We start from the raw sequence: 230,686 nt of genomic DNA on the forward strand, positions 1-230,686 counted from the left end.
TGCCAGTGCAGCGTCAGTGGCGGTCGATTGGCATAAGCCGCCGCGGGCGCACAAGCCGCAGCGCCGGGTGCGCCTTACCGGTGAACTGGCCCGTGGCGACCTCAACGCGAATGTTTTCGCGCTGTATGAGCCTCCGGCTCCTGTGGGTATGACCGACGTTCCCGATCGCCGGGGGGCCGGCCGGGCGGTGGTTGTCGAGGTCGACGACCCGGCGCTGCCCACCGAAGTCGTCATTGTCGAGCGAATCGGCAATGACGGCAACGTGTTTCACCAATTGCCGGTTGCGCTCACGCCGGGGCCCCCGGTGCCGACGACCACGCTGCGACAATCGATCGAATCGACGGCGACCGCCATGGCCGCGGGGCTGCCGCAGCTACCACACACCGCGCTGGTGGACCTGCTGCTGCGCCGCCCGCCCCGCACCCGCGGCGCCACCGGGCTGCCGCGTGGCGACGACACCGTCGCCGACCTCGCGGCGGCGGTGCTGAGGCTGGACTCGTCGTACCTGGCGGTGCACGGACCCCCGGGCACCGGCAAGACGCATACCGCCGCCCGGGTGATCAGACGATTGGTCACCGATCACGGCTGGCGCATAGGCGTTGTCGCACAATCGCACGCAGTCGTGGAGAACCTGCTGGACTGCGTGATCGACGCGGGCCTGGACCCGGAGCTGGTGGCCAAGAAACCCCACGATCACGGTGCTGCGCGGTGGCAGGAGATCGACGGGAGCGAGTACGCGGCATTCATCGCCGACCACCCGGGGTGCGTAATCGGCGGTACGGCCTGGGATTTCGCCAACAGCAATCGAGTGCCCGCGGGTAGCCTGGATCTGCTGGTGATCGACGAAGCCGGCCAGTTCTGTTTGGCCAACACCATTGCGGTGGCACCGGCGGCCAACAACCTGTTGCTGCTCGGGGATCCGCAGCAACTGCCGCAGGTCAGTCAGGGAACGCATCCAGAACCCGTCGATGCCTCCGCGCTGGATTGGCTGGTCGACGGTCAGCGCACCCTGCCCGATGAACGCGGCTACTTCCTGGACCGCTCCTACCGGATGCATCCGGCGGTGTGCGCCGCGGTCTCGGCGCTGTCGTACGAAGGCAGGCTGCACTCGCACGCCGAGTGCACCGCTGGCCGTCACCTCGATGGGTTTGATCCCGGTGTGCGTGTGCTTCTCGTTGGCCACCAAGGCAATTCGATCGAAAGCCCGGAGGAAGCCGATGCAATCCTCGCCGAGGTCCAGGCGCTGCTCGGGCGGGAGTGGACCGATGAGCACGGCACGCGGCCGTTGAAAGCAGCCGACGTGCTGGTGCTGGCGCCGTACAACGCCCAGGTGACGCTGGTGCGGCAGCGGTTGCGGTCGGCCGGACTGGGCGAGGTGCGGGTCGGCACGGTCGACAAGTTTCAGGGCGGGCAGGCGCCGGTTGTCTTCATTTCGATGACCGCCTCGTCTGTTGACGAGGTGCCGCGCGGAATATCGTTCCTGCTCAACAGGAATCGGCTCAATGTTGCGATCAGCCGGGCACAATATGCGGCGGTGATCGTGCGCTCGCCGACGTTGACCGAGTATCTGCCCGCTACGCCGGCAGGTCTGGTGAACCTGGGTGCGTTCCTGGCGCTGACGTCTAGCTGGGTGCCGCCGCCGTAAGGCGTTACAGGGAGCCGGTGCCGCCGGTACCGCCGCCGCCTCCGGTGCCGCCTTTGCCGCCGATCGAGCCAGTGGGGCCGGTGCCGGTGCCGCCTGGCGTGCCGTCAGCACCGGGGTTGCCAGGGTCCTTACTGGAGCCGACACCACCGTCACCGCCGTCACCGCCTTCTCCGCCGTCACCGCCGGTGCCGCCCGCGAGGATGCCGGAGCCGCCGGTGCCGCCGATACCACCTTGCCCACCTTGACCTCCGGTGCCGCCGGTGCCAAGGAGGTTGGCACCGCCGGTGCCACCCTTGCCACCTTTGCCGCCTTGGCCGCCATCCCCGGCGGGAATGCTGGGGGCAGCGCTGTTGCCGCCTTGGGCGCCGTTACCACCCAGACCACCGGTGCCGCCCGTACCCGCCGTATTGCCGGCGAACGTGGTCTGCCCGCCTTGACCGCCTTGACCGCCTTCACCGCCGGTGCCCGCCGCGCCCGCCTTGCCCGCCGTGCTGCCGCCGCCAGTGACCCCAGGCTCACCGCCGAGGCCGCCGTTGCCGCCTCGGCCGCCGGTGCCGCCGCTGCCCGCGTTGTTGGCGCCGTCGTCGTCGTAGCCGTGGCCGCCGACGCCGCCCGCGCCGCCCGCGCCGCCCGCGCCGCCGTCGCCGTTGGTTGCGCCGGGAGCAAAGGCCAAGCCGCCGTTTCCGCCTTGACCACCCTGGCCGCCCTGACCACCGCCGCCGCCGCTGCCGCCGGCCGGGCCGGTCGCGCCCGCGCCACCAGTACCGCCATCGCCGCCCTGACCGCCCGCGCCGGCGGTATGGCCGGTAAAGGGCGTGGTGCCGCCTTGACCGCCCTGGCCACCGTTGCCGCCCGTGCCAGCGGCGCCCACGGTGCCGCCGGTGCCGCCGGTGCCAATCGCGCCGCCGGCTCCGCCGCCGCCGCCACGGCCGCCGTCGCCGCCCGCACCGGCGTTATCCGTGCCGTTGTCGCTGTTGCCAAAACCCCCGATGCCGCCGGTGCCACCGGTGCCACCCTGGCCACCGCTGCCGTTGGTTGCACCGGCGACCGCGTTGCCACCGGCACCGCCGGCGCCGCCGTCGCCGGCTTGGCCCCCCGCACCGGCGGCTATGCCGTTGTTGAAGTTGTCGCCGCCGTTGCCGCCGTCGCCGCCTTGGCCACCCTGGCCGCCCCCACCGGCGGTATGTCCGCTAGCGGTGGTCGCGCCGCCTTGGCCACCGGCGCCCCCAGCGCCGCCGAGGCCGCCATCGCCCGATTCACCGCTGCTTGCGCCGAAGCCGAAGCCACCTATGCCGCCTTGGCCGCCTGCGCCGCCTTTCCCGCCCTGGCCTCCGGCACCGGCAGCGACTATGCCGTCGTCGGCGTAGCCGTTGCCGCCTTGGCCGCCGGCGCCACCGGCGCCGCCTTGACCGCCAGCGCCGGCGATTGCGCCAGGATCAAAGGCGTTACCGCCTTCGCCGCCCCTGCCGCCGGCGCCGCCTTCGCCGCCGGTGGCGCCGGTGGTCGAGGACGCGGTGCCGTCGGCGCCGGTGGCCCCTTGGCCACCCTGGCCACCTTGGCCACCGTCACCGGCGGTGTGACCGGTAAAGGAGGTGAATCCGCCGCGCCCGCCGTCGCCGCCTTGGCCGCCTATTCCCAAGCCGCCCACGGTGCCGCCGGTGCCACCTGAGCCGACCGCGCCCCCGACGCCACCTTGGCCGCCGGTGCCGCCTATGCCGCCGGCGCCGGCGTTGTCGGATCCGTCGTCGATGCGGCCATCGCCGCCCGCGCCACCTCGGCCGCCGGTGCCGCCCTGGCCGCCGCTGCCGTTGGTCCCGCCGCTGGTGGTGCCGCCGACGCCGCCGGCGCCGCCTTGGCCACCCTGGCCGCCGTGGTCACCGGTGCCAAACGCGCCCCAGCCGCCGTCGCCGCCTTGGCCGCCTTGACCACCTAGGCCGCCGTCGCCCACCGTCCCGCCGCTGCCGCCGGTGCCTTTCGCGCCGCCGGCTCCGCCGTCGCCCCCGACGCCGCCCGTGCCGCCGGTGCCGGCGTTGTCGGAGCCGTCGTCGATGGCGCCCAAACCGCCGGTGCCGCCTTGGCCGCCGGTGCCGCCCTGGCCGCCGCTGCCGTTGGTTGCGCCCACAACCGCGCTGCCGCCGGCGCCGCCCGCGCCGCCTTGGCCGCCTTGCCCGCCCGTGAAGCCGGTGCCGGCCGGTGTCGTGTTCTCGGCGCCGGTGCCGCCTTGGCCGCCCTGGCCGCCTTGGCCACCGGCACCGGCGATGTTACCGACCGTGGCGGTGGCGCCGCCTTGGCCACCTTGGCCACCGGTGCCGCCGGTGCCCGCAGCCCCGACTGCGCCGAGAGTGCCGCCAAAGCCGGCCGCGCCGCCCCCGCCACCTTGGCCACCTTGCCCACCTTTACCGCCGATGCCGGCGTCGTTGGCGCCGCTATCGGCCACACCCGTGCCGCCAGCGCCGCCGGTGCCACCTTGGCCGCCTTGGCCGCCGCTACCACCGGTTGCATCGAACGCGGCAAAGCCACCTTGGCCACCCTGACCGCCGGCGCCGCCGGCGCCGCCGTCGTTTCCGATGGCACCGGCCAGGCCGGCGCCACCTTGGCCGCCTTGGCCGCCGGTGCCGGCGGTATGACCGCTAAACGACGTGGCGCCGCCTTGGCCGCCGGTGCCGCCGGCGCCGGCAACGCCCGCGGTTCCCGCCGCGCCGCCGGTGCCGCCGGTGCCGATCGCGCCACCGAGGCCAGCGGAACCGCCGGTGCCGCCGATGCCGCCGGTGCCGGCGTTGTCGGAACCGTCGTCGGAGGCTCCGGAGCCGCCGGTTCCGCCTTGGCCGCCGGTACCGCCGGCGCCGCCGATGCCATTGACTCCACCGCTGGTGCTGCCGCCCTGGCCGCCGACGCCGCCCTGGCCACCGGTGCCGCCGGCGTGGCCGGTAAGGAACGCGCCATCGCCGCCTTGGCCGCCGCTGCCGCCCTGGCCACCTTGGCCGCCGTCGCCCACGATCCCGCCGGCGCCGCCCGTGCCGATCACGCCGCCGGCGCCACCCTTGCCGCCGGTGCCGCCCACGCCGCCGATGCCGGCGTTATCGGTGCCGTCGTCGAAGTAACCGACGCCGCCGGTGCCGCCTTGGCCGCCGACGCCACCTTGCCCGCCGCTGCCGTTGATCGCGCCGGCGACCGCGTTGCCGCCGGCTCCTCCCGCGCCGCCCTGGCCGCCCTGGCCGCCGGCGGTGGCACCGCCGGACGGCGTGGTGGCGCTGGCGCCGGTGCCGCCTTGGCCACCGACGCCGCCTTGGCCGCCTTGGCCGGCGGCGTGACCGGCAGTGGTGGTGGCACCGCCCTGGCCGCCCTGGCCGCCTTGGCCACCGGTGCCGGCAGCTCCCACAGTGCCGCCGCTGCCTCCAGATCCGCTCGTGCCGCACTGGCCGCCCTGGCCGCCGAAGCCACCTTGGCCACCGGGGGTGGCGATGTTGACGCCGTCGTCGTCGTAGCCCTGTCCGCCCTGACCGCCGACGCCGCCGGTACCGCCCTTGCCGCCGCTGCCGTTGGTTGCGCCGGCCACGGCGTTGCCGCCGGCGCCGCCGGACCCGCCTTGGCCGCCTTGGCTGCCTTGGCTACCGGAGGTGAAGGGTGCCACGCTGTCGGCCCCCGCGCCACCTTCGCCGCCGGTCCCGCCTTGGCCACCCGCGCCGGCGATGTGACCGGCGACGGTGGCGGCACCGCCGGTGCCGCCGGTACCGCCGGTACCGCCTAGCCCCGCGTTGCCCGCGGGGCCCGAGCCCACTTGGCCGCCGGTGCCCGCCGCACCACCCACTCCGCCGGCGCCACCTTGGCCGCCGACACCGCCGGCACCGGCGTTGTTGTTCCCGTCGTCGACGTAGCCGCCGCCGCCAGCGCCACCTTGGCCACCGTCGCCGCCGTTGCCACCAAAGCCATTGAATGCGCCGGAAACAGCGTTGCCGCCGGCGCCGCCCTGCCCGCCGGCGCCGCCCTGCCCGCCGGCGTAGCCGCTGCCGGAGGGGGTCGTGGCGTCGGCCCCGGTGCCACCTTGGCCACCGGCGCCACCAAGACCGCCGCCACGGGCGACGTGACCGGCAAACGTGGTCGCCCCACCGGCGCCACCCGTGCCACCGGCGCCACCGGTCCCCGCCGCACCGGCGGTGCCCCCGGTTCCCCCGGCGCCAACCGCGCCGCCAGCGCCGCCTTGGCCGCCAGTGCCGCCCCAGCCGCCGAAGCCGGCATTGTCGCCACCATCGTCGGTGTAGCCCGCCCCGCCGGTGCCACCTTGACCGCCGGTACCGCCCTGGCCGCCGCTGCCGTTCGTTGCCCCGGAGGTGGCATCGCCGCCGGCGCCGCCGGCGCCGCCGTCACCGCCCAGCCCGCCGGTGGATCCGGACGCGAAAGGACCGCTGACCATACCGGTGCCGCCCTGGCCGCCGGCGCCGCCCTGGCCACCCGCACCGGCGATGTGACCGCTGGTGGCGGTGTCGCCGCCCTGGCCACCCGTGCCGCCGGTCCCGCCCTTACCGGCGACGCCCGCGGCGTTGTGGAAACCGCCGCTGTCCGCGCCGCCTGCACCGCCGGCGCCGCCGAGGCCACCGGCACCGCCGACGCCGCCGGTGCCGGCGTTGTTACCGCCGTCGTCGTCATAGCCGGCACCGCCAGTGCCGCCTATGCCGCCTTGGCCGCCCGCGCCGCCAACACCAGGGGTGGACCCTGGGCCAGCGTCACCGCCGGAGCCACCGGCACCGCCCTCGCCGCCTTGACCGCCGACCGCGCCGGTACCTGAAGCCGGGCCGGTGGCACCATCGCCACCTTGGCCGCCTTGCCCGCCTTGGCCGCCGGCACCGGCGGCACCGCCGGTGCCCACCTTGCCGCCGCTGCCGCCCGCACCGCCGGTGCCGCCAGCACCCGCGATTCCGCCGGTGCCGCCCGTGCCGACGACACCGCCTTGGCCGCCATCGCCGCCTTGGCCGCCACTGGCGGCGTTGCCGCCGCCGACGACGTCCGTGCCGTGGCCACCGTGGCCGCCGGTACCACCTCGGCCGCCGTCGCCGTTGATTCCACCGGTCGTGGTGCCGCCCTGGCCCCCGTCGCCGCCCTGGCCACCTTGGCCGCCGACATGGCCGGAGCTACCGCCGCCGGTGCCGCCGTCGCCGCCGGTGCCGCCTTGGCCGCCGGTCCCGCCGGCACCCACCGTGCCGCCACTGCCGCCCGCGCCCACCGCACCGCCGGCCCCGCCGGCGCCACCGGTTCCGCCGGTGCCGCCGGTGCCGGCGTTATTGGAGCCATCGTCGTCAAAGCCGACGCCTCCGGTGCCACCCTGGCCGCCCTGACCGCCCTGGCCGCCGCTGCCGTTGGTTGCGCCGGCGATAGCGGTACCACCGGTGCCCCCGGTGCCTCCTTGACCGCCTTGGCCGCCGACACCGCCGGTGCCGGAAGCCGGACCGGGGATGCCGGTGCCGCCTTGGCCGCCCTGACCGCCCTGACCGCCCGCACCGGCAGTGTTACCGATGATGGTGGTGGCGCCGCCCTGGCCGCCTTGGCCGCCTTGACCACCGGTGCCGGCGGCGCCCGCGGTCGGGGTGCCAACGTCGCCGCCGGCGCCGGCCGCGCCGCCGCCACCGCCCTGACCGCCTTGACCGCCCTGGCCGCCCGAGCCGGCGTCGTTGCCGCCGGTGTCATCGAAGCCGGTGCCGCCCGCGCCGCCCGCGCCGCCGGCGCCGCCCGCGCCGCCGCTACCGCTGGTTGCGCCGCTAACGGCGTCGCCGCCTTGGCCGCCCTCGCCGCCGGCCCCGCCCAGACCGCCGGCGTAGCCACTGCCGCCGGGCGGCCCGTTGAGTCCCTGGCCGCCCGGGCCACCCTGGCCGCCTTGGCCACCCGCACCGGCGGTATGGCCGCTAGTGGTAGTCGCGCCGCCAGCACCGCCGGCGCCGCCGGCACCGCCAGTGCCCGCGCTGCCCACGGTGCCGCCGGTACCGCCGGTGCCGGCCAGACCACCGAAGCCGCCGAAGCCGCCCGACCCGCCGGTGCCGCCGGCGGCGGCGTTGTTGCTGCCGTCGTCGGCGCCGCCGGTTCCGCCTTGACCGCCCTGACCGCCGGTGCCGCCCGCCCCGCCGTCGCCGTTGAAGCCGCCGACACCGGAGCCCCCTTGGCCGCCCTGGCCGCCCGGCCCAGCAGCGCCGCCGGCGCCGCCGGCCATGCCGCTGGTGCCGTCGACGCCTGGAGCGCCGGCCCCGCCCGTGCCGCCTTGGCCGCCGGTGCCGCCGGTGCCCGCCTTGCCGTCAGAGCCGCCGGTACCGCCGGTGCCGGCCAGGCCAGCAACGCCCGCTGCGCCGCCGGTGCCACCGGTGCCACCGGCGGTGGCGTTATTGCTGCCGTCGTCGGCGAATCCGGTGCCGCCTTGGCCACCAGCGCCACCGGTGCCGCCAACACCGCCGTCGCCGTTGATGCCACCGACGCCGGAACCGCCCTGGCCGCCTTGGCCGCCGGCCCCACCGTTACCGCCGGTACCACCAACGTTTCCAATCGTGGCGGTGGCGCCCTGCACACCAGCCCCACCGGTACCGCCCTGGCCGCCTTGACCGCCCTTGCCCGCCTTGCCGTCGGAGCCGCCGGTACCGCCGACGCCCTTCGCGCCGGCTACGCCGGCCTCGCCGCCGGTGCCGCCGGTGCCGCCCGGACTTCCGTCGCTGCTCCCGTGGCCGACATGACCAGTGCCGCCCTGGCCCCCGGCGCCGCCGGTGCCGCCGACGCCACCGTCACCATTGGTGCCACCGTTACCGGCCCCACCCTGGCCGCCTTGACCGCCCTTGCCGCCATCACCGCCGGTGCCGCCGACATCGCCGACGGAGGCGGCGGCGAGGCCCTGATGGCCGGCCCCGCCGGTCCCGCCCTGGCCGCCCGTGCCCCCGGTGCCCGCCTTGCCCACGGCACCGCCGGTGCCGCCGGTTCCGGCCTCGCCGCCGACGCCGGCGGCGCCGCCGGTGCCGCCCATGCCGCCACCAGAGGCGTTGTTGGTGCCGTCATCGGCATAGCCGGTACCGCCCTGCCCCCCAGCACCACCGGTACCGCCAGCACCGCCAGCACCATTGATCCCGCCGTTACCGTCCCCACCCAGGCCACCTTGGCCACCCTCGCCACCATCACCGCCGGTACCGCCAATATCGCCACTCTTGGCGGCGGTGGCGCCTTGGGCGCCGGCCCCGCCGGTGCCGCCTTGGCCGCCGGCACCACCGGCGCCCGCGCTGCCCACGCCGCCGCCGTCGACGCCGACGCCGCCGAGACCGGCAGAGCCGCCGGTACCGCCCTTTCCACCCGCGGCGCCGTCGCCGCCGCTGCCGCCGGTGTTGTCGCCGCCGGTTCCTCCCGTCCCGCCCTGGCCGCCCGCGCCGCCCTGGCCGCCTTGGCCGCCGCCCTTCCCGCCGAAGCCCATACCACCGGTACCGCCCTGACCACCGGCACCGCCGGTGCCACCCTGGTCGCCCACGGTGGGCACGGTCGGGTCGTCGACGCCAGCGAGGCCGGTCGCGCCGTTGCCACCGGCGCCGCCGGTGCCGCCGACCCCGCCGGTGCCGGAGGCGCCGTGGGCACCGCCGTCGGTTCCGAAGCCACCGAGACCGGCAGCACCACCGGTACCGCCCTGCCCGCCCGCAGCTGCATTTCCACCGCTGCTGCCGTTGTTGTTGCCGCCAGCCCCACCGGTGCCGCCCTGACCGCCCACACCGCCCTGGCCACCTGCGCCACCACCGACCCCGTTGATGCCCTGTCCGCCGGTCCCGCCCTGACCGCCTTGCCCGCCGAACCCGCCTGGCAAGCCCTGGGTGGGCACAAACGGGTCATCCTGGCCGGCAAACCCGGTGGCGCCCATCCCGCCGGTGCCGCCGGTGCCGCCGACGCCGCCGGTGCCGTTGCCGCCCGCGTGGCCGACGCTGCCGAAGAGCCCCGCAGCCCCGCCGGCGCCTCCCGCGCCGGCGTTACCGCCGCTTCCTCCGAAACCGCCCTGCCCAGCAGGCGCGGCAAAGCCCACGCCGGCTCCACCAGTCCCGCCGGTCCCGCCGGCACCGCCAACGCCGCCACTCCCGCCATCACCACCGGCGCCGAGCAGCCCACCGATGCCGAACAACCCCCGGTGGGCACCGCCGCTCCCGCCGACGCCCCCGGCTCCGCCCTCAAACGCGGTACCACCGGAATTGCCCGGGGTGCCCGCTACGCCCGCGCCGCCGGCACCACCGGCCCCGCCGGCCCCGCCGGCGCCGCCGGCCCAGCCCACCGACGCCATGGCGACTCCGCCGGCACCGCCGGCACCGCCGGCGCCGCCGGCCATGCCGATCGCGCCGGCCCCGCCGGCGCCACCAACGCCGCCGGCTCCGCCATTGCCACCCAGCAGCCCGCCGGCGCCGCCGGCGCCGCCGGGCCCTCCGGCCTGGCCGGCGGCGCCAGCGCCGCCAGCCCCGCCCGCCCCGCCCATGCCAAACAGGCCGGCGGCCCCGCCGGGCCCGCCGGCCTGGCCGGTCGCGCCCGACCCGCCGTTGCCGCCGTTACCGATCAGGATCCCGCCGGCTCCGCCGGCCTGCCCAGTCCCCGGCGCGCCATTGGTGCCGTCGCCGATCAGCGGCCGCCCCAACAAGATGTTGGTGGGCGCATTGATCAGGTCCAAGAGGATTTGCAAGGGCCCCGCGTTTACGGTCTCGGCCGCCGCATAAGCGCTACCGCTCGCGGTCAACGCCCGCACAAACTCCTCGTGGAAAGCGGCCGACTGTCCGCTAAGCGCCTGGTACTCCTGCGCGTAGGTGCCAAACAGCCTCGCGATGGCCGCCGACACCTCATCGCCGCCGGCGGCCAGCACCCGCGTAGTCGAAACCATCGCCGCCGAGTTGGCCGCCGCGACCGCCGACCCGATATCGGTCAACTCCCTCGACGCTGATGTCAAGAACTCCGGCACGGCGATTACATACGAAGACATCCGCGGCTCCCGTCAGTCGCCCCGACTCGACTTCCGGTCAGTATTCGCGCAGGCCTTCAAGAAAATCCACATTTATCCAAAATTATTTTGAGCAATCCAAATTTCAATTCATTTTCATCGCCGTAAGTTAACTTTTCGGGGCTGACCGTTAACAGACGATGCGCCTCGGCGCCGAACTGATAAAGGCGCTCAACGAAAGCGGACGGCTTGGCCCACTGCGTGCCAAGTCGTGGCAGGCGTCGCGGTAGTCGGCGTTGGCGGCGCGACCTCGCCCGAGGCCGTTACCCCCAAGTCGCGCGGACAACCGGGGTGATGGCGATTTCTCCGATGGTCAGCAGGAAATCGAGAAGATGGCGTCCAGCGCTGGGCACCAGAATCGCCGGAATCGCAACTTTTCGATTAGAAATGGCTTTGGCATCGACCCAACATATGGTGTCAGGCGGCTTAGTACCGCAGCCGAAGATCGAGATCATCGATTCTGGCGTCGTCGGTAGTAGGAAACGCCAGCAGGGTGCGCGACGGTGTGCTGGGTGATCAGGAGCAGAGCGTCGAAGAGTCGTCGAAATTCGTTGACGGTCAAGGCGATCAGCCCGTTCGGGGTCGCTGCGGTGTTGCGTTCGGTGGCGGTGGCCGCGGCCAGGAAGGCGTGGGCGAGCATGGCCAGGGTGGGCTATTTATGCTCGCCGATCATGCCGATAGCGAATCGTCAGGCTCCTGGTACGCGGGTCTGTCGCGCCGAAGGACGTACTCGACGTAGTCGTCATCGTCGAAGTCGTCGTCATCATCCGAGTCATAGTCATAGCCCTCGGCGGGCACGGGATCACGCATCATCCGCGATCCGGTCAGGCCGACCAGGAACAGCGCGGCAACGATCCCGAACAACGCAATGAACGCGGGCAGCAGTGTCGACTGTGCCATCGCGTCCGAGAACGGCTGGCGCACGAACTCTGGCAATTGCACCGAAGTGCCGCCCTCCGCAGTGGCGTCATCTGGTGGCCCAGCGACGGCAGATGCGCCGGCCGGCATCTCGGCGGCAATCCGAGAGGTCATGAAGGCGGCCATGCCCGCGCTGCCGAGGACCGCCCCGAGCTGGCGAGTGGCGTTGAACACGCCCGAGCTCGAGCCAGCCCGGTCCGGTGGCAGGTTACGGGTTGCGGTGGCCGTCAGGGGTGACCAGACGAACGCCATCGCCACACCTATCGCGCTAAACGGCAAGACCAGTCGCCAGATCGGCGTCCCCGGGTCCGTTTCAAACGAAAGCCAGGTCAGTCCGATCGCCAGTACCGAAAAGCCGAAACCGAGCACGGGTAGCGGATGGGATCGGTCGATGAGCACGCCCACGACCGGCGCCAACAGGCCGCTGGTGATTGCCATCGGCGCGATCAGCAACGCCGAACGAGTCGCCGACAGCCCGCACACCGCCTGGGCGTAGAACGTCAGCGGCAGCATCATTGCCGTCGTCGCGAACGAGATGACCACCACCCCGACATTGCAGAGACTGAAGTTCCGGTCACCGAAGATGTCCAGCGGGATCAGCGGCTCATGCCTGTTGAGCGCCTGCCAGTGGATGAACACGGACATGAACCCGACACCGGCGACGAGCACCGCCCAGATCCACGGCTGCCAATGGGCCGACTGGCCCTGCTGCAGCGCGAAGACGATCAAAAACATACCTGTTCCGGACAACACGACCCCGATCCAGTCGAAGCGGCGCACGTGAGTGGGCAGCACCGGAATCAGCCAAACCGCCAATCCCAGGCCAACGATGCCGACTGGGACGTTGACGAAGAAGATCCACTCCCAGCCGAGGCTGTCGACCAGCGCCCCGCCGGCCAACGGCCCCACCAGGCTGGCGACGCCAGCGGTGGCACCCCATACGGCCATCGCGGCACCGCGGCGCTCGGCGGGAAAGATCTGTGTGATCGTCGACAAGGTCTGCGGGGTGAGCAGCCCTGCACCGAGACCTTGTAGCACTCGGGCAGCGATCAGCATGCCGGCACTGCCCGACAGCCCACACCACACCGACGAGACGGTAAACACCACAAGACCGACCAGGTAGAGATATTTCGTGCCGAACCGATCGCCGAGTCGGCCGGCCACTAGCAGCAGCACCGCATACCCCAGCAGATACGCGCTGGTCATCCAGACCACGGTGTCGTAGCCGGTATGCAGCTTGGCCATGATCGTCGGGTTCGCGACGGCGACGATGGTCGAGTCGAGCATGATCATGAAGAAGCCGATCATCATCGCCCACAGCACCTGCCAGGGGTTTCCGGAGTAGTTGTCTGCGGCAACCCGGCTCGTCGCCCAAGTCATGAGCGCCGCTCCTCCTCATTGCTTCGCTCTGCATCGTCGCCGGCGCCGGTCATGAGCGCCGCTCCTCTCCCCCGCAAGCGGGAGGTACCCCCACATCGCCATGCATATCGTCGCCGGCGCGGGTCATGAGCGCCGCTCCTCTCATCGCTTCGCTCTGCATCGTCGCCGGCGCGGGTCATGTGCGCCGCTCCTCTCCCCCGCAAGCGGGAGGTACCCCCACATCGCCATGCATATCGTCGCCGGCGCGGGTCCTGCACGACAGCTCGCTTCGGCTGAGCCGCACCGCCACGGACCGATGTCCAGCCTGCATTATGGCGTTAGCCTAGGGGGACGCCGTTGGCAGGAGAGAAGATGAGCCCTCGACGAACTCGGTCTTGGAACAAGGCCCGCAGCAAGGCTGAGCTGGACCCGCAGCTGGTTGCCGCCACCGGCCGGGCCAAAGCGTCCACGCGGGCATTGGCCCAGGTCATCGAGCGTAGTTCGCGGATACAGGGCCCCGCCGCGGAGGCCTATGTAGACCGCCTTCGTCGCACCCACCCGGGCGCCAGTCCCGCCGAGATCGTCGCCAAGCTGGAGAAGCGCTTCGTGTCCGTCGTGACCGCCAGCGGGGCAGCCGTAGGTGCGGCCGCGACTTTTCCCGGGATCGGCACCTTGGCCGCCTTGTCGGCGGCCGCCGGGGAAACCGTGGTGTTCCTGGAGGCCACCGCGCTCTTCGTGCTGGCGCTGGCGTCGGTATATGGCATTCCCCTCGACCACCGGGAACGGCGCCGCGCCCTGGTGCTGGCGGTACTCGTCGGTGACAACAGCAAGAGCGCCGTGGCCGAGCTGATCGGTTCCGGGCGCACCACCGGCGGCTGGGTGTCGGAAAGCATGGCCTCGCTGCCGCTGCCGGCGATCTCGAAATTGAACTCGCGGATGCTCAAGTACTTCGTCAAGCGGTTCGCGCTGAAGCGGGGGGCGCTGATGTTCGGCAAGCTGCTGCCGATGGGTATCGGCGCGGTCATCGGGGCCATCGGTAACCGGTTGGTGGGCAAGAAGATCGTCCGCAACGCGCGATCGGCGTTCGGTGCCCCACCGGCACGCTGGCCAGTCACCCTGCATCTGCTGCCGACCGTCCGGGATGCCAGCTAAACCGAGTTACCCGGTCTCCCTAGCGAAGTGCCAGCAAGACGTTAGCCTTTAGGAGGCGGTGACCTTTCTGTGCCGCCCGACCCCTCGCAGGACCGTGCAGGAAAAAGAATCGAGGCGAACAGCGGCCGTGGCCAACATAAGTTCACCGTTCGGACAAAACGAATGGCTGGTCGAGGAGATGTATCGCAAGTTCCGCGACGACCCCTCTTCGGTCGATCCAAGCTGGCACGAGTTCTTGGTTGATTACAACCCCGAATCAACCTCTGAACCTGACGCAGAGCCAGCCTCTGCGACCTCGACGCCCGCAGACGCCAAGCCGGCTGCCCCGCAGGCAAAGCCGGCTGAAACGGCCACGGCGCCCGCCAAGCCCGCCGCCACTGCGGGCAATGGCTTGGCCGCGGCTACACCAGCGGCTCCATCCAAGCCCGCGCCTCCCCCGCCCGCCGAGGGCGACGAGGTGCAGGTCCTACGCGGCGCGGCGGCGGCGGTCGTCAAGAACATGTCCGCGTCGCTCGACGTGCCGACCGCAACCAGCGTGCGGGCCATCCCGGCCAAGCTGCTGATCGACAACCGCACAGTCATCAACAACCAGCTCAAGCGCAATCGCGGTGGCAAGATCTCGTTCACCCATCTGCTGGGCTATGCGCTGGTCCAGGCGATCAAGAAATACCCGAACATGAACCGGCACTACACCGAGGTCGACGGCAAGCCGACCGCGGTGACCCCGGCTCATACCAATCTCGGCCTGGCGATCGACCTGCAGGGGAAAGACGGCAAGCGTTCTCTGGTAGTGGCCGGCATCAAAGGTTGCGAAGGCCTGCGGTTCGCACAGTTCGTCACCGCCTATGAAGACATCGTCCGGCGAGCGCGCGACGGCAAGCTGACCGCCGAAGACTTTGCCGGAGTGACGATTTCGCTGACCAACCCCGGAACCATCGGCACCGTGCACTCGGTGCCGCGGCTGATGGCCGGCCAGGGCGCCATCATCGGCGTCGGCGCAATGGAGTACCCCGCCGAATTTCAGGGCGCCAGCGAGGAGCGCATCGCCGAACTGGGCATTGGCAAGCTGATCACCCTGACCTCGACCTACGACCACCGCATCATCCAGGGCGCGGAATCCGGTGACTTCCTGCGCACCATCCACGAGATGCTGCTCTCGGACGCATTCTGGGACGAGATCTTCCGCGAGCTGAGCATTCCGTACCTGCCGGTGCGCTGGAGCACCGACAACCCGGATTCGATCGTCGACAAGAACGCCCGCGTGATGAACTTGATCGCGGCCTACCGCAACCGTGGTCATCTGATGGCCGACACCGACCCGCTGCGGTTGGACAAGACCCGGTTCCGCAGTCACCCCGACCTCGAGGTGCTCACCCACGGGCTGACCTTGTGGGATCTCGACCGGGTGTTCAAGGTCAACGGCTTTGCCGGTGCCGAATACAAGAAGCTGCGCGATGTGCTGGGCTTGCTGCGCGATGCCTATTGCCGTCACATCGGTGTGGAGTACACCCACATCCTGGACCCGGAACAAAAGGAATGGCTGGAGCAGCGGGTTGAGACCAAGCACGTCAAACCCACTGTGGCACAACAGAAGTACATCCTGAGCAAGCTGAACGCGGCAGAGGCCTTTGAAACGTTCCTGGCCACCAAATACGTTGGGCAGAAACGGTTCTCGCTGGAAGGTGCGGAGAGCGTCATCCCGATGATGGACGCGGCGATCGACCAGTGCGCCGAGCACGGCCTCGACGAAGTGGTCATCGGAATGCCGCACCGCGGCCGGCTCAACGTGCTGGCCAACATCGTCGGCAAACCGTACTCGCAGATCTTCACCGAGTTCGAGGGCAACCTGAACCCGGCGCAGGCGCACGGCTCCGGCGACGTCAAGTACCACCTCGGCGCCACCGGTGTGTACCTACAGATGTTCGGCGACAACGACATTCAGGTGTCGCTGACCGCCAACCCGTCGCACCTGGAGGCGGTCGACCCAGTACTGGAGGGTCTGGTTCGGGCCAAGCAGGATCTGCTCGACCACGGCGACACCGACAGTGAAAACCAACGGGCCTTCTCGGTAGTGCCGCTGATGCTGCACGGTGACGCCGCCTTCGCCGGACAGGGCGTGGTGGCCGAGACGCTGAACCTGGCGCATCTACCCGGCTACCGAGTCGGCGGCACCATCCACATCATCGTCAACAACCAGATCGGGTTCACCACGGCGCCAGAGTATTCCAGGTCCAGCGAGTACTGCACCGACGTCGCCAAGATGATCGGCGCGCCCATCTTCCACGTCAACGGCGACGACCCCGAGGCGTGCGTGTGGGTGGCGCAGCTGGCCGTGGACTTCCGGCAGCGGTTCAAGAAGGACGTCGTCATCGACATGCTGTGCTACCGCCGGCGCGGTCACAACGAGGGCGACGACCCGTCGATGACGAACCCCTACATGTACGACGTCGTCGACAACAAGCGTGGCGTCCGCAAGAGCTACACCGAAGCCCTGATCGGCCGTGGCGACATCTCGATCAAGGAAGCCGAGGACGCGCTGCGCGACTACCAAGGCCAACTGGAGCGGGTGTTCAACGAGGTCCGCGAGCTGGAGAAGCACGGCGCGCAGCCCAGCGAATCGGTTGAGGCCGACCAGATGCTGCCCGCGGGTCTGGCCACCGCGGTCGACAAGTCGTTGCTGGCTCGGATCGGCGACGCATTCCTGGCCCTGCCGGACGGCTTCACCCCGCACCCGCGGGTCCAGCCGGTGCTGGAAAAGCGCCGCGAGATGGCCTACGAAGGCAAGATTGACTGGGCGTTCGCCGAGCTGCTGGCGCTGGGTTCACTGGTGGCCGAGGGCAAGTTGGTGCGGCTGTCCGGGCAAGACACCCGCCGCGGCACCTTCTCGCAGCGGCATTCGGTGCTCATCGACCGCCACACCGGCGCGGAGTTCACGCCACTACAGCTGCTGGCGGCCAACTCCGACGGCACTCCCACCGGCGGCAAGTTCCTGGTCTACGACTCGCCGTTGTCGGAGTACGCCGCCGTGGGCTTCGAGTACGGCTACACCGTGGGCAACCCGGACGCCGTGGTGCTGTGGGAGGCGCAGTTCGGCGACTTCGTCAACGGCGCGCAGTCGATCATCGACGAGTTCATCAGCTCTGGAGAGGCCAAGTGGGGCCAGTTATCCACGGTGGTGCTGCTGCTGCCGCACGGACACGAGGGTCAGGGGCCCGACCACACCTCCGGCCGGATCGAGCGCTTCCTGCAGCTGTGGGCCGAGGGTTCGATGACAATCGCGGTGCCGTCGACGCCGTCGAACTACTTCCACCTGTTGCGACGGCACGCTCTGGACGGGGTGATGCGCCCGCTGATCGTGTTCACGCCGAAGTCGATGCTGCGCAACAAGGCAGCGGTCAGCGATATCAAGGACTTCACCGAGATCAAGTTCCGTTCGGTACTCGAGGAGCCGACCTACGAGGACGGCATCGGCGACCGCAGCAAGGTCACCCGGATCCTGTTGACCTGCGGCAAGCTCTACTACGAGCTGGCCGCGCGCAAAGCCAAGGACAACCGCGACGACATCGCGATCGTTCGCCTCGAACAGCTGGCCCCGCTACCGCGGCGGCGCCTGCGCGAGACGCTGGAACGCTACCCAGCCGTCAATGAGTACTTCTGGGTGCAGGAAGAGCCGGCCAACCAGGGCGCGTGGCCGTCGTTGGGCCTGACGCTGCCGGAGGTGCTCCCCGACTTGCTCAGCGGCATCAAGCGTATTTCGCGCAGGGCCATGTCGGCGCCGTCGTCAGGCTCGTCGAAGGTGCACGCCGTCGAGCAACAGGAGATCCTGGACACGGCGTTCTCCTGATGCCACCGCGAGCGTGCGTGTTTGTACGGCGGCACGCCGCTTCGGCCGGCATTCTGTGCACGCCCGTGGGGCGAATTAGTGCGGCAGTTGACGCGGGACCGTCAGAGGGAGATCGGTTTGAGCAAGCTGGGCAACTGCGCCCATGGACCTTCCCGACGTCGCCGAGCAACAGCGCATCGCCGCTCACATCGACGAGCAGACTATCGAGCTTGCTCGCGAACACCGGTCGCCGGCCGGCAGAATGTAAACGCGGAGGTGGACGCAGTGCATGAGGTGGTCGAGTCGAAGCGGCACCAGATACAGGCGTTGTGCCGCGACCTGTCAGTGCGCCGCTTGGACGTGTTCAGCTCCGCTGTCAGCGACTCGTTCGACGTCGACACTAGTGATGTCGACGTCCTCGTGGAGTTCGAGACGGGTCCAGACTTCGACCAGTACTTCGCTCTCAAAGAAGGGCTAGAAGAAATCATCGGCCGACCCGTTGACGTGGTGACACCGTCCGGCTTGGTCAACCCGTACTTCAGACAGCACGTCATGCAGACGCGAGAACCGATCTATGCAGCCTGATCCTCGAAAGTACCTGTGGGACGCGCTGCGCGCCGCGGGATCCTGCGACAATTCGCCGCCGGGACGACACTTGCGGAATACCAGAATGACGTGTTGCTGCGGTCGGCAGTCGAACGGCAATTCGAGATAGTCGGAGAGGCGTTGAGTCAACTGGCGAAGAGCCACGCCGACATGGCAGCGCAAGTCCCGAACTACCGCGGATCGTGGCCTTTAGAAACATCCTCATTCACGGGCACGCGAACGTCGACGACGCCCTCGTGTGGCAAGTCCTGACAGACAAACTTCCGCAGTTGGAAACTGCGGTGGGGACATTGCTGGCCGAGTCGCCAGGCGATCCCGAGGTTATCGATGTGCCGGCAACTCGCGAGGAGACCGGGAGTTGAGCTGGGAATCTGAGCGCCCTCTCGAACCCGCTGAGGAGCGCCACGCGGCCCTGACCGTCCGCGCTTTCACAGGCAACATCGACGTGCCGGAAGTATCCTGAAACATGGCTTTGCGCAACGAGATCGAGTTCGAAAAGGAGTTCGCCAAATGGTTTTACCAAGTCGTCTCCTCGGAGACCGCGTACGCGTAGCGGTCGGTGCTGCCCGAGCGCAGTAGGGCTGGGTCTTGAACCTCGCCGACTTCTCCCCCTGAGCCACCCGCCGATACGCGGGACCACCGGTACCGATAACCTCGATCGCAAGGACAAGGGAGGAAGCGCATGGAGGGGTTTGCCGGGAAGGTCGCCGTCGTTACCGGGGCGGGTTCGGGCATCGGGCAGGCGCTGGCCGTCGAGCTGGGACGCTCGGGCGCCAAGCTGGCGATCAGCGACGTCAATACCGAAGGGTTGGCGGAGACCGAGGAAAAGCTCAAGGCAATTGGCGCGCCGGTCAAGACCGACCGGCTCGACGTCACCGAACGCGAAGCGTTTCTGGCCTACGCCGACGCGGTCAACGAGCACTTCGGCAAGGTGAACCAGATCTACAACAACGCCGGCATCGGCCACACCGGTGACATTGAGGTCTGCCCATTCAAGGACATCGACCGGGTGATGGACGTCGATTTCTATGGCGTGTTGAACGGCACCAAGGCGTTCCTGCCGTATCTGATCGCCTCCGGGGACGGCCACGTCATCAACATTTCGAGCGTGTTCGGGTTGTTCGCGGTGCCGGGTCAAGCGGCCTACAACGCGGCCAAATTCGCCGTTCGCGGCTTCACCGAGGCGCTGCGGCAGGAAATGATCGTGGCCGGCCATCCCGTCGGCGTGACCACGGTGCACCCCGGCGGCATCAAGACCGCGATCGCCCGCAACGCCACCGCCGCCGAGGGGCTAGACGCCGAAGAGCTGGCCCGGCTGTTCGATAAGCGCGTGGCTCACACCAGCCCAGAAAAAGCCGCCCAGATCATCTTGGGGGCGGTGCGCAAGAACAAGGCTCGGGTGCTGGTCGGTGCGGACGCCAAGATTCTGGATGTTGTCGTGCGGTTGACCGGTTCGGGATATCAGCGGCTGTTCATGCCCGTGCTCGGCGGGCTGATCCCTGCCAAACACCGCACGTCAACGCCCTAGCGGGTGCTCGGCGAGCCACGCATCGGCCACCGCTTGCGGGTCGGCGCCGCCGGCCACTTTCCGGCGCATCTCGACGAGGGCCGCGGTGTCCAGCACACCGGCGACTTCGTTGATCGCCAGCAATTGCCGATCGGTCAGCGCGTTGCGCCGATAGAGCGGCACCACGTTCTCGGCTTGGATGAGCGCGTTCTTGCCGTCGGCCAGCACAACCAGGTCCGTGGGAATGCCGGGGTCGGCGGTGCTGGTCCATGCCGCGGTCAGCTCGCTAGCCCTAAGCGCCGCGAACATCGTTGCGTCATCGGGAAATTCACGCGGGGCCGGCAGCCGGCACGGACCCACCCCCGACGGGGCGCGAAAGCCGCGGACGCTCCCGACAACCAGCCCGCCACAATGCCGCGGCACCAGGCTCAAGTCGCTGCCGCCCCAGGCCTGCGCCGTGGCCGGGGTCACCACGAGCGCGGGTTTGTCTTCGGCGGCGGTGGTGTAGTCACCCGCGGCTACGCCCTCGGGCAGTGCGGAGTTCATCACACGGTAAACCTGGACGTCGGACAGTGCTGAGGAGCTCGGCTGCAATGCCTGCAGGACCTTACCGGTGAGGCCGGGGACGACGGTGAATGCGCCGGCGTCCAGCTTCGCCATCGGGTCGTCGGCGGTTTCGGCTCGCGCCGCAAAACCGTACGACCGAAGCGCCGCGACGTAGATGCCGGCCAACAGCTTCGACTCGGAGTCGGGCCTGGATCCGACCACCAATTCCGGGCGGTGGTCCCGGTTTTCGGCCGCACAGCTAGCCATAGCGATCGCGGCGGCGAGCAGCAGCGCAGCCAGCCTGGCGATCCTCACCCCGCGGCGTCTGATGCCAAAGCAACCGCTTGGGCCACCGCTTGCCCAACACGCAGGTCCAGTGGGCTGGGGACGATCCGGTCGAGCGCGAGGTCGTCGCTGACGACGGAGAAGATCGCCTCGGCCGCGGCCACCATCATCTTTTCGGTGATCTGACGCGCTCCGGCGTCCAGCGCCCCGCGAAACACCCCGGGGAACGCGAGCACATTGTTGATCTGGTTGCAGAAATCGCTGCGGCCGGTTGCCACCACCGCGGCGTACTTGGCCGCGATGTCGGGGGGTATCTCCGGGTCCGGGTTGGACAGCGCGAACACGATCCCGTCGGGCGCCATGCTGGCGATCAACTCTTCGGGGACCATGCCCGCGGAAACCCCGAGGAACACGTCGGCGCCGTCGAGTGCGTCGGCCATGCCTCCGGTGACACCGCGCGGATTGGTGCGTTGCGCCAGATCGACCTTGACGCTGTTCAGGTCGTCCCGCCCGGAGTGCAGGATGCCGCGCGAGTCGAGCACGGTGATGTCGGAAACCCCCATTGCGAGAAGGAGATTCGTGCATGCCACACCTGCCGCCCCGGCGCCGGACACCACCACCTTCAGCGAGGTCATGTCCCGGCCGAGCAACTTGGTGGCACCCATGAGTGCGGCCAGCACCACGATCGCCGTGCCGTGCTGGTCGTCGTGCATTACCGGGCAGTCCAGCGCCTCGACGACTCGTCGTTCGATCTCGAAGCAGCGCGGCGCGGAGATGTCCTCGAGGTTGACGGCGCCGAATGTCGGCCGCAGCCGCACCAAGGTCTCGACGATCTCGTCGGGATCCTTGGTGTCCAGCACGATTGGGATCGCATCCAGGCCGCCGTATGCCTTGAACAGGGCGCACTTGCCCTCCATCACCGGCAGCGCGGCCGCGGGTCCGATGTCGCCCAGCCCGAGTACCGCGCTGCCGTCGCTGACGACGGCGACGAGCCGGTTCGCCCAGGTGTAGCGGGCGGTCAGGGTGTGGTCCGCTGCGATTGCGCGGCTGACCTGCGCCACGCCCGGCGTGTAGGCGATCGACAAAGCGCGCTGGGTGTCCAGCGGTGCCTGCAGCGCCACGGATAGCTTGCCTCCTACGTGCGCCTGGAAGATCTCGTCGTCTTCGATGACGATGTGCGGCGGCAGGTCGATTTTTGGCACGAGGTCGAGGGTACTGCAGCGAGTACCGGACGAAACACCGACGCCGTAGCCGATCGCGGCGTCGGATCTGGAGAACATCGGCTAGGCACTGGCCGCTGCCAATGGGGCGGCCGCGGCTCAGACCACCCAGGTGCTCGCGACGGGCGCCGATGAGGTGTCTGCGGCCGTCGCGGCGCTGTTTTCTTCGAATGCCCAGGCCTATCAGGCGCTCAGTGCGCAGGCTGCGGCGTTACAGCAGTAGTTTGTGCGGGCGTTGAATTCCGCTGGCGGGGCATATTCGGCTGCCGAGTGCCACCGGCGCCAACGGTCAGCACGGCCTGGCTGACCTGGCGCCAGTCCGACGGCAGTCACTAGTCCGAAGTTGCGATGGTTTTGACTGAGTATTGGTGGTCTGAACTGACAATATGGGCGTTGTTGTGTGCTCATATGTAGTCACGAATAGATGCGTGTCGTTTCTATCAATGCAGCGGAATCCAGCTATGATTCTTGGTGTGCCACGCAATACCGGCAAAGCTCACGTAGTCAGAGTTAAGAAGACTCACGTGGATAAGCAAGGCCACGAGCGCGTCTATGAGTCTGTACTGTTGCGCCGCACCTACCGAGACGGGGCCAAGGTGCGCAACGAGACCGTGGCCAACCTGTCGATGCTGCCGCCGCAGGCCGTCGATGCGATCGAGGCGACGCTGAAGGGCCACACGCTGGTGCCGGCCGGCTCCGAGTTCAGCAAGTCCCGGTCGCTGCCACACGGGGACGTGGCGGCGGTGGCCGCGATGGCGCGCAAGCTCGAGCTGGCCGCAGTGCTGGGCCCGCCGTGCCGAGCCCGCGATATCGTGCTCGCGTTGATCATCTCGCGGGTGGTGCGGCCCAAGTCGAAGCTGTCCACCCTGTCGTGGTGGCCCAACACCACCCTCGGCGTCGATTTGGGGGTGGCCGAGGCCTCCACCGACGAGATCTACGCCGGGATGGACTGGCTGGCCGACCGACAGGATAGGATCGAAAAGAAGCTGGCGGCAAAGCATTTAAACGAGTCGGTGAACCCGGGCCGGATGGCGTTGTTCGACCTGACTTCCTCGTGGGTGACCGGCCGATGCTGCGAGCTGGCCGCGCGCGGCTACTCCCGCGACGGCAAGAAGGGCTGCGAGCAGATCGAATACGGGGTGCTCACCGACCCTGAGGGCCGCCCGGTCGCGGTGCGCGTGTTTTCCGGTGCCACCGCCGACCCGACCGCGTTCACCCAGATCGTGCAGGTGATCAAGGACAAGCTCGCCATCCAGCGGCTGGTGCTGGTCGGCGATCGCGGCATGATCACCACCGCCCGCATCGACGCGCTGCGCGAACTCAACGACAACCCCGACACCCCAACCGCCTTCGATTGGATCACCGCGCTACGCGCACCCGCGATCGCCAAACTCGCCCGCGACGACGGGCCGCTGCAGATGAGCCTGTTCGATACCCAGGACCTCGCCGAGATCACCCACCCCGACTACCCCGGTGAACGGCTGATCGCCTGCCGCAACCCCGCCCTGGCCGCCGAACGTGCCCGCAAACGCCACGACCTGCTGGCTGCCACCGAGAAGGAACTGGCCCACATCGCCCAACGCGTCACCAAAGCCACCCTGTCCGGCGCCGACAAGATCGGCATCGCAGTCGGCAAGGTCAGCGGAAAATTCAAGGTGGGCCAGCTCTTCCACCTCACGATCACCGACACCGAGTTCACCTACCACCGCGACCAGGCCGCCATCGACGCCCAAGCCGCCCTCGACGGCATCTACGTGCTGCGCACCAGCGTCAACACCAAGGTCCTCGACCCCGCCGCCGTGGTGGAGGGTTACAAAAACCTCGCCAACATCGAACGCGACTTTCGCATCATCAAGACCGACGACCTCGACCTACGCCCCATCCACCACCGCCTCGAGGACCGCGTCAAAGCCCACGTGCTGATCTGCATGCTGGCCTGCTACCTCATCTGGCACCTGCGCAAGGCCTGGGCGCCACTGACATTCACCGACGAAACACCGCCGCATCGGGACAACCCCGTCGCCCCCGCGCAGCGCTCCCCAGCCGCACACGCCAAAGCCTCCACCAAACACGACGCGGCTGGCAACCCGGTACGAAGCTTCCGCGACCTGCTCAATCACCTGGCCACCCTCACCCGCGACCGGATCCGCTACCACCAGACCAACATCGAAATCGACAAACTCACCGAGCCCACCCCCACCCAGCGCCGCGCCTTCGACCTCATTGACGCTCCGATCCCCCTCACCATCGCCGCGTAGCCAGAACCACCACCCACCCAAACCAGCCAATCCCCAGGTCAACCAGGGAATTCACCTAGTTCAACAGCCTTAACTTCGGACTAGTCGCGCAACGGGTCGGTCCACTTCAGGCCGGCGAATCGGGCAAAGTCAGTGTCGCTCGAATGGATCTCGGCGTCGTGTTCGATGCCGGACGCGGCCAGTTGCACATCGGTGGTCAGGCTGCCGGCGGTGCCGAGCGTCCCAAGCAGACCCAACGCGATGTCCAGATGGCGCGGGCCCGCAGTAAGCAGATCCACGTTCGGCTGCGAAAGCCAGTCGCGCACATACGCGATCGCGTCTGCGGTAGCCAGTGGCGCTGCGAGCACGCGCGCACTGGTGGCGATCCGTAGGAACCCGAACAACGCCGGATAGGTCAGCCCAATTCGGTTGGGGCCGTTGACGGCGTCTTGCCACCACGCATGCGCGCGCTCATGCTGCGGAAAGCCGGTGATGACCGCGTAGAGCAGCAGATTGACGTCAGGGATGATCACGGGTGCGCGCGGTGTCGAGGATCACCTCGTCCTCCAGCTCGTCGGCCAACCGGTTGAAGCCTGCCAGATCAAATCCAGGCCGCACCGCGGACTTATGCGGCTTCAACCGATACTGCTCTTGCCGTTTCGCCTGCGGCGCCAGCGCACTGCGCAGCGCATCGTTGATGACCTGCTTCATGGGGCGGCGTTCGCGATGAACCGCCTCCTCGACCAAGCGGACGACGTCATCGTCCAGCGTCAAGGTGGTGCGCATAGGAGTCATCATGATGCTCATATGTACGCGCGTCAAGATGCCGCGTTGACTCACCAATAATGCGCGCGTAGTTCTCATCGTTGCCTCATCTGAGAGTGCGCGCGTAGGGCGCGCCTACCTGGCTGCTGACGCATCGCTGGTTAGGCCCGGACGATGGGACTGACGATGAGTCAACGCAAGGCCGTGACGAAGGCGACCGCGAGCCGTTACGCGCGGGCGGACAAGGCTGGCAAGGGCCGGATTCTCGACGAGTTGTGCGCCACCACGGGATGGCATCGCAATCATGCCCGCAAGGCACTTAAGGCGGCGTTGCGGCCAAAGCTGGTCAAGCCCCGGTCACCGCGTGCACCGAAGTATGGACCGAAAGTCGTTGCAGCGCTGGTCTTCTGCTGGGCAGTTCTGGGCATGCCTGCGGGTAAGCGGCTGGCGCCGGTGCTGGGCGAGCTGGTGGCGATTTTGCGGCAGTTTGGTGAGCTGGTCATCGATGACGACACCGCCGCGCTGCTGGTGGGCATGTCCGCGGCCACCATCGACCGCCGCCTGGCACCCGAGCGGCGCCGCTACCAGCTTAAGGGCCGCAGCACCACCAAGCCCGGGACGTTGTTGAAGTCTCAGATCCCGGTACGCACCTGGGCGGACTGGGACGACGCGCGACCGGGGTTTGTCGAGATCGACCTGGTGTCCCACGACGGCGGTAATGCCGCTGGTGAGCACGCCTGGACCTTGACCGTCACCGACATCGCTACCGGCTGGACCGAGAACCGCAGCGTGCCCAACAAGGCCCGCAAATGGGTGCTGGCCGCACTCGATGACATCGCCAAGAGCATGCCGTTTCCGATCCTCGGCGTGGACAGCGACAATGGCGGGGAGTTCATCAATAGCCATCTGCTGGCGTGGTGTGAGAAACGCCGGATCACCTTCACCCGCTCGCGGCCGGGCAACAAAAACGACGGCTGCCATGTCGAGCAGAAGAACTGGGCGATCGTGCGCATCGTGGTGGGCTACCACCGCTACGACACGCAAGCAGAACTGTTGCTGCTCAACAAGATCTGGATCCTGCAGTCGAAGCTGACCAACTACTTCTACCCGCAACAAAAGCTGGTGTCGAAAGTCCGGGTTGGTGCAAAGGTCTCCAAGAAATACGACCAAGCGGCCACGCCGTACCGCCGTGCCGAGGCCCACGAGACCATCAGCACCGAGGACAAGGCGATCCTGGCCGACACCTACATCCGCATCAACCCCGCCGCCGTGCAACGTCAGATCCAGGCCCTCACCTCCGAGCTACTCGCGATCACCACCAGCAAGGCCGCACCGAAGACCAAGGCCCCAGTCGAGCCCGCTCCCACGCGCGCATCCGTAGATGAGTCAACGAATCAAACTTCGCGCGCATCTTGAAATGAGGCAACAGGGATGCTTCCATAGACACGACCCCGCTTAAATCCAATACCGTTCAGTTAAGGCGGAGAGTCGTGACGTCTGGTGGGCGTTGGGGTTGGGGCCAGTGAGCGTGAGTTGCGCGTTTGACGTGCCATTTGGACATTTTGCGTTTGATCACCCGTGGTGCGGATCGTCGGCGCCTGGCGGGGTTGAGTCGGTCGAGCAGGCGGCGCAGGAAGGCCCACCAGTGCTGATCGGCGGCTTGGGGGTCCTCAGGGGGGAAATGCGCCCTGTTGGGCGACGGATTGGCGGGTGATGCGCAGCGCGGCGGTGAAACTGACCCGGTCGGGGTCCTCGCCGGCGTGTTCGGCGGCCTGGGCCATCAGGGTACGAATGGCGTAGTGACAGCACAGATGTCCCCAAATCTCTTGTAGGACAAGATCAGGGGACTTCGAGCGCAGTACCACCTGGGGTCCGCGTTGATGGGTTTTGAGTTCGTCGAAGGTGTTTTCGATTTCCCAGCGCTGGGCGTAGGCGGCGGCCAACTCGACGGCGGGGGCCTGTTCGGGATCGGTCAGCGTGGTGAATAGCCGGTAGCTGGTGGAGTTTTCGCGTCCGTCGTCGATGGTGTAGTCGATGACTCGTGCCAGCATCGGCTCGCTGCGACGGTCAGCGCTGGACTGCAGATGCGCTAGCCACGAGCCGTCAGCAAGATCCTGCACATGCACCGGTTGTGGCGCGTAGGCGTCGGTGCGTACTCGCCACAACAGGTCGGCTCCGGTCGCAAGGGCTTTGCGCCACAAGGCATACGAGAAGAACCCGCGATCAGCCAGCAGCAGCATGTCCGGCGTGAGAGCATCCAGCAGCTTTTCGGCGAGTTTGGCCTCCGAGTCACGGTAACCACCGATCGTTGCGGCGAAGACCGCATGCGTGGCACACTCGGCCAGCCCCAGGATCCGGGCCTGCGGAAATGCGGCCTTCTCACCCCTGCCGCCGGCCCCCGGACGACTGAAGTACTCGTCGTTGGCTGGGGTGTCGGCCACATCCAGACAGCTGCCGTCGATGGCCACCAGCCGCCGCTCGGCCAGCCAAGCCCCTGGGGTTTGCGGTCCGGCTAACGGGCGGGCTACCCGGGAAAACAAGCTGGCCAACGGGGCCGATCCCAGCCGCTCACGAGCCTGAAAGATCGCCGACTTACCCGGCAGTCGATACTCTTCACGCCACCCCGACGCCCACGCCAAACCATCAGTGAGCTGGGCCAACACATCCTCATACGAGCCCTCTGAATACAGGCCCATCGCGATCGCGAAATACGCCATCACCCGCGCCGGCAACGACCGATGCCGCTGCTGAGTGCGACCGGCCTGCTCGATCACCTCATCCACCACCGTTGCGGGAAACACCCGCGTCAGCACCCCCACCGACACCAAATCTGACAACCGGCGATCCGACTCAGGCTTCCGCCAACCCGCACGAGGCATAGGTCATAAACTACACCCATGTAACCTTAACTGAACGGTATTGCGCTTAAATCAGGCCCAGCTCCGTAACCGCCTTGCGCTCGTCGGCCAGCTCGGCGGTAGACGCGTCGATACGCCCGCGGGAGAACTCGTCGATCTCCAAGCCCCGCACGATTGACCAGTTCCCGTCCTTGGTCGTCACCGGGAACGAGGAGATCAGGCCCTCGGGCACGCCGTAGGAGCCGTCGGAGACCACCGCCATCGACACCCAGTCCCCTTCGGGGGTGCCCAGCAGCCAGTCGCGGGCCGCATCCACGGTCGCCGATGCGGCCGACGCAGCCGACGACGCGCCGCGCGCATCGATGATCGCCGCGCCGCGCTTGGCGACGGTCGGAATGAAGTAGTCCTCGATCCAGGATTGGTCGCCGACGACCTCGGCCGCGTTCTTGCCACCAACCTCGGCATGAAACAGGTCGGGGTACTGGGTGGCCGAGTGGTTGCCCCAGATCGTCATCTTCTTGATGTCGGTGACCGCGGCGCCGGTCTTGGTGGCCAGCTGCGAGATCGCGCGGTTGTGGTCCAGGCGCGTGAGCGCGGTGAACCGCTCCTTGGGGATGTCGGGGGCGTTGGTCATCGCGATCAACGCGTTGGTATTGGCCGGGTTGCCGGTCACGCCGACGCGGACGTCGTCAGCGGCGACGGAGTTCAGTGCCTTGCCCTGAGCGGTGAAGATCGCGCCGTTGGCCTCGAGCAGGTCGCCGCGCTCCATCCCTTTGGTGCGCGGACGGGCTCCGACCAGCAGCGCCAGGTTCACGCCGTCGAAGATCTTGTCGGGATCTGCGCCGATTTCCACGCCGGACAACAGCGGGAATGCGCAGTCGTCGAGTTCCATCACGACGCCCTCAAGCGCCTTGAGCGCGGGCTCGATCTCGAGGAGTCGCAGCTCGATCGGGCGGTCCGGGCCCAGCAGCGAGCCGCTGGCCAGACGGAACAACAGGCTGTAGCCGATCTGGCCGGCGGCACCGGTGACGGCGACCTTGAGTGGACTTGCGCTCACGTCGGTTCTGCTCCTTATGGATCCTGGATTGGTCTCCGCTCGAAACTAGCGCACCTTGGCCGCGCCGAAATCGCCGGTCCGTTTGCGCGCCGCTGCTACCGGCCGCGCTTCGCCCCCTCACCGTTCTACCGGGACGCGTACCATGGACGACCGCCCGGCCAGACCTGAGCTGCGATCGGAGGTTGATGTGTTTCCAGGGTTCGACGCGCTGCCCGAAGCTCTGAGGCCGATCGCGCGGCCCCGGGTTCACCAACCGCACCAGCACCCCGTCGGCGGCCGCGCCGAGGCCCTGGTCGATTGCGGCGTCTATGTCGACGGTCACCGATTGCCCGGCAAGTACGCGTATGCGGAGGCCCTGGCCAAGGTCCGCGAAGTAGAGTCGGCCCCGCTGGACGCGATGGAGCAGGCTGGGCCCTGCTCGTTCGTATGGATTGGCCTGCACGAGCCCGACGAGCGCCAAATGCAGGAAGTGGCGGACGTTTTCGGGCTGCACCCATTGGCGGTCGAGGACGCCGTGCACGCGCATCAGCGGCCCAAGCTGGAGCGATACGACGAGACGCTGTTTTTCGTGCTGAAGACCGTCAACTATGTGCCGCACGAATCGGTAGTGCTGGCCCGCGAGATCGTCGAAACCGGCGAGATCATGATCTTCGTCGGCAAAGACTTCGTGATCACGGTCCGCCACGGCGAACATGGCGGACTCTCCGATGTGCGCAGGAAGATGGATGCCGACCCAGAGCACCTGCGGCTAGGTCCATACGCGGTGCTACACGCCATCTCCGACTACGTGGTGGACCACTACCTCGCGGTAACCACCTTGATGGAGGACGATATCGACAGCATCGAGGAGGTGGCTTTCGCCCCTGGCCGCAAAATCGACGTCGAACCGATCTACCTGCTCAAGCGGGAAGTCGTCCAGTTGCGCCGGTGCGTGGCCCCGCTGTCGGCTGCGTTCCAACGCATGCAGGCCGAAAACAAGGACCTGATCTCGAAGGAAGTACGGCGGTATCTACGCGACGTTGCCGACCACCAGACCGAGGCCGCAGATCAGATCGTCGCGTACGACGACATGCTCAACTCGCTGGTGCAGGCCGCGCTGGCGCGTGTCGGCATGCAACAGAACATGGACATGCGCAAGATATCGGCCTGGGCCGGTATCGTCGCGGTGCCCACCATGGTCGCTGGGATCTACGGCATGAACTTCCACTTCATGCCCGAGCTGGACTCGAGGTGGGGCTATCCGACGGTGATCGGCGCAATGGTCATGGTCTGCGTGTTCCTCTACTTCAGTTTCCGAAAACGCGGCTGGCTTTAACGCGCGAGCAGACGCTAAATCGCCCTGGAACGCCTGTTCCAGGGCGATTTAGCGTCTGCTCGCGCTACTACGTGGCGGCGCGCTTGAGCCGGATCCGGGCTGCCTCGGTCGCGGTGACCGGCGTCGCCGACAAGAATCGCACCGGGTTGCGCGGGGGCGGCAACGGCAAATCAGGGATGTCGCTGCGTCCCAACAACACCGCGGTATACGGCACTCGTTCCCATAGCGGTGCCCCGAGGTCGATCAGGGCGTCGGCGGATAGCACCACGCCGTCTACCGCCGGCGTCGCCGCCAGTGTCGCCAGGCTGCGCGCCAGCCCGGTGGCCGGGCCCGGATTACGCAGGCGCAGCACAACTTCGGCCCGCGGACCGCGCAACGGATCGGCGACGCTCTCGGTTGGATCGACCATCGGATTGCGTGAGCATCCCAGCGACACGTAAGTCACGAATTCGTCTGTCGCAGAACGAAACCGGAGTACCCCAATGGGTTCGGCACCCAGAAATGTCACGCTCGCGGCATCGGGCTCGGTGCCGAAATGCCCGCGCAGGTGTGCCCGTACCTGGTCCAGGATCCGGGTCACTGCGCCGCAGGCACACCGACGGTCAGGTTGGCGCCGGAGTCGGCATCGAAGACGGCCAGCTTGCTGGTGTCGACAGCCAACTCGATCGACTGACCGATGGCCGCCTTCGACTCGTTGGGAACCCTGGCCACGAACTGGTTTTCGTGCGATTCTCCCTCGGCCTCCAGCTCATCTAGCTGGGCCGCGTGCACAGCCGGACCCGACGTAGTGAAGTACGCGTATTTGTCCGAGCCCAGCGATTCGACAAAATCCACCTTGACCTCGAAGGTCAACGCCTTGATGCGTTGGTAGCCGTCGATCAATGCGGCATCGGCGATGTGCTCGGGCCGGACCCCGACGATCACATTCTGTGGTTTCGGATGCTGCGTGATCGCCTCCTGAACCTCCGGCGCCAGCGTCACCTCGCCAAAGGGCAGTGTCAGCCCGATCGACGTCAACGTGGCGGGAAAGAAATTCATCGCCGGAGAGCCAATGAATCCCGCGACGAACAGATTGGCGGGACGCTCGTAAAGCTCGGTGGGAGTGCCGATCTGCTGTGCGACGCCACCGTGCATCACCACCACTCGGTCGCCCAACGTCATCGCCTCGGTCTGGTCATGGGTGACATACACGGTGGTAGTGCCTAGTCGCTTTTGCAGCCGGGCGATCTCACCGCGCATCTGCACCCGCAGTTTGGCGTCCAGATTCGACAGCGGCTCGTCCATCAGAAACGCCTTGGGATGACGCACAATTGCGCGGCCCATCGCGACCCGCTGTCGCTGTCCACCAGACAATTGGGATGGCTTACGATCCAGAAGCCCAGTCAGGTCAAGGATTTTGGCCGTTTCCTCGACCTTCTGCGCGATTTCCGCCTTCCTCATCTTCGCCAGGGTGAGCGGAAACGCGATATTCTGCCGCACGGTCATATGCGGGTAAAGGGCGTACGACTGAAAGACCATGGCGATGTCGCGGTCCTTGGGCGCCTTCTCGTTCACCCGCTCGCCGCCGATGCGCAGCTCTCCCGACGAGATATCCTCAAGTCCAGCAATCATATTCAGTGTCGTGGTCTTGCCACACCCGGACGGTCCCACCAAGATCAGGAATTCTCCGTCGGCGATGGTGATGTTCAGGTCGCGCACCGCGGTGTGACCGTCGGGGTAGCTCTTGTTGACATGCTCCAACACAATCTCGGCCATCGCGCTATCCCTTCACAGCGCCAGAGGTCAACCCGGCGACAATCCGTCGTTGGAAAATCAGAACAAAGACAATGATCGGGACCGTGATCACGATCGCGCCGGCCGCGATCGATCCGGTTGGCTCTTCGAACTGCGAACTGCCGGTGAAATTGGCGATCGCCACCGGCGCGGTGATCGCCGCCTTAGTGGCCGTCAACGACAGCGCGAGCAGCAGGTCGTTCCACGCGAAAATGAATACCAGGATGGCCGCCGTCACCAGTCCCGGAGCCGCTAGCGGCGCAATAACTTTGCGGAAAGCCTGTCCCGGCGTCGCACCATCCATCTTGGCCGCCTTTTCCAGATCCCACGGGATCTCGCGGAAAAACGCCGACAGCGTGTAGATGGCAAGCGGCAATGCAAACGTGATGTACGGCAGGATCAACCCCGGCCAGGTGTCGAACAGGCCCACCGCACGCTCGATATTGAACAGCGGCGTCACCAGCGATATCGCCGGGAACATGGTGATCAGCAAGGTGATACCGATAAGCAGCCGCTTACCCGGGAAATCCAGCCGGGCAATCGCATAAGCGGCCATCGCGCCGAGCAGCACCGCGATCACGGTGGTGATCAATCCGATTCCGATGGAGTTGACCAGGGCCGAGCTAAAGAAATCGCCCCGGAAGATGCCGCGGTAGTTGTCCAAAGTCACCGACGACGGAATCAGCTTGCCGTCCTTGACCATTGACGTGGGTTTGAGAGACAGGCTGAAAATCCACAGCACCGGCAGCAACACGTACACCACCACCAAGGTGTCGATGACGGCCCAAAACGTGGCGCGCCGGGCGCCCAATGGCTCACCTCCCATCGGCCGCACCTCCCGGCGCCGCGGCGCCGAACAGCTTGATGAAGATGAACGCGATCAGCGCCACGCAGCCGAATATCAGCACGCTAATCGCCGAACCGAGCCCCACGTTGAAACCCTTGAACAGGTTGTCGTAGCCAAGGATTGACACCGACTGAGTACCGTTCTCGCCCCCGGTGAGCACATAGATGTTGTCGAAGATTCGGAATGCATCGAGCGTCCGGAACAACAACGCGACCACCACGGCCGGCTTGATGATCGGCAAGATGACCTTCGTCAGCCGACGCCACGCGCCCGCGCCGTCCACCTGCGCGGCCTGCAACAAATCCTCGGGCACCAACGCCAACCCGGCCAGCAGCAGCAGCGACATGAACGGCGTCGTCTTCCAGACCTCGGCGATGACGACGACGGCCAGCGACGGGATCTGCTGAGTCAGCGGCGCGCTACCGGTCGGCAGCAGGTTGGCCAGGTACCCAGTCCCCGGCGTCCAGGCGTAATACCAGCTATAGGAGGCGACCACGGTGACGATGCCGTACGGGATCAACACCGCGGTGCGCACCAACCCCTTGCCGAGCAACGTGCGGTGCATCACCAGCGCCAGCGACAGGCCCAGCACGAACTCGAACGTCACCGAAACCACCGTGATCGCCAGCGTCACTGCAAGCGCAATCCACCAATACCGGTCGGTCAGGATCGTTTGGTAGTTGCCCAGCCCGATGAAGGCGGTGTCGTTGGGGGTAGCCAGGTTATTGCGCTGCAGGCTTAGCCACACCGCGTACCCGATCGGGTAGGCCGTCACCGCCAACATCAACATCGCCGCGGGTGTCACCAGCAGCAACGCCAGGCGCCGCTCGGCGCTCATAGCCCCCGCGTGCGTCACGGCAGCAGACCCCTACCGTCGATGGCCTTTTGCGCCTGCGCGGCGAGTTCGTCGGCCGTGCGCTCCGGATCGATCGCCGTGATAGGACTCAGCGCCGCCGCGAGCCGGATGGACAATGCCTGGTAGACCGGTGTCGCCGGACGCACCGCGGCGTCGGTGAGCTGCTGGCGGATGATGGTGTACATCGGATACGTCGCCTGGAATTGCGGGTCGGAGTACAGCGAAGACCGCACCGCCGGCAAGCCCCCCTCGATCGACACGTACTTCTGATTCTGCAGGTTCCGCAGGCACCTCACCGCCTCGAACGCCTCTGCCTTGTGACGCGTGGTGCTGGCCACCGCCAGGTTCAGCCCGCCGATCGTCACCTTGGCCGGCCGACCGGGCGACACACCCGGATAAGGCGCGAAACCGAACACCTGCTGGCTGGCCTGGTACGCGATGCGGAACTGTTCTTCGGTGGGCTCGAAGGTCCCGACGTTGTTCACGCTGCCGGCCAACTCCGGAATCCGGTTGAGCGGCAAGAACGGCACGCCGCCCTTCACCGCATTCTCCAGCAAGGACGCCAGCACGAACGGCCAGTTGACCTCGAGCGCGGCCTTACCCTGTTCCACCGCTAACCGGGCGGTGCCCTCGTCGGTCCGGGTGATCGAGGGATCGGCGCCCGGCGCGGTAGCCACCGACTTCAGGATCTGCAGCGCGCTGACGGTGGCCGCGCGGTGTTCCGGGGTGTCGGTCAAGGTGACGCGCTTGCCGTCCTCGGAGAGCACCTGACCGCCAGCGCTAACCAGCAACGTGTTGAACCACACGACCAGACCCTCACCCTCGTTGGCCTGTACGGCGATCCAGCTGGGCTGGCCCGCGGCGTGCAGGCGGCTCGCCTCGGACACCATGTCGCTCCAGCTCGGTGGCGGTTGCCTCACCAAATCCGCTCGGTACCAAAGTAACTGGGTATTTGTGGTAACGGGCGCGCCATACAGACGATGCTTCCAGGTGGCCGTTGCCAGCGGGCCCGGCAAGGTGTCGGTGGTGGCGTCGTCCTCGGCTTCGCCGGCCGGGTCCTGCGATAGCGGCAGCGCCCACCCGGCTTCGGCGAACTCGGCGGTCCACACCACGTCCATTGCCATCACATCCAGGGTGCGGTCGTTGCCGGTCAGCCGTCGAGCCAGCTGCAACCGCTGTTCGTCGGGCGATCTGGGCAGGCTGATCTGCTGGATGGCGAACCGGCCACCGAATTGCTGAGTGCAGCGCTGCGCAATGGCGGTAAAAGTCGTCCCGTCGGTGGCCGGCGTGTAGAGACTGATCACCAGCCCGCCACCGCCGGATCCGCACGCTGACACCACCGACGCGGTGCTCAGCGTCGCCAGCACGATCGTGATCAGCTTGCGTGCGCGCACCCAGCCACCCAGGTCAGATCGCCAGACGCGCCAACAGATCCCGTGCCTTCTCTGCGTTTTGCGGATCGCAGAGTACGTCGTAGCGGCCGGCTACCAACTGCATGGTCGAGCTGAAATCCCTGGTGCCGCGGGCCATCGCGTACGGGACCGCAGAGGTGATCAGTCCGAAGAAGACCCCGGCGACCAAACCCGTGACCAGCGCGGCCCATGGGTTGGGACTGAAGAAGCCGAGCACCAACCCGATGAACAGGCCAAGCCAGGCGCCACTCAACACCCCGCCACCCAGCACTTTGGCCCAGGTCAGCCGGCCGGTGACGCGCTCCACCTGCATGAGGTCGACGCCGACGATGGTCACCTGCTGAACCGGGAACTGTTGCTCGGAGAGATAGTCGACGGCACGCTGCGCCTCGGCATAGGTGGGATACGACCCGACCGGCCAGCCTTTGGGCGGGGTGGGTAATCCGGGCACGCCGTGCCGACCCGAAGCCGCCGCGCCGGGGTTTGCACCGGGTACCTGTCCGGGCTGGAATGGGCTAGTCATCGGTATTTATTCTCCTCTGCCTCAGCCATCGTTTCATCTCCGGGCCAGCTGCGGTACTTCCGCACACCGTCCAGGCAACCGGCGAGTAGCCGCTATCTCGCGGATATCCCCTGGCCCGGGCGTTGTTTTGCGGACTTCCACGGCCCGTCCCGCGATCGACGCATAGGCTAGGTTGAACTCCATGACTGCTCCCGGCGGCTCCTACGACGAGAGTGCACACGCGGGCTCGGCTTGGGCCTCTCCGGCGGGTGAGCAGCCCTACCCACCCCCGGCGTATCAACCACCCGGCTACCAGCCCTACGGCGGGCCGCCGCCGTACGGCGCGTTTCCACCCGGTCTACCCGGTCCGCCCGGTCCACCCGGCTTTGGACCGCCGTCGTATCCGGGCGGGTATTACCCCGCACCGGACTACCTGGGCAGCTACGGGACCATGCAGGCGGGGACCAACGCCCTGGCGATCGCATCGCTGGTCACCTCGATCGTCGGTGTGCTCAGTTGTGGCATCGCCTCGATCGTGGCCATCGTGCTCGGCGCGGTCGCGCTCAACCAGGTCAAGCAGACTCGGGAAGAGGGCTACGGCCTCGCGGTGGCCGGCATCGTGATCGGCATCGCGACCCTGCTGGTCTTTCTGATCATCGCGTTATTCACCCTTTAGCCAAGCCGGACGACCCCGCGCCGGCTGCCAGCCCGCTCACGACTGCCTACGCTCTCAACCATGGGATCGGTCAACCGGGTCTATTTGGCGCGGCTCTCGCGGATGATGGTACTGGGGCCACTGGGCGAATCCTTCGGGCGCGTCCGTGACGTCGTCATCAGCATCAGCATCGTCCGCCAACAGCCGCGCGTCCTGGGACTGGTCGTCGATCTGGCGACCCGCCGCAGCATCTTCATACCGATCCTGCGCGTAGCCGCGATCGAGCCCAAGGCGGTGACACTCAACACCGGCAACGTGTCACTGCGTCACTTCGAGCAGCGCCCGGGCGAGGTGCTGGCGATGGGGCAGGTTCTCGACACTCCCGTGAAGGTCACCGATCCGGACCTACCCGAACTGGCCGGCGCCGATGTCGTGATCACCGACCTCGGCGTCGAACAAACAAGAACACGCGACTGGGTGGTGACTCGGGTCGCCGTCCGCAGCCAACGACGGCTGGGGCGGCGCGGTCCGGTGCACATCGTCGATTGGCAACACGTGCACGGGTTGACGCCATCCGCCTTGGCAATGCCGGGTCAGGAAGTCGCGCAGCTGCTGGACCAGTTCGAGGGGCGCCGTGCCGTCGATGTGGCCGACGCCATCCGCGGACTTCCGAGCAAGCGCCGCTTTGAGGTTTACCAGGCGCTTGACGACGAACGGCTGGCCGACATTCTGCAAGAGTTGCCCGAGGCGGATCAGGCCGAGGTGCTGTCACAACTGGGCACCGAACGGGCGGCCGATGTGCTGGAAGCGATGGATCCCGATGACGCCGCCGACCTGCTGGGCGTGCTGAATCCGACCGATGCGGAGATGCTGCTGACCCGGATGGATCCCGACGATTCCGACCCGGTGCGACGGCTGCTGAAGCACTCCCCCGACACCGCCGGCGGCTTGATGACCTCCGAACCGGTGGTGCTGACCCCGGACACGTCGGTTGCCGAGGCGCTGGCCCGGGTGCGCGATCCCGACCTGACGCCCGCACTGTCATCGATGGTGTTCGTGGCGCGCCCGCCCACGGACACTCCCACCGGGCACTACCTGGGCTGCGTGCCGCTGCAGCGACTGTTGCGCGAGCCACCCGCCGAGCTGGTCGGCGGGCTCATCGACACCGACCTGCTTACCCTGAACCCGGAGACCCCGCTGGGTGCCGCCACCCGCTACTTCGCCGCCTACAACCTGGTGTGCGGGCCGGTGGTCGACGACGAAAGCCACCTGTTAGGAGCGGTGACCGTGGACGACCTGCTCGATCACCTGCTACCCCATGACTGGCGCGTGGACGTGCAGAAGCTAGACCCCGCCGGCAGACCCGCGAGATCCGGAGGATTGCTGTGAGCAGATCCTCAACGACGCGGGGCCTGTACACCCCCCGGACATCGCGCCCGTTTGCGCCGCGACTCGACCCCGAGGCCGTCGGGAAGACGACTGAATCCATCGCCCGGTTCTTCGGCACCGGCCGTTACCTGCTGGTGCAGACGCTCTTCGTCTTGACGTGGATCGTGCTGAACGTGTTCGCAGTCCGCCTGCGCTGGGATCCCTACCCATTCATCCTGCTCAACCTGGCTTTCTCCACACAGGCCTCCTATGCCGCCCCGCTGATTCTGCTCGCGCAAAACCGCCAGGAAAACCGCGACCGCGTCGCGTTGGAGGAGGATCGTCGGCGGGCCGCACAAACCAAGGCCGACACCGAGTACTTGGCCCGCGAGCTGGCCGCGCTGCGGCTGGCCATCGGCGAGGTCGCCACGCGTGACTACCTCCGCCACGAATTGGAGAGCCTGCGCAACCTGCTAGCCGAGCTGCAGCCGGCTCAAACAAAATCGCCGGAAACCGGGCGGATCCGGCTGACGGACGGCGCGGAGCGGCGTGCTAAGAAATCCAGGTGAGAACCAACTCCGCCATTGCGCAACTCCTGTAACAAGAGTTATGTATGGTGATCTAGTTCACGAAGCTAAGAAAAGGTCAGTTTCCCGACAGCTCACATACTCAAGGACGGTCGAGTGCGCATACGCGGACGCTGGGGTGCTCACCCGGCCGCCGCTGCGGTGCGCCAGCGGGCAATTCGCCTGGCGCAGCCGGCATTCGGTGTGGCGGTGATCGTCCCTTTAGTGTTCGCCGGAGCGGTCGCCGGCGCGGCTCCCTCATTCCGCGGCAAGACCCCGCCGTTGCGTTCCGCAATCACCCCGGTAGCCGCGGTTGCCCCGTCCCCGCACACTGACCTGTCCGGCCCGGTCGTCATCTCCATCGAGCGTCTACCGACCAGCTTCCACGTCGCCGCCGCCACCACATCGGCCCCGCCACCGCCGATGATCGTGAATTCACCTGGCGCGCTAGGCATTCCGATCATGGCGCTGTCTGCGTATCGGAATGCCGAGCAGAAGATGGCAGCAGCCGCCCCCGGCTGCGGCATCAGCTGGAACCTGTTGGCGGGCATCGGGCGCATCGAGTCGATGCATGCAAACGGCGGCGCCGTTGACGCACACGGCACCGCGGTCAACCCGATCTACGGACCGGCGCTGGACGGCACATTGCCCGGCAACGAGATCATCATTCAGAGCAACGTCGGCAATCGCGTCACCTACGCCCGCGCGATGGGGCCCATGCAGTTCCTGCCCGGCACCTGGGCGCGATACGCGGTCGACGGCGACGGTGATGGCGTGCCCGACCCACAGAACATATTTGACTCGACGCTGGCAGCGGCCCGGTACTTGTGCAGCGGCGGGCTCAACCTGCGGGACCCGGGCCAGGTCATGGCCGCGATCCTGCGTTACAACAACTCGATGCCCTACGCCCAGAACGTGCTGGGCTGGGCCGCGGCATACGCCACCGGCGTGGTCCCGGTCGACCTGCCGCCGATCACCGGACCGCCGCCGCCTATCGGCGACGCACACCTCGAGCATCCCGAGGGACTCGGGCCCGACTTGCCGCTGAACCAAAACGGCCTCGGGGTCAACGACCCGCTGGGGCAACACATGCCGCTGATCGACTTCGGTCCGCCCCGGCCCCTGCCGCAATATCCGATGCCTCCGATGCCACCGATGTGGCCGTGGCTGCAGCAACCACCCGCCCCTGCGCCGCTGGCGCCGCAGCCTGGATGCACGCTGATCTGCATTACCTCCCAGAACCTGCCTGACGCGCCGCCACCCGGGGTCGGCCCGATGCCGCCGCCCGCTGCACCGGTGCCGCCGGCCGGCCCGCCGCCGCCTACGCCCAGCCCTCCGGCGCCCGGCGAGCCGGCACTCACGCCGGTCAGCTGATCGGACGGCGAGCCGCCTACACTCGGCGGTGATGTCCGGAACACCAGCTGACGACCTGACCGGCGCTGTTCGCACCGCGCTGTCGAAAGTGATCGACCCCGAACTGCGGCGCCCCATCACCGAGCTCGGGATGGTTAAGAGCATCGACGTGGACGCCGACGGAGGCGTGCACGTCGAGATCTATCTGACCATCGCCGGCTGCCCCAAGAAGTCCGAGATCAGCGAGCGCGTCACCGCCGCCGTCGCCGACGTTCCTGGCACCGGAGCCGTCAGGGTCAGCCTGGATGTGATGAGCGACGAGCAACGCGCCGAGCTGCGCAAGCAGTTGCGCGGTGACGCACGCGAGCCGGTGATCCCCTTCGCCCAACCCAGCTCTGTGACCCGGGTGTATGCGGTCGCCTCCGGCAAGGGCGGGGTCGGCAAATCCACCGTCACGGTCAATCTGGCCGCGGCGATGGCCGCCCGCGGCCTGTCCGTCGGCGTGCTGGATGCCGATATTCATGGCCACTCCATTCCCCGCATGATGGGCACCACCGACCGCCCCACCCAGGTCGAGTCGATGATCCTGCCGCCCATCGCGCACGAGGTGAAGGTCATTTCGATCGCCCAGTTCACCCAGGGCAACACGCCGGTGGTGTGGCGCGGCCCGATGCTGCACCGGGCGTTGCAGCAGTTTTTGGCCGACGTGTATTGGGGCGATCTGGATGTGCTGTTGCTCGACCTGCCACCCGGCACCGGCGACATCGCCATCTCGGTGGCTCAACTGATCCCCAACGCCGAAATCCTGGTGGTGACCACGCCGCAACTGGCGGCCGCCGAGGTGGCCGAGCGCGCCGGCAGCATCGCGCTGCAGACGCGGCAGCGCATCGTGGGCGTCGTGGAAAACATGTCTGGGTTGATGTTGCCGGACGGCACGACGATGCAGGTATTCGGCGAGGGCGGCGGTCAGCAGGTCGCCGAGCGGCTGTCGCGTGCGGTCGGAGCCGACGTACCGCTGCTGGGTCAGATCCCGCTGGATCCCGCGTTGGTGTCCGCCGGTGATTCGGGCACACCCCTGGTGTTGAGCGCGCCCGACTCGGCGGTGGGCAAAGAACTGCTCAGCATCGCCGACAGCTTGTCCTCACGACGGCGCGGGCTGGCAGGCATGTCACTCGGGCTCGACCCGACGCATCGCTAACGTCACCCGCGCGAGCAGACGCGAAAGCCCACTAGGTCGGCGTCAGGTGCTGCGCCAAGCGGGAACCGCCCCCAGGATAAAGAACACTTGACGTTGCAGCCCTACCGCAACACCTTGCAGCTCTGGGGAATTGGGATCTGAGCGGTCACTGGTCAAGATCTCGAGCATCGAATCGATTCCGGATGTCAGCGTGACCACGATGAGAGACGCCAACATTTCCACGTCACGGACCGACCATCTATTGAGGGGGTCGAAGCGTGCCAGGAACGTGGCCATCTGACTGGTGAGCAGTCGGATCTCCTGTCTCACCGCGCGGCGCAGCACAGGGTTTCCGGCGGCCCTTTGACGGGCGACGAAGGCCAAATGCCGGTGGTCCTGCGTGACATATTCGCAGAGCATTCGGACCCCCTTTTTCACGATGGACCCCGGGGACGCGCTGTTGTCGACAGAGGAAGCGCCAGCCAGCGGTGAGCGCAGCCTTCGAAAACACTCCTCGACGACTGCCAGTCCCAAGTCATCCATCGAGCTGAAGTACCGATAGAAGGCCGAGGGCGCCACTCGGGCGCCCTGCGTGACCTGACGCAGGCTCAATCCGTCGAATGCCGCACCAGAAGTAGTGAGGTCGAGCACCGCGGCAATGAGGGCCCGACGGGTCTGTTCCCGCCGCTCCTGTTGGGTGCGCCGACGCGTGGGCCCATGGCTTGCCTGCGTGATATTTAGAGAACGAACGTTTTCTACGTTGCATGTTCCTTCCGTCACATCTGGATCCTACCGGTTGGAATACCGAATATTGCAATCTACTGTTAGAGAACATTTGTTCATTATCTATGGAGGAACTGCCCATGCGGATCGCGACTAGACTTCCAGCGGAACGAAGCCTCGCTCCAGCGGACGCCGATCGGATCGCGGACATCCGGTCCCAGCTGATCGGCATCGGCGACAATTTCCGCCGTCGCCATCCCTTGATTGCTCGGCACCAGGACACCATCGGTTTGGCGATCTTTGTGACCTCGATCGCCGGTGTGCTAGCCGACGCGGTCCTCTACGCGATCGGAGCGTTGCCTTGGTGGGTGGTGGTCCCGGTGACCGCGTTCTGGCTGTCACTCCTTCACGAACTCGAGCACGACCTCATCCACTCGATGTACTTCCGCAATCGCCGCTGGGTGCATAACTTCATGCTGTTCGGCGTGTGGTTCTTCCGGCCAAGCACCATCAACCCGTGGATCCGCCGGCGCCTACACCTACACCATCACGAGGTGTCCGGGACCGACTCCGATTTCGAAGAACGCGCCATCACCAATGGCGAGGGCTGGGGCACCCACCGCCTCGTGAGCCTCCTGGACTCGATGATCGGCATCTACACCAAGCGCATGCGGATGCGCTCGATCGTTAAGGATTACATCAAGCACCAGGCCCGCACCCGCGAAGAGGCGCGTCAGCTGGTGACCGAAAGCAAGCTGGCCTACTTCCCGCTGGGAAACGTGCATTATGCGTTGTGGCACCTGGTGATAGGTCTTCACATCTACGAGCTTGCCGCAGGGGTCACCATCCGCGGATGGGCCATGACCGGGCTGGACTTCATCGCCGTCACGCTGCTTGCGCCCAACGCGCTGCGGACATTTTGCCTGCACTTCGTAAGCTCGAACATGCATTACTTCGGCGACGTAGAGAAATACAACGTCCTCCAGCAGACCCAGGTATGGACCGCGAAATGGCTTCTGCCGTTTCACATCTTGTGCTTCAACTTCGGCGCCACGCATGCCATCCACCACTTCCTGGTGCGGGATCCGTTCTACATCCGCGAGGCCATCAAGACCCCCTGCCAGCAGGTGCTCCGCGCCAACGGGGTCCGGTTCAACGACTTCGGGACCTTCAAGCGGGCCAACAGGTTTGGCGTGCCGTTGGCGCCGATAGCGAAGTAGTCGACGATGAGCGTGGGAACAGTCCAGCTGTGGATCTGCGTGCGTTGCGGCATGATTTATGACCCTGCCGAGGGGGATCCAGATGGAGGTATCCCGCCCGGAACGGCCTTCGCTGATATCCCGGAGGGATGGGTCTGTCCGGTGTGCGGTGCGAGCAAGTCCGACTTCGTACCGTATGAGGACTGAACCAAGTCGGTTCGGCCGGCATTCATCAGCCGGGTTGGCCGGGTGTGCCGCTGTCCCCAGGATCGCCATCGACACCGGAAGTGCCGTCTGTGGACATCGGGTTGCCGGTACCGAGGCCACCCGCACCGCCGGCTCCGCCCGCACCACCCGCACCGCCGACGCCGCCAGCCCCACCTACACCCGCAGCAGCGCTTGCACCCGCCCGGCCCCAAAGCCATCCCGCAGCCCCGCCGGTGCCGCCGGCGCCTCCCGCTCCACCGTCACCGCCACCACCGCCGTCACCCCCGTCACCACCAACACCGCCGCCACCGCCATGGCCCGGAGCCGTGAACGAGGTTTGTCCGTTCCCGCCGGCGCCACCACTTCCGCCAACACCGCCCGCGCCGCCGGCGCCACCAAGACCGCCAGCACCGCCAATACCAGCGTCGCCGCCGTCGCCGAACAGCCCCGCGGCGCCGCCGTCGCCACCGACACCGCCCACCCCCCCGGCTCCACCCGCGGCCGCAGCGCCGCCCTTGCCGCCGGCTCCACCATCACCGCCGGTCGTACCGGTTGCCGTGGTCTCATAATTTTGAGTGGTGTCGGCCGCTCCCCCGATGCCCCCGGCACCGCCCCCGCCGCCGGGGGCGCCGGATCCTCCGAGGCCGCCAGCGCCCCCGTTGCCGCCGGGTCCGCCGTTGCCGACGAGCAGTCCGCCACGACCACCGGTACCCCCAGCGCCCCCCGTTCCGCCGGCTTCGCCGGAGATAGCACTGGCCGCCCCGTCACCTCCGCTCCCCCCGGCTCCGCCGGTCGCGAGACCGATGCCGTTGGGATTTTCAGGACTTTGAGCCGTCGCGGCCCCGCCCGCGCCGCCGGCGCCGCCCGCGCCGCCGGCGGAGCCGCCGTCAGCTCCGTTGCCGCCAGCGCCGCCGGTAGCGGAGGCCTCGGTGACATCGACGGTGCCGCTGTTGAGCTCGGCCGTCGCAGCCCCACCGGACCCGCCCGCCCCTCCGTTACCGCCATTGGCGCCCGCCGCACCCCCGTCGCCGCCCTTGCCGCCCGTGGCCTGCGCAAGATCAGCAGGGTCGCCTCCCTGGAACGCATTTGCCGAGCCGCCGGGCCCACCTTGACCACCGTTCTGGCCAGTCCCCCCGGCAGTACCCAGGCCACCGTTGGTACCGACGGCAGTCGTGGGTGCGCTTTCGTCGTCACCGGCGCTGCCGGTGTCAGCGGTGCCTGTCGGTGTGGGGTTGGCACCGTCGGCCCCGGCTAGACCGGTGCCGCCGTCCGCGCCCGCACCACCGTGGCCGAACAGGCCGGCGTTGCCGCCGTCACCGCCGCGCCCCGGGTTGCCCGCGTTAATGCCCGCCATAGCTCCGCCGCCGACCCCGCCACCGCCTCCATTGCCGCACAACCAGCCGCCGGCCCCGCCGTTGCCGCCAGTTGCGCCAGATCCGCCCGGTCCGCCGCTGCCACCGTTGCCAATCAGCCCAGCGTTGCCACCGTTGCCACCGGCTTGGCCAGCCGCGCCGGCGGCGCCGCTACCGCCGTTGCCCAACAGCAGTCCACCGTCGCCGCCGTTGCTGCCGGCTGTGCTGGCGTCGGCACCGTGACCGATCAGCGGGCGACCGAGCAGTGCCTCGGTGGGCGCATTGATGATATTCAATACCTGCTGTGCCACGTTTTGTAGCGGGGAGGCGTTGCTGGCTTCGGCGCTGGCGTAACTGGGCCCGACGTTGTTTAGTGCTTGCGCAAACTGGGCACAAGACTGCGCGATTTGAGCGCTGAGCGCTTGATAGCGCTGGGCGTAGGTGGAAAACAGCCCGGCGATCGCTACCGATACTTCGTCAGCACCGGCAGTGAGCAGGCTGGTAGTTGGCGGTACGGCTGCGGCGTTGGCTGCGCTTAGTGCGGAGCCAACGCTGTCCAACTCCGCTGCCGCTGCGACTATCGTCTGCGGCGCTGCAACCAGATATGACATCACTAGTCTCCTACCGAATGTCCATAGGACCTGCGCAAGTTATCGCAGCACGACTTGGTGGTGGCCCACTTTTGGGATTGTCCCTGCGCGAGCCAAAGTTCGCATGAACTCCCCATATTTTTCATTTCTCGCCACAGAGTCCTGGTCAAGGAGCGCGGCGACGAGCCGCGGCATCTTAAGGAGTTTGGTTGCCCGAATCGGCAATGAACTGCGATTTGAGATGCATTTCTAGAGGTACATAGGAATGCGAGCTGATTTCAACGAAAACGCCCGCTCGCCCTACGGCAGCCCATGTGTTCCGGCCTGCCCCAGTATTAGCCCGCCGTCACCACCAGCACCACCAGTGCCCGGCAGTGCTCCAGTCCCGCCGTTACCGCCGTTGCCGCCGTCGCCGATCAATGCCGCGTCGCCGCCGACGCCACCATTGCCGCCGGAACCGCCAGTACCACCGATCCCGCCGTCACCGCCGTTACCCCCATTCCCGATACGTGCGGCCATGCCGCCAATTCCGCCGGTACCACCGTCGCCGGCGGTGCCTCCGGCGCCGCCGGCCCCGCCGGCACCGCCAGCCCCGAACAACCCGCGGCCATGGCCGCCGTTTCCGCCGGCCCCGCCATCGTTGCCGCCCATCGCCGCGACGAGCCCCCCTGCACCGCCGGCCCCACCGGCACCACCGGCCCCGAACAACCCGCCGCCGATGCCACCAGCGCCACCAGCCCCTCCGTTGGCGCTGTTGACGGTAACCAACCCGCCCACGCCGCCCGCTCCACCGTTCCCGCCGGCCCCACCCGATCCGGCGATCAGCCCCCCTGCACCGCCGGCCCCTCCAGCGCCACCGTCGTCGATAGCCCCGACACCGCCGGCTCCGCCGGCTCCACCGATGCCGAACAGCCCGGCGTTGCCCCCATCTCCAGCGGCACCGCCAGCACCACCGGAACCGAATCCACCCGCTCCACCGGCCCCGCCAATGCCCAATAGCAATCCGCCGGCCCCGCCATTGCCACCGGCTCCGCCGCTGTCAAAGCCGGCCGGCCCGCCGTTGCCGCCGTCACCGCCCAAACCGAGCAGCCCGGCGTTACCGCCCTTCCCACCGACCCCGCCAAAGCCGCCTGCCGTCAGGGGACCGCTAAACCCACCGAGACCGCCGTGGCCGCCATTGCCCAACAGCCATCCGCCAGCCCCACCGTCCCCGCCGTTGCCGCCGTTGGCGCCGGCCGGGGTCAAACCGCCACCGATGCCGGTGCCGCCACCGCCACCGTTGCCACCGTTGCCCACTAGCAGTCCCGCGGCTCCGCCGGCCCCGCCGTCGCCGCCGTTCGCGGGAGCGCCCGGCAAGCCGACACCCGTGCCGCCGGTACCACCGCTACCACCGGGACCGAACAGAATGGCCTTACCACCGGCGCCGCCAGCCCCGCCGTCGCCTAGCCCGCCTTGGCCGCCCTGCCCACCCGCGCCGCCGGCCCCATAAAGCAGTCCACCGGTGCCGCCGGACCCGCCGGTAGCCCCTACACCAAGGAAGCCGGTGCCACCGACGCCGCCCGTGCCCCCATCGCCGAACAATCCAGCATTGCCGCCGGCCCCACCCTGCCCGCCCACGGGGCCCTCCGCGAACCCGCCAAACCCGCCGGCGCCGCCCTTGCCAAATAGCCACCCGCCGCCGCCGCCCGCCCCGCCAGCCCCGCCGATGCCGGTACTCGAAGACGCGGACCCACCCATTCCGCCGCCACCACCGACACCAAAAACGCCGGCCTCGCCGCCGTCACCACCGGCACCCCCGGTGGTCACGCCGGATCCACCGGAGCCTCCGGCCCCGCCAGCCCCGACGGACAACAGCCCGGCACGGCCGCCATGACCGCCCTCACCGCCGCCGACAGACGTGCCGATGCCGCCGGTCCCACCGGCACCGCCATGGCCGTACAGCAACCCCCCATTGCCGCCGGTGCCACCCACGCCCCCGTTGCTCCCGCCGCTGCCGCCGCCACCCCCTGCACCGCCGTTGCCGTACAGCAACCCCCCGTTCCCGCCGGCACCCCCTCTAGTCGTGCCGGTGCCGCCGGCGCCGCCGGCCCCCCCGTTGCCAAACAACCCAGCGGCGCCGCCGTCACCGCCGTCTTGGCCGGCCCCGCCGGACCCGCCGGACCCGCCGTTGCCGATTAAGAGCCCGCCGTCCCCGCCGTCTGCCCCGGTCCCCGGCGACCCGTTGCTGCCGTTGCCAATCAGGGGACGTCCCAACAGCGCCTGGGTGGGCGCATTGATCGCCTCCAGCACCTCGTGCTGCGCAGTATGCAACAACGTGGCATTGGTCGCCTCGGCGCTGCCATATGCACCAGCTGCCGCGTTCAGACGCCGCATGAACTCGGTATAGAACGCCCGTGCCTGCGCGCTAACCGCCTGATAGTCGATCGCGTGGGCGGAAAACGCCGACGCGACGGCTGCTGAGATATCGTCACCGCCCGCGGCGGCTACCTCGGTGATGGGTACGGCTGCAGCCATGTTGGCTGCGACGAGCGCCGCGCCGATGCTCTGCACATCCGTTGCCGCTGCGACGAGCATCCCTGGGGTCGCCACCAGATAGGACATCACTATTCTCCAACCGGTTGTCGGCGGGCATCGAGTGGATCCGAACTACTATCGCGTGTCGAGGTAATGGCGCCGCCCGGCACCTGCTCAGCGAACCACCCACCACTATCGCTAACAATGGACACGGTTCGCAGGTAATTCGTATTTGTCATTAGCGGGACAGTGGGCACCAAAGGCCCGAATCCGCGGATGGGGTCACGGTGACAGTGATGAGCATGGCCCGAGCACCAGCCGCCCGGCGATTGCGTCGGCGAACATCCTCTCCATAATCGAGCCGCGACGTCGCATGATATCGGCGTCGGCGACCGCTGCGGTTGACTTGATGAACGCGAGGAGTCGCACAGCGAGTACCTTTCCAGTGCCGGTCGGGTTGTCGTCGAGAACACCAACCATCCCGGCTGAGACAACTTTCCGCCTACCAGACTCGCGCAGTCGTCAAGCAACTCGGTGGATCAAACTAGGTACCGATTTAGGTCCAATACCGTTCAGTTAAGGTTACATGGGTGTAGTTTATGACCTATGCCTCGTGCGGGTTGGCGGAAGCCTGAGTCGGATCGCCGGTTGTCAGATTTGGTGTCGGTGGGGGTGCTGACGCGGGTGTTTCCCGCAACGGTGGTGGATGAGGTGATCGAGCAGGCCGGTCGCACTCAGCAGCGGCATCGGTCGTTGCCGGCGCGGGTGATGGCGTATTTCGCGATCGCGATGGGCCTGTATTCAGAGGGCTCGTATGAGGATGTGTTGGCCCAGCTCACTGATGGTTTGGCGTGGGCGTCGGGGTGGCGTGAAGAGTATCGACTGCCGGGTAAGTCGGCGATCTTTCAGGCTCGTGAGCGGCTGGGATCGGCCCCGTTGGCCAGCTTGTTTTCCCGGGTAGCCCGCCCGTTAGCCGGACCGCAAACCCCAGGGGCTTGGCTGGCCGAGCGGCGGCTGGTGGCCATCGACGGCAGCTGTCTGGATGTGGCCGACACCCCAGCCAACGACGAGTACTTCAGTCGTCCGGGGGCCGGCGGCAGGGGTGAGAAGGCCGCATTTCCGCAGGCCCGGATCCTGGGGCTGGCCGAGTGTGCCACGCATGCGGTCTTCGCCGCAACGATCGGTGGTTACCGTGACTCGGAGGCCAAACTCGCCGAAAAGCTGCTGGATGCTCTCACGCCGGACATGCTGCTGCTGGCTGATCGCGGGTTCTTCTCGTATGCCTTGTGGCGCAAAGCCCTTGCGACCGGAGCCGACCTGTTGTGGCGAGTACGCACCGACGCCTACGCGCCACAACCGGTGCATGTGCAGGATCTTGCTGACGGCTCGTGGCTGGCGCATCTGCAGTCCAGCGCTGACCGTCGCAGCGAGCCGATGCTGGCACGAGTCATCGACTACACCATCGACGACGGACGCGAAAACTCCACCAGCTACCGGCTATTCACCACGCTGACCGATCCCGAACAGGCCCCCGCCGTCGAGTTGGCCGCCGCCTACGCCCAGCGCTGGGAGATCGAGAACACCTTCGACGAACTCAAAACCCATCAACGCGGACCCCAGGTGGTGCTGCGCTCGAAGTCCCCTGATCTTGTCCTACAAGAGATTTGGGGACATCTGTGCTGTCACTACGCCATTCGTACCCTGATGGCCCAGGCCGCCGAACACGCCGGCGAGGACCCCGACCGGGTCAGTTTCACCGCCGCGCTGCGCATCACCCGCCAATCCGTCGCCCAACAGGGCGCATTTCCCCCCTGAGGACCCCCAAGCCGCCGATCAGCACTGGTGGGCCTTCCTGCGCCGCCTGCTCGACCGACTCAACCCCGCCAGGCGCCGACGATCCGCACCACGGGTGATCAAACGCAAAATGTCCAAATGGCACGTCAAACGCGCAACTCACGCTCACTGGCCCCAACCCCAACGCCCACCAGACGTCACGACTCTCCGCCTTAACTGAACGGTATTGGATTTAGGTCGCGTCAGGGTCGAACGGCGGACGCTCCGGGTCCGGCGTGGGCAGTTCGGCCCCCGACCGCTCCGCCGGCTCGGCCGGCTCGGTCGGCTTGTCGAAGTTGCCGGTGAAGATGGAGTCGTCGCCATCGAGGAGGTGCTTGGTCAGCGCGGCGCGCGGTGTCATGCCCCGCAGTTTTTGCAGCTCGCCGAGATGTCCACGGAGGTCGTCGAATTCGGGTCCCATGTCCTCGCGCAGCTGGTTGGTCACACCGCTGAGGTAATCGCGCGCCTGCCGCAGCGCGCTCGCCGACCAGCGGATGGCGCCCGGGAGCCGCTCCGGGCCAAGCACCACCAGCCCGACCACGACGAGTACGAGCATTTCCCCCCAACCGATGTTGGCGAACACCTAGGTCGGATGGTGATGACCCGCTGCGCCCGGCTGCGCCGCGCTTGCGATCATCACGGTCGGATGGTGATGACCCGCTGCGCCCGGCTGCGCCGCGCTTGCGATCATCACGGTCGGATGGTGATGACCCGCTGCGCCCGGCTGCGCCGCGCTTGCGATCATCACGAGCTCGTATCGGGGTCAGGTTTCACCGTCAGCGTGACGTTCCGACCGTCGCGGACCACTTCTATCGGGGCGTCCTGTCCGATGGTCAGCTGACGCACGGCGACGACGAACTCGTCGGAGTCGGCGACCTTGCGGTTACCGACCTTGACTATCACGTCGTTTTCCAGGATGCCGCCCTTCTGCGCGGGGCTTCCTGCCTTCACATTGGCAACCTGGGCGCCCGATGCGATCGCGTTACTCACCGAGCGGGTGCTGATCCCGATTGTCGGGTGCACGATCTTGCCGTCTTTGATCAGGGTTTGCGCAACGAATTTCATCTCGTTGACCGGGATCGCGAAGCCCAGCCCGCTCGCGCTGTCCGACAGCGACTTGCCGGCGGTGTTGATGCCGATCACCTGGGAATCCATGTCGATGAGCGGACCGCCGGAGTTGCCGTGGTTGATCGAGGCGTCGGTCTGCAAGGCGTCGATGACGGTATCGGTGTCGGAGCCCTCCCCCGACAACGGGACGGGCCGGTGCAGCGCGCTGATGATGCCGTGCGTCACCGTGCTGCGCAGTCCCAGTGGCGCACCCGCGGCAAGGACCTCGTCGCCGACGCGCACCTTGCCGGAATCACCGAGCCGGGCAACCGTCAGATTGTCGACATTGTCGACCTTGAGGACGGCCAGGTCGGTCTTGGGATCGCGGCCCACCAGGTTGGCCGGCACTTCTTTGCCGTCGTTGAACACCACGGTCGTCTTGAACCGGCTGGGACTGTTGGCCGCCTCCGAAATCACGTGGTTGTTGGTGACGATGTAGCCGCGGCCGTCAATGATGACACCAGAACCCTGCATGCCCTCCTGGTCGCTTTTCGATTCGATGGTCACCACCGCGTCGGCTATGGCGGCCGCAACCTTGGTGAACCGGCCGGCCGGCTCTTCGGCATTGCCGCTGGTCGACAACGTCACCTTCGATGTGGTGAACGCCTCGACGACTTCGGCCGTCTTGCGGCCGATCACGCCGCCGATCACGCCGATCACCAAAGCGACCAGCAGCAGGATGGTCAGCGCGAGGTAGGACACCTTGCCGCCGAACAACACGTCACGCACGCCGAGCTTGCCGCCGTAGCCCAGTGAGCCGTGCGATATCGGCGGAGCTACCGCGGGCGCCCCCAAAGCCGCCGCCGCGCCGGGATCACGCCACGGGTCGTCCGGCGCGTCTTGGCCGCCGTCTTTCTCGGCAGCCAGCGCGCCAGCATCGATCGGATGACGCTGCAACGACTCGGCACCGCGGTAGGGACGGCCGAATGCCTCCTCCAGCACCGGGTCGGCGGGTTGATCGTGTGGCCTGAACTCAACCTGGTCCCGATACATCTGCGGACGCACCCGCTCCGCCACAAAGGATCCCTGCTGCCCGGACGGACGCCCGAACGCTTGACGCGACGCGGGGTCAACAGGTGGGCGGGCAACGGGGCGCGGCGCCAGGCGGGGGTGGCTGTCTTGGCCGCTGTTACTGCCTTGGTCGGAGGTCATTCATCCTCTTCTGAGCGTTCGAGACAAGAAGCTGGCACACGCGCCAGGTGGGCACGGCGTTTGTTGTGTCCACCCTACTAGCGGCGCTTTCGCTGGTCGCGGGCGTCGCGCTCGGCGAAGCCGTCAGATAACGGCGCCGGGTCGTCGATCCGGTGATGCGGAATCTCAGACAGCTGTCCGAGCAGCGTGCTGGGGATGCGGATCGGACGGGAGTCGCGCAGTGCGGCGCGCGCCCGGCTCTGGTCGTCAACTTCGGCCGCGCATTGGGGGCACAGCGACAGGTGGTGCGCCGCGCGCAAGTGTGCGTTCATCCGCAGCTCACCATCCACGAACGCCGCGATGGCCTCGATCGAGAGGTGCTCGGTGGACCGGAATCGGCGCGGCGCCCCAACCGGCGCGTCGCTTTGGGAGGCGAATTGTGCGGGAAGCCACGAGAACGCGCGTCGGAACACATGTCCTCGGTCGGCCATCACCCAGCTCCTTCCCTGCCTCTTCGCTGCCCATTTTCAAGCCTCGGGTACCTCGAATGTAGCGCGGCACGGTCCCTCATCACCATCATCCGACGACAAAACCCCAGGATTTGGGACCGGTTGGCAATCAAGCAGTGGCCAAACCGATGGCTCGAGCCTCAGCAGATCGCTTAGCTGGCCGAGCGGTACAGCTCGCCTTGTTCGTGATGCGCGGCCAGGTAATCCCGTAGCGCCTGCCGGCCGCGGTGGATGCGGCTGCGGACCGTGCCGAGCTTCACGCCCAGGGTGGCGCCAATCTCCTCGTAGGACAGACCTTCGATGTCGCACAGCACCACCGCGGCACGAAACTCAGGCGGCAGCGAATCCAGCGCGGCCTGCAGGTCCGGCCCCAGGCGGGAGTCGTGATAGATCTGCTCCGGATTGGGCTCGTCGGCCGGCACCCGGTCGTAGTCCTCGGGTAACGCCTCCATCCGAATGCGGGCCCGGCGGCGGACCATGTCGAGGAACAGGTTCGTGGTGATGCGGTGCAGCCAGCCCTCGAAGGTGCCGGGCTGGTAGTTCTGGACGGACCGGAAGACCCTGATGAAGGTCTCCTGCGTCAGGTCCTCAGCGTCTTGCTGATTACCGGAAAGCCGATAGGCCAACCGGTACACCCGGTCGGCGTGCTGTCGTACCAGCTCGTCCCACGACGGCAGGGTGGCCTTGTCCCCGGTCGCGTCGAATACTGCGGTGCCGTACAACGCGTCGGACTGCTCAACCCACTCATCGTCGCGGATCTGCTGGGGATGCGACATGGTGGTCGGGCTCAAGGTGGTGATAATCAGTTCCTCCGGGTTTCCCTTGTCATCAAGGGTTGGCGATTGTTCAAGGCGGGCAACGCGAGGTTGCCATTCCGTATTCCCGCGTGCTCCGCGTTCCATACCGATACCGTCGCGTACCGGCGTATGCGCGGTATATGAGCAATCTGAGCTTTAGCTGAGAAACCGTTTCGTTACCTGCATTATGCAGCGCTTATGGACCAGCGCGCGATTTTTGTCCCGCTGGCCGCCCGGGCGTGTCTAGCGCGCCTGTCTGGCTGCGCCGCGGGTCCGGCATACGCTGCGGTCATGGACGGTACCGATAACACTTCCGGCCAGGAGACCCGCAGTCGGGCTCCCAGTCAGGCAGAGGCACTGTTCGCCCACGCAGAGGAATCGATATCGGAAGACGCCATCCTGGCAAGCGCCCGCGAGCGGGCCATTGACATCGGAGCCGGGGCAGTGACACCGGCCGTAGGTGCCCTGCTGAGCCTGCTGACCAAGCTCAGCGGTGGCAAGGCCGTCGCCGAGGTGGGCACCGGTGCGGGTGTCAGCGGCCTGTGGCTGCTATCGGGCATGAGCGACGACGGCGTGTTGACCACAATCGACATCGAGCCTGAGTTTCTACGGCTTGCCAAGCAGGCGTTCTCCGAGGCCGGCATCGGGCCGTCGCGCACCAGACTGATCAGCGGCCGCGCCCAAGAGGTGCTGACCCGGCTGGCCGACGAATCGTATGACCTGGTGTTCATTGACGCCGACCCGATCGACCAGCCCGATTATGTGGTTCAGGGTGTTCGGCTGCTGCGGTCCGGCGGAGTCATAGTCGTGCACCGGGCGGCGCTGGGCGGGCGGGCCGGCGATCCCGCGGCGCGCGATGCCGAGGTAACCGCGGTCCGCGAGGCGGCGCGGCTAATCGCCGAGGACGAGCGGCTCACCCCGGCGTTGGTGCCGCTGGGCGACGGCGTTCTGGCTGCAGTGCGCGACTAACTCCGCCGAGCAGACGCATAATCGCCCGGGAACGCTCGTTCCCGGGCGATTATGCGTCTGCTCGGCGGAGTTGGCGACTAACGATCGAACTCCTGGACGACCTTCGCCAGTTCTGCGCGAGTAGCGATTCCGGCCTTGAAGGTGGCGCGATAGATGTGCCCTTCGACAGTGCGGACAGACAGCGACAAGACCTCGGCGATCTCCCGGTTGGTGAGGCCCCTCGACACCAGAAGTGCGATCTCGCGTTGCCGGTGGCTGAACGGAAAAGCTATTTTGGCCCCCGCAAGCGCCGGACTGGTCGCGCGGCCGCAACGTTTGGCCAGACTCTCGGCACGAGCTGCCGCAGTCAAGGCGCTCCCGTTCCGATTGGCCACGCGGTAGGCCGATGACGCATGGGCGGTCGCGTCCGCGGCGGCAAGCAGATCGCCCATCGCTTCAAAGTCCGCGGCTACCGCTTCGAGTTCCGCCGGGGCGTCGTCGGCGAGCGCTTTCGCGTAGCGCGCAGCGATCGGTGCGCGTGACCCCTCGACGAGGGTGCTCAACTCGGCTAGTCGGTCCGCCACGCCTACGTCGTAAAACTGAACCGAGGTCTGCAGGCACATGACTTCGCTGGCCAACAGGCCGCGCCGGCGTGCGAACGTGGCGGCTAGCGCGGCTGTGTCACGTGCACGCTCGATCCGCCCCTGCGCGGCTGCCACCCAGGCCTGGGCCAGCAGGTATGTGACTTCGAGATACAAAAGATGGGCTCGGCGGACCTCAGCGGCTCGCTCGAGCGCGCGCACCGCGTCCTCGACGTATCCCGATCGTGCCAGCGCCGTCGTGTAGTGAACCTGGTACCGATACGTGTGCCCCATGATCAGCCCGAATTGCCCCAGATCCAGCTGGCCGGGATGCAAGCGTCGCCGAGCCACCGCGAGGTCGCCGGCGGCCAGGGCCACCATTCCGATGTTGGCGGAGCAAAGCCTGCGCGCCACCGGCGCCATCCTGGCGCACCGGCGGTAGGCCTGTTGGGCCACCTCAGTCGCCCCCGTAAGGTCGCCGGCGAGCACCAGCACGTGGGTGTGTAACTTGGCGAGGTTGGCCGCGTTGAACGCGTCGGGGGCGTCATCCAGGATTCCCCAACAGCTTGCCGCCTCGCGGCGAACCTGGCTGAGGTGCCCGCGCTCCCCATGGGCGAACGCCCGCATCCCCAGGCAGACGACGGCACCGTAATTGTCGAGTTCCTCGGGATCGGCGGCGTATAACGCATTGATGGCGGCTACCGGGTTCGCGGTGAATCCCAAGTGCAATCCGAGCAATGTATTGAGCTGATGCACGCGGATACCGGTCGAACCTTGCAATGCTCGCTCGACCAGGCACACAGCTTCGTCCGGCTGCGCGAACCCGAACAAGAGGTTCATCGCCATCAGGCTGAAATCGTTGAGGAAGTCGGTGCCGCGCAGCTCGTCGGGGCGGATCCGGCTCAGTTCGGCCTGCGCGTCGCTAGCCTTTCCGAGGAGAAACAGACAGTAGGCGTGCTGGAGTTTCGCCCCGATGCCGCCGCCGGCGTCGACCGCGGCGCGCGCGCAGCGCTCGGCGAACCCGATATCGAGTTGCGCCAAGCCGGCCCCCGCGGCTGCCAACAAGATGTCGGCGTCGGGCGGCAGATCCGATTCGAGCCAGAGCAACCCCAGCTGGGCGGGATCAACCGGGGCGGTGTTGTGGGGGCTGGCCAACGCCGTGGCAAGGCGACCGCGCAGCCGACTCTGCCGCAGCTGACCGCAGTGTGCCAGCGTGACAGCGGAATAAAGCGGGTGCGCGACCCGGATGACGTCGGGTGTTGCTTCGTCGGCGCGGATCAGTCCGAGCCGCTCGGCCTCCGCCGACGCCTCACAGTCGGTGAGCGAGTTGAGCAAGGATCGACTAATCGATCCTGCGACCGCGACCAAATCGACGGCCTCCTGTACGGATTCGGTGAGAGCACCGAATTGCATCTGCACCAAGTCCCGCAAGGACGGTGACACCATCGGAGCCGCACGCAGACTCCACATGCCGTCGTCCTCGAGAAGGTTTCCAGCGGCACGTTCCGCAACGATGATGTGGGTCAGGTAGGCGGGGGTACCGCGTGTCAAATCCCAAAGCTGCTCGGCGCAATCGCCGCTAACCTGTCCGCCCAATGCGCTGCGAAGTAGATCATCGCTTTCGGATCGCGATAGTGGGGGCAAGTCGACTCGGCGAAGGATTCCTTCTTTCCATGGCATCATCACCGCGTCCGGCGCTGGCGCGCCGCTGCGGACCGTGATCAGGACCTTGACCGTCCGATTTTGCAGGAGGCTGTACACCACGAAGGCCGACAGATTGTCGAGCAGATGCGCATCGTCGATGCTGATCAGCATCCGGTCTGACGCGCCCGCATCGGTCATCGCGGCAACCACCTGATGGGCGGCGTGATGCGGGTTCTCGTGACTCCCGGTTGACCATTTGGTGAAGGCGCCCAACGCAATTGACTGCGCGGTGACGGTAGCGGCGACACGGTGCACAACCCAGCCCAGTGCCGCGGCTGCTGCGGCCGCTTCCTCGGCAAGCCGCGTCTTGCCGGCGCCCGCATCGCCAACCATAAGCACGCCACGACAGTCGTCGGCTCCGAGTGCGTCGGAAATCACTCGAAGTTCCTTGCCCCGGCCTATTAAGGGGCAACGGTCCGTCACATGACGAATGTAGGTTCTGGTGTCAGTTCATACTTGCCGTTCGGCCGATATTTTCTGTGTCGTTCGTGTGCGATGTTTTGCGGTCGCGCATTGATCAGGCAGTCCCGTCGCTCACCTCGGCCGGTCTGAATGGGGTAGTTCGATGGGGGTTGACGGTTGGGGGTCAGGTAGTCGGCTACGGGGCCCTGCATCCGTTTGTTAGTCGACGATTTGAACCGTCGGGAGTTTCTTTCTGCGTGCGAGGAAAGCCTCGTCGTGATGGGGGCCGCTGATGTCGTCATTTGTGATCGCGACGCCCGGGTCGTTGGCGGCGGCCGCGGCGGATTTGACCGTGATCGGAGACGCGATCGGGGCAGCCCGTGTGGCTGCGGCCGGCTCGACGACCCAGGTGGTATCGGCGGCCGGTGATGAGGTATCGGCAGCGATTGCGCAGTTGTTCGGCACTTACGGGCGCGAGTACCAGGCGCTAAGTGCTCAGGCGGCAGCGTTTCACGAGCAATTCGTAGCCGCTCTGAACGGGGCCGGTGCCGCCTACGCCGCGGCCGAAGCCGCCAACGCCAACCCGTTGCAGACCCTCGAGCAAAACGTGTTGGGCGCGATCAACGCACCCACCGAATGGCTGCTGGGGCGCCCGCTAATCGGCGATGGCGCCGACGGGGCGCCCGGAACCGGGCAAAACGGCGGGCCGGGCGGATTGTTGTGGGGCAACGGCGGCAACGGAGGCTCGGGGGCGCCCGGCCAGGCCGGCGGCCGGGGCGGCGACGCCGGGCTGTTGGGTCATGGCGGCAACGGTGGGCTCGGCGGGGCCGGCAATGTCGGGCAGGCCGGCATCGACGGCAGTGGCGCTGCCGGCGGTAGCGGCGGTAACGGTGGTCATGGCGGGGCCGGGGGCAACGGTGGGCTGCTGTTCGGCAACGGCGGGGCCGGCGGGAGCGGCGGCAACGGCGGCAACGGCGGCAATGGCGGTGCGGGCGCGGCCGACACCGGCTCCGGCGGCGGCAACGGAGGCGACGGCGGTGACGGCGGCAAAGCAGGTCAGGGCGGGACCGGCGGCGCCGGCTCACTATTGTTCGGCCACGCGGGCGCCGCTGGTCACGGCGGTAGTGGCGGTGACGGCGGCAACGGCGGCAACGGCGGCACAAGCACCACAGGCACCGGCGGCAACGGCGGCAACGGCGGGGACGCGACTGATGGCGGCAACGGCGGCGACGGCGGCAACGGCGCCACGGGCTTCTTCGGCGGCAACGGCGGCAACGGCGGCAACGGCGCCACGGGCGGCGACGGCGGCGACGGCGGCGTCGGCACCACCGCCTCCGGCGGGAACGGCGGCAGCGGCGGCAGCGCAACCATCGCTGCCGGGGACGGAACCGCCATCGGAGGCAATGGCGGCCGAGGCGCTTGGGGCGAAACGCGCGGGGGCGACGGGGGCACGGGAGGGGCTGCGCACAACCTTGCGACCGGAAACGCCATCGGCGGCAACGGCGGCCATGGCGGCGGCAGCACCAGCCAGAACGGCGATGGCGGCGGCACCGGCGGCACCGGCGGCAGTGCAACCATCGCGGGCGGAAACGGAATTGCCGCCGGCGGTAGCGGCGGCAATGGCGGCACCAGCGTCACAGGAGCCGGCGGCGACGGTGGTAACGGCGGCAGCGCAACCGTCGCGGCCGGCGGCGGCAACGCCATCGGCGGCGACGCCGGCCGAGGCGCGGGCGGCGCTTCTCGAGGAGGCAACGGCGGCGCCGGAGGAGAAGCGAACAACTACGGAACCGGAAACGCCGACGGCGGCAGGGGTGGCAACGCCAGCTTCGCCAACAACGGCACCGGTGGTATAGGCGGTAACGGAGGAAGCGCATCCGTCGCGGGCGGCGGGATCGCCGTCGGCGGCGACGGCGGCAGCGGCGGTGACGGTGCGACCGGCGGGAACAGCGGCGGCACTGGAGGCGCCGCGTTCAACTTCGGAACCGGAAGCGCCTTCGGCGGCGCCGGTGGCAGCGGGGGCTTCAGCGGCGCCGGAATCGGCGGCTTAGGCGGTAGCGGCGGCAACGCAACGAGCGCGGGCGGAAACGGAATCGCCGCTGGCGGCAGCGGCGGCAACGGCGGCACCAGCGCAACATTCGTCGGCGGCGGCGGTGGTGCCGGCGGCGGCGCGTCCGTCGATGCCGGCGGTGGAAACGCCATCGGCGGCAACGGCGGCCAAGGCGGCGTCGGCTCATCCGGCGCAGGCAACGGGGGAACCGGAGGGGAAGGGATCAACCACGGAGCCGGAAACGGCATCGGTGGCAACGGCGGCACCGGGGGCAACATCGGCAATGACGGGCTAAGCCCCGGGGCCGCCGCGGGCAACGGCGGCACCGGCGGCGCCGGCCAAACCTACGGAGTCGGAAACGCCAACGGCGGCAACGGCGGCCGGGGCGGTGACGGCTACGTCGGCGGCAGCGGCGGCACTGGCGGCGCCGGACAAACCTACGGAGCTGGAAACGCCAACGGCGGCATCGGCGGCAACGGCGGCAGCGGGTCCATAGGCCTCGGGGGCGACGCTGGCAGCGGCGGCAGCGCGACCAACCTATCGGGAACCGGAGCGGGAAACGCCACCGGCGGCAATGGCGGGCAGGGCGGCAGCGGCGGTGCCGGCGGGAAGGGCGGCGCCGGCGGCAGCGGCTACACCAACGGGATTGGAAACGCAACCGGCGGCAACGGCGGGAACGGGACTACCTACGGCGGTGACGGCGGCAGCGGGACGCGGTTTGCCACAGTCGGCGGCGGTACCGCCACCGGCGGCGACGGCGGCAGCGGCGCGGTTGGCGGAGCCGGAGGCAGAGGCCTCGCCTTTTCCGGGGACGCCCGTGGCGGCATGGGCGGGACCGGCACCTTGGTCGGCGGCGACGGCGGCGATGCCTTGAACGGCGGAGCGGGAAACGCCATCGGCGGCGACGGCGGCGACGGGGCCGCCGGCACCGGCGGAAACGGCGGAAACGGCGGCAGCGGAGGTCAAGCCACCAACACCGGAACCGGAAACGCCGTCGGCGGCACCGGAGGCAACGGCGGCGATAGCTCCGGCGGCTCCGGCGGCAAGGGCGGCAACGGCGGCAAAGCGACCGTCATGGCCCCCTTTGGGGGATCGCCTGGCCCCGGTAGCGCGGCGGGCGGCCTTGGCGGGAACGGCGGCAACGGCGACAGCGGCGGAAACGGCGGCAGCGGCGGTCAAGGAATTAACCATGGAACCGGATCTACCGCAGGTGGCGCCGGCGGCGGCGGCGGAGACGGCGTCGGAGGCAGCAGTAGCGGCGGTGACGGCGGCGCAGGCGGCGATGCAAAGGCAGTCAACACGGGTCTAGCCACCGCCGGCATCGGCGACACCCCGGGGCAGGGGGGACCGGGCGGTACAAACGGTTCACCAGGCTCCGCCGGGACGGTCAGCCCCCTTTAGCGCGAGCGTCGGAATGGGGTAGTTCGCGGGGTGCCCAGGGGTAGGGATGAGGTAGCCGGCTACGGGCTCCCGTGGGCGTTGGCTAGTTGACGATGCGACCGGTCGGAATTTCTTCGTCGTGATGGGGGCCGCTCATGTCGTCTTTTGTGATCGCGACGCCCGGATTCTTGATGGCGGCCACGCAGGACTTGACCACGATTGAGCAGGCGGTTGGGGCCGCCAATGCGACGGCGGCCGGCTCGACGACACGGGTGCTGGCCGCCGCCGAAGATGAGGTGTCGGCAGCGATCGCAAGGTTGTTTGGCGCCTACGGCTACGAATATCAGGCGCTGAGCGTGCAGGCGGCGGTGTTTCACGCCCAGTTTGTGCAGGCGCTGGATGCCGGTGCTCGGGCGTATGCGGCCATGGAGGCCGCCGCCGCCGCGCAGTTGCAGACCCTGGGGCAGGACGCGCTTGGCCTGATCAACGCCAACACCCAGGCGGTGCTGGGCCGCCCGTTGATCGGCAACGGCGCTGACGGGACGGCCGCCCGCCCCGACGGTGGGGCCGGCGGGCTGCTCTACGGCAACGGCGGCAACGGCTATTCCCCAGCGGTAGCCGGCGGTTCCGGTGGTAGGGGTGGGGCGGCCGGGCTCGTCGGCAACGGCGGTGCCGGCGGCAACGGCGCCAGCGGCGGCAGCGGCGGCGCCGGGGGCAGCGGTGGATCGCTCTACGGCACCGGCGGGGCCGGCGGCAACGCCGGTGCCGGCGGCATCGCCGGCAACGGCGGAGCTGCTGGGCTGATCGGCACCGGCGGAGCGGGCGGCATCGGCGCCGGACACGGCGTCGGTGGTGCGGGCGGTCAGGGTGGATTGCTCTACGGCACCGGCGGAGCCGGGGGCAACGGCGGCGTTGGCGGCATCGGCGGTCAGGGCGGGGCGGCCGGGCTGATCGGCACCGGCGGCGCCGGCGGTAACGGCGCAGGAAACGGCGACGGCGGTGTCGGGGGCCAGGGTGGATTGCTCTACGGCACCGGCGGAGCCGGCGGCAACGGCGGCGTTGGCGGCATCGGCGGTCAGGGCGGGGCGGCCGGGCTGATCGGCACCGGCGGCGCCGGCGGCAACGGCGCAGGAAACGGCGACGGCGGCGACGGCGGCCTCGGCGGATGGCTCTACGGCACCGGCGGAGCCGGGGGCAACGGCGGCGTTGGCGGCATCGGCGGTCAGGGCGGGGCGGCCGGGCTGATCGGCACCGGCGGCGCCGGCGGCAACGGCGCAGGAAATGGCGACGGCGGCGACGGCGGCAGCGCCGGACTGCTGTACGGCCATGGCGGGGCCGGCGGCAATGGCGGGTCCGCCGCTATCGCCGGCCAAGCCGGCGGGGCCGGCGGGGGCGGCGGGTCGGCGTCGTTGTTTGGTCAGGGCGGTCACGGCGGGGCCGGCGGGACCGGGGCGGCCGGTCAGGCCGGCGGGCGCGGCGGTTACGGCGGTGCCGGTGGGTGGCTCGGCGGCAATGGCGGGATCGGCGGTGCTGGCGGCGTGGGCGGGGCCGGCCTCGAAGGCCTCGCCGCCGGAACCGGTGGTAACGGCGGCTCCGGCGGCGCCGGCCGGGCCCTGGTGGGCTGGTCAGGCGGGGCAGGTGGGGCTGGAGGCGCCGGCGGCGCGGGTGCTGACGGGGTCGCGGGTGCTCCCAATACGAGCGGTGTAGGCGCCGCGGGCGGCACCGGTGGCAATGGCGGCATCGGCGGCGTGGGTGGTGCATCCAGTGCGCTGCTGTTCGGTTCCGGTGGTGTCGGCGGTGTCGGCGGTGCCGGCGGGGTAGGCGGCTCGGGCGGCAACGGTCTTACCCAGGTCGGTCTCAATGGCGGCACCGGCGGCACGGGCGGGACGGGGGGTAATGCCGGGGCGGGCGGGGCTGGCGGGGCCGGAGGATTTTTCGGGACATCCGGGGATACGGGCGCCGCGGGCACCGGTGGTAGCGGCGGCGCCGGGGGCAATGGCGGCGACGCCGCGGGAGTGGGCCCGGGCGGCGCCGGTCTACGCGGCGGCGACGGCGGCCAAGGCGGTCAGGGCGGTAGCACGGGCCTCGGAGGCGTCAACGGTAACGGCGGCCGAGGCGGTAACGGAGGAGCCGGCGCGGCCGGCGCGAACGGCGATCCCGCGGCCAACATCCACGGCGCGGACGGCGGTGCCGGTGGCAATGGTGGCGCGGGCGGCGCAACCGGCACCGGCGGGGTCGGCGGAGCCGGCGGGGCCGGCGGGACGGGCGGGGTCGGCGGCACCGGCGGCGTCGGCGGCCACGGCGTCGACTTTGCGACCGGGGGCACCGACGGCGGTCACGGCGGTAACGGTGGGGCCGGCGGGACCGGTGGGACCGGCGGGGCTGGCGGGGCCGCTTTGGCGGCCTCGGGAGTACAGGGCGCCGGCGGATCGGGTGGTAACGGCGGGGTCGGCGGCATCGCCGGTGACGGCGGTGAAGGCGGAGCCGGTCATGCGGATGTCAACAACGGTGCTGGCGGTCGCGGCGGCGACGGCGGTGACGCGGGCGCCGGTGGTGCCGGCGGCCAAGGCGGGGCCGGCTCCACCCAAGGCGCCACCGGCGCCGACGGCCTCGCGGCCACCAGCGGCGGCAACGGCGGCAACGGCGGCAGGGGCGCCGACGCCGAACCCGTGTTCGGCCAAGGCATCCCCGGCGGCACCGGCGGTACCGGCGGCGCCGGCGGCAACGGCGGGTCGGTCGGCAACGGCGGCACCGGCGGCGACGGCGGCAACGGCAGCGCCGGCGCTGCGGGTGGAACTGGTTCCTTCAGCCTCGGAACCGGTGAAGTGGGCGGCACCGGTGGCACTGGTGGGGCCGGCGGCGCCGGTGGGGCCGGTGGCGCTGGCGGCGTAGACGCCGGCAACGGCGGCGCTGGCGGGAAAGGCGGCACCGGCGGTACCGGCGGTAACGGCGGGGCCGGAGGGGGCCCCATAGTCTTCGGCAATCCAGGTGCCGACGGCGGCAACGGCGGCGACGGCGGCACCGGCGGGACGGGCGGGATCGGTGGAGCCGGCGGGGCTGGTGGGGCCGCGTTGTCGGCCTCGGGCCAGGACGGCGCCCAAGGCGCCGGCGGGGCCGGAGGTATGGGCGGCAACGGCGGCATCGGAGCCAACGGCACCGACGGCCAGAACGGCGACGCAAGCGTCAACAACGGGGCCGGCGGTCGCGGCGGCGACGGCGGTGACGCCGGCGCCGGTGGTGCCGGCGGCCAAGGCGGGGCCGGCTCCACCCAAGGCGCCACCGGCGCCGACGGCCTCGCGGCCACCAGCGGCGGCAACGGCGGCAACGGCGGCAGGGGCGCCGACGCCGAACCCGTGTTCGGCCAAGGCATCCCCGGCGGCACCGGCGGTACCGGCGGCGCCGGCGGCAACGGCGGGTCGGTCGGCAACGGCGGCACCGGCGGCGACGGCGGCAACGGCAGCGCCGGCGCTGCGGGTGGAACTGGTTCCTTCAGCCTCGGAACCGGTGAAGTGGGCGGCACCGGTGGCACTGGTGGGGCCGGCGGCGCCGGTGGGGCCGGTGGCGCTGGCGGCGTAGACGCCGGCAACGGCGGCGCCGGCGGGAAAGGCGGCACCGGCGGTACCGGCGGTAACGGCGGGGCCGGAGGGGGCCCCATAGTCTTCGGCAATCCAGGTGCCGACGGCGGCAACGGCGGCGACGGCGGCACCGGCGGGACGGGCGGGATCGGTGGAGCCGGCGGGGCTGGTGGGGCCGCGTTGTCGGCCTCGGGCCAGGACGGCGCCCAAGGCGCCGGCGGGGCCGGAGGTATGGGCGGCAACGGCGGCATCGGAGCCAACGGCACCGACGGCCAGAACGGCGACGCAACCGTCAACAACGGTGCCGGCGGTCGCGGCGGCGACGGCGGTGACGCCGGCGCCGGTGGTGCCGGCGGCCAAGGCGGGGCCGGCTCCACCCAAGGCGCCACCGGCGCCGACGGCCTCGCGGCCACCAGCGGCGGCAACGGCGGCAACGGCGGCAGGGGTGCCGACGCCACCGGCCTCGGCCAGGTCGGGGGTAGCGGCGGGGACGGCGGCAACGGCGGGTCGGTCGGCAACGGCGGCAACGGCGGCAACGGCGGCACCGGCGGCAACGGAGCTAACGGCACCAACACAATCAACCCCGGCCAGAACGGAGGTGACGGCCACACCGGCGGCACCGGCGGAGTCGGCGGGGCAGGCGGCAACGGCGGCAGCGACGCCGGCAACGGTGGCGCTGGTGGCACGGGCGGCACCGGCGGGGTCGGGGGCGCCGGCGGGACCGGTGCCCACGGCTCGGACGGTTTCTTCGGCAGCGGTGCCGATGGCGGTGACGGCGGTGACGGCGGTAACGGCGGGACGGGCGGGACCGGCGGCGCCGGTGGAGCGGGCGGGATCGCGTTGGCGGCCTCCGGCCAGAACGGCTCCCAAGGCGCCGGGGGGACCGGAGGTCAGGGCGGGACTAGCGGCTTACCGGGTGATGGCGGCAACGGCGCGGACGGCGGGAGCTTTTTCGGGGACGGCGGCGTCGGCGGAGACGGCGGTGACGGCGGTGATCCCGGTGCAGTGGGCGCTGGCGGTCAAGGCGGGGCCGGCTCTACCCAAGGCGCGACTGGAGCCAAGGGCACCCTCCCCTTCGGTCCTGGCAGCCCGTACGGCAATGGCGGCAGCGGCGGGGACGGCGGCAACGGCAACGGCCCCGGAGCTGCGGGAGGTAACGGCGGGATCGGCGGCAACGGCGGCACGTACGGCGTCGGCGGCCCTGGTGGCAATGGCGGCCACGGCGCCACGGGCGCCACCGGCAGCAATGGGAGCAGCGGCGGCACCACGACCTCGCCCACCAACGGTGGCAGCGGCGGCGACGGTGGCGCCGGAGGAGATGGCGGCGCCGGCGGAATCAACGGTGCTAATGCGACGATTACCAGCTTCATAACAGGAAAGGTTCTCCACGTCGGTGGACAGCAAGCCTCGGGTGGCGACGGCGGGAATGGCGGAGCCGGCGGCACCGGCGGCACCGGGGGCACCGGCAGCTCCGCGTTTAGCGGCGGCATGGGCGCCACCGGGGGTCCTGGCGGAAACGGCGGCGCCGGCGGCGATGGTGGCGCAGGCAGCGTCATGGGCGATGGCGGCGACGGTGGGGCCGGGGGCAGCGGCGGCCAGGGCGGCGACGGTGGCAGTGGAGTCTTCGGTCAAGGCCTGGGCGGCATTGGTGGGACTGGCGGTAATGGCGGTGACGGCGGCGACGGTTTTGATGCCGGTTTCGCCGGTGGCGCCGGTCCCGGCGGCCCGGGCGGTACAGCTAATGGCAGCTCAGGCGGGCCCGGCCAACCCGGCGAACCGGGTGCTAATTTGCGAAATTGACCCGCCGGTCTCGGCCCCGAAGCTAATCAGCCAAATCTTTACGACTTCCTTACGGAGCACCTCCTTGACGACGGGCTGAACGTACGTTTAGTGTTCTGAACATGCGTTCAGCCGATCTGACCGCCGCTGCCCGAATCCGCGACGCGGCCATTGAGCAGTTCGGACAGCACGGCTTCGGTGTCGGGCTCCGCACGATCGCCGAAGCCGCGGGGGTGAGCGCCGCGTTGGTCATCCACCACTTCGGCTCCAAGGACGGCCTGCGCAAAGCTTGTGACGACTACATCGCCGAAGAGATCCGCAGCACCAAGGCCGAGACCCTGCGATCCAACGATCCGGCCACCTGGTTCGCGGCCATGGCCGAGATCGAGTCCTACGCCCCGATGATGACCTACCTGGTTCGCAGCATGCAATCCGGCGGCGATCTGGCGAAGATGTTGTGGCACAAGATGATTGATAACGCCGAAGAGTACATGGACGAAGGCGTGCGGGCCGGCACCATCAAGCCCAGCCGGGACCCGCACGCCAGGGCCCGGTATCTGGCGATCACCGGCGGAGGGGGCTTTCTGCTGTACCTGCAAATGCATGACACCCCAACCGATCTGAAGGCCGTGTTGCGCGATTACTCCCGCGACATGATGCTGCCCGCCCTCGAGGTCTATACCGAAGGCTTGATGGCGGACCGCACTATGTACGACGCCTTCCTTGCAACAGATGGTTCCGTCGAGAATCAAGGAGAATCACGTGTCAGTTGACAACACACCCATCGACATCCGCGGTCTGACGAAGAACTTCGGCGCGGTCCGGGCACTCGACGGCCTCGACTTGACAGTGCGCGAAGGTGAGGTACATGGCTTCCTGGGCCCCAACGGTGCCGGCAAGTCGACAACCATCCGCGTGCTGTTGGGCGTGGTCAAGGCTGACAGCGGAATCGCGCGACTACTGGGCGGCGACCCGTGGACCGACGCCGTAGAGCTGCACCGTCAGATCGCCTACGTCCCAGGCGATGTCACCCTGTGGCCCTCACTGACCGGCGGCGAAACCATCGATCTGCTGGCCCGCATGCGGGGCGGCATTGACGAGACACGCCGAGGCGAGCTCATCGAGCGCTTCGAGCTCGATCCGCGCAAAAAGGTGCGAGCCTACTCGAAAGGCAACCGCCAAAAGGTGTCCTTGGTTTCCGCGTTCTCCTCACGAGCCAGGCTGCTGCTGTTGGATGAGCCAAGCAGCGGATTAGACCCATTGATGGAGAACGTGTTTCAGCTATGCGTCGCGGAAGCACGCGACCGCGGTGTCACCGTCCTGCTGTCCAGCCACATCCTGGCTGAGACGGAGGCGCTGTGCGAACGGGTGACCATCATCCAAGCCGGCAGGACCGTCGAAAGCGGATCTCTGGAATCCATGCGGCATCTGAGCCGCACGTCGATCAAGGCCGAAATGATCGGTGACCCAGGAGATCTCACTCGGATCAAGGGGGTCGAGGACATCACCGTTGACGGCAACACGCTACGTGCTCAGGTCGACAGCGAAAGTCTCGGCGAGCTCATCCGGGTGCTCGGTCACGCCGGTGTGCGCAGCCTGGTCAGCCAGCCTCCCACCCTTGAAGAGCTGTTCCTGCGCCACTACAGCACCAACGGCCAAAAGGAGGTGCCGGCAATATGAGCACCGCAATCCTGGATCGCCCAGGCCCCGCGCAACACCCTGCGCCGCAACGTGGTTCGCACTTCGTAGGCACGCTCGGGCTGCTGCGGCTCTACGTGCGCCGCGACCGGGTTGCGTTGCCGCTGTGGGTGATGTTGCTGTCGGTGCCGTTGGCCACCGTCTACATCAAAAGCATCGAAACGGTTTACCCCGACCAGGCCGCCCGCGCGGGAGCCGCGGCCGCCATCATGGCCAGCCCGGCCCAGCGTGCGCTGTACGGGCAGGTCTACAACGACAGCCTTGGGGCGGTTGGAATCTGGAAGGCCGGGATGTTCCACCTACTCATCGCGGTAGCAGTCATTCTCACCGTAATCCGGCATACTCGCGCCGACGAGGAGACCGGTCGTGCCGAGCTGATCGACTCCACGGTCGTCGGACGGTATGCCAACCTCACCGCAGCGCTGTTGCTGTCGTTTGGGGCCTCGGTCGCCACCGGCGCAATCGGTGCGGCCGGGCTGCTGACTACCAACGTGGCTCCGGCCGGATCGCTTGCGTTCGGCGCGGCGCTGGCCGCCTCCGGTCTGGTGTTCGCGGCCGTCGCCGCCGTTGCGGCGCAGCTGTCGCCCAGCGCGCGCGTTACCCGCGGCGTCGCGTTCGCTGTGCTGGGCACCGCGTTCACACTGCGCGCCATCGGCGATGCCGGCTCCGGCACACTGTCCTGGTTTTCCCCGCTGGGGTGGTCACTGCAGGTCAGACCATACGCCGGCGATCGCTGGTGGGTACTGCTGCTGCACCTGGCGATGACAGCCGTGCTCACCGTGCTGGCCTACCGATTGCGAGCCGGCCGCGATGTCGGCGCCGGGCTCATCGCCGAACGCGCCGGTGCCGGCACCGCCGCACCCACGCTGAGCGAGGCCTTCGGGCTCGCATGGCGGCTTGACCGCGGCGCCCTGCTGCTGTGGACCGTCGGCCTGTGCCTGTACGGCCTGGTGATGGGCAGCGTGGTGCACGGCATCGACAACCAGCTGGGTGACAGCACCGCGGTGCGTGACATCGTAACCCGGATGGGCGGCAGCAGCGCGCTGGAGCAAGCCTTCGTTGCGTTGGCCTTCACCATGATTGGCATGGTGGCCGCGGCATTCGCAGTCTCGCTGACCTTGCGACTCCACCAGGAGGAAACCGGGCTACGCGCCGAGACCCTGCTGGCCGGGGCCGTTTCCCGGACTCGTTGGCTGTCAAGTCATTTGGTGATGGCCCTGGCCGGATCGGCGGCGGCAATCCTCGTCTCGGGAGTAACGGCCGGACTCGCCTACGGCGCGGCGGCGGGCGACGTCGGCGGCAGGTTGCCCACCGTGGTGGGAGCGGCGGCGGTACAGCTACCCGCCGTCTGGCTGCTGGCCGCGGTGACCGTCGGGTTGTTCGGAGTTGTACCGCGGTTCGCGCCGGTGGCGTGGGGCGTGCTTGTCTCCTTCATCGCGTTGTACCTGCTTGGTTCGTTGTCGGGATTCCCGCAGTGGTTGCTCAACCTGGAACCGTTCGCGCACACGCCGCGGGTCGGTGGTGGCGACTTCACCGCGATTCCGCTGTTATGGCTGCTGGCCATTGACGTAGTGCTAATTGTGATGGGAGCCATCGCTTTTCGACGGCGTGATCTGCGCTGCTAGGAGATGTCATGAAAATTGGATTCAAGACGTTGATATGGACCGTGTGTGGACTTGTCGTATTCGGCGCTGTCCTATTCTGGCCGGCCGGCACGTTCAACTATTGGCAGGCATGGGTTTTCCTTGCCGTGTTCGTCGTCGCCACGATTGCCCCCAGCCTCTATTTGGCTCGGACTGATCCGGCGGCACTACAGCGGCGGATGCGTAGCGGGCCATTCGCGGAAGGCCGAACCGTTCAGAAGCTCATCATCATCGGCGCGTTTCTGGGGTTCTTCGCAATGATGGTGGTGAGCGCTTTCGACCGTCGCTTTGGTTGGTCGTCAGTGCCGACGCCGGTGTGCGTGATCGGCGACGTCTTGGTGGCGACCGGCCTTGGCGTCGCCATGCTGGTGGTCATCCAGAACAGCTATGCCGCCGCCACGGTCACGGTGGAGGCGGGCCAGAAGCTGGCCACCGACGGTCTGTACAAGCTTGTGCGGCACCCGATGTACTTGGGGAACGTGGTCTTGATGACGGGCATACCGTTAGCACTGGGCTCCTACTGGGCACTGCTAATCCTGGTCCCCGGCGTACTGGTGCTGGTGTTCCGCATCCTCGACGAGGAGAAGCTACTTACCGAAGAACTGGTCGGATACCGCGAATACCGGCAGCGGGTGCGCTATCGGTTGGTGCCATACGTGTGGTAGGGCCCGCTTCACCGCGAGCACCGTAAGCAGCGCGAGCAGACGCAAAATCGCCCATTTCCCTGCGGAAATGGGCGATTTTGCGTCTGCTCGCGGCAGGACCGGGCCATTAAATCCAGACGCCCTTGCCCACCGCGACCACACCTCCGGCACTGATCGCGAAGCGTTCCCGGTCCTTCTCCAGATCAACTCCGACCATCTCGCCGGGCCCGACGACAACGTTCTTGTCCAGGATCGCGTGGCGCACCACGGCGCCGCGGCCGACCCGAGCACCCGGCATGATCACACTGCCCTCCACAATCGCGCCGTCGTCGACCACCACATTGGACGACAGTACCGAGTTGCGCACCGAGGCCGCCGAAATGATGCTGCCGGCACCAACCACCGACTCCTGAGCGGAGCCGCCATTGACGAACTTCGCCGGCGCCAGATTCTCGGACTCGCCGCGGATCGGCCACCGCTTGTTGTACAGGTTGAACACCGGGTGCACCGACACCAGGTCCATATGCGCGTCGTAAAACGCGTCCAGCGTCCCAACGTCACGCCAATAGGCCCGGTCGCGGTCGGTGGCCCCGGGCACCTCGTTGTCGTTGAAGTCGTAGACCGCGGCCATCCCGTCGGCCACCAGACCCGGGATGATGTCGCCGCCCATGTCGTGATCGGAGTGGTCGTCATCGGCGTCTGCGCGAATCGCATCGATCAACACCTTGGTGGTGAAGATGTAGTTGCCCATCGACACGAATGTGGTGTCGGGGTCGTCGGGGGTTCCGGGGGGCTCCAGGGGCTTCTCTACGAAACGTCGAATACGGCCCGATTCGTCGGCGTCGATGCAACCGAAAGCGCTCGCATCGCTACGCGGGACTCGGATCCCGGCCACCGTCGCACCAGCCCCGCTGTCGATGTGGAACCGCACCATCTGCTCGGGGTCCATCCGATATACGTGATCGGCGCCGAAAACCACTATGTAGTCAGGATCTTCGTCGTAGATCAAATTGAGCGATTGATAGATCGCGTCGGCGGAGCCGGTGTACCAGCGCGGGCCAAGGCGTTGCTGTGCCGGCACCGGGGTGATGTACTCACCGGCCAAACCCGACAACCGCCAGTTCTGCGAAATATGGCGGTCCAGCGAATGCGACTTGTATTGAGTGAGAACGCAGATCCTCAGATACCGGGCATTGACGAGATTGGAGAGCACGAAATCAATGAGCCGATAGGCGCCGCCAAAGGGAACCGCGGGTTTGGCCCGGTCCGCAGTCAACGGATAAAGCCGCTTGCCCTCACCGCCGGCCAAAACGATGCCCAGCACGTGTGGCACTTCCCTCATGGCCTCAAACCTATCGGCCACTGCGAGCCGCTGCCAGGGGGGAACCCCGGTTTGGGCCATCGTCTGCATTGTTCTGACGGGCTGTCCGTCAAGGTATTTGGCCCACTTCGGATCCAGTTAGCGACTCCTCACCGGCCCGCCCCGCGGGCCGCATCGTCGCCGCCCAACCCAATCGTCCGACTCCTCAACGCCCCGCCCCGCGCGCCGCATCGTCGCCGCCCAGCCCAATCGTCCGACTCCTCAACGCCCCGCCCCGCGCGCCGCATCGTCGCCGCGCAACCCAATCGTCCGACTCCTCAACGGCCCGCCCCGCGGGCCGCATCGTCGCCGAACTACCGTGCCCTCATGCGGGTGGCAATGTTGACTCGGGAGTACCCGCCCGAGGTCTATGGCGGAGCCGGGGTACACGTCACCGAACTGGTGTCGCAACTGCGCCGTCTGTGCGCGGTCGACGTGCACTGCATGGGCGCACCCCGCCCGGGCGCCGCCGCCTATCAACCCGACCCCCGGCTGCGGAGCGCCAATGCAGCCCTGTCCACCCTGTCGTCGGACCTGCTGATGGCCAATGCGGCCGGCGCGGCCACCGTCGTTCATTCACACACCTGGTACACCGGCCTCGCCGGACACCTGGCCGCGCTGCTTCATGACATCCCACACGTTCTGACCGCGCATTCGCTTGAACCGATGCGGCCGTGGAAAGCCGAGCAACTCGGCGGCGGTTACCGGCTGTCGACGTGGGTGGAGCGCACCGCGGTGCTGGCCGCCGACGCGATCATTGCCGTCAGCTCCGGCATGCGCGACGACATCGTGCGGGTATACCCCACGCTGGATCCGAGCGTGGTGCACGTGATCCACAACGGGATTGACCCTGAGGTGTGGTATCCGGCCGGGCCCGTGCGCACCGGGTCGGTACTCGCCGAGCTTGGGGTCGATCCGAACCGGCCCATGGTGGCGTTCGTCGGGCGGATCACCCGCCAGAAGGGCGTCCAGCACCTGGTGGCGGCCGCACACCGATTCAGTCCGGACGTGCAGTTGGTGATGTGCGCCGGCGCCCCCGACACTCCGGAGATCGCCGCTGAAGTCCGGTCCGCGGTAGCCGGACTGGCCCGTAGTCGCACCGGCGTCTACTGGATCAAAGAAATCCTTCCCATCGGGAAGCTGCGTGAAATTGTCTCGGCGGCAACAGTTTTCGTGTGCCCTTCGATATACGAGCCGTTGGGCATCGTTAACCTGGAGGCGATGGCGTGCGCAACCGCGGTGGTGGCGTCAGACGTCGGCGGGATACCTGAAGTGGTCGCCGACGGGATCACCGGTTCGCTGGTGCACTACGACCCAGCCGACCCGACTGGTTACCAAGCCCGGCTGGCCGATGCGATCAATGCCCTGGTCGCCGACCCTGCAAAAGCGGAGCGCCTCGGCCATGCAGGACGCCAGCGCTGTATCCAAGAGTTCTCCTGGGCACGCGTCGCCGAGCAGACGCTGGACATCTATCGGAAGGTGTGCGCGTAACGCAGACCTAGCTAGTCACACCCTTGAGCTCGTCACCCAGCGCGGCAGCTTCGTCGGGCGTCAACTCGACCACCAGGCGACCCCCACCCTCAAGTGGTACCCGCATCACGATGCCGCGCCCCTCCTTCGTCGCTTCCAAAGGACCGTCTCCGGTCCGGGGCTTCATCGCCGCCATCGAGTGCTCCCTCCAGATTCGAGCTGGCCCGCGGTCGCAGACCTGGCCGGCGCCGAGCATGCCCCGCCAGTGGATTTCCAGTCATACCCGACATTGAACTGCCAAATCACCCCCCTATTGTTCCCTATTCGGGTAACGAGGTGCACGAGACCCGGTTCTGTGCCCATTTCAGGGCCTCAACGGGGCCGGTGCCGGCACCCAGCAATCACGGATGTGATCGTCGACCATTCCCGTCGCTTGCATCAGCGCGTAGGCGGTCGTAGGCCCAACGAAGCGGAACCCGCGTCGCTTCAATTCACGCGCCATGGCCTTCGCTTCCACACTGGTCGAAGGGATTTCAGCCAAGCTGGCGAACCGCGGCCGAGGCGACGGCGCGAACGACCACAGTAGCTCGGATAGGTCTTGCGGCGATCCCAGGTCAGCGGCGGCACGCGCATTGGCGATCGTCGCCTCGATCTTGGCTCGGTTGCGGACAATTCCCTCGTCGGCCAGCAGCCGTTGCACATCGGCGTCGTTATAGCGAGCGACCTTCTCGATGTCGAAGCCAGAGAACGCTCGCCGGAAGTTCTCCCGCTTGCGCAGGATGATCAGCCATGACAAGCCGCTCTGGAAGGCCTCCAGGCTCATCCTCTCGAACAGCGCCGCCCCGCCCCGCACCGGACAGCCCCACTCGTGGTCGTGATAGTCGCGGTACAGCTCGAAGTCGGGCCCTGGACGGCCTTGGGCCCAGCCGCAGCGCACCAGGCCGTCATCGATCACTTTGCATCCTGACGGTCATCAATGTCTTTGGCATCGGTTTCGGCGGGCCCGGCCTGGGCCGCCTGGATAGCCGCCAACTCTCCGCGCAGCGCCTCGAGCTCACGGCCGAGCCGATCCAGCACCCAGTCGACCTCGCTGGTCTTGTAGCCACGCAACACCTGAGTGAACTTGACCGCATCGACGTCGGCGCCGGTGACACCGAAGGCGGGCAGCACCGTCGCCGTCGTCGCTCGCGGCAAGGGCGGCAACTGCTCGCCACGGCCAAAGAGCAGGCTGGCCGCCCCGAACAACACGATCGCCACCAAGACCAGTACCACGAGGTATAGCAACACCAAAGCCACGTCGTCGATCTTGCCCTACGGCACCGACAGGTCGGGGTTCAGCGTGGTCGCAACAAGTTCATGGGCGGTCGGTCCACCAGCGACACCGGCCTGGTGTGCTGGGTGTAGCCTTCGAAATCCGAGCCGACCGGGAAGAACTGAGTCAAACCGACCCCAGAGTCGGGGATACCGCACCGGGAGAACAGCGTCGCAATGACCTGACGGCTCATTACGCCCAGCTCGGCCAGGGGCCGGTTGCGGTGCGCTCGCACGCCCAGATTGACCTGGGCGATCGCGTCCAGGCCCATCCGATCGAAGGTGTCGACCAGCAGCCCGATCTCCACGCCGTAGCCCGGGGCGAACGGCACCGATATCAGCAGCTCCCGACTCGCCGCGTACTCGCCGCTCAGCGGCTGCAGCACGCAACCAAGCTCCGGCCGCAGCGCCGCCAGCAGCGGCCGCGCCACCAGCTCGGTGACCCGCCCGCCGCCCGTGGCACCGGCGCCGCCGCCGGCATCGCTGACAGTTAGTGGCCGCCGGTAGAAGCTCTTGACCAGGTGCACGCCCTCGCCGGTGAGCAGCGGGCCGACCAGCCACGGCACGAACATCGGGTGCGGATTGATCAGGTCGGAATCGACGAAAACCACGATGTCGCCGCTGGTGGCCGCCAGTGAGCGCCACAACGCCTCCCCCTTGCCGGGCCGCGTCGGAACCTCCGGCAACGCCTGTTCACGGCTGACGACACGGGCGCCGGCGGCAATGGCACGGATCTCGGTGTCGTCGGTGGAGCCTGAGTCCAGCACGATCAGCTCGTCGACCAGGCCATCAACCAGCGGTGAGATGCTGTCGATCACCGATTCGATGGTGTCTTCCTCGTTGAGGGCCGGCAGTACCACCGAGATCGTCCGCCCGGCCTTGGCCGCCACCAATTCGCCGATGGTCCAGCGGGGACGGCTAAAGCTGCGATTGGACAACCAGGTGTCCCCCGGCAACGCGGCCAGGACCCCGTCAACCAGGTCCGACGTCGTCATGCGAGCCCCCTCACCGTGCGCGTCGGTGGGCGCGTCCCCACGATCGAGGCAACCATCTCCAGCACCCGCCGAGTAGCCGTGACCTGGTGCACGCGGAACATCCGCGCGCCCGCGGCCGCGGCCAGCGCGGTGGCTGCCAGCGTCCCCTCAAGCCGTTCGGTCACGTCCACGCCCAGAGTCTCCCCGACTACGTCCTTATTGCTCAACGCCAGAAGCACAGGCCACCCGGTCTTAACAAGATCGTCCACGTGCCGCAACAGCAGCAGCCCGTGGAAGGTGTTCTTGCCGAAATCATGCGCCGGGTCGATCAGCACCCGGTCGCGAGCTACTCCGACCGCGACCGCCCGCTCGGCTGCGCCGGTGACCTGGCGGATCACGTCGTCCACCACGTGGCGGGTAGTCGTACCGTAACTCACCCGGAAGGGGCGGGTGCGGGGCTGCGCGCCACCGGTGTGCGTACACACCAGGCCCGCACCGAACTCGGCGGCCACCTCCGCGATGCCCGGGTCGACACCGCCCCAGGTGTCGTTGATCAGGTCCGCACCCGCTGCGCAGGCCTTCTTGGCCACCTCCGAGCGCCAAGTGTCGACGCTGATCAGCTGGTTCGGGTAGGCGCCGCGAAGCCACTCAATGAACGGCACCAGCCGGGCAACCTCGGTGTCGGCATCGACGTGGTCGCCGGGTCCCGCCTTGACGCCGCCGACGTCAACGACATCAGCCCCCTCGGCGATGGCCCGGTGGGCGGAGTCTCTTGCGGCCGCATCGTTGAAGGTCGCGCCCTTGTCGAAGAACGAATCCGGGGTGCGGTTCACGATCGCCATGATCAGCGGGCGGTCCGCGGCGACTGGGCGGCCGCAGAAGGTTGACTGCACGCCTTCCATAGTGCCTGGGCGCATCAAGCCTGCGGCCAGGGCCTTCAGCCCTGCGGTCGCTTACCGGCCGAAACTTCCTCGAGGTATTCGGCGTAGTACGGCACATAACCCTCGTCGCGGCCGGCCAGCACGTACAGCGGATCCGCCACATCACTGCCATAGGCTTGGCGACGCAGCTCTACCTTGCGACTCTTGAACGTCGTGGTGTGTTCCAAGGACTCCACCACCCGCAGAAAGAGCGGAAGCGCGTAGGCCGGCAGCTGGCCGTAGACCTTGCGGGCCAAGGATTTGCCATCGAATTCCGCACCATCGCGAAGTTTCACTGCGGCCATCCCGGCTCGGCCACCGGTACGTGGGATCTCGACGCCGTAGACCGTGCACTCCTCGATGGCAGCGTCCGCTGCCAACGCGGCTTCGACCTGTGTGGTGGCCACATTCTCGCCCTTCCAGCGGAAGGTGTCGCCAAGCCGATCGACGAACGCGGCATGTCCCATGCCTTGCGGGCTCATCACGTCGCCGGTGTTGAGCCAGCAGTCGCCTTCACGGAAAGCGTTGCGCACCAACTTCTTTTCGCTGGCCGCCGGGTCGGTGTAGCCGTCGAATGGCTGGAATCTGTTGACCGGGGTGAGCAACAGGCCGGGTTCACCGGAGGGCACCCGACGCACCCGTCCGTCGTCGTCCCGCAGCGGTTCACCGGTATCCGGGTCGTATTCCACATAGGCCAGCGGTATCGGCGATATCCCCGTGGTCCGCGGCAGGTTGAAGATATTGATGAACGCCGAAGTGCCTTCGCTAGAGGCGTAGAACTCGCAGACTCGCGCAATGCCGAAACGCTGCGTGAACTCCTCCCAGATCTCCGGCCGCAGCCCGTTGCCGCAGATCACCCTCACCTGGTGCGCGCGGTCGGTTGGCTTGGGTGGTTGGTTGAGCAGATACCGGCAGATTTCGCCGATGTAGATGAAGGCGGTAGCCCGGCTTGCAATCACCTCGTCCCAGAATCGCGACGCCGAAAACGACTTCCCCAGCGCCAGCGTCGCCCCGGAGTTGATCACCGACGACACCGCGACCGTCAGCGCGTTGTTGTGGTACAGCGGCAGGCAGCTGTAGAGCGTGTCGGAAGACTTCAGCCGCAGCCCCATTCCGCCGAAGATCGCTAGCACCCGCAACCAGCGCTGATGACTCATCACGCTGGCTTTGGGGAATCCGGTGGTGCCCGAGGTGAAGATATAGAACGCGGCGTCTTTAGCCCGTACCGCTGACGCGGACGCCCGGTTGGTGGCGGGTGCGGTCGCGGCGAATCGCTCCAGGTCCTCGATGGTCAGCACCTCAGCAGCCGAGCCGCCGCTATCGCTCACGGCGCTGACCAGGTCGGCCTCGGCAAGCAGCACCTTCGCGTTAAGCAGCCCCAGGCTGTGCGCCAGGACCTCGCCGCGCTGGTGGTAATTGAGCATTCCGGCGATGGCGCCGCACTTGATCGCGGCCAGCATTGCCAGCACCGCATTGGGCGAGTTACGCAGCATGATCCCGACGACGTCGCCGGGGCCGACACCACGGGCCGCCAACACCGCGGCATACCGGTTGGCGGTCGCATTGGCGTCGCGATAGGTCAACCGCTGGTCGCCGAACTTCAGAAAGACCCGGTCACCGTAGCGAGCGGCACGATCCTGGAAGACGGTGCCGATCGAGACTTTGGTTGTCGGCGTGTTCAGCAGCCCGGTCAGCACCCCGCGCAGGATCGAGGGCGTGTCGGCCAGCAAGCCCGGCAATCGCAACGCGATATCGGTGAACTTGACCGTGGCGCGCGAACCACCGTCGTGATCGGACACCAATCCCTCGATTCGTTCGACAGAGGTCAAGTTCGGCGCTCGGACCGGGCCCGCTCACACCGGTTCGCAGGCATTCAGCGCCTCACAGACCTTATCGACCACCACCAGGCGGTCCACGGCCATCTGTGAGATATACCCAGTGTCGACCAACCCGTACATCCATGCTCGCAGGCCGTCGTAGTGGCCCCAGGGATCTAGCATCACGATCGGTTTGTCGTGCACCCCGAGGTATCCCTCGGTCCACGCGTTCAACAACTCGTCCAGGGTGCCGACGCCACCTGGCAACGCAATGAAGGCGTCGGCGCGATCCTCCATGACCTGCTTACGCTCCCACATGGTGTCGGTGATGATCAGCTCGTCGGCGTCGTCGTCAGCTAGTTCCCGGTGCACCAGCAACTTGGGAATCACACCGACCGTCCAGCCGCCCCGAGCCCGCGCCGCAGAGGCGACGGCCCCCATGGCCGAAACGTGACCGCCGCCCCACACCAGGGTCCAACCCCGCTCGGCTAGCGACTCTCCGAGTGTGGCGGCGAGTTCCAACAGCTCTGGGTGGGTAGGCCCGGCCGCGCAGTACACAGCCACCGTCCACGCACCGGGCATATCGCTTTTCGCGGGCATACACCGAAAGGTAGACCACCGGCGCTGACGCCGTGCAGATTTGGGGCCATCACCGCCAAGCGCAGCGAGCGCAATAAAATTCGGCGGTGCCGATGCGATGGAACGTCCCTCAGCACGCTGCCGCCCTAGCGCAGCTGGATGTCGCGCTGAGTGACACCGCACACCCCGGCGCGGCGGTACTTGGACCCGACGGAGGCGGCAAATCCACGTTGGCCCGATTGGCCGCCGAAGGGTACGTCCGCGAGCACCCAGCCACGCTCACCCGCTGGGTGATCGGGACACCAGCCGAACGCGTGGTCCCATTCGGGGCCTTCGGCCATCTGGTGGATATCGCCGATATTGGTAAACCCGCTGCGCTGTTGCGGGCGGCCCGGGCATCGCTGGGCGGTGATGGCAACTTGTTGCTCGTCGTCGACGACGCGCATCACCTCGACATCCTGTCGGCCACCCTGGTGTATCAGCTGGCACTGGCCGGCACCGCCCGGATGATCGTGACGGCACGTGGCCCGGATTCTGGGCCCGCACCCGAGGCCATCGCCGCGCTGTGGACCGACGGCTTGCTGGACCGGATCGACATCGAACCGCCCGGCGGGGCGACCGCCCCAGCGCAGGTCGACGAATTCATCGCCGAGTTGCCGGGCGCGGCACGGTCGGTGCTCGACTATCTCGCCGTCCAGGAGCCACTGGCGCTCGCCGATCTCGCGGTCCTCGCCGGCGACGGCGCGGTGGAGCAGGCGCAAGAGTGGGGCGCCGCCGAAACCCGGGTGCGCGCCGACGACGATCCGGTCGTGTACACGGCGCACCCGCTGTTCGCCGAACGAGCACGCGTCGCGCTTGGCGACGATGGTGCGCGACGGCGGCGCACCGAGTTGGTCACGCTGCTCTCCCAGCATCCGCGCGACCACCTCAGCGACCGGCTGCGGCTGGCGTCGCTGGCACTGGACAGCGACGCGCCGCAGCCGGTCAGCGAGGTCATCGAGGCCGCGCGGCAGGCGCTGCGGCTGGGTGACCTCGCGCTCGGCGAACGACTGGCCCGCTGGGCGCTGGAGCGCTCCGGCGACCTGGCGGCGCGGCTGCATCTGGCGCACGCCCTGGGCTTCGAGGGTCGCGGCCGCGAGGCCGACGCGGTGCTGGCCGCGGTCGACTCCACCGCGTTGTCCGAACCCGAGCTGATGGCCTGGACGCAGCTGCGGGCCGCCAATCAGTTCTTCATGCTCAGCGAACCCGAGCGGGCCACCGCGTTTCTGCGGACCACGCGCAGTCGGATCACGGATGCCAGCCAGCGCGTCACCCTCGACGCGCTGAGCGCCACCTTCGCGATGAACGCGGGCAATCTCGGGCACGCCGTCGAAATGGCTCGCGAGGTGCTGGCGTCGCCGTCGGCCGATGACCAGGCGGTGGCGTGGGCGGCCAGCGCCGGCGCATTGTGTGCGGCCCGGCAGGGGCGTTTCGGCGACGTCGAGCCGCTGGCGCAGCGCGCGCTGAACGCCGAGCATCCTGGGGTGCTGCGCTTCACGATCGGGCTGGGCCAGACCACCGCGCTATTGATGGCGGGTCGGCTGGACGCGGCCCGGCAACTCGCCCAGCAGTTCACCGACTTCGCCGAACTGCAGCAGCCGGGCCGCGCGATCGGCGAGGTGCTGCTGGCGCATGTGCTGATCGCCAACGGCGAATTCGGCCAAGCGGCGGCGCTGCTCGAGCCGGCGGCGGCCACCCTGGAACGCACCGGCTACTCGTGGGGACCGCTGTCGCTGATGCTGCTGGCTACCGCGTTGGCCCAGCAGGGAGATATACCCGAGTCGGCAAAAGCGTTGCGGCGCGCGGAAACTCGACACGGAACCAAGTCGGCGTTGTTCGCGCCCGAGCTCGGGCTAGCGCGGGCCTGGACCAGGGCGACCGCCCGGGACAAGACGGGCGCCGTCACCGCGGCCAGGGAGGCGGCCCGCACCGCCGAGCGGGCCAGACAGTCGGCGGTGGCGCTGCGCTCCTGGCATGACGCCATCCGGCTGGGCGACGTCCGCGCGGTGGACCCGGCGACTCGGCTGGCCGCCGAAATCGACTGCACCGTAGGCAATATCGTCGTCCGCCACGCCCGGGCGCTGGCCGACGGCGATGCCGGGGCGCTGGCGGCGGTGGCCGACGAGCTGGCCGCGATCGGGATGGCCGCCGCGGCCGCCGATGCTGTCGCCCAGGCGCGGCGATGCGGGAACACATAGCCGGCACCGTCAGATGGGGACGACCCGGACGAGGCCTTCCAGACCGGTGAAGTCGTCGCCGTTTCGGGTGTAGAGATCAAGGCGACTGGCGTGTGCCGTCGCGGCGATCAGTAGGTCGGCAAACCGGCTCCGCGGCTTGCGTCCTTCGCGGACAACCGCGGCGGCGACGAGTCCGTAACTGCGTGCGGCCGCTGCGTCGAACGCGATCGGCTCGAGAACCGATTCCACTTCCTGCAGGCGAGCCTGTCTCTTCGCGGCTTCCACCGGGCTCGAGGCGAGTTGTGGACCAACCGCCAATTCGGCCATGGTGATTGCGGATACGGCCATCTCGTCGGGCAGCGCGGCGATCACCGCCGGGTCGTGCCAGTCGACGACGACCGAGGTGTCGACGAGACCGGATGCCACCTCAGAGTCCTTGGTCGATCAACCGGTCCAGGTCTGCACGGAACCGGCGATGATCGATACGCACCGCGGCCGCCGCTAGCGCCGCGACCTCAGCGCGGGAGATGAAGGAGCGACGACCGGCTCGTATCGGACGAAGCTCGGCCACCGGTTCACCGTTGCGGGTGACGACGAAAGTCTCACCCGCCGTTACCGCTTCGATGACCTTGGCGTTGTCATTGCGCAGTTCGCGCTGGGCGATGGTTCGCATGTGGGCCGATTGTAGCAAGAAGCGCTACAGTGAGCTACACACTCAGGTACCGGCGCAGCATGTCCACCGCGGTGGTGATCTGGCCGACCGGCACCCGCTCGTCGCGCCGGTGTGCCAGGTTGGGATCCCCGGGACCGTAGTTGACCGCCGGTACGCCCAGCGCCGCAAACCGAGACACATCGGTCCAGCCGTATTTGGCCCGGACCTGCCCACCGGCGGCCTCGACCAGGGCCTTGGCGGCGGGCTGGGACAGCCCGGGCAGCGCACCGGCCGCGGAGTCGGTCTGCTCGATCGCTACGTCGAGCCCGTCGAACACGTCGTGGATGTGTTGCAGTGCCGCTTCCGCAGACCGGTCGGGGGCAAAACGGTAGTTGACCGTGACCGAAGCCGCGTCGGGAATCACGTTGCCGGCGACACCGCCGTCAACACGGACCGCCGACAAGCCCTCGCGGTAGGTGCAACCATCGATGTCGACGCTGCGTGCCCGATACCCTGCCAGCCGATCCAGCACCGCGCCCAGCTTGTGAATTGCGTTGTCGCCCAGCCAAGAACGAGCCGAATGTGCGCGGGTGCCGGTGGCGCTGATGACGACCCGCAGCGTGCCCTGGCAGCCGGCCTCGATCCAGCCGGCGGTGGGCTCGCCCAGAATGGCCACGTCGGCGGCCAGCCAGTCCGGCAGCTCCCGCTGGATACGGCCCAAACCGTTTGCCGCCGAATCGATTTCCTCGCAGTCGTAGAAAACCAAAGTCAGGTCGTGCACCGGTTCGGCCACGGTGGCCGCCAGATGAAGGAAAACCGCGTCACCCGATTTCATGTCCGCGGTGCCGCAGCCATGCAATTCGCCATTTTCGATCCTGCTGGGCAGGTTGTCGGCCACCGGCACGGTGTCCAGATGCCCGGCCAGCAGCACCCGCGAAGGCCGGTGCAGCGAGGTGCGTGCCAACACGGCGTTGCCATTACGAATGAGCTCGAAGCCGGAAGTCTGCGTGCGCAGCGCTGTCTCGACCTCGTCGGCAATGCGCGCCTCGCTCCGCGACTCGCTGGGGATGTCGACCAGCGCCGCGGTCAACGCAACGGGATCCCCACGCAAGTCCAGCACGCACCAAGTATGCCGAGCAGACGCAAAAGCCCCCACTTCGGCCCGAAAATAGGGACTTTTGTGTCTGCTCGGCGGGGAAAGTAACCTGACCGCCGTGACTGGAGCTGTAGGAATTGGCCTGGCGACCCTCGCCTCGGACGGATCGGTCCTCGACACCTGGTTCCCCGCACCGGAACTGACCGAATCGGCCACCAGCGCTACCACACGACTGGCATTGTCCGACGTGCCGCCGGAGCTGGCCGCCCTGGTCGGCCGCGACGACGACCGCAGCACCGAGACCGTTGCGGTTCGCACGGTCATCGGCTCGCTGGACGATGTCGCCGCCGACGCCTATGACGCCTACCTGCGGTTGCATCTGCTGTCGCACCGCCTGGTGGCGCCGCACGGGCTGAACGCCGGTGGCTTGTTCGGGGTATTGACCAATGTGGTGTGGACCAACCGGGGCCCCTGCGCAATCGACAGCTTCGAAGCGGTGCGGGCGCGGTTACGCCGCCACGGACCGGTGACGGTGTACGGCGTCGACAAGTTCCCCCGAATGGTCGACTACGTCATGCCTTCCGGCGTGCGCATCGCCGACGCCGACCGAGTGCGGCTGGGCGCCCACCTGGCGCCGGGCACCACCGTGATGCATGAGGGCTTCGTCAATTACAACGCCGGCACCCTGGGCGCGTCGATGGTGGAGGGCCGCATCTCGGCGGGCGTGGTGGTGGGCGACGGCTCTGACATCGGCGGCGGGGCATCGATCATGGGCACGCTGTCTGGCGGTGGCACGCAAGTCATTTCGATCGGCAAGCGCTGTCTGCTCGGCGCCAATTCCGGCTTGGGCATCTCGCTGGGCGACGACTGCGTGGTCGAGGCCGGGCTGTACGTCACCGCCGGCACCAAGGTCACCACGCCCGACGGCACCTCGGTCAAGGCGCGTGAGCTCTCCGGCAGCAGCAATCTGCTGTTCCGGCGCAACTCCGTGACAGGCGCGGTCGAGGTGGTGGCCCGCGACGGCCAGGGGATCCAGCTCAACGAGGACCTGCACACCAACTAACTGCTGGCAAGCGCTGTTCCGGCGGTCTCGGGCAGTAGGTAGGCGCACAGCAGGCTGCTCAACACCAAGGCGACCAGCATCAGGCCGATCGCCCCGCTGCCATAGGCCACCCGTAGCGGTCCGGCGATCAGGGGCGGAACCGCGCCGCCAATGATCCCGGCGAGATTGACCGAGAGCGCCGTGCCCGTGTAGCGCCACCGAGTCGCGAATAGTTCGGGCAGAAACGCCGGCGCAGGTCCGTAACCAAATGACGCGATGGCATACATGCCGACGATCGCCACGGCGAACAGCGTCGGGTTGCCGGAATCGATGAGTGGCATGACCACAAGCGACCAAGGCAGCGCCACCGCCCAGGCGATCAACACGATGCGTCGCCGGCCAACTTGATCACTGAGAGCGGCCGCGAGCGCACCGAACACAATGCACGTCAACCCACCCAGCACACCGTCGAACAAGATGAGACCGCGCGAATACCCCAGGTGGGCGTGGGCGTAACTGGCGAGATAGGTGCTCGCCAGGTAGACGAAGCCGAAACATGTCATCGCGCTGCCCGCGGCCAGGATCAGTTCACGGCGCTGCCGGCGCAGCACTTCGACGACGGGCACTTTCGGCGTGATTTTTTCACTCGCGAACACCGGCGTCTCGTTGATGTTGAGTCGCACATACAGGGCGATGCCGATCAGCACCGCACTGATCAAAAACGGTATGCGCCAGCCCCACTGCAAAAATGCTGGGCTGCTTTCGCCGACGGTGTAGTTCACGCACAGGAAGGCCAGACTGCCCAGTACCAGCGCGATGCCACCACCGACGAGGGTGAACATGCCAAACAAGCCGCGTTTGGCAGCGGGTGCCGATTCGGTGCTCAATAGCGCAGATCCGGCCCATTGGCCACCGAGGGCAAATCCTTGCAGTAGCCGCAGCACGGTCAGGATGAGTGGGGCTGCCCCGCCAATCGTCGCCGCACTGGGAACCAGTCCGACGGTCACGGTGGACAACGCCATTACCAACAGCGTGGCGACCAGCGTCCTTTTGCGGCCCAGGCGGTCCCCGAAGTACCCGAAGACGCCCGCGCCGAGCGGCCGGGATACAAATGCCGCGGCAAATGTTCCCATCGATGCCACCGTGGCCACCGCCGGACTGAGGTGCGGGAAGAACACAGTGGGAAACACCAGCGCGGCCGCAGTGCCGTAGATGAGGAAGTCGTAGAACTCGATGGCCGATCCGACAAGGCAAGCGACCGCTACCCGTTTCATCGATGTGACCGCTGGGCTGGGGCTAATGCTAATCGTCCCGCCAACCGTCACGCCAAGAAACGATATCCGGCCCTGCTGTGGCTTCATCCCGCGAAGATACTGCCAACATCCTGTGCGTGTTGGCCTGATAGTTCCGTAGGTGCTATCCGGCGGCCGGGATGGTCGGCATCACGAACGCGCGCGGCGGGAGTCGCAGCGCATCGGAGACCCCGCCGCCAGCCCTACCGGACGCCTGCCCGAGGGGCAGCCCGCCCATCATGTGTCCGGGCGCACTTTCGGCGGCGCTGGCCAGGCTCGTCAGTGGCAACGCTCGGGCCGCCGGGACGACCGCCTGGTTTGCCGCGGCCCAGGCTTGCGGAACCGAGAGGCCGCCGACCGAAGCGGCGCGACCCAAGCCGGCCGCCACGCCGTTGCCCAGGCCCGAGGAGCCCAGCCCGCTGCCCAGCGACCCCATGGCCTTAGCCCCGCTTTCGACCGCACCTTCTACAGCCTTGGCCGCCGCCGGAGCCAGCCCCTTCAGCATCGAGCTCGTCGTGTTGGTCATCGAAATACCCGAGTTGAGCATCGAAACGTGGTTGTTGACCATCGACACCATGTTGCTGATCGGCGACAAGTGCGGCGAGATGGATTTCCAGATCCCGCCGATCTTGCTGGACGGCGACGCGGACTGGGTGGGCTCGGCAAGCTGTTGCAACGCCTGGGGAACATTCGACATCAACTGGTTGGCCGCTGCGGTGTCGGTCGCCTCCTCGACCGCGGCAGCCTGCTCGACCAACCCACCGCTGTTGACGATCTCCGGCGCGTCCTCGAACGGCGTCAACGTCTCGGCGGCCACCGCCGCAGAGGCCGCATACCCATACATCGCGGCCGCGTCTTGGGCCCAAAACTCGCCGTACTCGGCCTCGTTGGCCGCGATCGCCGGCGTGTTTTGCCCCAACAGGTTGGTCGCGATCAGCATCATCAATTCGATGCGGTTCTCGGCGATCACCGGCGGCGGGACCGTCAGCCCAAACGCCGCCTCATAGGCCGCCGCGGCAATCCTGGCCTGGTTGGCGGTCAGCTCGGCCTGGGCAGCCGTCACACTCATCCACGCCACGTACGGCGAGGCAGCCGCGGCCATCAAACCCGACGACGCACCCAGCCAAGACCCCGCTGCTAAACCCCAGACCACCGACTGAAACGAGGACGCGGCCTGGTAGAGATCAACGGCCACACCGTCCCAGGTCTCCGCGGCCACCAGTATCGAGCCCGAACCCGGACCGGCATACATCTTCGCGGAGTTGATCTCCGGGGGTAACGCTCCGAAATCCATCTGTGTCTGATTTCCTTCTACTCGGATGCCGTCAAGCCACTTAGCCAGTCGCCACAGCGTTGGCAACCTCGGTGGCCGCGTACGAACTGGCACTGGTAGCCAGGGTGGCCACAAACTGCTCATGGATCACCGCGGCCTTGGCGCTCACCGCTTGAAACATCGCCGCGTGCGTACCGAATTGCACCGCAAGCAGCGTCGACACCTCGTCGGCCGCCGGAGGAAGGATCCCCGTTGTCGGGGCAGCCGCAGCCGTGCTGCTGGCCGCGGTCGTCGTCCCGATAGTCTGCAGGACGCCGGCGGCCGCCGCCAGCGTCTCTGGTTGTGCCGTCATGAAAGACATGCGCTTTCCTCCTCAGAAGAATCCGAGCAATCGCCGGGGATCAAGACTTATTGGTAGGCAAGCGATCTGATCGCTTGCCTGCTGAGCACCGCCCAAATTGGTGGTGTCGAACTGGTCTCAATGATTGCGATTGCACAACGGTTGCAAAAGGTTAAATCCACCCTAAGAAGGCGGGCACAGGGTGCAAATTGCATCCACCCGCGCGGCCAACGGTCGAATCTTCCCAACCAGCCCCAACCGCAGGTGCACAATGCACACGCGGACTATGAACAACCTGTCGGCGCCGAAACCCAAAATACTTCTTTTGTTTACTTTTTATTCACTTTGCCTAGGCGCGCTGACCAGACGCACGATGGGAGCCCGGCCGCCCCGGCGTCCAGCATTTGCATCGGAGTGATCAGAATTGTTGGTGGCCAAGCGATCTAGTGGGTAGCGCACTCCATCTCGGTTGCGCCGCGGGGGCCCAGAGGTGAAATCTTCTCAACGGGCCCTGGTTCGGAGTGCAAGTTGCACACACCGGTCCTACACTCCTGCCCATGCCCAAGCAACGCCCGTCGCCACGAGTGCGTGAACTGATTCGTGAGGGGGCACGGATCTCGCTCAACCCCAGCAACGAGTGGCTCGACAAGCTTGACCACGCGACCGTGGCGATCAGCCCTGCCATCGCCAACGACCCGGTTCTGGCGAAAGTTGTTCGGCGCGCCAATCGTGCGCACCTTGTCCACTGGGCTACCGCCAACATGCGTGACCCTGGTGCCCCGGTGCCGGCGAACCTTGGCTCCGAGCCGTTGAGCATGGCGCGGGATCTGGTACGCCGCGGGCTGGACGTGCTGGCGCTCGACATTTATCGAGTCGGAGAATACATCGCCTGGCGACGCTGGATGCAGATCGCGTTCGACCTCACCTCCGACCCGCAGGAACTGCGCGAAATGCTGGACGTCTCCGCGCAATCGATCAACGAGTACCTAGCGGCCACGCGCGAGGGCATCGCCGCGCACGTACAGTTAGAACACGACGAACTGACCCGCGGCAGCCACGCGGAACGCCTCGAAGTCGTCGGCCTCATTGTTGACGGAGCCCCCATCAGCGGCGAGCGCGCCGAAGCGCGATTGGGCTACCGTCTCGGCCAAACCCACACCGCCGCCGTGATCTGGAGTGACGACCTCGACGGCGACCACAGCTACCTCGACCAAGCCGCTGACGCATTCAGCCACGCGGTCGGATCGGCACAACAGTTGATCGTGATGGCTAGTGCCGCCACCCGCTGGGTGTGGCTAGCCGATGCCGCGGGCATCGACCCCGACGAGGTCCAGCAGACGCTGGTCCGCCTGCCCAAGGCGCGTATCGCCATCGGGACCACCGCGCCCGGCCTCGAAGGCTTCCGGCGCAGCCACCTAGATGCTCTCACCACTCAGCGCACGTTAGCCCGGCTCGAATCGCACCAGCAGGTCGCGTTCTTCGCTGACGTTAAATTGGTTTCGTTGATCACCCAAAATCCGCAAGCTGCAGACGAATTCATCACAAGCACACTCGGAGAGTTCGAGTCAGCCAGTCCTGGTATGCAGCAAGCCTTGCTGACCTTCATCAACGAACAGTGCAACGCGTCCCGCGCCGCGAAACGTCTTTTCACCCACCGCAACACATTGTTGCGCAGGATTGAGTCAGCACAACGCCTGTTACCCCGGCCCCTGGACCACACCACGGTCCACGTCGCCGTCGCCCTGGAAGCGCTCCAGTGGCGCGGCAACCACGCCAATGCCGTCCGCGGCAACGAGGTTCCCGCGTAATTTCGCTTAGCCCTCCGCAAGCAATTGCTTCTTGAGGACCTTGCCCAGTGCGTTGCGCGGCAGCGCATCCACGATGCGTACCTCCCGTGGCCGCTTGTGCACCGAAAGCTGTTGGGCAACATACTGAATCAGTTCATCAGGGCCAGCTGGCCCAACGACGTACGCGACGATACGCTGGCCCAAATCCTCGTCGGGCAGTCCGACAACGGCCGCCTCCGCCACATCCGGATGTCCGAGCAGCGCCGTCTCGATTTCGCCTGCGCCGATGCGGTATCCGCCCGACTTGATCAGGTCGACCGACTCGCGTCCCACGATGCGATGCATGCCGCCATCGTCGACGGCCGCGACGTCGCCGGTGCGGTACCAGCCGTCGGCGTCGAACGCCTCGGCGGTAGCGTCCGGACGATTCAAGTACCCATCGAACAGCGTCCGGCCGCGCACCTGAAGCCGCCCAACGGTTTCCCCGTCATGCGGAACCGGATCGCCGTTGTCGTCGACCAGTCGGGTCTGTACACCGGTCAGCGGCAGGCCCACCCAGCCGGGCCGACGTTCGCCGTCGGCGCGCGTCGACAGCGTAATCAGTGACTCTGTAGCGCCATACCGCTCGATTGGACGATGCCCGGCGAGCTGCTCTAGCCGGTCGAACACCGGCACAGGCAGCGCCGCACTCCCCGACACCAGTAGCCGCGCCGATCTGAGGGCCTCGGCAGCGGCACGGTCGGCCACCACCCGCGACCACACCGTCGGCACCCCGAAATACAGCGTGCCTTGCGCTTGCGCGTAGTTGGCTGGCGTCGGTTTCCCGGTGTGTACCAGGCGATTTCCGAATCTCAGCGATCCGAGCAGGCCCAGCACCAGCCCGTGAATGTGATACAGCGGCAAACCATGCACCAAAACGTCGTCGGCCGTCCACTGCCAGGCTTCGGCCAAGGAGTCCAGGTCGGCGGCGATCGCGCGCCGGGTCAGTTGCACGCCCTTGGGCGGGCCGGTGGTGCCCGAGGTGTAAACCACCATTGCGACGGCGTCGGGTGACGGCTCGGGGTAGCGGTGCCACGAACGGGCGTGCAAACGCACCGGGATGTGCGGCAACCCTTCCGGCTCCTCGGGCGCTGGCCCTAGCCAAGCCTGGGCGCCGGAATCGGTCAGCATGTGCCGGCGTTCGGCCACACCGACGTCGGCAGGTACCGGGACGACGGGCACACCGGCAATCAGGCAGCCGGTGATCGCCAGCACCGTCGACGCCGTCGGCGTGGCCAGCACCGCGACCCGGTGCGCGCCGCCGACCCGTTCGGCCACCGAGGTTGCCGCACCGACGAGGTCGCTGCGGCTCAGCACGGCGCCGTCGATGCGCACCGCGTCGGCGATGTCGTTGGCGTTGACGACCGAGGGGTTCAGCGAAGCCAGCAGCACGTGAGGCAGGCTACCCTCCAGCCTCCCCGATCTGTCTCGTCAGGCTGGGTTGCGTCGCAACCGCATATCGTCGGCCGCATACCACTGTGGCGGCGCGTCGGGCCGCGGGAAAAATGGCCGCAGTACCGCTGGCGCCCGGAACGGCGCCCATACGCCCTGTGGCTGCGCCAGCCGGTCTGCGATGGCCCAAACCACGGGCGGATTGTGGCCGTAGCCGATGTGACTGCTCCGCACCGCGATATTCTCCGCACGCTCCGCGGCCGGGTTCATACACGTCTGCCAGGCGACCATGCCGTCGCAACGCGAGTAGATTGCGGTGGTCGGCACCGGCAGCGCTTCGCTTTCCGATTGCAGCGGCAACTCGTGCCGCTCGGCGTGCAGGTGTGCGTAGCGGTTGTAACTCCACGTGGAACGCGATTCGCTGCCGTCTCGCATGCCGAACGGGCTGCCGAGCGTGATCACCTGGCGCACCGACGACGGATGATTGCGGGCCAGGTTCCGCGCGAAGATGCCACCGAGACTCCACCCGATAAGGCTGACCGGAGCGTCGTATCGGGTGTGCAGTTTCTCCAGGAGCTCGATCATCCCGTCCACCGCTTTGGCTGTGGGGCCGATGTTGCGACCGAGGCCCCAGCCATATGCCCGATACCCGAGGCGGCGCAGTATCCGCCGCAATATCCAGGTGGAACCGTCCCCAGCCAGCAGGCCGGGCAGCACCAGGACCGGATGCCCGTCCCCAACCGGTAGTACCCGCTGCAGCGGGAGAACGCCGAGCAATTGCCCGTACTCGATGCCCGCTCGCGGTATGTCGGTCAGGTAGAGAAACCATGTGGGGGGTTCGGCTGGACGATCAACAAGCTCTGACACGCGCATCAGCATGTCATATCGCGGCGGCCAGTGGTCACAAATCAGTTACCCACGTCGCTGTCCCAGATCTTCATCAGGGTGGCCAGTATCTCCTCGCCGCGGCCCAGCCCGGCGAGATGACTCTCGCCGGGCAAGTGGTAAAGCTCGGCGTCGGGCAACCGGGAGACGACGTGCTCACCGTGGGAGAACGGAATGATGTGGTCGTGGTCGCCGTGCCACCAGCGGACCGGAACTTTCACCTCGTCGAGTCGAAAGCCCCAGTCGCGGGCAAAGGCGATGACGTCGGCGAACGGGGCAGCCAGCTGCTTGCGGCTGCCGTTGAGCAAGTCGTCGAGGAACATGGCCTTGAGCTCGGGACGGGTCAGCAGATGTCGGTCGGCTTGAGGCGAGAGCAGGGCATACACGTCCAGCGCGGGGGACGCTACGGGGCGGGCCGCCCGGATGAGCATGCTGGCGCCGAGCCGAAGCGGGCTCCCTCCCATTCTCAGTAGCGGCGCGACCCACAAACCAACGGTCATCAGGCCGCCACTGATCGCATCGGGACCGCACGTCGGTGCCACGCCGCCCAGCACGCCGGCGGCCACCACCCGGTCGGGCAGGCCCGCTGCGCACGCGAGGGTGTATGGACCGCCGCCGGACAGGCCGACGACCGCCATGTTGTCGATCCCGAGGGTGTCCGCGATGGTCCGCAGGTCATCGGCGAAGGCGGAGATGGTCTCGTACTGATACGGCGTCGAGGAGCCGATGCCGGGGCGGTCGACACCGATCAGGCGGATGTGGTGGTGTTCGGCATAGACCCGGGCCTCGGTCGGAATCTGTCGGCGCGCCCCGGGAGTGCCGTGCAGCCAGAAGACTGCACGACCCTGCGGGGCGCCAAACTCGGCGAAGCCGATCTGACGGCCTTCGCCGACGGCGATGTTCCCTTCGAGCTTGGGTCGGGCAATAGCTACGGACATGCCGAGCAGCTTTTCATGTGGGGGCTTGGTGCATCATCCGGGGGATCGCAGTGGCGTTACGCTCGCGCTGAAAGCGGAATCCCGATGGCCTTCGGCTCCATGTACTGATGCAATCCACGAATTCCGCCGCCCTCACGGCCGAACCCGCTCAGCTTGAAACCACCGAACGGCGCATCTCCCGGACCGCAACCGTTGACCGCGATCTGGCCGGTGCGAATGCGGCGAGCAACACCGGTGGCTCGGTCCACGTCGGCACCCCATACCGCACCGGAAAGTCCGTACCGAGAGTTGTTGGCGATCGCCACCGCGTCGTCGTCGTCACGATAGCGCAGCACGCTCAACACCGGCCCGAACACCTCTTCTTGCGCGACAGTCGAATCCGGGTCGACGTCGGTGAGAATCGTTGGCTCGTAATAGAAGCCGACATCCAGTCCGGCTGGTCGGCCGCCACCGGTCATCAGTTTGGCGCCGTCGTGGACCGCCCCGCTGACGTGTGCCGCAACCCGGTCGCGCTGTGCCGCACTGATCAGCGGCCCCATTTGCACGTCCGGATCCGTTGGGTCACCGACCTTTACGTCACGCGCCAGCACGACAAGCCGATCGACAACCTCATCGTGCATCGATTCGGGAAGCAGCAGCCGGCTGTGCAGGATGCAAGCCTGTCCGGCGTGCAGTGAGCAGCAATCGAACAGCATCTGTTCGAGCGTTCGATCCGTCAGCTCGGTGTCGTCCAAGACGATGCTTGCCGACTTCCCGCCGCATTCCAGCAAGATGCGCTTCATGGTTTGACCCGCGGCGGACATCACCTCACAACCGACGGCCGAGCTGCCGGTAAAGCTGACCATGTCGATTCTCGGGTCGGTGGTGAGCAGTTTCGAGGCCTCGACACGCGACGGCGTGACGACATTGACAACACCCGGCGGAATGTCGGTGTACTCGTCGATGATCCACGCCAGCGCGAGCCCGGCAAGCGGCGTCAGCGGCGAGGGTTTGAGCACGACGGTATTGCCCGCGGCCAGCGCGTTGTTGACCTTCATGACGTTAAGGCAGTGCGGGAAGTTCCACGGCGTCAGAATCGATACGACGCCCAGCGGCTCGTACCGCAACAACGTCGATCCGGCACCGATTCCGGTAATCGGCTCGTCGGCCAGCTTCGCGGCGAGCTGAGCGGCGTGCATGGACATGTACCCCGCGCCGTCGACCTGCATCACGCGCTCATTGGCGATGCAACCCCACTCGACTTGGGACAGCGCGAAAAGCTCGTCGTTGTGCTGGAGCAGCGCATCGCCGAGCTGAGTGAGACAACCGGCGCGCTCCTGCGGAGACGTCGAGCCCCACGGCCCGTCGTCGAATGCGCGCCGCGCGGCGGCGATCGCGTCACCGACCTGGCCGACGCTGGCATCGGGCGCGGTGGCGATGACCGCCTCGGTCGCCGGGGAGACGTCGTCGTAGCGACCGTCCTCCGGCTCGACCCACCGTCCATCGATGTAGAGCTGGTACGTGTCGAGAAGCCCAATAGACTCGGCCATTTTCTTCCCCACCCGATCGTCGGTCATCTAAACACTTGGTGTACACCCGTCGGACCGGTGCGTCAATTGACAGTGCTAACCCATGCGGAGTAGACACGACTCACAAGACAGATAACGCTAATCTGTCGGATCGCAGCTTCCGGGAGGGTCGCCGTGCACACCACCAAGTTCCCACTGCACTCCCCCGATTTCTACGCCGGCAATCCCTATCCGGCGTTCAAGGAGCTGCGCGCGACGGCGCCGGTGTGTTGGAACGACGTCACCAATTTCTGGGCGCTGCTGAAGTACGAAGATATCCGCTTCGTGTCGATCAACCCGGCCATGTTCTCCTCGGCCAACGGCATCACCATTCCCGACCCGGCGCTGACGAACCCGGTGCAAAAGGGCAGCCTGATCTTCAGCGATCCGCCGCGGCACCGGCAGTTGCGCAAACTGATCAACTCGGGGTTCACCCGGCGGCAGGTGGCCATCCTGGAGCCGAAAATCCGCGAGATAGTGCGCGGGATCCTCGACGGCATCGACCCCGGTTCCACCCACGAATTCGCCGAAGAGATCGCCGCTCCGCTGCCCACCCGCATCATCGCCGAACTGCTCGGCGCCCCGCCCGATGACTGGGAGCAATTCCGGGCCTGGTCGGACGCGACCACCGGGACCGCCGACCCCGAGATCGAGCTCGATACCTTCGTGGCCATCGGCCAGCTCTACGAGTACTTCCAGAAGCTGATCTGCGATCGGCGCGTCCAAGCGCGCGACGACATGCTCTCGATCCTGGTCAACGCCGAGATCGACGGGCAATCGCTGTGCGACGACGAACTGGTCAACTTCGCGTTTCTGCTGTTGGTGGCAGGCAACGAGACCACCCGCAACCTGATCGCGCTGGGCACCCAGGCGCTGATCGAGCACCCCGAGCAATGCCGCCTGTTGGTCGACGATCCTGCCCTGATCCCGGGCGCCGTCGAAGAGATGCTGCGCTGGAACAGCCCGGTGGTGCACATGGCGCGCACCGCGACGGTCGACGTCGAGATCCGCGGTCAGCTGATCCGGCAAGGCGATGTGGTGGTGATGCTCTACGGGTCCGCCAACCGCGACGAGGACGTCTTCGGTGACGACTCCGAAGAGTTCAAGGTGACCCGCCATCCCAACCCGCATATTGCGTTTGGGTGCGGTGAACATTCCTGTCTGGGCGCGCAATTGGCGCGACTCGAGGCGTGCGTGTTGTTCGACGAGCTGTTACGCCGCTTTCCGCGACTCGAGCTGGTTGGCGACGTGAGCCGGGTGCGGGCCACCATGGTGCCCGGGGTCAAACGGATGCCGGTAAGGCTGGGATCTTAAGCGGTGGAACACGAATACAGCCCTGAGCAGGAGGATCTGCCTAGATGACCGACTCGGAGGTTCAAGCCAAGGTGCGGGCGCTGGTCGGCCGGCCCACCGGCGGTACCGGAAAGCCATCGGTGGCACCGGATCCGGTCAACCAGCCGATGATTCGGCATTGGGCGCATGCGCTCGACGACATGAATCCCGTCTACCTCGACCCGGACTTTGCGGCCTCGTCGCGGTTCGGTGGCATCGTGTCGCCGCCGGTGATGCTGCAAACCTGGACGATGCCGTCACCGAAACTGGAAGGGATCGGTGACCGGGGCGGCGCACCGGTGGAAATCCAAACCAACCCAACGGCATTCCTCGACGAGGCCGGGTACACCAGCACGGTGGCGACGAACTCGGAGTTCGAGATCGAACGCTACCCTCGGCTGGGCGATGTCATCAGCGCGACGACGGTGTACGAATCGGTTTCCGACGAGAAGAAGACGGCGCTGGGCACCGGGTTCTTTTTGACTTGGCTGACGACCTACACCGACCAGCACGGAGAAGTGCTGGGGCGGCAACGATTTCGGGTGTTGCGATTCAGGCCGAAGCGCTGATGGCGACCCGGCTGGCCCCGGCGATCAGCCTGGATACAGAATTCTTCTGGAATGGCCTGCGCGAGGACAAGCTCCTGATCCAGCGCTGCACAGCAGCACATACGTGAAAGGGCGCCTATGATGACCACCACGACCCTGAAGTGGGCCGACATATCCGTCGGTGACGAAGTGACACCCCTGGAGATCCCAATCACCACAACGATGATCGTCGCCGGGGCGATCGCGTCGCGTGACTTCATGCCGGTACACCACGACCGCGACTACGCCAACAAGCAGGGCTCGCCGAACCTGTTCATGAACATCCTGACCACCAATGGGTATTGCGTCCGGTTCCTCACCGACTGGGCAGGATCCGAAGCGATGGTCAAGAACCTGTCGATTCGGCTTGGGGTACCGTGCTTTCCCGACGATCCGCTGTGCTTCACCGGCAGTGTGACGGGGAAGTCCGAAGGGGAAGCCGGCGAGAACTTCGTCGAGGTAACCTTCCAGGGCGCCAACAGCCTTGGCAATCACGTGTCGGGCACGGCGGTGCTCAGCCTGCTCGACGGGGTCGGCCTGGCGCCCTGATGACCCAAGCTTCTGCTTTTCCCCCAGGAACCGATACCCGAGAGCTCATCGTCGAGTCCGCGTATGCCTGTTTCCGTAAACAGGGATTGCAAAAGGCGACGATCGTCGATATCGCCAGAGCGGCCAATGTCTCGCGAAGCACCGTCTACGAGTACTTCAGCGACAAGGCCGCCATTCTGGAAGCCTGCGCCGAGCATGCTTCCGAGCAGTTCTACCGAGAGATGTCCAAGGCCATGAGCTGGGGCAGTTCCCTGGAAGAAAAGCTCAGCCTCGCAGCGGTATTCGTGACCCAGGCGCGGCGCGCGATAGCCTCCGAAAAGTACTTTGACGAAGAGGCAATCAGTCTGCTGCTGACCAAAGACGCGGCCGTGCTGCTGCGCGAATGCGTGGACTTCTTCGCGCCCTACCTATCGGCGGCCAAGCTCACCGGCGAGGTTCGCAAGGACCTCGACATCGAGCCTGCCGGCGAGTGGTTCGCGCGAATATTGTTCTCGCTGTTCAGCACTCCGTCGTCGACCCTCGACATGGACAATCCCGAGGTCGTCGAGGAATTTGTGCGCGCGCACGTGGTGCGCGGCTTCGCCAGTGATCGCTACCGGCCGCGGCGGGCCTAACCCCCGTCTAACCCGTTGCTGCCGAAGAATCGGCCCCCGGCGCCGCCGGCGCCGCCGTGCTGCTGCCCGCTGCCGGTTCCGCCGTTGCCGCCATTGCCAATCAGCACCGCGTCGCCGCCGTCGCCGCCGTTGTTGCCGGTGCCGGCGCCGGCAGGGGAGTTGCCGCCGGTGCCGCCGTTACCGTAGAGCAGCCCGCCGTCACCGCCATTACCGCCCGCTCCGGCCACGATGGGGCTATCCCCACCATTTCCGCCGACTCCGCCTGAGCCCCGCCGCGGTTGCCGCGCGGATCGCCGAACCGATGTCCGACAGATCGGCTACCGCCGCCGCTAGCGCCTCGGGTTGAGCGAGCACAACCGAGATGTTATCGCTGACGTTCGGCTAGCGCCCGGGCGAAAAACGCTAGATTTGCCGGCCGCTCGGCCAGTCGCCGCATGAAGTACCCGTACCACTGCGTACCGAACGGAACGTAAACCCGCACCTGGTTACCGGAAGCGGCCAGCCGCCGCTGTTCATCGTCGCGGATGCCATACAGCATCTGGTATTCGAAATCACCAGCCCCACGGCCTGATTCGCGAGCCATTGCAGGCACCGCCGCAATCAGCGACGGGTCGTGGGTAGCGACCATCGGATAGCCCGACCCCGCCATCAGTACCCGAAGGCACTTCAGGTACGAGTCGGTGATCTCGGCGCCGTTCCGGTAGGCCACCGATGCGGGCTCCTCGTAGGCGCCCTTGCACAAACGGACCCGCGCACCGACGGTGGCCAGCTCCTCGCAATCGCCAAACGTGCGCCTCAGGTACGCCTGTAAAACCGTGCCCAGCCAAGGAAAATCGACGCGGAGGTCGCCCGAGATCGACAACGTTGAATCGGTGGTGCTGTGGTCCTCGGCGTCCACCGTTACCCAGACACCTACCTGCTGGGCGCGTTCGCAAACCGTGCGGGCATTGTCCAGTGCGATCTTCGGACCGTCATGGTCGAGCGCCTGCCCGAGCGCGGAAAGCTTGAGCGATACCTCTAATGGCCGCACCCCGTCGCCGGCGGTATCGCTTCGCCGGCCCAGCGCATCGAGAAGGTCAAGGTATGCCTGCACCGAGGCGGCAGCGTCGCCGACGTCGGTGACATTTTCGCCCAGGTAGTCAACGCTGACGTAGCGGCCCGAATCACGGAGTGCAGCAACGCATCCCAGGACATCATCGAGCGAGTCGCCCGGCACGAACCTGCGGACCACGCTGCGGGTGACCGGTGACCGCTCGACGATCCGACGCAACCGGTCGGCCCGGCTGGCCACCAGCAGGGCAGGGCGCACGGTGTGCGCGAACAAGCGGGTCATCAGTCGGCCGCCATGTGCGGGTAGGTGTGGTCGGTGGCCGGGACGAATGTCTCCTTGATGGTGCGCGCCGATGTCCAGCGCAGCAGATTCATCAGCGATCCGGCCTTGTCGTTGGTGCCCGATCCGCGCGAACCGCCGAACGGCTGACGCCCGACCACCGCTCCCGTCGGCTTGTCGTTGATATAGAAGTTGCCGGCCGCGAACCGGAGCCGGTCCTGCGCGGTCAGCACCGCATCGCGGTCGTCCGCGATGACCGCACCGGTGAGCGCGTACCGGGATCCGGTGTCGATGAGTCCGAGGACCCGTTCGTATTGGTCGTCGGGGTAGACATGCACCGACAGCAGCGGTCCGAAGTATTCGGTGGCGAAGGACTCGTCGGTCGGGTCGTCGGACAGCAGCACGGTGGGTCGCACGAAATATCCGACGCTGTCGTCGTATTCACCACCGACCGCGATCGTGACCCCGGCGGCGCCCTTGGCGCGTTCGATGGCGTCGACGTTCTTGACAAAGGCTCGCTGGTCGATCAGCGCGCCACCGTAATTGGTCAGGTCGGTGATATCCCCGTATGGCAGCTCGGCGGCCGTGCCCAGGAACGCATCGCCCATCCGTTGCCATACCGAATGCGCAATGAACGCCCGCGAGGCCGCGGAGCATTTCTGGCCTTGGTAGTCGAAAGCGCCGCGGATCAAGGCGGTGCACAGGACATCCGGGCGCGCCGACGCGTGGGCAACGACGAAGTCTTTACCACCGGTCTCGCCGACCAGCCGCGGATAGCTGTGGTAGCGGCCAATATTGGCCCCCACCCGTTGCCACAGGTGCTGAAACGTAGCGGTGGAACCGGTGAAGTGGATGCCAGACAACCGCGGATCGGTCAGTGCCACATCGGAAACCGCGAAGCCGTCACCGGCAACCAGGTTGATCACACCGGGCGGCAGCCCCGCGGTCTCGAGCAGCTTCATCAGCAGGTACGCCGACAGCGACTGCGTGATCGACGGCTTCCACACGACGGTGTTGCCCATCAGGGCCGGCGCAGTCGGTAGATTGCCGGCGATCGAGGTGAAGTTGAACGGCGTGATCGCGTAGACGAAACCGTCCAGCGGGCGGTAATCGCTGCGGTTCCATTCACCTGGACCGCTGATCGGCTGCTGGGCCAGGATCCGTTGGGCGAAGGCGACGTTGAACCGCCAGAAGTCGATCAGCTCGCACGGTGCGTCGATCTCGGCCTGGTACACGGACTTGGATTGGCCGAGCATCGTTGCGGCGGCGATCGTTTCGCGCCACGGTCCGGCCAGCAGATCGGCCGCGCGCAAAAACACCGCGGCCCGTTCGTCGAAAGGCATTGCAGCCCAGCTATTTTTCGCCGCCATGGCGGCGTCTATGGCAGCTGTGGCATCGGCGTGGGTGGCATTGGTCAGCGTGCCCAGCTTCGCGGCGTGCCGGTGCGGCTGGACGACGTCTATCGATTCGCCGTCGCCCATCCGGTGGCTGCCGCCGATGACGTGCGGGAGATCGATCGGATGATCGGCCAACATTGTCAGTTCGGCACGCAGCCGGGTGCGTTCGGGGGATTTTGGCGCATAGTCGTGGACCGGCTCGTTGGCCGGCATCGGCACCTGGGTTATCGCGTCCATGCTTGCCAGGATCCCCGCTGGGCGATCCCAATCGATTGGCCGATCGGACAATATCAGGTCCGGTTGCTAGTAAAATCAGACAATATGCGAGTGGCTGGTGTCGGGCTGGGCCAGTTGCTGCTTGCCCTGGATGCGACGATGGTCAGCCTGGTAGACGCTCCGCGTGGCATGGACCTTCCGGTGGCGTCGGCGGCACTGATCGATTCCGACGATGTCCGGCTGGGCCTGGCGCCCGCGGCGGGTTCGGCCGATGTCTTTTTCCTGCTGGGCGTCACCAACAATGAGGCGTTGCGATGGATCGACGGGCAAGCACGCATCCGGCCGCCCGTGGCGATCTTCGTCAAGCAACCGTCCGACGCGCTGGTGGGTAAAGCGGTCCGGGCCGGGTCGGCGGTAGTGGCCGTAGAGCCTCAGGCGCGCTGGGAACGCGTCTACCAATTGGTCAATCATGTCTTGGAGCATCACCGAGACCGTGCGACCGACGACTCAGGGACCGATCTGTTCGGTCTGGCACAGTCCTTAGCCGACCGCATCCACGGCATGGTCAGCATCGAAGACGCCCAATCGCACGTGCTGGCCTATTCGGCTTCCAACGACGGAGCCGACGAGCTGCGGCGGCTGTCCATCCTTGGCCGCGCCGGTCCACCCGAGCACTTGAGGTGGCTTGACCAGTGGGGCATCTTCGATGCGCTGCGGGCCGGTGACGAGGTGGTGCGCGTAGCCGAACGGCCGGAGTTGGGTCTGCGTCCCCGGCTGGCGATTGGCATTCATCAGCCGGCGATCGGTGCCCGAAGGCCACCCGCATTCGCCGGCACCATCTGGGTACAGCAAGGGTCGCAACCGCTGGCCGACGACGCCGACGAGATGTTGCGGGGCGCAGCGGTGTTGGCCGCTCGGATCATGTCGCGGCTGGCGGCTCGGCCGTCGACGCATGCGCGGCGGGTGCAGCAGCTGCTGGGATTGACCGACACCGAATCCGGTCCACAGAGCGGTGACGTGGCCGTCGTCGCCCGCGAACTCGGCATCGCCGCCGACGGCAACGCCGCATTGATCGGCTTCGACACCGCCGACAGCCGAGCTCGGCTCGCCGACGTCTTGGCCCTGAGCGCCAGCGCTTTTCGCCGGGATGCCCAGGTCGCGTCGAACGGCTCACGGATCTATGTGCTGTTACCACATACTGCGACAGCCCGGTCGGTCAACTCGTGGGCCCGCGGCACGATCGCTGCGCTGCGTACCGAGCTCGGTGTCGACTTGCGGGCCGCCATCGCCGCGCCGGTTGCCGGATTGGCCGCGGTCGCAGCGGCACGCACCGAGGTGGATCGCGTGCTGGATAGCGCTGAGCGCCACCCAATCTCGATAGGCCAGGTGACATCGTTAGCAGAAGCTCGTACCACAGTGCTGCTCGACGAAATCGTCACCCTGGTCGGCGCCGATACACGGCTCGTGGACCCAAGGGTTCGCGGCCTGCGCACCCAGGATCCGGTGCTGGCCGAGACGCTGCGGGCCTATCTGGACAGCTTCGGCGACATCGGCGCTGCCGCGCAATCACTTCAGGTGCATCCCAATACCGTTCGTTACCGAGTGCGGCGCATTGAGAAGCTGTTGTCGACTTCGCTCGCCGATCCCGATGTGCGGCTGCTGTTTTCACTCGGCCTGCGGGTCTTGGAGAGACCGTAGCGCCCTTGGCCGGCGACACAGTTGGGCGCGCGGAGTAAAGTGTGTGCCGCTCGATCTCAGCAAATTCATACGTGCGGCCGTGACCCGTGGAGGTGCTCGTGACGGACCAACCGCCTAACTATCCCCCACCGCCCGGTGGCTACGGCTATCCACCACCGCCAGGCGGCTACGGTTATCCGCCGCCGGGACCCCCAGGTTATGGCTATTCGCCGCCCGGTTATCCCCTACCACCCGGCGCCCGCACGAATACGATGGCCATTGCGTCCCTGGTTTCTTCCTTGGTCGGGTTGCTATGTCTCGGAATTGGGCCCATCCTAGGGTTGGTCTTCGGCATTATCGCCTTGAATCAAATCAAGCAGTCCGGTGAAGGTGGTCGTGGTTTGGCCGTCGCCGGAATAGCGATCAGCGGATGCGAAATCGCCTTGCTGGTAATCCTTTTGTTCATCGGGGCGATAGCGTCCAGGAACGACGAAACCCACCACCACAGATATCACCGGTCCGAGCCCGCCATGGTGGCATTCGCCGAACCGCAGTCGATCTCGTGTTATCGCGGCGCGGAGCTGGGATACGGTAGCAGCGCCATCTCGCGAGCATTTTTGACCGCCGTGGCTACCTGACGCTGCTGCTGAACGGTCAAGCCGGTTACCCCGCGGGATCGGATCTTGCCTCGCTCGGAGATAAACATCCGCAACGTGGCGACGTCTTTGTAGTCAACCTCTTTGAGGCCGACGGCGTTGAGCAGATTCGCCTTGGCGCGTTTCGGCTCGGTTTGGCCGGCCCGTCGGTTGCGATTCGATTTGCGGCCCATCTACCAGCTCGCCTTACGTATGCCGGGCAACTGGCCCGCATGAGCCAGCTCGCGCATTCGAAGCCGCGACAGGCCGAACTTGCGCAAGTGCCCACGCGGACGACCGTCGACGGCATCGCGGTTTCGCAGTCGCACCGGACTGGCGTCCCGGGGCTGCCGGGAAAGCGCGCGTTGCGCAGCCAACTTTTCCTCGAAGGTACTGGCGGGCGAACGAATTATCTGCTTGAGTTCGGCGCGCCGCTCCGCGTAGCGGGCAACGACCGCGTGCCGCTGTGCATTTTTGATGATCTTGGATTTCTTGGCCATTCAGCGTTCTTCTCGAAACTGCACGTGCCGGCGGATCACCGGGTCGTATTTGGTCAGCGTGAGCCGGTCGGGATTGTTGCGCCGATTCTTGCGAGTGACATAGGTGTAGCCGGTGCCCGCGGTCGAGCGCAGCTTGACGATTGGCCGAGCCTGGTTTTGCGCCATCAGATGCGCTCACCTGATCTGCGCAACCGGACAACCACGGCTTCGATGCCATCGCGATCGATCACCTTGATGCCTTTCGCGCTGACCCGCAGCGTGATGCGCCGGTCCTCTGACGGCAAGTAATAGGTCTTGCGCTGCAGGTTGGGTGACCAACGCCGTCGCGTGCGGCGGTGCGAGTGCGACACCGTGTTGCCGAAACCCACAGTGCGGCCGGTGACTTGGCAGCGCGCGGACATGGCAGCCTCCTATCGCAACCGTCTAATTGAAAATTGTTTTCGACAAGCTTCGCATGGCACTGTAGCGTGGCCATAGCTTAATGACAACGATTTTCAATAAGGGGTGAGGATGCGGACTCCCGTGCTACTGGTGTCGGGTCAGGGCGATACCGACGAGGTGACTGGGACTCTGTTACTTCGGCCGGGAACCGCGGTCGTCGAGCACCGCTTCGATGGCCACGTGGTGCGCCGCACAATCATCACTCTGAGCGGCGGTGAGTTGGCCAGCGTCGAGGAGGCCCTGGAGTTGACGCGCGGCTGTGTGTCGTGCACCGTCCGCAACGACCTGCTGGTGCTGTTGCGCAAACTGTCCCGGCGCGACAATGTGAACCGAATCGTCGTGCACCTGGCGCCATGGTTGGAACCCGAACCAATCTGTTGGGCAATAAACCACGTTCGCGTACGTGTCGGACCCGGCTACGCTGACGGACCGGCAGCCCGCGATGTGCGGATTGCCGGCGTCGTGACCTGTGTGGACTCCGCCAAATGGCTGCCACAAGCGCTGAGCGACGGCGAATTGTCGGACGGACGCACGGTGGCCCAAGTCGCCGTCTGCCAAGCCGAGTTCGCCGATGTGGTCGTTTTGACCCACCCGGAGCCCGTCACGCTCGCCGTCCTGCGGCGCCTTGCTCCGCGAGCGCGGATCACCGTCGGCGTCGACCGCCTCGAGCTGGCGCTGGCGAACCAGGACGACGGTTCGCGACGAGGCGACAGCGATAGCCCGCATGCTCCGCTGCTGGCCGGCATGCCTCCGCTTGGCGGCGATGGAGGGGTCGCGATCGTGGAGTTCAATGCCCGCCGCCCGTTTCATCCGCAGCGCCTGCATGCCGCGGTCGATGTGCTCCTGGACAAAGTGGTGCGAACCCGCGGTCGGCTATGGCTTGCCAACCGTTCCGATCAGGTCATGTGGCTCGAATCAGCGGGCGGCGGCCTAAGAGTCGCGTCGGCCGGAAAGTGGTTGGCGGCCATGACCGCCTCGGAGGTGGCCTACGTCGACCCGGAACGGCGCTTGTTCGCCGAGCTGATGTGGGAGTACCACTTCGGTGACCGGCACACCGCGATGACGGTCCTGGTGTGCGGCGCCGACCCCGCCGACATCACAGCTGCTTTGCATGCCGCCTTGCTGAACGACGAGGAAATGGCCGATCCGCAGCGCTGGAAACGCTACGACGACCCGTTTGGCGACTGGCATGAAGACCCATGCCACGAGATGCCCGACACGGCCGGGGAATTTTCGGCCCATAGCAACAACGGAGAATCCACATGAAGCCAGGCATCCACCCCGACTATCACCCCGTGGTGTTTCAAGACGCCAACACTGGCACCATGTTTCTCACCCGCTCCACGCTCACCGGCTCTCGCACCATCGACTGGGAAACGCCAACTGGCGTGCAGACTTACCCCCTGGTGGTGGTCGAGGTGTCGGCTGATTCGCATCCGTTTTGGACCGGCGCACGCCGCACCCTCGACACCGCCGGGCGCGTGGAACGGTTCTACCGACGTTACGGGCAGGCGAAATAAGCGCAACCAGTTGCCCCCCTCCGGCAAATAAGCGGAATCCGAGCACGACACGCACTCGGGTGTATCGCGGCTAATCGGTGCCGTACCTATACGGTGATCTCCGAAATCTTTATTTGACGGCCGTCAAGGAGGGGTGCGTTGGGGAGCGAACACCCCGTCGACGGAATGACCCGTAGACAGTTCTTCGCTAAAGCGGCCGCCGCTACCAGCGCCGGAGCTTTCCTGTCCGCGGCCGGTCCGGTGATCGAAAAGGCCTATGGGGCGGGCCCGTGCTCGGGGCATTTGACCGATATCGAACACATCGTGTTGTTGATGCAAGAGAACCGGTCGTTCGATCACTACTTCGGAGCACTCTCCGGCATCCGGGGGTTCAACGACCCCTCGCCGGCGTTCCAGCAAAAGGGCTGGAACCCGCAGACGCAGAAGGTTGACCCCGCCGCCGTCACAATCCCGTACCGCTTCGACACCACCCGCGGCCCCTTGGTCGCCGGCGAATGCGTCAATGACCCTGACCACGGCTGGATCGCGATGCATCAGTCGCTTAACGGCGGTGCTAACGACGGTTGGCTTCCGGCCCAGGCCGCGAGTTCTCCGCTGGCGGGCAACGTAGCGGTGACAATGGGTTACTACACGCGCCGTGACCTGCCCATCCACTACCTCCTGGCCGACACGTTCACGGTTTGCGATCACTACTTTTGTTCGTTGCTGGGCGGTACGACACCCAACCGGCTGTACTGGATGAGCGCCTCGATCGACCCCGATGGCACTAACGGCGGCCCGGTGCTGCAAGAGCCCTTCATCCAGCCGCTGCAGCGTTACAGCTGGCGCATCATGCCCGAGAACCTCGAAGACGCCGCGATTAGTTGGAAGGTCTACCAGAACAAGCTGCTGGGAGCCATCAACAATACGACTATCGGCTACAACGGGGCTGTCAACTGCTTCAAGCAGGCCGGGGATCCGAGGTCGAATCTGGCACGTTTTGGCATCGCCCCGACCTACCCCGCGGATTTCGCCGCTGACGTCAGAGCCAACCGGTTGCCCAAAGTTTCGTGGGTGCTCCCGGGGTTTCTGCTGTCGGAACACCCCGCATTCCCGGTGGCCGTCGGCGCTGTCGCGATTGTGGATGTGCTGCGGATCTTGCTTTCCAATCCGGCGGTGTGGGAGAAGACCGCGTTGATCGTCAATTACGACGAAAACGGTGGTTTCTTCGACCACGTCACCCCACCTACCCCGCCGCCGGGAACGCCCGGCGAATACGTCACGGTCCCCGATATCAACGCGGTTTCGGGGTCTGGCGGCATCCGGGGTCCCATCGGTTTGGGTTTTCGCGTCCCCTGCATCGTCATTTCTCCCTACAGCCGCGGCCCGCTGATGGTCCATGACGTTTTCGACCACACGTCAACGCTGAAACTCATCAGCACGCGGTTTGGCGTGCCGGTTCCCAACATCAGCGCCTGGCGAGACGCGACGGTCGGCGATATGACCTCGGCGTTCAACTTCGCGGTCCCGCCTAACCCGTCGAGGCCGAATTTGGACCATCCGGTGCTGTCCGCGATTCCGAAATTGCCGCAGTGTGTTCCCAACGCGGTGTTGGGGTCGACGCTCAAGACTTCAATTCCCTACCGGGTGCCATTCCCGCAGGCGATGCCCACTCAGGAAACCCAGCCCGTCCGTGGGATTCCCAGCGGTCTTTGCTGAACCCAAAGTGAGATCAGCCTGGTCGCCAGCCTCACAACCCTTTCAGCTTTTCGTCAGTCCACTCAGACATAGGCCAGTGGTCCGGTGGGCGGGTGGACTATCCGCGGCCTTATCAGGAGTTTCGATCGTGGTTTCCCGACCATTCGGCGTGTGCCGCCTATTCGGCGGGTTTGCGCTGACCGGAGGGCTTGCGGTGTTCGCCCACATAAACAGACAAGCAGTACATATGTTCGATAGAACGGCACCTGACGCGGCTCTGGTGACTGAGATCGACGCGTCCGCGGCTGGCCAGCGCGATCATTGCCGCAAGCACAGTCGACGGGAAAGCCGCCCTGACCTGCGGTGTGAGAATTTCTTTACTGGTATCAAGTCGGATCGCTGACTGGGCCGCAAGCATCGATTAATCTCACGCCTTACGGATGACACGCGAGGGACGAACCAGATGGAAATACTTGTCACAGGGGGCGCAGGCTTCCAGGGAAGTCATCTATCCGAGTCGCTACTGGCCGACGGGCATTGGGTCACTGTCCTGAATACCTCATCGAAGAGTGCGACCCGAAACACGAATGACTTTCGTTCGCACGAGCGAGCTGCCTTTATCTCGGGTTCGGTGACCGATGGAGAAACGGTCCATCGCGCAGTGCGCGAGCACCACGTCGTTTTTCATCTGGCCGCCAATATCAACGTCGACCAGTCTCTCGGTGATCCAGAGAGCTTTCTCGAAACCAACGTGATGGGCACCTACCGTGTGCTAGAGGCGGTACGGCGCTACAAGAACCGGTTGATCTACGTGTCAACCTGCGAAGTGTACGGCGACGGACACAATCTGAAGGAGGGCGAGCTTCTTGACGAGAGGGCGGAGCTGAAACCGAACAGCCCCTACGGCGCCTCCAAGGCGGCGGCCGATCGGTTGTGCTACTCCTACTACCGCTCCTATGGTCTTGACGTCACGATTGTTCGGCCATTCAACATCTTCGGGGTACGCCAGAAAACCGGGCGATTCGGTGCGCTGATTCCGCGACTCGTCCGTCAGGCCATCAACGGTGAAAACCTCACGATCTTCGGCGACGGTTCGGCAACACGCGACTATCTGTACGTAAGCGATATCGTCAATGCATACAACCTGGTATTGCAAAACACCGCGCTTCGCGGACAGGCGATCAATTTCGCGAGCGGCAAGAACACCCGAGTGAAGGACATCGTCGAGTACATCGCCGGAAAGTTCGACGCCAAAATCACACATCGCGAAGCGCGCGCCGGCGAAGTCGCTCGTTTCCCGGCCAACATCGATCTTGCCAAGAGCATCGGATTCAGGCCCGAAGTCGATATCTGGGAAGGCATCGACCGCTATATCCAATGGGCGAAGGATCAGCCGCAGTACGCCTACGAACAAGACGGGTTCAGTGGCGTCTTGTCTCCCCGGTGATTCCCCGCGATTACGGGCCTGGCGGAAAAGCGCGTCTTGGCCCAGTACGCCGCCGTTAGGCTGTCAAAGGTTGCATTCCACAAGCGGCGGGCGTTGTGGCGCGTTCAGGGAGCAAGGAAATAGAAGTGAACGGTCCGGCTGAGGTGTCGACGCGTGGCGGCGAGGTGAGTGGTGCGTTTTTGACGTCGCTGCGCGGGGAGATCGACGCGTGGAGTGCACATGACGCGCTGGCGCAGTTGGTTGCGATGTTCGGCGGAGTTTTCCCGCGGCACGACGATCTGGCAGCCCGGTTGGCCTCCCTGGACGAGTTCAGCGGGGTATGGGATTACCGGGGCCGGACGAGGGCACGTCGGAGCGGGGAGCAGGTGCGGTGCCAAGACGCCGACGGCGGGGCACGGTGGATGATCCCACGTCTAGACTTATCGGACGGGCAACTGCACACGATCACGACGCTGGCGCAACAGCTGGGCCTTACAGATGAATCATGGCCCACTGAGCCAACATTCGACTACATGCTGGTGATCGGCACCGGACGTTACTCGAACACGCTTCGGGCCCGGTGGGCGCGGGACCTGGCTGCGGCGAATCGCGTCGGTCACATCGTACTGGCCGCCGCTTCTCGGCGGCTGTTGCCGTCCGAGGACGACGCGGTCGCGTCCTGCGCGCCGGGCGCGCGTACCGAATTCGATCTCCTGGCGGCCGCCGCGGCCGACGCGTTCGGGATGGATACTCGCGAAGTGGTACGGCATGGGCGGCAGCGGGTCGGCGACCCGCATCGGGGCCAGATGGTCTGGCGCTTCGGCGAAGACAGCAATGACCTCGGGCTGCCCATCACACTGATCGAGGCACCGTCGCCGGACCCAAACAACCGCCGCGCCACCTCCGCGGATACCTTCACCTTTACCGCGCGGACATTGGATATGCAGCAATCGAGTTGTCTACTGGTGACCGGTCAGCCGTTCGTCCGCTATCAGCACTTTGACGCGCTGCGAACTCTGACCCTGCCGTTCGGCATTCGTATCGAGACGGTGGGCTTCGGCATCGACCGCTACGAAGGACTGCACGACATGGATCTGCAGCATCCCGCCAAACTGCTGCAGGAGGTCCGCTCGACGATCCGGGCCGGCCGCAGTCTGCTGGAACGGGTCGAGGCTTGGTAACGAACAGCCCAACGCGCCGCGCTGAGATCGCCCAAGATCACTCGTCGGCGGTGATTGTGCACGGTGTGGCGGGCGGGTAGCTGCCCGATACCGCGCGCAGCCGCCCCGGCGGCGGCCACGGCCGCAGCCCCATGTTGCCCAGATAGCGCAGCGGATTGACGTATGCGCGCCGAACCCGCGTCTCGAAATGCAGGTAACCGTCTGTTGATTGGTCTTCCGCACCGATGCTGCCGATCCGGGTTCCCGCACTTATTCGATCACCGAGTGCGATTTGTCTGTCGTCACCGGGCCGAAACACGTAGCGGATTTCGGTATCGCCGTTCGAGATGATCACCGAGTAAAGGTGGTCGACATCGCTTGCGCAGCAAACAGTTCCGGATATGACGGCGTAGATCGGGCTGCCGGGGTCAGCGGCGAAGTCGACGCCGGGATGGAAACCGTCCGCGCGGGGCCCGTATCCGCGGCCAATCGCGCGTGGCTCCGCATCGATCGGCAGCCGCGCACCCGGCTCGGTCCGGTCGAAGTCGCCGCGCACCCGCCGCTGGTAGTCCGCTTTGAGGAGGCTGACCTCGTCGAGTGCGTAGCCGAACAACAGGGATCGATCGTAGGCCACACCGAAGTTGTGCCGAAAATCCGGATCGAGTCGCATGTAGTGCCTGACTCGCGAGATCCGTTCCTCCAGCGTCGACCAGCCGTTGTGCGTCAAGCGGATTCCGTCCAGCTGCCCTATCCGACCGTGATCGGTGATGTTGGCCGGCCAGTGCGAATTGTGCATCAACTTGGGTCCCGCATACAGGCCGGGGTACCACCGCCAAAACGGCCCGCGCAGCGCCTCGGCAGTGCCCATCACCGGCACCATGTCCGGGTATTCCGGATCATCCCAGCGGGAAACCATCGGACACATCAGCGCCGCTACGTCGTCCGGTGTGCGCGCAAGCACCTCACGGATGTCGACGTCGATCTGGAAAACCCAGTCGGCGTCGACCATCACCATCCAGTCCGGCCGACAGAAATCGGCCATCCGGTACAGCAGCTCCAGCCCGGTGGACTCGGGGATCAACCATGGTGTGGACGGTAGATCTGCCCGGGCGCGAACAACATTCGTGACCGCGGCGTGGTTTGCGAGAATCGCAGCGGTGTCGTCGGTGCTGCGGTCGTCGATCGCGTAGATGTCGTCGCTGAAGGTGGCCAGCGAGTCCAAGGTATCAGCCAAGGTCTCGCCGGCATTGTGCGCACGCGTTACCGCCAGAATCCGCATAATGCTGTCCACTAAGTCGCGTGTATCACGCGAGCACCGAAATGTAGTAGCTGGGCTTGTCGGAAGGCACGACGCAATTGCCGGGCATCGCGGGCAGGTCGTGATCGGCCAGCAGCTGCGCGGCCGTGGTCCCGACCGATCGCCACCCGTGGTTGTCGAGGTAGTCGGAAACCTCGCTGCGGGCCCCGGAATAGTTCAGCGACCAGATGTCTAGATGGAATCCATGGTCGCGCCAGGTGCGAGTCGCACTGCGGATGATCTCTTCGACCCGCCCGGAGTCCAGGTCCAACGACCCCACGAACGTCTCCATGGCCATCCGGCTTGCCGGCGCGCTGAGATCGGTGACGTTGTCCAGCAAGCGATCCTGGGCTTCCGGGGGCAGATAACTGAACAGTCCTTCGGCGATCCAGGCGGTCGGTAGCGCCGGCTCGAACCCACTACGCAGCAGCGCGGCCGGCCAGTCGTGACGCAGGTCGGCCGGCACCATCCGCAGATTCGCCGTCGGTTCGGCACCCAGCTGTGCCAACGTTTCGGCCTTGAACTTCAGCACGTCCGGCTGATCGATCTCATACACCGTCATGCCCGGCGGCCACGGCAGTCGGTAGCCGCGCGCGTCGAGCCCGGACGCCAGGATCACCGCCTGCCGAATCCCGGCGGCTGTGGCGTCCGCAAGGAACTGATCGAAGTAGCGAGTGCGGGCCACCAGCTCGATGGTCATTCGCTGTAGACCCCAGACCGCTTCGGGGTCGTCGACCTCGGACGCGCAGAGCTCTCCGGTTGCCCATCTGATAAGGAATTCGATACCCACCGCGCGGACCAACGGCTCGGCAAACCGGTCCTCGATCAACGGATCGGCCGAATTGGTAGCCCTAGCGCGGCCCGCGGCCACCAGCGTCGCGGTCGCGCCGACATGGCTGGCCAGATCCCAGCTATCGTCGTCGCTACGCATCACAATCCTCCCTTCTCGTCGCATTCGGCGCGCGCAACAACGGATGTCGTGCCCGCCGCAGCCAGCTCGTCGGCCCGGCGCAACTTTCGCACGACGTCCTCATCGCCACGAATTCGTTGACCAATCCGAACCGTTTCCTCCGCCGTTCCGCACAACTGCCAGGCGCCGTCGCCGTCCACAGCCACGGACAGTTCCTTCGTCGCGAGATGTATGTATCCCATCTCGCCCAACTACGATCAAAGAATCGCATATAAACGCCGTGTCTAGTGAAACTACTCACTCTAATTAATTACTTCGACCTGAAAAAGTCGGCGCGTTGATCCGCGGGTTGATGGTGCTGAACAGGAAAGATGGCCTCAAGCCCTTGTTGCGGAAGGGATTGAGGCCATCGTGTTTCGTACTGTAGGCGATCAGGTGTCGCTTTGGGAGGCAGTGCTTCCCGCGGAGTTGTTGAAGTTGCCCGATGAGTTGGCGCGGGTCGATGGGCTGCTCGATGATCCGGTGTTCTTCGCCCCGTTCGAGCCGTTCTTCGATACACGGATCGGGCGTCCGTCCACGCCGATGGAGACCTATCTGCGGTTGATGTTCTTGAAGTTCCGTTACCGGCTGGGCTATGAGTCGCTGTGCCGAGAAGTCGCGGATTCGATCACTTGGCGCCGGTTCTGCCGGATCGGACTGGATGGGTCGGTGCCGCATCCGACCACGTTGATGAAGCTGACCACCCGGTGTGGCAGTGCGGCGGTCGACGGGCTCAATGAGGTGCTGTTGGCCAAGGCGGCTGAGGCGAAGTTGTTGCGTACTAATCGGATTCGGGTGGATACCACGGTGGTGCCGGCTAATGTGGCCTATCCGACCGATTCGAGTCTGCTGGCCAAGGCGACGCGCCGGATCGCCGGGATCGGCAAGCGGATCCAGGCCGCTGGGGGCGCGGTGCGCACCCAGCTGCGGGACCGCTCCCGCGCGGCGGGCAAGCGCGCGCACGCGATCGCGTCGAAACTGCGCTCTCGCGCCGCGCTGGGCCGCGACGAGGCCAAGGCCGCGGTGCTGACCAGCACCGGGGAGCTGGCTGTGCTGGCCAAAACCGCGGCGCGCGAGGCCGAGCGGCTACTGGTCAACGCCAAGCGGGCGGTGCGCCGGGCCCAGGTCAAAGCTGCCGACCTGCGCGCCCGCGGCGAGCATGATGCAGCAGCCGGCCGGCGACGTGGCCGGCTGGTGCGTGCGGTCAACGACCTGGCCAAACTGCTGGAAGCGACGCGGCAGATCGTGGCGCAGACCCAGCAGCGCGTCGCCGGGCACATCCCGGACGGGGCGAGTCGGCGGGTCAGCCTTCACGACGGCGATGCCCGCCCGATCGCCAAGGGCAGGCTGGGCCGGCCGGTCGAGTTCGGGCACAAGGCCCAGATCGTCGACAACGACGACGGCATCGTCCTGGACCACCGTGTGGAGCAAGGCAATCCACCCGACGCGCCGCAACTAGCGCCCGCGGTCAAACGGGTCACCAAACGCGCCCGGCGTACCCCGGGCACCGTCACCGCCGACCGCGGCTACGGCGAGAAACGCGTCGAAAACGACCTGCACGACCTCGGTGTACGTACGGTCGTGATACCGCGAAAAGGCAAACCCGGCAAGGCTCGGCAAGCCGAGGAACACCGGCCAGCCTTCCGACGAACAATCAAGTGGCGCACCGGCAGCGAAGGCCGCATCAGCACTCTCAAACGAAACTACGGTTGGAGCCGCTCCTCCATCGATGGCACCGAAGGAACCCGAATCTGGACCGGACACGGCGTCCTCGCCCACAACCTAGTCAAGATCAGCGGCCTCGCAGCATGACCCGACGCCCCAAAGCACGGATCTCTGCCTCCACAGTCACGCGGTATTCGCGCACCAACAGCAGACTCAGGGGCCGTCACTTTTTCAGGTCGAAGTAATTAGCCGATAGCCACGGGGATGAAGCGGCATCGGTGAACGCGTTCCTGGCGCATTTGAGCGGACGTAGGTTCAGTCCGGTCACCGCGACTGGTCGGTCAAGCCGCCGCTAATGAAGATGACGTCGTCGTCATCTGAAGCGGGCACATTGAGGCCGCTGCGCCGGAACAGTTCTGCTAGCGACACGCCTTGGAGCTGCCAGCCCTTGGCGCCGAGGTAGTCGAGGACGTGGTTGCGTTGGCCGGTGTAGAGCAACGCAGCCAAGTCGATGTCGACGCCATGGCCGCGGAACGGGCTGGATATGGTCCGCGCTCGCTCGGCGCCGAAATCCACGATACTGGTAACGAATTCGGTCGCTACCATGCTCCCGGGCGCGCTGAGTGCGGTGATGTTGTCGAACAGCCGGTCCTGGGCCTCCGGCTTTAGATAAATCAGTAACCCCTCGGCCAGCCACGCTGTCGGTGCTGCCGAGTCAAACCCGGCGGCTTGCAATGCCGTCAGCCAATCTGCGCGCAAGTCGATGGGCACGGCGCGCCGAGTGGCGGAGGGTTCGGCGCCTAGTTCGGCCATGGTCGTCGTCTTGAACTCCATCACTTGTGGTTGGTCGATCTCGTACACCACTGTCCCGGTCGGCCACCGCAGACGGTAGGCCCGGGCGTCCAACCCGGACGCGAGGATCACCACTTGTCGAATCCCTCGGTCGGTGGCGCTGAGTACGTAGTCGTCAAAGTACTTCGTGCGGACGGCGTTTCCGTCGACCATCGCCTGCGCCACGGTCGGTGCGACGTCCGCGATCGTCGACATGTCGAGTTCGCCGTCCATCATCTTGGTGAAGAAATCCAACCCCACCGCACGGACCAGAGGTTCGGCGAACGGATCGTTGATCAAACCGCGCGGATCCTTGGTGGCCATCGCGCGCCCGGCCGCGACAATGGTCGCGGTGACGCCGACGCTAGACGCCAGATCCCAGCTGTCGTCGTCGGTGCGGGCCATCAGCCCACCTTAGCCCGAAGTTGCGGCGTTATGGGTGAGTGGATTTCTAGTTGACCTGGGGTTTTGCTGGTCTTGTTGGGGTGGTGGTTCTGGCTACGCTGCGGTTAGTGGGATCGGGGTGCCGATGAGGTCGAAGGCGCGGCGTTGATCGGGGGTGGGTTCGGCCAAGGTGGGCACCGTGGCGTTGGTGCCGTGGTAGTGAATGTCGTTGCGGGTCAGGGTCGCTAGGTGGTCGAGTAGGCCGCGGAAGCTGCGTAGCGGGTTGCCGTTGGCGTCGTGTTGGGTGGAGGCCTTGGCTTGGGCCTGCGGTGAGCGTTGCGCGGGGGCGACGGGGTTGTCGCGGGTGGGTGGGTGTTCGTCGGTGAAGGTCAGTGGCGCCCAGGCTTTGCGCAGGTGCCAGATGAGGTAGCAGGCTAGCAGGCAGATCAGTACGTGGGCGCGGACGCGCTCGTCGAGGCGGTGGTGAATGGGTCGTAGATCCAGGTCGTCGGTTTTGATGTTGCGGAAGTCGCGTTCGACGTGGGCCAGGTTCTTGTAGCTTTCTACGACCGCGGTCGGATCGAGTTCGGTGGCGGGTACCGGTGTGCGTAGCACGTAGATGCCATCGAGGGCGGCTTCGGCATCGATGGCGGCCTGGTCGCGGTGGTAGGTGAAGGTGGTGTCGGTGATCTCGCGGCGAAAGTGCTTGCCTACTTTGCGTTTGGCGATTACCCGGCCGATGGCCTCGCCGATTTTGCCCGCTCCGCGCAGGCGCCCGGATGCCACCCGGGCGGCGATGGCGGCCAGGTCGGCGTCGGTGGCGGCCAGCAGTTCGTTGCGTTTGCGGGCCCGCTCGGTGGCCAGGGCGGGGTTGCGGCAAGCGATCAACCGTTCCCCCGGGTAGTCGGGGTGGCTGATCTCGGCGAGGTCTTGGGTGTCGAACAGGCTCATTTGCAGCGGTCCCTGCTCGGCGGCCAGTGTGGCGATATCCGGGGCGCGTAGCGCCGTGATCCACCCGAAAGCCGTTGCGGTGTCGGGGCTGTCGTTGAGCTTGCGCAGCGCGTCGATGCGCGCGGAGGTGATCATGCCGCGATCGCCGACCAGCACCAGCCGGGTCAACCCGAAGCGGTCGCGGATCACCTCGACGATGTCGCTGAACGCGACCGGGTCGGCGGTGTCCCCGGGCACTACCCGTACCGCCACCGGGCGCCCGGCCGGGTCGGTGAGCACCCCGTATTCAATCTGCGGCAGGCCCTTCTTGCCGTCGCGGGAATAGCCATAGGCGGCCAGCTCACAGCACCGCCCGGTCACCCACGAGCTGGTCAGATCAAACAACGCCATCCGGCTTGGGTTCGCCTCTGGCCCAAGGTGTTTGGCGGCTAGCTTCTTCTCGATTGCGTCCTGGCGATTGGCCAACCAGTCCATCGCGGCATACACCTCATCGGTAGACGCATCTGCCACCGCCAGGTCGGGCCCCAGGGTGCAATCGGCCCATCGCGACAGCGTGGACAGTTTGGAGGCCGGGCGGATCACCCGCGAGATAATCAACCCCAGCACCAGGTCCCGAGATCGGCAGGCCGGGCCCAACAGGCCCGGAAACCCCAATCGGCGGGCCATCGCGGCGACCGCGGCCACATGCCCGTGCGGCAGCGAGCGAGTGATGGTGCACGCCGCCTCGGCGGGTACCAGTGCCTGCCCCTTCAGCGTTGCCTCGATCGCGGCGATCGCCTCCGCGGGCAGCTTGGACAGATTGGCCAGGGTCTCGTGGCGGACCTTCTTGCCCTCGCGGTAGGTGCGGCGCACCAGCACCGACTCGTAGCGGTGCACGTTGCCGGCCTTGTCCACGTACCTGCTCGGTGTTCGGGCTACATGCATTCGCATCGGCTTCACCATAACCGGATACTACCAGGCAAATTCACCAATATGCGTCATCAACACGCCACATTCACTGGCTACATATCCAGGCCCCAAACCCACACAGATCCCAGCTCAACCGCCAAATTCGCCATCTCACCCGACGCAACTTCGGCTTAGCCGTGACCGTGGCACCGGAGGCCACCTGCCCAAGCCGAGCAAGCTGAGCGCTCACCACCGCGGCATCGGCCGCACAGTCACCACTCCGAGCGACCGAGATCGCCACATCGGCGAGCAGCTTGCTCGGCTCGTGCACGGCCCACCCGTCCGCCCACGGCGCCCATAACGACCTCCGCGGTCCCGAACACCGCAGCGTCTGCCTCAACAACCCGCCCGTGCAGGACACCACGGCTCACGGGCCGAACCCAGACTCACACCATGAACCGCGCTACGCTGCACCTGCAACGCTGGTGCTCTCCGGCGGCTTCGACGCACACCTGCGCCGTAGCGGGAGCGCTGGTGGCTGAATACCTTGCGCATTCCACCAGTGGTGACGCTGGCTGAATTCATCGGTGCTGCTATTGGCGTCGGAACAGGCGCCCGTGCTGGCTACAGAACCAGGCGATGTTGCCGTCCGGTCCGCGGACGAAGTTGGACCGACTGCCGGTGGGCTTGTCGTCGGGTCCGAGGTCGAGCCCGTAGTCGGGTCGGTAGAAGGCGAAGCCCAGTTTGGCGCTATTTTCGCCATCCGGGTTGGCATCGCCAGCGCCGATGCTTCCAGCGAGCTGGCCGTCCCTTGCCCGGAAGTCGATGACCGCTTGCTCGAGGCTGCCATTTTGGGAGACTTGCTCGGCGATGTACCGGCCCTCGTAGGGCGCGAGCTCGACGGCGCCGAGGTGTACCGGTGTGGCAGGTAGGTTGCTGACACCGGCGAATGTGTGCAACGCCCAGCCGCAGGAGAAAAGGTCGTTAATCATATGAAATCCGCCATCAGAGTTGGTGAGCACGGTCATGGCGAAGTTGCGATCGGGCACCATGACGAAACCAGAGCGTTGCCCCTTCCAGGTGCCGCCGTGCTCAACGACGGTCACATTCTCCGCGGAGGGCCGCAGCATCCAGGTCACGCCCATCCCGATCAGCTCGACGAAAAGTGTTCCGCCCGCGCCCGGGTTCGAGCGCATTGCCTCCAGCGACTGTCGGCTCAGAATCTGCTGGCCGTTAGGCGCCCTGCCGTCGCCGAGGTGGAACCGTGCGTAGCGCAGCTGATCTCGCGCTGTGGACATCAACCCACCGGTGGGGTTGCAGCTACGTGGAAATGCCCAAAAGTCGGTATCGACAATGGGTTTGCCGTCGACGACCTTGTGCGATGCCGCCACATTAAGACCGATTATTTGGTCGGAAAAGTAGCGGGTGTGAGCCAGCTGCAGCGGGTCAAGCACCAGCTTCTGGATCGCAGACTCGTAGGTTGTTCCGGCGACAAGCTCGATGATGCGACCCGCCACCACAAGACCTGAATTGTTGTATGCGAACGTGGTTCCCGGAGGAGTCAGCTGCGGTAAACGTGTCATTGAGTTGACGTAGCGCGCCACCGCGTCATCGCCGCGCCCAAAGTCCTGCCCATTGCGACCATCCCAGCCTGCGGTGTGGTTGAGCAGTTGGCGGACGGTCACCGTGGCGCTGACCGACTCGTCGGCCACCGCGAAGTCGGGGATGTAGCGGCGCACAGGTGAATCCAGGTCTACCTTGCCCTGCTCGACCAGCCGCATCGTCGCTGTTCCTGTGAAAGTCTTTGTAGTGGAACCGATTCGGAAGATAGTGTCGCCGTCGACGGGCAAGGGATGGTCGACATTGGTGACTCCGTAGCCCTTCACGTATTCTTGGCCGCCAGCCCAGACAGCAACCGCGACGCCAGGAATCGCATACGCCTTCATGCCCGCGTTGATCTTGGCATCGAGTTCGTCGAACGCTACGCCAAGGTCTGTGCAGGCGGCAGTTTCAACCATTGCAGCGGCGCTTTCGTGCGGCAGTCGGCCTAGCGCACACCCAAATTCGGTGACAGCTGCACGACAATGGCGCATCGCCGCCTGTCACTTCAGGCTGAACCATCTGCAGATCTGCTCGCTGTTGTCGGTGTAGTCGGCGTCGTCCCGCACGAGCTCCACGGCGATACCGAGTCCGCGCCGCGGGCAGGCCCGCGTCGAGGGACTCGAGATCATCGGCGGACATAGTGACCGCGACGACTCGGCCCGTGGCGGCTGATCTGACTGGCTTCGTGGGCTGTATCCGCTTCGTCAATTAGCGCGGAAGGCTTGTCTTTGGCCTTCAGCGGCACTGTCCACATGACTGTCAATATAGCTGGACTTACATAGACATCGCGAAGCCCCAGGAGTGGGTGCGCTTCGGCTGGTTCTCCGTGGTGACGCGCCGGGATCCCAAGGGCCTGCTGGTGTGGATTCGGTTGCACCGCTTGGGCGGCAGATGTTCTTGTTCGGGCACAACGGTATCGCGAATCGGTGAGCAAGTATCCGTGAATCAGCGAAGGTAACTTCGCGTATCGGCGAAAGTTTCCTCGCGAATCGGCGAAGATCGGGTCCGTTGTTGAGGTAGGGAGGCCGTTGGTTTTCCGGTTCCGATCCGCTGCCCTTTACTTCAGCGGTCGGCAGGTCAATGACCACGCCGCACACATCGTGCGGTTGTCAGCCGGGTGGGACACGTTCGTGAAGGGGCGCCGGCGCCAGATATTTGGAGAGGTCCCCGACAGAAGTCAACCTTTCGTGGCCTCGTTCCGGCACCCGAGAAAGACCATGTCTCCCATGTGGATATCTATTTTGAGCCTGGGTGACCCGTACTGGCCGAACGAGGCTGGTGCGCGTGCGGCTTGGGCTGGAATGGGTCCGATTACCAACGCGATCGGGATGAACCTCACGGCGGTATCGGTGCAGAGCCCAGTCGCTTGGGAGCCAGACCCGTTCGGCGACGTTCGCGGTGATGCGCCACTCGATCAGTGCGTTCGATGCCTCGCGGCTGTGGTCGATGAGACGAGTCTGCTGTGGTTATGCGAGAAGGTAATCCCCCACACCGAGCTCGACGCGTTGGCGGTGAAACGAGCTGAACCTCTGGGGCCGACGTGTATCTCAGAATGATGCCCGCACCCGACACGCTTTACGCCTAAGCAATGTCCGCCGCCGCCAGTTCGGTGACCGTCAGGTGCGGGTTGGCAGAAGACGAGTTGAACCGGTCGGCCTGCACTTGCGCGCTCTCCCTGTCTCGGAACCTCCACGCCTGCGTCTGGTCGGGCGTCAGTCGATAAGTGAGTTCAGGCCCGAACTCTTTGACCGCTAGCCCTCGCAGATAGCTGATCGGGTTTCCGTCCGGGTCGAGTTCGGCGACAACGTAGCGATAGGTCATCTCGCTGGGTTCGGTAATAGCGTACGACCGTAGCAGGGGCCGGTGACACAACCCGTCGCTGCTGCGCGGCGCAACAGATCGGCGGCGGTGGTCGTCGGTACCGTGACGGCGATGAAGGTCGCAGCCCTGGTCTTCTACATAGTCGGTTTCGCGCTGCAAATGGCGGGCGCTTACTTGGTGATCCAGGACGTGCGCACGAGCATCGGCAATATGCGGCGCTTGAAGTCGGGCCTGGCTGATGCAGACGAAGCCGCCGCGGAACACCGCCGACAAATTACAGAGATGGCGAACAAGCCCCGCCCCTTCGGGCTTGACGTAGCGATGTCCCAGCTGGCTGATCAGCTGGCTGACGTGGCCGTCGAACAGACCGGCCCCGCAGCCGCGAAACAACGCCGCGCACTCCTGACCTACGTCACCGCTCAGAACGACATCAGCGACCGTCGCCGGTGGGTCGCGGTCGGTCTGCTGCTCGGTGGCCTGGTTGTGGGCTTCGTCGGCAACGTGCTGTCGCTGTTCCCCTGTGACGCGCATTCGCCCTGGTCCGCGCCGTCGATTGGGGTGTATCTCAGATGAATGCCCGCGGGCGCCACAATCTGGACATCTCCGAGCGGACACGCGTACACCACCCGATCCCGGCAGTCGGCTGCTCTTCCGTTGCGTCTGAGTGAGCGTTTGTGAGTCTCATTCAAGCGCTCTCCTTGCGGAGTTCCTTTGTCGCGAGTGCGACTCCGGTTTTGGCCTCACTGCTCGCGGCCTTCCCTTGCGGGCGGGTCTTACGCAAACTCCCCAGGCGATCGGTAGTCCTGATCGTCTGAGCCGCCGTCTCCGGCGCCCCTGCCGGAACTGCTGACGAACGGGGCCGTGGCCCTGACTGGGCCACAACTGGCATATCCGGCCAGTCACGAAGATTGAGTGCAGCATTGCGATCACGGTCAACGACTTCACCCGTCTGCGGGCAGACGAGGTGTTTGTCGATGCGGCCCTTACCTTCCAGGCGGCACGGACTGCTGTCGGGAAGGTAGCAACCGTGATGGATCTGACTGGAGGCAAACCAGCGATCCGCCACGATCAGGGTGCTGCCAAATCGGGTGGTCTTGTACGCCATCATGGGCGCGACCGACCCCATCGCGGCATCGGAGACCGCGCGCCGGTAGGCGCGTTTCCCCATGCTGCGTTTCATCGCGGTCACGTCGAGATTCTCGATCACGACCTGGCCGTAGGTGCCCGCCAACTCGGTGGTGAGTTGGTGGGCTGCTTCCCGCCGCAGATGCACACACCGGCGATCCAGGCGGGTCAGCTTGGCTTTCACTGCCCGATATCCGTTGGAGCCGAGGATGCGGCGGGAAAGTTCACGACCGGCTCGCCGTCGTGCCGTCAGGGTGGCTTTCAGCGGGGCCGGATTTTCATATTCGACAAGGGTTTGGGTGCCTGTCATGCTGTCGCGAGTCGCAACGGTGGCCAGCGTGCGCACCCCGAGGTCGACCCCGGCGCGCACCGCCGGTTGGGCTGGGGTCTTGTCGGTGTCGGGTGTGCGTAGCGCGTAGCTGACTGAGACGAACAACCGCCCCCAGCGCTGCGAGAGCGTCATGTTCAGGATGCGGGCGCGGCCCGAGGCGAGGTGGCGTTGAACGCGGCGGGTGTTTTCCTTGGCTCGCAGGGTGTCGATCACCGGCACCGTGAGCGTGCGGCGGTCGTCCTCGACCCGCATGGTGCCGGTGGTGAACCGGACCCGGCCCGGGTCGCGTCGCGCGGATTGGAATCGGGGGAAACCCACCCGCCTGCCCTTTCGGGTGCCTTTCTTGCTGGCGCTCCAGTTACCCAACGCCGAAGCCAGATCGGCCAGCCCGCCGAGTAGCACTCCTTGGAGTTTTCCGCCCACCACGGCGCCACCTCGTGCTTAGCGACGTTCCACGCCTTACGCAGCGAACCCAGATCCCAACCCACCGACTCATGGGCCGGATCAACGGCTTTCGCGTCCAAGTCGGCTTTGATTTGCGCCAAGCCCCAGTTGAACGCTTTGCGGCGGGCACCGAAATGCGACCGCACCAACCCGGCCCGATCGATATCAGAGGGCCACCGCACCTCGAACCTGGCCGCGGTGACCCTCCAGCCCGTCGGCAATCGCGTACCGGGCGATCCCGAGGCCAGGCAACACCCGGCGTCCCCGTCGTAGAGCTCGAACAACACCGACACCGATTCCACCGCCGCTCGATGCGCTTCGAAATCGGCACCCACATCCACCCATCGCGACAATGTTGGTGTGCCATCAGGTTTCGGCTTCCCCGCCAACTGCACACCACCGGTCAACCCAGCAACCTTCGCAGCTTGAGCGCAGGTGCGCATCGCCACGATCACCGTCAGCGCACCACCCGCAACGGCGGCGACACGATGGGCACCACGTTGCCATCGCCCAAATCGATACGGTGCATCCCGGCTCCATGCAGCACGCCGGCCGCCCAGGCATCGGTATCACCACGGTCTGTGATCGCCCGCAGATACGCCTCAGCCAATTCCCGTTCCTCGGCCACACGTGCAGCGCGGCGCTGTGCATCGGCCCGTTCACGCTCGGCCTGCGCCCTCCGCCGTTCTCGGGCAACGATCAACCAATCCGGCGCCGCGGCACACAGTCCCGCACTATCCCCGGGTGTGATGTGGCGTTCCTTGACCACGCGGACCGATACGCCCAGGCGCCTGGCGACGCTCTCACGCCCGCGCCGCCTGTGCTGCCTGGCGCGCTTCTCGCTCCGGTTTTGTCGCGCAACGATCGACCAGTCCGGTGGATCGTCCATGACCGCTTGGACGCGTGCCGGCGAAGCGGTCGCCCAACCCTGTTGCCGCAGCGTACTACCGGCGACGCCGAGAGCCCGGGCCACACGCTTGAGCCCACCCATCCTCGCCATCAGCCCACCTGCCCCGATTCAGTCTTTGTCGCCGTGACCGCGCGCATCGCCCGATTCCGTGCGCCACGACGACCGTACAAGCGCGCGCACATCGACGTCAGCACCTCGATCATGTCCCGCACCAGGTCGTCGGTGGTCTCACCCGCATCCGCTACGACGATCCGCCGCCCATGCCCACCAAGCGCAGCCTCAAGATTCTCAACCCCGAACCTGGCCAGACGATCCCGATGCTCCACAACCACCACCGTCGCAGAAGGGTCCGACAAGATCCGCCGCAACTTCGGCCGTTTCCCGTTCAGCCCGGACCCGACCTCACACACCACCTCGCCGATCTCATACCCATTCGACGTGGCCCATTGCGTCAACCGACCAACCTGACGATCCAGATCAGAGCGCTGGTCATGCGAAGACACCCGTGCGTACAGCACTGCCCGGCCCGCCACATCCTCCGCCACCACGTCGACCCAAATCGTTCCCGACTCCAACCGCCGAGCGGGCACCGGCATCTTGCCCTGCCGAAACCACCTGTAGGCGGTCTGAGGGTGAACACCATTACCACGCGCCCACTCAGCCAACTTCACACACCCAGTAGAACATACATTCGCTCACATTTACTCACATAATCGTGAACAGTCCGTGACCCCACCCTTTGTGTGCCCATGGGCGCATTTGTCCATCACCGCAGCGCCACAACCTCCGTCGACCTACTCACCACATCGGGGCCAAATGATGCCCACCCGTCGCCGAACGCAACAAACCACCGCCGTTCTGAGCGGGTGCTAGCCGACCTGAACCCCGCTCAAGAGTTAAGTTCAGGCTGAAGGTAACCGCATGTCTTGCAGGGGATTTGCTACCGGCTAGGCTTCCTGGGTGGCTGATCGTCCGTCGTCATACCTGGTGCTTGCCTCCCAGCGCAGTGGCAGCACGCTGCTGGTCGAGTCGCTGCGCGCCACCGGAGTTGCCGGCGAGCCCCAGGAATTCTTTCAATATCTGCCGACAACGAGCCAGTCCCCGCAGCCCAGGGAGTGGTTCTCCGGCGTCGAGGACGAGTCGATCCTGAAGCTGCTTGACCCGCTGGACGAAGGCAAGCCCGACCTAGCCCCGGCTGAGATCTGGCGAGACTACATCCGCACGGTCGGCAGAACGCCCAACGGCGTGTGGGGCGGCAAGCTTATGTGGAACCAGACGCAGCTGCTGCTGGACCGCGCGGCTGGATTGCGCCATCGATCCGGCGACGGCCTGCTCGCCGCGATTCACGACGTCGTCGGCGAGGATCCGCTGCTCATTCATGTCCACCGGCCCGATGTGGTGTCGCAGGCGGTGTCGTTCTGGCGGGCGGTGCAGACCCGCGTGTGGCGCGGCAGGCCCGATCCGGTCCGCGATGCGCGTGCCACCTACCACGCCGGGGCCATCGCCCACGTCGTCACCATGCTGCGTGCCCAGGAGAAGGGCTGGCAAGCGTGGTTCGCGGAAGAAGACGTCAAACCGATTGAGATCTCCTATCCGGTGTTGTGGCGCAACCTGACTCAGGTAGTGGCCAACATCCTTGAGGAGTTGGGCCTCGACCCGCGACTGGCGCCCGAACCGGTGCTGCAGCGGCAGGCCGATCAGCGCTCCGACGAGTGGGTGGACCGCTACCGGGCGGATGCGGCGAAAGAGGGGTTACCGACATGACCGCCGGCGACGATGGAGTGGGGGCACGCCCCCACAAGTGGGGGCACCTCCCGCTTGCGGGGGACGAAGCGATGAGGAGGAGCGGCGCATATGACCGCGCCGGCGACGATGCAGAGCGAAGCGATGAGGAGGAGCGGCGCATATGACCGCGCCGGCGACGATGCAGAGCGAAGCGATGAGGAGGAGCGGCGCATATGACCGCGCCGGCGACGATGCAGAGCGAAGCGATGAGGAGGAGCGGCGCATATGACCGCGCCGGCGACGATGCAGAGCGAAGCGATGAGGAGGAGCGGCGCATATGACCCAGACTGACGCTCGGCGCGTCGACGAACTGCGGCTGCTGGAAGCCGAAGCGGTGCACATCATCCGCGAGGTTGTCGCCGAGCTGGAGCGCCCGGTGCTGCTATTTTCCGCCGGCAAGGACTCGATCGTGCTACTTCGGTTGGCGGAGAAGGCCTTTCGGCCGTCACCGCTGCCGTTTCCGGTGATGCACGTCGACACCGGCCACAACTTTGGTGAGGTGATCGCGTTCCGGGACCGCAGGGTCACCGGCCATGGACACAAGCTGATCGTCGCGTCGGTTCAGGAATCCATCGACAAGGGCCGAGTCCCCGATCCGGGCCCCGGGGCCTCACGCAACCGCGCACAGACCCGCACGTTGCTCGACGCGCTGGAGGAAGGCGGCTTCGACGCCGCGTTCGGGGGCGCGCGCCGCGACGAGGAGCGCGCTCGCGCCAAGGAACGGATCTTGAGCTTCCGCGACGAGTTCGGCCAGTGGGACCCCCGTGCGCAGCGCCCCGAACCGTGGTCGCTCTACAACGGCCGGATCAAGAAGGGCGAGCAGGTGCGGGTGTTCCCGTTGAGCAACTGGACCGAGCTCGATGTGTGGCGCTACATCGAACTGGAAGACCTTGAGCTGCCGTCGATCTACTTCGCTCACGAGCGTGAGGTATTCGAACGCGACGGCATCCTACTAGCGGTTTCGGAATACGCCGAGCCGCGTAACGGCGAATCGTCCGCCGTGGAGTGGGTGCGGTACCGAACCGTCGGCGATCTGACCATCACCGGGGCGGTGCGCTCCACGGCCACCGACATCACCCGAGTTATCACCGAGATCTCGGCAGCGACGGTGTCCGAGCGAGGCGAAACCCGCGCCGACGACCGCACATCGGCCGCCGCCATGGAAGACCGCAAGCGAGAAGGCTATTTCTGATGACTCTGCACAAGCCTGTCACGCGCCAGCTGCTGCGCATTGCCACCGCTGGTTCGGTGGACGACGGCAAGAGCACCTTGATAGGACGGCTGCTGCACGACACCGACAGCCTGCCGCTGGACCACCTCGAAGCCGTCACCGACGAAGACGGCATCGCCGACCTCGCGGCGCTGTCGGATGGCTTGCGCGCCGAACGCGAACAGGGCATCACCATCGATATCGCGTACCGATTTTTCTCCACCGAATCCCGCAGCTATATCCTTGCCGACACCCCGGGCCACGAACGCTACACCCGAAACATGTTCACCGGTGCCTCCAACGCACACGTGGCGATCCTACTGGTCGACGCGCGCGCCGGGGTGTTGCGGCAGACTCGCAGGCACGCGCGGATCGCAAAGCTGTTGGGCGTCAAGCACTTTGTCGCAACGGTGAACAAGATCGACCTCATCGACTTCGATCATGCTGGGTTCGTTCGGGTGGCAGAGCAGCTGCAACAGCTGGCGGCACGCCTGGGCGGCGTTGACATCACGGTGATCCCGATCGCGGCCAAACACGGGGACAACGTCGTGCACCGCTCCGAGCGCACCCCGTGGTACAGCGGCCCGACCCTGCTCGAGTACCTGGAGAGCATCGAGCTGGCCGCGCCGCAGGCCGAGGCGTCGCGGCTGCGGCTGCCCGTGCAGTGGGTGTCGCGCCCGACGGCAAACGTGCGCCGTCGCTATACCGGACGACTGGCGGCCGGAACGCTGCGCGTCGGTGATCCAGTGGTGTCACTGCCCGCCGGCACCCGGTCGACCGTGGCCGCGCTGGACACCCTCGACGACGACCGCACGACGGCCGTTGCACCGCTTTCGGTGTCCATCGAGCTGGCCGACGATATCGATGTGGGTCGCGGCGACGTGCTGGTCAGCGGGGCTGACGACGCGACCATGCCGATGCTGGCCCGCGAGCTCGACGCGACGGTGTGCTGGTTCTCCGACACCCCGCTGCGGGCTGGCGACCGGCTGGCACTCAAACAAACGACCAAGACCGTGCGGACCACCGTGCAAGAGCTGCACACGCGGCTCGACCCGGAGACGCTCGACGAGCTTGACAGCCCAGTCGAATTGGCGCTCAATGACATTGGCACTGTGACACTGCGGACCAGCTCGGTCGTCGTCGCCGACAACTACGCCGACAACCGCGACAGCGGCGCATTCATCCTGATCGATGAAACCAGCAACGACACCGTCGGCGCCGGCACCATCCTCGAAGCGCGCGAAGTCAAGCCGGGCACGCATCCGCGGACCGACATCCGCTGGCATCCGTCGGCGCTGCACCGGAAGTATCGCTGGCAGGCCACCGGACAACCAGGCGCGACAATCTGGTTCACCGGCCTGCCCGCGTCCGGCAAGTCCACGATCGCCGTCGCCGTGGAACGTGCCCTGGTGGAATCGGGGCGGGTGGCCTACCTGCTCGACGGTGACAACCTGCGTCACGGCTTATCCGACGACCTGGGCTTCTCCCCCGGTGACCGCACCGAAAACATCAGACGGGTCGGGCATTTGACCCGGCTGCTCGGTGATGCCGGCGTGGTCGCACTGGCGTCCCTGGTGTCACCGCTGAAGTCGGACCGCGAGATCGCGCGGGCCCTCAACGACGCCGCCAAGCTGCCCTTCATCGAGGTATATGTCTCCACTTCGGTGCAAGAATGCGAAAGGCGCGACCCTAAAGGCCTGTACGCGCGGGCGCGCCGTGGCAGTCTCAAGGGCCTTACCGGTGTGGATGCCCCCTACGAGCCGCCCGAGAACCCGGACCTGGTGCTCGATACCACCAATGCCGACATCGACGACCTGGCCGCGCAGGTCATCGCGCTGCTCAACGAGCGCAGCCCCCGGCCGACCTAGAGCGCGCGTACATCTCGGCCAGGAACTGCTCGACGGCTACTGCCGCGTGCGCTGCGCGCGCCGAACCGAAGATATCGAAACCGTGTTGTGCACAAGGCAACTCGGCATAGACGACTGGCTGTCGGCTTACTTCACGCAGTCGCGCGGTAAAGCAGCGGGCCTGTTCGACCGGGATCAACGAGTCGTTGCGGCCGTGCAGCACGAAAAACGGTGGTGCTTCTTGGGAAACGTGGGTGATCGGTGAGGCGATGCGGAACGGCTCGGCGATTTCCGTCCGGCTCAGCTTGAACACCCGCTTCGCCACCACCGGCACCAGCAGTGGGTGCATCGACTCGTCGTTTCGGGTGAAGTCGTAGACACCGTAGAAAGGGACGGCCGCTTGCACTCGCGTGTCGGCGTCCTCGAAGGCCGGCTGGAATCGCGGATCGTTGGGGGTAAGTGCGGCAAGGGAAGACAGATGCCCGCCGGCCGAGCCCCCAGTGATCGCGATCCAGTCGGGGTCACCGCCATACTCGGCGATGTGTTCCTTAGTCCAGGCGATCGCCCGCTTGACGTCGACGATGTGGTCGGGCCAGGTGGAGCGCGGGCTGAGCCGATAGTTGATCGCCACACAGACCCAGCCCAGCTCGGCCAGATGACTCATCAGTGGATGCGCCTGACCCCGCTTGTTTCCGACCATCCAGGCCCCGCCGGGAACCTGCAGCAGCACCGGAGCCCGCCCGCCGCGGGCGAGATCGGGCCGTCGCCAAATGTCGAGATGGTTCCTGGAGCCACACTCTCCGTAGCTGATGTCACCGTCGTGCGTGTACTCGCGGTAGATCCGCAACATGCGTGCCACCCCGGGCTTTTTCGCGGTGGCGCCCCCGGGCGCGGGCCGCGTCCACAGGTCGCCCGACTCGGTGCGCCGGTCGGCGCCCAGTCCCGCGTCCAGCGCGGCCGTCAGTGGTTCGTCAGCGCGGCGACCAAGGTGACGCAGGCCTAGCAGCCCCGCCCACGACAGCGCCGAAACCAGCCAAGCGAATCGCAGCACCCGTGGCGGCAGCCGGCGAGACAGCGCGGCCAGCGCCGCGCACTGCGCGGCGAGCGTCTGCATGGGCAGCTCGGAGGCAACCAGACCGTAAGCGAATGCGTACAGCGACCCGTAACCGTGCTTCGTCAGCGGTCGATAGCCATTGGCGGTGAACGCAAATCCAGTTATGGATACCAGGAGGGCCGCTATCCGCTTCATGGTTAACCAATCTAACTGTTTGGCTCCTTGGCCGGTTCCTCGACCAGGTGATACGTGGGATTGACCATCGACATGGGCCGGTTGCCGCTCTGCCGAGCCTTGCCGGTGACGCGCAACAGCTGACCTTGGGTGTCAGGGCCGCCGCGTCCGGGATGAAACGCGATGCGGATGTCCCCGCTGTCGTCGCCGACCACGATCCATCGGAAGGTACGCCGGCGCTTGGTGATGTCCTCGACCTGGCTGACCCGCCCTTCGATGGTGCCGCGCTGTCCGGGGATCGGGGCCGCCACCATGATCACCGACGGCGGCCGCTCGGGGTGTTCGTAGGCCTCGACCGCCTGCTCCGCGGTCTGGAAACCCAGGTTTCGAGGTTGTCGAGTTCTCGCGTAACCCGTTGCTCGAAGCGTTCGGGGTAGGCGTGCTGGATCCGGGATTGCACGTCGTACGGCACGATCGTTGCGGCGGCGTCCGGGATCTCGCCGCGCCGAGCAGACGCAAAGGCCCCCAAATCGGGCCGATTTCGGGGGCCTTTGCGTCTGCTCGGCGGTGCTAGGCGAGCCGCTGCACGGCGGCGGCGATGCGCTCGTCGGTGGCCGTCAGCGCTACCCGCACGTACTGCGCACCGCCCGGGCCATAGAAATCGCCGGGCGCGACCAGGATGCCGCGCTCTGCAAACCAGGCCAGGCTGTTTCCGCAGGGCTCACCGCGGGTGGTCCATATATAGAGGCCCGCCTCCGAGTAGTCCACGGCAAACCCCGCCGAGCGCAGCGTAGGCAGCAGCGCCGCACGCCGCCGCGCGTAGCGCTCGCGTTGCAGCTTCTCGTGCGGGTCGTCATCGAGGGCGGCGACCATGGCGGCCTGCACCGGCGTCGGCACCATCATCCCGGCATGCTTGCGCACCGCCAGCAGCTCAGCGATCAAACCCGGATCACCAGCGACGAAGCCTGCCCGATAACCGGCCAGCGACGATGTCTTCGACAGCGAATGCAGCGCCAGCAGCCCGGTGTGGTCACCGTCGCAGACCGACGGGTGCAAAACCGAGAACGGCTCGGCGTCCCAGCCCAAACCCAAGTAGCACTCGTCGGAAGCAACGAGAACGCCACGCTCGCGCGCCCACCCGACCACCTTGCGCAGGTGCTCGACGCCGAGCACCCGCCCGGTGGGGTTGCTCGGCGAGTTGAGGTAGACCAGTGCCGGGGACCGCGGGCCCAGCTGAGTCAGCGAGTCCGCCCGCAGCACCTGCGCCCCGGCCAGCCGGGCGCCCACGTCGTACGTCGGGTACGCCAGTTCGGGCACCACGACCAAGTCCGCGGGACCCAAACCCAGCAGCGTCGGCAGCCAGGCGATGAGTTCCTTGGTGCCGATCACCGGAAGCACCGCCGCCTCGGCCAGCCCGGTGACGCCATAACGGCGCGCCAGCGCGGTCACCGCGGCCTCGCGCAGCCGCGCGGTACCCGCGGTGGCGGGATAGCCCGGCGCGGAAGCCGCCGCCGCCAACGCCTCCCGGATCAGCGGCGCGACCGGGTCAACGGGGGTGCCGACGGACAGGTCGACGATGCCGCCCGGATGGGCCCCGGCCAGCGCTTTCGCCTCGGTCAACGTGTCCCACGGGAATACCGGCAGCGACGCCGACACCCGCCCGCGCGGCCGGGATCCGAGCGGCCCGCTCAGTCGTCTTCGCCCTGCGGCGGCAGATCCTTGACCACTTGCGGGTCGTTCTCGGTCATCCCCACCTTGGCCGCACCGCCCGGCGATCCCAGCTCATCGAAGAAGTCGGCGTTGATCTGCGTGTACTGGCTCCATTGGTCAGGCACATCGTCTTCGTAATAGATCGCTTCGACAGGACACACTGGTTCGCAGGCGCCGCAGTCAACGCACTCGTCGGGGTGGATGTACAGCATCCGAGTTCCCTCGTAGATGCAGTCGACCGGGCATTCCTCAATGCATGCCTTGTCCTTTATGTCGACGCAAGGTTCGGCGATCACGTACGTCACGGACATCTCCTCAACGTGTCCTCCAGGTCCTGCTATGTGTGGGCTGCTGCTGTGTCGCCCGAGGGCCTCCAGGCAACACGTTTCGGTTACTGATACTAGACGTTGCACATACACCTCAACCAATTGGCTCGCCTGTCGGCGTGCTCGGTCGGTTTGCGCGTAGTTGCACAGTGACGCGAGGTGACATCTATGCTGCCCGGGGCGCCGTTCCGGATCCATCGGCGCTCGACGAGGCGACTCAAACGCTTGCGGAGGACCCATGACAGGCCCATACCCAAACTTGCTTTCACCCCTAGACCTCGGGTTCACCACGCTGCGCAACCGCGTGGTCATGGGCTCGATGCACACCGGACTGGAAGACCGAGTTCGCCATATCGATCGGCTCGCCGCATACTTCGCCGAACGCGCCCGCGGCGGCGTCGGCCTGATCATCACGGGCGGCTACGCACCCAACCGCACCGGTTGGCTGCTGCCATTCGCGTCGCAGCTGGTCTCCTCCGCGGAAGCCCGCCGACACCGTCGCATCACCACGGCAGTCCATGACTCGGGCGCGAAGATCTTGCTGCAGATCTTGCACGCCGGACGTTATGCATACCATCCGCTTTCGGTCAGCGCGTCGGCAATCAAGGCGCCGATCAACCCATTTCGGCCGCGCGCACTGACGGGACGCGGCATCGAAGCGACCATCGCCGATTTCGCCCGCTGTGCGCAGCTGGCCCGAGAGGCCGGCTATGACGGTGTCGAAATCATGGGCAGCGAAGGGTATTTGCTCAACCAGTTCCTGGCGCCGCGCACCAACAAACGCAACGACTCCTGGGGCGGCACAGCCGCCAACCGCCGTCGATTCCCGGTCGAGATCGTACGCCGTACCCGTGCCGCGGTCGGATCCGACTTCATCATCTGTTACCGGATGTCGATGGCCGACTACGTCGAGGACGGCCAGAGCTGGGACGAAATCGTCGCGCTTGCAACCGAAGTGGAGGCCGCGGGCGCAACCATCATCAATTCCGGTTTCGGCTGGCACGAGGCGCGGGTGCCAACAATCGTCACGTCGGTACCCAACAGCGCGTTCGTCGACATCAGCGGCGCCATCGCCGAACATGTCAGCATCCCGGTGGTCGCGTCGAACCGGATCAACATGCCGCAAGCCGCCGAACAGATCCTGGCCGACACCCAGGTACGGCTGATATCGATGGCTCGGCCGCTGCTGAGCGACCCGGAATGGGTACTCAAGGCGCAGTCCGACCGTGCTCACGAGATCAACACCTGCATCGCCTGCAATCAGGCCTGCCTGGACCATGTCTTCGCCAAGAAGCTGGTGTCGTGTCTGCTCAACCCACGGGCCGGACACGAAACGACGCTAGTGCTGTCGCCGACGCGGCGCGCCCGCAACGTGGCAGTCGTCGGAGCCGGCCCGGCCGGACTGGCCGTGGCGGTCAACGCCGCTCAGCGGGGCCACCACGTCACACTGTTTGAAGCCAACGACTTCATCGGCGGCCAGTTCGACATGGCCCGCCGCATACCCGGCAAAGAGGAATTCAGCGAAGCCATCCGGTACTTCGCCACGATGCTGGATAAGCACGGCGTCGTGGTGCGACTGGGCACTCGGATTACCGCGGACGAATTGACCGGCCGCGGCTCGAATTTCGACGACGTCGTGCTCGCCACCGGTGTGGCGCCGCGCATTCCGACGATTCCCGGCATCGACCACCCCATGGTGCTGACCTACGCCGACGCCATCACCGGCGTCAAGCCGGTGGGAAAGACCGTGGCGGTGGTAGGCGCCGGAGGTATCGGGTTCGACGTCAGCGAACTGTTGGTCACCGAGCACTCGCCGACCCTGAACCTCAAGGAGTGGAAGGCCGAATGGGGCGCCGTCGACCCACGAGAGGCCCGCGGCGCGTTGACCACTCCCCTGCCGGCTCCGGCAGCCCGGCAGGTGTACCTGCTGCAACGCACCAAGGGTCCGCAGGGTAAACGGCTGGGCAAGACCACTGGATGGGTACATCGGGCGTCGTTGAAGGCCAAAGGCGTGCACCAGCTGTCCGGGGTGAATTACGAGCGGATCAGCGACGAGGGTATGAGCATCAGCTTCGGCCCGGACCGACAGCGGCCACGGCTGCTCGCGGTGGACAACGTGGTGGTGTGCGCCGGTCAGGAGCCGGTACGTGATCTGGTGAACGAGCTGCGGCGCAACGGCATCGACCCGCACATCATCGGTGGTGCGGCGCTGGCCGCCGAGTTGGATGCCAAGCGCGCCATCAAGCAGGGCACCGAGCTGGCAGCCCGGCTGTAAGGCGCATTTTCACTCACCGCGAAACACCGCGAATTGTGCCGTTGACCTGCAGATAGTTATGACTGGGGGGCGTCGGGCGATAAACAGCGTGATATGAGCAAGCCCGGAGTGCCTGGTACCCTCAGTCGGAGACGGCAACCGCTGGGCAGATGTCGTCGCCGTCTTTTTGGGCGGTGTATTTAGCTGGGGAAGGTGTCCACATATGGTGAAGCTGTCGTTGTCAGCACTGAGCGCCGGCGTTGGCGCAATTGCACTGTCGTTGAGCGTCGGTGCCGGGGTCGCGTCTGCGGACCCACTAGAAGTTGCTGTTAACACCACGTGCAATTACGGGCAGGTCATGGCGGCGCTCAACGCCCAGGATCCGGGGGCTGCGGCGCAGCTCACCGCATCCCCGATGGCGGTCGGATTCCTGAATACATTCCTTGCCTCGCCTCCGGCGAAGCGCCGGCAGATGGCTGCCCAGGTACAGGCAATGCCGGGTGCCTCGCAGTACATTGGCCTTGTCGAGTCGGTTGCCGCATCCTGCAACAACTACTGAGCCAGCAGCGGACGCCCTAGCGGCTACGCCGCCAGCGGCGCGTACGTGGTGGTGCGCTGCCGCGCGGGGCGGCCGATGCCGTCGGCAATCGCGACAAGTTCCGCGACGGTCTTCGCCGATCCGTATTCGGAACCGGCCATCCGCGAGATGGTTTCCTCCATCAGCGTGCCGCCCAGGTCGTTGGCCCCGCCGTTGAGCATGACCTGGGTGCGCTCGACACCAAGCTTCACCCAGCTGGTCTGAATGTGGGAAATGCGCCCGTGCAACATGATCCGCGCAAGGGCATGCACGGCACGATTGTCGCGATGGCTCGGCCCGGGCCGAGCCGCCCCCGCCAGATACAACGGCGAATTCTGGTGCACGAACGGCAGCGGCACGAACTCGGTGAATCCGCCGGTGCGATCCTGAATGTCGCGCAGCACATTGAGGTGGGCAACCCAGTGGCGAGGGCTGTCGACATGGCCGTACATCATCGTCGATGACGACCGCAGGCCCACTTCGTGTGCGGTGGTGACGATTTCGATCCACAGCGACGTCGGCAACTTGCCCTTGGTAAGCACCCAGCGCACCTCGTCGTCAAGAATTTCCGCAGCGGTGCCGGGGATGGTGCCCAGCCCGGCCTCGCGCAGACTGATCAGCCACTCGCGAATGCTCAGCCCGCTCTTGGTGACGCCGTTGGCGATCTCCATCGGGGAGAACGCGTGCACGTGCATCGACGGCACCCGGGCCTTGACGGCCCGCACCAGCTCGGCGTAACCGGTCACCGGCAGCTCAGGGTCAATCCCGCCCTGCATGCACACCTCGGTGGCACCGGCGACGTGGGCCTCCCACGCGCGCTCGGCGACCTCTTCGGTGGACAGTGAATACGCGTCTGCGTCACCCTTGCGCTGGGCGAACGCGCAGAACCTGCAGCCGGTGTAACAGATGTTGGTGAAATTAATGTTGCGGTTCACCACGAAGGTGACGTCGTCGCCGACGACATCGCGGCGCAGCGAATCCGCAAGCGCGGCAACCGCTTCCAGTGCAGGCCCGTCGGCGGTCGCCAGCGCCAGATATTCGTCGTCAGTGCAGCCGGCTGGGTCTCGTTCGGCCGAACTTAGCGCCGCGAGCACGTCGGTGTCGATGCGTTCGGGAGCGCTGACCGCCAACTCGTGCACCCGCGTCCGGATCGACTCCCAGTCACCGAAGGCACTGTCGAGATCGCTGCGGGCCTCGGTGCTGCGGCCCTCGGTGTCGATCGCAGCATTGAGGTCGACCCGGCCGAAGGACGCCACATCGTCGGGTTCCTGCCATGGCGTCCCCACCGGGTTGACGTCACGGGCAAATCCGGTCGCCGGATCGGCAAGTGCCGCAACGTGTCCCCGCACCCGCGGGTCGATCCATGCCGCACCCGCCTGCACGTATTTCGGCTGCGCGGTCAGCCGCTGCACTAGCTCGTAGCCGGCCTCCGCGGTGACGGCGGCCAGCTCATCCAAAGTGGGCCAGGGCCTTTCGGGGTTGACATGGTCGGGCGTCAGCGGCGAGACACCACCCCAGTCGTCGACACCGGCGGCCACCAACGCCAGACACTCGCCGCGCGACACCAGGTTCGGTGGCGCCTGCACGCGCATTCCCGGACCGAGCACCAACCGCGCCACCGCCACCGTGGCGAGGTAATCCTCGATGCCGGCATCGGGGACGTCGGCCATCGCGGTGTGTTCCTTGGCCCGGAAGTTCTGCACGATCACTTCCTGGATGTGCCCGAACTCCTTGTGTAACTTGCGAATCGCATGCAAAGTATCGGCGCGTTCGGCAAGCGTCTCGCCGATGCCGACCAGCAGACCGGTGGTGAATGGAATGGATAGCCGGCCCGCGTCGGTGAGGGTGCGCAGCCGTACCGCGGGGTCTTTATCCGGGCTGCCGTAGTGCGCGAGTCCCTTGGTTTCGAACAGTCGTCGCGACGTCGTCTCCAGCATCATGCCCATCGACGGCGCCACCGGTTTGAGCCGCGACATCTCCGACCAGCTCATCACGCCGGGGTTCAGGTGCGGCAACAGCCCGGTTTCCTCTAGCACCCGGATCGCCATCGCCCGCACGTAGGACAACGTCGAGTCGTAGCCTCGCTCCCCCAGCCATTCGCGTGCCTGCGGCCAGCGATCCTCGGGGCGGTCACCAAGCGTGAACAGCGCTTCCTTGCAACCGAGTTCGCGTCCGCGGCGAGCGACGCCGACAATCTCGTCGGGCTCCATATACATGCCGGCCCCGTGGGCACGCAGCTTGCCCGGCACGCTGACGAACGTGCAGTAGTGACATTTGTCGCGGCACAGATGGGTGACCGGGATGAACACCTTGCGCGAATAGCTGATCGGCAACCGGCCACCCGGGCCATACCGTCCCGCGGACTGCAAACCGGCGTCACGCACCCGCGCCGCACTCGCGCACAGGTCAGCCAGGGTGTCGCCGCGCGCGGTCATCGCGACCGCCGCCTCCTCGATGTTCAGCGCCACACCGTCGCGAGCCCGCCGCAGCACCCGCCGCAACGCCGATGCATTCGGCTTGGGCGGGACGACGGGGCGAGGCAAAGCTGTGGGCGCCGAAGGCTCCGGTGGCCCAGATCTCACTGGCACGTTGGTGTAACTTCCCCGCGATCTGGTTTCATCCCTGGTGCCATAAGCGCAACAGTAGCGCCAGGACGCAGTCGACACGCGATCGACCGTCCGGCGCCAGTAACCGACACGAACGACGACCGATCGCGATACGATCGCGGGATGTCGTTCATGTTCGCCGCACCGGAGGCGCTGGCCGCCGCAGCTTCGGACATTGCCGGCATCGGTTCGAACATCGGTGCCGCCAATGCCGCGGCTTCGCTCCCAACAACGGGAGTCCTGGCATCGGCCGCCGATGCGGTTTCGACGCAGGTCGCCGCCCTGTTGTCCGCACATGGCCAGGGCTACCAGCAAATCAGCGCGCAGCTGTCTGCATTTCATGACCAGTTTGTGGCGGCCTTGAACGCGGGAGCGAACTCGTATGCATCCGCCGAGAGCGGTGCCGCGAACACCTTGGCGAGCGCGATGAAGTCCCCCGCCGCGCAGCTGCTCGGCCAGCTCCCGCTGAGCCAGAACGGCATCGTGGCCAGTGCCGCGAACGCCGTCGCACGGGTTCAGAGTGCCGTCGCCGGTGCCCTTGGGCCCAGCCCGCTGGCGCTCATGCCCACCGGGGGGATCGGCGCCCTGGCGGCCTCGAGCGGGTTGCTGCCGCCCTTGGGTGGAGCGACAGCCAGCGCGGCGGCGGCACCGGCGGCTGTCATCCCGGTGTCCTGGGCCACCGCCATCGAGAATTTCTACCTGGCTGCCGAGCCGTGGGTCCAGTATGGCTTCACCCTCGCCACCTGGGCCGCTGGTTGGCTGCCCTACATCGGATTGCTGGCACCCCAGATCATGATCTTCTACGACCTGTTCGAGCCGATGGTGCAAAGCGGCCTGTTCAACACGCTCGACTGGCTGAGCGGGCAAATCACCTTCAGTCAGGGGCTAAGCAACTTCTGGTCGGCCACCACGGCTTCGGTCAACAACTTCATCTATAACGAGTACTACTGGATCCGCGGCTTCTTCCCGCCACCCCCGCCGTTTGGTTCGGTGGTCTAACTCCTCAGTCGTGGACTCTGCGCCGCCACAGCACCCACGCAGGCGGCCCCACCCCCAGCAGGATGAGGATCAGAGCTCCGTATGCCATCAGGCCCTGGCCGCCCAGGATCATGTCGTCACCGGGACCGCCCAGGCTCATCGCCGCCACGGTGAGTAGCCACATCCATAACGGCAACGCGGCCACCCGCGGCGACCTCGTCCACCGCCCGGCGGCCCATACCAGGACGGCATTGACCAATCCACTGATCAAAGCGCTGACCGGAAAGGGCATTGAGCCAATATAGAAAGGCATTAGCAGCGCACCGGCCAGTGCAGACAAAACTCCGTCGACTGCCAATATCGCCAGGATGACGAACCGAATTGCGGGATCCGTCGCGCCGGCCTCTGCACTCGACGGCGCGCACGGTTTGGTTGCGGTCAGGTCGGGACGCTGTCGATCTGGGAGAGTATCGAGCCGAGAACCCACTGCAGGCTATCCAGTCGGTCTTGCCAATGCTGCAGGTTGGGGTCCAGGTCGGGGTCCATACCGACAGCCTAAGCGCCAGAGTCAGCGAAACCCAGACCGGCGAGCAGATCTGTTTCCCAGCCACGTTCATCGCGATCGCCCGCAGAGCCGGCGACAAGAACGTAGTGCTCCTGCGCCAGGATGGGCAGTGCCAGATTGTTCGACAGGGCGCAAGCCCTACCGGTCGGTCCCACGACGACCTGGGTGGCATGCGCGGTGAGTGCGGCGACCTTGGCGGCGTGTGCGTTCGCGTCGGTCTCGACGACGGCGTCGATGTCTTCGTCGGGGTACGCGAAGGCGATCTCTTCTGACGGCAGCATCCACTCGGGTCGCAGATCTTCAGGCTCCAGCGCGCGCACCCCCGAGACGATTGCGTTCGCCGCTAAGACCGTCCAGTAGAACTTCGGCACAGTCCACGGCTCGCCGGGGTGGTCGTTGGTCCCGGCTCGAGAACCGGCCCGAGCCACCGCGGCCGTGGTGACGGTGTGGGTGTGCACGTGGTCGGGATGGCCGTAGCCGCCGTTGGGGTCGTAGGTCACGACGACATGTGGCCGCAGCTCGCGAATGATCGCGACCAGCGCCCCCACGGCTTCCCGTTCATCGGCGTCGACGAATCTGCGCCGGCCGCGCCGCTCGGTGCCCGCCATGCCGGAGTCGCGCCAACGACCGGCGCCGCCTAAGTAGATCGGCCCGCTGACCCCCAGCTCATGCAGTGCCGCGGTGAGCTCGCCCACGCGGTAGCCGCCGAGTTGATCGGCGTGATCGACCGCGAGCTGGGCCCAGCGGTCACCGATGACCTCACCTTCCTCGCCCAGCGTGCATGTGACGACGTGGACCTGTGCGCCGCGAGCGGTGTAGTGGGCGATGGTGGCGCCATTGCTGAGGCTCTCGTCGTCGGGGTGGGCATGCACGAACAGCAGCCGCGGCGTGTCAGGCATGGACGCACCCTACCCGCCGCCCAGACCGCGCCGGAGAGCTCCGTTCGCCACAAATTAGAAACGCGACTGACTACTATTGAGCGATGGTCCAGCTCACCCAATCCATATCGAATGCCAGCCGGAGTCGCCGCCGAGGCGAGGTGCTCGAACGTGCGCTCTACGCGGCGACCTTGGCCGAATTGGCGTCGGTCGGGTATGGCGGTCTGACCATGGAAGGGATCGCCGCGCGCGCCCAAACCGGCAAAGCCGCGTTGTACCGGCGCTGGGCTAGCAAGCACGACCTGGTGCAGGCCGCGCTACATCATGCGGTGCCGCAGCTGCCCGAACCGCGCCCCAACCGGTCGGCCCGAGAGAACCTACTGGCCGTGTTCACCGCACATCGTGATGTACTGGCCGGCAAGACCAACTTCCCTGGCCTGGACATCGTCAGCCAGCTATTGCACGAGCCCGAGCTGCGTGCCATCTTCGCCGACGCAGTGGTGGGCCCACGTTTGAAGATCGTCGAGTCGATCCTGCAAACCGCCGTCCGTGAGGGCGACATCGACCCGGCTAACCTGACGTCGCTGTCGGCGCGAATCGGACCCGCGTTGATCAACCAGCACTTCATGCTCACCGGGTCACCACCGAGCCGCCGGGAACTGGAGCTGATCGTCGACACCGTGATCCCGCCGAAAACTCGTGCCGCACAAGTCAATTGAGCGGTGCTTAGGTGGTGGTCTCCCCGCCGCCCTCGCCGCCGCCGGGGCCTTCGCCCGGGCCCTCCGGAACCTCGGGCGGGCCGCCGGGGACGTCGGTTGAACCACCACCCATGGCGAGGCCGACCAGCTGAGCGTCGAGCATCAATTTCTGTTGCACGGCACCCAGAACACCGCCGATCTCTCCGCTGCTGAAGACCTGCCCTTCCTCGCCGGCGATAAGGCTGACGGTGAATTCCTCCGGCGTCGGCGCACCCAAGACGACGTTGACGAATTGCTGTCCGGTACCAATGACCAGGTTGCCGAGGTTGAAGCCGCGGTTGAGTACGCCGTTGAGGGCGGTATTGGTCCCGAAGACGCCCTGCTGCAATGCCATCTCGTTGGCGACCAAAGCTTGGTTGAAGGCGAGCTCGTTGCTGACCAGGTTGGCATTGAAGCTGACCAGACCCTGCGCTACCTGCTCCATGAAACCGGCGGGCGCACCCAGCATCGCCTGCACGGGCGCATTGACACCCAACGCCACCAGCACCGGCGACGCCGCGCCGCCGGCCAGTTCGAGCAGGTTGGCGTTGAGCATGAAGGTATGCGCGATCGCGCCCGCAAAGCCGCCGAGCTGAGTACCGCCCTCGGCGGAACCACCGACGGACAAGCTGGCGTTGAAGTTAGCCGGGACTTGCGCACCCAACACGACGTTCGCGAATTGCTCACCGGTACCGATTAACGAGTTTGCGATGCCAAAACCGTTGTTGATCGCCCCATTAAGGGCGTTATCGGTGCCAAAAACGGCCCGCTGCCACGCCATCTCGTTGGCGACCAACGACTGATTGAAGGCCAGCTCGGCATCGACCAGATTGGCATTAAAGCCAATCTCGGCTTGCTCGATTTGCTGCAAGATACCGCTCGAGGAGCCCGTCAGGACCGCCTGAATGGGCCCCGGAACCAGGCTCTGGAACAAAACCGAGAGCCCGGGAATTCCGCCGCGGAAGCTGGTCTGCAAGGCAGCGCCGAACTCCGGCAGCCCACCGCTCAAACTGCCCGCTAGCGTCCCGCCGGTCTGCGCCAGCTGCGTCAGCGCCGCACCGAACGGGGCGGGCAGGACAGACAGCCCTCCGCTGAAGCTGCCCGAAAGGCCGAAAAAGGCCTGTTCGCCGCTCGCCAGAATCGACTGCACATTCGCGGCCTCCGAACCCGCATACGCAGCCGCGGTGGCGTTCAGCGCCCGCACGAACTCGTCATGAAACACTGCCAGCCGCGCGCTGACCTCTTGATATGCCTGCCCGTGAGACCCGAACAGTGCCGCGATGGCCGCCGACACTTCGTCGAGACCCGCTGGCATCATGCTGATCGTCGCCGACGCCGCCGCGGTGCTGGCCGCGTCTACCGTCGAACCGATACTTACCAAATCCGTTGCCGCCGTTGCCAAAATTTGCGGCTCTGCAAACAAAAAGGACACCCCAGGCCTCCCCACAACACCAGCTGCGAATCAGTTGCTGGCATCCCGGCCCGACCGGGTGCACCCCCAAGGCGGAGCGTATCGCGATTCGTCGCCAGCCTCAGCGGTTTCGCCACGATCCGTCGGTAACGATTCGTCGCCTGGAGAACTGGCCGGTCCCTTATGCGGCAAGCAACTCCAACCTTATGACCCGGTCTTGACCCATTGGCCGGCGTCGCCGACGATACCGACCGGCACCGCTCCGGACAGGCTGACATTCTGTACGCTCGGGCCCGCCGCAACGATCGTGGTGTCCTGCAGGATCGGTAGCACCGTCGACATGTTCCACAGCCGCGGCTCGACGGCGGTGATCACGTCATTGATGTTCTTGCTGCCGTTGAGGGCGGCGTCGATATTGGACTGGATGCTGCGATCACAGATCCCGGTGAGGTTGGACGGCGCTTGCACGAGCGCGCCGGGCTCGGGTGGCCGGCTGGGTTGGGTTGGGGTGGGAGCGGGTGTGGGCGTTGATGTCGAGGGCAACGCCGAGCCGGCCGGGGTGGTCGTCGGCGTACCGGTGGTCGGCACCGTTGTCGCCTGCAACGCGGGGCAGCCGTACCGAGACGCCAGCGATGTCGCCAGGTTTCCGCCGGCCTGGTGCCAGCCCACCAGGGCGTCCACGCGGTGGTCGTTCAACGCGTCGCGATACAACGTCACCGGATCCAACGCCAGCACGCTCGCCGCGATCCCCACATTGCGTAATTGGTCGGCGGCGGTGTTGGCGACGGCCACCGAGGTCGGGTCGTTGGCGGCGACCCCTATCACCAGCGACAGCTGCTTGCCGTCCTTGCTGATCCGGCCGCGGATGACCTCGGTCGGCCCCGTGCTCAGCGGCGTGGTCGTCGAATCGGGCTCCGGCGGCGCCGGCGAAGCCGACGCGTTGCTCTCGATTTGGTAGCCAGCCGCCGCAAGCAGGCCCAGCGCCGCCGGGGTACCGATGGCCGGCGGCGCCGTCGGCACGTACCCGGGGTCGCTCGGCGAACGAATCTGCGCCTGGTCCAAGGTGACGGTATTGTCGCTGCCGGCGCCCACGGCAGCGAGCAGATCAACGTCGAGCAATCCCAAGATCGCCTTGCGGACCTGCGCGTCGGCCAGTTTTGGCTCGTTTGCCCGCAGCGTGAGCTGCATGACCCGCGGTGTCACGATTCGCGCGGTCCGAACGTCGGGTATCGCCGACAACTGGGCGAAAGCCGCCGAGCCGCCATGCACCTGGGCCACCTGGGTATCACCATTGCGCACGGAATCGGCCAGCGCGGCAGGCGCCCCGGCGCGGCGGAATTGGATGAGGCCCGGTTTGGCGGGCGGCCCCCAGTAGCGGTCATTGCGGGCGATCAGGATCTCGTCACGCTGCGGGTCAATGGTCTCCACCCGGAACTGACCACCGGTGACCGGCAACGCCCGGGCCAGCCCGGCCGCGAAACCGCCCGGCGCGTCCTTGACGATGTGGGCCGGCAGGATGTTGCTGAACAACTCCCGCCAAGCCGGATACGGCTGCGAGAAGGTGACGACCGCCTGCTTACCGCCCTCAAGCGACTGGACGGAGGTGATCAGGTCATAGCCGGCCGGATCAACCACCCCCGGCTGACTGACCATCTGCCGCCACAGGTACCAGAAGTCGTCGGCGGCGATCGGTGCGTTGTCGGTCCACTGCGCCTCGGGCCGGATCTTGTACGTGACGGTGAACGGGTTTTCGCTCGTTACGTCCGCGGACACCAGCAGGGTAGGGTCCATCTCCCAGCGCGAACCCGTCGGCAAATTCGGATCGGGCACCGGCCGAAACGCGCTGGGCAGTACCAGCGCGCTGATTGCCGCGTTCACCGGCGATAGATCGGAAAGCAGGTGCGGGTTGAACCCCGCGCCGATCGAATCGATCCCCATGATGATCTGGGTAGGGTGCGGCGGTGGTGGCGGTGTGGTGTGCGGCGTATCGGTGCTTTGCGGGGCGGGCGGCGGGCTGACGGTGCACGCGGACACCACCACCCCGACCAGCGAGACCAGCACCCCGAGGGTCAGGGCGACACGGCGGATCGGTCTCAGCACGCCCATCAGGCTATCGAGGAGCCCCGCGAGCGTAACGGGGCTGCGAAATTCCTGGCCGGAATTCGCAATGACGTTACGCTCGCGGGCCGATGCCGACACCGATCTATCCCCGGGCCTTCGCGCGCGCCCGGCTGCGGGCCCTGGAGGTGGCGTCCAGCTCCACCTTGCGCACCCGCACGATCTCCGGAGTCACCTCAACGCATTCGTCGGGGGCGCAGAACTCCATTGCCCGCTCCAGGTCGAGCTCGAGCGGCTTGGCCAGGGTCTCGATCACGTCGGCGGTCGACGACCGCATATTGGTCAGCTTCTTCTCGCGGGTGACGTTGATGTCGAGATCCTCCGGACGCGGGTTGATCCCGACCACCATGCCCTCGTAGGTGTCCTGTCCGGGTTCGACGAAGAACTGGCCGCGATCGGCGAGTTGAAGCAGCGCGAACGGTGTGATGGTGCCTGAGCGGTCCGATACCAGCGACCCGGTGTGCCGGGCCCGGATCTCCCCCGCCCAGGGCCGGTAGCCGTCGAACACGGCGTTGGCGATGCCGGTGCCGCGGGTCAGCGTGAGGAAGTCGGTGCGAAAGCCGATCAGGCCGCGGCTGGGGACGATGAAGTCCATCCGGACCCAGCCGGCGGCATGGTTGGTCATCTCTTCCATGCGGCCCTTGCGGCCGGCCATCAATTGGGTGATGGCCCCGACGAATTCCTCGGGGCAGTCGATCGTCATCGCCTCGAACGGCTCGTGCAGCTGGCCGTCGATGGTCTTGGTGACCACCTGCGGCTTGCCGACCGTGAGCTCGAACCCTTCCCGGCGCATCGTCTCGACCAGCACCGCCAGCGCCAGCTCGCCACGGCCCTGCACCTCCCAGGCGTCGGGCCGGCCGACGTCGACGACCCGGATCGAGACGTTGCCGACCAACTCGGCGTCCAGGCGGCTGCGGACCATGCGGGCGGTCAGCTTGTGCCCCGACACCTTGCCCGCCAGCGGCGAGGTGTTGGTGCCGATCGTCACCGAGATGGCCGGCTCGTCGACGGTGATGCGCGGCAGCGCGTGGGCATGGTCGGGATCGGCCAGGGTGTCGCCGATCATGATCTCGGGTATGCCGGCGACCGCCACGATATCCCCAGCCGCCGCGACCTCCGTGGCGCTACGCTCGACGCCCTCGGTTGCGAGCAACTCGGTGATCTTGGCGCTGGTGATCACGGGCACCCCGTCCACCTCGCGCATCCACGCCACCTGCTGGCCCTTGCGCAGCTTGCCGTTGTAGATGCGGACCAGGGCGAGCCGGCCCAGGAAGGCCGAGGCATCCAGGTTGGTGACGAGGGCTTGCAGCGGCGCCTCCGGGTCGCCTTTGGGCGGCGGTACGTGCTCTTCGAGAACCTCGAACAGCGGGTCCAGGTTGGTGCCGTCCGGAACCTCACCGTCGGCGGGCTGGGTGGTGCTCGCGATGCCGGCGCGCCCGGAGGCATACAGCGTCGGCAGGCCCAGCGCATGCTCTGCCGCTTTGGCGGCTTCGTCGTCGAGGTCGGAGGCGACGTCGAGCAATAGGTCGTGGCTGGCGTCGACGACTTCGGCGATGCGCGCGTCGGGCCGGTCCGTCTTGTTGACGACGAGGATCACCGGCAGATGGGCGGTCAGCGCTTTGCGCAGCACGAACCTGGTTTGCGGCAGGGGTCCCTCGGACGCGTCGACCAGCAGCAGTACGCCGTCCACCATGGACAGGCCGCGCTCCACCTCGCCACCGAAATCCGCATGACCGGGGGTGTCGATGACGTTAATGACCGTCACGTTGCCGTCGGGGTCGTGGCGGTGCACGGCGGTGTTCTTGGCCAGGATGGTGATGCCTTTTTCGCGTTCCAGGTCGCCGCTGTCCATGACGCGTTCCTGCACTTCACCGCGTTCGTGCAGGGCACCGGACTGCCGCAGCATCGCGTCGACCAGGGTGGTCTTGCCGTGGTCGACGTGGGCGACGATGGCGACATTGCGGAATGGCACGTCGGTGATTGTGGCAGCGGAGGCCCATCAATAGCGAACCGAGCAGCTCAGTCGAGTGTGAATCTCGGGCGCGGCTACCAACCACGCCGGCGTGGCGCTGAACCGACCAACTGATCCTTGTCGGCCACCCCGCGGCTGCGGTAGACGATGTAGGGCCGAAACAGGTAGGCGATCGGCGCGCTGAACACGTGTACCAGTCGGGTGAACGGCCACAGCGCGAACAACATCAGCGCGATGAACACGTGTATCTGGTAGTACAGCGCGGCGTGGGCCATCAGATCCCCCCGCGGATCGAGCACCCAGATCGACCGGAACCACACCGAAACCTTCTGCCGGTAGTCGTGCAGCTCGCCGAAGTGGGTGGCGCCCAGGAGGGTACAGCTCATGCCCGCCACCAACGCGCACACCAACACCAGATACATCACCACGTCACTGCGGGTGGTGGCAATTGCGACGGCGCCGCGAGTGCGCCGCCGGTAGATCAACAGCCCAATGCCGAGGATGGTGGCCGCCCCGGCAGGGATGCCGAGCATCAGCGCCTGCAGGTGGTACAGGTGATCGCTCATCCCGATCGCGCGGGTCCATGGCTCCGGGATGAGCAGGCCCACAACATGTCCCATGATGACCGCCAGGCTGCCGAAATGAAACAGCGGGCTACCGATCGACAGCAACCGGGACTCGTACAGTTGCGACGAGCGGCTGGTCCAGCCGAACTTGTCGTACCGATACCGCCACCAGGTGCCTACGACAACGATCGCCAGCACCACGTACGGCGCGTCGTCCCAAAAGATTTCGAGGAGGTTCATGTCTTCGGCGGGACTCTCAAGGTAAACGGTTGCAGCCCAACGGCTTCCCCAGGCGGACCGGAAGCCGCCAGATGCTGTGCCCGGCGCAGGTCCTGGTCGGTGGCCGCCGGCAACGTCTGGCAGACCGCCGTCACGGTGTGCTCGTACGGGGAGTTGGCGTCGGCCAGCGCGCTACGCAACACGTCGATCGGCACCCGGTGCTCGGTGAGCAACCGGCGGCCGGCGCCGGGTGCGACGGTTGCGGCGAATTCGAGCACGACGGGCAAGTAATCCGGCGCCTCTTGGTGTGGCGGCTCGACACCAGCGTCGCGGTATGCGGTGGCGAAGGTCAGCATTTCCCGGCCGCGGTTGCGGGTGTCGCCGGCGGTCCAGTACGTCAGGTACATGGTGGCACGCCGGCGCATGTCGAAGGTCTCGACGTAGTGCGCCGCGGCGGCCATAGGCTCGCGAGCACGCAGCGCCGCCGCCGTCTGGGCCAGCAGCCCCGCCGCCGGCCCACTGACGTGGCTCAGCAGCTCATCGACGGTGCCAAGTCGTTGCGCCAGGCCGTCATCCGGGTAGGCCAGCAGCAAGGAGGCCGCCTGCCATATCAGTCGGTCCTGCATCGCCCTGACGCGCGACGCCAGCTTCATCGATTTACCCGCTCCGGGAATAGGTCCGCGGGCTTATCTCTGCCGTCCCAGTTCAGCAGGTTTGTCTGCCGCTGCCGCTGCGCATGGAAGGTTTCGACCGCGACCGGCACCGGCCCAGGTTCGTACATGCCCGGTCCACCGTCGAACGACAACGAACAGCCCATGTCGTCGGCCATCTCCGCGCCGGGTACATCCGCGGCGTAGGCCGTCGGAATGACGTAGCGTTCTTCGTATTTCGCGATCGCCAACAGCCGGTACATCTCGTAGATCTGTTCCTCGGTCATCCCAACGGCCTGCGGGATGTCCGGCTGGGTATCCCGGCCCAGGTTGATATCGCGCATATAGGACCGCATCGCCGCCAACCTGCGCAGCACTGCTGCGACCACCTCCGTGTCGCCCGCCGTGAACAGCTCGGCCAGGTACTGGATCGGAATTCGCAGCGCCTCCAGCGCGCCGAACAGGTTGCCCAGGTCCTCGCCGTCGTGCCCGTCGTGGCTGACCGCCTCGACCACCGGTGACAGCGGCGGGATGTACCAAACCATCGGCATGGTCCGGTATTCCGGGTGCAGCGGCAGCGCAACCTTATAGGTGTTTATCAGTGCGTACACCGGCGAGCGTTGCGCGGCTTCGATCCACTCCTGGGAAATACCCTGCCGGCGGGCCCCGGCGATAACCTCGGGATCATTGGGGTCCAACAGAATTCGGCGCTGTGCCTCGTACAGGTCGGTATCGTTCTCCACCGACGCCGCCTCGAGCACGCGGTCGACGTCGTACAGAACCAAGCCAAGGTAACGCAGCCGGCCCACACAGGTTTCCGAGCACACCGTCGGCAACCCCACCTCGACGCGCGGATAGCACAGCGTGCACTTTTCGGCCTTACCGGTCTTGTGGTTGAAATACACCTTCTTGTACGGACATCCGGACACGCACATCCGCCAGCCGCGGCAGCGGTCCTGGTCGACCAGCACGATGCCGTCCTCGGCGCGCTTGTACATCGCCCCCGACGGGCACGAGGCCACGCACGACGGGTTGAGGCAGTGCTCGCAAATGCGCGGCAAATAGAACATGAAGGTCTCTTCGAGCTTGAGCTTCACTTGCTCGCTGACCTTACGCAGGATCGGGTCGCTGGGCACGATTTCCGTTGAGCCGCCGAGGTTGTCGTCCCAATTCGAGCCCCACGACAACTTCATCGGCTCGCCGGTGATCTGGCTGCGCGGCGCGGCCGTCGGGAAGGTGTCGCCGGCCGGCGCCTGGGTCAGGTTCTCGTAGTCGTAGGTCCACGGCTCGTAGTAGTCGCCGAGGTTTGGCAGCTTGGGGTTGGCGAAGATGCGCAGCAGCTTCGCGAAGCGTCCACCGTCGCGTAGCCGGAGCCGGCCCTTGGCATCCCGCATCCATCCCCCGCGCCACCGACCCTGGTCCTCGTAGGTACGCGGATAGCCCACACCGGGCCGGGTTTCGACGTTGTTGAACCACACATACTCGGTTCCGGGGCGATTGGTCCACGCCTGCTTGCAGGTCACCGAGCAGGTATGGCAGCCAATGCATTTGTCGAGGTTCATCACCATCGCCAGCTGCGCCATGACCTTCACTTAGTAGGTCACCTCCTGGCTGCGGCGGCGCACCACGGTCACCTCGTCGCGCTGATTGCCCGTGGGACCCAGGTAGTTGAACGCGAACGCGTGCTGGCCGTAGCCACCGGCGAGGTGGCTGGGCTTGATGCGCACGCGGGTGAGCGCGTTGTGGTTGCCGCCGCGCTTGCCGTTGCTCTCGGTGCGCGGCGTGTCCACGGTGCGTTCCTGTACGTGGTAGACGTACACCACACCGTCGGGCATGCGGTGCGACACGATCGCCCGGCACACGTAAATGCCATTGGCGTTGACCGCCTCGACCCAATCATTGTCGCGGACTTTGATTTTCGCCGCGTCACCCGGGCTCATCCACATCGTGGGGCCACCACGGGACAACGACAGCATGTAAAGGTTGTCCTGGTAGGTGGAGTGAAACGACCACTTCGAATGCGGCGTCAAATACCGCACGGTAAGCCCGATTCCATCCTCGGTTGGGCCAAGCTGAGGTGCGTCGAACAGCCGCGCCATGTCCAGCGGCGGCCGGTAGACCGGCAGTTGTTCGCCGAGTTCCTCGATCCAGTCGTGGGCGAGGTAGAAGTGCATCCGCCCGGTCAGGGTGTGAAACGGCTTGAGGTGCTCGATATTGATCGTGAACGGGGCATAACGGCGGCCCCCGGTCTCGCTGCCCGACCATTCCGGGCTGGTGATCACCGGAACCGGACGTGCCTGGGTGTCGGCGTAGGTGATGCGGCGCTCCTCGCTGCCCTCGGCCAGATGAGCCAGCCGCTGCCCGGTGCGCTTCTCCAACTCGAGGAACCCCTCGACGGCGAGGCGCCCGTTGCATGTTCCCGACAGAGCAAGGATCGTGTCGGCCATCCGTCGGGCCGTGGTGATCGCCGGACGTCCCTCGGCCACACCGGAGTCCATCACGCCGAATTTGGCGGCCAGTTCACTGATCTCGCGGAACGGGTGGACGGTGTAGCCCTTGACGGTCATGCCGAACTTGTCGACGAGCGGTCCCAGGGTCACCCACTTGTCGTAGGTCGAGGCGTAGTCGCGCTCCACGACGGTGAGCTTGCCCATTGTCCGTCCGGGCACCGGGGTTTCGCCTGTCGCGAGCCAATCGCGTTCGGTGCCATCGGGATACGCCATCTCATCCGGCGTGTCGTGCTGCAGTGCGGTCAGCACGACATCGGTGCGGGTACCCAGGTGACACTTGGCCAGCGCGCTGAACGCCCGCGCGATCGCGGCGAATGCGTCAAAATCCGAACGGGTTTCCCACGGCGGGTCGATTGCCGGACTGAACGCGTGCACGTAGGGGTGCATGTCGGTGCTGGACAGATCCGCCTTTTCGTACCAAGTCGCGGCGGGCAGCACTACGTCGGACACCAGCGTCGTCGACGTCATCCGGAAGTCGATCGACATCATCAGGTCGAGCTTGCCCTCCGGAATCTCGCTGGCCGCTTCGGACTGGATGTTGGAGTCGGTGCCCAGGAGGTGTCGCAGAAAGTATTCACCGCCCTTGCCCGACGAGCCGATCAGGTTAGATCGCCAGACCGTAAGCACCCGAGGCCAGTTGACCGGATCGTCGGGATCGGTGACCGACAGCTTCAGCTTGCGCTGGGCGAGTTGTTCGGTGACGTAATCGGTGACGCTTCGGCCGGCGGCGCGTGCCTCGTCGGCGACGTCGAGGCTGGACCGATCGAACTGGGGATAGAACGGGCTCCAGCCCATCGCCGTCGCCGAGGTCATCAGGTCCATCGTGTGCTTTCCGGCGAACCTGCCGCGGCCCACCGGGCTGGTCAGCTTGTCCGCGCCGGAGGCGTCGTAGCGCCACTGGTCGGTGTGCGCATACCAGTACGACGCGCCGGGCACCTGTCGCGGCGGGCGAACCCAGTCGCTGGCGTTGGCCATCGTCTGCCACCCGGTCAACGGGCGCACTTTTTCCTGACCGACGTAATGCGCCCATCCCCCGCCGTTGCGTCCCATCGATCCGGTCAACATCAGCAGCGCCAACACCGAGCGGTAGATGACGTCACCGTGGAACCAGTGGCAGATGCCACCGCCCATGATGACCATGGATCGGCCGCCGGATTCCGCTGCGTTGCGGGCGAATTCCTTCGCGATGCGGATGGCCTGCACCGCCGGCACCCCGGTGATCGGCTGCTGCCAGGCCGGGGTGTTCTGCTGGGTGGGGTCGTCGTAGCCGGTGGGCCACTCGCCGGGCAACCCATCGCGCCGTACGCCATAGTGGGCCAGCATCAAGTCGAACACCGTACACACCAGATGCGCGCCGACCCGGCGCACCGGCACCCCGCGTGACACCGTCTCACCATGGCCGTCGACGGTGTCAAAGCTGGGCAGTTCAACGAGTTCCGCGCCACCGTCACCAGTAGCGCTGAGTGCCGGTATTACCGCACCTAAGTCCAGGTTCCACTTTCCGACGCCGTCCTCGCCGAAGCGGAATCCCAAGGAGCCCTGAGGCACCACGACAGTATCGGTCAGCTGGTCCAGCAGCACCGGCTTGAATGCGGCGTTCTCGACCTCCTCACCAATATCGGCTGCCGTCAAGAACTTTCCGGGTACCAGCCTGCCGGCGCGCACTTCCAGCTTGATCAGGAACGGCAGGTCGGTGTAGCGGCGCGCATAGTCGACGAAGAACGGAACCTGCTTGCGCACATAGCATTCCATCAGAATCACGTGACCCATGGCCATGGCCAGCGCGGCGTCGGTGCCGGCGGCGCAGCGCATCCACTCGTCGGCGAACTTGGTGTTGTCGGCGTAATCTGGGCTGACGACCACGACTTTGGCGCCGCGGTAACGGGCCTCGGCCATCCAGTGTGCGTCCGGGGTCCGGGTGATCGGCACGTTAGAGCCCCACATCACCAAATACGAAGCGTCCCACCAATCTCCGGATTCGGGGACATCGGTCTGATCGCCGAACACCTGCGGCGAGGCCACCGGCAGGTCGGCGTACCAGTCGTAGAAAGACGTCATCACGCCGCCGATCAGCTCGATGAACCGCGACCCGGCAGCATGGCTGACCATGGACATCGCCGGGATCGGCGTGAAGCCGGCGACTCGGTCCGGCCCGTAGGTCTTGATGGTGTGCACGTGAGCCGCGGCGATCATCTCGGTCGCCTCGGCCCAGCTCACTCTTACCAGTCCGCCCTTGCCACGGGCTTGCTGGTATCGGCGACGACGCTGCGGATCGGCCTGGATGTCGGCCCAGGCCAACACCGGGTCACTCAGCCGGGCTTTGGCTTCGCGGAACATCTCGACCAGCACACCGCGGGCATACGGGTAGCGCACCCGGGTGGGCGAGTAGCTGTACCAGGAAAACGACGCGCCACGGGGACAACCGCGTGGCTCGTATTCGGGTCGGTCGGGACCCACCGACGGGTAGTCGGTCTGCTGGGTTTCCCAGGTGATGATCCCGTCTTTGACGTAGATCTTCCACGAGCACGAGCCGGTGCAGTTGACTCCGTGTGTGGAGCGAACCACCTTGTCGTGGCTCCACCGGTCGCGGTAAAAGACGTCACCCTCACGCCCGCCGCACCGGGTTAGCGTGCGCAGATCGTCGGAGAGTTCGCCCGGGGTGAAGAAGCGACCGCTGCGTGCCAGCAATTCCTCGATCGGTCCACCGACACGAGGGAGCGGGCCGACCGTCGTCACGACGCCGCCCGGGAGACCATCGGGATCGGTTCTGGCATGCAAGTCAAGGTCAAGGTTTTGCAATGTTATTTCATTCCAGTTGACGGTGGCTACCTTGACCGGGCCTGTACGTTTGCTGGAAACGGACTGTGTACTCAGAGTTCACGAGTCAGGTCGTCAAGCCAGGCGCGATCGGCCGGCACCCAGTCGACATCGCGCAGTTCGGCCGCCGTAACCCAGCGCAGCGCCCGATGGTCGCGCGCGTGCGGTTCGCCACGAAGCAGCCGCACCCGGTACGCGCGCAGTGTCGCCGTGTCATCCAACCGAACATCGTCGCCGAGGCGGTCGCCCACCATGACGTCGCTGACCTCGAGCCCTAGTTCCTCGGCCAGCTCGCGAGCCAGCGCAGCGCGCTCGGTTTCACCGGCGGCGACCTTTCCGCCGGGAAGTTCCCACCGACCCGCCAATTCCGGCGGCCGACCCCGTTGCGCAACCAGGACCGTCGCGCCGGAGATGATGGCCGCGGCGACGACGATCTGGGTCGGCATGGCCAGTGACGGTATACCGTCGAGTTATGGCTGTGTTAACGGATGAGCAAGTAGACGCCGCACTGCCCGACCTGAACGGCTGGAAACGCGCCGACGGCGCCCTGCGCCGGTCGATCAAGTTTCCGACGTTTCTCGACGGCATTGACGCGGTGCGCCGGGTGGCGGAGCACGCCGAAGTCAAGGATCATCATCCCGATATCGATATCCGTTGGCGGACGGTGACTTTCGCGCTAGTGACGCATTCCGTGGGCGGCATCACCAAGAACGACATCGACATGGCGCGCGATATCAACGGCATCATCGGGAGCTAGCCCGAGGAAATTTGCGGGCGTTTCGCGCCCTGCAGACGCTGCGATGTGTGAGCATGTCGTGCGATGGCGCTATACAGATCGGCCCGAGTCGGCTTCGCGCTGGCGGTGACGCTGGCGATGACGTGCGCGGCCTGCGCACCTTCCGATTCAACCCCTAGCGGCAAACCGTCCTCGGCCGCCGCGCCCACCACGATGTCGCACCCGCCGGCGCAGTACCAGCCGAGCCCCTGCCCGGCAACGCCGCAACCTGTGCCGGAGCTGCGAACGGCACATTGCGCGACCCTGGTCGTTCCCGAAAATCGCAGCAAGCCGGGTGGACGCACGCTACGGTTGGCGGTCGCCGTCATTCCGTCGGAAACCCAGCCGGCGACCGCGGACCCGATCGTCTTTATCACGGGCGGACCGGGTGAGGACGCGATCGTGGATCCGCCGATCGCCGACGGCGTGGGACTCAACCACAGCCGGGATTTGATCCTGCTGTCGCAACGCGGCAATCACTCGTCGCAACCCGCGCTGGCCTGCCCAGAGATCGATCAGCTTTTCGCCCGCCGCGTGGGCCTGGTCTATGACGCGACCGGCACCGGTGACGAGTATGTGCAGGCCGTAAAGACCTGCCACGACCGGCTTGCCGGCGGCGCCGACCTGGCGGCCTTCAACTCCACCGAGAGCGCCTACGACCTGATCGATCTGCGCAATGCGCTGCACATCAATCAGTGGAATATGTTCTCCCACTCCTACGGCACCGACCTGGCATTGATCTACTCGCGGCTGGACGCACCGGGCATCCGGTCCCTGGTCCTCGACGGAGTGGCACCGCCGTCGATCGCGAGTCCAAGTTGGACCTGGGGCAGCGCGCGGGAAGCATTCGACAACATGATGAGCGCGTGCACCGTACAACCGGAATGCCAAGCGCGCTATCCCAACCTTGGCGACACCTTCGTCCGGCTGGTCAACCAACTCGAGGCGCATCCCGCCACCACGACGGTCAACGTCGAGGGAGTCGGCGAGACCAAGGTGGTGATCGACGGAGGCACCCTGCTGAACTGGATGGTCACCCTGGGCACCCACTTCCCGGCCGAACTGCCCGCCGCGATCGACGAACTCGCGCACGGCAATCCGGCGCGGGTCGCCCAGCGCTGGGCGTGGGTCTGGACGACGCCCAGCAGGGTCGGGATGATGGGCTGGGGCTTGACCCTGAGCGTCTGGTGCAGCGAATGGGTGCCGTTCGAGTCCGAAGACGACCAACTCCGGGCCGCCCGACAGGATTTCGCGGCCCTGCCCGATTCGGTGCGCGCCCAAGCGCCGCAACTACCGTTCCTGCGCCAGGCCTGCTCCGCGTGGAATGTACCGAAGGCCGCCGATTGGGTGCGCGGGGTAGCTGACGGCACATTCCCGGCGCTGGTGTTGTCCGGCAGCTATGACGGGCAGACCGGACCGGCATCGGGACAGTATGTGGCCCAGCATCTTCCGCATGCCATCTCGGTAACGGTCCCGGGCGTCGCCCACGGCATATACACCGACCGCTGCGGCGCCGCGATCATCGCGTCGTTCTTCAACGCCCCACAGCAGCCCGACACCAGCTGTATCGGCTCGACGCAGCCACCGCCCTACGCCGTCGCGCCGCCACTGCCGTGACGGTGACCCGACGCGCCCTGTTGGGCGGCGCCATGGCGGGAGCAGCGGCACTCGGCCTGTCGTCGTGCTCGTCGAAATCTTCGGGCCTCGCCGCAGCGTTTGACGAGCTCGACAGCAAGATCACTGCCGGCATGAAGGCGTACGGGATCCCGGGTGCCGCGGTTGGCGTCTGGGCCGGCGGGCAACAATATGTCAAGGGCTACGGAGTCACCAATATCGACCATCCGGTACCTGTCGACGCCGACACTGTGTTCCGGATCGGTTCCACTACAAAGACATTCACCGGTACAGCGATCATGCGACTGGTGGATGAGGGCAAGGTGGACCTGGACGCTCCAGTGCGCCGCTATCTTCCGGAGTTCGCCGTGGCCGACCCCGCGGCCAGCGCCACGGTGACGGTTCGCCAACTGCTCAATCACACCCCGGGCTGGATGGGTGATGACGTGCAGGACTTCGGGCGCGGCGATGACGCGTTGGCCCGCTACGTCGCCTCAATGACTCGGCTACCGCAGCTAAATCCACCAGGAGCCGTATTCGCTTACAACAACGCGGGTTTGGTGGTGGCGGGCCGGATCATTGAGGTCGTCACCGGATCGACCTACGAGTCGGCGATGCAGAACTTGCTGCTCGACCCGCTGCAGCTCGGCCACACCCACTACTTCTCCGATCAGATAATTGGTCTGAATGTCGCGGTCGCCCACAACGTGGTCGACGGCAAACCAGTTGTCGATACCGGCTTTTGGTCCTTTCCGCGTAGCTGCAATCCAACTGGGGCGCTCATTTCCAATGTGCGAGATCAGCTGCGCTACGCCAGGTTTCACCTTGGCGACGGCACCGCAGCCAACGGCGCTCGGCTGTTAAGCCAGCAGGCGCTGACGGCGATGCGCTCAAATCCGGGCGTCGGCGGGACGCTGCAGGTCGAGCTCACCGGAATGGGTGTGACCTGGATGCTGCGGCCATCCGCGGAGAACGTGACCATAGCGCAGCACGGCGGCACCTGGAACGGGCAGCGTTCGGGATTCTTCTTGGTGCCCGATCGCAACTTCGCCATGACCCTGCTCACCAATTCCGAAGGTGGAGCCGCGCTGGCCATTGACCTTTTCGCCGACGACTGGGCGCTGCGGCGCTTCGCTGGGGTCAGCAACCTGCCCGCCACAGCGCAGCACTTCAGCGCCGATGATTTGGCGCCCTACCAGGGGCGATACGTCGCCGAGCTGGTAAACGAATCCGGCGCTATCGAGCAAGCGGTCATCGAATTTCGGCCCGGCAATGGCCAACTTGACGGCACCGTGGGCGATGGCAGTGGCGACCCGCGCAGCCCAATGGGGCTGGCCTTCTACCGGCCTGACTATGGCCTGGACCTCGGACCCGACAACAAACCGGTGGGCACCCGATCTAATTTCGTCCGCGGCCCAGACGGCAACATCGCTTGGTTCCGCAACCACGGGCGCCTCTTCCGGCGTCAATAGCGCGCTCGGCGCGTCGCGGCTATCCAGCCTAGGGTCGCCAACGCCGCCGCCACGTAGACCAGGCCGGCCCAGGCCAGATACCAGGGCCGGCTGATCACCCAGATGGTTGGTTGTGCGAAGCTCAGCAACCACGGCACGCCGACGGCGGTCAGCGCCAACCAGCCCCAGCCGAAGATCCGCGCCCCGAGGCGCTCCCGCAGCGGTCCATGCAGCAGCCAGATCATCAACGGCACCAGCCACACCCAGTGATGGGTCCACGAAATCGGCGACAGCAGCAGGCCGAAGAATTCGACCACCAGCAGCTTGCCGAGATGATCCGACGAGTCGAGCGCCCGCCAGGCCAGGATGGCCAATACCGCGGTCACGGCAACCGCTGCCAGGACCAATGGACCAAAGCCGGCGTCGTGACCGAGGATTCGCGAAATCGCGCCACGCCAGGACTGATTGAACGAGGTGGCAATCGGTCCCACCCGGCGAGCGTCGCCCAGCAGGTCGGTGAAGTAGTAGCGGGCCTGATCCCCAATGACGACGAGCGACACGCCGATGGTGGCAAGGAAGACGACCGCCGAAAACGCGGCGGCGCGCCAGCGTCGAACACCGAGGAAATAAACGCCGGCGATCGCCGGGGTCAACTTGATTCCCGAGGCCACGCCGACCAGCAGACCCGAGAGCCACCATCGCGTGGTGTAGACCGCCCACAGCACCGCCAGCATCAGCAGCACGTTGACCTGCCCGTAGTCGAAGGTGCTGCGCAACGGCTCCAGCCAGATGGCGACCGCGGTCCATAGCATCGCGGCGCGCTGGCCGCCGGGGCCCCCAGTAGCCGAAGCAACGCCCATCAGGCGCTGGCTGAGCCGAACCGAGCCGTACAGCGCGGCCATGGTCGCCACCTGCCACAGAAATGCCACCACGCCGAACGGCATCAGGTGTAGCGGATAAAAGACGACCGCCGCAAACGGCGGATAGGTGAACGGCAGCGGGAAATCCGGCGTCTGGTCGGCATAAACGTAGCTGTACAGCGTGCCCGGACTATCGAGCGCTGCTCCACCACCCAGGTACACGTGCAGGTCGACAAAGTTTGCGCCGTTGGGAGCCAAATAGGTCCAGGCGAATCGCGCGGCGATGCTGAGGACCAACAGCAGCGGCGCCGCGCGTGCCGCCGGGGCGGCTGTAGTGGTGTCTATCTGCCCGACTTTAGCGACCGCCCAAGTGCCGGGTCACCGCAACCGCTCGTCTGAGTAACGATCAAATAAATGCCACACGTGTCACTTGAGTCACATCTGTACCGCGATAGCTTCGAGCGCAGGCCCTATGGGGACCCTTCATCGACAACCAGGGAGAGTCATGCCAACCATCTGGACGTACGTACGCGCCGCCGCGGTCTTAGTCGGCTCGTCCGCCGCACTACTGACGGGCGGTATCGCCCACGCAGACCCGGCACCGGCGCCGGCGCCTGCTCCCAACCTTCCGCAGCAGCTGATCAGTTCGGCCGCCAACGCGCCCCAAATCCTGCAAAACCTCGCTACGGCTCTGGGCGCCACCCCGCCGCTGGCCGCGCCCAGAGCGCCCGACCCCGCACCCGGCGTGACCTCCCTGATCCCCGGATTGACGCCGGCCGCGCCGGCGGCTCCCGCCACCCCACCCGCGACGGTTCCCTCGATTCCCGGGGTCAACACGCCGATCCCGGGGATCACCGCACCGGCACCCGCTGCGGCCGCACCCGCGCCCGCGGCAATTCCATCGATTCCGGGGGTGAACACTCCGATTCCGGGGCTCACGGCACCAGCCGCAGCCGCGCCAGCTCCCGCACCTGCGACACCGCCCATTCCCGGGGTGAACACTCCGATCCCAGGGATTACCGCGCCGCTGGCGCCCGCGGCGGCTCCGGTGGCGCCCGCGGCGGCGCTTCCCGGCCTGGCGTCGGCGATTCCGGGTCTTGCCCAGGCCGCGCTGCCGGGGCTGGCATCGGGCGCCATTCCGGGATTGCCGGTCGCTGGTGCCCCCACGCCAGCTGCGCCGTCGAATCAACCGCAGACGTTGCTCGCCGCACTGCCCTGAGCGACCTGTTAGACGGCTGACCATCACCTAAGACCGGAGAACACCGTGGCAAGCACTTGGAGTCTGTCCACAGGTTTGGCCGCAGTCGTCGTCACATCGGCTGCCGCGCTCGCGCTTTGTCCGAGCGCGGCAGCCGACCCCGCGACACCGCCGCCGAACCCCGCCCAACAGCTACCGGGTCTGCCGGCCTTGACCCAATTGAGTCCGATAATCCAGCAAGCGGCCAGCAACCCGGCCCAGGCGACGCAGCTGCTCATGGCGGCGGCGCAAGCATTCACCCACAGCCCGACGGCACCGACCGAGTCGAAGAACGTCGCCTCGTCGGTGAACCAGTTTGTGGCGGACCCGAACAACCCTGCTCCAGCGGGGGTCACACCACCCGAGGCCGGCCCGGTTCCGCACCTGCCACCAGTAGGTGTGGAGCCCGGCACGCTTGCGCATCTACCGACGGGTATCGATCCATCCCACGCGGCAGGCCCGGCGCCCGCTGGGGCGCCGCTGGCTACTCCTCCGGTTGCGGTACCGCCCGCTGCCGCACTGGTACCCGGGGCCCAAACAGCTTCGGTACCCGCCGCCGTACCCGCGCCGGCTCCTGCTCCGGCTCCTGCGCCGGCCCCAGCGCCGGCCCCGGGTTTCGGACCGGACGCTCCACCCACGCAGGACTTCATATATCCCTCGATCGGCACCAATTGCCTGGGGGACGGCACTAACTCGATCGCGACCGCACTGTCGGTGGCGGGTCCGGCCACTATCCCGGCGCCAGGGCCCGGACCCGGCCAGACGGCCTATGTGTTCACCGCGGTGGGCACCCCTGGCCCCGCCGAGGTGCAGCGGCTGCCCTTGAACGTGACGTGGGTGAACCTGACCACCGGAAAGTCCGGGAGCGCCACACTCAAGCCGCGCGCCGACATCAACCCGGAGGGTCCCACAACCTTGACCGTCATTGCCGACACCGGTTCGGGCAGCATCATGTCGACGATCTTCGGTCAGGTCACCACCAAGGACCGGCAGTGCCAGTTCATGCCCACGATCGGCTCAACGGTGGTGCCGTAGAGCGCAAGCCCGGTCCAGGTCCGCCAGGGTGCGCAAATGTACGCGGTTGACGGCGTGTCGTGGTACAGACGCGCACGCTCGCGCCGTCGCGAACGCGTCAGTAGGCCATGAACAAGATGGCGTCCCGGTCGTACTCCAAGCCGGGGTGAACGCTGGCGAGGTGGGCCTGCGTCAGGTCGACCAGCTCGTCCTCGTCCTTGCCGACAATGGCTTCGCCGCACGGACACGTTATGTGTGTCTTCACGTTGCCGCCTTTCCCTTGGCCTTTGCCTTCATCCGCTTCTTGTATGACCGCACCTGCCCAAGGGACTGGGCGTCGACGATATCGGCTACCGACACATACGTGCCGGGCTTGCCATAGTCCCCCGCGGCAGCCTGCCAACCTTTCGGCGTCACATCGTATTGCTTGCCAAGTAACGCCAGAAAGATCTGCGCCTTCTGCTCGCCGAAACCGGGTAGCCCCTTGAGCCGCCGCAGCAGCTCTTTGCCGTCGGGCTCGCCGGCGGTCCACAACGCGGCGGCGTCCCCGTCGTAACGGTCCACAATGATCTGCGCGAGCGCCTGGATGCGTTTGGCCATCGATCCCGGAAACCGGTGAATGGCAGGTCTTTCCGAGCACAGCGCGGCGAATTTGTCCGGGTCGTAGTCGGCGATCTGGCCGGCGTCGAAGCCACCCATCCGATCCGCGATCTTCTTGGGCCCCGAGAAGGCGGTTTCCATCGGCACCTGCTGATCAAGCAGCATCCCGACGAGCAACGCGAATGGGTTGGAGTCCAACAGGGCATCGGCTGCCGGTTCTTGGACAAGCTGCAGTTTCGGCACCAGCCCAGTGTAGAGCTGTGGTGGTGAGCCGGACGGTGTGCTCGTCGGCGTATCTGGCGGAAACACTGACATGTGCGGCCGAACCGACGATCATGAAAACTATTCGATCGATTGACGATCACCCCTGGGAGAGTCACGGTGTCGTATGTGATGGCAGTCCCCGACCTGCTGGCGGCGGCGACAACGGATTTGCAGGGCATCGGTTCGGCGCTGAACACGGCCAACTCCGCGGCCGCAGCCCCGACGGCGGCACTGCTGGCCGCGGGCGGCGACGACGTGTCGGCGGCGATTGCCGCGGTGTTTTCCGGATATGCGCTCGACTATCACGCGCTCAGCACCCAGGCAGCGGCTTTTCATGAACGGTTCGTGCTGGCGTTGGCCGGCGCCGGGCGCATCTATGGGGCCGCTGAGTCGGCGAACGCCGCGCCGCTGCAGGCCCTGCAGCAAGACGTGCTGAGTTTGGTAAACGCACCAACCCAGGCCCTGCTGGGGCGGCCGCTGATCGGCAACGGCGCCAACGGGGCGGCGCCCGGGCAGGCCGGCGGACCCGGCGGATTGTTGTATGGCAACGGGGGTAATGGCGCGGCCGGCGTGAACCCGGGAGTGGCCGGGGGTGCCGGCGGCGCTGCCGGATTGATTGGCAACGGCGGCCTGGGCGGTGCCGGCGGAGCCGGCGCGGCCGGCGGATCCGGCGGTGCCGGTGGGTGGTGGTATGGCAACGGCGGCGGAGGCGGGGCAGGTGGGGACGGCACAGCGGGCGGGCCGGGCCTCAACGGCCACAACGGCGGAGCCGGTGGCGCCGGCGGCGCCGCCGGCCTGTGGGGCAGCGGCGGGTCCGGCGGGGTCGGCGGGACCGGCGGGTCCGCCGGTCCCACCGACCCGGGCAAGACTGGCGGTGTCAGCGCCGGGAGCGGCGGCACTGGCGGCACCGGCGGGCATGCCGGCTGGCTGTCCGGCGCCGGCGGGGCCGGCGGACAAGGTGGGGACGGCGGAAGCGGGAACGCAGCCAACCGCGATAACTACGGCGGCGTCGGCGGCGCGGGCGGAAACGGCGGCGGCGCCGGGCTGTTCGGTACCGGTGGGAACGGCGGGGCCGGCGGGGCCGGCGGGGTCAGCGGGGCCCAGGAAAGCGCCGCCGGCAACGGCGGCAACGGAGGCAACGGCGGGGCCGGCGGATGGTTGTATGGCAGCGCCGGGACCGGCGGACACGGCGGGGTGGGCGGGAATGCAATCGCCGCCGGTTTGTTTGGCGGCGACGGTGGTGCCGGGGGTGCCGGCGGCGCCGCCGGATTGTTCGGTGACGGTGGGGCCGCAGGTGCTGGCGGAGCTGGCGGGGAGAGCACCACAACCGGTGCCGGCAGCGGCGGGACCGGCGGTACCGGCGGAGGCGGCGGGAGGCTGATCGGCAACGGCGGCGCCGGCGGACAAGGTGGAGTCGGCGGAGCCCAGACCTCGAGCGCCGCCACCGGTACCGCCGGCACTGGCGGAACCGGCGGCACCGGCGGCGTGGCTGGGTGGCTGTACGGCAATGGCGGCGCCGGCGGAGCCGGTGGCGCCGGCGGAGCGAATGCTTCCTCTGCCAACATCGCTGGCGGCAACGGTGGTAACGGTGGTAACGGCGGGGCGGCTCAGCTGATCGGCGCCGGCGGGATCGGCGGGATGGCCGGGGCCGGCGGCACCGGCGGGAACGGCGGAGCCGACGGACTCGGCGGCGTCTCTGGAACCGGCGGTCGGCTCTACGGCGGGGCGCCCCTCGAATTCTCAGCGCGCCCGTTGATCGGTGATGGCGCCGATGCAGCACCGGGTACGGGGCAGGCCGGCGGTACGGGAGGTTGGTTGTACGGCAACGGCGGGGCCGGCGGGTCCGGCGCGCCCGGGCAGGCCGGCGGTGCTGGGGGTGCCGCCGGGTTGATCGGCAACGGCGGCCCTGGTGGGGCCGGTGGTGCCGGTGCGTCCGGTGGGGCCGGTGGTACCGGCGGCTGGCTCTATGGCAACGGTGGGGCCGGTGGCTCCGGCGGTAGCGGGATAGCGGGCCTACCCGGCTTCAACGGTGGTAACGGCGGCAATGGTGGTCCCGGCGGTGCCGGCGGGTGGTGGGGCAGCGGTGGTGTCGGCGGGAACGCTGGCACCGGCGCGATCGCCGGCGGCAGTGACGGCACCAGCACGGGCCGCGTCGCCGGCAGCGGCGGCAATGGCGGCGACGGTGGTGGCGGCGGTTGGCTGTTCGGCGACGCTGGGGCTGGGGGGCAAGGTGGTTCCGGCGGGGACGCCGGTACCCCCGGTGCCGGCGGCAGCGGCGGGTCCGGGGGCAGCGGTGGTGCGGCCGGGTTGATCGGGGCCGGCGGGGCGGGCGCATCCGGCGGCGCCGGCGGCTCCGGAGGTACCGTCGGCGGCAACGGCGGCCAGGGCGGCCATGGCGGCCATGGCGGGTGGTTGAGCGGCGACGCTGCGACGGGCGGGCAAGGTGGAGTCGGTGGGGACGCGAACTTGCATGGCGGCAGCGGCGGCGCGGGCGGTGCCGGCGGCGCCGCCAGCTTGTTCGGTGACGGCGCGCCCGGCGCGGCCGGCGGAGACGGTGGGCACACGACGCGGTCCGGCCCGAGCACCGGCGGCACCGGCGGGGCCGGCGGGTCCGGCGGCTGGCTAGTCGGCAACGGTGGGACCGGGGGGCAAGGTGGGGTAGGCGGGGCCTCGACACTATTCGGCGCCGGCACCGGCGGCGCCGGCGGCAGCGGCGGCATCGGCGGGTGGCTGTCCGGCGCCGGCGGCGCCGGCGGTGTCGGCGGCACCGGCGGCGCTACCGCCAGCGCCAACGGGAACGGCGGTAATGGTGGCAACGGCGGAAACGGTGGGGCCGCCCAAGTGGTCGGTGACGGCGGCGACGGCGGGGCCGGCGGATCCGCCGGGAACAACACCGCTGGCGGGGACAGCGGGGTTGACGGGGTCAGTGGTGCTGGGGGTGCTGGTGGGCTGTTGAATGGCGCACCCGGGACCGGGGGTTAGCCGGCCGCTCCGCAACGGCAATTCGAATTCGCCTTTCCGGCCATGCTTTCGGAGGTTGCCAGCAACTGCGAGGCGATCTGCGGTCGCGAGCTAGCCGCTCTTGCGGCGGAATTCCCGGCGGTTCTCCACCGGACCGTGCGCCCGCGACTGCTTCCCGCCGCCGTCCTTGTGGTCGGATCCGCCCGTCGACTTCGCCATCTTGCGCTCGAGAGCTTCACGGAATTTGCGCTTGGTCTCGTCCTCGGGTGAGTTCTCCGCCATACCGGCAGCCTAGCCCGGCGACGATGCGCGCCGCGTAGCGGCGTGAGGAGAAGCCGGGCAATCGAGCCTAGGTCACCGCTTACCCGGGGGCATCCCATATACGTGCGAGATCGGCAGCGTCAGCAGCACCCGCCGATCGGTGACCATCGCCTGCCGGTAGTCGTCCCAGTCCGGATGCTCACCGGCGATATTGCGATACAAGGTGATCAGCGCCTCGACCGTGTCGTCGTCGGGGGCAGCCGCGGGAGGCGTCAGCTCCGCTGTGCCCTCGGCGACGGCATAGGACCAGCCGTCGTCGGCGTCGACAAGCAGCGAGGCGCGCGGGTCGCGGCGCAGGTTGCGCGTCTTGGCCCGGGGCTCGGTGATCGACACCTGCACAACCAGGTGGCGCGGGTCGAAGTGGTACTGCACGTTGGACAACTGGGGTCGCCCGTCACGCTTGATGGTCGCCAGCACACCGATGGAGTTTCCACTGATCACGGCCAACAGCTTGTCGTCGAAGACTTGGCGTCCCATGCCGAAAGCCTACGTCGCGCCCCGGCGTCCTGGTGAAATCGGATCATGACCCAATTCGCGGCATTTCTTCGCGGCGTCAACGTCGGAGGCGTCAACCTCAAAATGGCCGAGGTGGCCGCGGCGCTGACCGACGCCGGATTCGGCAACGTACGCACCATCCTGGCCAGCGGCAACGTGCTTCTCGAATCGTCGTCCAGCGTCGAGGCGGTACGGAACACGGCAGCAGCCGCGTTGCGGGCGAGGTTCGCCTACGACGCCTGGGTGTTGGCCTACGACATCGATACCGTGCGCACCATTGTTGAGGCATACCCGTTCGAACGCGAGGTGGACGGGTACCAGTCCTATGTCACGTTCGTTGCCGATGCCGATGTTCTCGACGAGCTCGCCGCGCTGGCAGCCGGTCCGAGCGAGAAGATCAGCCGTGGTGACGGTGTTATTTACTGGCAAGTACCGAAGGGCAGCACATTGGACAGCACCATAGGGCAGACGATGGGAAAGAAGCGTTACAAGTCGTCGACAACCACCCGCAACCTGCGGACGCTGAACAAGGTGCTGCGATGAAGGTCGACCTTAGCGGTGTCTCGGAGACGGCCCTACTGACGTTGAACGCGCGGGCTCGCGAAGCTCGCCGCCGCAACCCCATCATCGATGATCCGATGGCGATCGCTTTGGTCGATGCGATCGATTTCGATTTTGCGAAATTCGGCCCTCCCCGGCAGGACTTCGCGCTGCGAGCGCTGGCGTTCGACGCACAGGTGCGGTCCTACCTCGATGAGCACCCGACGGCCACCGTGGTCGCGCTCGCCGAGGGCCTGCAGACCAGTTTCTGGCGCTTGGATGCGGCGCTTCCAGACGGCCAATTCCGTTGGCTGACGGTTGATCTGCCACCGATCGTGGACGTCCGAACGCGGTTGCTCCCGACGTCGCCGCGGATCTCGGTGTGCGCTCAGTCTGCGTTGGACTACAGCTGGATGGATTCCGTCGACCCTGCCGGCGGGGTATTCATCACCGCCGAGGGTTTGCTGATGTATCTGCAGCCCGAGCAGGCGCTGGGACTAATCGCCGAGTGCGCCAAGAGATTTCCCGGCGGCCGACTGCTCTTCGATCTGCCGCCGACGTGGTTCGCCAGGTGGAGCCGTCTCGGTATCCGAACCTCGCTGCGCTACCGGATACCGCCGATGCCGTTCAGCCTCTCAGTTGCGCAGGCCGCGGATCTGGTGGGCACGGTACCGGGTGTGGTTGCGGCCCATGATCTGCGGTTACCACCGGGCCGCGGCGTGCTCTTCAACGCCGCGCTGTCAACCGTCTACCACATGAGCGTCTTCGACACGCTGCGTCCGTGCCTGACCCTGCTGGAGTTCGGTTAGTTACTCATCAGGCACGTTGGTGAGGTAGCGAATCGCGTCGGACTTGGTCAGGCCGAGCGCTCGGGCCACTTCGACGTATTCCTTGGCCGCCGCCGCCATCGCCGCATCGGTCGGGTCGAAACGGGAGATGAAAGTGCCGAACCGGCCGCGGGTTTCCACGATCGCCGCCGACTCCAGCTCGCGGTAGGCGCGAGCCACGGTATTGGCGGCCACGCCAAGCTGACCGGCCAGGTCGCGCACCGTCGGCAACCGCGTGCCGGGCGGCAACGCACCGGCTCGGACTCCATCAATGACCTGGGTTCTGAGTTGATCGAACAAAGGCTTGCCAGCCTTCACGTCGACCCGTAACCAATCCCGCAGCTCCACGTACCAAGTATCTACCAAGCCCGGCTATGTTTGTGGGATGCGAGTGACGGTGCTCAGCGGCGCGGGAATCTCCGCGGAGAGCGGCGTCCCCACATTCCGCGACGACAAGAACGGGTTGTGGGCCCGCTTCGACCCTTACGAGCTGTCCAGCACGCAAGGGTGGGAGCGCAATCCCGAGCGCGTCTGGGGGTGGTACCTGTGGCGCCACTACCTCGTGGCCACCGTCGAACCCAATGACGGGCACCGGGCGATCGCGGCGTGGCAGGACCACGTCGAGGTCAGCGTCATCACCCAGAATGTCGACGACCTACACGAGCGCGCCGGCAGCAATCCCGTGCATCACCTGCACGGCAGTCTTTTTGAATTCCGTTGCGCGCGTTGCGGCGTGCCCTACCACGACCCGCTACCGGAGATGACCGAACCCACGATAGAAGTGGAACCACCGGTTTGCCTGAAATGCGGCGGCCTGATCCGTCCCGACATTGTGTGGTTCGGTGAGGCACTACCCGAAGGCCCGTGGCTCCAGGCCGTCGAGGCCACGGAAGCCGCCGACGTGATGGTCGTGGTCGGGACGTCCGCGATCGTCTACCCAGCAGCCGGGCTGCCCGAGCTGGCGCTCGCGCGCGGCACGGTCGTGATCGAGGTCAATCCTGAGCCCACACCGCTGACCAGAAATGCCACCCTCAGCATCCGCGAGTCGGCCAGCAAGGCATTGCCTGGATTGCTTGAACAATTGCCTGCCCTGCTCAAGTAACCGTCGAGTCTGCGCACAGATCGCGGTTTGTCCACAAAATTGCGCGCTCAGCGCAGTTTCGGCATGGCCGCGTCGGGGCGGCCGGCGAGTGTGCTGGCATGAGATCTCCGTTCATTGGTAGCGAAGCCGTGCGGAACGGCTCACTACGGCCCCACCAGCTGCGTTCTGGATACACAAGGGTGTTCCCGGATGTGTATATCCCGCGCACCCATCAAGAGCTCACATTGCGAGAAAAAGCGGTCGCGGGGTGGTTATGGTCGCATCGACAGGGCGTGCTCGCGGGTCTAACGGCGGCTTCCTGGCATGGATCCAAATGGATCGATGAACACCTGCCAATGGAGCTGATTTGGTCCAACGCGCGGCCTCCCCGCGGCATACAGACCTTCGATGTGACACTGCAGCCCAACGAATTTTACCTGGTCAACGGCCTCCCGGTGACCACACCGCAACGCACCGCGTACGACATTGGGCGCCGCAAGCCGATAGGCACCGCGATCGCCTACCTGGACGCGCTCATGGGGGCTACCGGCGTCAAGGCCCATGAAGTCGCCGAAATCGCGGAGCAGCATCTGGACTCAGCGCTAGAGCTCGTCGACACCGGTTCGCAGTCACTGAAAGAAACGTGGCTGCGGCTGTTGCTGATTCGCGCGGGCTTGCCGCGGCCGAAGATCCAGATCCCGGTGCTGACCAAAGACGGAGCTCAGGTGTACTACCTCGATATGGGTTGGGAGGGTTTAAAGGTCGCTGTCGAATACGACGGCGAGCATCATCGCCTCAACCGCGGGCAATACACAAGAGATGTTCGGCGCAGTGAGGCGTTAGAAAGGCTGGGCTGGCTCATCATCCGAGTGGTCGTAACTGATCGTCCCGGCGAAATCATTCGCCGAGTTCGCGATGCGTTGGAGTTTCGCGCATCGAAACTGCGCACAGATCGCGATTTGGCGTAAACCCCAGCGCTGAGCGCAGTCTCGGCGGGGAACTACGGACGATGCGCCCGGCCCAGCGCTAACTCCGACACCGGCAGCGGCGCCCACACCGGCAAAGTCCACTCCCGTCGCGCGGATTCCACCGCAAATCCCGCCTCAAGGATCGCGCGCTCGGTGTCGCGATGGGTGTGGCAATTGCCCATGATCTTCGGCCAGAACGTCGCGTCGACCAGGCGCTGCCACTTACCTCGGACGCCGGCACTGGCGACATGCTCGAGATACCGCAGTTGTCCGCCTGGCCGCAGCAACGAACGCAGGTGCTGCAAAACGCTGCGCTGGTCGCGCACCGAACACAGCACCAGTGAGCAGACAACGGCGTCGAACTGCTGCTCGTCGCTGAACTCCTCGACCGTTTCGTCGGTGACGACAACCGGAATCGGTGCGCCAACGGCGGCTTCGCGGGCTTTGGCCGCCAGCCGTGGCTCGGGTTCCACGGCGACCACCATCTCGACGGACTCCGGGTAGAAGACGAAGTTGGTCCCGCTCCCCGCACCGACTTCCAGTACCCGACCCGAGAGGCCGGCCAGATTCTCCCGACGCAGGGCCGTTACCGCTTTGGCTTCGTGGGCGGCAAAAACCGGCCAAACCCGGGCGAAGAACGGGTTGTGGACCCTAACAGCCACGGTCATTCGAGCAGTCCCCCTCCGATGGGCGGCGTGACAGCACCCATTCCACCAACTCCGCCGATGTGGCGCGCCCGCCAGTTTGGGCGCCAACCAGCCCAGCCACCATATGACCGCACAGGACCGCACCCAACACCCGGTCGGCGAAGGCATCGACATCGCCGAATGGCAAATGCGGCTTGGCGATCAGCAGGGCCGCCACCCCGTGCGCAGCGGTCCACAGTTCCAGGGCGATGGTAGTCGGATCGTCGCTGCGGTAGACGCCCTCATCCATGAGGGTCTGCACGGAAGCCCGCATGTGCTTAAACGCCGAGCTGTCCAGGGCGATATCGACATTGCTTCCCGACCGCCACTCACCCATCGTCGCGAGCCGATACAGCTCAGGAGTCTGTACGGCAAACCGCACATAGGCCAGCCCTTGGGCCCGCAACACGTCCACCGTGGACTGTTGCCCGGCAGATGCCACCTGCTCCATTGCCTGGTCGAGTCTGGCCAAATAGCGTGCGCACACCGCGTCCAGCAGCGCGTCCTTGTCCTCAAAGTGCAGGTAGATCGACGGCGGTGTCACGCCGACGCGTTGCGCCACCGATCGGATCGATACCGCCCTTGCCTGCCCCGTCTCCAGCAGCAGCTCGGTGGCGGCATCCAGGATTTCGTGGCGGAGGAGATCACCGGACCCACGTGGGGCGCGCGAGCGGCGCAAGCCAGCCGTCGAGACGTCAACCATCGCGCGTCACCGAGGCGGGAATCGGCGGCTCCTCGCGCGTCGTCGCGGCGGCACCGGGCGCCTGGAACGCCACCGACTTTTCTGAGGCTTCGCTGATGCCGAACCGTTCGTGCAGCCACACCAGCGGCTTGGGCGCCCACCAGTTCCACCGGCCCATCACATGCATGAACGCCGGCACCAGCACCATCCGCACCAGGGTCGCGTCGGCGGCCACGGCCAGGGTCAGGCCCAGGCCGAACATCCGCATGAACGACACATGCGCGGCGATCAGCGCGGCGAACGACATCGACATCACCAACGCGGCCGCGGTGATCACCCGCCCGGTGCGGGCCACGCCGTGCGCCACGGCCTCGTCGTTGGCCGCGTGCGCCGCTTTTGCGGTTGGCTTTGCGGGTCGGTACTCCAACCAGTACTCCCGGATCCTGGAGATCAGGAACACCTCGTAGTCCATGGACAACCCAAATGCGATGCAGAACAACAGGACCGGCATGTTCGCCACCAGCGTCCCACTCGGGGTCGTTCCCAGCGCGCCAAGATGGCCCTCCTGGAAGATCCACACGAGCGCGCCGAACGCCGCGGTTAACGACAGCACATTGCACATCAGCGCCTTGACCGGCAGCACCACGCTGCCGGTAAGCAAGAACAGCAACACGAACGTGATGGTGGCCATCAGCCCAAGCACGAGCGGCAATCGATCCGTCACGGCGTCGACGCTGTCGCGGTTGACCTGCGCGACACCACCCATGTCGACGGATCGGCCGGCGGGGCCGGGCACCGCGTGCAACCGCTCGAGCTGTACGTCGGAGGCATGCGAAAACAGCGGCGCGTTGCTGTCCACGGTCAGAAATGCGCTGCCGTCGGCCAACCCAGTGGCCGCGGCCGGTGGTCCCACCCGGTTTCCGCCCACGAACGTGCCACTCGGCGCGCTCACCGCCGACACGTCGGGAACCCGCGACAAGCTGGCGGCATAGGTGTCCAGATCCGCCGGGTTCAGGCCACGCATATCGGGGATAACGACGGGCACCGCCGTCGCCGAATCGTGCGCGAAACCGGTGCGCAGCCGGTCACCGACCTCATGCGACGACGCCGAAGTCGGTAGCACTCGGTCGTCCGGGAAACCCCACTTCACCGAGAAGAACGGAAGGCCGAGCAACAGCAGTAGCGCCATGACGGCCAGACCGCTCGGCAGCCAGCGACGCATCACGAACTTGCTTGAGCGGTACCAGAACAGCTCCTCGACCGGCTTGTGCACCGGATCGGGGCGGCTTAACACCCGACGCACCAGTCGCCGCACGTCGAGTGAGTCCAGCCGGGGGCCCAGCAGCACGATCGCAGCCGGGGTTATCACGATGGACGCGGTTGCAACGAATGCCACGGTGGCCACGCCGGCGTAGGCGAACGACTTCAGGAAGTACATCGGGAACGCCACCGTCGCCGACATCGACAACGCCACGGTGACCGCGGAGAACAGCACGGTGCGTCCGGACGTGACCATGGTCCGGATCAGCGCGGTGTCCCGGTCACTGCCCTCGGCCAGCTCGTCGCGATAGCGGCTGACGATCAGCAGCGTGTAGTCGATGGCCAGCGCCAAACCCATGGCGGTACTCAGGTTGAGCGCGAAGATCGACACCTCGGTGGTAAACGTGACCAGCCGCAACACCGCCATCGAACCGACGACGGCCAGCGCACCGAGGGCCATAGGCAATGCCGCCGCCAACAGTCCACCGAACACCCAAACCAGCACCAGGAAGCTGAGCGGAATCGCGATGATCTCCATGACCACCAGGTCGTCCTGGTTTTGCTTGTTGATCTGGGCATACTGCATCGCCGGGCCACCGGCCCGGACGGTAACGCCGTCCCGATCGTGGACAAATTGGTCCGACAGGTATTGAGCGTTTTTCTGCGCGTAGTTTTCGCCGCCTCTGAGGTTGATCACGATCAACCCCGACTTGCCGTCCGTGCTGACCAGGTCGACCGCGGCGGCCGCTGGCACGGTCCACGCCGAGGACACGTTGTACACCAACGGCGACCGCTGCAATTGTTCGACGAGATCGGTGCCAACGCGGCGGGCCTGCTCGCTGTTGGCGCCTCCGGGCGCGGTCACCAGGATCAGCATCTGCTGACCGCTCTGCCCGAACTTGTCGGTAAGGACGCTAATGGCTTTGGCCGATTCCGAGTTCGGATCTTGGAAACCCCCGGGAGACAGGCTCTGGGCAACCGGGATGCCGAAGATCGCTGCGGCGATGAAGATCAGGAGCCCGACCGCGATGATTCTTCGCGGTGCCGAAATGGCAAGTCGAGCAATCCCCTGAAGCATGTTGCGCCCTCCCGCCGGCCCCTATCCGCGATAACTTATCTGCGGTAAGTTACAGGTGTCAAACAGCCACTGTTCAAGGGACGAGCCCGGCGGCCTGATGGTTCACCTCGGCACAACGACCTGCGGGGAAATGACCCTACCGAGCGGTAAGAATTGCCACCATTTTCCGAATCGTGACTCAAAGAATCCTTAATGGAGACTTCTACGCTCAGTGCCATGTGGATCGACGACACGAGCGCCGACGTCATCAAGGCTGACTTCGAGGCTCTCTACCACGGCGACATGCTGGTAGAAGGCGAGACCTCTGAGCAGCTCGACGACTGGCACCCGTTGCCTACAGCAAGCTGAGCGACATCATGGGCATGCTTGCGCGGCTTCTCATGGCCGAACCCGCCATCACTCGTTGGTTTCGTCGATAGTGTCGTGGTTACTCCCTAGGTGAGCCCCCCGCCAGCGCGGGGGGTTTTCTGTTTGCCGCTTAACGCGGCGCCATCCGGATGGCGCCGTCCAGGCGGATGACCTCACCGTTGAGCATCGGGTTTTCGATGATGTGGATGGCCAGCGCGCCGTACTCGTCTGGATTCCCCAACCGCGACGGATGCGGCACCTGCTGGCCCAGGGAGGCCCTGGCTTCCTCGGGCAACGACGCCAGCAGGGGTGTGTCGAACAGGCCGGGAGCGATCGTAACCACCCGGATCTGCTTGCTGGCCAGGTCGCGGGCGATCGGCAGCGTCATGCCCACGACGCCGCCCTTGGACGCCGAGTAGGCCGCCTGACCGATCTGGCCGTCGAACGCCGCCACCGAGGCGGTGTTGATGATGACGCCGCGCTCTTCCCCGATGGGTTCCGCTTTGGCGATCCGCTCGGCGCCCAGCCGCAGCACGTTGAACGTGCCGACCAGATTGATGTCCACAATCTTGCGGAACGCATTCAGCGGGAAGACGCCGTCGCGGCTGAGGACCCGAATGGCGTTGCCGATACCGGCGCAATTGACGACGATCCGCAGCGGGCCCATCGCCTCCGCCTTATCCAGAGCACTGGTGACGCCGGCCTCGTCCGTGACATCGATTTGCGCAAATCGCGCGCGATCGCCGAGCCCGGCCACCACGTCCTCGCCCCGCAGGTCCAGCACGACGACCTGTGCGCCGGCGTCCAGCAGCCGCTTTGTGGTGGCCAGGCCCAAGCCTGATGCGCCGCCGGTGACGACGGCTACGGCGTCCCTGATCTCCATCCGATTCCTTTCCTAGTCGTCCCAACTGCGGAGTACGGCTTCGATGTTGGCGACCGGCGCAACCGGCGGGCGTGGCCGATCCGGCGGGGTGCGCGAGAACCGCGGGGCCGGCATGGGCTGTAGCCCCCCGTCCACGTCGTAGAAGGTGTGCCGCTCGGTGATGTGCGGCTCGTTATGCACCTCGCCGAATGCCAGCACCGGCGTCACGCAGGCATCGGAATCGGCGAACACCTCGGTCCAGTGGTCGCGGTCGTGCCTGGCGAATGTCTCGGTCAGCACCGCCCGGAGCTCGGGCCAGCGGGCCACGTCGTTCTGCGCAGGCAGCTCGGCGGCGTCCAGACCCAGGCCGGCCAGCATGGCGGCGTAGAACTGCGGTTCTATGGCGCCGACGGCGACATAACGGCCGTCGGCGCACTCGTAGGTGTCGTAGTAGGGCGCGCCGCCGTCGAGCATGTTGGTGCCACGCACGTCCGTCCACATTCCCGTCGCCCGCATCGCCCACATCATCTGGACCAGCACGCTCGACCCGTCGACCATCGCGGCGTCAACGACCTGACCCTTGCCGGACCCTTGCCGTTCCCATAGCGCGGACAGGATTCCGACCAGCAGGAACATTGACCCGCCGCCGAAGTCGCCGACGAGGTTCAACGGCGGCACCGGCCGCTCGTTCACCCTTCCGATGGCATGCAGGATGCCGTTCAGCGAGATGTAGTTGATGTCGTGACCGGCCCGTTGGCTGCGCGGGCCGGTCTGGCCCCAGCCCGTCATCCGGGCGTAGATCAATCGGTCGTTGACTTTCACGCAATCTTCGGGCCCCAGGCCGAGCCGCTCGGTGACGCCGGGGCGGTAACCCTCGATCAACACGTCGGCCTTGGCGACGAGGTTGAGAACGAGCTCGCGGCCTTCGCCGGATTTCAGATCGACGGTGACAACGCGCCGGTTGCGCAGCATGGCGTCCTTCGCGGGGCCGCCGATGCTCCCAGAAGAAGAGGCCGGGCGATCGACACGCACCACATCGGCACCGAGGTCGCCGAGGATCATCGCGGCGTGTGGACCCGGCCCGATGCCAGCCAATTCGACGACTCGCAACCCATGGAGAGGTCCCGCCATCAGGTACCGACCTTTCATCTACGTTGACGCCCTTGGCATCTTCGCAACCGAGCATCCGGGTGCCCTAGGGTGGGGCCCATGCCGGATTCCGGGATCGACACCCTGGCTCCCGTTGCGGGTCTTCGCGTGGGGCTGGCCGACGGTGTGCTGTCGGTGATCATCGACCGGCCCGAGAGCTTGAATTCGCTCACGACGTCCGTGCTCGCCGGGATCGCCGACGCTATGGAGTGGGCAGCCACAGATCCACGAGTCAAGCTGGTGCGGATCGGCGGAACGGGCCGCGGCTTCTGTTCGGGAGCCGGCATGAGCGCCGACGACGTGGCGGGCGGTGACACCGGCACTGCGACCATCACCGAGATCAACCGCACGGTGCGAGCCATCACCGCGCTGCCGCACCCGGTGGTTGCGGTCGTCCAAGGACCCGCGGCCGGTGTTGGCGTTTCCCTGGCCCTGGCAAGTGACCTCGTATTGGCTTCTGACAAAGCATTTTTCATACTTGCGTTCACGAAAATCGGGTTGATGCCCGACGGTGGCGCGTCGGCCTTGGTGGCCGCAGCGGCCGGCCGCATCCGGGCGATGCGGATGGCGTTGTTACCCGAGCGACTACCGGCAGCGGAGGCGCTGTCCTGGGGTTTGGTCAGCGCGGTATACCCCGACGAGGACTTCGAAGCCGAAGTGGATCGGGTGCTTTCGAGGTTGGCGGCGGGCCCGGCGGTGGCGTTCGCCAAGACTAAGGACGCAATCAACGCCGCCAGCCTCACGGAGTTGGAACCCACGCTCAAGCGCGAATTCGACGGTCAGGTGACACTGCTGGGATCACCCGACTTCGCCGAGGGCGCAAGGGCATTCCAGCAACGCCGCTCCCCCGTGTTCACCGACTGAACGGATCAAACCCCGAACAGCGGCGGAAGTGCCAGCACCATGATCAGACCCCACACGAAGTGGGTCAGCATGGGCGCCAGCACCCCGCCGCTGGCCCGGCGCTCCAAGGCGCATACCGTCCCCACGACGACAGCCGCGAAGCCGAGCATCGGGTTGCCGCTGGCCAACGTGGCGCAGACGTACCAGAAGGTGGATACCGTCACCGGATAATGCCGGCCCAACGCGGTGTACAGCGCTCCGCGGAAAAACACCTCCTCGGCGAGGCCGTTGATCAGGGTGATCAGCACGACCAGCGCAAAGGATCCCTGGTGAGCGAATTTCAGCACGTGCGTGATCAATTCGGCTACCGGCTCCAGCTCCCTGGCGATCAGCGCGCCCAGTACGAAAACGCCGCCAAGCAGTAGACCGACGGTGGTCCCCGTAATGACCGGGCGCTGGTTGCGACCCCGCCAGCAGATGCCGCCCAGATGCAGTGGCCCGGAACCGAACGAACCGACCAGCCAAACGGCGGCCTGCAACAGTGTCAGCCAGTAGAAGCTCGCCTCGCCGGGCATCCGACGCAGCGAAAACCCCAATACCACGGCGCCGGCGACCAGGGTGCCGGCGACGACGATGCGTCGGCGCCGCACCACCCCGGGCGGTTCATGGTGTGGCACAGCGACATTGGTGATTGCCCGGCGCAGCTCGTCGCGCACACTGGTGTGATAAGGGGCGGCGGAATGGCTCATGCGGGACGGACTTTCGGGGTCAGCGTGATCAGGATGTCCAGACCGGTTCGCAGGGCGCCGGCGAGCGGCCCGGGGACGATGTCCACCAGTCCTAGGGTGGGGTGCGCGATGGACGGGGTCACGACCCGGGCCAGCCGTCTGATGCGCAGCGCGTCGCCGCCGGCCCACACGGGATCGGTGTCGGCGAGGTGATGGGGATCCGCTAGCGCGTTGACCGGCCGGGGCGGGCGGCTGTCCGCGACGGCCAGTGCGATGGCGTCGTCGACGCCGAGTAGGCCGCCGGGCGGATCGGGCACCAGATCCTGCAGGCCGCTGCCAGACGCTCGCATCGGGTGGTCCAGAGATTCCACCAAGTCCGCGGCCAAACCTTGGGGCACCGGCAGCGCCAGCGCCGTGAACAGCGACGCCACCCGGGTGTCAAATCCCGGCACCCGCCACGCGGTGTGCCACCTGCCGCAAATGCGTGAATACCTATTGAGCAGCTCGCGGTACGAGGTGGTGTCGGGGCCGCAAATGTCGTAGGCGCCCGCGGGCACCCGAGTCGCATCGGCAGCTGCGACCAGGTAGTGCAGCACATCGCGGATAGAGATCGGATCGATCGGGTTATGCATCCAGCTGGGCATCGGCATGACCGGAAACCGGTCTCCGACGTAGCGCAGCATCTCGAACGACGTCGACCCGGCGCCGATGATCATGGCCGCGCCCAGCCATACCAGTTCCGGACCACCCGTCACGGTCAGCGCCTCAGCCACCTCAGCTCGGCTGGTCAGGTGCTCGGACAGCACCTCGTCCTCGGGCACGAAACCGCCCAGGTAGACGATGCGCCGCACCCCGGCATCCCTGGCTGCGGCGGCCACATTTGCGGCCGCGTCCCGATCGGCGTTTCGGAAATCGGCCTGACCGATCCCGTGGACTAGGTAATACACGACGTCGACCGGTGCCGCCGCTCGCATCGCAGCCTGCGCGGACGCGGGGTCGGAAGCATCCAGCCGCACCGGTGCGACGTCGTCATACCAGCCGAACTGCTTGAGGCGTGCCGGATTTCGGGTAGCCGCTGACACCTGGTGGTCCGCCAATAGCGCAGTGACCAGGCGTGATCCCACGTAGCCGGTGGCGCCGGTCACCAGAATCCGCATGCCGTCGACATTAGCTCGACTGGTCGGTGTCTGGCGGACCGGCGGCGTTATCCAGCGCCGCAACGAATTTGGCGAGTATCGGTTCGGCGATCGAGGCGCTTAGCGCCCAAGTGGCCGCGGCGCCGGTGGCGCCGGCTGAGTCGCAGGCCTGCGTGCCGGTCTGAACCTATCCGCCGTCGGTACCGTGACTCCGTACATGGAGGAGATCACAGGGGGCGCTTCGGCCTACGCCGGTGTGCAGACACTGACGGCCGACACGACAGTAAATCCGACCGTAGCCGGGGTGGCCGTGCGGTTCCCGCCGCACCGATACAGCCAGGAAGAGACGATAGCGGCGCTAACCGACTTCGCCGGCCCGGAGTTTCGTCGGTTCGCTCTGTCCAGCGGGGTCCGGGCGCGACAACTTGCGCTGCCGCTGTCGCGATACCCCGAGCTGAGCGGGTTCACCGAAGCAAACGACGCCTTCCTCGACGTAGCCCTCGACTTGGCTGAGCAGGCGCTGCTGGCAGCATTAGACGATGCCAAGGTCAAGCCGTCGGAGGTAGACATCGTTTTTTCGACCACAGTTACCGGGCTCACCGTTCCGTCACTGGAAGGACGGCTGGCCACACGGGTCGGACTGCGACCCGATGTCAAGCGCATGCCGATGTTCGGCCTGGGCTGCGCCGCCGGTGCGGCCGGGATAGCGCGCATGGATGACTATCTACGTGCCTTTCCCGACCAAGTGGCCGCGCTGTTGGCGGTCGAGCTGTGCTCGCTGACCGTTCAGCGAAACGACCGATCGCTGGCCAATCTCGTTGCCTCCAGCCTGTTCGGTGACGGCGCCGCGGCTGTCGTGGCGATCGGGGCGGACCGGCCATCGGCCGGGCCGAAGCTACTGGCCAACCGCAGCCGGATCTACCCCGACACCGAGGATGTGCTGGGCTGGGAGATCGGTAGTGACGGGTTCCGGATCGTCTTGTCGGTCGAGGTGGCGACCGTCGTCGAGAAGTACTTGGGCGACGATGTCCGGAGATTCCTCGGCGACCATGGGCTGACCGTTGCGGACGTGTCGACTTGGGTCGTTCACGCCGCCGGCCCCAAGGTGATCGATGCCGTCGAGAATGCGCTCGAGCTACCGGCTGATGCCCTTGATCGCACCCGAGAATCGTTGCGCGACAACGGAAATCTGTCGTCAGTGTCGGTGCTGGACGTGCTACGGCCGACGATGGCCGATCCCCCGCCGTCCGGGTCGATAGGGCTGATGATCGCGATGGGCCCGGGTTTCTCGTCCGAACTCGTGCTGTTCAAATGGTAGGCCCGTGTACTACCTGCTGATCCTGGCGGTCGTGATCGAGCGGCTGACCGAGCTGGTGGTCGCCCAGCGCAATGCGCGCTGGTCTTTTGCCCAGGGCGGCAAGGAGTTTGGGCGTCCCCATTACGTGGTGATGGTTATACTCCATTCCGCGCTGCTACTCGGCTGCGTCGTCGAGCCCTGGGCGCTGCACCGGCCATTCATACCCTGGCTCGGCTGGCCGATGGTGACCGTGCTGGCGCTGAGCCAGGGCCTGCGCTGGTGGTGCGTGACGTCGCTGGGCAAGCGGTGGAACACTCGGGTGATCGTGTTGCCGAACGAACCTCTGGTACAGCGGGGACCCTACCGGTTCATGCACCACCCAAACTATGTTGCAGTGGTGGCCGAAGGGTTCGCTCTGCCGCTGGTGCACACCGCATGGCTGACCGCGCTTGTGTTCACGGTGGCCAACGCGGTCTTGCTGACGGTACGTATCCGGGTGGAGAACGCAGCTTTGGGCTACACATGACGACCACCTACGACACCGACCTACTGATCGTCGGCGGCGGCCCCGGCGGCCTCGCCACGGCGTTGCACGCACGAAAACACGGACTTTCGGTGATCGTGGCCGAGCCGCGAGACGATCCTATCGACAAGGCCTGCGGCGAGGGACTAATGCCCGGCGGCCTCGCCGAGCTGAAGTCGCTCGGCGTAGACCCGGCCGGCACCCCCTTTCAGGGCATCGCCTATGTCAGCGACTTGCGTCGGGCCGAGGCGCGGTTTCGCAGCGGGCCGGGCCGGGGGGTGCGACGGACCACATTGCACGCGGCGCTGGCGGCACGGGCCAAAGAGCAAGACACCGAATGGATCCGGACCAAGGTGACCAGTGTCCGCCAAGACACGCATGGCGTGACGGCCGCGGGCGTCCGCGCCAAATGGTTGGTGGCAGCCGATGGATTGCATTCCCCGGTCCGGCGCGCGGTCGAAATCACGGCAAGGGCGGGAATGCCGAGGCGCTACGGCGTGCGCTGGCATTATCGGGTGCCGGCATGGTCGGAGTTCGTCGAAGTGCATTGGTCCCGTTGGGGTGAGGCATATGTGACGCCGGTGGAACCGGATCTGGTGGGTGTGGCGATCCTTTCCCGCCAGCGACCCGAAATCGATTGGTTCCCTTGGCTTGCGCAGCATCTGCACGGTGCCAGCCGAGGACAGCCGCGCGGCTGCGGCCCGCTGCGCCAGGTAGTGTCCCGCCGCGTCGCGGGGCGGGTGCTGTTGGTCGGTGACGCCGCAGGATACGAGGACGCACTGACCGGCGAAGGCATCAGCCTGGCCGTCAAACAGGCCGCCGCGGCGGTCCGGGCCATCGTCGACGGCACGCCGGATTCGTATGAGCTTGCGTGGCACCGGATCACGCGCGATTACCGGCTGCTCACTCGCGGGCTGGTGTTGGCCAGCACGCCGCGCGCGGCGCGCCATGCCATAGTCCCGGCGTGCACACTGCTACCCGCCGTTTTCCGGTGGGGAGTGAACATCCTCGCGCATTGAGCCCCTTCTGACAGTTTTGCCACGTCACGGCGCGATTAGCGCTATATTCACCTGGCGGGGTATGTGATTGATTGGGGAGGTATCACATGTCGTTTCTCAACGTTGTACCGGACGTGTTAACCGCGGCAGCAACGGATTTGGCCGGACTAGCTTCAACACTCAGCGTGGCCAACGCGGCCGCGGCCGCCCCGACCACGGGGCTCCTCGTCGCAGCCGAAGACGAGGTGTCGGCGGCCATCGCTGCGTTGTTCTCCGACTACGCTTACGGCTATCAGACGGTGAGTGCGCAGGCGGCGGCGTTTCATACCCAGTTCGTGCAGGCGCTGACCGCTGGCGCCGGTTCCTACGTCAGCGCGGAGGCCGCTAGTGCCTCGCCGCTGCAGCAACTGCTCAACCTGATCAATGCGCCCAGTGTGGCGTTGACGCAACGCCCATTGATCGGCAACGGCGCGAACGGCGCGCCCGGTACCGGGCAGGACGGAGCGGCCGGGGGTTGGTTGATCGGCGATGGTGGTGCCGGCGGTTCCGGCGGGCCGGGCCAGCAAGGCGGCACTGGCGGGGCAGCCGGGTTAATAGGCACCGGCGGCGCAGGTGGTGCCGGCGGCAACAACCTAGTTGCCGGAGACGGCGGGGCAGGCGGCACCGGCGGGGCGGGTGGCTGGCTCTTGGGCAACGGAGGCGTGGGTGGTGCCGGGGGTGTCGGTGCCGCGGCTGGTGGCGCCGGCGGCATCGGCGGCGCGGGCGGGCTGTTGGGCGCCGGTGGTAACGGCGGGGCTGGTGGACTCGGCTCGACCAAGGCCGGTGGCGCCGGCGGGCCCGGTGGCGCCGGCGGGCTGCTGGGCGGGTTCGTCGGCGCCGGTGGCGGTAACGGCGGGGCCGGTGGGGTTGGCGCCACGTCCGGGGGTGCGGGCGGAGCCGGCGGCGACGCGGGCCTGCTCGCTGGCGCCGGGGGTGCCGGCGGGCCGGGCGGAGTCGGGATAGCGGTCGATGGTGGCGCGGGCGGCGCCGGGGGCAACGCTGGCCTGCTGTTCGGGGCAGGCGGGGCAGGTGGGACCGGAGGGTTCGGCACGGTTGGTTCGGGTGGGGCCGGCGGTACCGGGGGCAACGCGGGCCTGCTGATGTCGAGCGGCGGGGCTGGCGGGGCCGGCGGCGTCAGCGTGGGTAACGAGGGCGGCGCAGGAGGGGCCGGAGGCACCGCGGGTCTGCTTGGCTGCGGCGGGGTCGGCGGGGCCGGCGGTGCCAGCTTCAATAGCGCCGGTGGGGTTGGCGGGACCGGCGGCAGGGCCGGTCTCCTGTTGGGCACCGGGGGTGCCGGAGGTGCGGGCGGTGAGGGCGCAACGACCGGCGGTGCCGGCGGCGCCGGTGGCAACGCGGTGCTGATCGGCACCGGCGGCAACGGCGGGAACGGCGGGTTTGGCCCAACGATTGGCAAGGCCGGTGCTAATGGCTCTGGAGGACCGCTGCAACCGGTATACGACGTCATCAACGCACCCACCCAAGCGCTATTGGGGCGCCCGCTGATCGGCAACGGTGTCAACGGTGCCCCGGGCACCGGGCAAGACGGCACACCCGGCGGGATTTTGCTCGGCGACGGCGGGGCCGGCGGGTCCGGTCAGGACGGCGGTGCCGGCGGTGCCGGCGGTGCGGCCGGGTTGTTGGGCACCGGTGGCGCCGGCGGGGCCGGTGGCAACTCGTCGAGCGGCGGCACGGCCGGAGCCGGTGGAATCGGCGGGACCGGTGGATACCTGTCCGGTAACGGTGGCGTCGGTGGCGGCGGAGGCATCGCGACCGGCAAGGCCACCGGGGACGGCGGCATCGGCGGGAATGGTGGGGCCGGCGGGCTATTCGGCGCCGGTGGCGGCGGTGGCGCCGGCGGGGCCAGCAGCGCCGCTGCCGCCGGGACTGGAGGAAACGGGGGCACCGGCGGGCTGCTTAGCGGATTGGTCGGCGCCGGCGGTGGCAACGGCGGGGCAGGCGGTGTCGGTGGCACCAGCGGAGGGGGCGGTGGCGCCGGCGGCAACGGCGGCCTGGTCGGGGGATCCGGAGGTGCCGGTGGGGTCGGCGGATTCAACCTGGGCTCGGGCGTCGGCTCGGTCGGCGGAGCCGGCGGCAATGCCGGCGCGCTGTTCGGTACGGGTGGCGCCGGCGGCGACGGCGGCGGGGGCGGCATCCTTGGTGTCGGTGGCAACGGCGGTGCCGGCGGCAACAGCGGCTTGCTGTTCTCCGGCGGCGGGGTCGGCGGGGCCGGTGGATTCGGCATAAACGGCGGCGGGATGGGCGGTGCCGGCGGCGATGCCGTTCTACTGGGCAGCGGCGGCAGCGGCGGAGTCGGCGGAACCAGCATGGGAATGGCTGGCGGCGCCGGCGGGTCCGGCGGCAGGGGCGGTCAGCTGCTGGGCAATGGCGGGGCCGGCGGCGCTGGCGGTGAGGGCAATACCGTCGGTGGTGACGGTGGCCAGGGCGGCAGCGCCGTCTTGATCGGCGACGGCGGCAATGGCGGCAACGGTGGGCCCGGGCCAACACCCGCTACCGGCGGCAAGGGCGGTGCCCGCGGCGAGCCGGGACTGCTCTTGGGCCAGCCCGGAAACAACGGCTTACCGTAGCGGCGCACCGACTGACGGTTAGCGCGCCTTCCAGACCGGCTCCCGCTTCTCTGCGAACGCCAACGGCCCCTCTTTGGCGTCCTCGGACCTGATTAGCGTGCGCATTTCGCGCACGGTCCGGCCCCAACCCACTTCCTCGTCGGTAATTACGCCGTCGTCGACCCCGTAGGCGATGCGCTTGCTGGCCTGCACCGACAGCGGAGCGTTCACGGTCACCCGCGCGGCCAACGCCAGCGCGGCGTCCAGCACCGAGCCGTCCTTGACGACCTGGTTGATCAGGCCCCATTCGTAGGCGTCGGATGCGGTGAGCGGCTCGCCGGTCAACAACAGTTCCATTGCTACTTTGCGGGGTAGCTGGTTCACGATCCGGAATACACCACCGGCGGCGGCGATGAGTCCGCGTTTGACCTCCGGCAGCCCGAATTTGGCGCGCTCGTCGGCCACCACCAGGTCGCTGGCCAGTGCCAGCTCGGTGCCGCCGCCCAGGGCGGTGCCGTTGACCGCGGCGATGGTGGGCTTGTCGATGAAGTGGTGCACGTAGCCGGCGAAGCCCCACTCGCTGTGGTCGGGGTGGTAGATGTTTTCCCGCCGCGAGATCGCTTTGAGATCGGCTCCGGCGCAAAAGGATTTGTCGCCGGCGCCGGTGATCACCACCGCCCACACGGCGGGGTCGTGCTGGGCCTTGTGCAGCGCGTCCCCGACGGCGATGCTGACGGCACTGTTGACTGCGTTGCGGGCTTCGGGCCGGTTGATCGTGATGACCATGACGTTGCCGCGGCGCTCTACGAGTGCCCCGGGTTGCCCGTCACCGCTTGCTGTCACAGCAGCTCGACGATAGTGGCGTTGGCCTGACCACCGCCCTCACACATGGTCTGCAGGCCGTAGCGAATTCCCTTGTCCCGCATGTGATATAGCAGCGTGGTCAGCAACCGCGCGCCCGAACCGCCAAGCGGGTGCCCGAGCGCGATCGCGCCGCCGTTGGGATTGAGTTTCTTCTCGTCGGCGCCGATGTCTTTCAGCCAGGCCAGCGGCACTGGCGCGAATGCCTCGTTGACCTCGTACGCCCCGATCTCCGCGATGCTCAGGCCGGACCGCTTGAGCACCTTCTGGGTTGCGGGGATGGGAGCGGTCAGCATGATCACCGGGTCGGCGGCAGCCAAAGTTGCGGTGTGCACCTTGGCAATCGGCTTCATCCCTAGCGACTTCGCCTTCTCGGCGGACATGAACAGCACTGCGGCCGAGCCGTCGGAAATCTGCGAAGAGTTTCCGGCGTGAATCACCCCGTCCTCTTTGAACGCCGGCTTCAGCGACGCCATCTTTTCCATCGGGGTGTCGCGGCGAATGCCTTCGTCCTTGACGACGACGTTGCCGTCTTGGTCCTTGATGGCGACGATCTGGTCGTCAAACGCACCGGAATCCTGTGCGGCAGCGGCTTTTTCGTGCGACCCAAGGGAGAATTCGTCGAGCGCGAGGCGGTCGAAGCCCCACTGCTCGGCGATCATCTCCGCGCCCAGGCCCTGGTTCGGCACCTTGCCCTGATAGCGCGTCAGGAACGCCTCGGGGTACGGCCGCCCGCCGTTGGCTAATGACGCGCCCATCGGGGTCCGTGACATCGACTCGACACCGCCGGCGACGACGACGTCGTAGTGCCCGGCCACCACCCCGGCCGCGGCGAAATGGATGGACTGCTGACTCGACCCGCATTGGCGGTCGACGGTCACTCCCGGAACGGTCTCGGGCCAGCCCGCCGCCAGCACTGCCGTGCGCCCGATGTCGAGGGCCTGTTCACCGGCCTGCATGACGCAGCCCCAGATGACGTCGTCGACGATTTCGGGGTCGATGCCGGCCTTGGTGACCAATCCGTTGAGTACCTGCGCGGACAGTTCGGCCGGGTGGACGGCGGACAGCCCGCCGTTGCGCTTGCCGATCGGTGAGCGCACTGCCTCGACGATGACGGCTTGAGCCATGAGTATGTCTCCTTTGACATGAGGTTGTGCCTCGATTGTTGACCACGGCGGCGATCGGTTCGGGGCCGGGGTTGGCCCGCCGGGGTAGCGGTAGCTAGAGAACGGTCAGATGCTGTTTCCCCGCAGCGGGCACCACGCCGCGCGCGATGGACTGGTCGAAAGTGACAAACCTGCCGCCATTCTCGACCGCGAGTGCCAGCAGGTACGCATCAGTGACCTGCTTGGAACTGTGCAGACGGGAACCATCGACCGCGTTCAGGTCGAGAATGCTTACCGTGCACGGCCAGAACTCGTGATAGCGCGTCCTGGTTGCACGAGCCAGCATATCGATCGCGCGGCTGGCTGTGACGGGACTGGGATAGCGCGGCTGGCTGATGATCCGGACGAAACCGTTCTGGGTGATCGCACACGACGCCCACCCCTGCTCGATTTCTTGGGTGATCCAGGCCCGTGCCCGCTCATGGTCGACGTGGTCGCGGTCCAGCAGGGCCAATAGCACATTGATGTCCAATAGTGCCCGCACCGATCACACAACCTCTTCGTCACGGAGCCGATCGATCAGTGCATTTGAGATGGCGCCACCGCGATGCGGAAGCGGCTCGAAGCCGTAGAACGCGTCAGCCTCGCGTGCAGCGGGCGAGGCATATTGGTTGGTCAATGCTTGACGGGCCAGGTCGGACAACACCGCTCCCACGGTCCGGTTCTCCCGCTGAGCTCGCTCCTTGGCGGCCAGCAGCACGTCGTCATCAATCGAGAGCGTGGTGCGCACACATCAGATGCTACTGCATCATAGCCTCGCTGATCAGAGCCCAGCGAGCCCGTTCTGCCCGAGCAGTTGCCCACCGGCGCCACCGGTGCCGACGCTGCCAGGCGCGGATCCGAGCAGGCCGCGGTTACCACCGTTGCCGCCGTTACCGAGGAACTGGGCGGCGCCGCCGCTACCACCGTTGCCGGCGGCAGCGAGCCCCGTCAGATTGATCCCGCCGCCACCGCCGTTACCGCCGTCGCCGATCAGTGCGGCCTTGCCGCCGGCCCCACCATTGCCACCGACGCCGCCACCGAAGCCGCCGCCACCACCAGTCCCGCCGTCGCCCACGAGTCCGCGGGCGGTACCGCCGGCGCCGCCGGCTCCAGCGACGGCTCCGCCGCCGCCAGTGCCGCCGGACCCGCCTGAGCCGGAGAGCATGCCGCTGGCGCCGCCGAGTCCGCCGGCGCCGCCGACGGTCGTGCCGAGGCCGCCGATCCCGCCGGCGCCACCGTTGCCGAAGAGCTGGGCGCCGGTGCCGCCAGCCCCACCGGCACCACCGGCACCGACAGTGCCGCCGCCGCCAGCCCCACCGGCTCCACCGTCGCCGTAGAACAAGCCGGCGTTGCCGCCAGCCCCACCGGCGGCGCCGCCGCCGGTACCGATGCCGATCCCACCGGCGCCGCCGGCCCCACCGGTGCCGGAGAATGCGCCAGCGTTGCCGCCGGCCCCGCCGACCCCACCGGCACCGGAGACGAGGTTGGCGCCGATCCCGCCGATCCCGCCGGCCCCGCCGGCGCCAAAGAGGGTGGCGGCGTTGCCGCCGAGCCCGCCGGCCCCGCCGGCGGTGTTGCCACCCCCGCCGGCCCCGCCGGCGCCGCCGGTGCCAAAGAATGTGCCGGCGTTGCCGCCGCCCCCGCCCGCGCCACCGGTGGTACCGGTACCGGGCGCGGCGAGCCCACCGACGCCGCCGACACCGCCGTTGCCGGAGAACACGCCGGCGTTGCCGCCGGTCCCGCCGACCCCACCGGCACCGTCAGTGCTGACGCCGCCGGCGCCGCCGGCGCCGCCGTTGCCGAAGAGGAGGCTGGCACCACCGGCGCCACCGGCACCACCGGCACCGGTGGCGACCCCGCCGGTGCCTCCGGCACCGCCTTGGCCGAAGATCCCGACGCCGCCGGCCCCGCCGGCCCCACCGCTGGCGCCGAGTCCGCCGGCCCCGCCGGCCCCGCCCGCGCTGAACAGCCCGGCTGCCCCGCCATTGCCGCCGTTCCCACCTTGTGCAGCCGCAAAACCGCCGTCGCCTCCGCCGCCGGCTATTCCGGACAGCAGCCCGGCCGCTCCGCCGTTGCCGCCCTTTACGCCGTTGGCGCCAAGTGCGCCATCCGCGCCGACGCCACCATTGCCGAACAGTATCCCACCGTCCCCGCCGTTGACTCCGGTCCCGGGGGCGCCGTTTGCACCATTGCCGATCAGCGGGCGACCGAACAGCGCTTGGGTGGGCGCGTTAATCGCATTGAGCACAGCCGGGTTGGAGGTGGCCAGTCCGGGGGCGCCGGCGGCGCCGGTTGCGCCCAGTGCGGTGCCGAGCCCGGCACTACCACCGTTGCCGCCCAGGCCGAATAGCTGGGCATCGCCGCCTCTACCCCCGTTGCCGCCTGGTTGGGCGGCAGCGCCGTTGCCGCCGGTGCCGCCGTTGCCGCCATTGCCAATGAGTGCCGCCTTACCGCCAGCGCCGCCGGCACCCGCGGGGTTGGCGGGGCCGGCGGCGCCACCGTGGCCACCGGCGCCGCCGTCACCGAAGATGCCGGGAGCGTTGCCGCCGTTGCCGCCCACCCCGCTGACGGTGCCGAGGCTACCGGTGCCGCCGGCTCCACCGGAGCCCGCGAGCAAGCCACCGGTGCCGCCATTGCCGCCATTGCCGCCGACGGTAGTGCCGCCGCCGCCGTTGCCGCCGGTTCCCCCGGTGCCGAAGAGGGTCGCGGCATTGCCGCCGGCCCCGCCGGCCCCACCGGTGGTGGCGCCTCCGGGGCCGCCAGCGCCGCCGGAGCCACCATTGCCATAGACCGCGCCGCCATTGCCGCCGATCCCGCCGGCCCCGCCGCTGACTTGGCCGAACCCGCCCGCGCCGCCGGCCCCACCGGTGCCCGATAGGGCCCCGGCCGCGCCGCCTATGCCGCCGGCCCCGCCGGCGCCAAAGCTGACCGCACCGGCCCCACCGGCCCCACCGGTGCCAAAGAGAGTTGCGGCATTGCCGCCGGCCCCGCCGGCTCCGCCCGCACCGACCGCAACTCCGCCGACGCCACCGGCCCCGCCGTCGCCGTAGAACACGCCGGCGTTACCGCCGGCCCCACCGGCCCCACCGGTGGTGCCCGCGAGGTTACCGCCGCTGCCGCCGGCGCCGCCGACGCCACCGTCTCCGTAGAACATGCCGGCGTTACCGCCCTGTCCGCCAACACCTCCGAGGGCTTGTCCGGCCCCGCCGGCCCCGCCGGCGCCGCCATTACCGAATAGGAGGCTGGACCCACCGGCGCCCCCGGCCCCACCGGCTGTGGTGGGGGTGGTGGAGGAGAACCCTCCAGCACCTCCGGCGCCACCGGCGCCAAACAGCCCGAGGCCACCGGCACCGCCCGCCCCGCCGTTACCGCCAATGCCGACCCCCCCGGCGCCGCCGGTGCCGCCGGTGCTGAACAGCCCAGCAGCGCCCCCCTGGCCACCCGCGCCACCGGCACCGGCGTTACCGAACCCGCCGGTGCCGCCGGTACCGGCCGTACCGAGCAGCAGCCCCGCGGCCCCGCCGCGGCCGCCGGCGCCGCCGGTTGCGCCGTTCGTGCCAGACCCGCCGGCTCCGCCGTTACCGATCAATATCCCCCCGTCGCCGCCGTTGGCCCCGGTGCCCGGGGCCCCGTTGGCGCCGTTGCCGATCAGCGGGCGGCCGATCAGCGTCTGGGTGGGCGCGTTGATCGCATCGAGCAGGGGTTGCAGTGGCGATGCGGCGGCGGCCTCGGCGCTGGCATATGCGCCCGCGCCCGCGGTCATGGTTCGCACGAACTGGTCGTGCAACGCCGCCGCTTGAGCGCTGGCCGCTTGGTAAGCCTGGCCGTGCGCCCCGAACAAAGCTGCGATCTGCGTCGATATCTCGTCGGCCGCTGCGGCCGCCACGGCCGTCGTCTGGGCCGCTGCCGCCGAGGTGGCCGCGCTGAGCGCCGAACCGATGCCCTTCAAATCCGTTGCTGCTGTGACTAAAAGCTGGGGGTCCACGGTCACATATGACATGCGCTTTTCCTCGCATTCTCGGCTCTGTCGACTGACATTGCCGCGGATCATATGCGACGGGGAACTTTTCTTGACACTAAAACCGTTGTGGCCGTTACGATATCGTGACAGCTCGTAAAATTGCTTTACGAGATCGCCTAGCTCGTGATATGTCAACACCTCTTGTAAAGAGGTTGGGCGATAGATGATTCCATCGATCGCCTTGACCGGAAGAGGTCGATCGTACAGTGCGTTGACGTTGTGCAGCTAGGTCAGGTGACGGAAGGGCGCCGTACACGTCCACTTGAGCTAGCACGCCACAACGCGGCAGGGTCGGCTATTGCCGCCTAGTTGCCGGACTCGAGAAGCGACTTGAGTCGGGCGAGGTCCTTGGCATTGGCTCGCTTGATCGCCATCGCCAAGACGGGTGCCGCGATTCCCGAGAATCCTTTGGGCTCACCACGATTGCGCAGCGTCATCTTCGTAGTGCCGGCCGGGCCGTCCGCCCAGAGGTAAGTCGTCTCCATCGGGAAGGGCCCTTCCGCCGTCCGCATCACAAACCTCGTCCCAGGCTCAAGATCTACCACCTCGTAGGTGTAGCTCAACGGACGTCCGAGAAAGCTGGCGGTGAAGGCGAATCGCGAGCCAACCACCATCGGCTTCGGCGTTTTCCATTGCACCGCTTTGATATTGACGTACCATACGGTGGCGTTGTCCGGATCTGCGGCATACGCGGCAACTTCGCGTCGCGGCCGTGCAATCACAATCTCGCTCACCACGTCCACTGTCGTCATCGCACTCCTAACCTCGCTGCCTCGACCATTCGGCGATGCGCCGTTGACGGTACCGTCGTTCCGGCGCTGTGACCGATTCGGTAAGCGACGCCCGTGTCGCCTCTACCGCCTCGGCGTATCTGCCTTCGCGAGCCAGCAGCTCGCCGCGCACAGCGTGCCAGCGGTGATCGGGCGCGAGTTGATCCAGTGCATCCAATCCCGCTGCCGTGCCTTCGGATTCGGCGACGGCGACCGCGCGGGCGAGTGCCGCGGGCGGGCTCGGCCGTACCGAAAGCAGTAGGTCGTAGAGCCGGACGATCTCGGTCCAGTCGGTGGCTTGGTATGACGGGGCGCGAGCGTGCTCGGCGGCTATCGCCGCCTGAAGCTGGTACGGGTCGGCGACCGTGCCGGTGCGGCGCAACGATTCATCGAGGAGATGAAAGGCCTCTTCGATCGCGTCGGCGTTCCACAGCGAGCGGTCCTGCTCGGCGAGCGTTACCGGGTCTCCGTCGTCGTTGAGCCTTGCGGCGCGCCGAGATTCGCTCAGCAGCACTAGCGCCAGCACCGCCATGGGTGACGGTTCATCGGGCATCAGGTCGTGCACAAGGCGCGCCAAGCGCAGCGCCTCGCGGGCGCCATCCACGTCGGTCAGCCGGTCGCCGCCGGCCGCACTGTGCGCGATCGTGTAGAACGCATGCAGCACTGCGCACACCGCCGCCAGGCGTGCCGGCAGCTCTTCGTCTGCCGGCACGCGATACGGAATCCCGGCGCGCGCGATCTTCTGCCGGGTCCGGGTCAGGCGCTTGGCGACGGCCGCCTCGCTGGTGAGCAACACCGCCGCGATCTGTGCGGGCGACAGGCCGCACAGCGTGCGCAGCGCAAGGGTCACCTGCGCCTCCAGGCCGAGCGCAGGGTGGCAGCAGGTGAAAATCAGCCGCAACCGATCGTCAGCCACCACGCTGTCCGGCGTCGGGTCGGGGACCGCGAGCTCCACGCTGGCACGCTCCTTTTGTGCGCGAGCGCCCTCGCGGCGCAGCAGGTCGATCGCGACCCGGCGCGCGGTCACCGTCAGCCAGGCGCGCGGCTCGTCGGGCACACCGTTGCGGGGCCAGTCCCGCAGCGCCCGCAGCGCCGCTTCCTGAACCGCGTCCTCGGCGATCTGCAAAGAACCGACCGTCCGGATGAGGGTCGCCAAGATGCGAGTGCCCTCCATCCGGACGGTCTCCGCGAGCGCGGAGTCGGTATCGGCGCTCAACCGAAGTCGATGACGGGACGCACCTCGACGGCGCCGTCCCACGCGGCCGGGATTTCGGCGGCGATGCGCAGGGCCTCGTCCAGGTCGGCGGCCTCAATGAGGTAGAAGCCGGTCAGGGCTTCCTTGGTCTCGGCGTACGGGCCGTCACTGGTTACGACGTCGCCACCGCGGGCGCCGGTGACCCGAACGGTCGTTGCGGTGCTCGTCGGGTACAGCGCGTTGCCGCCACGAATCGCGGCGGCGTGGTCCTGTCCGAACTTCATGTATGCGGCCATGTCCTCGGCCTGCTCGGGTGCTGACCAGTCGACGTCCCTGGTGTAGGTGAGTGCGGCGTATTGCGGCATGGTTTCCTCCTGTCCCCATCATCATCGGGTGATTCCCGATTCTCACCAAGAGGACGATTACGGCCGGGGCTATTAGGACACCCCGGCCGAAGCAATTTGTGCATCAGCCCGACAGCCGGTCACGCAGTTGTGGCAACCCCGGGCCGTCGAGCAGGTGCAGCAGCGGTGTCCGGCCACAGACGCTCATCATCAAGGCCCCCGCCGGTCCGCGGATCTCGGCTCCGCGCCCCCAGCATTGACCAACATCGGTGGCGCGCAGGCTAAGCCCGCGCAAGCGGCCCAGCGGAACGAAGCCGAATGGCCACGGCCCGGTCAGGAAGTCCAACGCCAACGCGGCTAACCACGGATCGGGATCGAAGGACAGACCGAGGGGGATTCTGATGTCGCCGCCGTGGACCAAGACGTCGGCTAGCGGATCAAGGGGCCCAAACAGCGGCGGACTGATCGGTCGATCGGCGTGCCGATGCAAGTCGGCGACGAGCTCGGCCACCGGGAGCCGCGCTCGACGCCGCGCCAGTTCGTCAATCGCGCGAGCCATGCTCCCACGGCGCACCGCCAGTCGCAGGAATGTGGGAGTACCGTCGGCGATCGTACTTAGAACGTGCGCGACTACGGTCTTGACATCCCATCCCCCGCATAGGCTCGGCGTCATCAGCTGTGCTCCATCGAGATCGTCTAGCAGACTTGCCAGCTGGCGCCGCTGCTCGGCGACCGCGGCGAACACAATGTCGCGTGGCGTGCCGTCCCTAGCTGGACGCATCAAATAGCACCGGAAGCGCTGTAGGCGAGCGGAATACCTGGCCGCGGATGTGCGGGTCATCCCCCTCGGGATCCAGCCGCAGGTCGGGCAGCCGGTCGAACAGCAGGTTGAGCGCCACCCGCATCTCCAGCCGGGCTAGATGCATTCCGAGACAGACATGAACGCCGTGGCCGAAGCCGATATGCGCTCTGGCCGAACGGAACACGTCAAACCGGTCCGGATCGGGATACCGGTCCTCCTGGCGGTTGGCAGAGCCCAGCATCGGCATGACCGAGGATCCGGCCGGGATGGGCACGCCGGCCAGCTCGGTGTCGCGGGTGGCAACCCGGGTGATGGTCAGCAGTGGTGGTTCCCACCGCACCGCCTCTTCGATGGCTTGGGGTAGTAGCGAACGATCGGCGCGCACCGCATCGAGTTGGTCTGTGTTGGACAGCAATCCGAACAGCATGTTGCCCAGCGAGCGGTAGGTTGTTTCCACGCCGGCCGGAAGCAGCAGCCGCATAAACGAGAAAATCTCTTCGTCGGACAGCTTCTCGCCGTCGATTTCGGCTTGAGCCAGGCCGCTAGTCAGGTCGTCCCGGGGCTCCTCGCGGCGCGCCGCCAGGATCGGCGCGAAGTACTCCTGCAACGCCGCCGAAGCCGAGCGCCCGCGCTCCGGGTTGACAGTGAAGCTCAGCAGCGAGATCGACCAGCGCTGAAACTGTGGATAGTCTTCGCGCGGCAAACCCAGCAGGCCGGCGATGATCTGGGTCGGATAGGGAAAGGTGAACTCCTTCACCAGATCGGCACGCCCCCGGGGGGCGAACCGGTCGATCAGCTCGTTGCCGACCTTCCGAACCAATTCGTCCTCCCACCGCGCTAACGCCTTCTGCGAAAACGCCTTTGAGACCAATGCCCGATGGCGCCCATGTTCCGGCTCATCCATCCCGAGCATGACGTGGCGGCCCAGCACGTCACCGAACGCGTCGATGATGATCGCCGACGAGAACGTCTCGTTGTCCCGCAGCATCTGCTGAACTTCCTCGTGCCGGTAGACGATGAAGACCGGCTTGGACACTTCGTGCGGCATACCTGAGGCGTCGATGCGCTGCACCGGTTCCTCACGCCGTAACCGAGCCAGCTCGGTGTAGGGATCTCGGACGTCACCGGAAACAACGTCGTCGAAGGACCCGAAGTCCTCGAGGTCATCGAACAACTGCACTCGCGTCCCCTTCGCTAACCCGCCGGATACCCCACCGACTTGATCTGCGTGTATTGGTCGAACCCGGCCACGCCGTTCTGACGACCGACCCCGCTGTCCTTGTAGCCACCGAACGGCGTGTCGGCACCATACGGCGCTCCGCCGTTGACACCCAGGAACCCGGCTTTGATCCGGCGGGCCACCGCCAGCGAGCGCTCCAAAGAGCCCGACATCACATTGCCGGCCAATCCGTACACGCTGTCGTTGGCGATCCGGATCGCGTCTTCCTCGTCGTCGAACGGGATGACGGACAGCACCGGGCCGAAGATCTCCTCCTGCGCGATCCTCATCGAGTTGTCGACGTCGACGAAAAGCGTTGGCCGAACAAAGAATCCCTTGTCGAACCCGGTTTCGGCGTCGGGCCCGCCGACCAACGCGGTGGCTCCTTCTTCGACACCCTTGCGGATATAGCCGAGCACACGCTTGCGTTGCTTGTCGGAAATGACTGGGCCACAAAGCGTTCCGGAATCCTGCGGATCGCCGGGCCTGACGTTGTCATAGATGCTCTTCAGAATCGCCACACCCTCGTCGTAGCGAGACCGGGGCAGCAACAGCCGAGTCGGGTTGGCGCAGCCCTGCCCGGCGTGCATGCACGGCGCAATGCCAATGGCGCAGGCCATGCCGAAATCGGCGTCCTCCAGCACGATGGTGGCCGACTTGCCGCCAAGCTCGAGGAACAGCCGCTTCAGTGTCGCAGCGCCCTTTTCCATGATTCGTTTCCCGACGGCCGTGGAGCCGGTGAACGAGATCAGGTCGACCTTCGGCGACAGCGTGAGCTCCTCGCCCACCAGGTGATCGGAGGCGGTGACGATGTTGACGACACCGGGTGGGATGTCGGTCTTTTCGGCGATCAGCCGACCCAGCCGGGTGGCATTGAACGGGGTGTCCGGTGCCGGTTTGAGAACCATGGTGTTGCCGGTGCCCAGCGCCTGGCCAATCTTGTTGATGGTGATCTCGAACGGGAAGTTCCACGGCACGATCGCGCCGACCACACCGACCGGCTCGCGCCAGACCTTGCGGGTGGTCAGCGTGCCGGTGAGGCTGATCATCTTGTCGCCCAGGTCGGTTTCCCAGGGGTATTCGTCGATCAGCTTGGCGGGATAACGCAGCCCGTCCTCCAGCGGGGCATCCAGCTGGGGGCCGAAGGTGATGGCCCGGGGCGCACCGACCTCCAGAATTAGCTCCTCCCGCAGCTCTTCGCGCTCGGCGTCGATGGCGTCGTGCAGCTGCAGCAGGCAGCGCTGGCGCAATGCGTGGTTGGTCGACCAGTCCGTCTCGTCGAAGGCCCGCCGCGCGGCGTCGATGGCCCGCTGCATGTCCTGGATGGAGGCGTCGGCGACCTCCCCGATCGGCTCCTCGGTGGCCGGGTTGATGTTGGTGAAGGTGCCGGCCTGGCCGTCGACGAGCCTGCCGTCGATCATCATCTTGGACTCGAACCGGACCGTTACAGTGTCGGGCATGTTTGTTCAGCTCTCTTTAGGCGATGCGCTGGTCAGAGCGCCGGGAGGTGGGATGCCCATCGCCAGACGGGTCACCCTATGGAGAGCCTTACCGGAAAGTAGCCGGTTGGCAACCATCAGCATCCGGGCATCGGGCCCCACCGCATGCCGAGCAAACGGCGCCCGGTCCTCGACAACCTTGGCGAGGCGCCGGGCGAAGCGGTCAGGGGAGGCCGCGAACCGCATCGCGAACCGGCCGCGCCGGTCGATCTTGCGGTGCAGCGCGGCATAGGGGCCGGTGAAGTCGCGGAGGTCCGAGGTTCCGGCGCCGGTGATGATGTCGGTGTCGAAGGTCCCGGTCACGACGACGGTGACGCCGAGCCCGAAGGGCGCCACCTCGCCGGCTAATGATTCGGCCCATCGTTCCAGCGCGCCCTTGGCCGCCGAATACGCCGCGGTCTCGGGCATGCCCCGCACGCCGCCCTGGCTCGAGATCACGACGATGCGCCCGCGTCCCGCGGCACGCATCCCCGGCAGCAAGGCCTTGGTCAGTCGCACCGGCCCGAAGACGCTCGTGGCAAACATGCGCTCCCACAGGTCCATCGGCGTCTCTTCGAGCATTCCGGCCGCGGAGATCCCCGCGTTGTGCACCAGCGCATGCGGGGCCCCGACGGCGGCATCAATCGCCTTGGCAGCGGCCGTGACCGATGCGGCGTCGGTGAGGTCGAGTGGGACGACGATCAATCGCGGGTCGTCGGGTCCGACGCCGGTCTTGGACCGCAGTGTTTCCAGACCGGATTCCGGTGAGCGCATGGCCGCCACCACCCGCCACCCCTGCTGGTACAGGTGCGCCGCCGACGCGAGGCCAAGTCCACGGGATGCGCCCGTGATGACAATGCTGCGCGGCTCATCCATGTCCGGGCGCACACCGATCGGAGGTCGAACCAAGCTGCACGTGCGGGCGCCCATTGGGCTGGGCGCTCATCCATGTCGACCAGATGCCCACCGAGTAGGGACCCTGCTGGCCGTTCTTCTCGTAAAAGCCCTGGGGGTCATACACTTTGGCCTCGGGGTACGGCCACGGGCAGGCGACCGAGGTGGCGGTCCTGGTCCACTTGATCACGGCGAAGCCGGTGCCGTAGGTGAAGTAGGCGAGGTTGATGAGCACGAACATCACCACGAACATCCCGAGGGCGGGTCGGCGCGCGAACATCCGTAGCCGCTGGGTGAGCTTTTCAGCGACGGTGCGGCCGGTGTCGTCGCGGTAGAGCAGCACACCCGCCGGGATCATCACGAACGTCACCATCACCGTTTCCCAGATGAACGGGAATTGGTAGGTTTCTCCAACGAAGGCGGATCCGAACGGAATGACTTGAGAGTAAATGTAAAAGCCGGTGCGCACCAGCGTCATCTCCAGCATCGCGTCGATGACGACACCGACCGGCAGGATGATCAACGCCAGGCCGATCAGCGGATGCCGCCACACGAATGAGTCAACGGGCTTGCGGGCCTGGATCTTTCGCAGGATCCAGATCGCCGGGAAGTACGGGCCCAGGTAAAACATGATGTATCCAATGACCAGGAACGGCTCCACCGTCGGCGACAGCGACACCAACGGCCAATCCTCGGGCCAATGCCACAGTTCCGGGTTGTACACCGCGTAGGGCGACCAGTTCATGATCGGGTCCTGCCACACGATCAACGTCGTGACAATCCCCATCAACAGCACCGGATGCGCGCCATAGCGACGCCAGGCCACCACGTAGACCACGACGATGATCGACATCGAGATGATGGTGAAGATCTGGAACAGTTCCAACCAGTGCTGGTAGCCGAACAGCGGCTCCACCGCGCGCGGAGCTCCGCTCACTTCCGGATTGCGAATCCTTTCCGAGACAGCGCCTTTGCGCGCGTAGTAAGCGATGACACCGAGCAGCGCGACGGCTACGGCAACCCACACCGCGACCCACAGGGGTCCCCACTTGCGTTCGGTGGTCGGAGCGACGTGCGACGCCGTTTCTTGGGTGGTGGCCATTGCTCACTCCTCGCCGAAGCGGTCGACGAGATGCGAGTTGACGCCGTCGGCGTCCAGGCGCCGGGCCACCAGGTACCCGGCCCCCATCCAGGCCCGCCGGGTCCACTTTCCCAACGAGACTCGGGTCCCGGGCGCGCCAGCCGCGGCCGGCAGCATCTTCACTCGCTCCAGCGCTTCCTTGACACCGCGCGGGCTCAGCGGATGGGCGTCGGCAAAGGCGTGCAGCAGGGTGTTGGCGACGTCGTGGTTCACTACCGGCACGCAGTACTGCGGGCGGCGACCGTAGGCCGCCTCGAACTGGTCCAGGAACCGCTGCCCGACCGCGTTGGCTTCGTCGTACTGATCGATGCCGGTCCACCCCATGAAGGCTTGCCACATGATCGGATTGATCCAGGCGTTCTGAAACGCGGTGCAGGTGAACCGGGGTGGGTCCCAATTGAGCTCTGCCAGCGCCGGATTGATGAAGACGATGCCGAAGCCGAAACCACAGTGCACCAGCGCGCTCGGCTTCGCCTCGTGCAGAGTGCGGATCGCCTGCCCGACGTCTTGGGCGGTTTGAGCCACCTGCGCCTCGGCGACGATGCGAATGCCCTTGCGCCGAGCGGCGTTTCGGAAGTTTTTGAGATAGCTCTCGCCGACCAGCGATTTCTCCACCACGACGCCGACTTGCGCGTGGCCGCCCTTTGCGAGTAGGTCCGCCCAGAAGATCGGCTCGTCGGTCATCGACCCTTGCGGGAACGCGAAGGTCCACTCCCCCAGCCAGTCGTCGCTACCGCAGACGTTGATCGCCGGAACCCGGAATCGCTCCTCGATGGCCTCCCGCAGCGGTACCGCGTTCTCGGTGATGTGCGGCCCGAACACAACCAGGCAGCCCTCGTCGACAAGCTCGCCGTAGGCATCGATGACCGCCTTGACGGTGCCCTTGGGCAGGCCTTCGACCTCCCGGTAGACGATCTCAACCGGTCGGTCAATGACCCCTTGGCTCACCCCGTCGTTGAACACCAGGTCGAATGGGCGGGTCAGATCGTCGCGCATTTCCTGCGGGTAGAACTCCGGCAGCAGGAAGTCAAACAGGTAGCCGATCTTGATGGGCTGCGCTGTGCTCTCGTAGGACAATCTCACCCTCCGTCTGGCGCGGCTGTCCTGCAGACAAACCTAAGATTTGTTCCAACCGTATCGCGGCCGATGTATCGTCGTCAATGACCGGCCGGCGGGCCGGGCAGATATACGTCGATCATTTCCGCCAGTCCACCCGCGACATGAGCGTCGTCGGTCAACGGACCGGCAATGGCGGCCCTAGCCGCATCCCGGGCAGTCAACCCTTCCGAGATGAGCCGTCCGGCGGCAATGAGCACCCGGGTCGACGCCACCTCGCGCAGCCCGCCGTTTTCCAGGCGACGGATCGCCTGCGCCAACCGGACCAACTCCGCGGCCGTGTCCGGGCCGATGCCCGCCTCGTGCGCGACGATCTTCTGTTCGACATCGCTTGCCGGGAAGCCGAATTCGATGGCCACCATCCGCTGTCGTGTCGAGTCCTTGAGATCCTTGAGGACGCTTTGATAGCCCGGGTTGTAGGACACCACCAAGCAGAATCCCGGTGCGACGTCCAGCGTTACGCCCAGCCGTTCGATCGGGAGCTGTCGGCGGTGATCGGCGAGGGGGTGCAGCACCACGGTGGTGTCCTGCCGGGCCTCGACAACCTCGTCGAGATAGCAGATCGCCCCCTCACGCACGGCCCGGGTCAAAGGGCCGTCGACCCACTCCGTTTCGCCGCCACGCAATAGATAGCGGCCAACCAGATCGGCGGTAGTGAGATCGTCGTGGCACGCGACCGTGATGAGGGGCCGCTGCAGGTCGTATGCCATCGCCTCGAGAAACCGCGTCTTTCCGCATCCGGTCGGCCCCTTGAGCAACAACGAGAGTCCTTGGTGGAACGCCGCCTTGAAGACCTGCACCTCATTGCCGACCGATACATAGAAGGGCCGGGACGTCGGTGGTGTCACTCGTCTCTCTCCTTCATGCCGCGCCGCGGCGAACGTAGCGCGGCTCCGGTCGGCGGACTTCGGCTGCGCGCAGCGCCGTTCGGAACAACGGTCCGACCACCTGGCGCAGTTGCTCGGGTCGCGCGACGGCGGCGTGCGCTGCGCTGCCGAAGACACGTTGCAGCTCCTCGGGATCGGTTGCGGCGCCGATCGTCAGACACACACATCCGGTGCCTCGGCCACGGGCTTCGGCCAGGGCACGGCGGGCATCGCCGGCCCCGTAGACGCGCTCATAGCCGTGGTCATACGCCAACCCGTCGGACAGTACGACGAGTAGTCGCCGGGTGGTGCCACCCCGGTTCTCCAGCACGGCGGCGCCGTGCCGGATCGCCGCGCCCAGTCGGGAGTATGCGCCCGGCACCAGGCCGCGAAGACGCCGCAACGCCAGCACATCGAGAGTGTCGTCGAAGCGCTTTATCGGCATCACGTGCACGGCTGGTCTTCCCCGGGAATGAAACGCGTAGAGCGCCAGGCGATCTCCTATGCCGTGCAGGGCGAGGGCCAGGGCCGCCGCCGTGGCCCGCTGTTGTTCGTGAACGGTCGTGCCGCTCGCGCCCGCCTCGGCGACCGAGCCGGAGACGTCAAGCAGCAGCAATACGGCAAGATCGCGCCGACGGCGCAGGCTGTCGATGTAGACCGCCTCGTCGGGTGCGGAGCCCGCCATGCTCTCGACCCGTGTTTCGATCGCCGCGTCGATGTCGATGTCATCGCCTTGGACTTGGCGGTGAAACCAATCGGGTCCCAGGCCCAGGCGGGCCAGTGGCCGGTGCAGCCCGTACTCATTGAAGCCGTCCGCGGTCGTGACGTCCTTGATGCGGGGCTTCACCTCGCGCACGGTGCACCAGTTCGGCCGATACCGCTGTCGATGAATGTCCCACTCGGGGTACATGATTCCCTGGCCCGCGTGTTCCGGGCCATCGATCGGACCCGCCGGTGCGGTCGAGAACGCCGCGGCGACGTTGCCACGGGTTCCGGAGCGCGTCCAGTGCGTCGGCGCGTCGGCCCCCGGCTGACCGCCCTCACCGAGTCGGCGCACCGATCTCAGCATTTTGCGCAGTAGCCGGCCCAGCGCTCCCCCGCCGCCGATCGGGCTGGTGAACACGTCGGCAGCGTCGGATCCGTTGTCGTCATGGTCCTCATCGAGTTCGCGCAGCGCCTTCTGGCGGCGGTTCGCACCATGGTCGCCGACGGGCTTCTCGGTAGTCTTATTGGACGCCAATAGGATTCGCGACCGGATCGTTCCGAAGCTCTCGGGTGGGTTCGCAACCGGCCGCCGGCCGCGCGCGATGGCCAACGAAGTGGCCGGCGAATCGCTATCGACGTCGGTAGCGGCAAGCGTGCGCACCGGCGCGGGCAACAGATCGGCATTGGCGGCAAGAGCCCGGCTCGCTTCCACAGCCAGGTATCGCCGAGCCAGCGCTGGACGACGCTTAAGCGTGCGCAGCATCTTCGGTTCCAGGCTTCCGGCCGCCAGCAACGACGCCTGCACCACCAACGCCTCAAGTTGTTCACGCGCGCTGCGGCTGGCGTCGACGAATATCGTGGTGCCATCCGTCCACGCCAGTTCGCCGGGTTCGCTACGCGCTACCTGCAGCGTGCGGCCGGACAGCGCCGAAGCCAGCATGCCCAATCGCGCCAACCTATCGGAGTTCACTTGGTCGCTCCTCGCGCCACGGCCTTGTTGACCAAATATCTGTTCCAACGTAAAGTCCGGCTTGTCCGCAGTCAATCGCGTTAGGTCGAGAGCAGAATTGGATTTCTCCTACCCGGCGGAAGTCGAACGGTTCCGCCATGAGTTGCGCGCCTGGCTGTCGGAGAACCTCACTGACGAGCTGATCGCGGCCCGCCGCCACCCCGGACGAGATGATGCGGAATTCGAGATGCTGCGGTCGTGGAACGCAACCATGGCCGATGCCGGCTGGGCGGCGGTCTCCTGGCCCATCGAGTACGGCGGCCGCGGGGCGACGGTCCTGGAACAGTTGGTCTATACCGAAGAGACCACGCGTGCCCGGGCTCCGTTGCCGCTCAACGTCATCGGCATGAACAACATCGCGCCGGCCATCATGCAGTACGGCATCGAAGACCAGAAGCAGACGCTACTGCCCCGGATGATGCGTGCGGACGATATCTGGTGCCAGGGTATGTCCGAACCCGAAGCCGGATCCGATCTAGCCTCGCTACGCACCCGCGCGGTACGCGACCACGACTGTTTCGTCGTCAACGGACAGAAGATCTGGACCTCGCTGGGACATCGGGCGCACTGGTGCCAGCTGTATGTCCGTACCGATCCCGATGCCCCGAAACACCAGGGCATCTCCTGCCTGATCGTCGACATGACCCTGCCTGGCATCGAGGTCCGGCCGCTGGTCACCCTCAATGGCGACACCGACTTCGCCGAGGTGTTCTTTCACGACGCGCGCGTGCCCGCGGACGCCTTGCTCGGTCCGCTCAACGGGGGCTGGCAGGTCGCCACCACCACGCTGAGCCACGAGCGTGCCGGGGCCGCGCGGCTGTACGCCGAGATGCAGGCGCGCTTGGAGGAATTGGTGGCCGACGTTCGCGCGGCTGGGGCACTTGGCGATGCCGTGACCCTACGACGCCTCGGCGAGATTGCCGTTCGCATCAAATATCTCGAAGTGCTGTGCCAGCGCATGATCTCGGCGACACTGCACGGCGCAGACGATCTGGGGTCGGCCAGCCTGGCCAAGACCGTGTGGGGCGAGATCGGACAGGACCTGGCGGCCCTGGCTTTCGACGTGCTGGGCACCGGCCGGTGGTCCGACTATCGTCTGACATCGCGCTCGCTGACCATCGCCGGCGGCACGTCCCAGATCAACAAGAACATCACCGCGCAGCGCGTGCTGGGGTTGCCGCGCCGATGAACCTCGAACTTACCGACGAGCAACTCGCGCTGCGGGACACCGTGCGGCGCTTTCTGGTTGCGAAAGCACCGATTTCGGGACATGTGCGCGCGCTACTCGACGACCCGACCGGCAGCACCGACGCGGTGTGGCGGGGACTTGCCGATCTCGGCGCGACGGGGCTGTTAGTGCCGCAAGAATGCGGTGGCGCGGGAATGACGATGGTCGAGGCCGGCATCGTCGCCGAGGAACTCGGCGCCGCCTTGAACCCGGGACCGTGGTTGTCCACTGCAGTGGCCGCGACCCGCGCCCTGACGCGCCTCGTCCCTAACGACCTCACCGCCAAGCTCCTCACCGGGATCGCCGACGGCACAACAATCGTCACCTTCGGCCCGCTTGATAGCGCCCGGCCCCAGGCCGTCGATCGCGACGGTGCCGTCGTGCTGCGGGGCGAGCTTGCCGGCTTCCCGGACGCCGCGGCTGCCGACATCATGCTGGTTCTTGCTGAAACAGCAAACGGTACCGGTCTTTTCGCGGTCACTGCAGCCGATCCTGGTATCTCGGTGACGCCCGTGCGTGGTATCGACCAGACCCGCAAGCAATTTCGCGTCGCGCTCGATGACGCGACCGCACAGCGCCTGGCCACACCGTCGTCAGCCGACATCGACGCGGTCGTCGATGACGTTCTTATTGTCCGGGCCGCGGATGCGCTGGGTGCCGCACGCGCCGTCATGGAGTCCGCCGTCGAATACGCAAAGGTGCGAAAGCAGTTCGGGCAGGTTATCGGGACATTCCAGGCGATTCAGCACTTGTGCGTTGACATGTACGAAACCGTCGAGCTGGCCCGCAGCGGGGTGATCCACGCACTGTGGGCCTCCGATGCCCTAGCCGCCGATTCCGACGAGCGGCATTTGTCCGCGTTGCGAACCAAGGCATTCGCCGGACGACTTGCGGCTGTGGGCGATACCGCGATCCAGGTGTTCGGCGGCATCGGCTACACCTGGGAGCACGACGCTCACCTCTACCTCAAGCGCCTGCTGAGCTGGAGCTCATTCCTCGGCGGCCCAGACCGCTACCTCACCGAAGTCGGTGCCCGCCTTGCTGATCCGACGGCGGGCCTCCCATGATCGACTTCACCGATCAGGTCGCGATTGTCACCGGAGCCGGTCGCGGGCTGGGCCGTTTGTATGCGCGGGAGTTGGCGCGCCGCGGTGCGGCCGTCGTCGTCAACGACTTGGGCGGAACCATGCACGGCGAAGGCGCCGACGACGCCGTCGCCGACGAGGTCGTCGCCGAAATCGAGAGCGCGGGCGGGGTCGCGGCCGCCTCCCACCAGTCGGTAGCCAGCCCGGAAGCCGGCGAGGCGATCGTCCGGCTGGCCGTCGAGCGTTTCGGCCGCGTCGACGCCGTGGTGAGTAACGCGGGCATCTTCAACAGCATTGCCTTCGACGAGTTGACCGCGGACGACTGGCGGAAGATGCTCAGCGTGCACCTCGACGGCGGGTTTTATCTGAGCCAGCCGGCGTACCGGGTGATGAAGAAGCAGGGCTATGGCCGGTTTGTGTTCGTCTCCTCTTCGGGTGGGATGTTCGGGCAACCGATGGAAGCCCATTACGGAGCGGCCAAAGCTGGACTTGTGGGCCTGTGCAATGTGATGGCAATCGAAGGTGCCGAACACGGCATCCTGGCCAACACCGTGCTCCCGTTCGGCTTTTCGCGGATGGTCACCGAAACTGTGAGAGACCCGAAAGTCCTTGACGAAATCGGCTTTTTGAATCTGATCAAGCCCGAGCTTATGGTACCCATCGTGGTCTACCTGGCGAGTCGAGACTGCGAGTTCAGCCACCATAACTACTCGGCCTGCGCCGGCCGTTTTGCCCGGGTCTTCGTCGGCCTCGGCCAGGGTTGGCTCGCCGATCCCGGCGACGATCCGACCGCCGAGGATATAGTGGCTCATCTGTCCGAGGTGTCGGCAACCGAGCCGTTCACGGTGCCCGGCTCGATTTTCGAGGAAGTGTTCGGAGTGTGCGCGCGGGTTCAGCGGGAGGACGGCTAGCCATGGCGAAAACCGATGCCTTGGCCACCGGCAGCCAAACCGATGCCACAAGCGACGCCGGAACACGCCGGACCGAGATCCTCGAGACCGCGGCGGCGCTGATCGCCTCGTCGGGATTGCGGACTTCGCTGCAGGAGATCGCCGACGCGGCAGGCATTCTGCCGGGAAGCCTGTATCACCACTTCGAATCCAAAGAAGCGATACTCGTTGAGCTGATCCACCGGTATCAAGCTGATCTGGATCGCATCGGGCGGGTCGCCCAGGCGAGGCTGGATGAACCCGACTCGCGGCCTGCAGCTGACAAGATCGTCGAGCTGGGATCGGTGATCGCCAATTGCGCCGTGCGGCATCGGGCTGCCTTGCAGATGTCGTTCTACGAGGGACCGAGCGCAGATCCCGAGCTCATGAAGCTGACGCGGCAGCGGCCGACCGCGATCCAGGAGGCAATGCTGCAAACGCTGCGTGCCGCCCGCTGGAGTGGCTACATCAGACCCGAAATCGACCTGCCCACGCTGGCTGACCGGATCTGCCAGACGATGCTGCAGGTCGGGCTTGATGTCATCCGGCACAATGCTTCCGCCGCGCAGGTCGCCGGACTCATGTGCCGAACCATCTTGCGGGGTTTGGCGGCCCGGGCACCCTCCGATTCGGGGTTGGATCGATCCCGCGCCTTGGCCGCGGCCAGTGACGTCATCCAGTCATGGGCCGACGATAGCGAGGCCGACCCCAGCGACAAGGCAGCCCATCTTCGAGCGGTGGCGCGAACGGAGTTCGGCCGAAAAGGCTATGAGGTCACCACCATCAGGGACATCGCCGCAGCAGCCGGGCTTGGCACCGGAACCGTCTATCGGGTAATCGGGTCCAAGGACGAGCTGCTCGCGTCGATCATGCGCTCGTTCGGACAGAAGGTCGAAGCGGGGTGGGTCGGCGTCCTGCGCTCGGACGCGACGCCCATCGAGAAACTGGACGCACTGAGCTGGGTCAACGTCAATGCGCTGGACCGATTTTCCGACGAGTTCCGTATTCAGCTTGCCTGGATGCGGCAGTCTCCGCCGGACACCGCCAATCCGGGATGGTCGTATGTGACTCGGCTGCGGCAGATGAAATCCCTTCTCACCGAAGGAATCCGGTCAGGCGAAATCCGGATCGACACACCGTCCACGGCGATGCTGGCGCGCAGCGTCATCGGCATGCAGTGGATCCCGGAGAACATCCTCCGCGCGGTCGGAACACGGGCGTCGTTGATCCTTGCTCGCGACACGGTGTTGCGTGGTGTCGCCGTCCGCGACAAGTAGGTCCGCGAATCCCGAATTGGCCGTCGATTCCGACGGCGGGGCGGCCGGGCTCGCCTCAGGCGCGATCGATCGTGGACCTGAATCTTAGGTTCGGCGGTTCGCGTAGCCACGCGGTCGACACCGCCGACCAAGCCGCGACGCTCGCGTAGGGTCCTGCCTGACTGTGTGCGTAGCCGGAGCCGTCGGTCGTGATGAAGTGGGTCGTCGAGATCGCGGGATGAGCTAGCAGCAAACCCGCAGCCGACAGGTGTACCGCATCCCACGATTCTGCGATCGCCGGCCAGTCCGGGTACTTGCAGCCACGAGCGGTGACCGCATTCGAGTCGATCAGGGCGGCCCAATCGCGAGCCGAATCGACCCGCGCGACGCGAACCAGCGTCGTGTCGAAATGTACTTCCAACCGGGGCCTTTCCCGATCGACATTCTCACCGCTCGCGGTCCACGAGTCCTCGCTGTCGGTGATCGGCGTCGACGTCCAGAATGCCCCACGTGGCAACGGGCTCAAGTCGTCACGATTGTCAATGCTCGGCGCGCGGAACTCCCTGACGGTTCCCTGATGAATCTGTGGCGATTCGAAGGTGGATAGCTTCGACAGCGCCGCCAGCCCCGCGGTGTTGAACTCCAGGAGCTCCGGATCGTTGGCATCGAGGTGCACGACACCTAGGCAATCACCGGAGTAGAGGTAGCCGCCGACCGCAGACGCTGCGGCACGGATGAGGTCTTCGGGCTGCATGGCGCTGACGAACGCTGCGGGTGCAATGCCCGCGGGGCAACGGTATCGAAGGTGCTCGATGAACAAGCGTCCTGGAAATGTGTCCAGTAGTGATTCGTCGGTGCTCACAGCCACAGCCGCAATCTCACAGGTGGATCGATCCCGCGTCCGATTGCGGGTAAGCGAGCCGACGCTTCCAGCGCTCGGACATGCCGCAAACCTTACGAAACCGGACCGACAAACACACGACCACACTGCTCGGGCCGCACGGATGGGTGATAGCACTAGTCAGGCTAGTCGGACTAGACTCACCGGGAGTTATGCTTGGTGGCGTGCAGCACAAGACGGTCACGAGCACCGAGGCCAAGGCGACACTCAATGCCCTCTTGGCCGAGGTGGAACGCACGGGCACACCCGTCACAATTACCAACCACGGTCGGCCCGTCGCGGCGCTCGTACCGGTCCACGACACGCCGCGACGCTTCGGCCAGCTACCGAACTTGACCGTTCCCGACGACTTCGACGATCCGCTGCCAGAATCGGAACTTGCTGCGTGGGAGGGCAATTCGTGACCAGCACGCGGTCAGCTGCGTCAATGCCGCGCGACGTGGTTCTCGACACCCACGCGCTGTTGTGGCTGGTTTCCACCCCCGAGAAGGTGTCCCCCGCGGCCCGCGAGGTGCTCTCGCGCAGTAGTTGCACGCTCTGGGTTTCAGCGGTCTGCGCATGGGAGCTTGCCATCAAGACGCGCCTCGGCCGTCTCGACGCGGAGCCCTTGTTGTCGGCCTGGTCAGAGATCATCAACGACATGACGATCTCGGAACTCGCGATCGACTCGGCAGACGCGATCTTCGCCGGGCGACTGCCCTGGGAACACCGTGACCCGTTTGACCGCATGCTCGTCGCGCAGGCAACTCGACGCAACCTCACCATCGCGACCCGCGACAAGCAAATCCTTCGCGCAGCTCTCACTCCCACCCTGACGGTATAGGCTCGGCGAAAGCAGCCGGACCGCCAGTTAGCGACGTAGTCGCGCCGAAATGTCCGGCAGGCCCCACCGCCTGCGGCGGCAAAACAGCAGGTCAAGGGTAATTCAACCAATCCAGTGCGAATCCATAATGCAAAGTGCACAAAGACCCTAGAATCGGTCCGTGGCATTGCGACCGCCCTCACCGCGGGTACAAGAGCTAATCCGCAAGGCCGCGTGGATGGCGCTCAATCCCAGCCGCGAATGGCTCGAAGAGTTCGATCGCGTCACGCTGGCCGCGAACGCGGCCATCTCCCAGGACCCTGGCCTGGCAGCGGTGGTGACTCGCTCCAACCGTGCGAATCTGGTCTACTTCGCTTCCGCGATGCTGCGCACGCCTGGCGATCCGGTGCCACCAAATCTCAGCGCGCATACCCTACGTATGGCCCGCGACCTGGTGCGTCGCGGCCTGGATGCGTCCGCGCTAGAGGTCTACCGCATCGGACACAATGTGGCCTGGCGGCGCTGGACGGAAATCGCGTTTGAACTGACCTCAGACCCAGAAGAGCTGCACGAGCTACTGGACGTGCCATTTCGGTCGGCCAACGAGTTCGTGGACGCGACACTTGCGGGCATCGCGGAGCAAATGCAAGCGGAATACGACGAACTGACCCAAGACATCGGTGCGGAGCGCCGCAAGATTGTCGAACTGATCCTCGACAACGCTCCTCTCAGTCGGGAGCGCGCCGAAGCGCGACTGGGCTGCCTTTTCGACCGACCCCATACCGCCGCAATCATCTGGCACGACGAGCCCGACTCCGATCCAACCGGACTCGATGAGGCCGTTGACTTGTTCAGCCAAGCTGTCGGATGTCCGCGGCCACTCACGGTCATGGCCAGTGCCGCTACCCGCTGGATATGGGTGAAAGACGTAGCCGCTCTCACGCCTGAGCAGATCCGCGAAGTGTTGGACAAGACGCCGGATGTGCGGATCGCGATCGGCAGCACCGCACCAGGAATCGAGGGGTTTCGCAGAAGCCACTTCGACGCGCTCACCACCCAGCGCATGATGGCCCGACTGCGGTCGCGCCAACGAATCGCCTTCTTCACCGACGTCCAGATGGTGACACTGCTCACCGAAAACCCTTATGGCGCCGATGATTTCATAAGAACCACGCTCGGGGACTTCGAATCGGCCAGCCCGATGCTGCACACGACGGTGCTGACATTTATCAAGGCCGGGTGCAACGCCTCGCGTGCCGCGAAGCTTCTCTACACCCACCGCAACACCGTGTTGCACCGGCTTGAGACCGCGCAACGGCTCCTGCCCCGGCCCCTCGACCACACCAGCGTTGAAGTGGCTGTGGCGATCGAAGCGCTGCAGTGGCGTGGCAAACGGACCAGCCCCGTGGCCGAATGCCCGGCCGAGCAGCAATCGGTGTCGGCGGGGCCGCGCTAACCACACGTGCGGGCGACGGCCTGCACAGCAGCGGGGTAGCCTTGTCGATGCAGCTGGTCTGCTGTCGTCGCAGCACGCGGCGCGGCATCGAGCGAAGCAAAGATGCGACGCGAGAGGGAACCCGGTGAGATTCCGGGACTGTCCCGCAGCGGTATGCAGGAACGACCGCCGTCTTTACAGCACTGGTCTTGCGACTGGGAAGCGACGGCCAGTAGGAGCACCCACCGGTGCGCGCCTGCGAGTCCGAAGACCTGCCAGCTGCGCCGGGCGCGCCGCGTCCGGCGGCTCATCGCCTCGTGGAATGGGCGTTTGGCCGTCCCCCGGTTGTGGTTATGCACCCCAGGTGTGAGCCGCATACCGGTCCGGCTGCGCGTCCGCGGGCGGTGACCACACCGTCGATTGAAGGACCGCTCGTGAACGCACTTGCTAATTTTCAGAAGTTCACCGCAACCATCACCGGCTCCCCCAGGATCGGGCCGCGCCGTGAACTCAAACGCGCAACCGAGGGCTATTGGGCCGGACGCACCAGCCGATCAGACCTAGAGTCCATCGCCGCAACCCTGCGCCGCGACACCTGGTCCGGGCTGGCCGCGGCCGGCCTGGACTCGGTGCCGGTGAACACCTTCTCCTACTACGACCAGATGCTCGATACCGCTGTCCTGCTCGGTGCACTCCCGACGCGGGTCGGGGGGATTTCCGACGAGCTCGACCGCTACTTCGCGGCCGCGCGCGGCAACGACGAGGTCGCGCCTCTGGAGATGACGAAATGGTTCGACACCAACTACCACTACCTGGTTCCCGAGATCGAGCCCGCAACCCGGTTCACGCTGAACCCGGGCAAGGTGCTCTCTGAACTGAAAGAAGCTCTCGAGCAAGGAATTCCGGCGCGCCCGGTGGTCATCGGGCCGATCACGTTCCTGTTGTTGAGCAAGGGCGTCAATGGCGGGGGCGCACCGATCGAACGCCTCAAGGAGCTGGTGCCGAGCTACTCCGAACTGTTGTCCCTGCTCGCCGATGGCGGCGCCGGCTGGGTGCAGTTCGACGAGCCGGCCCTGGTCACCGACATCAACCCCGACGCGCCCGCACTGGCCGAGGCGGTGTACACCGCGCTGGGCGCGGTGAGCAACCGGCCGGCCATTCATGTCGCCACCTACTTCGGTGACCCCGGCGCCGCCTTGGCAGGACTGGCCCGTACACCGGTCGAAGCGATCGGCGTCGACCTGGTCGCCGGCGCCAACACCGCGGTCGCGGCCGTACCGGAGTTGGCCGGCAAGATGTTGGTGGCCGGCGTCGTGGACGGCCGCAACATCTGGCGCACTGACCTCGAGTCGGCGTTGGGCAAGTTGGCGACGCTGCTGGGTTCGGCTGCCGCCGTTGCGGTTTCGACGTCTTGCTCCACGCTGCACGTACCCTACTCGCTGGAGCCGGAGACCGAGCTGGACGACGCGTTGCGCAGCTGGCTGGCGTTCGGTGCCGAAAAGGTGGCCGAAGTCGTCGTGCTGGCGCGCGGACTGCATCACGGACGCGAGACGGTGGCCGACGAGATCGCGGCATCCAACGCCGCCGTGGCATCGCGCAGGCGTGATCCGCGGCTGTGCAATGGACAAGTCCGGGCACGGATCGACTCCATCGTCGCCTCCGGTGCGCACCGGGGCGACCCGGCGCAGCGCCGGGCCAGCCAGGACGCGCGGCTGCACCTGCCACCGCTGCCGACCACTACGATCGGTTCCTACCCGCAGACCTCGGCGATCCGCAAGGCACGCGCCGCATTACGGGCCGGTGAGATCGACCAGGCCGAGTACGTGAAGCGCATGAAGCACGAGATCGCCGACGTGATCAAGCTGCAGGAGCAGCTGGGCCTGGACGTGCTGGTGCACGGTGAGCCGGAGCGCAACGACATGGTGCAGTACTTCGCCGAGCAGCTAGAAGGCTTCTTCGCCACCCAGAACGGCTGGGTGCAGTCCTACGGCAGCCGCTGCGTCCGTCCGCCGATCCTGTACGGCGACGTCTCCCGGACCCAGCCGATGACGGTCGAGTGGATCACTTACGCCCAGTCGCTGACCGACAAGCCGGTCAAGGGCATGTTGACCGGGCCGGTCACGATCCTGGCGTGGTCGTTCGTGCGTGACGACCAGCCGCTGGCCGACACCGCCAACCAGGTGGCGCTGGCCATTCGCGATGAGACCGTGGACCTGCAGTCCGCCGGCATCGCGATCATCCAAGTCGACGAGCCCGCGCTGCGGGAGCTGCTGCCGCTGCGTCGCGCCGATCAGGCGGAGTACTTGCGTTGGGCCGTAGGCTCTTTCCGCTTGGCCACCTCGGGCGTCGCCGACTCGACGCAGATCCACACGCACCTGTGCTACTCCGAGTTCGGTGAGGTGATAGGCGCAATCGCCGACCTGGACGCCGACGTGACGTCCATCGAGGCGGCACGTTCACACATGGAGGTGCTTGACGACCTGAACGCGATCGGGTTCGCCAACAGCGTGGGGCCAGGTGTCTATGATATCCATTCGCCACGGGTGCCCAGCACCGAAGAGATGGCCGAGTCGTTGCGTGCCGCGTTGAAAGCCGTACCGGCGAGGCGGTTATGGGTCAACCCTGACTGTGGGCTCAAGACCCGAAGCGTAGACGAGGTGACCGCGTCGCTGCGCAACATGGTCGCCGCGGCACAGCAGGCACGTTCCGGCTAGCTGGCGAGCAGACGCAAAAGCACCCCAAAACCGGCGGTTTTGGGGGCTTTTGCGTCTGCTCGGCCAACCTAGTCCGACAGCACCTGGACAGGCAGGTCGTCGGCCCAGGGCTGTCGGGTCACCATGTCGGCAACTCGGACGTAGCCGCGCTCGAACTCACCGGTCGCGGCGTCCACGAGTCGATACTGCTGGGTTTGCTTGTGGATGGGCTGCGCGTCGAGCAGCACGATCCGTACCTCGCCGGGCTCAAAGCGACAGCGCTGTTGCATCGCTTCGATCAGTTGCTCGTTGTGCATGTGGCCGTCGCCGAAATTCCACCCAATGGCGGTGCTGCAGATCCGTTCGCCGTCGGTGATGATGTAGTCGTCCTCGTCGTGGCCCGCCATCGCCCGATGTGCCAGGGTGAACAGCGCCCGGCCGTGAGTGTTCATGGCGCGGAACGCATATCCCAGGTACACCGGGATCTGCGCTCGCTCCTTGCCGTAGAAGCGTTCCAGCTGAGCCTGCGGCATGCTGGCGATCGCGACGATGCCCCGCTTGATCTTGTCCTCCCCCGAGGGTTTGACGCACCACAGCGTGGTGTCCCAGTTGCCCGCGTAGTAGCGCATCCCAGGCAGGAACGAGATCTTGCGCGGGAACATGTTGCCGGCGATCACGATTCCCGCGATCACCGCGAACAGAATCACCACCGGCACAGGGTTTTTCACGTCCGTCAGGCCAAAACGAGCGTGGCCGACGAATAGCGACAGCACACCGAAGATCATGAACACGTTCCACTCCAGCGGCACCCCCATCGGGATCGCCGTCAGGATCCCCAGATGGAAACACACCATTACCGTTGCGGCCGCCGCCAGCGGCCAACCGCTATGGGACAAGAACAGCACCACGGGCACCCACATCTCGACGAAAGTGCTGACGTGAGCAAAGATTCGCGACAATAGTCCGGGCCGCAGATCGTCGGGGAACTTCTCGAAGAACATCCGCTTAACGAACCGCGGCCGGAACAGCGGGTTGTTCGACATCATCGTCGAGATCACAAACGGAAAGTGCTTGTTGAGCTTCGACGTCGCCGCACCCATCCAGATCGCCAGGAACACCAGCTTGGCGGCGACGATCATGTCGACACCGCCGAACAGGAAGGTCACCGTCAGCGTCGCGTACACCTCGCCGCGGGCCGCCAGGAAGATCACCTTGTCGCGCAGTCCCAGCACCCCGAGAAGTAGCAGGATCACCACGATCTGCCATACCGGCAGCAGCCCTACGGTGGTGCCCAGCTCGGGTACCGGGCCGGTGCCGTCGGTGAACAGCGCCGCCACCAACATGATCAGCAGCAGCGCATACAGCGCGACATCGGCCGGTTTGCGCTTGGTGCCGTGGGTCAGCGGGACACGATCCGGCCATGGTGGCAGCCGGATGGTGCCAAATCGCAACCAGTAAAGGATCGAGCCCATGGGCGGGAAGAACCGGTTGTTCAGCGGTCCGAAGCCGCAGCCCAGCCCGATCACCTCGAACAGCATCGTGTAGAGCACAACCTTCTCGAAAACGATTGGTTCCGCATACCACGACCTGACGTCGGTGAACCCCTCGATTCCTTTGGTGCTGAAGACGATCAGCCAGGCGACCAGGATGTAGAGCAGGACCTTGACGACATAGAACAGGTGTAATGCCACCGGCGTTCCGAAGCCCACCTCGGCCCAGTGCCGAGCCATCGGGCGGATCTTCTCGCTGCGGGTGCCCTTGCTCCATTCGGCCATGTCGATCTGCGGCAGCTCGGGCTTGAGAAATCCCATGGTTTGAAAGATTAGAACGTGTTCTAGCGCCGCGCTGAGGTTCGTGCGGCGAATCCCTTTGTCAGCTGGCTCGCTCGCGGATTACCGTGTAGTTCTGCCTGCCGCGGAGGCGTCGACCATGAACACACTTCGGTTCCTCACCATGGCGACGATTGCCACAGTCGCATCGAGCGGACTCGTGGTTGCACAGCCGGTCGCCAACGCCCAGCCCCCCTCACCCGGTGATTCCTGCACGGTCTTGCACGCAACCACCCAGGACGGCAACGGCCGGACCATGTGGTGCAACCCGACTATGACCGGCAACCACAGCCTGGTGTGGCAGTACGGCGGACCTGACTAAGAACGCACCACCCGTCGCGACCGTCCGATTGTGCATTGCGCCTGACGGCATCGCGGTGCTGCGTTCCGAATGACGTTGACCTGTCGTTCCGCGGTTGCGATCCTTGCAAGGCATCCTAAGACGCTCCTGACTAGCCCGCCTCAGCCATGCACGCCGGGTAACGGCCGCTGCTCGTGCCCCGAGTAGGCGCTAAGCGGTCGGATCAACGCGTTGGCCGCCGCCTGTTCCATGATGTGTGCGGTCCACCCGGCGATCCTGCTCATCACGAAGATCGGCGTGAAGCTGGCGATGTCGAAGCCCATCAGGTAGTAGGCCGGCCCGGTCGGAAAGTCGAGATTGGGTTTGATCCCCGTGCCGGCCTGCATTTCGGCCTCGAGCACGCGGTAGATGTCCAGCCAGCGCTGTCCGTCACGAACGGCGGCGACGCTGGTCAGCGCGCGCTTCATCGTCGGCACCCGAGAGTCACCGTTCTTGTACACCCGGTGCCCGAAGCCCATGATCCTCTCGTTGCCGGCAAGCTTGGCGCACAACCATTCTCGCGCATTCGCAGGATCGCCGATCTCGATCATGTCGTGCATGACCGCCTCGTTGGCGCCGCCATGCAGCCGACCCTTGAGCGCACCGATCGCCCCGGTGACCGCGCTGTAAATGTCGGACTGCGTCGATGTCACCACCCGCGCGGCGAACGTGGAGGCGTTGAAACCATGCTCGGCGTAGAGGATCATCGACTGCTCGAATGCCGACACGACGGCGGGTTCGGGCACCTGCCCGAAGCACATCCGCAGGAAGTTCTCGGCATACCCCAGTCCGCTGTGCGGTGCGATCGGTGCCAGCCCGCGGCGGCGCCGCATATCGGTCGCCACGATGGTCGGCAACACCGCGAGCATGCGCAGCGCCGTGGCGCGGTTCGCCGAATCGTCGTCCTCGTCGGGATCCTCGGCACCCAAGTAGCTGATCGCGGTGCGTACCACGTCCATCGGGTGACAGTTGTCGGGCAGCTTGGCCAGCAGCGACAGCATCGACCGGTCCACCCGGCGGCTGGCGCGTTCTCGTTGGCAGAACAACGCCAGCTCAGCGTCGGTCGGCAGCTCGCCACGCCACAGCAGGAAGGCGACCTGTTCGAAGCTGCAGCGCGCCGCCAAGTCCTGCACCGGATAACCGCGGTAGGTCAGCGAATTGGTCTCCGGCACCACCTTGGAGATGGCGGTGGTGTCCACTACCACACCGGCGAGGCCCTTCTTGACGTCGGGTTGGGTAGCTACCGTCGGCGCGGTCATGACTTTGCCTCCTCCATCGTGAGGTCCTGGTAGTCGGAGTAGCGCAGCAGCTCGTAGAGGCGGCTGCGCTGCTGCATGCGATCCAGCAGACTTAATTGCGTTCCCGCTGAATCGATTTCGCGCAGGCCCTGCTCGACCGCGAACATCGCCAGCCGCAGCGTGGTGACCGGGTAGATGACGGCGTTGTAGCCGATGTCGCCCAATCGGCGCGCGGTCAGCAGCGGTGACTTGCCGAACTCGGTCATGTTGGCCAGCAGTGGCACATCGATTGCGGCGCGGAACTTCTCGAAGTCCGCGATCTCGGTCAGCGCTTCGGTAAAGATCATGTCTGCACCCGCGTCGGCATACGCACGAGCCCGGTCGGTAGCGGCGGCCAAGCCTTCGACGGCGGTCGCGTCGGTGCGGGCGCAGATGACGAAGTTCGGGTCACGCCGCGCGGATACCGCTGCGCGCAATCGCTTTACCATCTCGGCGGTCGAGACGACGGCCTTGCCGGCGAGGTGGCCGCATCGCTTCGGGTTGATTTGGTCCTCCAGGTGACATCCGGACACGCCGGCATCTTCCAGGACGGTCACGGTGCGCGCGGCATTCGACGGCGCACCGAAACCGGTGTCGGCGTCGATCAGCGTCGGCAGCTCAGTCGTAGCGGCGATCTGGGCGCCGCGCGTCGCGACCTCAGTCAGAGTCGTCAACCCGATGTCGGGCAGTCCGAGATCGGCGGCAAGCGCCGCGCCGGAAACATAGACCCCTTCAAATCCGATCTCGGCGATCACCTTCGCTACCAGGGGTGAGAACGCGCCCGGAAAGCGTTGCAGCCGTCCGGAATTGATCCCAACCCGAAACGCAGCGCGCTTGTCCAGGGCGCCGGTCATCGGAATATTCCCGACGGAATCACCGGCGCCTTGTCCAGCACCCGTGGGTCGACCAACACACTCAGCCCACCCAGCTCGCCGTCCTTGAGATCGGCGAGGTTGTCCACGGTGGACAGGAACCTTTGCTGCTCAACGGGTTCCACCACGTCCTCGGCGAGTTCGGTGAACTTCTCGACGTATTGCTTGCGCTCGAACGGCCGGGCGCCGAGCGGATGAGCATCGGCCACCGCGAGTTCGTCGACGATCACCTCGCCGCTCTTGAGCGTCACCTCGACGCGTGCGCCGAACGCCTTCTCTGCCGGATCGGTCGAGTGATAGCGGCGGGTCCACTCGGTATCCTCGACGGTTGAAATCTTGTGCCATAGCTCGACGGTGTCGGGCCGGCGGGCCCGCTCCGGAGCGTAGGAGCGTTCGTGGTGCCAGCCGCCGTCCTGTAGTGCGACGGCAAAGATGTAGGGCAGCGAATGATCGAGCGTTTCCCGGGACGCGTCCGGATCGAACTTCTGCGGATCCCCAGAGCCGGTTCCGATCACCTCGTGGGTGTGCTGGCTGGTGTGCAGCACAATCGTCGCGATCTGGTCGAGACCTCCTTCCAGATCACGAAAGCGCTCGCGCAGCCGGCAGGCCAGATCGATCGGCGCCTGGCTTTGGTACTCGGCGGAATGCTGCTTGGTGTAGCTGTCCAGAATGGCGCGCTTGGGTTCCCCGGGAGCGGGCAGCGGAACCTGGTAGATGCGGTCGGGTCCGCCGAGCAGCCAGGCGATTACGCCGTCCTCACCCTCCCAGATCGGTGCCGGCGATCCCTCCCCTCGCATCGCACGGTCTACCGCCTCGATGCCGACCTTGCCGGCGTGCGCCGGAGCGAACGCCTTCCAGCTGGAGATCGCACCCTTGCGGGTTTGGCGGGTGCTGGTGGTCAGGTGCAGTGCCTGCCCGATCGCATGGTAGATGGTCTCGGCGTCCAGCCGCAGCATCGTCCCGATACCGGCAGCCACCGCCGGGCCGAGATGTGCGACGTGGTCGATCTTGTTCTCGTGCAAGCATATTCCGCGGACCAGGTCGATCTGGATCTCGTACGCGGTCGCCAGGCCGCGGATCAAGTCGGCGCCGCGCACGCCGAGCTGCTGGGCGACCGCCACCAGCGGAGGGAGGTTGTCTCCGGGGTGGGCGTAATCCGCCGCCAAAAACGTGTCGTGGAAGTCGAGTTCGCGCACCGCGACGCCATTGGCCCATGCCGCCCATTCCGCCGAATAGCCGCCGTCGACACCGAACACGCGCGCCCCGCGCCGCACCGGATGCGCGAGTGCCTGTTGACGGGCAACGGTGACGGGCCGGCGCAGCACCGCGGCGGCGCTGACGGCGGCGTTGTCGATGATCCGGTTGAGCAGCATTTCCGTGGTCTCCGGATCGACCGCAACCGGATCGATGGCGACCTCGGCGATCTTGTGGGCCAGGTGCTCGGTGCGCGGGAAATCGTCCGCGCTGCGTCGGGACCGTACCGTGTGCAGCAACATGGTTCGCACACTATGCAAGGCCAGGACTGGTAGAAATAGCCTGTAAATGCGTATTTTTGTGTCCTTACCTAACAGAACTTGCGAACCTTGCGAACCCAACGTGGAGTAACGTGTCAGGAGTGACGAAGACGTTTGCTCGGACGTTTTTCGGAGCCCGGCTGCGACGGCTGCGTCAGGAACGCGGGCTCACTCAGGCGGCGTTGGCGCGCGCGGTGGACCTGTCCACCAGCTATGTCAATCAGTTGGAGAACGACCAGCGCCCCATCACCGTGCCGGTGCTGCTCGCGCTCACCGAGCGCTTCGACTTGCCACCCCAGTACTTCGCCTCCGATTCCGACGCCCGATTGGTGGCCGACCTCAACGACGTCTTCACCGAAACCGCCGAGCGCGCCATCAGCCAAAGCCAGATCGAGGAGTTCGTTGCCCGGATGCCCGAGGTCGGCCGCAGCCTGGTTGCGGTGCACCGCCGGTTTCGCGATGCCACCGAGGAATTGGAAGGTTATCGGTCTCGAGCGACCGCGCAAGCCGAGCTGCCTCCGGAACGACCGATGCCGTTCGAGGAGGTCCGCGATTTCTTCTACGACCGCAACAACTACCTCGGCGACCTGGACATGGCGGCGGAAGAAATGTTCGGCGAATGCGGCATGCGGGTCGGCGGTCTCGACATCCAGCTGTCCACGCTGATGCGGGACCGGTTCGACATCTCGGTGGTGATCGATGACCAGCTACCCGAAACCACCAAGCGCCACTACTGTCCGGACACCAAGGTGCTGCGCATCGCTCACTGGCTGTTGCCCGGCCAGCGCGCGTTCCAGATCGCCACCCAGCTCGCTCTGCTCACCCAATCAGAGTTGATCGCGGCCATCGTGGCCACCGACGACCAGCTCAGCACCGAGGCGCGCGCCGTCGCCCGGATCGGTCTGGCCAATTACTTCGCCGGCGCTTTCCTGCTGCCCTATCGCGAGTTCCACAACGCCGCAGAAGAATTGCGCTATGACATCGATCTTCTGGGTCGCCGGTTCGGGGTGGGCTTCGAGACCGTGTGCCATCGACTTTCGACGTTACAGCGTCCGCGGCAACGCGGGATTCCGTTCATTTTCGTCCGCACCGACAAGGCCGGAAACATCTCAAAGCGCCAGTCGGCCACGGCATTTCACTTCAGCAGGATCGGCGGCAGCTGCCCGCTGTGGGTGGTGCACGACGCGTTCGCCCAACCGGGCCGGATCGTCGTTCAGGTGGCGCAAATGCCCGACGGGCGTTCGTACTTCTGGATCGCCAAGACCACCACGCCAGCGGGTCGCGGTTATCTGGGTCCGCACAAGAGTTTCGCCGTCGGGTTGGGCTGCGACCTTGCGCATGCCGACAAACTCGTCTACTCAACCGGGGTCGTCCTCGATGATCCGACAACTGCCGTCCCAATCGGGGCGGGCTGCAAGATCTGCAGCCGGACTTCGTGCGCCCAGCGCGCGTTCCCCTACCTCGGCGGACGGGTTGTCATCGACGAGAACACGGGCAGCAGTTTGGCCTATTCGTTCACCGGGCAACCGGTTTGAACAGCCGTTAGTTCTGGCGAACCGGATTGAAGGCCGTGCAATCGGTGTAGCTTGCTGCTAGGGGGTCAGCTAAGGAGTCCGGCCGTGGCAGATGTCGATTTTTGCGTGGTGGGAGCGGGATTCGCGGGCCTGACGGCGGCCCTGCGTTTGAAACAAGCGGGCCGCTCCGTTGCCCTGCTGGAGGCACGAGACCGGGTCGGCGGCCGCACTTTCACCGTGACCCGCGACGACGGGGTGTGGATCGATCGCGGCGGCGCGTGGATCGGACCGGGCCAGGACCGGATCTACGCGCTGATGGAAGAGTTCGGCGTGCCGGAGTACAAGCAACACAACGACGGTGACGCCATGATGATCGTCGACGGAAAGAAGCACCGCTACGGCGGAAAATTGCCCTGGACGATGAGCCCCTGGGCGGTGGCCAACCTTGGCGTTGGTTTGCTGACCATGGAGCAAATGTGCAAGACCATTCCGCGCGATGCCCCCTGGGAGGCCAAGGATGCCGCCGAGTGGGACCGGAGCAGTCTGGGGGATTGGCTCGAACGCAACGTGTTGTCCAGGCCGGCCCGCGAGATGCTGGACATGGCGTTGGCCGGCCCCTACACCTGTGCCGCCTCTGAAGTGTCTTTGCTGTGGATGCTGCTGCAGATGGCGTCCGCGGGCGGTCCCGCGTTTGTCATTTCGGGCAAGGGGGGCGCCCAGGATGCGCGCCCGGTCGGCGGCATGGGCGCCCTCTACGGCCCGATGGCCGCCGAGCTGGGTGACGCGGTGCAATTGTCGCGGCCGGTCCGGCAGATTGCGCAGGACGCTGACGGGGTGACCGTCCACTCCGATGGCATGACGGTGCGGGCCCGCCGGGTCATCGTGACGATTCCGATGGCGATCGCGGGCTCGATCGTCTACGAGCCGATGCTGCCGGTGGATCGATCGTTTCTGCATCAGCGCATGCCCGGCGGCGCGGTCATCAAGGTTTCGATCGTCTATGACGAGGCATTTTGGCGTTCCGACGGATTGTCCGGCCAGTCGGCGTCGCCCGGTGCCCCGGCCACGCTGACCATCGACGCCTGCACGGACACCGGCAACCCGGGCATTATGTGCGTCATCAGCGAGGGAACGGCCGCCCGTCAGCTCACCCAACTCGACGAGGACGAGCGCAAAGCCGCGATCATCGGCGAACTCGTGAACCGGTTCGGCGACAAAGCCGACAAGCCCGTCGAGTACCACGAGCAGAACTGGACCGTCGAACGGTATTCGGGGGGCGGCATGATCAGTCACACCCCAACCGGTGTGCTCACCGAATACGGCACCGCACTGCGTACCCCCTGCGGGCGGATCCACTGGGCCGGCACCGAAAGCTCGGCCATCATGTGCGGGTGGATCGATGGGGCGATTCGCTCCGGCGAGCGCGCAGCAGCCGAAGTGGTGGCAGCCGAAACCGCGCCGGCCGCAGTGACTTAAGCCAGACTTAAGCCCAATACCGTTCAGTTAAGGTTACATGGGTGTAGTTTATGACCTATGCCTCGTGCGGGTTGGCGGAAGCCTGAGTCGGATCGCCGGTTGTCAGATTTGGTGTCGGTGGGGGTGCTGACGCGGGTGTTTCCCGCAACGGTGGTGGATGAGGTGATCGAGCAGGCCGGTCGCACTCAGCAGCGGCATCGGTCGTTGCCGGCGCGGGTGATGGCGTATTTCGCGATCGCGATGGGCCTGTATTCAGAGGGCTCGTATGAGGATGTGTTGGCCCAGCTCACTGATGGTTTGGCGTGGGCGTCGGGGTGGCGTGAAGAGTATCGACTGCCGGGTAAGTCGGCGATCTTTCAGGCTCGTGAGCGGCTGGGATCGGCCCCGTTGGCCAGCTTGTTTTCCCGGGTAGCCCGCCCGTTAGCCGGACCGCAAACCCCAGGGGCTTGGCTGGCCGAGCGGCGGCTGGTGGCCATCGACGGCAGCTGTCTGGATGTGGCCGACACCCCAGCCAACGACGAGTACTTCAGTCGTCCGGGGGCCGGCGGCAGGGGTGAGAAGGCCGCATTTCCGCAGGCCCGGATCCTGGGGCTGGCCGAGTGTGCCACGCATGCGGTCTTCGCCGCAACGATCGGTGGTTACCGTGACTCGGAGGCCAAACTCGCCGAAAAGCTGCTGGATGCTCTCACGCCGGACATGCTGCTGCTGGCTGATCGCGGGTTCTTCTCGTATGCCTTGTGGCGCAAAGCCCTTGCGACCGGAGCCGACCTGTTGTGGCGAGTACGCACCGACGCCTACGCGCCACAACCGGTGCATGTGCAGGATCTTGCTGACGGCTCGTGGCTAGCGCATCTGCAGTCCAGCGCTGACCGTCGCAGCGAGCCGATGCTGGCACGAGTCATCGACTACACCATCGACGACGGACGCGAAAACTCCACCAGCTACCGGCTATTCACCACGCTGACCGATCCCGAACAGGCCCCCGCCGTCGAGTTGGCCGCCGCCTACGCCCAGCGCTGGGAAATCGAAAACACCTTCGACGAACTCAAAACCCATCAACGCGGACCCCAGGTGGTACTGCGCTCGAAGTCCCCTGATCTTGTCCTACAAGAGATTTGGGGACATCTGTGCTGTCACTACGCCATTCGTACCCTGATGGCCCAGGCCGCCGAACACGCCGGCGAGGACCCCGACCGGGTCAGTTTCACCGCCGCGCTGCGCATCACCCGCCAATCCGTCGCCCAACAGGGCGCATTTCCCCCCTGAGGACCCCCAAGCCGCCGATCAGCACTGGTGGGCCTTCCTGCGCCGCCTGCTCGACCGACTCAACCCCGCCAGGCGCCGACGATCCGCACCACGGGTGATCAAACGCAAAATGTCCAAATGGCACGTCAAACGCGCAACTCACGCTCACTGGCCCCAACCCCAACGCCCACCAGACGTCACGACTCTCCGCCTTAACTGAACGGTATTGGACTTAAGCCCAGCCGCGGCCCGCCGCGGCGCTAACCTATCCCGGTCCGCGGCACCACGCTGGGCCGCTGCTGTGTCACGTGCGAACCCGCGCCGCCGCGGCCCGTCATCCCGCCGGGCATACCCGCACCCGCACCGCCCATCGCCGTGGGCATCGGCATCATCGGCATCCCACCAGTGGGGGCCGCCGCCGGCTGCGCCAGCGGAGCGGGGTTGGCCATGGCGCCCAACCCACGCATCGCCGAACTTGTCATGCCCGCCGGCGTCGACCCCTGCCAGGTCGGCGGCACCGACATCGCTCCTACCATACGCGCCTGACCGAGACCCGCCGACATCCCGGCACCCAGTCCCCCGCCGCCGAGGCCCTTCAGCGCGGGAGCGGCGTCGCCAACGAACTGCGGCGCGTCGGCCGCCAGCCCGGCGGCCGTCGAACCGGCCAATCCGACAGTGCTCGTGTTCGCCGAATTCGCCAGCTGCATCATCGGAGACATCAACATGCTGGCCGGGTACATGCCGATCTGCGCAACCGATATCAACGACTGCACCGGCACGGCCGAAGTCGCGGACTGCACAGCGGTCACCGCGCCGGGAAGTGCGGCTACCGCGCCCTGTACCGCGGGTGACACCGCAGCCGTCGCCGTCGACGCCAATCCCGCCAAATCCAGCGGCGGCATGCTAAACGGCGTCAAAACCGAGGCCACCGACGTCGCCCCTGAGTGATACCCCACCATGGCGGCCACGTCCTGAGCCCACATCTCCAGATAGTCGAACTCGGTGGCCGCAATCGCCGGCGTGTTCTGACCCAAGAAATTCGTCGCCACCAGCGACAGGAACGATGTCCGGTTCGCAGTCACCGCCGCCGGATGCACGGTCGCCGTCTGCGCCGTCTCAAACGCCGTCGCCGCCGCCCGAGCCTGGCCAGCAGCCAGCTGCGCCCGATCCGCCGCCGCGCTCAACCACCCGACATACGGCGCGGCCGCCGCGGCCATCGCCGCCGACGCCGGTCCCGACCACAACCCATTCGTCAATCCTGTGATCACCGAATCAAACGACGACGCCGAAGCCGCCAAATCCGATGCCAGGCCCTCCCAAGCGGTGGCGGCCGTGAACAGCGGCCCCGACCCCGCGCCGGCAAAGATCCGAGCCGAGTTGATCTCCGGTGGTAACCACGAAAACTCCAAGATCATCGCAACTCCCCACGAGTTCGGCCGCAGCAACGGCGCATCTCGGCAGTCACCCGCCGCGCCACACCACGGCCGGATCGTAGGGAATCACATCAAAGATCGTTGCGCGGAATACTCCGATTCAGCAGTCACCCAGAAACTACCCAGTCAACATCAAGGTTTTGCCGGTTAGGCCCAGCTGGCGCTTGGCGTTCGGCCAACCCACTGCTCCATTGCGGTCACGGCGATCATTCGTGGAGGCTGTTGGTGACGAAAGTGAATCCTATTCGCGGTACGCATTTTCCCGCCGCGCGCTATCTAACTGAGTTGCTGTCTGCACCAACATGATTCGTAATATCCCGCAACGACCTTTCTTCGCACCTGCCGGGCAGATAAGCTCCTGACAATGAGCGCTAACCGCCAGGGCCTTGCGGCTGACGCGCGAACCGCCTTGAGCCGCGTTCCGATACTTGCCGAGATCGACGATCAACAACTCGATCGACTGTCGAACGCCATCGAGCGCCAGCACATCCGCGCCAACGAGTGGCTGTTTCGCCTGGGCGACCCGTCGGACGCCATCTACGTAATCGACACGGGGCGCTTCGCCGCAATCAGTGCCGACGGACAGGTGATTCGTGAGATGGCTTGCGGTGATTCCATCGGCGACCTGGGCGTGATCTCCGGCGAACCGCGCTCGGCTTCGGTGCGGGCCCTGCGCGACGGCGTGGTGTGCCGGATCGCCGCGGAGACGTTCACCGCGGTATTGGACACGACTCCGCAGCTGCAGTCGGCGATGCTGCGGGCGATGGCGAGGATGCTTCGCGAATCCCGATCTGTGAACGTCTCTCGGACCCGCAGGGTGGTGGGCATCCTGTCGACTGGGGATGCCCACGCGGCCCCGATCGTCGACGCAGTCGCAGCGCGTCTGGGCTCATACGGGAAGACGGCGGTGCTAGCGCCGTCCGCTGAGACCACCGCTGGCGTCGACGAATACGACCAACTTGTCGACGCCTTCAGCGAGAAGCTGGACGGCGCGGAGCGCGGCAACGATTGGGTGTTGCTGGTCGCCGATCGCGGCTCAGGCGATCTGTGGCGCCAATATGTGATCGCCCAAAGCGACCGACTCGTGGTCCTGGTGGATCAGCGCCATCCGCGGAAATCGTTGGAACACCCCGCAATTGAGGTCCCGGTCCACCTGGTCACCATGACCGAACCGGACCCGAGTTGGTGGGATCTGCTGCAGCCGACCTCGCATCACGCCGCCGACGACGGCGGCCTCGCGGCTCTGGCGCGCCGGATCGCCGGCCGGTCGCTCGGTCTGGTGCTGGCGGGTGGCGGTGCGCGGGGGTTGGCGCACTTCGGCGTCTATGAAGAACTCACCCGTGCCGGCGTGGTGATCGATCGGTTCGGCGGAACCAGTGCTGGCGCCATCGCTGCCGCAATCTTCGCAATGGGGTTAGACCCGCTCGAGGCGACGGCCGCGGCGCGCAAGTACATGGCATACACAAACCCACTCGGCGACTACACGCTGCCCGCGGTGGCGCTCACTCGGGGTGGACGGGTCAGCCGTCTGGTCGGAGAATTCTTCGGCAGCAAGCTGATTGAGCATGCGCCGAAAGGGTTTTTCTCCATCTCTACCGACATGATCACCGATGAGCAGATCATCCATCGGCGTGGGCCCCTGGCCCTGGCGGTGCGGGCCTCGATCTCGATCCCGGGACTCATTCCACCGGTACAGGTGGGCGACCGGGTTCTCATCGACGGAGGGCTGTTGAACAATCTTCCGGCCGATGTGATGTGCGCAGACCGCGATGGCGAAGTGATCTGTGTCGATCTGCGCAACCCTTTCGTGCCGTCAAATCATTTCGGTCTGCTGCCGTCGGCCCTTGAGCCGCCCGCCATGGTTCGGCGCCTGGTGACGGGAACCGATGTCGCCCTTCCGCCATTGCAGGAGACCATGCTTCGTACCGCTGAACTCGCCTCATCCAAAGTGGATTTGGGTGAGCTTCCCCGAATCGCAGGCATTATCGAGCCCGACATTTCGGCGATCGGCCTGTTGGACTTCAAGATGATCGACGCCGCGTTGGAGGCGGGGCGGATCGCGACTCGTGCCGCCCTCGAAGCGCAGCCGGAGCTCGCCGGCTGAAATCCCTTGTGCCACTCTGGTTTCACCCGTCTCAACCTAGGCATTTTTGTCGGTGGGTGCTCATAGCATTTGGGTATGGGTTCGAGCGCGCGTGAGGAGATCGTGGGGGTCTTCGATGCGCTCGATGCCGAGCTGGACCGGTTGTGCGGGTTGACGTTTGAGGTGTTGACCACCCCGGAGCGGTTAGCGTTTCTGGAGCGCTTGGAGCGGGCGGCGCGGCGGTTGCCGGTGCCCGGGCACGCGTTGATCAATCAACTCGCCGAACAATCCAGCGAGCAAGAGCTGGGCGGGAGGTTGTCTGCGGTGCTGGCCGATCGGCTGCGCATCACCCGCGCCGAGGCCGGCCGGCGGGTGGCCGAAGCGCAGGATCTGGGGCAGCGTCGGGCGTTGACCGGTGAGCCGTTGCCGGCGCGGCTAAGCGCCACCGCTAAAGCGCAGCGGGATGGCCTGCTCGGCGGGAACCATGTGCACCAGATCCGCGGGTTCTTTAAGCGGCTGCCCGACGCGGTGGACCTGTTCACCCGCGAGGCCGCCGAAGCCGACCTGGCCAGTAAAGCCACCCAGTACCGGCCCGACCAGGTCGCCAAGTACGCCCGCGTGCTCATGGATTGCCTTAACCCCGATGGCACCTACACCGACGACGAGCGGGCCCGCCGGCGCGGGATCAGCATCGGCAACCAGGGATTCGACGGCATGTCACGTCTTAGCGGGCTGCTCACCCCGGAGCTGCGGGCCACCCTGGAAGCCGTGTTGGCCAAGCTGGCCGCCCCGGGCATGTGCAACCCGACCGACGAAAACCCTGTGGTCGACGGGGAAGCCCCGGAGGAGGCGGTGCGCCGCGACATCCGCAGCCAGGCCCAACGCAACCATGACGGGTTGCTGGCCGGGCTGCGCGGGCTGCTGGCCTCAGGGGAGTTGGGTCAGCACAACGGGTTACCGGCCAGCATTATCGCGACCACCACGCTGCAAGAGTTGCAGGCCGCCGCCGGCCGGGGCCTGACCGGCGGGGGCACCATCTTGCCGATGTCCGATGTCATACGTTTGGCCCGCCACGCAAACCAATACCTGGCGATCTTCGACCAGGGCACAGCGGTCGCGTTGTATCACACCAAGCGCCTGGCGTCGCCGGGGCAGCGAATCGTGTTGTACGCCAAGGAACGCGGCTGCAGCGCACCGGGTTGTGATGTGTCGGGGTATTACTGCGAGGTCCATCACTGCACCCCCTACGCGACCTGCGGCACCACCGACGTCAACGACCTCACCTTCGCCTGCGGCGGGCATCACCCGCTGGCCGAAAAGGGCTGGACCACCCGCAAAAACACCACCGGCGACACCGAATGGATACCGCCGCCGCACCTCGACCACGGCCAACCGCGGACCAACAGCTTCCACCACCCGGAAAAGCACTTGGTGGAAGAAGACGATGGCGACCCGTAGCGGCGCGGCTGCGAGTAACCTCACAGCCGCTGGAGGCACCTATGTCGTATGTCGTGGCAATGCCAAACTTTTTGGGAAGTGCTGCTGAGCATTTGGCCGCGATGGGGTCGGCGGTCAGCACGGCGAACGCGGCAGCTGCTAGCTCGACCACATCGTTGCTGACCGCCGGCGCCGACGAGGTGTCCACGGGGATTGCGGCGCTGTTCGGCTCCCACGGCTTGGAGTATCAGACGGTCAGCACGCAAGCGTCGCATTTTAATGAGCGGTTCGTGCTCGGCTTAGCGGCAACCGCGAATGCGTATCTGACGACCGAGATCGCCAACGCTGAACACAATCTGTGCAGCGCGGTCAACCCGCCGGCCCGGACGCTGTTGGGGTGCCCTCCAACCGGCAACGGCGCCAACGCGACAACCGCTGGCGGTATCTACCAGGCGGCCAGCACGCGGATTACTCCGTCGCCGAATGCCCTGCAGTTCGCCATTTCTCCAGCCCCGAGCTCGGCATGGCGGACATCTACCTGCCACAGGGGATGATGTCGGATGTGGTGGGGTTGTCCAGTGTCACCAACTCGTTGAGTGGTACGGTCACCACCTACATATACCCCGCGCCGATTCTGCCGATGTTGTTGCCGCTGCAGCAGATCGGTGTCCCACAACCAATCGTCAATCACCTCAACTCGGTACTGCAGCCGATTGTCAATGCCGGCTATTCGTCTCTGACCCCCAACGCTGGGCCGTACCTCTCAGCAGGATCACTGATCGGCTTCGGGTGACGCAGCCCGTTATCCCGCCTGCTTGGCCGGCGGGCGGTAGAAGATCAGCAACTGGCCGATGGCCCCGGCTAAGCCCAGGCCTACCGCTATCAGCAAACCCTGCCAGCCGTCGAACCAGTTCTTGCCGAAGATCAGCCAATCCAGGCTGAGCTTTCCGGCGCCCAGTGTGGCCACAACGACAGCGCTAACGGCCAACACCAGGTTGTACTCCCAGCCTTCCTTGACGATGAAGAAGCCGTTAGGGCGGTGTACAGTCCACGCCGCGACCACCATCAGCGAGACAAACCCCGCCGCCGGAATCGGGGTGAGCAGCCCGGCAGCCAGACCAAACCCGGCGGCCGTCTCGGTGCTGGCCGCTACGGCGGCGTGAAATGCACCTGGCTTCATGCCGATGCTCTCGAACCAGCGCGCGGTGCCCGGTATCCGGCCGCCGCCGAAGAACTTGTTCAGCCCATGCGCGGCCAGTGTCAGGCCCAGCACCAGCCGCAGGATCAATAACCCGACGTCGTAGGGAGTCATAGATGCAAACCTAGAACATGCAGCTGGGACCGGTGGTCCGTGTGGGACCATAGCGGGCGTTCCGGCGCTACCAAGGAGGTGCACCACGACTCGTCTCACTCGAGGGCCCGTGGTGTTGCTGGACGGCAGCGCAAACCATCCACGAGAAATCCTTGGCAATAAGGGCCACGGGATCGATGCGATGCGCCGGCACCAACTGCCGGTACCGCCCGCGTTCTGCATTACTACCGAGGTTGCGCTGCGGTACCTCGCCGATCCCAAACAGACGATGGACGCGATCTGGACCGACGTGCTGGACGGGATGCGCTGGCTGGAGGCCGAGACCTCGCGCACCTTTGGCAGTGGCCCGCGTCCGTTGCTGGTCAGCGTGCGCTCAGGAGCCACGCAGTCAATGCCCGGGATGATGGACACGATCCTGGATCTGGGCATGAACGACGAGGTCGAAACCGCCTTGGCCGGGCACGGCTCACCTGATTTCGCACGCGACACGCGGCGGCGGTTTGACCGTTTGTACCGGCGGATCGTTGCAGACTCCGACCCGTCTGACGACCCGTACGCCCAACTACGCGCCGGCATCGAGGCCGTGTTCGCCTCGTGGAACTCACCACGGGCGATTGCCTATCGCAACCACTACGGTCTGACTGACCAGAGCGGTACCGCGGTGGTCGTCCAGGCGATGGTGTTCGGCAATCAAGCGAAAAACTCCGGTGCCGGAGTGTTGTCGTCCCGCAACCCGATAACCGGCTCAGGCGAACCGTTCGGCGAATGGCTGCGCGGCGGCCAAGGCGACGACGTGGTGTCGGGCTTGGTCGATGTCGAACCCATCGCCGCCCTGAGCCGTGAGCAACCGGCTGTTTACGACGAACTGATGGAGGCCGCACACAACCTGGAACGGCAGGCCTGCGACGTCCAAGAGATCGAGTTCACCGTCGAAGACGGCAAGCTGTGGCTGCTGCAAACCCGAGCGGCCGAGCGGTCGGCGCAGGCCGCGGTGCGATTGGCGCTGCAGCTGCGGCACGAGGGCCTCATCGATGACGTCGAGACGCTGCGCCGGGTGACCCCAGCAGATGTCGAAACCCTGTTGCTGCCCGCGCTACAGCCGGAAACCCGGTTAGCCGCAAAGCTTTTGGCCAAAGGCCTGCCGGCCTGCCCGGGCGTGGTAACCGGGACGGCGTACGCCGACGTGGACGATGCACTCGACGCCGCCGACCGCGGCCAGCGGGTCATCCTGGTGCGCGACCACACTCGGCCCGAAGATGTCCTGGGCATGCTGTCCGCGCATGGCATAGTGACCGAGGTCGGCGGGGCCGCCAGCCACGCGGCGGTGGTCAGCCGCGAACTCGGTCGAGTAGCTGTGGTGGGCTGCGGTCACGGAGTCGCGGCGTCGCTGGCCGGCAAGCAGATCACCGTCGACGGATATGAAGGCGAAGTGCGCGAAGGCAAGCTGCCCCTGACGGCATGGTCAGAAAGCGATACACCGGAGCTGCGTGAGCTTGCCGATATTGCGCTACGAATCAGCCCACTGCGCGCACACACCATTGGGGATTACCCGAAGCTGGATGACGAGTCCGAGGCCGCGGTGCGGGCCGCCATGGCCGCCGGGCATACCGATGTAGTTTCGGCCACGCCGTTGCGCACCATGCTGACCGCCCTGCGACTGGCGAACGCATGACTGAACTGACTGTGCTGCAAGCAGTTCGGCTGAAGGGCCGGGTGAGCGCCGCGGATTTGGCCAAAACCTTGGCCGAAGATCCCGCAGACGTCATCGAAGCGGTCGGGCGGCTAACCGCGGCCGGCCTTCTGGTCGAGGCCACCACATTGCGGATCAGCCCCAGCGGACGCGACAGGCTCAACGCACTGCTCGCCGAGGAGCGCAAGGGTGTCGACCCGGCCGCGATGATCGCCAACTATGACGAGTTCCGTTCCGTTAATGGCGAATTCAAGTCGTTGGTCACGGACTGGCAGCTCAAAGAGGGCATGCCAAACACCCACGAGGATGCCGACTACGACGCCGCGGTATTGACCCGACTCGACAGTGTGCACCAACGGGTGGTACCGATCATCGAAGCGGCTGCGACCCAGCTGCCACGGTTGAGCACCTACTCGGCGAAACTGGTTGCGGCGCTGGACAAAATCAAGGCCGGCGACATCGCCTGGCTCACCCGGCCGCTCATCGACTCGTACCACACTGTGTGGTTCGAACTGCATGAGGAACTGATCCTCGCCGCGGGTATGACTCGGGAACAAGCAGCCAGATCCGGTGATGCCCAGTAGGTTTCGTTATAGAGCCGCGTCAAGTAACTCGACATACGCGTCGACGTCACCCACCGACTCGGCCGCGTGGACACTGACCGCGACGGTATCGCCGATGCCATGCACCCCGTGGGTCAGGCCCATCGCGGGCGACAGGGCGGGATACCCGGCCGTCAGCACTACCGGTGCATCGCCTAACCGCAGGTCGGCGCCGCCGCGATTAGTGCTGGAAACCACGGTGTTCCCGGCCACCTGGGCCGGCCGGGCATCGGAATCGAAATGCGAAACGCCCCAACGCAGCAGCGCCGCGGGGACCGTTGCGAAGGCCCGGTCGGCGGAGTGCATCGCCGGATGCTCGAAACGGCGCCGGGCATCGGCCAGATCGGTGGCGATCCGCCGCGTCCGCTCATCGCGCGCCAACCGCGGGTACAGCCCGACGACGACGTTGCCGAAGTGATTATGCGCTTGCCGCACACCGGGTTTCGTCATCGGCACCTCGGCGCCCAGCGAATCGACGGATCCGCCGAGAAACTCTGAGAGCGCGATGGATACGGCGGCCAGCACGCCAACCGTGACCGTGGGACCGGGCAGTCGCGAGCGGTCCCGCACCAGGGTGCGCACCGCGCGGGAACCTTCAGGTCGAGCGTTCGTCGCCTGCAACGGCCGCGATCCCAGCCCCGGCGCCAGCAGCCCGGCCCGGGTGTCACGAACCAGCTGCCAGTGGGTGCGCGCCGCATCTACAGCCCGCAACGGCAGGAAGCCCGCTCGCCGGCTGGCAACCGACGGCACCGGGGCAGCCCGGCCAAAGAGCCAGGCCGCCAACGCCGAAGCCCGAGCGCCGTCAGCCAGAGCATGCGCGACCTGCACAACCGCAACACTGCCCGGGCCGTGAACGCCCGGAATGCCAAACACAGGAGTGAACACGTGTAGCCGCCAAGGCATCACGCGAGCATCCAGCTGTCGGTCGGCCAGGCCGACGACGGCATCCAAACACCCGCGCCACGTGCCATCGGCCACGTCATGGTGGACCACATGCTCGGGTCCAATGGTCGTCGGCACCCATTTCGGGTAGGTCAGCGCGCATCCGTCGTCAACCCGAATGCACAGGTCCCGGCACGCCCTGGCACGGCGGCACACCTGCTCGATCGCCGACCTGAGACCCATGGGTTCGCCGTCGAACGCATAGAGCAGGAACTGATCGTTGGGGATTTTGGCCGACATCCAATAGAACTGCGCGTCGACGGCCGCCAACCGCCGCATCAGCCGGGCGAGCCGATGAATGCCAGTACCAACTCGGCAACCCGGTCCGGCTGTTCCAGCTGCAGGAAGTGCCCGGCATGTTCGACGAGGGCCACCTCGCTGCCGGCGGGCAGCACTCGTTCCGTCCAGTGCGTGAAAGCCGGTGTGGCACAACCGTCGTCGAGACCGTGAAGGTATAGGGTCGGCAGCCTGGGCGCCTCGGTCCACAGCCGGTTCAATTCGGTATACGGCGCCGGCGCACGGGTGTTGCGTATGGTGGCGCGGTACGGGCCCAGCGCTGCACGCCAGCTTTCCGGTGTTCCGATCGCAGCATCGACGTGGCGCAGATCTTCGTCAGCGTGATAACCCGGTGACCACCGTCGCCACAACAGGGGCACCACCCACGAAGCCGACCGTTCCGGCAACCAAGGCAGCTGGAAGTAGCTGATATACCAGCTGCGCAGCAGCTGACCCGGTAGCTCGCGAAGCAACCGGGCGCGGTCGGGCACCCGACCCAGCGGGCGGAATGCCGCAGCCGGCGGCACCGACATGATCACCGCCTTGGCGAATGGGCTGTCGCACATTGCCGCCAGGCCGGTGGCGGCAATGGCACCCCAGTCGTGACCGATCACCACGTCGCGTTCAGTACCACCGGCAATCGAACGAACCCGCAAGGCGTCGTCCATCAGCGCACCCACGTGATAGCTGCCGTCCGCCGGAATCGACGACGGTGCATATCCCCGCATGAACGGGGCCACGACCCGCCAGCCGTGCTCGGCGAGCCGAGGAGCGATCTTGCGCCAGCCGTATGCGGTGTCCGGAAATCCATGCAGACACAACGCGATTGGTGCATCGGCCGGCCCCCATGTCAGGGCCTTCAGGTCACCGTTGTCACCTTTGACGTCGATCCAGCGTGGTTGCGACATCTTCACTCCTGTTCGACACGTCCAGCCCGCCGGATCCAACGTAACCGGCAATCCGGGGGACAAGAAAACCGGCGTCGGCGCAGCCGGCGGCACCGGTGGCCGCCGCGCACAGCGGTCCGGCACCCCGGCGCACCCGGCCCGCACGGCTAACACCAACCCCGCCGCCGTGCTAGCGGCTCCTCGCCGACTGCTGGGCCGGCCACAGATCAGCGTCTGCCTGTGCCGGTTGCGGTCAGCATCTACTCGCGTGGCGGGCGAGACGTTCTGGGTCACAGATCCACATCGTCGTTTCTTCGAGGCGGATCCACCCGCGGCGGGCGAATTCGCCGAGTGCCTTGTTGACCGTTTCTCGCGACGCCCCGACCAACTGTGCGATCTCTTCGCGCGTCAGATCGTGGGTAAGACGGATGCCGCCGTCGTCGTGGGTGCCGAAGCGTTGCGCAAGCTGCAGCAGCAGCTTGGCCAGACGGCCGGGCAAATTGATGAAGATGAGGTCGGCCAGGCTGTTGTCGGCGCGCCGCAGCCGGTGAGCCAGAACTCGCAGCAGCTGCTCGGCGATGGCAGGGCAATCAGCAATCCATGTCCGTAGGACGTCGCGGCCCATACAGGCCGCACGCACCTCGGTGAGGGTGGTGGCGCTCGAGGTCCGCGGGCCAGGGTCGAAGACAGACAGCTCGCCGAACATGTCCGACGGACCCAAGATGGCCAGCAATGCCTCCCGGCCGTTGGGTGACCGGTTACCAATCTTGACCTTGCCGGAAATGATGATGTACAGCCGCTCACCAGGCTCACCCTGGGCGAAAATGGTGTGTCCGCTAGGGAAGTCGACAGGTTGCAGTTGACTACTCAGCGCAAGAACCGTACCGGTGTCAACGCCCTCGAAAAATGCGGCCTTGCCGAGGATTTCGTCCACAAGTGGGTGCCCCCACCAGCTGTTGAATCGGATTACGCGCTTCTTCAATCGTGTTGACCGAACAAATCTCCTCAAGCGTAGCGGTATGCTCCCGCCCCTGCCCGATCACCGCCCGCGATGAGCAACTTGTCCAATTTGTCGACAAGCAGATGACTCACAGGTGAACAGGGCCCTGTTGCCTCATTTCAAGATGCGCGCGAAGTTTGATTCGTTGACTCATCTACGGATGCGCGCGTGGGAGCGGGCTCGACTGGGGCCTTGGTCTTCGGTGCGGCCTTGCTGGTGGTGATCGCGAGTAGCTCGGAGGTGAGGGCCTGGATCTGACGTTGCACGGCGGCGGGGTTGATGCGGATGTAGGTGTCGGCCAGGATCGCCTTGTCCTCGGTGCTGATGGTCTCATGGGCCTCGGCACGGCGGTACGGCGTGGCCGCTTGGTCGTATTTCTTGGAGACCTTTGCACCAACCCGGACTTTCGACACCAGCTTTTGTTGCGGGTAGAAGTAGTTGGTCAGCTTCGACTGCAGGATCCAGATCTTGTTGAGCAGCAACAGTTCTGCTTGCGTGTCGTAGCGGTGGTAGCCCACCACGATGCGCACGATCGCCCAGTTCTTCTGCTCGACATGGCAGCCGTCGTTTTTGTTGCCCGGCCGCGAGCGGGTGAAGGTGATCCGGCGTTTCTCACACCACGCCAGCAGATGGCTATTGATGAACTCCCCGCCATTGTCGCTGTCCACGCCGAGGATCGGAAACGGCATGCTCTTGGCGATGTCATCGAGTGCGGCCAGCACCCATTTGCGGGCCTTGTTGGGCACGCTGCGGTTCTCGGTCCAGCCGGTAGCGATGTCGGTGACGGTCAAGGTCCAGGCGTGCTCACCAGCGGCATTACCGCCGTCGTGGGACACCAGGTCGATCTCGACAAACCCCGGTCGCGCGTCGTCCCAGTCCGCCCAGGTGCGTACCGGGATCTGAGACTTCAACAACGTCCCGGGCTTGGTGGTGCTGCGGCCCTTAAGCTGGTAGCGGCGCCGCTCGGGTGCCAGGCGGCGGTCGATGGTGGCCGCGGACATGCCCACCAGCAGCGCGGCGGTGTCGTCATCGATGACCAGCTCACCAAACTGCCGCAAAATCGCCACCAGCTCGCCCAGCACCGGCGCCAGCCGCTTACCCGCAGGCATGCCCAGAACTGCCCAGCAGAAGACCAGCGCTGCAACGACTTTCGGTCCATACTTCGGTGCACGCGGTGACCGGGGCTTGACCAGCTTTGGCCGCAACGCCGCCTTAAGTGCCTTGCGGGCATGATTGCGATGCCATCCCGTGGTGGCGCACAACTCGTCGAGAATCCGGCCCTTGCCAGCCTTGTCCGCCCGCGCGTAACGGCTCGCGATCGCCTTCGTCACGGCCTTGCGTTGACTCATCGTCAGTCCCATCGTCCGGGCCTAACCAGCGATGCGTCAGCAGCCAGGTAGGCGCGCCCTACGCGCGCACTCTCAGATGAGGCAACGATGAGAACTACGCGCGCATTATTGGTGAGTCAACGCGAGGGCTTGACGGTTTGTTGTCGTCTGACGCACGCTGATGTGGTGACCACTATCAGCGAGGAGCTGCTGTTCGCCGCTGTCGAACGCCGCCTGACCAGCAACTTTGGGCACCTTCCAGCTGAACAGGTCTCGGGTGCAGTGCTGAGAGCGCGTGAAAGGTTCGAGCACAGTCCGATTCGGGACTTTGTTTCAATCCTCGTCGAGCGGCATGCGCGCGCCGAACTGAGCATGTCCAGGCAACCGTCCCAATAGATTCATTGACTCGTAGGCAGCCTGCTGTCCGAAGCTATCGCTTGACCTTGCGGGATTCACACCGCCACCGCTTGTTCGAGTTCGGCAATCACAATCTTGCGCATGCCGAGCATCGCCTGAGTCGCAGCCGCAGCCCGGGCAGGATCTGGATCGCCTATCAACTCGTAGAGCCGATCCGGGATGATTTGCCAGCTCAGCCCGAAGCGATCCTTCAGCCAGCCGCACTGCGATTCCTCCCCGCCGTCGACCAACCGATCCCAGTAGTAGTCGACCTCGTCTTGGTCCTTGCAATGAACCGTGAAGGAAACCGCCTCGGTGAACGAAAACACCGGTCCGCCGTTGATTCCGATGAACCGGGTGCCGTCGAGCACGAAGGTACCGCTCACCACAGAACCCGGTTCGCCCGGTCCGGCATCGGTGTAGCGGGTGAAACCCTCGATGTGCGAGTTCGGGAATACCGAGGTGTAGAACTGCGCCGCCTCTTCCAGGTTGTGGTCAAACCAAAGTGAGGGCGTGATCGATGGCATGAGCGCCTCCTGGTTGTTGGTCTTCGAATTGATAGACCCCCGCGGCGGCGAGAACTCACCGCCGCTGCCGCCACCACCCGGAGCGACCGGTGCTTAAACAGGCTAGGTAACGTTGGCTCATGAGCGCCGTGAGCAGCAGTCCCCAGACGGTCGAGTTTTCCGGTGCCGGTGGGATCACCCTCGTCGCCGACGAATGGAACCGCGGCGCCGAGTCGGGACCAACCATCCTGATGTTGCATGGCGGCGGTCAGAACCGATTCTCCTGGAAGAACACCGGTCAAATTCTGGCCGACGATGGGTTTCATGTCGTGG

General features: G+C 66.6%; 199 protein-coding genes, 8 pseudogenes and 1 riboswitch (2 of these 208 running past the window's edge). Of the genes and pseudogenes, 90 read left to right on the top strand and 117 right to left on the bottom strand.

The window, feature by feature from the left end; genetic code table 11:
• Positions 1–1,645 carry the 3' end of a TM0106 family RecB-like putative nuclease gene (locus tag AADZ78_RS19995; protein ID WP_085253376.1) on the top strand. Its footprint begins 1,772 nt before the window's first position, so 1,645 of the gene's 3,417 nt are visible here — the last part of the coding sequence; its start codon lies off the left edge, out of view; its stop codon occupies positions 1,643–1,645.
• Positions 1,646–1,649: 4 nt separating this feature from the next.
• On the opposite strand, the gene AADZ78_RS20000 is transcribed toward AADZ78_RS19995, so the two are convergent.
• The 4 genes and pseudogenes from AADZ78_RS20000 to AADZ78_RS20015 form a co-directional block, all read right to left on the bottom strand.
• Positions 1,650–10,604, bottom strand: coding sequence for a PE family protein (locus AADZ78_RS20000; RefSeq protein ID WP_264033476.1), 8,955 nt, complete (start codon positions 10,602–10,604; stop codon positions 1,650–1,652).
• 281 nt (positions 10,605–10,885) lie between these two features.
• The gene (locus AADZ78_RS20005; RefSeq protein ID WP_085250129.1) at positions 10,886–11,077 is read right to left on the bottom strand and encodes a hypothetical protein; all 192 of its coding nucleotides are present in this window, start codon (positions 11,075–11,077) and stop codon (positions 10,886–10,888) included.
• Positions 11,074–11,262: a hypothetical protein gene (locus AADZ78_RS20010; RefSeq protein ID WP_085250128.1), complete on the bottom strand. Its 189-nt coding sequence runs from the start codon at positions 11,260–11,262 to the stop codon at positions 11,074–11,076. Before AADZ78_RS20010 ends, AADZ78_RS20005 begins: the two co-directional genes overlap by 4 nt.
• Positions 11,263–11,333: 71 nt before the next feature.
• Positions 11,334–12,920: pseudogene (locus AADZ78_RS20015) on the bottom strand (MFS transporter); the annotation flags it as partial.
• A 351-nt stretch (positions 12,921–13,271) separates the two neighbouring features.
• Here AADZ78_RS20015 and AADZ78_RS20020 point away from each other — a divergent pair.
• From AADZ78_RS20020 to AADZ78_RS20035, 6 genes are all read left to right on the top strand, one after another.
• Complete coding sequence (locus AADZ78_RS20020; RefSeq protein WP_085250126.1) at positions 13,272–14,051, top strand: hypothetical protein; 780 nt, start codon at positions 13,272–13,274, stop codon at positions 14,049–14,051.
• A 127-nt stretch (positions 14,052–14,178) separates the two neighbouring features.
• Positions 14,179–17,895, top strand: a complete 3,717-nt coding sequence (locus AADZ78_RS20025; RefSeq protein ID WP_085250125.1) for a multifunctional oxoglutarate decarboxylase/oxoglutarate dehydrogenase thiamine pyrophosphate-binding subunit/dihydrolipoyllysine-residue succinyltransferase subunit — start codon at positions 14,179–14,181, stop codon at positions 17,893–17,895.
• Between the two features lie 264 nt (positions 17,896–18,159).
• On the top strand, positions 18,160–18,459 hold the full coding sequence (locus AADZ78_RS20030) for a nucleotidyltransferase family protein (protein WP_085250130.1): 300 nt from the start codon (positions 18,160–18,162) through the stop codon (positions 18,457–18,459).
• A gap of 90 nt (positions 18,460–18,549) precedes the next feature.
• The gene (locus AADZ78_RS29205) at positions 18,550–18,732 is read left to right on the top strand and encodes a hypothetical protein (protein WP_372510600.1); all 183 of its coding nucleotides are present in this window, start codon (positions 18,550–18,552) and stop codon (positions 18,730–18,732) included.
• A complete protein-coding gene (locus AADZ78_RS29210) occupies positions 18,663–18,842 on the top strand; it encodes a DUF86 domain-containing protein (RefSeq protein ID WP_204079255.1) in 180 nt (59 codons plus the stop codon). Before AADZ78_RS29205 ends, AADZ78_RS29210 begins: the two co-directional genes overlap by 70 nt.
• A gap of 320 nt (positions 18,843–19,162) precedes the next feature.
• Positions 19,163–20,008, top strand: coding sequence for an SDR family NAD(P)-dependent oxidoreductase (locus AADZ78_RS20035; protein WP_085250124.1), 846 nt, complete (start codon positions 19,163–19,165; stop codon positions 20,006–20,008).
• On the opposite strand, the gene AADZ78_RS20040 is transcribed toward AADZ78_RS20035, so the two are convergent.
• Positions 19,997–20,848: a glycine betaine ABC transporter substrate-binding protein gene (locus AADZ78_RS20040; RefSeq protein WP_085250123.1), complete on the bottom strand. Its 852-nt coding sequence runs from the start codon at positions 20,846–20,848 to the stop codon at positions 19,997–19,999. The genes AADZ78_RS20035 and AADZ78_RS20040 overlap by 12 nt on opposite strands.
• Entirely contained in the window at positions 20,845–22,020 is a 1,176-nt protein-coding gene (locus AADZ78_RS20045) for an NAD(P)-dependent malic enzyme (RefSeq protein ID WP_239655085.1), read from the bottom strand. The genes AADZ78_RS20040 and AADZ78_RS20045 overlap by 4 nt, the downstream gene beginning before the upstream one ends.
• A 52-nt stretch (positions 22,021–22,072) precedes the next feature.
• On the opposite strand from AADZ78_RS20045, the pseudogene AADZ78_RS20050 reads away from it, so the two are divergent.
• A pseudogene (locus tag AADZ78_RS20050) lies at positions 22,073–22,258 on the top strand (PE family protein); the annotation flags it as partial.
• Positions 22,259–22,499: 241 nt separating this feature from the next.
• A complete protein-coding gene (locus AADZ78_RS20055) occupies positions 22,500–24,296 on the top strand; it encodes an IS1634 family transposase (protein ID WP_420873311.1) in 1,797 nt (598 codons plus the stop codon).
• Positions 24,297–24,376: 80 nt separating this feature from the next.
• Here the strand turns inward: AADZ78_RS20055 and AADZ78_RS20060 are convergent, their stop codons facing one another.
• Both AADZ78_RS20060 and AADZ78_RS20065 read right to left on the bottom strand, forming a co-directional pair.
• Positions 24,377–24,808 carry a type II toxin-antitoxin system VapC family toxin gene (locus tag AADZ78_RS20060; RefSeq protein WP_204802170.1) on the bottom strand — a complete coding sequence of 144 codons (432 nt, stop codon included), beginning with the start codon at positions 24,806–24,808 and terminating at the stop codon, positions 24,377–24,379.
• Entirely contained in the window at positions 24,795–25,061 is a 267-nt protein-coding gene (locus AADZ78_RS20065) for an antitoxin (protein ID WP_204079259.1), read from the bottom strand. Before AADZ78_RS20065 ends, AADZ78_RS20060 begins: the two co-directional genes overlap by 14 nt.
• A 153-nt stretch (positions 25,062–25,214) precedes the next feature.
• Between AADZ78_RS20065 and AADZ78_RS20070 the strand changes: the two genes are divergently transcribed.
• Positions 25,215–26,456, top strand: coding sequence for an integrase catalytic domain-containing protein (locus tag AADZ78_RS20070; RefSeq protein ID WP_204903354.1), 1,242 nt, complete (start codon positions 25,215–25,217; stop codon positions 26,454–26,456).
• 254 nt (positions 26,457–26,710) lie between these two features.
• Here AADZ78_RS20070 and AADZ78_RS20075 read toward each other — a convergent pair whose 3' ends face one another.
• On the bottom strand, positions 26,711–27,919 hold the full coding sequence (locus AADZ78_RS20075; protein ID WP_204080107.1) for an IS4 family transposase: 1,209 nt from the start codon (positions 27,917–27,919) through the stop codon (positions 26,711–26,713).
• A 46-nt stretch (positions 27,920–27,965) separates the two neighbouring features.
• Positions 27,966–28,955 (bottom strand): malate dehydrogenase, encoded by a 990-nt coding sequence (locus tag AADZ78_RS20080; protein WP_085251256.1) that lies wholly within the window; start codon positions 28,953–28,955, stop codon positions 27,966–27,968.
• A gap of 187 nt (positions 28,956–29,142) precedes the next feature.
• Here AADZ78_RS20080 and corA point away from each other — a divergent pair, with 187 nt between their 5' ends.
• Positions 29,143–30,270, top strand: coding sequence for a magnesium/cobalt transporter CorA (gene corA, locus AADZ78_RS20085; protein ID WP_085251259.1), 1,128 nt, complete (start codon positions 29,143–29,145; stop codon positions 30,268–30,270).
• Between the two features lie 76 nt (positions 30,271–30,346).
• Here corA and AADZ78_RS20090 read toward each other — a convergent pair.
• The 6 genes and pseudogenes from AADZ78_RS20090 to AADZ78_RS20115 form a co-directional block, all read right to left on the bottom strand.
• A pseudogene (locus AADZ78_RS20090) lies at positions 30,347–30,850 on the bottom strand (suppressor of fused domain protein); the annotation flags it as partial.
• Complete coding sequence (locus AADZ78_RS20095) at positions 30,847–32,025, bottom strand: ABC transporter ATP-binding protein (protein WP_085251254.1); 1,179 nt, start codon at positions 32,023–32,025, stop codon at positions 30,847–30,849. The pseudogene AADZ78_RS20090 and the gene AADZ78_RS20095, both read right to left, overlap by 4 nt.
• Before the next feature lie 4 nt (positions 32,026–32,029).
• On the bottom strand, positions 32,030–32,854 hold the full coding sequence (locus tag AADZ78_RS20100) for a carbohydrate ABC transporter permease (RefSeq protein WP_139828792.1): 825 nt from the start codon (positions 32,852–32,854) through the stop codon (positions 32,030–32,032).
• 4 nt (positions 32,855–32,858) lie between these two features.
• Positions 32,859–33,728, bottom strand: a complete 870-nt coding sequence (locus AADZ78_RS20105; protein ID WP_085251258.1) for a carbohydrate ABC transporter permease — start codon at positions 33,726–33,728, stop codon at positions 32,859–32,861.
• A 14-nt stretch (positions 33,729–33,742) separates the two neighbouring features.
• Positions 33,743–35,140 (bottom strand): extracellular solute-binding protein, encoded by a 1,398-nt coding sequence (locus tag AADZ78_RS20110; protein WP_239656700.1) that lies wholly within the window; start codon positions 35,138–35,140, stop codon positions 33,743–33,745.
• Positions 35,141–35,153: 13 nt separating this feature from the next.
• Positions 35,154–35,681, bottom strand: a complete 528-nt coding sequence (locus tag AADZ78_RS20115) for a general stress protein (RefSeq protein WP_085251251.1) — start codon at positions 35,679–35,681, stop codon at positions 35,154–35,156.
• Between the two features lie 181 nt (positions 35,682–35,862).
• Between AADZ78_RS20115 and AADZ78_RS20120 the strand changes: the two genes are divergently transcribed.
• The 5 genes from AADZ78_RS20120 to AADZ78_RS20140 all read left to right on the top strand — a co-directional run bounded on the left by AADZ78_RS20120 (position 35,863) and on the right by AADZ78_RS20140 (position 40,800).
• A complete protein-coding gene (locus tag AADZ78_RS20120; RefSeq protein WP_085251250.1) occupies positions 35,863–36,336 on the top strand; it encodes a DUF4190 domain-containing protein in 474 nt (157 codons plus the stop codon).
• A 60-nt stretch (positions 36,337–36,396) separates the two neighbouring features.
• Positions 36,397–37,704, top strand: coding sequence for a magnesium transporter MgtE N-terminal domain-containing protein (locus AADZ78_RS20125; protein ID WP_085251249.1), 1,308 nt, complete (start codon positions 36,397–36,399; stop codon positions 37,702–37,704).
• Entirely contained in the window at positions 37,701–38,252 is a 552-nt protein-coding gene (locus tag AADZ78_RS20130) for a DUF1003 domain-containing protein (protein ID WP_085251248.1), read from the top strand. Before AADZ78_RS20125 ends, AADZ78_RS20130 begins: the two co-directional genes overlap by 4 nt.
• Positions 38,253–38,366: 114 nt before the next feature.
• Positions 38,367–39,623 (top strand): lytic transglycosylase domain-containing protein, encoded by a 1,257-nt coding sequence (locus AADZ78_RS20135; RefSeq protein ID WP_085251247.1) that lies wholly within the window; start codon positions 38,367–38,369, stop codon positions 39,621–39,623.
• 31 nt (positions 39,624–39,654) lie between these two features.
• The gene (locus tag AADZ78_RS20140) at positions 39,655–40,800 is read left to right on the top strand and encodes an Mrp/NBP35 family ATP-binding protein (RefSeq protein WP_139828791.1); all 1,146 of its coding nucleotides are present in this window, start codon (positions 39,655–39,657) and stop codon (positions 40,798–40,800) included.
• Positions 40,801–40,842: 42 nt separating this feature from the next.
• On the opposite strand, the gene AADZ78_RS20145 is transcribed toward AADZ78_RS20140, so the two are convergent.
• Entirely contained in the window at positions 40,843–41,559 is a 717-nt protein-coding gene (locus AADZ78_RS20145) for a TetR family transcriptional regulator (RefSeq protein WP_085251245.1), read from the bottom strand.
• Positions 41,560–41,642: 83 nt separating this feature from the next.
• Between AADZ78_RS20145 and AADZ78_RS20150 the strand changes: the two genes are divergently transcribed.
• Both AADZ78_RS20150 and rd read left to right on the top strand, forming a co-directional pair.
• Positions 41,643–42,722: a fatty acid desaturase gene (locus AADZ78_RS20150; RefSeq protein WP_085251257.1), complete on the top strand. Its 1,080-nt coding sequence runs from the start codon at positions 41,643–41,645 to the stop codon at positions 42,720–42,722.
• Positions 42,723–42,728: 6 nt separating this feature from the next.
• On the top strand, positions 42,729–42,908 hold the full coding sequence (gene rd / locus AADZ78_RS20155; protein ID WP_085251244.1) for a rubredoxin: 180 nt from the start codon (positions 42,729–42,731) through the stop codon (positions 42,906–42,908).
• A 25-nt stretch (positions 42,909–42,933) separates the two neighbouring features.
• On the opposite strand, the gene AADZ78_RS20160 is transcribed toward rd, so the two are convergent.
• Together AADZ78_RS20160 and AADZ78_RS20165 are read right to left on the bottom strand one after the other, a co-directional pair.
• Positions 42,934–44,871 (bottom strand): PE family protein, encoded by a 1,938-nt coding sequence (locus AADZ78_RS20160; protein ID WP_204903353.1) that lies wholly within the window; start codon positions 44,869–44,871, stop codon positions 42,934–42,936.
• A 279-nt stretch (positions 44,872–45,150) separates the two neighbouring features.
• Entirely contained in the window at positions 45,151–47,451 is a 2,301-nt protein-coding gene (locus AADZ78_RS20165; RefSeq protein WP_204800632.1) for a PE family protein, read from the bottom strand.
• 519 nt (positions 47,452–47,970) lie between these two features.
• Here AADZ78_RS20165 and AADZ78_RS20170 point away from each other — a divergent pair.
• A complete protein-coding gene (locus tag AADZ78_RS20170) occupies positions 47,971–49,179 on the top strand; it encodes an IS4 family transposase (RefSeq protein ID WP_204080107.1) in 1,209 nt (402 codons plus the stop codon).
• A 211-nt stretch (positions 49,180–49,390) separates the two neighbouring features.
• Here the strand turns inward: AADZ78_RS20170 and tatB are convergent, their stop codons facing one another.
• The 4 genes from tatB to sigE all read right to left on the bottom strand — a co-directional run bounded on the left by tatB (position 49,391) and on the right by sigE (position 52,846).
• A complete protein-coding gene (gene tatB / locus AADZ78_RS20175) occupies positions 49,391–49,780 on the bottom strand; it encodes a Sec-independent protein translocase protein TatB (RefSeq protein ID WP_085252830.1) in 390 nt (129 codons plus the stop codon).
• 161 nt (positions 49,781–49,941) lie between these two features.
• Positions 49,942–51,456 (bottom strand): S1C family serine protease, encoded by a 1,515-nt coding sequence (locus AADZ78_RS20180; RefSeq protein WP_085252829.1) that lies wholly within the window; start codon positions 51,454–51,456, stop codon positions 49,942–49,944.
• A gap of 77 nt (positions 51,457–51,533) precedes the next feature.
• Positions 51,534–51,926, bottom strand: coding sequence for an anti-sigma E factor RseA (gene rseA, locus AADZ78_RS20185; RefSeq protein WP_085252828.1), 393 nt, complete (start codon positions 51,924–51,926; stop codon positions 51,534–51,536).
• Positions 51,927–52,096: 170 nt separating this feature from the next.
• Positions 52,097–52,846 (bottom strand): RNA polymerase sigma factor SigE, encoded by a 750-nt coding sequence (gene sigE, locus AADZ78_RS20190; protein ID WP_085252827.1) that lies wholly within the window; start codon positions 52,844–52,846, stop codon positions 52,097–52,099.
• A gap of 186 nt (positions 52,847–53,032) precedes the next feature.
• On the opposite strand from sigE, the gene AADZ78_RS20195 reads away from it, so the two are divergent.
• Complete coding sequence (locus AADZ78_RS20195; protein WP_204903352.1) at positions 53,033–53,710, top strand: O-methyltransferase; 678 nt, start codon at positions 53,033–53,035, stop codon at positions 53,708–53,710.
• A 77-nt stretch (positions 53,711–53,787) separates the two neighbouring features.
• Here AADZ78_RS20195 and AADZ78_RS20200 read toward each other — a convergent pair whose 3' ends face one another.
• The gene (locus AADZ78_RS20200) at positions 53,788–56,397 is read right to left on the bottom strand and encodes a helix-turn-helix transcriptional regulator (protein ID WP_338101133.1); all 2,610 of its coding nucleotides are present in this window, start codon (positions 56,395–56,397) and stop codon (positions 53,788–53,790) included.
• 271 nt (positions 56,398–56,668) lie between these two features.
• Here AADZ78_RS20200 and AADZ78_RS20205 point away from each other — a divergent pair, with 271 nt between their 5' ends.
• The 6 genes from AADZ78_RS20205 to AADZ78_RS20230 all read left to right on the top strand — a co-directional run bounded on the left by AADZ78_RS20205 (position 56,669) and on the right by AADZ78_RS20230 (position 69,163).
• Positions 56,669–59,824 (top strand): PE family protein, encoded by a 3,156-nt coding sequence (locus AADZ78_RS20205; protein ID WP_139829014.1) that lies wholly within the window; start codon positions 56,669–56,671, stop codon positions 59,822–59,824.
• 134 nt (positions 59,825–59,958) lie between these two features.
• The gene (locus tag AADZ78_RS20210) at positions 59,959–65,178 is read left to right on the top strand and encodes a PE family protein (RefSeq protein ID WP_204903351.1); all 5,220 of its coding nucleotides are present in this window, start codon (positions 59,959–59,961) and stop codon (positions 65,176–65,178) included.
• A 101-nt stretch (positions 65,179–65,279) separates the two neighbouring features.
• Positions 65,280–65,930 (top strand): TetR/AcrR family transcriptional regulator, encoded by a 651-nt coding sequence (locus tag AADZ78_RS20215; RefSeq protein ID WP_085253117.1) that lies wholly within the window; start codon positions 65,280–65,282, stop codon positions 65,928–65,930.
• Positions 65,920–66,837: an ABC transporter ATP-binding protein gene (locus AADZ78_RS20220; RefSeq protein ID WP_139829054.1), complete on the top strand. Its 918-nt coding sequence runs from the start codon at positions 65,920–65,922 to the stop codon at positions 66,835–66,837. Before AADZ78_RS20215 ends, AADZ78_RS20220 begins: the two co-directional genes overlap by 11 nt.
• Positions 66,834–68,480, top strand: a complete 1,647-nt coding sequence (locus AADZ78_RS20225; protein WP_085253119.1) for an ABC transporter permease — start codon at positions 66,834–66,836, stop codon at positions 68,478–68,480. Before AADZ78_RS20220 ends, AADZ78_RS20225 begins: the two co-directional genes overlap by 4 nt.
• 8 nt (positions 68,481–68,488) lie before the next feature.
• Positions 68,489–69,163 carry a methyltransferase family protein gene (locus AADZ78_RS20230; RefSeq protein WP_085253120.1) on the top strand — a complete coding sequence of 225 codons (675 nt, stop codon included), beginning with the start codon at positions 68,489–68,491 and terminating at the stop codon, positions 69,161–69,163.
• A 106-nt stretch (positions 69,164–69,269) separates the two neighbouring features.
• Here the strand turns inward: AADZ78_RS20230 and glgC are convergent, their stop codons facing one another.
• Complete coding sequence (gene glgC / locus AADZ78_RS20235) at positions 69,270–70,484, bottom strand: glucose-1-phosphate adenylyltransferase (RefSeq protein WP_085253154.1); 1,215 nt, start codon at positions 70,482–70,484, stop codon at positions 69,270–69,272.
• A gap of 345 nt (positions 70,485–70,829) precedes the next feature.
• On the opposite strand from glgC, the gene glgA reads away from it, so the two are divergent.
• On the top strand, positions 70,830–71,993 hold the full coding sequence (glgA, locus tag AADZ78_RS20240; protein WP_085253121.1) for a glycogen synthase: 1,164 nt from the start codon (positions 70,830–70,832) through the stop codon (positions 71,991–71,993).
• A 7-nt stretch (positions 71,994–72,000) separates the two neighbouring features.
• Here glgA and AADZ78_RS20245 read toward each other — a convergent pair whose 3' ends face one another.
• The 7 genes from AADZ78_RS20245 to AADZ78_RS20275 form a co-directional block, all read right to left on the bottom strand.
• A complete protein-coding gene (locus AADZ78_RS20245) occupies positions 72,001–72,168 on the bottom strand; it encodes a DUF3117 domain-containing protein (RefSeq protein WP_003406247.1) in 168 nt (55 codons plus the stop codon).
• A 168-nt stretch (positions 72,169–72,336) separates the two neighbouring features.
• Positions 72,337–72,927 carry a DNA-3-methyladenine glycosylase I gene (locus AADZ78_RS20250; RefSeq protein ID WP_085253122.1) on the bottom strand — a complete coding sequence of 197 codons (591 nt, stop codon included), beginning with the start codon at positions 72,925–72,927 and terminating at the stop codon, positions 72,337–72,339.
• Complete coding sequence (locus AADZ78_RS20255; RefSeq protein WP_085253123.1) at positions 72,924–73,268, bottom strand: DivIVA domain-containing protein; 345 nt, start codon at positions 73,266–73,268, stop codon at positions 72,924–72,926. Before AADZ78_RS20255 ends, AADZ78_RS20250 begins: the two co-directional genes overlap by 4 nt.
• Positions 73,269–73,306: 38 nt before the next feature.
• Complete coding sequence (locus tag AADZ78_RS20260) at positions 73,307–74,278, bottom strand: glucosyl-3-phosphoglycerate synthase (protein WP_085253124.1); 972 nt, start codon at positions 74,276–74,278, stop codon at positions 73,307–73,309.
• Positions 74,275–75,099 (bottom strand): dihydropteroate synthase, encoded by an 825-nt coding sequence (folP, locus tag AADZ78_RS20265; protein ID WP_249044908.1) that lies wholly within the window; start codon positions 75,097–75,099, stop codon positions 74,275–74,277. The genes AADZ78_RS20260 and folP overlap by 4 nt, the downstream gene beginning before the upstream one ends.
• A 95-nt stretch (positions 75,100–75,194) precedes the next feature.
• On the bottom strand, positions 75,195–76,976 hold the full coding sequence (gene fadD6 / locus AADZ78_RS20270; protein ID WP_085253155.1) for a long-chain-acyl-CoA synthetase FadD6: 1,782 nt from the start codon (positions 76,974–76,976) through the stop codon (positions 75,195–75,197).
• Between the two features lie 54 nt (positions 76,977–77,030).
• Entirely contained in the window at positions 77,031–77,594 is a 564-nt protein-coding gene (locus tag AADZ78_RS20275; protein ID WP_085253125.1) for a TIGR00730 family Rossman fold protein, read from the bottom strand.
• 86 nt (positions 77,595–77,680) lie between these two features.
• On the opposite strand from AADZ78_RS20275, the gene AADZ78_RS20280 reads away from it, so the two are divergent.
• On the top strand, positions 77,681–79,810 hold the full coding sequence (locus AADZ78_RS20280; RefSeq protein WP_085253126.1) for an AAA family ATPase: 2,130 nt from the start codon (positions 77,681–77,683) through the stop codon (positions 79,808–79,810).
• Between the two features lie 9 nt (positions 79,811–79,819).
• Here the strand turns inward: AADZ78_RS20280 and AADZ78_RS20285 are convergent, their stop codons facing one another.
• Genes AADZ78_RS20285 through dapE form a run of 3 tightly spaced genes read right to left on the bottom strand, consistent with a single transcriptional unit; the run spans position 79,820 to position 81,561 of the window.
• Positions 79,820–80,215 carry a type II toxin-antitoxin system VapC family toxin gene (locus tag AADZ78_RS20285; RefSeq protein WP_085253127.1) on the bottom strand — a complete coding sequence of 132 codons (396 nt, stop codon included), beginning with the start codon at positions 80,213–80,215 and terminating at the stop codon, positions 79,820–79,822.
• Between the two features lies 1 nt (position 80,216).
• Positions 80,217–80,462, bottom strand: a complete 246-nt coding sequence (locus tag AADZ78_RS20290) for a type II toxin-antitoxin system Phd/YefM family antitoxin (protein WP_085253128.1) — start codon at positions 80,460–80,462, stop codon at positions 80,217–80,219.
• A 34-nt stretch (positions 80,463–80,496) separates the two neighbouring features.
• Positions 80,497–81,561, bottom strand: coding sequence for a succinyl-diaminopimelate desuccinylase (dapE, locus tag AADZ78_RS20295; RefSeq protein WP_085253129.1), 1,065 nt, complete (start codon positions 81,559–81,561; stop codon positions 80,497–80,499).
• Between the two features lie 85 nt (positions 81,562–81,646).
• On the opposite strand from dapE, the gene dapD reads away from it, so the two are divergent.
• Positions 81,647–82,600, top strand: a complete 954-nt coding sequence (gene dapD / locus AADZ78_RS20300; RefSeq protein ID WP_139829060.1) for a 2,3,4,5-tetrahydropyridine-2,6-dicarboxylate N-succinyltransferase — start codon at positions 81,647–81,649, stop codon at positions 82,598–82,600.
• Here dapD and AADZ78_RS20305 read toward each other — a convergent pair.
• From AADZ78_RS20305 to AADZ78_RS20315, 3 genes are all read right to left on the bottom strand, one after another.
• A complete protein-coding gene (locus tag AADZ78_RS20305) occupies positions 82,597–83,853 on the bottom strand; it encodes an MFS transporter (RefSeq protein WP_085253130.1) in 1,257 nt (418 codons plus the stop codon). The two genes, dapD and AADZ78_RS20305, sit on opposite strands and share 4 nt — an antisense overlap.
• Positions 83,854–83,995: 142 nt before the next feature.
• Entirely contained in the window at positions 83,996–85,165 is a 1,170-nt protein-coding gene (locus AADZ78_RS20310; RefSeq protein WP_085253131.1) for a PPE family protein, read from the bottom strand.
• A 40-nt stretch (positions 85,166–85,205) separates the two neighbouring features.
• The gene (locus AADZ78_RS20315; RefSeq protein WP_085253132.1) at positions 85,206–85,505 is read right to left on the bottom strand and encodes a PE family protein; all 300 of its coding nucleotides are present in this window, start codon (positions 85,503–85,505) and stop codon (positions 85,206–85,208) included.
• A gap of 536 nt (positions 85,506–86,041) precedes the next feature.
• Between AADZ78_RS20315 and AADZ78_RS20320 the strand changes: the two genes are divergently transcribed.
• Positions 86,042–87,292 carry a PucR family transcriptional regulator gene (locus tag AADZ78_RS20320; RefSeq protein ID WP_085253133.1) on the top strand — a complete coding sequence of 417 codons (1,251 nt, stop codon included), beginning with the start codon at positions 86,042–86,044 and terminating at the stop codon, positions 87,290–87,292.
• A 6-nt stretch (positions 87,293–87,298) separates the two neighbouring features.
• On the opposite strand, the gene AADZ78_RS20325 is transcribed toward AADZ78_RS20320, so the two are convergent.
• From AADZ78_RS20325 to AADZ78_RS20340, 4 genes are read right to left on the bottom strand one after another with little or no spacing between them, the layout of a single operon-like run.
• On the bottom strand, positions 87,299–88,702 hold the full coding sequence (locus AADZ78_RS20325) for an acyl-CoA synthetase (RefSeq protein WP_085253134.1): 1,404 nt from the start codon (positions 88,700–88,702) through the stop codon (positions 87,299–87,301).
• A gap of 39 nt (positions 88,703–88,741) precedes the next feature.
• Positions 88,742–89,581: an esterase/lipase family protein gene (locus AADZ78_RS20330; RefSeq protein WP_085253135.1), complete on the bottom strand. Its 840-nt coding sequence runs from the start codon at positions 89,579–89,581 to the stop codon at positions 88,742–88,744.
• Positions 89,582–89,610: 29 nt separating this feature from the next.
• A complete protein-coding gene (locus tag AADZ78_RS20335) occupies positions 89,611–90,525 on the bottom strand; it encodes an alpha/beta fold hydrolase (RefSeq protein ID WP_085253136.1) in 915 nt (304 codons plus the stop codon).
• A gap of 56 nt (positions 90,526–90,581) precedes the next feature.
• Complete coding sequence (locus tag AADZ78_RS20340) at positions 90,582–92,054, bottom strand: aldehyde dehydrogenase family protein (protein WP_085253158.1); 1,473 nt, start codon at positions 92,052–92,054, stop codon at positions 90,582–90,584.
• Positions 92,055–92,228: 174 nt separating this feature from the next.
• On the opposite strand from AADZ78_RS20340, the gene AADZ78_RS20345 reads away from it, so the two are divergent.
• From AADZ78_RS20345 to AADZ78_RS20365, 5 genes and pseudogenes are all read left to right on the top strand, one after another.
• Positions 92,229–93,386, top strand: coding sequence for a cytochrome P450 (locus AADZ78_RS20345; RefSeq protein ID WP_085253159.1), 1,158 nt, complete (start codon positions 92,229–92,231; stop codon positions 93,384–93,386).
• Positions 93,387–93,430: 44 nt separating this feature from the next.
• The gene (locus AADZ78_RS20350; RefSeq protein ID WP_085253137.1) at positions 93,431–93,973 is read left to right on the top strand and encodes an FAS1-like dehydratase domain-containing protein; all 543 of its coding nucleotides are present in this window, start codon (positions 93,431–93,433) and stop codon (positions 93,971–93,973) included.
• Positions 93,973–94,062: pseudogene (locus AADZ78_RS20355) on the top strand (nucleic acid-binding protein); the annotation flags it as partial. The gene AADZ78_RS20350 and the pseudogene AADZ78_RS20355, both read left to right, overlap by 1 nt.
• A gap of 31 nt (positions 94,063–94,093) precedes the next feature.
• On the top strand, positions 94,094–94,540 hold the full coding sequence (locus tag AADZ78_RS20360) for a MaoC family dehydratase (RefSeq protein WP_085253160.1): 447 nt from the start codon (positions 94,094–94,096) through the stop codon (positions 94,538–94,540).
• On the top strand, positions 94,540–95,154 hold the full coding sequence (locus tag AADZ78_RS20365; RefSeq protein WP_085253138.1) for a TetR/AcrR family transcriptional regulator: 615 nt from the start codon (positions 94,540–94,542) through the stop codon (positions 95,152–95,154). Before AADZ78_RS20360 ends, AADZ78_RS20365 begins: the two co-directional genes overlap by 1 nt.
• On the opposite strand, the gene AADZ78_RS20370 is transcribed toward AADZ78_RS20365, so the two are convergent.
• From AADZ78_RS20370 to pruA, 4 genes and pseudogenes are all read right to left on the bottom strand, one after another.
• Positions 95,151–95,468, bottom strand: a complete 318-nt coding sequence (locus tag AADZ78_RS20370) for a PGRS repeat-containing protein (protein WP_372510503.1) — start codon at positions 95,466–95,468, stop codon at positions 95,151–95,153. The two genes, AADZ78_RS20365 and AADZ78_RS20370, sit on opposite strands and share 4 nt — an antisense overlap.
• A pseudogene (locus AADZ78_RS29215) lies at positions 95,437–95,508 on the bottom strand (hypothetical protein); the annotation flags it as partial. The gene AADZ78_RS20370 and the pseudogene AADZ78_RS29215, both read right to left, overlap by 32 nt.
• A gap of 10 nt (positions 95,509–95,518) precedes the next feature.
• The gene (locus AADZ78_RS20380) at positions 95,519–96,487 is read right to left on the bottom strand and encodes a proline dehydrogenase family protein (RefSeq protein ID WP_085253141.1); all 969 of its coding nucleotides are present in this window, start codon (positions 96,485–96,487) and stop codon (positions 95,519–95,521) included.
• Positions 96,487–98,118: an L-glutamate gamma-semialdehyde dehydrogenase gene (gene pruA, locus AADZ78_RS20385; protein ID WP_085253142.1), complete on the bottom strand. Its 1,632-nt coding sequence runs from the start codon at positions 98,116–98,118 to the stop codon at positions 96,487–96,489. Before pruA ends, AADZ78_RS20380 begins: the two co-directional genes overlap by 1 nt.
• Positions 98,119–98,202: 84 nt before the next feature.
• Here pruA and AADZ78_RS20390 point away from each other — a divergent pair, with 84 nt between their 5' ends.
• Both AADZ78_RS20390 and AADZ78_RS29220 read left to right on the top strand, forming a co-directional pair.
• The gene (locus AADZ78_RS20390; RefSeq protein ID WP_139829057.1) at positions 98,203–99,795 is read left to right on the top strand and encodes a PucR family transcriptional regulator; all 1,593 of its coding nucleotides are present in this window, start codon (positions 98,203–98,205) and stop codon (positions 99,793–99,795) included.
• Positions 99,796–100,046: 251 nt separating this feature from the next.
• A complete protein-coding gene (locus AADZ78_RS29220; RefSeq protein ID WP_239656821.1) occupies positions 100,047–100,412 on the top strand; it encodes a DUF4190 domain-containing protein in 366 nt (121 codons plus the stop codon).
• Here the strand turns inward: AADZ78_RS29220 and rpsR are convergent.
• The 4 genes from rpsR to rpmB are packed head-to-tail and all read right to left on the bottom strand — an operon-like array spanning position 100,340 to position 101,310.
• Complete coding sequence (rpsR, locus tag AADZ78_RS20400; RefSeq protein ID WP_085253144.1) at positions 100,340–100,603, bottom strand: 30S ribosomal protein S18; 264 nt, start codon at positions 100,601–100,603, stop codon at positions 100,340–100,342. The genes AADZ78_RS29220 and rpsR overlap by 73 nt on opposite strands.
• Positions 100,604–100,909, bottom strand: coding sequence for a 30S ribosomal protein S14 (gene rpsN / locus AADZ78_RS20405; protein WP_085253145.1), 306 nt, complete (start codon positions 100,907–100,909; stop codon positions 100,604–100,606).
• Positions 100,910–101,074, bottom strand: coding sequence for a 50S ribosomal protein L33 (rpmG, locus tag AADZ78_RS20410; RefSeq protein ID WP_085253146.1), 165 nt, complete (start codon positions 101,072–101,074; stop codon positions 100,910–100,912).
• Entirely contained in the window at positions 101,074–101,310 is a 237-nt protein-coding gene (rpmB, locus tag AADZ78_RS20415) for a 50S ribosomal protein L28 (protein ID WP_085253147.1), read from the bottom strand. The genes rpmG and rpmB overlap by 1 nt, the downstream gene beginning before the upstream one ends.
• 109 nt (positions 101,311–101,419) lie before the next feature.
• On the opposite strand from rpmB, the gene mrf reads away from it, so the two are divergent.
• The 5 genes from mrf to AADZ78_RS20440 all read left to right on the top strand — a co-directional run bounded on the left by mrf (position 101,420) and on the right by AADZ78_RS20440 (position 107,154).
• Entirely contained in the window at positions 101,420–102,616 is a 1,197-nt protein-coding gene (gene mrf, locus AADZ78_RS20420) for a ribosome hibernation factor-recruiting GTPase MRF (protein ID WP_085253148.1), read from the top strand.
• Complete coding sequence (locus tag AADZ78_RS20425; RefSeq protein WP_085253149.1) at positions 102,613–102,870, top strand: type B 50S ribosomal protein L31; 258 nt, start codon at positions 102,613–102,615, stop codon at positions 102,868–102,870. Before mrf ends, AADZ78_RS20425 begins: the two co-directional genes overlap by 4 nt.
• Positions 102,871–103,035: 165 nt before the next feature.
• On the top strand, positions 103,036–104,568 hold the full coding sequence (locus AADZ78_RS20430) for a phospholipase C (protein WP_085253150.1): 1,533 nt from the start codon (positions 103,036–103,038) through the stop codon (positions 104,566–104,568).
• A gap of 442 nt (positions 104,569–105,010) precedes the next feature.
• A complete protein-coding gene (locus tag AADZ78_RS20435) occupies positions 105,011–105,994 on the top strand; it encodes an NAD-dependent epimerase/dehydratase family protein (RefSeq protein WP_085253151.1) in 984 nt (327 codons plus the stop codon).
• A 143-nt stretch (positions 105,995–106,137) separates the two neighbouring features.
• The gene (locus AADZ78_RS20440) at positions 106,138–107,154 is read left to right on the top strand and encodes a hypothetical protein (protein ID WP_085253163.1); all 1,017 of its coding nucleotides are present in this window, start codon (positions 106,138–106,140) and stop codon (positions 107,152–107,154) included.
• Between the two features lie 37 nt (positions 107,155–107,191).
• Here AADZ78_RS20440 and AADZ78_RS20445 read toward each other — a convergent pair whose 3' ends face one another.
• The 3 genes from AADZ78_RS20445 to AADZ78_RS20455 are packed head-to-tail and all read right to left on the bottom strand — an operon-like array spanning position 107,192 to position 109,546.
• Positions 107,192–108,412 (bottom strand): peptidoglycan DD-metalloendopeptidase family protein, encoded by a 1,221-nt coding sequence (locus tag AADZ78_RS20445; protein WP_085253162.1) that lies wholly within the window; start codon positions 108,410–108,412, stop codon positions 107,192–107,194.
• Positions 108,413–108,437: 25 nt separating this feature from the next.
• A complete protein-coding gene (locus AADZ78_RS20450; protein WP_139829058.1) occupies positions 108,438–109,364 on the bottom strand; it encodes a class I SAM-dependent methyltransferase in 927 nt (308 codons plus the stop codon).
• A complete protein-coding gene (locus AADZ78_RS20455; RefSeq protein WP_139829059.1) occupies positions 109,361–109,546 on the bottom strand; it encodes a hypothetical protein in 186 nt (61 codons plus the stop codon). The genes AADZ78_RS20450 and AADZ78_RS20455 overlap by 4 nt, the downstream gene beginning before the upstream one ends.
• 205 nt (positions 109,547–109,751) lie before the next feature.
• Between AADZ78_RS20455 and AADZ78_RS20460 the strand changes: the two genes are divergently transcribed.
• A complete protein-coding gene (locus AADZ78_RS20460; protein WP_204903350.1) occupies positions 109,752–111,191 on the top strand; it encodes an ISNCY family transposase in 1,440 nt (479 codons plus the stop codon).
• 177 nt (positions 111,192–111,368) lie between these two features.
• Here AADZ78_RS20460 and AADZ78_RS20465 read toward each other — a convergent pair whose 3' ends face one another.
• Both AADZ78_RS20465 and AADZ78_RS20470 read right to left on the bottom strand, forming a co-directional pair.
• Positions 111,369–112,280: a class I SAM-dependent methyltransferase gene (locus AADZ78_RS20465; RefSeq protein ID WP_085251827.1), complete on the bottom strand. Its 912-nt coding sequence runs from the start codon at positions 112,278–112,280 to the stop codon at positions 111,369–111,371.
• 93 nt (positions 112,281–112,373) lie between these two features.
• Positions 112,374–114,140 carry an IS1634 family transposase gene (locus tag AADZ78_RS20470; RefSeq protein WP_239655096.1) on the bottom strand — a complete coding sequence of 589 codons (1,767 nt, stop codon included), beginning with the start codon at positions 114,138–114,140 and terminating at the stop codon, positions 112,374–112,376.
• 411 nt (positions 114,141–114,551) lie between these two features.
• On the opposite strand from AADZ78_RS20470, the gene AADZ78_RS20475 reads away from it, so the two are divergent.
• The gene (locus AADZ78_RS20475; RefSeq protein WP_264033262.1) at positions 114,552–114,677 is read left to right on the top strand and encodes a hypothetical protein; all 126 of its coding nucleotides are present in this window, start codon (positions 114,552–114,554) and stop codon (positions 114,675–114,677) included.
• A 14-nt stretch (positions 114,678–114,691) separates the two neighbouring features.
• Here the strand turns inward: AADZ78_RS20475 and AADZ78_RS20480 are convergent, their stop codons facing one another.
• Both AADZ78_RS20480 and AADZ78_RS20485 read right to left on the bottom strand, forming a co-directional pair.
• Positions 114,692–116,191: a serine hydrolase domain-containing protein gene (locus tag AADZ78_RS20480; protein ID WP_085252583.1), complete on the bottom strand. Its 1,500-nt coding sequence runs from the start codon at positions 116,189–116,191 to the stop codon at positions 114,692–114,694.
• A 9-nt stretch (positions 116,192–116,200) separates the two neighbouring features.
• Positions 116,201–116,329: a hypothetical protein gene (locus AADZ78_RS20485; RefSeq protein ID WP_264033263.1), complete on the bottom strand. Its 129-nt coding sequence runs from the start codon at positions 116,327–116,329 to the stop codon at positions 116,201–116,203.
• Positions 116,330–116,496: 167 nt separating this feature from the next.
• On the opposite strand from AADZ78_RS20485, the pseudogene AADZ78_RS20490 reads away from it, so the two are divergent.
• Positions 116,497–116,658, top strand: a pseudogene (locus AADZ78_RS20490) (hypothetical protein); the annotation flags it as partial.
• A 623-nt stretch (positions 116,659–117,281) separates the two neighbouring features.
• Here the strand turns inward: AADZ78_RS20490 and AADZ78_RS20495 are convergent.
• The gene (locus AADZ78_RS20495; protein ID WP_085252585.1) at positions 117,282–117,521 is read right to left on the bottom strand and encodes a hypothetical protein; all 240 of its coding nucleotides are present in this window, start codon (positions 117,519–117,521) and stop codon (positions 117,282–117,284) included.
• A gap of 111 nt (positions 117,522–117,632) precedes the next feature.
• On the opposite strand from AADZ78_RS20495, the gene AADZ78_RS20500 reads away from it, so the two are divergent.
• Positions 117,633–118,094: a hypothetical protein gene (locus tag AADZ78_RS20500; protein WP_139828970.1), complete on the top strand. Its 462-nt coding sequence runs from the start codon at positions 117,633–117,635 to the stop codon at positions 118,092–118,094.
• A gap of 112 nt (positions 118,095–118,206) precedes the next feature.
• Here AADZ78_RS20500 and tnpB read toward each other — a convergent pair whose 3' ends face one another.
• From tnpB to AADZ78_RS20515, 3 genes are all read right to left on the bottom strand, one after another.
• Complete coding sequence (gene tnpB, locus AADZ78_RS20505; protein ID WP_341343616.1) at positions 118,207–119,403, bottom strand: IS607 family element RNA-guided endonuclease TnpB; 1,197 nt, start codon at positions 119,401–119,403, stop codon at positions 118,207–118,209.
• A gap of 475 nt (positions 119,404–119,878) precedes the next feature.
• Positions 119,879–120,421, bottom strand: a complete 543-nt coding sequence (locus AADZ78_RS20510; protein ID WP_139829111.1) for a hypothetical protein — start codon at positions 120,419–120,421, stop codon at positions 119,879–119,881.
• A complete protein-coding gene (locus AADZ78_RS20515) occupies positions 120,421–121,002 on the bottom strand; it encodes an IS607 family transposase (RefSeq protein ID WP_204080385.1) in 582 nt (193 codons plus the stop codon). The genes AADZ78_RS20510 and AADZ78_RS20515 overlap by 1 nt, the downstream gene beginning before the upstream one ends.
• 289 nt (positions 121,003–121,291) lie before the next feature.
• Here AADZ78_RS20515 and stf0 point away from each other — a divergent pair, with 289 nt between their 5' ends.
• The 4 genes and pseudogenes from stf0 (at position 121,292) to cysC (ending at position 125,194) form a co-directional block, all read left to right on the top strand.
• Positions 121,292–122,095 carry a trehalose 2-sulfotransferase gene (stf0, locus tag AADZ78_RS20520; RefSeq protein ID WP_085252881.1) on the top strand — a complete coding sequence of 268 codons (804 nt, stop codon included), beginning with the start codon at positions 121,292–121,294 and terminating at the stop codon, positions 122,093–122,095.
• A gap of 90 nt (positions 122,096–122,185) precedes the next feature.
• Positions 122,186–122,276 (top strand): annotated as a pseudogene (locus tag AADZ78_RS29225) (sirohydrochlorin chelatase); the annotation flags it as partial.
• A gap of 117 nt (positions 122,277–122,393) precedes the next feature.
• Positions 122,394–123,308 (top strand): sulfate adenylyltransferase subunit CysD, encoded by a 915-nt coding sequence (cysD, locus tag AADZ78_RS20525; protein ID WP_085252880.1) that lies wholly within the window; start codon positions 122,394–122,396, stop codon positions 123,306–123,308.
• Positions 123,308–125,194 (top strand): adenylyl-sulfate kinase, encoded by a 1,887-nt coding sequence (gene cysC, locus AADZ78_RS20530; protein ID WP_085252879.1) that lies wholly within the window; start codon positions 123,308–123,310, stop codon positions 125,192–125,194. Before cysD ends, cysC begins: the two co-directional genes overlap by 1 nt.
• Here cysC and AADZ78_RS20535 read toward each other — a convergent pair.
• The 4 genes and pseudogenes from AADZ78_RS20535 to fdxA form a co-directional block, all read right to left on the bottom strand.
• Positions 125,166–126,422, bottom strand: coding sequence for an alpha/beta hydrolase (locus tag AADZ78_RS20535; RefSeq protein WP_085252878.1), 1,257 nt, complete (start codon positions 126,420–126,422; stop codon positions 125,166–125,168). The genes cysC and AADZ78_RS20535 overlap by 29 nt on opposite strands.
• A gap of 11 nt (positions 126,423–126,433) precedes the next feature.
• Positions 126,434–126,900, bottom strand: a pseudogene (locus tag AADZ78_RS20540) (DNA-binding protein); the annotation flags it as partial.
• A 71-nt stretch (positions 126,901–126,971) separates the two neighbouring features.
• Entirely contained in the window at positions 126,972–128,057 is a 1,086-nt protein-coding gene (gene dapC / locus AADZ78_RS20545; protein ID WP_085252876.1) for a succinyldiaminopimelate transaminase, read from the bottom strand.
• A gap of 32 nt (positions 128,058–128,089) precedes the next feature.
• Positions 128,090–128,416 (bottom strand): ferredoxin, encoded by a 327-nt coding sequence (gene fdxA, locus AADZ78_RS20550; protein WP_085252886.1) that lies wholly within the window; start codon positions 128,414–128,416, stop codon positions 128,090–128,092.
• 259 nt (positions 128,417–128,675) lie between these two features.
• On the opposite strand from fdxA, the gene AADZ78_RS20555 reads away from it, so the two are divergent.
• Together AADZ78_RS20555 and AADZ78_RS20560 are read left to right on the top strand one after the other, a co-directional pair.
• Entirely contained in the window at positions 128,676–130,712 is a 2,037-nt protein-coding gene (locus AADZ78_RS20555) for an NADPH-dependent 2,4-dienoyl-CoA reductase (RefSeq protein ID WP_085252875.1), read from the top strand.
• Between the two features lie 205 nt (positions 130,713–130,917).
• Positions 130,918–131,250 carry a hemophore-related protein gene (locus tag AADZ78_RS20560; protein ID WP_085252885.1) on the top strand — a complete coding sequence of 111 codons (333 nt, stop codon included), beginning with the start codon at positions 130,918–130,920 and terminating at the stop codon, positions 131,248–131,250.
• Between the two features lie 23 nt (positions 131,251–131,273).
• On the opposite strand, the gene AADZ78_RS20565 is transcribed toward AADZ78_RS20560, so the two are convergent.
• On the bottom strand, positions 131,274–133,850 hold the full coding sequence (locus AADZ78_RS20565; protein WP_139829022.1) for a bifunctional FO biosynthesis protein CofGH: 2,577 nt from the start codon (positions 133,848–133,850) through the stop codon (positions 131,274–131,276).
• A 147-nt stretch (positions 133,851–133,997) separates the two neighbouring features.
• Between AADZ78_RS20565 and AADZ78_RS20570 the strand changes: the two genes are divergently transcribed.
• Entirely contained in the window at positions 133,998–134,873 is an 876-nt protein-coding gene (locus tag AADZ78_RS20570) for a PE family protein (RefSeq protein WP_085252873.1), read from the top strand.
• A gap of 4 nt (positions 134,874–134,877) precedes the next feature.
• Here AADZ78_RS20570 and AADZ78_RS20575 read toward each other — a convergent pair whose 3' ends face one another.
• Both AADZ78_RS20575 and mshB read right to left on the bottom strand, forming a co-directional pair.
• Positions 134,878–135,339 carry a hypothetical protein gene (locus tag AADZ78_RS20575; protein WP_085252872.1) on the bottom strand — a complete coding sequence of 154 codons (462 nt, stop codon included), beginning with the start codon at positions 135,337–135,339 and terminating at the stop codon, positions 134,878–134,880.
• Between the two features lie 68 nt (positions 135,340–135,407).
• Complete coding sequence (gene mshB, locus AADZ78_RS20580) at positions 135,408–136,316, bottom strand: N-acetyl-1-D-myo-inositol-2-amino-2-deoxy-alpha-D-glucopyranoside deacetylase (protein ID WP_085252871.1); 909 nt, start codon at positions 136,314–136,316, stop codon at positions 135,408–135,410.
• 83 nt (positions 136,317–136,399) lie between these two features.
• On the opposite strand from mshB, the gene AADZ78_RS20585 reads away from it, so the two are divergent.
• Positions 136,400–137,014 (top strand): TetR/AcrR family transcriptional regulator, encoded by a 615-nt coding sequence (locus AADZ78_RS20585; RefSeq protein ID WP_085252870.1) that lies wholly within the window; start codon positions 136,400–136,402, stop codon positions 137,012–137,014.
• 7 nt (positions 137,015–137,021) lie between these two features.
• Here the strand turns inward: AADZ78_RS20585 and AADZ78_RS20590 are convergent, their stop codons facing one another.
• The 8 genes from AADZ78_RS20590 to AADZ78_RS20625 all read right to left on the bottom strand — a co-directional run bounded on the left by AADZ78_RS20590 (position 137,022) and on the right by AADZ78_RS20625 (position 149,741).
• Positions 137,022–138,464: a PE family protein gene (locus AADZ78_RS20590; protein WP_139829018.1), complete on the bottom strand. Its 1,443-nt coding sequence runs from the start codon at positions 138,462–138,464 to the stop codon at positions 137,022–137,024.
• Positions 138,465–138,647: 183 nt separating this feature from the next.
• Positions 138,648–140,549, bottom strand: coding sequence for an ABC transporter family substrate-binding protein (locus AADZ78_RS20595; protein WP_085252868.1), 1,902 nt, complete (start codon positions 140,547–140,549; stop codon positions 138,648–138,650).
• 97 nt (positions 140,550–140,646) lie between these two features.
• Positions 140,647–142,533 carry a translational GTPase TypA gene (typA, locus tag AADZ78_RS20600; RefSeq protein ID WP_085252867.1) on the bottom strand — a complete coding sequence of 629 codons (1,887 nt, stop codon included), beginning with the start codon at positions 142,531–142,533 and terminating at the stop codon, positions 140,647–140,649.
• A 74-nt stretch (positions 142,534–142,607) separates the two neighbouring features.
• On the bottom strand, positions 142,608–143,339 hold the full coding sequence (narI, locus tag AADZ78_RS20605; RefSeq protein WP_085252866.1) for a respiratory nitrate reductase subunit gamma: 732 nt from the start codon (positions 143,337–143,339) through the stop codon (positions 142,608–142,610).
• Positions 143,336–143,971, bottom strand: a complete 636-nt coding sequence (gene narJ, locus AADZ78_RS20610) for a nitrate reductase molybdenum cofactor assembly chaperone (RefSeq protein WP_085252865.1) — start codon at positions 143,969–143,971, stop codon at positions 143,336–143,338. Before narJ ends, narI begins: the two co-directional genes overlap by 4 nt.
• Positions 143,968–145,560 (bottom strand): nitrate reductase subunit beta, encoded by a 1,593-nt coding sequence (gene narH, locus AADZ78_RS20615; RefSeq protein WP_085252864.1) that lies wholly within the window; start codon positions 145,558–145,560, stop codon positions 143,968–143,970. The genes narJ and narH overlap by 4 nt, the downstream gene beginning before the upstream one ends.
• On the bottom strand, positions 145,561–149,214 hold the full coding sequence (locus tag AADZ78_RS20620; protein ID WP_085252863.1) for a nitrate reductase subunit alpha: 3,654 nt from the start codon (positions 149,212–149,214) through the stop codon (positions 145,561–145,563). It abuts the gene before it with no gap.
• A 134-nt stretch (positions 149,215–149,348) separates the two neighbouring features.
• Positions 149,349–149,741 carry a (deoxy)nucleoside triphosphate pyrophosphohydrolase gene (locus AADZ78_RS20625; protein WP_085252862.1) on the bottom strand — a complete coding sequence of 131 codons (393 nt, stop codon included), beginning with the start codon at positions 149,739–149,741 and terminating at the stop codon, positions 149,349–149,351.
• Between the two features lie 26 nt (positions 149,742–149,767).
• On the opposite strand from AADZ78_RS20625, the gene AADZ78_RS20630 reads away from it, so the two are divergent.
• From AADZ78_RS20630 to AADZ78_RS20640, 3 genes are all read left to right on the top strand, one after another.
• Positions 149,768–150,052: a 4a-hydroxytetrahydrobiopterin dehydratase gene (locus tag AADZ78_RS20630; protein ID WP_085252861.1), complete on the top strand. Its 285-nt coding sequence runs from the start codon at positions 149,768–149,770 to the stop codon at positions 150,050–150,052.
• A gap of 63 nt (positions 150,053–150,115) precedes the next feature.
• A complete protein-coding gene (locus AADZ78_RS20635; protein ID WP_085252860.1) occupies positions 150,116–151,687 on the top strand; it encodes an alpha/beta fold hydrolase in 1,572 nt (523 codons plus the stop codon).
• 32 nt (positions 151,688–151,719) lie between these two features.
• Positions 151,720–153,156, top strand: a complete 1,437-nt coding sequence (locus AADZ78_RS20640) for a serine hydrolase domain-containing protein (RefSeq protein WP_085252884.1) — start codon at positions 151,720–151,722, stop codon at positions 153,154–153,156.
• On the opposite strand, the gene AADZ78_RS20645 is transcribed toward AADZ78_RS20640, so the two are convergent.
• On the bottom strand, positions 153,150–154,340 hold the full coding sequence (locus AADZ78_RS20645; RefSeq protein ID WP_085252859.1) for a mannosyltransferase: 1,191 nt from the start codon (positions 154,338–154,340) through the stop codon (positions 153,150–153,152). The two genes, AADZ78_RS20640 and AADZ78_RS20645, sit on opposite strands and share 7 nt — an antisense overlap.
• Before the next feature lie 160 nt (positions 154,341–154,500).
• Between AADZ78_RS20645 and AADZ78_RS20650 the strand changes: the two genes are divergently transcribed.
• Together AADZ78_RS20650 and AADZ78_RS20655 are read left to right on the top strand one after the other, a co-directional pair.
• Complete coding sequence (locus AADZ78_RS20650) at positions 154,501–155,214, top strand: hypothetical protein (RefSeq protein ID WP_085252858.1); 714 nt, start codon at positions 154,501–154,503, stop codon at positions 155,212–155,214.
• Positions 155,215–155,259: 45 nt separating this feature from the next.
• Positions 155,260–156,267, top strand: coding sequence for a hypothetical protein (locus AADZ78_RS20655; RefSeq protein ID WP_085252857.1), 1,008 nt, complete (start codon positions 155,260–155,262; stop codon positions 156,265–156,267).
• Between the two features lie 97 nt (positions 156,268–156,364).
• Here the strand turns inward: AADZ78_RS20655 and AADZ78_RS20660 are convergent, their stop codons facing one another.
• Both AADZ78_RS20660 and AADZ78_RS20665 read right to left on the bottom strand, forming a co-directional pair.
• Positions 156,365–156,511: a DUF1059 domain-containing protein gene (locus AADZ78_RS20660; RefSeq protein WP_085252856.1), complete on the bottom strand. Its 147-nt coding sequence runs from the start codon at positions 156,509–156,511 to the stop codon at positions 156,365–156,367.
• Positions 156,508–157,089 carry an HhH-GPD-type base excision DNA repair protein gene (locus tag AADZ78_RS20665; protein WP_085252883.1) on the bottom strand — a complete coding sequence of 194 codons (582 nt, stop codon included), beginning with the start codon at positions 157,087–157,089 and terminating at the stop codon, positions 156,508–156,510. Before AADZ78_RS20665 ends, AADZ78_RS20660 begins: the two co-directional genes overlap by 4 nt.
• 138 nt (positions 157,090–157,227) lie before the next feature.
• Between AADZ78_RS20665 and AADZ78_RS20670 the strand changes: the two genes are divergently transcribed.
• Positions 157,228–160,092: a PE family protein gene (locus AADZ78_RS20670; RefSeq protein ID WP_085252855.1), complete on the top strand. Its 2,865-nt coding sequence runs from the start codon at positions 157,228–157,230 to the stop codon at positions 160,090–160,092.
• A gap of 90 nt (positions 160,093–160,182) precedes the next feature.
• Here the strand turns inward: AADZ78_RS20670 and AADZ78_RS20675 are convergent, their stop codons facing one another.
• The gene (locus AADZ78_RS20675; RefSeq protein WP_139829017.1) at positions 160,183–160,353 is read right to left on the bottom strand and encodes a DUF5302 domain-containing protein; all 171 of its coding nucleotides are present in this window, start codon (positions 160,351–160,353) and stop codon (positions 160,183–160,185) included.
• Between the two features lie 72 nt (positions 160,354–160,425).
• Positions 160,426–160,869, bottom strand: a complete 444-nt coding sequence (locus AADZ78_RS20680) for a PPOX class F420-dependent oxidoreductase (protein ID WP_085252854.1) — start codon at positions 160,867–160,869, stop codon at positions 160,426–160,428.
• Between the two features lie 45 nt (positions 160,870–160,914).
• On the opposite strand from AADZ78_RS20680, the gene AADZ78_RS20685 reads away from it, so the two are divergent.
• Both AADZ78_RS20685 and AADZ78_RS20690 read left to right on the top strand, forming a co-directional pair.
• A complete protein-coding gene (locus tag AADZ78_RS20685) occupies positions 160,915–161,430 on the top strand; it encodes a DUF1697 domain-containing protein (RefSeq protein ID WP_085252853.1) in 516 nt (171 codons plus the stop codon).
• The gene (locus AADZ78_RS20690; protein ID WP_085252852.1) at positions 161,427–162,236 is read left to right on the top strand and encodes a class I SAM-dependent methyltransferase; all 810 of its coding nucleotides are present in this window, start codon (positions 161,427–161,429) and stop codon (positions 162,234–162,236) included. The genes AADZ78_RS20685 and AADZ78_RS20690 overlap by 4 nt, the downstream gene beginning before the upstream one ends.
• Here AADZ78_RS20690 and AADZ78_RS20695 read toward each other — a convergent pair whose 3' ends face one another.
• Positions 162,237–162,602, bottom strand: a complete 366-nt coding sequence (locus tag AADZ78_RS20695; protein ID WP_085252851.1) for a GntR family transcriptional regulator — start codon at positions 162,600–162,602, stop codon at positions 162,237–162,239. It abuts the gene before it with no gap.
• A gap of 37 nt (positions 162,603–162,639) precedes the next feature.
• On the opposite strand from AADZ78_RS20695, the gene AADZ78_RS20700 reads away from it, so the two are divergent.
• Positions 162,640–163,356, top strand: coding sequence for an SIR2 family NAD-dependent protein deacylase (locus AADZ78_RS20700; protein ID WP_085252850.1), 717 nt, complete (start codon positions 162,640–162,642; stop codon positions 163,354–163,356).
• Between the two features lie 98 nt (positions 163,357–163,454).
• The gene (locus AADZ78_RS20705) at positions 163,455–164,303 is read left to right on the top strand and encodes an endonuclease domain-containing protein (RefSeq protein WP_085252849.1); all 849 of its coding nucleotides are present in this window, start codon (positions 163,455–163,457) and stop codon (positions 164,301–164,303) included.
• 32 nt (positions 164,304–164,335) lie between these two features.
• Here AADZ78_RS20705 and AADZ78_RS20710 read toward each other — a convergent pair whose 3' ends face one another.
• From AADZ78_RS20710 to AADZ78_RS20720, 3 genes are read right to left on the bottom strand one after another with little or no spacing between them, the layout of a single operon-like run.
• Entirely contained in the window at positions 164,336–164,971 is a 636-nt protein-coding gene (locus AADZ78_RS20710) for a class I SAM-dependent methyltransferase (RefSeq protein ID WP_085252848.1), read from the bottom strand.
• Positions 164,955–165,692: a TetR/AcrR family transcriptional regulator gene (locus AADZ78_RS20715; protein WP_085252847.1), complete on the bottom strand. Its 738-nt coding sequence runs from the start codon at positions 165,690–165,692 to the stop codon at positions 164,955–164,957. Before AADZ78_RS20715 ends, AADZ78_RS20710 begins: the two co-directional genes overlap by 17 nt.
• Positions 165,685–168,009 carry an MMPL family transporter gene (locus AADZ78_RS20720; protein WP_085252846.1) on the bottom strand — a complete coding sequence of 775 codons (2,325 nt, stop codon included), beginning with the start codon at positions 168,007–168,009 and terminating at the stop codon, positions 165,685–165,687. The genes AADZ78_RS20715 and AADZ78_RS20720 overlap by 8 nt, the downstream gene beginning before the upstream one ends.
• A gap of 216 nt (positions 168,010–168,225) precedes the next feature.
• On the opposite strand from AADZ78_RS20720, the gene AADZ78_RS20725 reads away from it, so the two are divergent.
• Positions 168,226–168,357, top strand: coding sequence for a hypothetical protein (locus tag AADZ78_RS20725; RefSeq protein WP_139829016.1), 132 nt, complete (start codon positions 168,226–168,228; stop codon positions 168,355–168,357).
• A gap of 130 nt (positions 168,358–168,487) precedes the next feature.
• Here AADZ78_RS20725 and AADZ78_RS20730 read toward each other — a convergent pair whose 3' ends face one another.
• Positions 168,488–169,240 (bottom strand): 3-hydroxyacyl-CoA dehydrogenase, encoded by a 753-nt coding sequence (locus AADZ78_RS20730; RefSeq protein WP_085252844.1) that lies wholly within the window; start codon positions 169,238–169,240, stop codon positions 168,488–168,490.
• A 12-nt stretch (positions 169,241–169,252) separates the two neighbouring features.
• Entirely contained in the window at positions 169,253–170,350 is a 1,098-nt protein-coding gene (locus AADZ78_RS20735; RefSeq protein WP_085252882.1) for a CaiB/BaiF CoA transferase family protein, read from the bottom strand.
• 78 nt (positions 170,351–170,428) lie between these two features.
• Here AADZ78_RS20735 and AADZ78_RS20740 point away from each other — a divergent pair, with 78 nt between their 5' ends.
• Positions 170,429–171,232: an enoyl-CoA hydratase gene (locus tag AADZ78_RS20740; protein WP_085252843.1), complete on the top strand. Its 804-nt coding sequence runs from the start codon at positions 170,429–170,431 to the stop codon at positions 171,230–171,232.
• A gap of 5 nt (positions 171,233–171,237) precedes the next feature.
• Here AADZ78_RS20740 and AADZ78_RS20745 read toward each other — a convergent pair whose 3' ends face one another.
• Both AADZ78_RS20745 and AADZ78_RS20750 read right to left on the bottom strand, forming a co-directional pair.
• Positions 171,238–171,960 carry a CPBP family intramembrane glutamic endopeptidase gene (locus tag AADZ78_RS20745; protein WP_085252842.1) on the bottom strand — a complete coding sequence of 241 codons (723 nt, stop codon included), beginning with the start codon at positions 171,958–171,960 and terminating at the stop codon, positions 171,238–171,240.
• The gene (locus AADZ78_RS20750; protein ID WP_085252841.1) at positions 171,957–173,096 is read right to left on the bottom strand and encodes an NAD(P)H-binding protein; all 1,140 of its coding nucleotides are present in this window, start codon (positions 173,094–173,096) and stop codon (positions 171,957–171,959) included. Before AADZ78_RS20750 ends, AADZ78_RS20745 begins: the two co-directional genes overlap by 4 nt.
• Before the next feature lie 160 nt (positions 173,097–173,256).
• Here AADZ78_RS20750 and AADZ78_RS20755 point away from each other — a divergent pair, with 160 nt between their 5' ends.
• The 4 genes from AADZ78_RS20755 to AADZ78_RS20770 all read left to right on the top strand — a co-directional run bounded on the left by AADZ78_RS20755 (position 173,257) and on the right by AADZ78_RS20770 (position 178,517).
• Positions 173,257–174,393: a type III polyketide synthase gene (locus AADZ78_RS20755; RefSeq protein ID WP_372510528.1), complete on the top strand. Its 1,137-nt coding sequence runs from the start codon at positions 173,257–173,259 to the stop codon at positions 174,391–174,393.
• A 4-nt stretch (positions 174,394–174,397) separates the two neighbouring features.
• Complete coding sequence (locus AADZ78_RS20760; RefSeq protein WP_085252839.1) at positions 174,398–174,898, top strand: isoprenylcysteine carboxyl methyltransferase family protein; 501 nt, start codon at positions 174,398–174,400, stop codon at positions 174,896–174,898.
• Complete coding sequence (locus tag AADZ78_RS20765) at positions 174,895–175,914, top strand: NAD(P)/FAD-dependent oxidoreductase (protein WP_085252838.1); 1,020 nt, start codon at positions 174,895–174,897, stop codon at positions 175,912–175,914. Before AADZ78_RS20760 ends, AADZ78_RS20765 begins: the two co-directional genes overlap by 4 nt.
• Before the next feature lie 86 nt (positions 175,915–176,000).
• Positions 176,001–178,517, top strand: coding sequence for a PE family protein (locus AADZ78_RS20770; RefSeq protein ID WP_085252837.1), 2,517 nt, complete (start codon positions 176,001–176,003; stop codon positions 178,515–178,517).
• Between the two features lie 18 nt (positions 178,518–178,535).
• On the opposite strand, the gene AADZ78_RS20775 is transcribed toward AADZ78_RS20770, so the two are convergent.
• From AADZ78_RS20775 to AADZ78_RS20850, 16 genes are all read right to left on the bottom strand, one after another.
• Complete coding sequence (locus tag AADZ78_RS20775) at positions 178,536–179,339, bottom strand: crotonase/enoyl-CoA hydratase family protein (protein WP_085252836.1); 804 nt, start codon at positions 179,337–179,339, stop codon at positions 178,536–178,538.
• Positions 179,336–180,484: a thiolase family protein gene (locus AADZ78_RS20780; RefSeq protein ID WP_085252835.1), complete on the bottom strand. Its 1,149-nt coding sequence runs from the start codon at positions 180,482–180,484 to the stop codon at positions 179,336–179,338. Before AADZ78_RS20780 ends, AADZ78_RS20775 begins: the two co-directional genes overlap by 4 nt.
• 94 nt (positions 180,485–180,578) lie before the next feature.
• Positions 180,579–181,007, bottom strand: a complete 429-nt coding sequence (locus AADZ78_RS20785) for a type II toxin-antitoxin system VapC family toxin (RefSeq protein WP_085252834.1) — start codon at positions 181,005–181,007, stop codon at positions 180,579–180,581.
• A 3-nt stretch (positions 181,008–181,010) separates the two neighbouring features.
• Complete coding sequence (locus AADZ78_RS20790) at positions 181,011–181,253, bottom strand: antitoxin (protein ID WP_085252833.1); 243 nt, start codon at positions 181,251–181,253, stop codon at positions 181,011–181,013.
• Positions 181,254–181,286: 33 nt separating this feature from the next.
• Positions 181,287–184,505: a PE family protein gene (locus AADZ78_RS20795; RefSeq protein ID WP_204903349.1), complete on the bottom strand. Its 3,219-nt coding sequence runs from the start codon at positions 184,503–184,505 to the stop codon at positions 181,287–181,289.
• A gap of 326 nt (positions 184,506–184,831) precedes the next feature.
• Entirely contained in the window at positions 184,832–185,278 is a 447-nt protein-coding gene (locus AADZ78_RS20800; RefSeq protein ID WP_085250826.1) for an SRPBCC family protein, read from the bottom strand.
• A gap of 7 nt (positions 185,279–185,285) precedes the next feature.
• On the bottom strand, positions 185,286–186,470 hold the full coding sequence (locus tag AADZ78_RS20805) for an RNA polymerase sigma factor (protein ID WP_204081698.1): 1,185 nt from the start codon (positions 186,468–186,470) through the stop codon (positions 185,286–185,288).
• A gap of 38 nt (positions 186,471–186,508) precedes the next feature.
• On the bottom strand, positions 186,509–186,856 hold the full coding sequence (locus AADZ78_RS20810; RefSeq protein ID WP_085250828.1) for a YciI family protein: 348 nt from the start codon (positions 186,854–186,856) through the stop codon (positions 186,509–186,511).
• Positions 186,857–186,959: 103 nt separating this feature from the next.
• Positions 186,960–187,616: a maleylpyruvate isomerase family mycothiol-dependent enzyme gene (locus AADZ78_RS20815; RefSeq protein WP_085250829.1), complete on the bottom strand. Its 657-nt coding sequence runs from the start codon at positions 187,614–187,616 to the stop codon at positions 186,960–186,962.
• The gene (locus AADZ78_RS20820) at positions 187,603–188,817 is read right to left on the bottom strand and encodes a cytochrome P450 (protein ID WP_085250830.1); all 1,215 of its coding nucleotides are present in this window, start codon (positions 188,815–188,817) and stop codon (positions 187,603–187,605) included. Before AADZ78_RS20820 ends, AADZ78_RS20815 begins: the two co-directional genes overlap by 14 nt.
• A 14-nt stretch (positions 188,818–188,831) precedes the next feature.
• A complete protein-coding gene (locus AADZ78_RS20825) occupies positions 188,832–190,316 on the bottom strand; it encodes an aldehyde dehydrogenase family protein (protein WP_085250831.1) in 1,485 nt (494 codons plus the stop codon).
• A gap of 6 nt (positions 190,317–190,322) precedes the next feature.
• The gene (locus AADZ78_RS20830; RefSeq protein ID WP_085250832.1) at positions 190,323–191,210 is read right to left on the bottom strand and encodes an SDR family oxidoreductase; all 888 of its coding nucleotides are present in this window, start codon (positions 191,208–191,210) and stop codon (positions 190,323–190,325) included.
• Entirely contained in the window at positions 191,203–192,330 is a 1,128-nt protein-coding gene (locus tag AADZ78_RS20835; RefSeq protein ID WP_085250833.1) for a spirocyclase AveC family protein, read from the bottom strand. The genes AADZ78_RS20830 and AADZ78_RS20835 overlap by 8 nt, the downstream gene beginning before the upstream one ends.
• A gap of 3 nt (positions 192,331–192,333) precedes the next feature.
• Positions 192,334–193,446 carry an ABC transporter substrate-binding protein gene (locus AADZ78_RS20840; RefSeq protein ID WP_085250851.1) on the bottom strand — a complete coding sequence of 371 codons (1,113 nt, stop codon included), beginning with the start codon at positions 193,444–193,446 and terminating at the stop codon, positions 192,334–192,336.
• An 80-nt stretch (positions 193,447–193,526) separates the two neighbouring features.
• Positions 193,527–194,333 (bottom strand): CbbQ/NirQ/NorQ/GpvN family protein, encoded by an 807-nt coding sequence (locus AADZ78_RS20845; protein WP_085250834.1) that lies wholly within the window; start codon positions 194,331–194,333, stop codon positions 193,527–193,529.
• 13 nt (positions 194,334–194,346) lie between these two features.
• Positions 194,347–196,026 carry a nitric oxide reductase activation protein NorD gene (locus tag AADZ78_RS20850; RefSeq protein ID WP_372510526.1) on the bottom strand — a complete coding sequence of 560 codons (1,680 nt, stop codon included), beginning with the start codon at positions 196,024–196,026 and terminating at the stop codon, positions 194,347–194,349.
• A gap of 97 nt (positions 196,027–196,123) precedes the next feature.
• Here AADZ78_RS20850 and AADZ78_RS20855 point away from each other — a divergent pair, with 97 nt between their 5' ends.
• Genes AADZ78_RS20855 through AADZ78_RS20870 form a run of 4 tightly spaced genes read left to right on the top strand, consistent with a single transcriptional unit; the run spans position 196,124 to position 200,584 of the window.
• Positions 196,124–197,254 carry an acyl-CoA dehydrogenase family protein gene (locus AADZ78_RS20855; RefSeq protein WP_085250835.1) on the top strand — a complete coding sequence of 377 codons (1,131 nt, stop codon included), beginning with the start codon at positions 196,124–196,126 and terminating at the stop codon, positions 197,252–197,254.
• On the top strand, positions 197,251–198,360 hold the full coding sequence (locus tag AADZ78_RS20860; protein ID WP_085250836.1) for an acyl-CoA dehydrogenase family protein: 1,110 nt from the start codon (positions 197,251–197,253) through the stop codon (positions 198,358–198,360). Before AADZ78_RS20855 ends, AADZ78_RS20860 begins: the two co-directional genes overlap by 4 nt.
• Positions 198,357–199,289 (top strand): SDR family NAD(P)-dependent oxidoreductase, encoded by a 933-nt coding sequence (locus AADZ78_RS20865; RefSeq protein ID WP_085250837.1) that lies wholly within the window; start codon positions 198,357–198,359, stop codon positions 199,287–199,289. Before AADZ78_RS20860 ends, AADZ78_RS20865 begins: the two co-directional genes overlap by 4 nt.
• A 2-nt stretch (positions 199,290–199,291) precedes the next feature.
• Positions 199,292–200,584, top strand: coding sequence for a TetR/AcrR family transcriptional regulator (locus AADZ78_RS20870; RefSeq protein WP_085250838.1), 1,293 nt, complete (start codon positions 199,292–199,294; stop codon positions 200,582–200,584).
• Between the two features lie 55 nt (positions 200,585–200,639).
• Here AADZ78_RS20870 and AADZ78_RS20875 read toward each other — a convergent pair whose 3' ends face one another.
• Positions 200,640–201,431, bottom strand: a complete 792-nt coding sequence (locus AADZ78_RS20875) for a hypothetical protein (protein ID WP_139828739.1) — start codon at positions 201,429–201,431, stop codon at positions 200,640–200,642.
• A gap of 197 nt (positions 201,432–201,628) precedes the next feature.
• Between AADZ78_RS20875 and AADZ78_RS20880 the strand changes: the two genes are divergently transcribed.
• The 4 genes from AADZ78_RS20880 (at position 201,629) to metE (ending at position 206,415) form a co-directional block, all read left to right on the top strand.
• Complete coding sequence (locus tag AADZ78_RS20880; RefSeq protein ID WP_239655080.1) at positions 201,629–201,868, top strand: type II toxin-antitoxin system Phd/YefM family antitoxin; 240 nt, start codon at positions 201,629–201,631, stop codon at positions 201,866–201,868.
• Positions 201,869–201,891: 23 nt separating this feature from the next.
• On the top strand, positions 201,892–202,287 hold the full coding sequence (locus AADZ78_RS20885) for a type II toxin-antitoxin system VapC family toxin (protein WP_085250853.1): 396 nt from the start codon (positions 201,892–201,894) through the stop codon (positions 202,285–202,287).
• Positions 202,288–202,447: 160 nt separating this feature from the next.
• Complete coding sequence (locus AADZ78_RS20890; RefSeq protein ID WP_085250841.1) at positions 202,448–203,722, top strand: PucR family transcriptional regulator; 1,275 nt, start codon at positions 202,448–202,450, stop codon at positions 203,720–203,722.
• Positions 203,723–203,762: 40 nt separating this feature from the next.
• Positions 203,763–203,995: riboswitch (cobalamin riboswitch) on the top strand.
• Between the two features lie 110 nt (positions 203,996–204,105).
• The gene (gene metE / locus AADZ78_RS20895; protein WP_372510527.1) at positions 204,106–206,415 is read left to right on the top strand and encodes a 5-methyltetrahydropteroyltriglutamate--homocysteine S-methyltransferase; all 2,310 of its coding nucleotides are present in this window, start codon (positions 204,106–204,108) and stop codon (positions 206,413–206,415) included.
• Positions 206,416–206,483: 68 nt separating this feature from the next.
• Here the strand turns inward: metE and AADZ78_RS20900 are convergent, their stop codons facing one another.
• Positions 206,484–208,205, bottom strand: a complete 1,722-nt coding sequence (locus AADZ78_RS20900; protein WP_085250843.1) for a DUF3556 domain-containing protein — start codon at positions 208,203–208,205, stop codon at positions 206,484–206,486.
• 118 nt (positions 208,206–208,323) lie between these two features.
• On the opposite strand from AADZ78_RS20900, the gene AADZ78_RS20905 reads away from it, so the two are divergent.
• Positions 208,324–208,545 carry a hypothetical protein gene (locus AADZ78_RS20905; protein WP_085250844.1) on the top strand — a complete coding sequence of 74 codons (222 nt, stop codon included), beginning with the start codon at positions 208,324–208,326 and terminating at the stop codon, positions 208,543–208,545.
• A 140-nt stretch (positions 208,546–208,685) separates the two neighbouring features.
• Here AADZ78_RS20905 and AADZ78_RS20910 read toward each other — a convergent pair whose 3' ends face one another.
• Genes AADZ78_RS20910 through prpD form a run of 3 tightly spaced genes read right to left on the bottom strand, consistent with a single transcriptional unit; the run spans position 208,686 to position 212,208 of the window.
• The gene (locus tag AADZ78_RS20910; protein ID WP_085250845.1) at positions 208,686–209,822 is read right to left on the bottom strand and encodes a bifunctional 2-methylcitrate synthase/citrate synthase; all 1,137 of its coding nucleotides are present in this window, start codon (positions 209,820–209,822) and stop codon (positions 208,686–208,688) included.
• The gene (prpB, locus tag AADZ78_RS20915) at positions 209,819–210,694 is read right to left on the bottom strand and encodes a methylisocitrate lyase (protein ID WP_085250846.1); all 876 of its coding nucleotides are present in this window, start codon (positions 210,692–210,694) and stop codon (positions 209,819–209,821) included. The genes AADZ78_RS20910 and prpB overlap by 4 nt, the downstream gene beginning before the upstream one ends.
• Complete coding sequence (gene prpD, locus AADZ78_RS20920; protein ID WP_204081366.1) at positions 210,691–212,208, bottom strand: 2-methylcitrate dehydratase PrpD; 1,518 nt, start codon at positions 212,206–212,208, stop codon at positions 210,691–210,693. Before prpD ends, prpB begins: the two co-directional genes overlap by 4 nt.
• A 110-nt stretch (positions 212,209–212,318) precedes the next feature.
• Between prpD and AADZ78_RS20925 the strand changes: the two genes are divergently transcribed.
• From AADZ78_RS20925 to AADZ78_RS20935, 3 genes are all read left to right on the top strand, one after another.
• Complete coding sequence (locus tag AADZ78_RS20925; RefSeq protein ID WP_139828740.1) at positions 212,319–213,761, top strand: short-chain fatty acyl-CoA regulator family protein; 1,443 nt, start codon at positions 212,319–212,321, stop codon at positions 213,759–213,761.
• Positions 213,762–213,845: 84 nt separating this feature from the next.
• Positions 213,846–215,216, top strand: a complete 1,371-nt coding sequence (locus tag AADZ78_RS20930; RefSeq protein ID WP_139828741.1) for a flavin monoamine oxidase family protein — start codon at positions 213,846–213,848, stop codon at positions 215,214–215,216.
• A gap of 57 nt (positions 215,217–215,273) precedes the next feature.
• Positions 215,274–216,482 carry an IS4 family transposase gene (locus AADZ78_RS20935; RefSeq protein ID WP_204080107.1) on the top strand — a complete coding sequence of 403 codons (1,209 nt, stop codon included), beginning with the start codon at positions 215,274–215,276 and terminating at the stop codon, positions 216,480–216,482.
• Positions 216,483–216,721: 239 nt separating this feature from the next.
• Here AADZ78_RS20935 and AADZ78_RS20940 read toward each other — a convergent pair whose 3' ends face one another.
• Positions 216,722–217,876 carry a PPE family protein gene (locus AADZ78_RS20940; RefSeq protein ID WP_085248906.1) on the bottom strand — a complete coding sequence of 385 codons (1,155 nt, stop codon included), beginning with the start codon at positions 217,874–217,876 and terminating at the stop codon, positions 216,722–216,724.
• Positions 217,877–218,258: 382 nt separating this feature from the next.
• Between AADZ78_RS20940 and AADZ78_RS20945 the strand changes: the two genes are divergently transcribed.
• The 4 genes from AADZ78_RS20945 to AADZ78_RS20960 all read left to right on the top strand — a co-directional run bounded on the left by AADZ78_RS20945 (position 218,259) and on the right by AADZ78_RS20960 (position 222,207).
• Positions 218,259–219,998: a patatin-like phospholipase family protein gene (locus AADZ78_RS20945; protein ID WP_085248905.1), complete on the top strand. Its 1,740-nt coding sequence runs from the start codon at positions 218,259–218,261 to the stop codon at positions 219,996–219,998.
• A gap of 75 nt (positions 219,999–220,073) precedes the next feature.
• Positions 220,074–221,435 carry an HNH endonuclease signature motif containing protein gene (locus AADZ78_RS20950; RefSeq protein ID WP_204903348.1) on the top strand — a complete coding sequence of 454 codons (1,362 nt, stop codon included), beginning with the start codon at positions 220,074–220,076 and terminating at the stop codon, positions 221,433–221,435.
• Between the two features lie 41 nt (positions 221,436–221,476).
• Positions 221,477–221,968 carry a PE family protein gene (locus AADZ78_RS20955; RefSeq protein WP_239655077.1) on the top strand — a complete coding sequence of 164 codons (492 nt, stop codon included), beginning with the start codon at positions 221,477–221,479 and terminating at the stop codon, positions 221,966–221,968.
• Complete coding sequence (locus tag AADZ78_RS20960) at positions 221,938–222,207, top strand: PE-PPE domain-containing protein (RefSeq protein WP_239656697.1); 270 nt, start codon at positions 221,938–221,940, stop codon at positions 222,205–222,207. The genes AADZ78_RS20955 and AADZ78_RS20960 overlap by 31 nt, the downstream gene beginning before the upstream one ends.
• A gap of 9 nt (positions 222,208–222,216) precedes the next feature.
• Here the strand turns inward: AADZ78_RS20960 and AADZ78_RS20965 are convergent, their stop codons facing one another.
• Positions 222,217–222,726, bottom strand: a complete 510-nt coding sequence (locus AADZ78_RS20965; protein WP_085252652.1) for a DoxX family protein — start codon at positions 222,724–222,726, stop codon at positions 222,217–222,219.
• Between the two features lie 109 nt (positions 222,727–222,835).
• Between AADZ78_RS20965 and AADZ78_RS20970 the strand changes: the two genes are divergently transcribed.
• Positions 222,836–224,398, top strand: a complete 1,563-nt coding sequence (locus AADZ78_RS20970) for a pyruvate, phosphate dikinase (protein ID WP_239655076.1) — start codon at positions 222,836–222,838, stop codon at positions 224,396–224,398.
• On the top strand, positions 224,395–225,000 hold the full coding sequence (locus AADZ78_RS20975) for a MarR family transcriptional regulator (protein WP_085252650.1): 606 nt from the start codon (positions 224,395–224,397) through the stop codon (positions 224,998–225,000). Before AADZ78_RS20970 ends, AADZ78_RS20975 begins: the two co-directional genes overlap by 4 nt.
• Positions 225,001–225,006: 6 nt before the next feature.
• Here AADZ78_RS20975 and AADZ78_RS20980 read toward each other — a convergent pair whose 3' ends face one another.
• From AADZ78_RS20980 to AADZ78_RS20995, 4 genes are all read right to left on the bottom strand, one after another.
• Positions 225,007–226,239 (bottom strand): DUF1298 domain-containing protein, encoded by a 1,233-nt coding sequence (locus tag AADZ78_RS20980; RefSeq protein WP_085252649.1) that lies wholly within the window; start codon positions 226,237–226,239, stop codon positions 225,007–225,009.
• Positions 226,239–227,144, bottom strand: a complete 906-nt coding sequence (locus tag AADZ78_RS20985) for an alpha/beta fold hydrolase (RefSeq protein ID WP_085252653.1) — start codon at positions 227,142–227,144, stop codon at positions 226,239–226,241. Before AADZ78_RS20985 ends, AADZ78_RS20980 begins: the two co-directional genes overlap by 1 nt.
• A gap of 232 nt (positions 227,145–227,376) precedes the next feature.
• A complete protein-coding gene (locus AADZ78_RS20990) occupies positions 227,377–228,057 on the bottom strand; it encodes a Crp/Fnr family transcriptional regulator (RefSeq protein ID WP_085252648.1) in 681 nt (226 codons plus the stop codon).
• 185 nt (positions 228,058–228,242) lie between these two features.
• On the bottom strand, positions 228,243–229,484 hold the full coding sequence (locus tag AADZ78_RS20995) for an integrase catalytic domain-containing protein (protein ID WP_085251563.1): 1,242 nt from the start codon (positions 229,482–229,484) through the stop codon (positions 228,243–228,245).
• Positions 229,485–229,637: 153 nt separating this feature from the next.
• Here AADZ78_RS20995 and AADZ78_RS21000 point away from each other — a divergent pair, with 153 nt between their 5' ends.
• Positions 229,638–229,847, top strand: a complete 210-nt coding sequence (locus AADZ78_RS21000; protein ID WP_085252639.1) for a three-helix bundle dimerization domain-containing protein — start codon at positions 229,638–229,640, stop codon at positions 229,845–229,847.
• Between the two features lie 56 nt (positions 229,848–229,903).
• Here the strand turns inward: AADZ78_RS21000 and AADZ78_RS21005 are convergent, their stop codons facing one another.
• Entirely contained in the window at positions 229,904–230,374 is a 471-nt protein-coding gene (locus AADZ78_RS21005) for a VOC family protein (protein ID WP_085252637.1), read from the bottom strand.
• A gap of 119 nt (positions 230,375–230,493) precedes the next feature.
• Here AADZ78_RS21005 and AADZ78_RS21010 point away from each other — a divergent pair, with 119 nt between their 5' ends.
• Positions 230,494–230,686, top strand: partial view of an alpha/beta fold hydrolase gene (locus tag AADZ78_RS21010; RefSeq protein WP_085252636.1) — the start only. It continues 668 nt past the right edge of the window; only the first 193 of its 861 coding nucleotides appear in the window; the start codon lies at positions 230,494–230,496; its stop codon lies beyond the right edge, outside the window.

This window comes from Mycobacterium riyadhense, assembly GCF_963853645.1.
Taxonomy (GTDB): Bacteria; Actinomycetota; Actinomycetes; order Mycobacteriales; family Mycobacteriaceae; genus Mycobacterium; species Mycobacterium riyadhense.

What these genes read in the sequence shown, in the direction of transcription:
- AADZ78_RS20000 (WP_264033476.1), bottom strand. Translation starts at nt 10,604, where the DNA reads ATGTCTTCGTATGTAATCGCCGTGCCGGAGTTCTTGACATCAGCGTCG.
- AADZ78_RS20005 (WP_085250129.1), bottom strand. Translation starts at nt 11,077, where the DNA reads ATGATCTCGATCTTCGGCTGCGGTACTAAGCCGCCTGACACCATATGT.
- AADZ78_RS20010 (WP_085250128.1), bottom strand. Translation starts at nt 11,262, where the DNA reads ATGCTCGCCCACGCCTTCCTGGCCGCGGCCACCGCCACCGAACGCAAC.
- AADZ78_RS20020 (WP_085250126.1), top strand. Translation starts at nt 13,272, where the DNA reads ATGAGCCCTCGACGAACTCGGTCTTGGAACAAGGCCCGCAGCAAGGCT.
- AADZ78_RS20035 (WP_085250124.1), top strand. Translation starts at nt 19,163, where the DNA reads ATGGAGGGGTTTGCCGGGAAGGTCGCCGTCGTTACCGGGGCGGGTTCG.
- AADZ78_RS20055 (WP_420873311.1), top strand. Translation starts at nt 22,500, where the DNA reads ATGATTCTTGGTGTGCCACGCAATACCGGCAAAGCTCACGTAGTCAGA.
- AADZ78_RS20065 (WP_204079259.1), bottom strand. Translation starts at nt 25,061, where the DNA reads ATGCGCACCACCTTGACGCTGGACGATGACGTCGTCCGCTTGGTCGAG.
- AADZ78_RS20070 (WP_204903354.1), top strand. Translation starts at nt 25,215, where the DNA reads ATGGGACTGACGATGAGTCAACGCAAGGCCGTGACGAAGGCGACCGCG.
- AADZ78_RS20075 (WP_204080107.1), bottom strand. Translation starts at nt 27,919, where the DNA reads ATGCCTCGTGCGGGTTGGCGGAAGCCTGAGTCGGATCGCCGGTTGTCA.
- AADZ78_RS20095 (WP_085251254.1), bottom strand. Translation starts at nt 32,025, where the DNA reads ATGGCCGAGATTGTGTTGGAGCATGTCAACAAGAGCTACCCCGACGGT.
- AADZ78_RS20105 (WP_085251258.1), bottom strand. Translation starts at nt 33,728, where the DNA reads ATGAGCGCCGAGCGGCGCCTGGCGTTGCTGCTGGTGACACCCGCGGCG.
- AADZ78_RS20115 (WP_085251251.1), bottom strand. Translation starts at nt 35,681, where the DNA reads ATGACTAGCCCATTCCAGCCCGGACAGGTACCCGGTGCAAACCCCGGC.
- AADZ78_RS20120 (WP_085251250.1), top strand. Translation starts at nt 35,863, where the DNA reads ATGACTGCTCCCGGCGGCTCCTACGACGAGAGTGCACACGCGGGCTCG.
- AADZ78_RS20125 (WP_085251249.1), top strand. Translation starts at nt 36,397, where the DNA reads ATGGGATCGGTCAACCGGGTCTATTTGGCGCGGCTCTCGCGGATGATG.
- AADZ78_RS20140 (WP_139828791.1), top strand. Translation starts at nt 39,655, where the DNA reads ATGTCCGGAACACCAGCTGACGACCTGACCGGCGCTGTTCGCACCGCG.
- AADZ78_RS20150 (WP_085251257.1), top strand. Translation starts at nt 41,643, where the DNA reads ATGCGGATCGCGACTAGACTTCCAGCGGAACGAAGCCTCGCTCCAGCG.
- rd (WP_085251244.1), top strand. Translation starts at nt 42,729, where the DNA reads ATGAGCGTGGGAACAGTCCAGCTGTGGATCTGCGTGCGTTGCGGCATG.
- AADZ78_RS20160 (WP_204903353.1), bottom strand. Translation starts at nt 44,871, where the DNA reads ATGTCATATCTGGTTGCAGCGCCGCAGACGATAGTCGCAGCGGCAGCG.
- AADZ78_RS20165 (WP_204800632.1), bottom strand. Translation starts at nt 47,451, where the DNA reads ATGTCCTATCTGGTGGCGACCCCAGGGATGCTCGTCGCAGCGGCAACG.
- AADZ78_RS20170 (WP_204080107.1), top strand. Translation starts at nt 47,971, where the DNA reads ATGCCTCGTGCGGGTTGGCGGAAGCCTGAGTCGGATCGCCGGTTGTCA.
- AADZ78_RS20180 (WP_085252829.1), bottom strand. Translation starts at nt 51,456, where the DNA reads ATGACCTCCGACCAAGGCAGTAACAGCGGCCAAGACAGCCACCCCCGC.
- rseA (WP_085252828.1), bottom strand. Translation starts at nt 51,926, where the DNA reads ATGGCCGACCGAGGACATGTGTTCCGACGCGCGTTCTCGTGGCTTCCC.
- sigE (WP_085252827.1), bottom strand. Translation starts at nt 52,846, where the DNA reads ATGGAACGCGGAGCACGCGGGAATACGGAATGGCAACCTCGCGTTGCC.
- AADZ78_RS20195 (WP_204903352.1), top strand. Translation starts at nt 53,033, where the DNA reads ATGGACGGTACCGATAACACTTCCGGCCAGGAGACCCGCAGTCGGGCT.
- AADZ78_RS20205 (WP_139829014.1), top strand. Translation starts at nt 56,669, where the DNA reads ATGTCGTCATTTGTGATCGCGACGCCCGGGTCGTTGGCGGCGGCCGCG.
- AADZ78_RS20210 (WP_204903351.1), top strand. Translation starts at nt 59,959, where the DNA reads ATGTCGTCTTTTGTGATCGCGACGCCCGGATTCTTGATGGCGGCCACG.
- AADZ78_RS20215 (WP_085253117.1), top strand. Translation starts at nt 65,280, where the DNA reads ATGCGTTCAGCCGATCTGACCGCCGCTGCCCGAATCCGCGACGCGGCC.
- AADZ78_RS20225 (WP_085253119.1), top strand. Translation starts at nt 66,834, where the DNA reads ATGAGCACCGCAATCCTGGATCGCCCAGGCCCCGCGCAACACCCTGCG.
- AADZ78_RS20230 (WP_085253120.1), top strand. Translation starts at nt 68,489, where the DNA reads ATGAAAATTGGATTCAAGACGTTGATATGGACCGTGTGTGGACTTGTC.
- glgC (WP_085253154.1), bottom strand. Translation starts at nt 70,484, where the DNA reads ATGAGGGAAGTGCCACACGTGCTGGGCATCGTTTTGGCCGGCGGTGAG.
- glgA (WP_085253121.1), top strand. Translation starts at nt 70,830, where the DNA reads ATGCGGGTGGCAATGTTGACTCGGGAGTACCCGCCCGAGGTCTATGGC.
- AADZ78_RS20245 (WP_003406247.1), bottom strand. Translation starts at nt 72,168, where the DNA reads ATGGCGGCGATGAAGCCCCGGACCGGAGACGGTCCTTTGGAAGCGACG.
- AADZ78_RS20260 (WP_085253124.1), bottom strand. Translation starts at nt 74,278, where the DNA reads ATGACGACGTCGGACCTGGTTGACGGGGTCCTGGCCGCGTTGCCGGGG.
- folP (WP_249044908.1), bottom strand. Translation starts at nt 75,099, where the DNA reads ATGGCGATCGTGAACCGCACCCCGGATTCGTTCTTCGACAAGGGCGCG.
- AADZ78_RS20275 (WP_085253125.1), bottom strand. Translation starts at nt 77,594, where the DNA reads ATGCCCGCGAAAAGCGATATGCCCGGTGCGTGGACGGTGGCTGTGTAC.
- AADZ78_RS20290 (WP_085253128.1), bottom strand. Translation starts at nt 80,462, where the DNA reads ATGCGAACCATCGCCCAGCGCGAACTGCGCAATGACAACGCCAAGGTC.
- AADZ78_RS20305 (WP_085253130.1), bottom strand. Translation starts at nt 83,853, where the DNA reads ATGAAACGGGTAGCGGTCGCTTGCCTTGTCGGATCGGCCATCGAGTTC.
- AADZ78_RS20310 (WP_085253131.1), bottom strand. Translation starts at nt 85,165, where the DNA reads ATGGATTTCGGAGCGTTACCCCCGGAGATCAACTCCGCGAAGATGTAT.
- AADZ78_RS20315 (WP_085253132.1), bottom strand. Translation starts at nt 85,505, where the DNA reads ATGTCTTTCATGACGGCACAACCAGAGACGCTGGCGGCGGCCGCCGGC.
- AADZ78_RS20320 (WP_085253133.1), top strand. Translation starts at nt 86,042, where the DNA reads ATGCCCAAGCAACGCCCGTCGCCACGAGTGCGTGAACTGATTCGTGAG.
- AADZ78_RS20330 (WP_085253135.1), bottom strand. Translation starts at nt 89,581, where the DNA reads ATGCTGATGCGCGTGTCAGAGCTTGTTGATCGTCCAGCCGAACCCCCC.
- AADZ78_RS20335 (WP_085253136.1), bottom strand. Translation starts at nt 90,525, where the DNA reads ATGTCCGTAGCTATTGCCCGACCCAAGCTCGAAGGGAACATCGCCGTC.
- AADZ78_RS20340 (WP_085253158.1), bottom strand. Translation starts at nt 92,054, where the DNA reads ATGGCCGAGTCTATTGGGCTTCTCGACACGTACCAGCTCTACATCGAT.
- AADZ78_RS20350 (WP_085253137.1), top strand. Translation starts at nt 93,431, where the DNA reads ATGACCGACTCGGAGGTTCAAGCCAAGGTGCGGGCGCTGGTCGGCCGG.
- AADZ78_RS20360 (WP_085253160.1), top strand. Translation starts at nt 94,094, where the DNA reads ATGACCACCACGACCCTGAAGTGGGCCGACATATCCGTCGGTGACGAA.
- AADZ78_RS20365 (WP_085253138.1), top strand. Translation starts at nt 94,540, where the DNA reads ATGACCCAAGCTTCTGCTTTTCCCCCAGGAACCGATACCCGAGAGCTC.
- AADZ78_RS20380 (WP_085253141.1), bottom strand. Translation starts at nt 96,487, where the DNA reads ATGACCCGCTTGTTCGCGCACACCGTGCGCCCTGCCCTGCTGGTGGCC.
- pruA (WP_085253142.1), bottom strand. Translation starts at nt 98,118, where the DNA reads ATGGACGCGATAACCCAGGTGCCGATGCCGGCCAACGAGCCGGTCCAC.
- AADZ78_RS20390 (WP_139829057.1), top strand. Translation starts at nt 98,203, where the DNA reads ATGCGAGTGGCTGGTGTCGGGCTGGGCCAGTTGCTGCTTGCCCTGGAT.
- AADZ78_RS29220 (WP_239656821.1), top strand. Translation starts at nt 100,047, where the DNA reads ATGGCCATTGCGTCCCTGGTTTCTTCCTTGGTCGGGTTGCTATGTCTC.
- rpsR (WP_085253144.1), bottom strand. Translation starts at nt 100,603, where the DNA reads ATGGGCCGCAAATCGAATCGCAACCGACGGGCCGGCCAAACCGAGCCG.
- rpsN (WP_085253145.1), bottom strand. Translation starts at nt 100,909, where the DNA reads ATGGCCAAGAAATCCAAGATCATCAAAAATGCACAGCGGCACGCGGTC.
- rpmG (WP_085253146.1), bottom strand. Translation starts at nt 101,074, where the DNA reads ATGGCGCAAAACCAGGCTCGGCCAATCGTCAAGCTGCGCTCGACCGCG.
- rpmB (WP_085253147.1), bottom strand. Translation starts at nt 101,310, where the DNA reads ATGTCCGCGCGCTGCCAAGTCACCGGCCGCACTGTGGGTTTCGGCAAC.
- mrf (WP_085253148.1), top strand. Translation starts at nt 101,420, where the DNA reads ATGCGGACTCCCGTGCTACTGGTGTCGGGTCAGGGCGATACCGACGAG.
- AADZ78_RS20425 (WP_085253149.1), top strand. Translation starts at nt 102,613, where the DNA reads ATGAAGCCAGGCATCCACCCCGACTATCACCCCGTGGTGTTTCAAGAC.
- AADZ78_RS20430 (WP_085253150.1), top strand. Translation starts at nt 103,036, where the DNA reads ATGACCCGTAGACAGTTCTTCGCTAAAGCGGCCGCCGCTACCAGCGCC.
- AADZ78_RS20435 (WP_085253151.1), top strand. Translation starts at nt 105,011, where the DNA reads ATGGAAATACTTGTCACAGGGGGCGCAGGCTTCCAGGGAAGTCATCTA.
- AADZ78_RS20445 (WP_085253162.1), bottom strand. Translation starts at nt 108,412, where the DNA reads ATGCGGATTCTGGCGGTAACGCGTGCGCACAATGCCGGCGAGACCTTG.
- AADZ78_RS20465 (WP_085251827.1), bottom strand. Translation starts at nt 112,280, where the DNA reads ATGGCCCGCACCGACGACGACAGCTGGGATCTGGCGTCTAGCGTCGGC.
- AADZ78_RS20470 (WP_239655096.1), bottom strand. Translation starts at nt 114,140, where the DNA reads ATGCGAATGCATGTAGCCCGAACACCGAGCAGGTACGTGGACAAGGCC.
- AADZ78_RS20475 (WP_264033262.1), top strand. Translation starts at nt 114,552, where the DNA reads ATGAACCGCGCTACGCTGCACCTGCAACGCTGGTGCTCTCCGGCGGCT.
- AADZ78_RS20480 (WP_085252583.1), bottom strand. Translation starts at nt 116,191, where the DNA reads ATGCGCCATTGTCGTGCAGCTGTCACCGAATTTGGGTGTGCGCTAGGC.
- AADZ78_RS20485 (WP_264033263.1), bottom strand. Translation starts at nt 116,329, where the DNA reads ATGATCTCGAGTCCCTCGACGCGGGCCTGCCCGCGGCGCGGACTCGGT.
- AADZ78_RS20495 (WP_085252585.1), bottom strand. Translation starts at nt 117,521, where the DNA reads ATGACCTATCGCTACGTTGTCGCCGAACTCGACCCGGACGGAAACCCG.
- AADZ78_RS20500 (WP_139828970.1), top strand. Translation starts at nt 117,633, where the DNA reads ATGAAGGTCGCAGCCCTGGTCTTCTACATAGTCGGTTTCGCGCTGCAA.
- AADZ78_RS20510 (WP_139829111.1), bottom strand. Translation starts at nt 120,421, where the DNA reads ATGGCGAGGATGGGTGGGCTCAAGCGTGTGGCCCGGGCTCTCGGCGTC.
- cysD (WP_085252880.1), top strand. Translation starts at nt 122,394, where the DNA reads ATGACCCAGACTGACGCTCGGCGCGTCGACGAACTGCGGCTGCTGGAA.
- cysC (WP_085252879.1), top strand. Translation starts at nt 123,308, where the DNA reads ATGACTCTGCACAAGCCTGTCACGCGCCAGCTGCTGCGCATTGCCACC.
- AADZ78_RS20535 (WP_085252878.1), bottom strand. Translation starts at nt 126,422, where the DNA reads ATGAAGCGGATAGCGGCCCTCCTGGTATCCATAACTGGATTTGCGTTC.
- AADZ78_RS20555 (WP_085252875.1), top strand. Translation starts at nt 128,676, where the DNA reads ATGACAGGCCCATACCCAAACTTGCTTTCACCCCTAGACCTCGGGTTC.
- AADZ78_RS20570 (WP_085252873.1), top strand. Translation starts at nt 133,998, where the DNA reads ATGTCGTTCATGTTCGCCGCACCGGAGGCGCTGGCCGCCGCAGCTTCG.
- mshB (WP_085252871.1), bottom strand. Translation starts at nt 136,316, where the DNA reads ATGCCTGACACGCCGCGGCTGCTGTTCGTGCATGCCCACCCCGACGAC.
- AADZ78_RS20585 (WP_085252870.1), top strand. Translation starts at nt 136,400, where the DNA reads ATGGTCCAGCTCACCCAATCCATATCGAATGCCAGCCGGAGTCGCCGC.
- AADZ78_RS20595 (WP_085252868.1), bottom strand. Translation starts at nt 140,549, where the DNA reads ATGGGCGTGCTGAGACCGATCCGCCGTGTCGCCCTGACCCTCGGGGTG.
- narI (WP_085252866.1), bottom strand. Translation starts at nt 143,339, where the DNA reads ATGAACCTCCTCGAAATCTTTTGGGACGACGCGCCGTACGTGGTGCTG.
- narJ (WP_085252865.1), bottom strand. Translation starts at nt 143,971, where the DNA reads ATGAAGCTGGCGTCGCGCGTCAGGGCGATGCAGGACCGACTGATATGG.
- AADZ78_RS20625 (WP_085252862.1), bottom strand. Translation starts at nt 149,741, where the DNA reads ATGCCGACCCAGATCGTCGTCGCCGCGGCCATCATCTCCGGCGCGACG.
- AADZ78_RS20630 (WP_085252861.1), top strand. Translation starts at nt 149,768, where the DNA reads ATGGCTGTGTTAACGGATGAGCAAGTAGACGCCGCACTGCCCGACCTG.
- AADZ78_RS20635 (WP_085252860.1), top strand. Translation starts at nt 150,116, where the DNA reads ATGGCGCTATACAGATCGGCCCGAGTCGGCTTCGCGCTGGCGGTGACG.
- AADZ78_RS20640 (WP_085252884.1), top strand. Translation starts at nt 151,720, where the DNA reads ATGGCGGGAGCAGCGGCACTCGGCCTGTCGTCGTGCTCGTCGAAATCT.
- AADZ78_RS20650 (WP_085252858.1), top strand. Translation starts at nt 154,501, where the DNA reads ATGCCAACCATCTGGACGTACGTACGCGCCGCCGCGGTCTTAGTCGGC.
- AADZ78_RS20675 (WP_139829017.1), bottom strand. Translation starts at nt 160,353, where the DNA reads ATGGCGGAGAACTCACCCGAGGACGAGACCAAGCGCAAATTCCGTGAA.
- AADZ78_RS20680 (WP_085252854.1), bottom strand. Translation starts at nt 160,869, where the DNA reads ATGGGACGCCAAGTCTTCGACGACAAGCTGTTGGCCGTGATCAGTGGA.
- AADZ78_RS20685 (WP_085252853.1), top strand. Translation starts at nt 160,915, where the DNA reads ATGACCCAATTCGCGGCATTTCTTCGCGGCGTCAACGTCGGAGGCGTC.
- AADZ78_RS20690 (WP_085252852.1), top strand. Translation starts at nt 161,427, where the DNA reads ATGAAGGTCGACCTTAGCGGTGTCTCGGAGACGGCCCTACTGACGTTG.
- AADZ78_RS20700 (WP_085252850.1), top strand. Translation starts at nt 162,640, where the DNA reads ATGCGAGTGACGGTGCTCAGCGGCGCGGGAATCTCCGCGGAGAGCGGC.
- AADZ78_RS20705 (WP_085252849.1), top strand. Translation starts at nt 163,455, where the DNA reads ATGAGATCTCCGTTCATTGGTAGCGAAGCCGTGCGGAACGGCTCACTA.
- AADZ78_RS20710 (WP_085252848.1), bottom strand. Translation starts at nt 164,971, where the DNA reads ATGACCGTGGCTGTTAGGGTCCACAACCCGTTCTTCGCCCGGGTTTGG.
- AADZ78_RS20715 (WP_085252847.1), bottom strand. Translation starts at nt 165,692, where the DNA reads ATGGTTGACGTCTCGACGGCTGGCTTGCGCCGCTCGCGCGCCCCACGT.
- AADZ78_RS20720 (WP_085252846.1), bottom strand. Translation starts at nt 168,009, where the DNA reads ATGCTTCAGGGGATTGCTCGACTTGCCATTTCGGCACCGCGAAGAATC.
- AADZ78_RS20725 (WP_139829016.1), top strand. Translation starts at nt 168,226, where the DNA reads ATGTGGATCGACGACACGAGCGCCGACGTCATCAAGGCTGACTTCGAG.
- AADZ78_RS20730 (WP_085252844.1), bottom strand. Translation starts at nt 169,240, where the DNA reads ATGGAGATCAGGGACGCCGTAGCCGTCGTCACCGGCGGCGCATCAGGC.
- AADZ78_RS20735 (WP_085252882.1), bottom strand. Translation starts at nt 170,350, where the DNA reads ATGGCGGGACCTCTCCATGGGTTGCGAGTCGTCGAATTGGCTGGCATC.
- AADZ78_RS20740 (WP_085252843.1), top strand. Translation starts at nt 170,429, where the DNA reads ATGCCGGATTCCGGGATCGACACCCTGGCTCCCGTTGCGGGTCTTCGC.
- AADZ78_RS20745 (WP_085252842.1), bottom strand. Translation starts at nt 171,960, where the DNA reads ATGAGCCATTCCGCCGCCCCTTATCACACCAGTGTGCGCGACGAGCTG.
- AADZ78_RS20750 (WP_085252841.1), bottom strand. Translation starts at nt 173,096, where the DNA reads ATGCGGATTCTGGTGACCGGCGCCACCGGCTACGTGGGATCACGCCTG.
- AADZ78_RS20765 (WP_085252838.1), top strand. Translation starts at nt 174,895, where the DNA reads ATGACGACCACCTACGACACCGACCTACTGATCGTCGGCGGCGGCCCC.
- AADZ78_RS20770 (WP_085252837.1), top strand. Translation starts at nt 176,001, where the DNA reads ATGTCGTTTCTCAACGTTGTACCGGACGTGTTAACCGCGGCAGCAACG.
- AADZ78_RS20780 (WP_085252835.1), bottom strand. Translation starts at nt 180,484, where the DNA reads ATGGCTCAAGCCGTCATCGTCGAGGCAGTGCGCTCACCGATCGGCAAG.
- AADZ78_RS20795 (WP_204903349.1), bottom strand. Translation starts at nt 184,505, where the DNA reads ATGTCATATGTGACCGTGGACCCCCAGCTTTTAGTCACAGCAGCAACG.
- AADZ78_RS20800 (WP_085250826.1), bottom strand. Translation starts at nt 185,278, where the DNA reads ATGACGACAGTGGACGTGGTGAGCGAGATTGTGATTGCACGGCCGCGA.
- AADZ78_RS20805 (WP_204081698.1), bottom strand. Translation starts at nt 186,470, where the DNA reads ATGGAGGGCACTCGCATCTTGGCGACCCTCATCCGGACGGTCGGTTCT.
- AADZ78_RS20810 (WP_085250828.1), bottom strand. Translation starts at nt 186,856, where the DNA reads ATGCCGCAATACGCCGCACTCACCTACACCAGGGACGTCGACTGGTCA.
- AADZ78_RS20815 (WP_085250829.1), bottom strand. Translation starts at nt 187,616, where the DNA reads ATGCGTCCAGCTAGGGACGGCACGCCACGCGACATTGTGTTCGCCGCG.
- AADZ78_RS20825 (WP_085250831.1), bottom strand. Translation starts at nt 190,316, where the DNA reads ATGCCCGACACTGTAACGGTCCGGTTCGAGTCCAAGATGATGATCGAC.
- AADZ78_RS20830 (WP_085250832.1), bottom strand. Translation starts at nt 191,210, where the DNA reads ATGGATGAGCCGCGCAGCATTGTCATCACGGGCGCATCCCGTGGACTT.
- AADZ78_RS20835 (WP_085250833.1), bottom strand. Translation starts at nt 192,330, where the DNA reads ATGGCCACCACCCAAGAAACGGCGTCGCACGTCGCTCCGACCACCGAA.
- AADZ78_RS20860 (WP_085250836.1), top strand. Translation starts at nt 197,251, where the DNA reads ATGAACCTCGAACTTACCGACGAGCAACTCGCGCTGCGGGACACCGTG.
- AADZ78_RS20865 (WP_085250837.1), top strand. Translation starts at nt 198,357, where the DNA reads ATGATCGACTTCACCGATCAGGTCGCGATTGTCACCGGAGCCGGTCGC.
- AADZ78_RS20870 (WP_085250838.1), top strand. Translation starts at nt 199,292, where the DNA reads ATGGCGAAAACCGATGCCTTGGCCACCGGCAGCCAAACCGATGCCACA.
- AADZ78_RS20885 (WP_085250853.1), top strand. Translation starts at nt 201,892, where the DNA reads ATGCCGCGCGACGTGGTTCTCGACACCCACGCGCTGTTGTGGCTGGTT.
- AADZ78_RS20900 (WP_085250843.1), bottom strand. Translation starts at nt 208,205, where the DNA reads ATGGGATTTCTCAAGCCCGAGCTGCCGCAGATCGACATGGCCGAATGG.
- AADZ78_RS20905 (WP_085250844.1), top strand. Translation starts at nt 208,324, where the DNA reads ATGAACACACTTCGGTTCCTCACCATGGCGACGATTGCCACAGTCGCA.
- AADZ78_RS20910 (WP_085250845.1), bottom strand. Translation starts at nt 209,822, where the DNA reads ATGACCGCGCCGACGGTAGCTACCCAACCCGACGTCAAGAAGGGCCTC.
- prpB (WP_085250846.1), bottom strand. Translation starts at nt 210,694, where the DNA reads ATGACCGGCGCCCTGGACAAGCGCGCTGCGTTTCGGGTTGGGATCAAT.
- prpD (WP_204081366.1), bottom strand. Translation starts at nt 212,208, where the DNA reads ATGTTGCTGCACACGGTACGGTCCCGACGCAGCGCGGACGATTTCCCG.
- AADZ78_RS20935 (WP_204080107.1), top strand. Translation starts at nt 215,274, where the DNA reads ATGCCTCGTGCGGGTTGGCGGAAGCCTGAGTCGGATCGCCGGTTGTCA.
- AADZ78_RS20940 (WP_085248906.1), bottom strand. Translation starts at nt 217,876, where the DNA reads ATGATCTTGGAGTTTTCGTGGTTACCACCGGAGATCAACTCGGCTCGG.
- AADZ78_RS20945 (WP_085248905.1), top strand. Translation starts at nt 218,259, where the DNA reads ATGAGCGCTAACCGCCAGGGCCTTGCGGCTGACGCGCGAACCGCCTTG.
- AADZ78_RS20950 (WP_204903348.1), top strand. Translation starts at nt 220,074, where the DNA reads ATGGGTTCGAGCGCGCGTGAGGAGATCGTGGGGGTCTTCGATGCGCTC.
- AADZ78_RS20955 (WP_239655077.1), top strand. Translation starts at nt 221,477, where the DNA reads ATGTCGTATGTCGTGGCAATGCCAAACTTTTTGGGAAGTGCTGCTGAG.
- AADZ78_RS20960 (WP_239656697.1), top strand. Translation starts at nt 221,938, where the DNA reads ATGGCGGACATCTACCTGCCACAGGGGATGATGTCGGATGTGGTGGGG.
- AADZ78_RS20965 (WP_085252652.1), bottom strand. Translation starts at nt 222,726, where the DNA reads ATGACTCCCTACGACGTCGGGTTATTGATCCTGCGGCTGGTGCTGGGC.
- AADZ78_RS20975 (WP_085252650.1), top strand. Translation starts at nt 224,395, where the DNA reads ATGACTGAACTGACTGTGCTGCAAGCAGTTCGGCTGAAGGGCCGGGTG.
- AADZ78_RS20980 (WP_085252649.1), bottom strand. Translation starts at nt 226,239, where the DNA reads ATGCGGCGGTTGGCGGCCGTCGACGCGCAGTTCTATTGGATGTCGGCC.
- AADZ78_RS20985 (WP_085252653.1), bottom strand. Translation starts at nt 227,144, where the DNA reads ATGTCGCAACCACGCTGGATCGACGTCAAAGGTGACAACGGTGACCTG.
- AADZ78_RS20995 (WP_085251563.1), bottom strand. Translation starts at nt 229,484, where the DNA reads ATGGGACTGACGATGAGTCAACGCAAGGCCGTGACGAAGGCGATCGCG.
- AADZ78_RS21005 (WP_085252637.1), bottom strand. Translation starts at nt 230,374, where the DNA reads ATGCCATCGATCACGCCCTCACTTTGGTTTGACCACAACCTGGAAGAG.